Source organism: Bradyrhizobium sp. SZCCHNR1093 (genome assembly GCF_032381175.1).
GTDB lineage: Bacteria > Pseudomonadota > Alphaproteobacteria > Rhizobiales > Xanthobacteraceae > Bradyrhizobium.
The window spans coordinates 112,754-342,230 of the sequence record NZ_JAUHJJ010000002.1; the positions used below are offsets into that span (position 1 = coordinate 112,754).

At 65.6% G+C, this 229,477-nt stretch carries 204 protein-coding genes, 3 tRNA genes and 4 pseudogenes (2 of these 211 cut by a window edge); 118 read left to right on the forward strand and 93 right to left on the reverse strand.

All coding sequences use genetic code 11. The features are described from left to right. Together QX070_RS06145 and QX070_RS06150 are read left to right on the forward strand one after the other, a co-directional pair. On the forward strand, positions 1–732 hold the 3' end of the coding sequence (locus QX070_RS06145) for a hybrid sensor histidine kinase/response regulator (protein ID WP_315735969.1). The gene continues 873 nt to the left of window position 1, outside the view; 732 of the gene's 1,605 nt are visible here — the last part of the coding sequence; its start codon lies off the left edge, out of view; the stop codon is at positions 730–732. Between the two features lie 62 nt (positions 733–794). Beyond that, a complete protein-coding gene (locus tag QX070_RS06150) occupies positions 795–1,832 on the forward strand; it encodes a magnesium and cobalt transport protein CorA (protein WP_315735971.1) in 1,038 nt (345 codons plus the stop codon). A gap of 234 nt (positions 1,833–2,066) precedes the next feature. Here the strand turns inward: QX070_RS06150 and QX070_RS06155 are convergent, their stop codons facing one another. Then, positions 2,067–3,350 (reverse strand): hypothetical protein, encoded by a 1,284-nt coding sequence (locus tag QX070_RS06155; protein ID WP_315735973.1) that lies wholly within the window; start codon positions 3,348–3,350, stop codon positions 2,067–2,069. Between the two features lie 116 nt (positions 3,351–3,466). Here QX070_RS06155 and QX070_RS06160 point away from each other — a divergent pair, with 116 nt between their 5' ends. Next, positions 3,467–4,195: an SDR family oxidoreductase gene (locus QX070_RS06160; protein WP_315735975.1), complete on the forward strand. Its 729-nt coding sequence runs from the start codon at positions 3,467–3,469 to the stop codon at positions 4,193–4,195. 167 nt (positions 4,196–4,362) lie between these two features. Then, a complete protein-coding gene (locus QX070_RS06165) occupies positions 4,363–6,438 on the forward strand; it encodes a HAMP domain-containing methyl-accepting chemotaxis protein (protein WP_315735977.1) in 2,076 nt (691 codons plus the stop codon). 224 nt (positions 6,439–6,662) lie between these two features. Here QX070_RS06165 and QX070_RS06170 read toward each other — a convergent pair whose 3' ends face one another. From QX070_RS06170 to QX070_RS06190, 5 genes are all read right to left on the reverse strand, one after another. Then, a complete protein-coding gene (locus QX070_RS06170) occupies positions 6,663–7,022 on the reverse strand; it encodes a hypothetical protein (RefSeq protein WP_315735979.1) in 360 nt (119 codons plus the stop codon). Positions 7,023–7,259: 237 nt separating this feature from the next. Further along, positions 7,260–7,763, reverse strand: a complete 504-nt coding sequence (locus QX070_RS06175; protein WP_315735981.1) for a hypothetical protein — start codon at positions 7,761–7,763, stop codon at positions 7,260–7,262. A 100-nt stretch (positions 7,764–7,863) separates the two neighbouring features. Then, the gene (locus tag QX070_RS06180; protein ID WP_315735983.1) at positions 7,864–8,280 is read right to left on the reverse strand and encodes a hypothetical protein; all 417 of its coding nucleotides are present in this window, start codon (positions 8,278–8,280) and stop codon (positions 7,864–7,866) included. Positions 8,281–8,663: 383 nt separating this feature from the next. Further along, the gene (locus tag QX070_RS33015; protein ID WP_409999155.1) at positions 8,664–9,209 is read right to left on the reverse strand and encodes a hypothetical protein; all 546 of its coding nucleotides are present in this window, start codon (positions 9,207–9,209) and stop codon (positions 8,664–8,666) included. Positions 9,210–10,312: 1,103 nt separating this feature from the next. Then, a tRNA-Thr gene (locus QX070_RS06190) sits at positions 10,313–10,387 on the reverse strand. A gap of 352 nt (positions 10,388–10,739) precedes the next feature. Between QX070_RS06190 and QX070_RS06195 the strand changes: the two genes are divergently transcribed. The 10 genes from QX070_RS06195 (at position 10,740) to QX070_RS06240 (ending at position 18,324) form a co-directional block, all read left to right on the forward strand. Continuing rightward, positions 10,740–10,922 carry a hypothetical protein gene (locus QX070_RS06195; protein WP_315735984.1) on the forward strand — a complete coding sequence of 61 codons (183 nt, stop codon included), beginning with the start codon at positions 10,740–10,742 and terminating at the stop codon, positions 10,920–10,922. 43 nt (positions 10,923–10,965) lie between these two features. Next, entirely contained in the window at positions 10,966–12,666 is a 1,701-nt protein-coding gene (locus QX070_RS06200; RefSeq protein WP_315735986.1) for an FAD-dependent oxidoreductase, read from the forward strand. Positions 12,667–12,816: 150 nt separating this feature from the next. Further along, entirely contained in the window at positions 12,817–14,106 is a 1,290-nt protein-coding gene (gene murA / locus QX070_RS06205) for a UDP-N-acetylglucosamine 1-carboxyvinyltransferase (RefSeq protein ID WP_315735989.1), read from the forward strand. Between the two features lie 24 nt (positions 14,107–14,130). Next, positions 14,131–14,580 (forward strand): DUF2948 family protein, encoded by a 450-nt coding sequence (locus QX070_RS06210; RefSeq protein WP_315735991.1) that lies wholly within the window; start codon positions 14,131–14,133, stop codon positions 14,578–14,580. Positions 14,581–14,667: 87 nt separating this feature from the next. Further along, positions 14,668–15,963, forward strand: coding sequence for a histidinol dehydrogenase (gene hisD / locus QX070_RS06215; RefSeq protein WP_315735993.1), 1,296 nt, complete (start codon positions 14,668–14,670; stop codon positions 15,961–15,963). Continuing rightward, a complete protein-coding gene (locus QX070_RS06220) occupies positions 15,960–16,466 on the forward strand; it encodes a UPF0262 family protein (RefSeq protein ID WP_315717869.1) in 507 nt (168 codons plus the stop codon). Before hisD ends, QX070_RS06220 begins: the two co-directional genes overlap by 4 nt. A 69-nt stretch (positions 16,467–16,535) precedes the next feature. Then, positions 16,536–17,006: an arsenate reductase ArsC gene (locus QX070_RS06225; RefSeq protein WP_315735995.1), complete on the forward strand. Its 471-nt coding sequence runs from the start codon at positions 16,536–16,538 to the stop codon at positions 17,004–17,006. A gap of 183 nt (positions 17,007–17,189) precedes the next feature. Then, complete coding sequence (locus QX070_RS06230; protein WP_315735997.1) at positions 17,190–17,819, forward strand: Maf-like protein; 630 nt, start codon at positions 17,190–17,192, stop codon at positions 17,817–17,819. Positions 17,820–17,871: 52 nt separating this feature from the next. Continuing rightward, complete coding sequence (yacG, locus tag QX070_RS06235; RefSeq protein WP_315735999.1) at positions 17,872–18,075, forward strand: DNA gyrase inhibitor YacG; 204 nt, start codon at positions 17,872–17,874, stop codon at positions 18,073–18,075. 173 nt (positions 18,076–18,248) lie between these two features. Continuing rightward, positions 18,249–18,324 (forward strand) — tRNA-Phe (locus QX070_RS06240). Between the two features lie 4 nt (positions 18,325–18,328). Here the strand turns inward: QX070_RS06240 and QX070_RS06245 are convergent. Continuing rightward, positions 18,329–18,526 (reverse strand): hypothetical protein, encoded by a 198-nt coding sequence (locus QX070_RS06245; RefSeq protein WP_315736001.1) that lies wholly within the window; start codon positions 18,524–18,526, stop codon positions 18,329–18,331. Then, entirely contained in the window at positions 18,526–19,176 is a 651-nt protein-coding gene (locus tag QX070_RS06250) for a hypothetical protein (RefSeq protein WP_315736003.1), read from the reverse strand. Before QX070_RS06250 ends, QX070_RS06245 begins: the two co-directional genes overlap by 1 nt. Positions 19,177–19,333: 157 nt before the next feature. Between QX070_RS06250 and QX070_RS06255 the strand changes: the two are divergent. Together QX070_RS06255 and QX070_RS06260 are read left to right on the forward strand one after the other, a co-directional pair. After that, positions 19,334–19,519, forward strand: a pseudogene (locus tag QX070_RS06255) (replication initiator protein A); the annotation flags it as partial. 275 nt (positions 19,520–19,794) lie between these two features. Beyond that, positions 19,795–20,529, forward strand: coding sequence for a hypothetical protein (locus QX070_RS06260; protein ID WP_315736005.1), 735 nt, complete (start codon positions 19,795–19,797; stop codon positions 20,527–20,529). 92 nt (positions 20,530–20,621) lie between these two features. Here QX070_RS06260 and QX070_RS06265 read toward each other — a convergent pair whose 3' ends face one another. The 11 genes from QX070_RS06265 to QX070_RS06315 form a co-directional block, all read right to left on the reverse strand. Next, the gene (locus tag QX070_RS06265) at positions 20,622–21,806 is read right to left on the reverse strand and encodes an MFS transporter (protein ID WP_315737012.1); all 1,185 of its coding nucleotides are present in this window, start codon (positions 21,804–21,806) and stop codon (positions 20,622–20,624) included. 64 nt (positions 21,807–21,870) lie between these two features. Then, positions 21,871–23,055 (reverse strand): MFS transporter, encoded by a 1,185-nt coding sequence (locus QX070_RS06270; RefSeq protein WP_315736006.1) that lies wholly within the window; start codon positions 23,053–23,055, stop codon positions 21,871–21,873. Continuing rightward, positions 23,052–24,422, reverse strand: coding sequence for an NAD(P)-binding domain-containing protein (locus QX070_RS06275; protein ID WP_315736008.1), 1,371 nt, complete (start codon positions 24,420–24,422; stop codon positions 23,052–23,054). The genes QX070_RS06270 and QX070_RS06275 overlap by 4 nt, the downstream gene beginning before the upstream one ends. Positions 24,423–24,470: 48 nt before the next feature. After that, positions 24,471–24,788, reverse strand: a complete 318-nt coding sequence (locus tag QX070_RS06280) for a metalloregulator ArsR/SmtB family transcription factor (RefSeq protein WP_315736010.1) — start codon at positions 24,786–24,788, stop codon at positions 24,471–24,473. Between the two features lie 78 nt (positions 24,789–24,866). Next, entirely contained in the window at positions 24,867–25,619 is a 753-nt protein-coding gene (locus QX070_RS06285) for a DUF4336 domain-containing protein (protein ID WP_315736012.1), read from the reverse strand. 98 nt (positions 25,620–25,717) lie between these two features. Then, entirely contained in the window at positions 25,718–26,149 is a 432-nt protein-coding gene (locus tag QX070_RS06290; RefSeq protein ID WP_315736015.1) for a DUF2478 domain-containing protein, read from the reverse strand. A gap of 88 nt (positions 26,150–26,237) precedes the next feature. Continuing rightward, positions 26,238–28,766, reverse strand: a complete 2,529-nt coding sequence (locus tag QX070_RS06295; protein WP_315736017.1) for an arsenate reductase (azurin) large subunit — start codon at positions 28,764–28,766, stop codon at positions 26,238–26,240. A 12-nt stretch (positions 28,767–28,778) separates the two neighbouring features. Next, a complete protein-coding gene (locus QX070_RS06300) occupies positions 28,779–29,300 on the reverse strand; it encodes an arsenate reductase (azurin) small subunit (RefSeq protein WP_315736019.1) in 522 nt (173 codons plus the stop codon). Between the two features lie 176 nt (positions 29,301–29,476). Next, positions 29,477–30,787 carry a sigma-54 dependent transcriptional regulator gene (locus QX070_RS06305; RefSeq protein WP_315736021.1) on the reverse strand — a complete coding sequence of 437 codons (1,311 nt, stop codon included), beginning with the start codon at positions 30,785–30,787 and terminating at the stop codon, positions 29,477–29,479. Then, complete coding sequence (locus QX070_RS06310; protein ID WP_315736023.1) at positions 30,777–32,237, reverse strand: HAMP domain-containing sensor histidine kinase; 1,461 nt, start codon at positions 32,235–32,237, stop codon at positions 30,777–30,779. Before QX070_RS06310 ends, QX070_RS06305 begins: the two co-directional genes overlap by 11 nt. Next, a complete protein-coding gene (locus tag QX070_RS06315) occupies positions 32,234–32,983 on the reverse strand; it encodes a PhnD/SsuA/transferrin family substrate-binding protein (protein ID WP_315736025.1) in 750 nt (249 codons plus the stop codon). The genes QX070_RS06310 and QX070_RS06315 overlap by 4 nt, the downstream gene beginning before the upstream one ends. 364 nt (positions 32,984–33,347) lie before the next feature. On the opposite strand from QX070_RS06315, the gene QX070_RS06320 reads away from it, so the two are divergent. The 6 genes and pseudogenes from QX070_RS06320 to QX070_RS06345 all read left to right on the forward strand — a co-directional run. After that, on the forward strand, positions 33,348–33,713 hold the full coding sequence (locus QX070_RS06320) for a metalloregulator ArsR/SmtB family transcription factor (RefSeq protein WP_315736027.1): 366 nt from the start codon (positions 33,348–33,350) through the stop codon (positions 33,711–33,713). Further along, a complete protein-coding gene (locus QX070_RS06325; protein WP_315737013.1) occupies positions 33,706–34,233 on the forward strand; it encodes an arsenate reductase ArsC in 528 nt (175 codons plus the stop codon). The genes QX070_RS06320 and QX070_RS06325 overlap by 8 nt, the downstream gene beginning before the upstream one ends. A gap of 3 nt (positions 34,234–34,236) precedes the next feature. Further along, entirely contained in the window at positions 34,237–35,292 is a 1,056-nt protein-coding gene (arsB, locus tag QX070_RS06330) for an ACR3 family arsenite efflux transporter (protein WP_315736029.1), read from the forward strand. Beyond that, a complete protein-coding gene (gene arsC / locus QX070_RS06335; RefSeq protein WP_315736031.1) occupies positions 35,289–35,690 on the forward strand; it encodes an arsenate reductase (glutaredoxin) in 402 nt (133 codons plus the stop codon). Before arsB ends, arsC begins: the two co-directional genes overlap by 4 nt. Before the next feature lie 321 nt (positions 35,691–36,011). Beyond that, positions 36,012–37,766: an arsenical pump-driving ATPase gene (gene arsA / locus QX070_RS06340; protein WP_315736033.1), complete on the forward strand. Its 1,755-nt coding sequence runs from the start codon at positions 36,012–36,014 to the stop codon at positions 37,764–37,766. A gap of 247 nt (positions 37,767–38,013) precedes the next feature. Further along, a pseudogene (locus QX070_RS06345) lies at positions 38,014–38,668 on the forward strand (type IV secretory system conjugative DNA transfer family protein); the annotation flags it as partial. A gap of 226 nt (positions 38,669–38,894) precedes the next feature. On the opposite strand, the gene QX070_RS06350 reads toward QX070_RS06345, so the two are convergent. After that, positions 38,895–39,152 carry a hypothetical protein gene (locus QX070_RS06350; RefSeq protein WP_315736036.1) on the reverse strand — a complete coding sequence of 86 codons (258 nt, stop codon included), beginning with the start codon at positions 39,150–39,152 and terminating at the stop codon, positions 38,895–38,897. 243 nt (positions 39,153–39,395) lie between these two features. On the opposite strand from QX070_RS06350, the gene QX070_RS06355 reads away from it, so the two are divergent. After that, a complete protein-coding gene (locus QX070_RS06355; RefSeq protein WP_315736038.1) occupies positions 39,396–40,070 on the forward strand; it encodes a Spy/CpxP family protein refolding chaperone in 675 nt (224 codons plus the stop codon). A gap of 161 nt (positions 40,071–40,231) precedes the next feature. Next, a pseudogene (locus QX070_RS06360) lies at positions 40,232–40,393 on the forward strand (DUF3141 domain-containing protein); the annotation flags it as partial. 688 nt (positions 40,394–41,081) lie between these two features. Here QX070_RS06360 and QX070_RS33020 read toward each other — a convergent pair. After that, positions 41,082–41,240: a helix-turn-helix domain-containing protein gene (locus QX070_RS33020; protein ID WP_409999156.1), complete on the reverse strand. Its 159-nt coding sequence runs from the start codon at positions 41,238–41,240 to the stop codon at positions 41,082–41,084. 235 nt (positions 41,241–41,475) lie between these two features. Then, positions 41,476–41,766, reverse strand: a complete 291-nt coding sequence (locus QX070_RS06365) for a hypothetical protein (protein ID WP_315736040.1) — start codon at positions 41,764–41,766, stop codon at positions 41,476–41,478. 125 nt (positions 41,767–41,891) lie between these two features. Here QX070_RS06365 and QX070_RS06370 point away from each other — a divergent pair, with 125 nt between their 5' ends. Both QX070_RS06370 and QX070_RS06375 read left to right on the forward strand, forming a co-directional pair. Continuing rightward, a complete protein-coding gene (locus QX070_RS06370; protein WP_315736042.1) occupies positions 41,892–42,806 on the forward strand; it encodes a hypothetical protein in 915 nt (304 codons plus the stop codon). Between the two features lie 189 nt (positions 42,807–42,995). Next, positions 42,996–43,379, forward strand: coding sequence for a hypothetical protein (locus tag QX070_RS06375; RefSeq protein WP_315736044.1), 384 nt, complete (start codon positions 42,996–42,998; stop codon positions 43,377–43,379). A 203-nt stretch (positions 43,380–43,582) separates the two neighbouring features. Here the strand turns inward: QX070_RS06375 and QX070_RS06380 are convergent, their stop codons facing one another. Beyond that, positions 43,583–44,386: a hypothetical protein gene (locus tag QX070_RS06380; protein ID WP_315736046.1), complete on the reverse strand. Its 804-nt coding sequence runs from the start codon at positions 44,384–44,386 to the stop codon at positions 43,583–43,585. A gap of 9 nt (positions 44,387–44,395) precedes the next feature. Further along, positions 44,396–44,527 carry a hypothetical protein gene (locus tag QX070_RS06385; RefSeq protein WP_315736048.1) on the reverse strand — a complete coding sequence of 44 codons (132 nt, stop codon included), beginning with the start codon at positions 44,525–44,527 and terminating at the stop codon, positions 44,396–44,398. Positions 44,528–45,222: 695 nt separating this feature from the next. Between QX070_RS06385 and aqpZ the strand changes: the two genes are divergently transcribed. The 3 genes from aqpZ (at position 45,223) to QX070_RS06400 (ending at position 47,113) form a co-directional block, all read left to right on the forward strand. After that, positions 45,223–45,975 carry an aquaporin Z gene (aqpZ, locus tag QX070_RS06390; protein WP_315736051.1) on the forward strand — a complete coding sequence of 251 codons (753 nt, stop codon included), beginning with the start codon at positions 45,223–45,225 and terminating at the stop codon, positions 45,973–45,975. Positions 45,976–46,104: 129 nt separating this feature from the next. After that, positions 46,105–46,809, forward strand: coding sequence for a hypothetical protein (locus QX070_RS06395; protein WP_315736053.1), 705 nt, complete (start codon positions 46,105–46,107; stop codon positions 46,807–46,809). Between the two features lie 118 nt (positions 46,810–46,927). Further along, positions 46,928–47,113 carry a hypothetical protein gene (locus QX070_RS06400; RefSeq protein WP_315736055.1) on the forward strand — a complete coding sequence of 62 codons (186 nt, stop codon included), beginning with the start codon at positions 46,928–46,930 and terminating at the stop codon, positions 47,111–47,113. 25 nt (positions 47,114–47,138) lie between these two features. Here the strand turns inward: QX070_RS06400 and QX070_RS06405 are convergent, their stop codons facing one another. Both QX070_RS06405 and QX070_RS06410 read right to left on the reverse strand, forming a co-directional pair. Continuing rightward, on the reverse strand, positions 47,139–47,549 hold the full coding sequence (locus tag QX070_RS06405) for a flagellar basal body rod protein FlgC (protein ID WP_315736057.1): 411 nt from the start codon (positions 47,547–47,549) through the stop codon (positions 47,139–47,141). 140 nt (positions 47,550–47,689) lie between these two features. After that, on the reverse strand, positions 47,690–47,983 hold the full coding sequence (locus tag QX070_RS06410) for a hypothetical protein (RefSeq protein ID WP_315736059.1): 294 nt from the start codon (positions 47,981–47,983) through the stop codon (positions 47,690–47,692). A gap of 336 nt (positions 47,984–48,319) precedes the next feature. Here QX070_RS06410 and QX070_RS06415 point away from each other — a divergent pair, with 336 nt between their 5' ends. The 11 genes from QX070_RS06415 (at position 48,320) to QX070_RS06465 (ending at position 61,942) form a co-directional block, all read left to right on the forward strand. After that, on the forward strand, positions 48,320–49,270 hold the full coding sequence (locus tag QX070_RS06415) for a sugar-binding transcriptional regulator (protein ID WP_315736060.1): 951 nt from the start codon (positions 48,320–48,322) through the stop codon (positions 49,268–49,270). Positions 49,271–49,474: 204 nt separating this feature from the next. Continuing rightward, positions 49,475–50,764 carry a sugar ABC transporter substrate-binding protein gene (locus tag QX070_RS06420; protein WP_315737014.1) on the forward strand — a complete coding sequence of 430 codons (1,290 nt, stop codon included), beginning with the start codon at positions 49,475–49,477 and terminating at the stop codon, positions 50,762–50,764. Between the two features lie 338 nt (positions 50,765–51,102). Then, positions 51,103–51,975 (forward strand): sugar ABC transporter permease, encoded by an 873-nt coding sequence (locus QX070_RS06425; RefSeq protein ID WP_315736061.1) that lies wholly within the window; start codon positions 51,103–51,105, stop codon positions 51,973–51,975. A 4-nt stretch (positions 51,976–51,979) separates the two neighbouring features. Next, positions 51,980–52,810, forward strand: a complete 831-nt coding sequence (locus QX070_RS06430) for a carbohydrate ABC transporter permease (RefSeq protein WP_315736062.1) — start codon at positions 51,980–51,982, stop codon at positions 52,808–52,810. A gap of 16 nt (positions 52,811–52,826) precedes the next feature. Continuing rightward, a complete protein-coding gene (locus QX070_RS06435) occupies positions 52,827–53,831 on the forward strand; it encodes an ABC transporter ATP-binding protein (protein WP_315736064.1) in 1,005 nt (334 codons plus the stop codon). A gap of 47 nt (positions 53,832–53,878) precedes the next feature. Continuing rightward, positions 53,879–54,652 carry an SDR family NAD(P)-dependent oxidoreductase gene (locus tag QX070_RS06440; RefSeq protein ID WP_315736066.1) on the forward strand — a complete coding sequence of 258 codons (774 nt, stop codon included), beginning with the start codon at positions 53,879–53,881 and terminating at the stop codon, positions 54,650–54,652. Positions 54,653–54,682: 30 nt separating this feature from the next. After that, entirely contained in the window at positions 54,683–56,329 is a 1,647-nt protein-coding gene (locus tag QX070_RS06445) for an FGGY-family carbohydrate kinase (protein WP_315736068.1), read from the forward strand. 2 nt (positions 56,330–56,331) lie between these two features. Further along, positions 56,332–57,279, forward strand: a complete 948-nt coding sequence (locus QX070_RS06450; RefSeq protein WP_315736070.1) for a carbohydrate kinase — start codon at positions 56,332–56,334, stop codon at positions 57,277–57,279. A 144-nt stretch (positions 57,280–57,423) separates the two neighbouring features. Next, positions 57,424–58,689, forward strand: a complete 1,266-nt coding sequence (gene glgC, locus QX070_RS06455) for a glucose-1-phosphate adenylyltransferase (protein WP_315736073.1) — start codon at positions 57,424–57,426, stop codon at positions 58,687–58,689. Then, complete coding sequence (gene glgA / locus QX070_RS06460; RefSeq protein WP_315736075.1) at positions 58,686–60,152, forward strand: glycogen synthase GlgA; 1,467 nt, start codon at positions 58,686–58,688, stop codon at positions 60,150–60,152. Before glgC ends, glgA begins: the two co-directional genes overlap by 4 nt. Before the next feature lie 317 nt (positions 60,153–60,469). Continuing rightward, positions 60,470–61,942: a D-aminoacylase gene (locus QX070_RS06465; RefSeq protein WP_315736077.1), complete on the forward strand. Its 1,473-nt coding sequence runs from the start codon at positions 60,470–60,472 to the stop codon at positions 61,940–61,942. 5 nt (positions 61,943–61,947) lie between these two features. Here QX070_RS06465 and QX070_RS06470 read toward each other — a convergent pair whose 3' ends face one another. The 4 genes from QX070_RS06470 to QX070_RS06485 all read right to left on the reverse strand — a co-directional run bounded on the left by QX070_RS06470 (position 61,948) and on the right by QX070_RS06485 (position 64,332). Further along, positions 61,948–62,826, reverse strand: a complete 879-nt coding sequence (locus tag QX070_RS06470) for a caspase family protein (protein ID WP_315736079.1) — start codon at positions 62,824–62,826, stop codon at positions 61,948–61,950. A gap of 32 nt (positions 62,827–62,858) precedes the next feature. Further along, positions 62,859–63,287, reverse strand: a complete 429-nt coding sequence (locus QX070_RS06475) for a hypothetical protein (RefSeq protein ID WP_315736081.1) — start codon at positions 63,285–63,287, stop codon at positions 62,859–62,861. 94 nt (positions 63,288–63,381) lie between these two features. Continuing rightward, complete coding sequence (locus QX070_RS06480; RefSeq protein ID WP_315736083.1) at positions 63,382–63,852, reverse strand: hypothetical protein; 471 nt, start codon at positions 63,850–63,852, stop codon at positions 63,382–63,384. Between the two features lie 18 nt (positions 63,853–63,870). Next, entirely contained in the window at positions 63,871–64,332 is a 462-nt protein-coding gene (locus QX070_RS06485) for a DUF1843 domain-containing protein (RefSeq protein WP_315736084.1), read from the reverse strand. A 79-nt stretch (positions 64,333–64,411) separates the two neighbouring features. Here QX070_RS06485 and QX070_RS06490 point away from each other — a divergent pair, with 79 nt between their 5' ends. After that, positions 64,412–65,908: a radical SAM/SPASM domain-containing protein gene (locus QX070_RS06490; RefSeq protein ID WP_315736086.1), complete on the forward strand. Its 1,497-nt coding sequence runs from the start codon at positions 64,412–64,414 to the stop codon at positions 65,906–65,908. Positions 65,909–65,996: 88 nt separating this feature from the next. Continuing rightward, positions 65,997–66,455: a hypothetical protein gene (locus tag QX070_RS06495; protein WP_315736088.1), complete on the forward strand. Its 459-nt coding sequence runs from the start codon at positions 65,997–65,999 to the stop codon at positions 66,453–66,455. A gap of 365 nt (positions 66,456–66,820) precedes the next feature. Here the strand turns inward: QX070_RS06495 and QX070_RS06500 are convergent, their stop codons facing one another. The 3 genes from QX070_RS06500 to QX070_RS06510 are packed head-to-tail and all read right to left on the reverse strand — an operon-like array spanning position 66,821 to position 69,501. After that, positions 66,821–67,570, reverse strand: coding sequence for a CoA-transferase (locus QX070_RS06500; RefSeq protein ID WP_315736090.1), 750 nt, complete (start codon positions 67,568–67,570; stop codon positions 66,821–66,823). Next, positions 67,567–68,385, reverse strand: a complete 819-nt coding sequence (locus tag QX070_RS06505) for a CoA transferase (protein ID WP_315736092.1) — start codon at positions 68,383–68,385, stop codon at positions 67,567–67,569. Before QX070_RS06505 ends, QX070_RS06500 begins: the two co-directional genes overlap by 4 nt. A gap of 57 nt (positions 68,386–68,442) precedes the next feature. Further along, positions 68,443–69,501, reverse strand: coding sequence for a LacI family DNA-binding transcriptional regulator (locus QX070_RS06510; RefSeq protein WP_315736094.1), 1,059 nt, complete (start codon positions 69,499–69,501; stop codon positions 68,443–68,445). A gap of 122 nt (positions 69,502–69,623) precedes the next feature. On the opposite strand from QX070_RS06510, the gene QX070_RS06515 reads away from it, so the two are divergent. Together QX070_RS06515 and QX070_RS06520 are read left to right on the forward strand one after the other, a co-directional pair. Next, positions 69,624–70,925: a Xaa-Pro peptidase family protein gene (locus QX070_RS06515; RefSeq protein ID WP_315736096.1), complete on the forward strand. Its 1,302-nt coding sequence runs from the start codon at positions 69,624–69,626 to the stop codon at positions 70,923–70,925. Positions 70,926–71,080: 155 nt separating this feature from the next. Beyond that, the gene (locus tag QX070_RS06520; protein WP_315736098.1) at positions 71,081–72,046 is read left to right on the forward strand and encodes an NAD(P)-dependent oxidoreductase; all 966 of its coding nucleotides are present in this window, start codon (positions 71,081–71,083) and stop codon (positions 72,044–72,046) included. A 6-nt stretch (positions 72,047–72,052) separates the two neighbouring features. Here the strand turns inward: QX070_RS06520 and QX070_RS06525 are convergent, their stop codons facing one another. The 3 genes from QX070_RS06525 to QX070_RS06535 form a co-directional block, all read right to left on the reverse strand. Then, on the reverse strand, positions 72,053–73,363 hold the full coding sequence (locus QX070_RS06525) for a tetratricopeptide repeat protein (RefSeq protein ID WP_315736100.1): 1,311 nt from the start codon (positions 73,361–73,363) through the stop codon (positions 72,053–72,055). A gap of 1 nt (position 73,364) precedes the next feature. Beyond that, the gene (locus tag QX070_RS06530; protein ID WP_315736102.1) at positions 73,365–74,375 is read right to left on the reverse strand and encodes an aldo/keto reductase; all 1,011 of its coding nucleotides are present in this window, start codon (positions 74,373–74,375) and stop codon (positions 73,365–73,367) included. Positions 74,376–74,535: 160 nt separating this feature from the next. After that, positions 74,536–74,958 carry a PaaI family thioesterase gene (locus tag QX070_RS06535; RefSeq protein WP_315736104.1) on the reverse strand — a complete coding sequence of 141 codons (423 nt, stop codon included), beginning with the start codon at positions 74,956–74,958 and terminating at the stop codon, positions 74,536–74,538. An 80-nt stretch (positions 74,959–75,038) separates the two neighbouring features. Between QX070_RS06535 and QX070_RS06540 the strand changes: the two genes are divergently transcribed. Continuing rightward, on the forward strand, positions 75,039–75,668 hold the full coding sequence (locus QX070_RS06540; protein ID WP_315736106.1) for a CoA pyrophosphatase: 630 nt from the start codon (positions 75,039–75,041) through the stop codon (positions 75,666–75,668). 25 nt (positions 75,669–75,693) lie between these two features. Next, positions 75,694–76,875 (forward strand): hypothetical protein, encoded by a 1,182-nt coding sequence (locus QX070_RS06545; RefSeq protein ID WP_315736108.1) that lies wholly within the window; start codon positions 75,694–75,696, stop codon positions 76,873–76,875. Positions 76,876–76,893: 18 nt separating this feature from the next. Here QX070_RS06545 and QX070_RS06550 read toward each other — a convergent pair whose 3' ends face one another. Beyond that, on the reverse strand, positions 76,894–77,196 hold the full coding sequence (locus QX070_RS06550) for a hypothetical protein (protein WP_315736110.1): 303 nt from the start codon (positions 77,194–77,196) through the stop codon (positions 76,894–76,896). A gap of 173 nt (positions 77,197–77,369) precedes the next feature. On the opposite strand from QX070_RS06550, the gene QX070_RS06555 reads away from it, so the two are divergent. From QX070_RS06555 to QX070_RS06575, 5 genes are all read left to right on the forward strand, one after another. Beyond that, positions 77,370–77,846, forward strand: a complete 477-nt coding sequence (locus QX070_RS06555; RefSeq protein ID WP_315736112.1) for a hypothetical protein — start codon at positions 77,370–77,372, stop codon at positions 77,844–77,846. Between the two features lie 208 nt (positions 77,847–78,054). Then, on the forward strand, positions 78,055–79,017 hold the full coding sequence (locus QX070_RS06560; RefSeq protein ID WP_315736113.1) for a TAXI family TRAP transporter solute-binding subunit: 963 nt from the start codon (positions 78,055–78,057) through the stop codon (positions 79,015–79,017). A 155-nt stretch (positions 79,018–79,172) separates the two neighbouring features. Next, positions 79,173–81,266 (forward strand): TRAP transporter permease, encoded by a 2,094-nt coding sequence (locus QX070_RS06565; protein ID WP_315737016.1) that lies wholly within the window; start codon positions 79,173–79,175, stop codon positions 81,264–81,266. Further along, positions 81,263–81,637, forward strand: a complete 375-nt coding sequence (locus tag QX070_RS06570; RefSeq protein ID WP_315736115.1) for a DUF1850 domain-containing protein — start codon at positions 81,263–81,265, stop codon at positions 81,635–81,637. Before QX070_RS06565 ends, QX070_RS06570 begins: the two co-directional genes overlap by 4 nt. 19 nt (positions 81,638–81,656) lie before the next feature. Continuing rightward, positions 81,657–82,457, forward strand: a complete 801-nt coding sequence (locus tag QX070_RS06575; protein ID WP_315736117.1) for an SDR family oxidoreductase — start codon at positions 81,657–81,659, stop codon at positions 82,455–82,457. Positions 82,458–82,617: 160 nt separating this feature from the next. Here the strand turns inward: QX070_RS06575 and QX070_RS06580 are convergent, their stop codons facing one another. Continuing rightward, positions 82,618–83,388 (reverse strand): hypothetical protein, encoded by a 771-nt coding sequence (locus QX070_RS06580; protein ID WP_315736119.1) that lies wholly within the window; start codon positions 83,386–83,388, stop codon positions 82,618–82,620. Between the two features lie 321 nt (positions 83,389–83,709). Between QX070_RS06580 and QX070_RS06585 the strand changes: the two genes are divergently transcribed. The 5 genes from QX070_RS06585 (at position 83,710) to QX070_RS06605 (ending at position 89,252) form a co-directional block, all read left to right on the forward strand. After that, positions 83,710–84,459, forward strand: a complete 750-nt coding sequence (locus tag QX070_RS06585; protein ID WP_315737017.1) for a tetratricopeptide repeat protein — start codon at positions 83,710–83,712, stop codon at positions 84,457–84,459. 101 nt (positions 84,460–84,560) lie between these two features. Beyond that, positions 84,561–85,943 carry a tetratricopeptide repeat protein gene (locus QX070_RS06590; RefSeq protein WP_315737019.1) on the forward strand — a complete coding sequence of 461 codons (1,383 nt, stop codon included), beginning with the start codon at positions 84,561–84,563 and terminating at the stop codon, positions 85,941–85,943. 120 nt (positions 85,944–86,063) lie between these two features. Next, on the forward strand, positions 86,064–87,968 hold the full coding sequence (locus QX070_RS06595) for a propionyl-CoA synthetase (RefSeq protein WP_315736120.1): 1,905 nt from the start codon (positions 86,064–86,066) through the stop codon (positions 87,966–87,968). Between the two features lie 96 nt (positions 87,969–88,064). Further along, a complete protein-coding gene (locus QX070_RS06600) occupies positions 88,065–88,337 on the forward strand; it encodes a hypothetical protein (protein WP_315736121.1) in 273 nt (90 codons plus the stop codon). 183 nt (positions 88,338–88,520) lie between these two features. After that, positions 88,521–89,252 (forward strand): OmpW family protein, encoded by a 732-nt coding sequence (locus tag QX070_RS06605; protein WP_315736122.1) that lies wholly within the window; start codon positions 88,521–88,523, stop codon positions 89,250–89,252. A 296-nt stretch (positions 89,253–89,548) separates the two neighbouring features. Here the strand turns inward: QX070_RS06605 and QX070_RS06610 are convergent, their stop codons facing one another. After that, positions 89,549–90,241, reverse strand: coding sequence for a DUF1013 domain-containing protein (locus QX070_RS06610; RefSeq protein ID WP_315736123.1), 693 nt, complete (start codon positions 90,239–90,241; stop codon positions 89,549–89,551). 267 nt (positions 90,242–90,508) lie between these two features. On the opposite strand from QX070_RS06610, the gene ispH reads away from it, so the two are divergent. The 3 genes from ispH (at position 90,509) to rnhA (ending at position 93,071) form a co-directional block, all read left to right on the forward strand. Then, a complete protein-coding gene (gene ispH / locus QX070_RS06615) occupies positions 90,509–91,477 on the forward strand; it encodes a 4-hydroxy-3-methylbut-2-enyl diphosphate reductase (RefSeq protein ID WP_315716301.1) in 969 nt (322 codons plus the stop codon). A 158-nt stretch (positions 91,478–91,635) separates the two neighbouring features. After that, positions 91,636–92,610 (forward strand): homoserine kinase, encoded by a 975-nt coding sequence (locus tag QX070_RS06620; RefSeq protein ID WP_315736124.1) that lies wholly within the window; start codon positions 91,636–91,638, stop codon positions 92,608–92,610. Beyond that, positions 92,607–93,071 carry a ribonuclease HI gene (gene rnhA, locus QX070_RS06625; RefSeq protein ID WP_315736125.1) on the forward strand — a complete coding sequence of 155 codons (465 nt, stop codon included), beginning with the start codon at positions 92,607–92,609 and terminating at the stop codon, positions 93,069–93,071. The genes QX070_RS06620 and rnhA overlap by 4 nt, the downstream gene beginning before the upstream one ends. A 129-nt stretch (positions 93,072–93,200) precedes the next feature. On the opposite strand, the gene QX070_RS06630 is transcribed toward rnhA, so the two are convergent. The 5 genes from QX070_RS06630 to QX070_RS06650 form a co-directional block, all read right to left on the reverse strand. Continuing rightward, on the reverse strand, positions 93,201–93,686 hold the full coding sequence (locus tag QX070_RS06630; RefSeq protein ID WP_315736126.1) for a peroxiredoxin: 486 nt from the start codon (positions 93,684–93,686) through the stop codon (positions 93,201–93,203). Positions 93,687–93,843: 157 nt separating this feature from the next. Further along, the gene (locus QX070_RS06635; protein WP_315736127.1) at positions 93,844–95,535 is read right to left on the reverse strand and encodes a long-chain fatty acid--CoA ligase; all 1,692 of its coding nucleotides are present in this window, start codon (positions 95,533–95,535) and stop codon (positions 93,844–93,846) included. Positions 95,536–95,726: 191 nt separating this feature from the next. Next, positions 95,727–97,142, reverse strand: coding sequence for a D-alanyl-D-alanine carboxypeptidase family protein (locus QX070_RS06640; protein ID WP_315736128.1), 1,416 nt, complete (start codon positions 97,140–97,142; stop codon positions 95,727–95,729). A 173-nt stretch (positions 97,143–97,315) separates the two neighbouring features. Next, positions 97,316–99,106: a glucan ABC transporter ATP-binding protein/ permease gene (locus QX070_RS06645; protein WP_315736129.1), complete on the reverse strand. Its 1,791-nt coding sequence runs from the start codon at positions 99,104–99,106 to the stop codon at positions 97,316–97,318. Positions 99,107–99,194: 88 nt separating this feature from the next. Further along, the gene (locus QX070_RS06650) at positions 99,195–100,259 is read right to left on the reverse strand and encodes an ABC transporter substrate-binding protein (RefSeq protein WP_315736130.1); all 1,065 of its coding nucleotides are present in this window, start codon (positions 100,257–100,259) and stop codon (positions 99,195–99,197) included. Positions 100,260–100,543: 284 nt separating this feature from the next. On the opposite strand from QX070_RS06650, the gene QX070_RS06655 reads away from it, so the two are divergent. The 5 genes from QX070_RS06655 (at position 100,544) to QX070_RS06675 (ending at position 103,837) form a co-directional block, all read left to right on the forward strand. Continuing rightward, a complete protein-coding gene (locus tag QX070_RS06655) occupies positions 100,544–100,945 on the forward strand; it encodes a hypothetical protein (protein ID WP_315736131.1) in 402 nt (133 codons plus the stop codon). A 103-nt stretch (positions 100,946–101,048) separates the two neighbouring features. Further along, positions 101,049–101,450, forward strand: a complete 402-nt coding sequence (hisE, locus tag QX070_RS06660; RefSeq protein WP_315736132.1) for a phosphoribosyl-ATP diphosphatase — start codon at positions 101,049–101,051, stop codon at positions 101,448–101,450. A 69-nt stretch (positions 101,451–101,519) separates the two neighbouring features. Continuing rightward, the gene (locus tag QX070_RS06665) at positions 101,520–102,101 is read left to right on the forward strand and encodes a YqaA family protein (protein ID WP_315737020.1); all 582 of its coding nucleotides are present in this window, start codon (positions 101,520–101,522) and stop codon (positions 102,099–102,101) included. Beyond that, on the forward strand, positions 102,101–102,727 hold the full coding sequence (locus tag QX070_RS06670; protein WP_315736133.1) for a hypothetical protein: 627 nt from the start codon (positions 102,101–102,103) through the stop codon (positions 102,725–102,727). Before QX070_RS06665 ends, QX070_RS06670 begins: the two co-directional genes overlap by 1 nt. Before the next feature lie 141 nt (positions 102,728–102,868). After that, positions 102,869–103,837 (forward strand): nitronate monooxygenase family protein, encoded by a 969-nt coding sequence (locus QX070_RS06675; RefSeq protein WP_315736134.1) that lies wholly within the window; start codon positions 102,869–102,871, stop codon positions 103,835–103,837. Between the two features lie 81 nt (positions 103,838–103,918). On the opposite strand, the gene QX070_RS06680 is transcribed toward QX070_RS06675, so the two are convergent. The 4 genes from QX070_RS06680 to QX070_RS06695 form a co-directional block, all read right to left on the reverse strand. Beyond that, complete coding sequence (locus QX070_RS06680) at positions 103,919–105,490, reverse strand: ABC transporter substrate-binding protein (RefSeq protein WP_315736135.1); 1,572 nt, start codon at positions 105,488–105,490, stop codon at positions 103,919–103,921. Positions 105,491–105,702: 212 nt separating this feature from the next. Beyond that, on the reverse strand, positions 105,703–107,235 hold the full coding sequence (locus tag QX070_RS06685; protein ID WP_315736136.1) for an ABC transporter substrate-binding protein: 1,533 nt from the start codon (positions 107,233–107,235) through the stop codon (positions 105,703–105,705). 131 nt (positions 107,236–107,366) lie between these two features. Further along, positions 107,367–108,977, reverse strand: a complete 1,611-nt coding sequence (locus QX070_RS06690) for an ABC transporter substrate-binding protein (protein ID WP_315736137.1) — start codon at positions 108,975–108,977, stop codon at positions 107,367–107,369. Between the two features lie 45 nt (positions 108,978–109,022). Then, positions 109,023–109,658 (reverse strand): hypothetical protein, encoded by a 636-nt coding sequence (locus QX070_RS06695; protein WP_315736138.1) that lies wholly within the window; start codon positions 109,656–109,658, stop codon positions 109,023–109,025. A 518-nt stretch (positions 109,659–110,176) separates the two neighbouring features. Here QX070_RS06695 and minC point away from each other — a divergent pair. From minC to QX070_RS06715, 4 genes are read left to right on the forward strand one after another with little or no spacing between them, the layout of a single operon-like run. After that, entirely contained in the window at positions 110,177–110,872 is a 696-nt protein-coding gene (gene minC, locus QX070_RS06700; protein WP_315736139.1) for a septum site-determining protein MinC, read from the forward strand. A 20-nt stretch (positions 110,873–110,892) separates the two neighbouring features. Next, positions 110,893–111,708: a septum site-determining protein MinD gene (gene minD / locus QX070_RS06705; RefSeq protein WP_315736140.1), complete on the forward strand. Its 816-nt coding sequence runs from the start codon at positions 110,893–110,895 to the stop codon at positions 111,706–111,708. Beyond that, positions 111,705–111,980: a cell division topological specificity factor MinE gene (gene minE / locus QX070_RS06710; protein WP_315716282.1), complete on the forward strand. Its 276-nt coding sequence runs from the start codon at positions 111,705–111,707 to the stop codon at positions 111,978–111,980. The genes minD and minE overlap by 4 nt, the downstream gene beginning before the upstream one ends. 21 nt (positions 111,981–112,001) lie before the next feature. Beyond that, positions 112,002–112,775: a thioesterase family protein gene (locus QX070_RS06715; protein WP_315736141.1), complete on the forward strand. Its 774-nt coding sequence runs from the start codon at positions 112,002–112,004 to the stop codon at positions 112,773–112,775. A gap of 336 nt (positions 112,776–113,111) precedes the next feature. On the opposite strand, the pseudogene QX070_RS06720 reads toward QX070_RS06715, so the two are convergent. After that, a pseudogene (locus tag QX070_RS06720) lies at positions 113,112–113,285 on the reverse strand (methyl-accepting chemotaxis protein); the annotation flags it as partial. A gap of 112 nt (positions 113,286–113,397) precedes the next feature. On the opposite strand from QX070_RS06720, the gene QX070_RS06725 reads away from it, so the two are divergent. Further along, positions 113,398–113,811: a DUF1801 domain-containing protein gene (locus QX070_RS06725; protein WP_315736142.1), complete on the forward strand. Its 414-nt coding sequence runs from the start codon at positions 113,398–113,400 to the stop codon at positions 113,809–113,811. 548 nt (positions 113,812–114,359) lie between these two features. Next, on the forward strand, positions 114,360–115,367 hold the full coding sequence (locus QX070_RS06730) for a hypothetical protein (protein WP_315736143.1): 1,008 nt from the start codon (positions 114,360–114,362) through the stop codon (positions 115,365–115,367). 1,254 nt (positions 115,368–116,621) lie between these two features. Here the strand turns inward: QX070_RS06730 and QX070_RS06735 are convergent. Then, positions 116,622–118,184 (reverse strand): AMP-binding protein, encoded by a 1,563-nt coding sequence (locus tag QX070_RS06735; RefSeq protein ID WP_315736144.1) that lies wholly within the window; start codon positions 118,182–118,184, stop codon positions 116,622–116,624. 154 nt (positions 118,185–118,338) lie between these two features. Here QX070_RS06735 and QX070_RS06740 point away from each other — a divergent pair, with 154 nt between their 5' ends. The 4 genes from QX070_RS06740 to QX070_RS06755 all read left to right on the forward strand — a co-directional run bounded on the left by QX070_RS06740 (position 118,339) and on the right by QX070_RS06755 (position 121,148). Next, complete coding sequence (locus QX070_RS06740) at positions 118,339–118,968, forward strand: hypothetical protein (RefSeq protein WP_315736145.1); 630 nt, start codon at positions 118,339–118,341, stop codon at positions 118,966–118,968. Positions 118,969–119,024: 56 nt separating this feature from the next. Continuing rightward, positions 119,025–119,996 (forward strand): nitronate monooxygenase, encoded by a 972-nt coding sequence (locus QX070_RS06745; protein ID WP_315736146.1) that lies wholly within the window; start codon positions 119,025–119,027, stop codon positions 119,994–119,996. A gap of 84 nt (positions 119,997–120,080) precedes the next feature. Further along, positions 120,081–120,347, forward strand: coding sequence for a hypothetical protein (locus tag QX070_RS06750; protein ID WP_315736147.1), 267 nt, complete (start codon positions 120,081–120,083; stop codon positions 120,345–120,347). Positions 120,348–120,527: 180 nt separating this feature from the next. After that, positions 120,528–121,148, forward strand: coding sequence for a hypothetical protein (locus QX070_RS06755; protein ID WP_315737021.1), 621 nt, complete (start codon positions 120,528–120,530; stop codon positions 121,146–121,148). Positions 121,149–121,556: 408 nt separating this feature from the next. Here the strand turns inward: QX070_RS06755 and QX070_RS06760 are convergent, their stop codons facing one another. Then, entirely contained in the window at positions 121,557–122,405 is an 849-nt protein-coding gene (locus QX070_RS06760; protein ID WP_315736148.1) for an SDR family oxidoreductase, read from the reverse strand. 190 nt (positions 122,406–122,595) lie between these two features. Here QX070_RS06760 and QX070_RS06765 point away from each other — a divergent pair, with 190 nt between their 5' ends. The 4 genes from QX070_RS06765 to QX070_RS06780 all read left to right on the forward strand — a co-directional run bounded on the left by QX070_RS06765 (position 122,596) and on the right by QX070_RS06780 (position 127,101). Further along, positions 122,596–124,635 carry an NAD(+) synthase gene (locus QX070_RS06765; RefSeq protein WP_315736149.1) on the forward strand — a complete coding sequence of 680 codons (2,040 nt, stop codon included), beginning with the start codon at positions 122,596–122,598 and terminating at the stop codon, positions 124,633–124,635. Positions 124,636–124,729: 94 nt separating this feature from the next. Beyond that, the gene (locus tag QX070_RS06770; RefSeq protein ID WP_315736150.1) at positions 124,730–125,419 is read left to right on the forward strand and encodes a substrate-binding domain-containing protein; all 690 of its coding nucleotides are present in this window, start codon (positions 124,730–124,732) and stop codon (positions 125,417–125,419) included. 100 nt (positions 125,420–125,519) lie between these two features. Then, positions 125,520–126,752, forward strand: coding sequence for an MFS transporter (locus QX070_RS06775; protein ID WP_315736151.1), 1,233 nt, complete (start codon positions 125,520–125,522; stop codon positions 126,750–126,752). 127 nt (positions 126,753–126,879) lie between these two features. Then, entirely contained in the window at positions 126,880–127,101 is a 222-nt protein-coding gene (locus QX070_RS06780) for a hypothetical protein (RefSeq protein ID WP_315716269.1), read from the forward strand. 169 nt (positions 127,102–127,270) lie between these two features. On the opposite strand, the gene QX070_RS06785 is transcribed toward QX070_RS06780, so the two are convergent. Then, entirely contained in the window at positions 127,271–127,513 is a 243-nt protein-coding gene (locus QX070_RS06785) for a hypothetical protein (protein ID WP_315736152.1), read from the reverse strand. Positions 127,514–128,371: 858 nt separating this feature from the next. Then, entirely contained in the window at positions 128,372–128,656 is a 285-nt protein-coding gene (locus QX070_RS06790) for a hypothetical protein (protein ID WP_315736153.1), read from the reverse strand. A gap of 384 nt (positions 128,657–129,040) precedes the next feature. Between QX070_RS06790 and QX070_RS06795 the strand changes: the two genes are divergently transcribed. From QX070_RS06795 to QX070_RS06820, 6 genes are all read left to right on the forward strand, one after another. Further along, complete coding sequence (locus tag QX070_RS06795) at positions 129,041–131,557, forward strand: M64 family metallopeptidase (protein WP_315736154.1); 2,517 nt, start codon at positions 129,041–129,043, stop codon at positions 131,555–131,557. Then, positions 131,550–135,056 carry a DUF6603 domain-containing protein gene (locus QX070_RS06800; RefSeq protein WP_315736155.1) on the forward strand — a complete coding sequence of 1,169 codons (3,507 nt, stop codon included), beginning with the start codon at positions 131,550–131,552 and terminating at the stop codon, positions 135,054–135,056. Before QX070_RS06795 ends, QX070_RS06800 begins: the two co-directional genes overlap by 8 nt. Positions 135,057–135,107: 51 nt before the next feature. Continuing rightward, complete coding sequence (locus tag QX070_RS06805; protein WP_315736156.1) at positions 135,108–138,404, forward strand: hypothetical protein; 3,297 nt, start codon at positions 135,108–135,110, stop codon at positions 138,402–138,404. A gap of 37 nt (positions 138,405–138,441) precedes the next feature. Next, positions 138,442–144,111: a hypothetical protein gene (locus QX070_RS06810; RefSeq protein ID WP_315736157.1), complete on the forward strand. Its 5,670-nt coding sequence runs from the start codon at positions 138,442–138,444 to the stop codon at positions 144,109–144,111. Next, complete coding sequence (locus QX070_RS06815; RefSeq protein ID WP_315736158.1) at positions 144,104–145,987, forward strand: hypothetical protein; 1,884 nt, start codon at positions 144,104–144,106, stop codon at positions 145,985–145,987. The genes QX070_RS06810 and QX070_RS06815 overlap by 8 nt, the downstream gene beginning before the upstream one ends. A gap of 878 nt (positions 145,988–146,865) precedes the next feature. After that, positions 146,866–149,970, forward strand: coding sequence for a DEAD/DEAH box helicase (locus QX070_RS06820; RefSeq protein ID WP_315736159.1), 3,105 nt, complete (start codon positions 146,866–146,868; stop codon positions 149,968–149,970). A 278-nt stretch (positions 149,971–150,248) separates the two neighbouring features. Here QX070_RS06820 and QX070_RS06825 read toward each other — a convergent pair whose 3' ends face one another. Continuing rightward, positions 150,249–151,952, reverse strand: coding sequence for a hypothetical protein (locus QX070_RS06825; RefSeq protein WP_315736160.1), 1,704 nt, complete (start codon positions 151,950–151,952; stop codon positions 150,249–150,251). Positions 151,953–152,182: 230 nt separating this feature from the next. On the opposite strand from QX070_RS06825, the gene QX070_RS06830 reads away from it, so the two are divergent. The 5 genes from QX070_RS06830 (at position 152,183) to QX070_RS06850 (ending at position 158,397) form a co-directional block, all read left to right on the forward strand. Then, positions 152,183–153,289 (forward strand): phosphatase PAP2 family protein, encoded by a 1,107-nt coding sequence (locus QX070_RS06830; protein WP_315736161.1) that lies wholly within the window; start codon positions 152,183–152,185, stop codon positions 153,287–153,289. 17 nt (positions 153,290–153,306) lie between these two features. Beyond that, a complete protein-coding gene (locus tag QX070_RS06835; RefSeq protein ID WP_315736162.1) occupies positions 153,307–155,424 on the forward strand; it encodes a S8 family serine peptidase in 2,118 nt (705 codons plus the stop codon). 261 nt (positions 155,425–155,685) lie between these two features. Then, the gene (locus tag QX070_RS06840) at positions 155,686–155,991 is read left to right on the forward strand and encodes a hypothetical protein (RefSeq protein ID WP_315736163.1); all 306 of its coding nucleotides are present in this window, start codon (positions 155,686–155,688) and stop codon (positions 155,989–155,991) included. Between the two features lie 100 nt (positions 155,992–156,091). Beyond that, positions 156,092–157,108 (forward strand): hypothetical protein, encoded by a 1,017-nt coding sequence (locus tag QX070_RS06845; RefSeq protein WP_315736164.1) that lies wholly within the window; start codon positions 156,092–156,094, stop codon positions 157,106–157,108. Between the two features lie 218 nt (positions 157,109–157,326). Further along, positions 157,327–158,397, forward strand: a complete 1,071-nt coding sequence (locus QX070_RS06850) for a hypothetical protein (RefSeq protein ID WP_315736165.1) — start codon at positions 157,327–157,329, stop codon at positions 158,395–158,397. 361 nt (positions 158,398–158,758) lie between these two features. Here the strand turns inward: QX070_RS06850 and QX070_RS06855 are convergent, their stop codons facing one another. Then, a complete protein-coding gene (locus tag QX070_RS06855) occupies positions 158,759–158,890 on the reverse strand; it encodes a hypothetical protein (RefSeq protein ID WP_315736166.1) in 132 nt (43 codons plus the stop codon). 1,644 nt (positions 158,891–160,534) lie between these two features. Here QX070_RS06855 and QX070_RS06860 point away from each other — a divergent pair. After that, complete coding sequence (locus QX070_RS06860) at positions 160,535–160,954, forward strand: hypothetical protein (RefSeq protein ID WP_315736167.1); 420 nt, start codon at positions 160,535–160,537, stop codon at positions 160,952–160,954. 431 nt (positions 160,955–161,385) lie between these two features. On the opposite strand, the gene QX070_RS06865 is transcribed toward QX070_RS06860, so the two are convergent. Further along, entirely contained in the window at positions 161,386–162,687 is a 1,302-nt protein-coding gene (locus QX070_RS06865) for a hypothetical protein (protein ID WP_315736168.1), read from the reverse strand. A 399-nt stretch (positions 162,688–163,086) separates the two neighbouring features. Further along, positions 163,087–163,171: transfer RNA gene (locus QX070_RS06870), tRNA-Leu, on the reverse strand. A 173-nt stretch (positions 163,172–163,344) separates the two neighbouring features. Here QX070_RS06870 and QX070_RS06875 point away from each other — a divergent pair. Continuing rightward, positions 163,345–163,878, forward strand: coding sequence for a disulfide bond formation protein B (locus tag QX070_RS06875; RefSeq protein WP_315736169.1), 534 nt, complete (start codon positions 163,345–163,347; stop codon positions 163,876–163,878). Here the strand turns inward: QX070_RS06875 and QX070_RS06880 are convergent. Together QX070_RS06880 and QX070_RS06885 are read right to left on the reverse strand one after the other, a co-directional pair. After that, positions 163,875–164,960, reverse strand: a complete 1,086-nt coding sequence (locus QX070_RS06880; protein WP_315736170.1) for an AbrB family transcriptional regulator — start codon at positions 164,958–164,960, stop codon at positions 163,875–163,877. The two genes, QX070_RS06875 and QX070_RS06880, sit on opposite strands and share 4 nt — an antisense overlap. A gap of 83 nt (positions 164,961–165,043) precedes the next feature. Continuing rightward, a complete protein-coding gene (locus QX070_RS06885; RefSeq protein ID WP_315736171.1) occupies positions 165,044–165,355 on the reverse strand; it encodes a PsiF family protein in 312 nt (103 codons plus the stop codon). Between the two features lie 191 nt (positions 165,356–165,546). On the opposite strand from QX070_RS06885, the gene QX070_RS06890 reads away from it, so the two are divergent. The 3 genes from QX070_RS06890 (at position 165,547) to QX070_RS06900 (ending at position 167,683) form a co-directional block, all read left to right on the forward strand. Further along, the gene (locus QX070_RS06890; RefSeq protein ID WP_315736172.1) at positions 165,547–166,032 is read left to right on the forward strand and encodes a hypothetical protein; all 486 of its coding nucleotides are present in this window, start codon (positions 165,547–165,549) and stop codon (positions 166,030–166,032) included. A gap of 197 nt (positions 166,033–166,229) precedes the next feature. Further along, positions 166,230–167,015 (forward strand): sulfite exporter TauE/SafE family protein, encoded by a 786-nt coding sequence (locus QX070_RS06895; RefSeq protein ID WP_315736173.1) that lies wholly within the window; start codon positions 166,230–166,232, stop codon positions 167,013–167,015. A 5-nt stretch (positions 167,016–167,020) separates the two neighbouring features. Continuing rightward, positions 167,021–167,683 carry a DsbA family protein gene (locus tag QX070_RS06900; protein WP_315736174.1) on the forward strand — a complete coding sequence of 221 codons (663 nt, stop codon included), beginning with the start codon at positions 167,021–167,023 and terminating at the stop codon, positions 167,681–167,683. 64 nt (positions 167,684–167,747) lie between these two features. Here QX070_RS06900 and QX070_RS06905 read toward each other — a convergent pair whose 3' ends face one another. The 4 genes from QX070_RS06905 to QX070_RS06920 form a co-directional block, all read right to left on the reverse strand. Next, on the reverse strand, positions 167,748–167,954 hold the full coding sequence (locus QX070_RS06905; protein ID WP_172111383.1) for a hypothetical protein: 207 nt from the start codon (positions 167,952–167,954) through the stop codon (positions 167,748–167,750). A gap of 91 nt (positions 167,955–168,045) precedes the next feature. Then, a complete protein-coding gene (locus QX070_RS06910; protein ID WP_315736175.1) occupies positions 168,046–168,867 on the reverse strand; it encodes a hypothetical protein in 822 nt (273 codons plus the stop codon). Positions 168,868–168,871: 4 nt separating this feature from the next. After that, positions 168,872–170,221: a hypothetical protein gene (locus QX070_RS06915; RefSeq protein ID WP_315737023.1), complete on the reverse strand. Its 1,350-nt coding sequence runs from the start codon at positions 170,219–170,221 to the stop codon at positions 168,872–168,874. Between the two features lie 156 nt (positions 170,222–170,377). Next, a complete protein-coding gene (locus QX070_RS06920) occupies positions 170,378–171,445 on the reverse strand; it encodes a phospholipase (RefSeq protein WP_315736176.1) in 1,068 nt (355 codons plus the stop codon). Between the two features lie 345 nt (positions 171,446–171,790). Between QX070_RS06920 and QX070_RS06925 the strand changes: the two genes are divergently transcribed. Further along, complete coding sequence (locus QX070_RS06925) at positions 171,791–173,725, forward strand: calcium-binding protein (RefSeq protein WP_315736177.1); 1,935 nt, start codon at positions 171,791–171,793, stop codon at positions 173,723–173,725. Positions 173,726–173,744: 19 nt separating this feature from the next. Here the strand turns inward: QX070_RS06925 and QX070_RS06930 are convergent, their stop codons facing one another. The 8 genes from QX070_RS06930 to QX070_RS06965 form a co-directional block, all read right to left on the reverse strand. Continuing rightward, positions 173,745–174,716 carry a S1C family serine protease gene (locus tag QX070_RS06930; RefSeq protein WP_315716217.1) on the reverse strand — a complete coding sequence of 324 codons (972 nt, stop codon included), beginning with the start codon at positions 174,714–174,716 and terminating at the stop codon, positions 173,745–173,747. 158 nt (positions 174,717–174,874) lie between these two features. Then, positions 174,875–175,180, reverse strand: coding sequence for a hypothetical protein (locus QX070_RS06935; protein WP_315736178.1), 306 nt, complete (start codon positions 175,178–175,180; stop codon positions 174,875–174,877). Then, positions 175,164–176,267, reverse strand: a complete 1,104-nt coding sequence (locus QX070_RS06940; protein ID WP_315736179.1) for a hypothetical protein — start codon at positions 176,265–176,267, stop codon at positions 175,164–175,166. The genes QX070_RS06935 and QX070_RS06940 overlap by 17 nt, the downstream gene beginning before the upstream one ends. Next, complete coding sequence (locus tag QX070_RS06945; protein ID WP_315736180.1) at positions 176,264–176,707, reverse strand: DUF4383 domain-containing protein; 444 nt, start codon at positions 176,705–176,707, stop codon at positions 176,264–176,266. Before QX070_RS06945 ends, QX070_RS06940 begins: the two co-directional genes overlap by 4 nt. Next, positions 176,704–178,149, reverse strand: a complete 1,446-nt coding sequence (locus QX070_RS06950; RefSeq protein ID WP_315736181.1) for an FAD-binding oxidoreductase — start codon at positions 178,147–178,149, stop codon at positions 176,704–176,706. Before QX070_RS06950 ends, QX070_RS06945 begins: the two co-directional genes overlap by 4 nt. 68 nt (positions 178,150–178,217) lie before the next feature. Beyond that, positions 178,218–179,735 (reverse strand): AMP-binding protein, encoded by a 1,518-nt coding sequence (locus QX070_RS06955; RefSeq protein WP_315736182.1) that lies wholly within the window; start codon positions 179,733–179,735, stop codon positions 178,218–178,220. A 597-nt stretch (positions 179,736–180,332) separates the two neighbouring features. Beyond that, on the reverse strand, positions 180,333–180,503 hold the full coding sequence (locus QX070_RS06960) for a Flp family type IVb pilin (protein WP_315736183.1): 171 nt from the start codon (positions 180,501–180,503) through the stop codon (positions 180,333–180,335). A 161-nt stretch (positions 180,504–180,664) separates the two neighbouring features. Next, positions 180,665–182,215 (reverse strand): winged helix-turn-helix domain-containing protein, encoded by a 1,551-nt coding sequence (locus QX070_RS06965; RefSeq protein ID WP_315737024.1) that lies wholly within the window; start codon positions 182,213–182,215, stop codon positions 180,665–180,667. Positions 182,216–182,370: 155 nt separating this feature from the next. Here QX070_RS06965 and QX070_RS06970 point away from each other — a divergent pair, with 155 nt between their 5' ends. After that, the gene (locus QX070_RS06970; protein ID WP_315736184.1) at positions 182,371–183,420 is read left to right on the forward strand and encodes an alpha/beta hydrolase; all 1,050 of its coding nucleotides are present in this window, start codon (positions 182,371–182,373) and stop codon (positions 183,418–183,420) included. Positions 183,421–183,431: 11 nt separating this feature from the next. Here QX070_RS06970 and QX070_RS06975 read toward each other — a convergent pair whose 3' ends face one another. After that, a complete protein-coding gene (locus tag QX070_RS06975; protein WP_315736185.1) occupies positions 183,432–184,004 on the reverse strand; it encodes a GNAT family N-acetyltransferase in 573 nt (190 codons plus the stop codon). A 324-nt stretch (positions 184,005–184,328) separates the two neighbouring features. Between QX070_RS06975 and QX070_RS06980 the strand changes: the two genes are divergently transcribed. After that, complete coding sequence (locus QX070_RS06980) at positions 184,329–185,840, forward strand: hypothetical protein (protein ID WP_315736186.1); 1,512 nt, start codon at positions 184,329–184,331, stop codon at positions 185,838–185,840. Then, positions 185,837–187,333, forward strand: coding sequence for a hypothetical protein (locus tag QX070_RS06985; protein WP_315736187.1), 1,497 nt, complete (start codon positions 185,837–185,839; stop codon positions 187,331–187,333). The genes QX070_RS06980 and QX070_RS06985 overlap by 4 nt, the downstream gene beginning before the upstream one ends. Positions 187,334–187,339: 6 nt before the next feature. Here QX070_RS06985 and QX070_RS06990 read toward each other — a convergent pair whose 3' ends face one another. The 5 genes from QX070_RS06990 to QX070_RS07010 form a co-directional block, all read right to left on the reverse strand. Further along, positions 187,340–188,599 carry an Hsp70 family protein gene (locus tag QX070_RS06990; protein ID WP_315736188.1) on the reverse strand — a complete coding sequence of 420 codons (1,260 nt, stop codon included), beginning with the start codon at positions 188,597–188,599 and terminating at the stop codon, positions 187,340–187,342. 170 nt (positions 188,600–188,769) lie between these two features. Beyond that, entirely contained in the window at positions 188,770–189,393 is a 624-nt protein-coding gene (gene prfH, locus QX070_RS06995) for a peptide chain release factor H (protein ID WP_315736189.1), read from the reverse strand. Beyond that, positions 189,390–190,529, reverse strand: a complete 1,140-nt coding sequence (locus tag QX070_RS07000; RefSeq protein ID WP_315736190.1) for an RNA ligase RtcB family protein — start codon at positions 190,527–190,529, stop codon at positions 189,390–189,392. The genes prfH and QX070_RS07000 overlap by 4 nt, the downstream gene beginning before the upstream one ends. Positions 190,530–190,977: 448 nt before the next feature. Next, positions 190,978–191,430, reverse strand: coding sequence for a hypothetical protein (locus tag QX070_RS07005; protein ID WP_315736191.1), 453 nt, complete (start codon positions 191,428–191,430; stop codon positions 190,978–190,980). 175 nt (positions 191,431–191,605) lie between these two features. Then, on the reverse strand, positions 191,606–192,589 hold the full coding sequence (locus QX070_RS07010; protein WP_315736192.1) for a phosphotransferase enzyme family protein: 984 nt from the start codon (positions 192,587–192,589) through the stop codon (positions 191,606–191,608). Between the two features lie 862 nt (positions 192,590–193,451). Between QX070_RS07010 and QX070_RS07015 the strand changes: the two genes are divergently transcribed. Together QX070_RS07015 and QX070_RS07020 are read left to right on the forward strand one after the other, a co-directional pair. Continuing rightward, positions 193,452–194,663: an APC family permease gene (locus tag QX070_RS07015; protein WP_315736193.1), complete on the forward strand. Its 1,212-nt coding sequence runs from the start codon at positions 193,452–193,454 to the stop codon at positions 194,661–194,663. 83 nt (positions 194,664–194,746) lie between these two features. Then, the gene (locus QX070_RS07020; protein WP_315736194.1) at positions 194,747–196,042 is read left to right on the forward strand and encodes an MgtC/SapB family protein; all 1,296 of its coding nucleotides are present in this window, start codon (positions 194,747–194,749) and stop codon (positions 196,040–196,042) included. Between the two features lie 20 nt (positions 196,043–196,062). On the opposite strand, the gene QX070_RS07025 is transcribed toward QX070_RS07020, so the two are convergent. The 5 genes from QX070_RS07025 to QX070_RS07045 form a co-directional block, all read right to left on the reverse strand. After that, a complete protein-coding gene (locus tag QX070_RS07025; protein WP_315736195.1) occupies positions 196,063–198,024 on the reverse strand; it encodes a putative bifunctional diguanylate cyclase/phosphodiesterase in 1,962 nt (653 codons plus the stop codon). A gap of 273 nt (positions 198,025–198,297) precedes the next feature. After that, positions 198,298–198,855, reverse strand: coding sequence for an HNH endonuclease (locus tag QX070_RS07030; RefSeq protein WP_009025578.1), 558 nt, complete (start codon positions 198,853–198,855; stop codon positions 198,298–198,300). Between the two features lie 233 nt (positions 198,856–199,088). Continuing rightward, positions 199,089–200,060 carry a peptidyl-alpha-hydroxyglycine alpha-amidating lyase family protein gene (locus tag QX070_RS07035; RefSeq protein WP_315736196.1) on the reverse strand — a complete coding sequence of 324 codons (972 nt, stop codon included), beginning with the start codon at positions 200,058–200,060 and terminating at the stop codon, positions 199,089–199,091. Between the two features lie 75 nt (positions 200,061–200,135). Continuing rightward, the gene (locus QX070_RS07040) at positions 200,136–201,227 is read right to left on the reverse strand and encodes a DUF2855 family protein (protein ID WP_315736197.1); all 1,092 of its coding nucleotides are present in this window, start codon (positions 201,225–201,227) and stop codon (positions 200,136–200,138) included. Positions 201,228–201,335: 108 nt separating this feature from the next. Next, positions 201,336–201,989 carry a DNA-3-methyladenine glycosylase 2 family protein gene (locus QX070_RS07045; protein WP_315736198.1) on the reverse strand — a complete coding sequence of 218 codons (654 nt, stop codon included), beginning with the start codon at positions 201,987–201,989 and terminating at the stop codon, positions 201,336–201,338. A gap of 123 nt (positions 201,990–202,112) precedes the next feature. On the opposite strand from QX070_RS07045, the gene gluQRS reads away from it, so the two are divergent. Both gluQRS and QX070_RS07055 read left to right on the forward strand, forming a co-directional pair. Beyond that, positions 202,113–202,982 (forward strand): tRNA glutamyl-Q(34) synthetase GluQRS, encoded by an 870-nt coding sequence (gene gluQRS, locus QX070_RS07050; protein ID WP_315736199.1) that lies wholly within the window; start codon positions 202,113–202,115, stop codon positions 202,980–202,982. 573 nt (positions 202,983–203,555) lie between these two features. Beyond that, positions 203,556–204,710: an ATP-binding protein gene (locus QX070_RS07055; RefSeq protein WP_409998898.1), complete on the forward strand. Its 1,155-nt coding sequence runs from the start codon at positions 203,556–203,558 to the stop codon at positions 204,708–204,710. On the opposite strand, the gene QX070_RS07060 is transcribed toward QX070_RS07055, so the two are convergent. After that, entirely contained in the window at positions 204,637–205,530 is an 894-nt protein-coding gene (locus tag QX070_RS07060) for a YihY/virulence factor BrkB family protein (RefSeq protein ID WP_315736201.1), read from the reverse strand. The two genes, QX070_RS07055 and QX070_RS07060, sit on opposite strands and share 74 nt — an antisense overlap. A 131-nt stretch (positions 205,531–205,661) precedes the next feature. On the opposite strand from QX070_RS07060, the gene QX070_RS07065 reads away from it, so the two are divergent. The 6 genes from QX070_RS07065 (at position 205,662) to QX070_RS07090 (ending at position 209,539) form a co-directional block, all read left to right on the forward strand. After that, positions 205,662–205,856 carry a twin transmembrane helix small protein gene (locus tag QX070_RS07065; RefSeq protein WP_015664263.1) on the forward strand — a complete coding sequence of 65 codons (195 nt, stop codon included), beginning with the start codon at positions 205,662–205,664 and terminating at the stop codon, positions 205,854–205,856. Positions 205,857–205,900: 44 nt separating this feature from the next. Then, positions 205,901–206,473 (forward strand): cob(I)yrinic acid a,c-diamide adenosyltransferase, encoded by a 573-nt coding sequence (locus QX070_RS07070; RefSeq protein WP_315736202.1) that lies wholly within the window; start codon positions 205,901–205,903, stop codon positions 206,471–206,473. 118 nt (positions 206,474–206,591) lie between these two features. Next, complete coding sequence (locus QX070_RS07075; protein ID WP_315736203.1) at positions 206,592–207,341, forward strand: electron transfer flavoprotein subunit beta/FixA family protein; 750 nt, start codon at positions 206,592–206,594, stop codon at positions 207,339–207,341. Next, the gene (locus QX070_RS07080; protein WP_315736204.1) at positions 207,341–208,285 is read left to right on the forward strand and encodes an electron transfer flavoprotein subunit alpha/FixB family protein; all 945 of its coding nucleotides are present in this window, start codon (positions 207,341–207,343) and stop codon (positions 208,283–208,285) included. Before QX070_RS07075 ends, QX070_RS07080 begins: the two co-directional genes overlap by 1 nt. 99 nt (positions 208,286–208,384) lie before the next feature. Further along, positions 208,385–209,263 carry a 3-hydroxybutyryl-CoA dehydrogenase gene (locus QX070_RS07085; RefSeq protein WP_315736205.1) on the forward strand — a complete coding sequence of 293 codons (879 nt, stop codon included), beginning with the start codon at positions 208,385–208,387 and terminating at the stop codon, positions 209,261–209,263. 78 nt (positions 209,264–209,341) lie between these two features. Then, entirely contained in the window at positions 209,342–209,539 is a 198-nt protein-coding gene (locus QX070_RS07090; RefSeq protein ID WP_315736206.1) for a putative motility protein, read from the forward strand. Between the two features lie 9 nt (positions 209,540–209,548). Here the strand turns inward: QX070_RS07090 and tlpA are convergent, their stop codons facing one another. Continuing rightward, entirely contained in the window at positions 209,549–210,238 is a 690-nt protein-coding gene (gene tlpA / locus QX070_RS07095) for a thiol:disulfide interchange protein TlpA (protein WP_315736207.1), read from the reverse strand. Positions 210,239–210,339: 101 nt separating this feature from the next. On the opposite strand from tlpA, the gene argH reads away from it, so the two are divergent. From argH to lysA, 3 genes are all read left to right on the forward strand, one after another. Further along, positions 210,340–211,731 (forward strand): argininosuccinate lyase, encoded by a 1,392-nt coding sequence (argH, locus tag QX070_RS07100; RefSeq protein ID WP_315736208.1) that lies wholly within the window; start codon positions 210,340–210,342, stop codon positions 211,729–211,731. An 83-nt stretch (positions 211,732–211,814) separates the two neighbouring features. Next, positions 211,815–212,108: an LPS translocon maturation chaperone LptM gene (gene lptM, locus QX070_RS07105; RefSeq protein ID WP_315736209.1), complete on the forward strand. Its 294-nt coding sequence runs from the start codon at positions 211,815–211,817 to the stop codon at positions 212,106–212,108. Positions 212,109–212,448: 340 nt separating this feature from the next. Next, positions 212,449–213,714, forward strand: a complete 1,266-nt coding sequence (lysA, locus tag QX070_RS07110) for a diaminopimelate decarboxylase (RefSeq protein WP_315736210.1) — start codon at positions 212,449–212,451, stop codon at positions 213,712–213,714. Positions 213,715–213,720: 6 nt separating this feature from the next. Here the strand turns inward: lysA and QX070_RS07115 are convergent, their stop codons facing one another. Both QX070_RS07115 and QX070_RS07120 read right to left on the reverse strand, forming a co-directional pair. Then, a complete protein-coding gene (locus QX070_RS07115; protein WP_315736211.1) occupies positions 213,721–214,017 on the reverse strand; it encodes a type II toxin-antitoxin system RelE/ParE family toxin in 297 nt (98 codons plus the stop codon). Continuing rightward, positions 214,010–214,222, reverse strand: a complete 213-nt coding sequence (locus QX070_RS07120) for a hypothetical protein (RefSeq protein ID WP_315736212.1) — start codon at positions 214,220–214,222, stop codon at positions 214,010–214,012. Before QX070_RS07120 ends, QX070_RS07115 begins: the two co-directional genes overlap by 8 nt. Positions 214,223–214,342: 120 nt before the next feature. Here QX070_RS07120 and QX070_RS07125 point away from each other — a divergent pair, with 120 nt between their 5' ends. Beyond that, positions 214,343–214,666: an addiction module antidote protein gene (locus tag QX070_RS07125; RefSeq protein ID WP_315736213.1), complete on the forward strand. Its 324-nt coding sequence runs from the start codon at positions 214,343–214,345 to the stop codon at positions 214,664–214,666. Between the two features lie 15 nt (positions 214,667–214,681). On the opposite strand, the gene QX070_RS07130 is transcribed toward QX070_RS07125, so the two are convergent. Continuing rightward, positions 214,682–214,999, reverse strand: a complete 318-nt coding sequence (locus QX070_RS07130) for a hypothetical protein (RefSeq protein ID WP_315736214.1) — start codon at positions 214,997–214,999, stop codon at positions 214,682–214,684. A 107-nt stretch (positions 215,000–215,106) separates the two neighbouring features. Between QX070_RS07130 and argC the strand changes: the two genes are divergently transcribed. Then, positions 215,107–216,081, forward strand: a complete 975-nt coding sequence (gene argC, locus QX070_RS07135; RefSeq protein WP_315736215.1) for an N-acetyl-gamma-glutamyl-phosphate reductase — start codon at positions 215,107–215,109, stop codon at positions 216,079–216,081. A 98-nt stretch (positions 216,082–216,179) separates the two neighbouring features. On the opposite strand, the gene QX070_RS07140 is transcribed toward argC, so the two are convergent. From QX070_RS07140 to QX070_RS07150, 3 genes are all read right to left on the reverse strand, one after another. After that, positions 216,180–216,734 (reverse strand): hypothetical protein, encoded by a 555-nt coding sequence (locus QX070_RS07140; RefSeq protein ID WP_315736216.1) that lies wholly within the window; start codon positions 216,732–216,734, stop codon positions 216,180–216,182. A 96-nt stretch (positions 216,735–216,830) separates the two neighbouring features. Beyond that, entirely contained in the window at positions 216,831–217,376 is a 546-nt protein-coding gene (locus QX070_RS07145) for a hypothetical protein (protein WP_315736217.1), read from the reverse strand. A gap of 1,062 nt (positions 217,377–218,438) precedes the next feature. Continuing rightward, entirely contained in the window at positions 218,439–218,681 is a 243-nt protein-coding gene (locus tag QX070_RS07150; RefSeq protein ID WP_315736218.1) for a DUF1902 domain-containing protein, read from the reverse strand. A 910-nt stretch (positions 218,682–219,591) separates the two neighbouring features. Here QX070_RS07150 and QX070_RS07155 point away from each other — a divergent pair. Then, positions 219,592–222,240 carry a TIGR02302 family protein gene (locus tag QX070_RS07155; protein ID WP_315736219.1) on the forward strand — a complete coding sequence of 883 codons (2,649 nt, stop codon included), beginning with the start codon at positions 219,592–219,594 and terminating at the stop codon, positions 222,238–222,240. A 62-nt stretch (positions 222,241–222,302) separates the two neighbouring features. On the opposite strand, the gene QX070_RS07160 is transcribed toward QX070_RS07155, so the two are convergent. Further along, positions 222,303–223,133, reverse strand: coding sequence for a MurR/RpiR family transcriptional regulator (locus tag QX070_RS07160; RefSeq protein WP_315736220.1), 831 nt, complete (start codon positions 223,131–223,133; stop codon positions 222,303–222,305). Between the two features lie 226 nt (positions 223,134–223,359). On the opposite strand from QX070_RS07160, the gene QX070_RS07165 reads away from it, so the two are divergent. Beyond that, the gene (locus QX070_RS07165) at positions 223,360–225,708 is read left to right on the forward strand and encodes a phosphocholine-specific phospholipase C (protein WP_315736221.1); all 2,349 of its coding nucleotides are present in this window, start codon (positions 223,360–223,362) and stop codon (positions 225,706–225,708) included. Positions 225,709–225,766: 58 nt separating this feature from the next. On the opposite strand, the gene QX070_RS07170 is transcribed toward QX070_RS07165, so the two are convergent. Further along, positions 225,767–226,231 carry a metallophosphoesterase family protein gene (locus QX070_RS07170; RefSeq protein WP_315736222.1) on the reverse strand — a complete coding sequence of 155 codons (465 nt, stop codon included), beginning with the start codon at positions 226,229–226,231 and terminating at the stop codon, positions 225,767–225,769. 29 nt (positions 226,232–226,260) lie between these two features. Further along, positions 226,261–226,743: a transcription elongation factor GreA gene (gene greA, locus QX070_RS07175; protein ID WP_315736223.1), complete on the reverse strand. Its 483-nt coding sequence runs from the start codon at positions 226,741–226,743 to the stop codon at positions 226,261–226,263. Between the two features lie 218 nt (positions 226,744–226,961). Here greA and QX070_RS07180 point away from each other — a divergent pair, with 218 nt between their 5' ends. The 3 genes from QX070_RS07180 to QX070_RS07190 form a co-directional block, all read left to right on the forward strand. Continuing rightward, positions 226,962–227,777, forward strand: a complete 816-nt coding sequence (locus tag QX070_RS07180; RefSeq protein WP_315736224.1) for an IclR family transcriptional regulator — start codon at positions 226,962–226,964, stop codon at positions 227,775–227,777. A 28-nt stretch (positions 227,778–227,805) separates the two neighbouring features. Then, complete coding sequence (locus QX070_RS07185) at positions 227,806–228,750, forward strand: dihydrodipicolinate synthase family protein (RefSeq protein ID WP_315736225.1); 945 nt, start codon at positions 227,806–227,808, stop codon at positions 228,748–228,750. Between the two features lie 76 nt (positions 228,751–228,826). Further along, positions 228,827–229,477, forward strand: the 5' portion of a protein-coding gene (locus tag QX070_RS07190) for an ABC transporter ATP-binding protein (RefSeq protein WP_315736226.1). 174 nt of this gene lie beyond the right edge of the window; the window shows 651 of its 825 coding nt (coding positions 1–651); its start codon is at positions 228,827–228,829; its stop codon lies beyond the right edge, outside the window.

A 229,477-nucleotide genomic window follows, 5' to 3' on the forward strand; every position in this document is an offset into this window, starting at 1 on the left:
ACGTTGACCATCCGCACCGAGAACAAGGAGATCGCGGAGGAGGACATCGTGCAGTTCGGCGTGCCCAAGGGCGGGCGCTATGTCGCGCTGAAAGTGTCCGACGACGGCGTCGGCATTCCGCACCATGTTCTCGCGCGGGTCGCCGAGCCGTTCTTCACCACCAAGGAGGAGGGCAAGGGCACCGGGCTCGGCCTCGCGATGGTCTACGGCTTCACGCGGCAGTCCGGCGGCAGCACCTATATCTACAGCGAGGTCGGGCTCGGCACGACCGTGCAGCTGCTGTTTCCGGCGACCGAGCAGGCGATCGCCGCGCCCTCGATCCGGACGCAGATGGCGATGGAGCGGTCGGGCAGCGAGCGCATTCTGATCGTCGAGGATCGTCCGGACGTGGCCGAGCTCGCGCGCTCGATCCTGGAGGATTTCGGCTATCGCATCGAGGTCGCCGCCAATGCGCATGCCGCGCTCGAGCTGCTGGATTCGGAGGTCCGCTTCGATCTCCTGTTCACCGATCTCGTGATGCCCGGCGGCATGAACGGCACGGTGCTGGCGCGTGAGGCGCGCAAGAGCCAGCCGAAATTGAAGGTGCTGCTCACCACCGGCTATTCCGATGCTGCGGTCGAGCGCGCCGATGCCAACATCGGCGAGTTCGAGATCATCAACAAGCCGTACCGCCGCACCGATCTGGTCCGCCGCGTCAGGCAGTTGCTCGACGGCCCCACCGGCGTGACCTGATGCGACGCTTGACCCGGCGACTCCTCGCGTCGAAAGTCGGCCCGGAAAGCGGAGATTCAGCCATGCGTCCCGTCACGATGCAGACAGCGGCCGATGCGCCGGCCGTGCCCACGCGCGGCGCGTCGCGCGAGCCCGGCGTGGTCGCGGCCAGCGTCTATGCCGATGGCCGCCGCGTCGCCGACATCGCCATCGAGGAGGCCGGCGCCTGGAGCAGGCGGCCGGGCCATGTGGTGTGGATCGGGCTGCATGAGCCTGATGCTGCGCTGCTGCAGCGCGTGGCCGAGCAGTTCGGACTGCACGAGCTCGCGATCGAGGATGCGTCGAAGGCGCATCAGCAGCCCAAGGTCGAACGCTACGGCGATGCGCTGTTCGTGGTCGCCCGCACCGCGCAGCTCGTCAACGAGCACATCGTGTTCGGCGAGACCCACGTCTTCGTCGGCCCCGGCTTCGTCGTCTCGGTGCGCCACGGCGCCTCGACCTCCTATGGCGCGGTGCGCGAGCGCTGCGAGAGCTGTCCCGGCTCGCTCGCCAAGGGCGAGGACTACATCCTCTATGCGATCCTCGATTTCATCGTCGACAACTACCGCCCGGTGACCGAGAGCATCATGGCGGAGGTCGAGACGCTGGAGGAGGTCGTGCTGCAGCGGCCGCTCGCGCGCCACGAGGTCGACCTTCTGTATCGCCTGCGGCGCGACCTGCTGCGGCTGCGCCGCGCCGTCGGCCCGGTGGTCGACGTCTGCAAGCGGCTCGAGCACGTCGACAACGTCGCGATCGATGCCGAGATGGCGCCGCTGTTTCGCGACGTCCTCGACCACGCCAAGCGCGCCGAGGAGGATGCGGATTCCCTGCGCGAGATCCTCGCCTTCGTGTTCGAGGCCAGCATGATGGCCGGCCAGGCGCAGCAGACCGACATCGCCCGTCGGCTCACGGCCTGGGCCGCGATCCTTGCGGTGCCGACCGCGGTCGCCGGCATCTACGGCATGAACTTCGAGCACATGCCGGAGCTGAAATGGCAATACGGCTACTACGCGGTGCTCGGCTTCATCGCCACTGTCTGCAGCGTGCTGTATTGGCAGTTCAGGCGGCGCGGGTGGCTGTGAGTTGACGGACCGTTGGTCCCTCCTCCCGAAGCGGGTCCGGTCACTTGCGAGCGGCGCGAGGCGTTGCCCCGAATCCCTGCGCCAAAGCGATGCGCGGTGCCAGTGCACTGAGTGCGGTGGCGCCGAGCACGACGTGGCGGCGTGTGACATCGAAATCCGAGCTGCTCATTGGACCCCCCTTGCGGCATGATAGGTTTGCCGTTGAGGAGGCGGGCGCGTGCCATGGCGCAGCGGTCACGCCGCCGCGGATCGCCCCTGATGCGCGAACCACCACGCGGCGATGGCGTCCGTCAGTTCGTCCCAGATCGCGGTCGGCAGGTCGGGCACGGCGACGCGCACGCTGTAGCGATCCGTGGTGGCGTCGTGAAACCATTCCGTCGCAGCGAAATCGAAGCCGAAGCTGCCGGCGTGGCGGATCGGCAGCCCGGCGCGCCGCAGATCATCGCTTATGGCGGTTGCGGCTTGCCGCGCGGTGGCCTCATCAAGCGGCGCGCGACCGGCGAGCGTGACGTAGAGGCCGTGCGCGAAGTCGAGCTCCGCGGTAAGTTCGGGAAGCGTCGTTGCGAATTGGCGCCGCGCGCGCCGGCTGTTGCGCAGGATGGCGGCGACGCGGCGCGCGGTCAGCTCGCGATAGGCGGGCAGGCCGACATAAGGCGGGAAATGCGCCGGCAGCGCGGCGCCGCCGAGCAGCCTGACGGCGTTGCGCGTCTCGTCCGGCAGCGTCTGAAGCGCAACGCGGCTTGCAGAGCCGGCATTGGTCCAATAGCTGAAAGCGACCGAGCCAAGCCGGCCGTACTCGGCGCCGAGCGAGTCGAGCTTGGTGTGGCTGCGCACCATCACGACCGGCACGTCCCAGCGCCGCGCCCAGGCCTGCACGCGGCGAACGCGGCCGGAGCCATTGGCAAAGCAGGTGGTGTCGAAGATCAGGAGATCGATCGCCGGGCGGTCGCAACTCAGCACGGCTTCGAAGCGCGGCGCGGTCGCGCTGGAATCGATCAGCAGCAGCCGCGGCGCCGGCGAGGGCTGCGCCAGCGCGGCGGCAAGGTCGCGGGTCAGCGTCACCGGGCGCAGATGCCGCGCATGCGCCGCGACCAGCTCCTGCGTCTCGCCATAGGAGCCCGGCAGCATCAGCAGGTCCGCCGTACCGAGAACGGGCCGCGTCGCCAGCAGCAGTGCCGCGATCGCGGCCATGCCGGAGATGGTGTAGATGGTGTCCTGACGGCTCTCGCCCACCGCATAGAATGACGGCCCGCGCACGTCGAGATCGGCCCGCTGATAGTCGTAGCTGTAGGCGAACGGGCCGGCGCGATGATCGGCGGCATCCGCCCAGGCCGTCTCCGTCGCGGTCCAGTCGCCCAGCGCGTGCTCCGCCTTCAGCGCGGCCGTGAGCTGAAACTTGCGCCGGATGACCTCCATCACGGCGCGCGGCGCCGGCAGCGCATGCGGTCTCCGCAGGCAGCCGTTCAGGAGCTGCAGCTCCTGATGCTTGCGGGCGAGATAGGCTTCGATCGTCTCCATCGGGTTCTTCACGGGTGATGCGGCCGGGATACAACGCGCAGGGATTGCGATGGGTCCAAACGCGGTACGGCAGCGCCGCGCGATTTGCTGTAGTCTGGCCGGACAAGGAGGAGATGATGAGCAGGGAACTGGAAGGCAAGGTGGCGGCGGTCACCGGCGCGGCGTCGGGCATCGGGCTGGCCAGCAGCGCAGCGATGCTGGCGGCCGGCGCGCGCGTCGTGATGGTCGATCGCGACGCCGCGGCGCTGGCGAGCCTGCGCGAGCGGCACGGCGACGCCGTGATCCCCGTGGTCATCGACCTGCTCGATCCCACGGATTGCGCCACCCTGCTGCCGCGCGTCCTCGATGCGGCCGGCCGGCTCGACATTCTCCACGCCAATGCCGGCAGCTATCTCGGCGGCGATCTCGTCGACGCCAGGACCGACGCCATCGACCGTATGCTGAACCTCAACGTCAACGTCGTGATGAAGAATGTGCGCGACGTTCTCCCGCACATGATCGCGCGCGGGTCCGGCGACATCATCGTCACCAGCTCGCTCGCGGCGCATTACCCGACGCCGTGGGAGCCGGTCTATGCGTCGTCGAAATGGGCGATCGACTGCTTCGTGCAGACGGTGCGCCGCCAGGTGTTCAAGCACGGCATCCGCGTCGGCGCGATCTCGCCGGGCCCGGTGGTGACCGCCCTGATCGCGGACTGGCCGGCCGAGAAGCTGAAGGAGGCGCGCGAGTCCGGCAGCCTGCTGGAGCCCTCAGAGGTCGCCGAGGTGATCATGTTCATGCTGACCCGTCCGCGCGGCATGACCATCCGCGACGTCGTGATGCTGCCGACGAATTTTGATTTGTAGGCGGGGCGGGCCGGGCGCTCGGTCCGCTCGCGGCTCGAACAGCAGCCCGCTCGGATGGCCTGGTGCACATAGGCTGGGGCCAGCCCCCGTTGAAATACGGGATTCGATTTAAGCACAACCTTAATCATAAGGAACCTAGCGTGGGCCCGCGTAATCCGGGGGCAATGATGAAAATCGGCCGACTTTTTGCAATTTCGATGCTTTCCGTGACGGCTTTGGCCGTCCTCCCTGCTGCACAAGTCGTGATCGAGCAGGTGAAGGCGGTCAGCGACAAGGCCGAAGCGATCAAGACCGTCGAGGCATTCGGCGCGGTGCTGCTGTTCGCCCAGGATGTCGTGGGTCACCGCGCGCCCTACATCACGCCGATCTTCCAGGAAGGTCCCGCAACCCCCGCGCAGCTCGAAGGCGTGCGCAAGATCAGGCAGTCGTCCGAGGCGTCCTTCGCGAAAGCGCGCGCACAGTTGACGAGCGTGTCCGACAGCGAGGCGATCACCCGCAGCCTGGACCAGGCGTCGTCCAAGCTGTCCGAGATCCTTGCCAAGGTGGACCCCACGCTGACCGCGCCGCTGAGCGCGCGCGACCCGGCTGCGATCAAGAGCTTTCTCCCCGGGGTCACCCAGGTGGCTCTTGCGATCGAGCCGATTCTGAACCGTCTGCAGAACCGCATCGCCAATGCCGACGCGTCGCTGACGACGCTGCTCGACGTGGCCCGCACGGCGCAAGACCTGCGCGTGACCGCCGGCGGTCGTGCCGCCGCGCTGTCGCCGGCGCTCAGCGCCCGCCGCGCCGTGGCTGCGGCCGAGAAGGCGGCGATGGATCGCGCCCAGGGCCGCACCGAGGTCGACCGCGAGCGCCTGGAGGCCGGCATCGACCAGCTCGGCAATCCGGAGCGCCTGCTCACGGCCTTCAAGGACGCCCGGGAGGCCTATTTCGGACGCGCCGTTCCGATCGTCGACAAGGACATCGCCGCCGGGCTCGGCGATCTCAACTACGCACTCACCGCTGACACCCTGGCCGATGCGGTCGTCCCGGCCGTGCAGAAGTTCTTCGTCGTGCGCGACGCCGCGATCGCCGAGGCGCGCGACCGCGCCGTCGCGGCGCGCGATGCAGCCTATCTGATGCTCGCGCTGGCGACGGCGGTGGTCGTCGCCCTCGCCGGCATTCTCGTGTTCGTCACCATGCTGCTGCGCCGCCGCGTGATCAACCCGATCGTGAACCTGACCGGCCTGATCGGCCAGATGGCGGCCGGCAATGACGACGTGGCGATTCCGACGATCAATCGCGACGACGAGATCGCCGCGATGGCCGGCTCGCTGCAGACGTTCAAGGAGGCGCTGCTGGAGAAGAAGCGCGCCGAGGAGGCGGCCGCAGCCGACGCGCAGGCCAAGATCGAGCGCGGCCAGCGCGTCGAGCGCTTCACCCGCGAGTTCGAGGCGGCGATCGGCGAGGTCGTCGGCGTCGTGTCGTCGGCGTCGGCCGATCTGGAGCGCTCGGCCTCATCGCTGACGACGACGGCGGGTCGCTCACTGGAGCTCGCCACCGTGGTCGCATCGGCCTCCGAGGAAGCCTCGACCAACGTGCATTCGGTCGCCGCGGCCGCCGAGGAGATGAGCTCGTCGGTCACCGAGATCAGCCGCCAGGTGCAGGACTCCGCGCGCATCGCCAACGAGGCGCTGGCGCAGGCGCGCAAGACCAATGACAACGTCGCGGAGCTTGCCAAGGCGGCGGCGCGGATCGGCGACGTCGTCGAGCTGATCAACGCGATCGCCGGCCAGACCAACCTGCTCGCGCTCAATGCCACCATCGAGGCCGCCCGCGCCGGCGAGGCCGGACGCGGCTTCGCGGTGGTCGCCTCGGAGGTGAAGGCGCTGGCCGAGCAGACCGCCAAGGCGACCGGCGAGATCGGCCAGCAGATCGGCGGCATCCAGGCGGCGACCCAGGAGTCGGTCGGCTCGATCAAGGAGATCGGCGAAACCATCGCCCGGATGTCGGAGATCGCGTCCGCCATCGCTTCCGCCGTCGAGGAGCAGAGTTCGGCGACGCGCGAAATCTCGCGCAACGTCCAGCAGGCGGCGCACGGCACGCAGCAGGTGTCGGCGAACATCGCCAGCGTCCGGCATGGCGCCGACGAGACCGGCTCGGCCTCCTCGCAGGTGCTGTCCGCCGCGAAGTCGCTGTCCGGCCAGAGCAGCCGCCTCCGCGACGAGGTCAGCCGCTTCCTGAACTCGGTGCGGGCGGCGTGAGGAAGCGCCGGCTGCGGCCTCGGTGAAGCGTGGCGCTCACGGCGCCGGAATTGAAGTGGGAAGGTTGCAACAGCCCTGGTGCTGCCGGACAGGATTGAACTGTGCTGCACCCTTCCCGGCATGCTGATTGCCAGTAATTTAATACCTATCGGTACTCTATTGTGCTTAGCCAATCCCGACTCGGCGCGAAGCCGTGGCATGCCTGCCGATCCCTGCGCGTCGACCTAATCGGCGACGATAAACTCTCCATAGTAGAGAAGTAATACTGAGCGTGCTTCCTCCAGATCTGAAAAGACGCCGAGATCATCCCGGTCAGCCGAAAAGACAAAATAGGCGCCGGGCACGCCACGAATACCAACGGGATACCGCCCGAGATCCTGTTCCGCGTGAAATTCTTCGATTGCAGGAGCTTGATTTCCGAGCACATCGATGCACGCATCCGAAAGGCAATCGAAGCTATCCTGATCTAGCTCAGAAAGAGGTTGGATCAAATGCTGATTACTTTTCATGTGCTCAGCGAGCTTGGCTCTCAATTCAGAGTTTCTAATCGCGTCTATTTGGTTCGCTGAGAGCTTAAGCATCATTTGGCCCCATTCCTAAAGCTTTCGAACACGATGGTAAGCTGACGTAGTGGCCCTTCCGGGTGAACTTGGCCGCTGCGCGAGACCCGCGGCGAGCAGTCCCTTATTGCTTACGCGAGCTTATGCCCGTCATGAGCCATAGGCGCCTTCGGCGATGGGCAACGCGCACCCCCGCACGATAAGCTCCGGGGGCATCGATATCTCCGTGGCGTTGTTGCACAACTCGCCTGCAGAGTACGTTTATCCTAACGCCTGTTGTTGCCGACTTAGCTCACGCACGATCGCCCTAATGTCTGCAACGGAAAGAAGTCCCTCTTGATTTATCCAATCGACGCTATTTTCGCCCCTATTTCCACTGAACTTCAAGTACTCCAAGAGCAGATGTTTTGCTGCAACGTCTTTGTCAACATTCGTCCTGTTACAGTATCCGATCGCCTGCCAATCCCATCGCCATGGATAGGAGTTGTCGTCAAGGGTACGTAGCCACATGACCCAGTACTTCTTTCGCGCTTGGAGATAGAACGCGCAGATACCATTGTTCATGGGGCCTTCTGCCCACTCGGCCTGGACCAATAGTTCGGGTGATCGTGGTACACCCTGTTTTGGCACTACGTCCGGCGCAAAACTCCCATAGCCTACCTCGAAATTGAACGGGACTGGACGAGACGGCAGGGATAGCACTTCAGAAATTCTTTGCTGCGGCATTTCCGACGGCAGCATCGGGATTTTCGGTAAGCGGCTCATTGTACGAACCTATATAATGGCCCTAATCGCCTGGCCTGCTGCTCATCGTATTCAGACATACGACACAGGTCGTACGTTCCAGCTATCCCAGATTATTGTCTTATGCTGGCAGGCCGTCATCAAGAATGAATTGGTTGCGCAGTGCTTCCACCGCCTCGCCCCGGTTCAGAAAGATGCCGAAGACATGGCGCGATGTCTCCCATCCTGCGCCCCAGCACACGATGACAACGATCTTATTTTCTTGCTCGTCACAAAACCAAATACCGGGTGTCACATCGTCATCCGGGGCCTCAAACGCGTTCTTTACCTGCCACCTGAGCATGAGGCCAATTTCATCATCAGTAGGATCGGCTCCTCCTGAATTGAGCAACTCCGACCTTTGCTCACCAAGATGATCTTCCAGTGCCCACCAGTCCGGCTCAAGCCGTAGCACAGTCGCGGTTGAGCTGTCGCGTGGAAGCGCATGGCCAAAAAATTCACCTCGTTCGGAGATCAATTCGTCCAGATCGATTGCCAATATGTTTCCCTCCACAACCATACACTTTCATTTAGCTGACCTGCCACCGAAGTTTCATCCAGCAGCATTTAGAGTCCGAGTGGGTTTTACGCCGATTGGCGCGAGTGGAAGCAACGTATTACGGTGACAGTGCATGAAACGTATGCAGTGCCGATCTACCGTTAAGTGCACTGTCACCGTGTGTCTCACTTGAGGGGTGCAGTCCAGTGCACTTAACGGCGGCAGCCATGGCGCTCCATAAGTTTAGTGCTCTGTCATCGTAATGCGAGCCGGGGATGGTTGACGACGCGAGTTTCCATCACGCGAGGCTTGCGCAGATCACCGAGGCCAGAGAGACCGATTCAGTATCCATAGCCAGAAGCCCGCCGTCACGGCAGGATCGATCAGTCGACCTCTCGGAGATTGCCTTCAATCTCTCGAATGCGCTTAGTGATAAGGTTGGAAAACTCAGCATCAGTGGGATTGCGGTTCGCGTCGGCCCACCCTAGCGCCGCATAGTTTGGCTCAAATCTGGCGTCGGCGGACCGCTTCTGAGCGAACAACTCTGTCAGCCAAACAAGGTGCTCTATCAAGAGTTCGTAGACTTCGTCCTCGGTTGGGCGTTGCCTCTCCACCTTGAGCTTGAAGCTTACCATCTCGATTAGCGCTTCTCGAACCCAGCCCGCCATTTTTTCGCCCATGGTGGCTTCGCGCGCCTCCTCAATCCATCTAAAAACGCTGGCGGTCGTGGCCCCTGCTTGCTCGGCGAGATCGGAAATCGATTCTCCAAGGCAGTAACTCACAACGATGAGGAGCTTGGATAATTCGGGCCACCCTTTCGGATGTTCTTGCGTGAAGTTGAAGCCGCAGGAGCAACACCGATACCGCTGAGTACCGCGTACCACTCCATTTTTTGTGGTTTTTTGACTGCGACATTTGCGGCAACGCATGTCAGAGCCCTCCGGGCAGAAGTGAGTTCACCTTCCACACAACGATCGCCGTCAAGATGATCAAGGCCAGAATAGCCGTAGGCCCTTCAGCGACCCCTTCAATATGTTTGCCGATCCGCACCAGCAACCGGTCCTTATGTTTTGGCATAAACTACCTCCTTCGTTTGGCGTTGGCAGTTTGAATACCTTGAATTGGCACGTCCTCCGAGGCCCTGTGCGGAGCGGCTACTTGACTTTCACTTAAAGATAGATGGGCATTCTCGTATGCTAGGCGCTTTTTGGCCTCAGGCGGCGCCCTCCCGGGTCAGCGGCTGGCCATGCTTGCGCGGGAACGACCGTCTCGGCGCCTTTCCAACATTGCATCCAAGCTCCGGCACAAGATGAGATGCCTTACTCGGTAAAAACCAGCCGTCCGTTCGGCAGCACCACCGACTCACCGTACACCGGATCGAACAGGCGGACGCCCCTGCGTCCGGGATTACGGTGGGATTACGGTGACGCTGCACCAAACAACAAAGCTCCCGCATGCCGGCCATGCCCAAACTGCCCGTCGTGCTAGTTTGCCGCAACAATTCCCCTTGTGTCGTCGGGCAAATCACCTGCACATTTCCGGCCGTCCCGTGCTCATCGAAAGAGGGGCGTTCGCGAGTCGTCACGAGCGTTGGGTGTGGGATGCGGTGGCCGGGTCGGAGTTGCAGCGCGCATTCGCGAGCGGACGAACAACTTCGAGTCGGACGGTGAAGTCGCGTGGTCCTGGCCTCCCGATGCTGAGGTCAAGCTCGCTGATGTGCGTCAGTGCATCGCGGGTGATGGGGGCAACAAAGCCCGGTCCCCAGGGAGAGCGCGTATAAATCGTAAGCCCATCGCGCAGGGAGGGCCGGGTGTGTTCGGCCAGACCTGTGGTACCTGCCGCCTGCATTTCTTTCCGCAGGCGGGCCACGGGCGCGGCCAGCGCCCGGCCTTCCCTGCGCCCTCGATTTCCGGAGAGGGCGGTGCTGCAGCAGAGCTCGGACGCAAATTGCGCCGCGAGGCCGATGACGCGCATCTGTGCGTGGCCTGCGGTCCCGAGGCGTCGCCGAAGATCATGTCGGGGAAGAATGCCCTGGTGCTGCCGGACAGGATTGAACTGTCGACCTCTCCCTTACCAAGGGAGTGCTCTACCACTGAGCTACGGCAGCAAAGGGACTGGCGGGGACAGGCCCGAAGGCCGCGACCGAACGCGGGCGGTTCTTGCCACAAGGTCCCCGCCTGCGCAAGCGTGGCTCGTCCGGTTTTCGGGGAAAGACGTCAGCGTGATGCATCGAAATGGAGCGAAAGACCTCCGAATCGGAGCGAAATCGCCCGTTCACGGCGGATTCTCGCGGTTGGCCGCCCTTGGCGTCCCCAATGCCCGGGTCGCGCCGGCAACTCCCCATCCGGGCAGGCGACGGCCGGTCGGGCGGAACCTAGCGTCTGCGTCGCCAACGCCTCTTGGCTTTCGCAGCTGCGGCCCCAATTGTGCCTCTGGTATGGGGTGACCGGGGGAAGGGGATGACGGAGAAGACCGGGAAGGCGGCGCCGAAGGGCGCGCGCGAGGAGCGGCTGAAGCAGGCGCTGCGCGAGAACCTGAAGCGGCGCAAGGCGCAGAGCCGCGAGCGCAGCCAGGCGGTGGCGGCCGAGGAGGGCGGCTCGGACGAGGCCGCTGCCGGCGGTCCGGACGATTCGAAGCGTTGAGCAGATTGCAAGCGGGGTGGGCGTGATGGCGGCGGATGAAGGGATGACGGTGGAGGCAGGGGCACAGCGGGCGGAGCTGGCGAAGACGCTGCCCCGCTTTGAGCAGACCTTTCCAGAGCTGACGCCCCAGGAGATCGCGCGTCTGCGCGGCTTCGGCGAGATCCAGACCTATCGCGACGGCGAGCTGCTGTTCGAGACCGGCAAGCCCGGCCCCGGCATGTTCGTGATTCTCAAAGGCCATGTCGCGATCACCCAGCGTGACGGCCTCGGTCGCGTCACGCCGGTCATCGACCAGGGACCTGGTCAGTTTCTGGCCGAGATCGCCCAGCTCTCCGGCCGGGTCGCGCTGGTCGACGGCCACGCCGAGGGCGATGTCGAGGTCATCCTGATTCGTCCCGAACGGTTGCGCGCGCTGCTGATCGCCGAGGCCGAGCTCGGCGAGCGCATCATGCGGGCGCTGATCCTGCGCCGGGTCAACCTGATCCAGGGCGGCGCCGGCGGCCCGGTCATGATCGGCCCGCCGCAATCGGCTGCGATCGCGCGGCTGCAGAGCTTTCTTACCCGCAACGGCTTTCCGCACCATCTGCTCGATCCCGCTGATGATCACGACGCGGCCGATCTGATCGCGCGCTATTCACCGACGCCCGCCGAGCTGCCGCTGGTGGTGGTGTCCGACGGCAGCGTGCTGCGCAATCCCAGCGAGACCGAGCTGGCGCGTGCCGTGGGGATGATCGGCGGTCCGCGCGGCGAGAAGATCTACGATGTCGCGGTCGTCGGCTGCGGGCCGGCGGGCCTGGCCACCGCGGTGTATGGCGCCTCCGAAGGTCTGTCGGTGGCGGTGTTGGACTCGCGTGCGTTCGGCGGCCAGGCCGGCGCCAGCGCCCGCATCGAGAACTATTTTGGCTTCCCGACCGGCATCACCGGCCTCGCGCTGACCGCGCGCGCGTTCAACCAGGCGCAGAAGTTCGGCGCCGAGATCATGATCCCGGTGGCGGTCAATGCGCTCGACTGCGAGCGGAAGGCCGGCGCCTTCGTGCTGGCGCTCGAGGGCGGCGACGAGGTGCGGGCGCGCTCGGTGGTGGTTGCCAGCGGTGCGCGCTATCGCCGGTCTGATCTCGACCGGCTCAAGGAGTTCGAGGGCCGCGGCGTGTGGTACTGGGCCTCGCCGATCGAGGCGCGGCTGTGCGCGGGGCAGGAGGTTGCGCTGGTCGGCGGCGGCAATTCCGCGGGGCAGGCCGCGGTGTTTCTGTCGGGCCACGTCAAGAAGGTGCGGATGATCATCCGCGGCGGCGGGCTTGCCGCGTCGATGTCGCGCTATCTCATCGAGCGCATCGAGGCGACGCCGAACATCGAGCTGTTGTTCAACACCGAGGTCGTCGCGCTCGATGGCGGGGCCGACACCGGGCTCGAACGCATCACCTTGAAGAGCCGGCTGTCCGGCGAAGAGACGCCCGCCGACATCAGCAATCTGTTTCTGTTCGTCGGCGCCGATCCCGCCACCGGCTGGCTCGACGGCTGCGGCATCACGCTCGACCGTGCCGGCTTCGTCGTCACCGGCGCGCAGTCGGAGCAGAATGCCGGGCGGATGGTGTCGCCGCTGGAGACCTCGGTGCCCGGCGTCTATGCGGTCGGCGACGTCCGCTCCGGCTCGGTCAAGCGCGTCGGCGGCGCGATCGGCGAGGGCGCCCAGGTCGTCGCCGCGCTGCACGGGTTTCTGGCCGATGCGCTGGTCCCACCGGTCTGATTCGCGGATTCCCGCCGCGGCGGGCCGCACCGTCAGGGGATGAATTCCCCGGCGATGCGACCTGCCGTTGCGAACCCATCAAATCGCCGTAATGTCGGTCCTGTTGCGCCGACCTTAGCCCAATTTCCCGGCCAGCCCCACAGGACCAGCATGGATCGCATTCGCATCGTCGGCGGCAACCCGCTTCGCGGCACCATCCCGATTTCGGGCGCGAAGAACGCCGCCCTGCCGCTGATGATCGCGGGTCTTTTGACGCCGGAGACGCTGATCCTGGACAACGTCCCGCGCCTTGCCGACGTCGCGCAGCTTCAGCGCATTCTCGGCAATCACGGCGTGGACATAATGTCGGTCGGCAAGCGTCCCGGCGATGGCCAGTACCAGGGCCAGACGCTGCAGATCTCGGCGGCCAACATCATCGACACCACGGCCCCCTATGAGCTGGTGTCGCGGATGCGCGCCAGCTTCTGGGTGATCGCGCCGCTCTTGGCGCGGATGCACGAGGCGCGGGTGTCGTTGCCGGGCGGCTGCGCCATCGGCACGCGGCCGGTCGACCTCCTGATCATGGCGCTGGAAAAGCTCGGCGCCAGCATCGAGATCGATGCCGGCTATGTCGTCGCCAAAGCGCCGGGCGGCCTGCGCGGCGGCACGATCGATTTCCCCAAGGTCACCGTCGGCGGCACCCATGTCGCGGTCATGGCCGCGAGCCTCGCGAAGGGCACGACCGTCATCACCAACGCCGCCTGCGAGCCGGAGATCACCGATCTCGCCGACTGCCTCAACAAGATGGGCGCGCACATCACCGGCGCCGGCACGCCACGCATCGAGATCGAGGGCGTGGCGTCTCTGCACGGCGCGCGTCACACCGTGCTGCCCGACCGCATCGAGGCCGGCACCTATGCGATCGCCGCGGCGATGACCGGCGGCGATGTCCGGCTCGCCGGCGCGCGGCCGGAGCTGTTGCAGTCCGCGCTCGACGTGCTGATCGAGGCCGGCGCCGAGATCACGAGCGACGCCGAAGGCATCCGCGTCGTCAGAAACGGCCACGGCATCCGCCCGGTGCAGGTGACGACCGCGCCGTTCCCCGGCTTTCCGACCGACCTGCAGGCCCAGCTGATGGCGCTGATGGTCTGCGCGCAGGGCGCCTCGGCGATCACCGAGACCATCTTCGAGAACCGTTTCATGCATGTGCAGGAACTCGCGCGGTTCGGCGCGCGGATCAGTCTCGATGGCGAGACCGCTCGGATCGAGGGCACCTCGAGCTTGCGTGGCGCGCCAGTGATGGCGACCGATCTGCGCGCCTCGGTGTCGCTGGTGATTGCCGGGCTTGCCGCGGAAGGCGAAACCATGATCAATCGCGTCTACCATCTCGATCGCGGCTTCGAGCGGCTGGAGGACAAGCTGAAGGCCTGCGGCGCCACGATCGAGCGCATCCGCGAGTGAGGGCGCTGCCAAGAGGATGAGACCGTGACCGACCGGCTCAAACTGATCGCGCTCGATGCCGACGATCTCGCCGTCATCTCGGCCCATGTGCAGGACGCGCGGGTGCAGGCGGCCGACATCATCTGGCGCCAGGCCGAGAAGCGGCTGGTGATCGGCATGAACCGGCTCGACTGGGATCAGGCGCTGCATGGCGAGAGCGAGCCGCGCCGGCTGCTCGCGGCGTTGCGGTTCGACCGGGTGCTGGCCTGCAAGTCGCGGCGGATCGAGGTCGATGCGCCCGATACTGTGCTGGAGCTGATCGGCATCGAATTCCATGCCGGCGCCGAGCCGCCCGCCGGCAGCGCGCTGCTGCTGTTCTCCCATGGCGGCGCATTGCGGCTCGATGTCGAATGTCTGGAATGCGAGCTGACCGATCTTGGCGAGGACGATCTCGGCACCAGCGATATCGATGGCGGTCCGCCGCTGACCCGGTAGGCGCCTGTTCAAAGGGTTGACGGCCCCGCGCTGCCGCGCCATTGAGCAGGGGGTCGGGGGCAGCCACCCCTTCGGAAAGTGCCAGAGATGCCCATTCGCCTGTCCCGCACCAGCGCCGATTTCGACACTCAGTTTCGGCAGTTTCTCGCCGCCAAGCGCGAGACCTCCGCCGACGTCGAAGCCGCCGCGCGCGCCATCGTCGACGACGTCGCCCGGCGCGGCGATGCGGCGCTGCTCGAGGCAACGCGCAAGTTCGACCGGCTGGAGCTCGACGCCTCCTCGCTGCGCGTCAAGCCTGCCGAGATCGAGGCCGCCTTCAAGGCCTGCGATACGGCCACGTTGGACGCGCTGAAATTTGCCCGCGACCGCATCGAAGCCTTTCATCTCAAGCAGCTGCCGCAGGACCAGCGCTTCACCGATGAAGCCGGCGTCGAGCTCGGCTGGCGTTGGAGTGCGATCGAATCGGCAGGGCTCTATGTGCCGGGTGGCACTGCGGCCTATCCGTCCTCGGTGCTGATGAACGCCATTCCGGCCAAGGTCGCAGGCGTTGCGCGCCTCGTGATGGTGGTGCCGGCGCCGGACGGCAGGCTCAATCCGCTGGTCTTGGCCGCCGCCCATCTCGGCGGCGTCTCCGAGATCTACCGCGTCGGCGGCGCTCAGGCGGTGGCGGCGCTGGCGCATGGCACCGCGACGATCGCCCCGGTCGCCAAGATCGTCGGCCCGGGCAACGCCTATGTCGCCGCCGCCAAGCGGCTGGTGTTCGGCAAGGTCGGCATCGACATGATCGCGGGCCCGTCCGAGGTGCTTGTCATCGCCGACGACAGCGGCAATGCCGACTGGATCGCGGCCGATCTGCTCGCGCAGGCCGAGCACGACGCCAGCGCGCAGTCGATCCTGATCACTGACAGCCGCCGCCTCGCCGACGACGTCGCCCGCGCCGTCGAGGGCCAGCTCAAGACCCTGCCTCGCGCCGCGATCGCCGGCGCGTCCTGGGCCGATTTCGGCGCCATCATCGAGGTCGACGATCTCGACCAGGCCGTGCCGCTGGCGGATGCCATCGCCGCCGAGCATCTGGAGATCATGACGGCCGATCCAGACGCGTTCGCCGCCAAAGTCCGCAATGCCGGCGCCATCTTCCTCGGCGCGCACACGCCGGAGGCGATCGGCGACTATGTCGGCGGCTCCAATCATGTGCTGCCGACCGCGCGCTCGGCGCGGTTCTCTTCGGGCCTCGGCGTGCTCGACTTCATGAAGCGCACGTCGCTGTTGAAATGCGGCCCCGAGCAGTTGCGCGCGCTGGGGCCAGCGGCGATGACTCTGGGCAAGGCCGAGGGTCTCGACGCCCATTCACGCTCCGTGGGAATACGCCTCAACCTGCCATGACCCAGCACCCGCCAGGCGACGACCGGACCAATCGCATCGTGGCGGTGACGCTCGACGAGGAGTCGATCGGCCGCTCCGGTCCGGACATCGAGCATGAGCGGGCGATTGCGATCTACGACCTCGTCGAGGAGAATCTGTTCGCGCCCGAGGGCGCCGACGGCGCCGGTCCGTTCACCCTGCATCTCGGCATCACCGCCAACCGGCTGATGTTCGACATCCGCAAGGAGGACGGCACGCCTGTCGTGACGCATCTGCTGTCGCTGTCGCCGTTCCGGCGGATCGTGAAGGACTATTTCATGATCTGCGACAGCTACTACCAGGCGATCCGCACCGCGACGCCCGACAAGATCGAGGCCATCGACATGGGCCGCCGCGGCATCCATGACGAGGGCTCGCGCACCCTGCAGGAGCGGCTGAAGGGCAAGGTGCGGGTCGATTTCGAGACTTCGCGCCGGCTGTTCACCCTGATCACCGTGCTGCACTGGAAGGGCGAGGGCCAGTGATGCCGTCCGCGCTGCGTCATCGCCTGCTGCCGGGCCCGGCCACCTTCGCGGCCGAGGGCGCCTAGGCGCATGGCCGAGGTGCCGCCGCGCGCGCGCCAGCCGCAGGCGGTGCTGTTCGCCTGCGGCCAGAACAGCGTGCGCTCGCCGATGGCCGAGAGCCTGCTGCGCCAGATGTATCCGCAGGCGCTCTATGTCCGCTCCGCCGGCGTCAAGAAGGGCGAGCTCGACCCCTTCGCGGTGTCTGTCATGGCCGAGCTCGGCCAGGACATCTCGCAGCACAAGCCGACCACCTTCGAGGAACTCGAGGACTGGGAGGGGCTGAATTTCGACCTCATCATCACCCTGTCTCCCGAGGCCCATCACAAGGCGCTGGAGCTGACCCGTACCATCGCCGCCGACGTCGAATACTGGCCGACGCCCGATCCGACCGGCGCCGACGGCAACCGCGAGCAGAAGCTCGCCGCCTATCGCGAAGTCTGCGACGGCCTGTTCACGCGGATCCGCAAGCGTTTCGGCAAGCCCGGGCCGGCGGGCTTGTAGGGTCCCGGTTCCTGCACAGGTGTCATCGAACCGAAATACCAACGTCGTCCGCCGCTCAAACTGAGGCCGTAGAGCAGGCCCGTCTCGGCCTTGTCGCACGCCTCGCGGGTTGTGGAATGGCAGCCCTTCCGATAGGTTCCGCGCGCCCGCCCCACAGCTTCCGAATCCCCTAGCGAAATCAGCATGCTCGGCCGTCCCAAAATCGTTCTTGCATCCGGTTCGCCCAGGCGTCTGGCGCTGCTCAACCAGGCCGGCATCGAGCCCGACGCGCTGCGCCCGGCCGATGTCGACGAGACGCCGAGGCGCGGCGAGCTGCCGCGCGCCTGCGCCAATCGCCTCGCCCGCGCCAAGGCCGATGCCGCGCTCAAATCCGTCCAGCTCGACGACGAGCTGCGCGGGTCGTTCATCATCTCCGCCGACACGGTGGTCGCGGTCGGCCGCCGCATTCTGCCGAAGGCCAATCTGGTCGACGAGGCCTCGCAGTGCCTGCGGCTGCTGTCGGGCCGCAACCATCGCGTCTACACCGCGATCACCCTGGTCACGCCGAAGGAGGCGTTCCGCCAGCGCCTGGTCGAGACCCGCGTCCGCTTCAAGCGGCTCAGCGAGGACGACATCCAGGCCTATATCGGTTCCGGCGAATGGCGGGGGAAGGCCGGCGGCTATGCCGTGCAGGGCATCGCCGGCTCGTTCGTGGTCAAGATGGTCGGCTCCTACACCAACGTCGTCGGCCTGCCGCTCTACGAGACCACGACCCTGCTCGCCGGCGAGGGCTTCCCGATCCGCTTCGGCTGGCTCAACACGGTCGGCGTCTGACCATTCGCGTGCGGGGGTGCATCCGCGCGTCCAGCCCATTAAATAGCCGCCGATGTCAGACGAATCGCCCAACCGGAGCGCCCCCGCTTCGAAATCCGCCAAGCCCATCCGCCGCTGCCCGATCTGCAACCGGCCCGCGGCCGAGGCCGTCCGCCCGTTCTGCTCGCCGCGCTGCCGCGACGTCGACCTGCATCGCTGGCTCAGCGGCTCCTATGTCATCCCGGCCGCCGAAGGCGACGAGGACGACGTCGAATAGCGCCGTGTTTTCATCATCTTGCCCCTGCGGTGCCGGCCGGTCGGGACGGGCGTCCCGCGCCGCCGCGCAACCGCACAAGGAATGTGAAAACTTGCCCTCAGGGCGGTAGACAGCGCGGTCCGGTCCCACTATAACCCGCCGGCTCGCCGGGCTTTTTTGCCCGCAAGAGACCTGCCCAGGTAGCTCAGTTGGTAGAGCATGCGACTGAAAATCGCAGTGTCGGTGGTTCGATTCCGCCCCTGGGCACCATGTCTCAAATCAGGCTTTGATCTTCCTCGGTTTTTTCCCCTTTTACTCCCACTTTCTTCAACCGGGCCCAAAAGTGGGAGACTATTGTTCGCGGTTTGATCGAGGGACAGGAGCGGTATCGCGCTCGCGGCGAGACGTTTTTGTTGGCCATCTTGGTATAGTGCGCGGCCTCCTTCATCGTCTGCCATCCGAAGATCGCCATCAGCTGCTTCTCGGCCGCGCCGTTCTCGGCCGCAATGCATGCGCCCGTAAACGTAAGCCAGCCATTCTTGATGTGTTGTCGGCCAAATTTAACGACGTCCGATCTTCGCTGACCGGTGAACAGAATAGCGCGAGTGCGAGATGCGCCTTGGTGCCGATTGGATGCTTCTTGGTATATTGCAGCACTTCAGCAATCGTCCAAGTGTGGAAGCCCTGCGATCCGGTCTTCATGTACGGCACATCCCGGGCCGGATTTCGCTCGGCGCCGGGATGCTCCGCCGCGATTGCATACTTGACGACTTGGCGCAGCGCCTTGATGTGACCGTTGGCAGCCTCGGGAAATTCCGCTTTGCGATCGCGCAGCGCGCGCACCTTGCTGCTCGGCATCGAGGCGTAGGGCAAGGAACCGATCAAATTTGAATTCTCGTCCGAGACCGGTTCGCTACACAAATTATCGAGAATGCCGCGTCGGGCTGACTTGATGCTGGTGTCGAGTCTCGTGAATTCCGCCGAGGCGTAGTATTGCTCAATCAGCCATCGCAGCGACCCATTCTTCGCGCGCGTGCCCTGCGGTTGTTCGGTCTCTCTGGGCTCGATCTTGCCATTCAGAGCGGCCTGGTACTCTCTCCCGAATTCGTCGGTACCTGGCACGGCACGAAGTCGGATCTTGGGTCCTCGATTGCGCTGGAAACACCGGCGACACATTACCGTGTCGATCCATGTCCTCGTATACGTACTTGATACGCAGAGTGGTCACTGCGAGTCCATTTAATCACGCGGCAACTTCATCCCATGGATTGGTGCTCTTCGCGCCGGCGAGATCAGCATTCGTGTCGAAGCCGTTCCGGAGCACGGCATGGCGACTATTTGGGACGCCGACGTCCTGATCTGGGCTGCTTCGCAAATCGTTGAAGCTCGCGATGGCGGACTGAAGACGTCCCGTCTGATGGCGGCAACGCCCTACGAAATCCTGACCTTCGTCGGCCGCGGCACCAGACCGCTGATGCCAGCGTGATTTGTTTGCACGACTAACGACTCTCTAGTCGCTCTCAGAGCAAGTCTCTCTCATGAAACCCAGAGTTGGCATTTACCTCTCCGAGGGCATGGCTGCGCGGTTGGCAGAAGCGGCCAAAAATCCCCGTGCCACTCGTTCTCTGGTTTCCCGGGATCGCGTCCCGCTCCTGAACGGCTTGATGGTGATGCTGGGCGCGCTGGGTGCGGTCACGGCGACATTGCCGGCCGACCTGTTGCTGGAGTGGATTGGTTGGCGTGAACTATTTGGTCTGCTTGACTGTCGCCAGTGCGCTCACGATTTATCTGATCGTGCCCGAGAGGACTGCAGTTCCGGGCGGCGCGGTCGCAGCCGGTTTGAAAGAGGTCTATGCCGATCCGCGATTCTGGCGCGTTGCGCCGCTCTCGGCATCCTGCATTGGAACGGCCTGGGCTCTCCAACGGCTCTGGGCGGCGCAGTGGCTCAAGGACGTTGAGGGCCTCGATCGTGCGAGCGTGGTATTTCATTTGTTTGCCATGGCGGCCGCGCTCAGCCTGGGTGCCATTCTGCTTGGGGTCGCTACCGATCGGCTGCGAAGGCGCGGTGTTGGACCGGAGGTGCTCCTGGGGCTTGTTGCGGCTGTCTTTATTGCAACTCAGTTCGAATTGATCCTGCGCTTGCCCTTGCCGTCATATTTGCAGTGGGCCGTTGTAGCGGCCGTCGGCGCGGCTACAGTGCTGAGCTTCGCGACTCTGGCCGAGTATTTCCCGAAACAGCTCGCCGGAAGGGCCAACGGCGCGCTGAATCTGTTCCACATTGCCGCGGCCTTCGTTGTGCAATACGCGACCGGCGTTGTACTTCAGTATTGGACACCTCAAGCGGGACACTATCCCGAAATCGCCTATCGGACAGCCTTTGCTCTCAATCTCGCGCTCCAGGTCGTGGCTTGGATCTGGTTCGTGTCTCCGCGCGTCAGCGCCGACTCGCGACAAATGCGCGCGAGCGCGATGTAGATACGAGACCGGAGCACAAGGAACTCTCCCTGATCACACTGGTGGAGGTGATCAAAATCGTTAGAAGCCCAGGGCGCTCGAGGTGCTTCGCCCTATTGCGCAGGGACGTGCCTCTTCGGTCGAGCCGCCCGGGACAGGAGCAGCGCAAGCGGGCCCATGAGAATCCCGGCAGCCAGCATCATATAGGCAAGCCACCACCCGCCGGCGCTCTGGGGTCCTCCCGCCGCGTCGAGGGCCACGCCCGTGCCCCAGGCTCCGAGGGCCGACAACCCGAAGCCCACAGTGGAGTGCAGCGCCAACGTGGCTCCCCGATAATTGGGGTCGGCCGCTGCGCTCATTCCCGCGGTCAACGCTCCAGAGTCGGCAGGGACCGTTACGCCGTAGATCAGCAGCAGCAGCACCAGCGCCCAGGCCGGGGCGGTTACGTTGAAGGCGATGATGGTCGCCACGCAGGCGGACGTGATCATCACCGCGATAATCGCACGGTGCCGCCCGAACTTCAGCGCGGCTTCGTTGCCCAAAATGCTGGCGGGCATCGAGATGATTGCAAAGAAGAAGCTCACTACGACTGGCGACAGCCATGATGGCGCGTCCTGGTGCGCAACCACGAACGTCCAGAAACCTACGAGCCAGGTACGGATGCCGTAGAGTTCGAAACAGTGGGCACCGTAGCCGAAAATGTAGCCGAGTGCCTCTCGGTTGGCGAACACCGGCTTGAAGTTCAAAAGACGCCCTGTCTTGGGCTCCGGTCGGCGAGTTTCCATCAGCGCGCACGCCATCACCATTGCAATGGGTCCGATTCCGGTGATCACGAACGCAGCAGGCCAGCCCCATTTGTCCGCCGCCACCTGCGCCACCAGAAAAGAGATACCCACCCCGAACGAGAAGCTCGATGTGTACAGCGTGACCGCACGCGAACTGTTTCCTGCCGGGAGCCGGTCGGTGAGCGCCTTCAGGCCCGGCATGTACGCCCCCGCAAAGCCGAGTCCGGCGATCGACCAGATGATTGTGCCCGACCAGAATCCTTGCGCAAACAAACCGAAGGCGATGGTCGCAAGTCCGCTCACGACCGATCCGCAGAGGAGCACCAAGCGCGCGTCGATACGGTCCGTCAGCGTCGTCAGTAGGGGCACCGCGAGCATGTAGCCGAAGGCGTAGCCGCTTGCCATCAAGCCGCCTTCGGCGGCACTGAGCCCCCATGCCGGCATCAGGTGTTGAGCCAGATTTGCCGAAAGGGTCACGTGCGGCAGCAGGTTGCCCACCTGTCCGAGACACATCACCGCGATCAGCGGCCGGCCGGTCAAGTTGCGGATGCTCGCCTCCCCTCGATTCTGTGGGCATTCATGCGGTTCGCCCAGGCTGCAGGAGCAACAGCGCGACGAAGGCAGACAGCGATGCGAGAGCGCTGACCCACAGCGCGACGCTACCGACATGTTCCACCATGAGCCCCATCGCGAGCGGTGCGACGGCTCCCGTTGCCCGTGCCGGAAGCGAAATCATGCCGACGCGTCTCCCGAAGCCGGCGGGTCCGAACAGAGCCAGCGGCAGCGTGCCGCGCGCGATGGTGATGATCCCGTTGCCAGCGCCGTACAAGACCGCATAGGCAGACGCGAACAGAGGACCTCCCAGGATCAGCGTGATGACGCCGATGGGATTCATCAGTGTAGCAAGTCTCGCCGAGAGCAGCGGGTGGAAGCGACCGAGCCAACCCGCTTCGAGAAGCCGGGCACCAACTTGGGCGGGCCCCACCAACGTTCCTGCGAACAACGCGGCAGCCGGTGAGGCACCCAGGGACACCAGCATCGTCGGCAGGATGGCCGAAAACCCCGAGCTGACGAACCCGACGGCGGCGAACATGTAGGCCAGCACCACGATCGCGAACGTTTCGCTTTCACGCGAGGGGAGTTGAGGATGATCCACCGTCCCGGCTTCCTGTCGTAGGGGCGCGGCACGCGGCAAGTAGAGATTGAGAGGAAGCGCCAGGACCAAATGGATCAGCACCCAAGCCTGGCACGCCACTCGCCAGCCGTATTGGGCATCCAGCCACGTCGACAAGGGCCAGCCGACGGTGCTGGCAAACCCGGCGATCAGCGTGATGCCGGTGATGGAGCGTCGCGCCTTGCTGCCGTAGATGCGCGCGAGCGTTGCGAACGCCGCCTCGTAGAGGCCCATTCCCATGCCGATCCCGAGCAGCACCCAGGATACGACCAGGAGTGCTGGCCCCTCTGCGATCGAGAGCACGAACAAGCCGCCCGACAGAACAAGGTTCGAGGCCGCGAGCAGGCCTCGGCCTCCGAACGTGTCGATGGCATGCCCCACCCGTGGCCCCAGAAGTCCCGCGATCACGAGGGCGCCCGAGAGCGCCGCGAAGACATGGGTGGGTGCAAGACCCAAATCCCGCGCGATTGGCGCAGCGAGGATGGCCGGAAGGTAATAGCTCGAGGCCCACGCAATGGTTTGCGTGGTGCCGAGTGCAACGACGACCGCGACCGGACCTGCAGCCTGGCCCGCAGGAATTCGATTCATGAGCACCCGCAGCCCGAAGCTCCCGTCTTCTTGGCCGCCTCGTCGGCGCCGCAGCAGGCCGATGCATCCTCCTTGGGAGGGCCGCCGCAGCAGGCCGTCGCGAGCGTGGCCGCCGCGACGCTTCCACGCGTGCAGACGCCGGTCTCCGGCAGCACGAGCTCGACCCTCGCCGCGGCGGCCTTGTCGCCCGCAAGGTCGGCTGCGATCGAGCGGACCTGTTCGTAGCCGGTCATCATGAGGAAGGTGGGGGCGCGGCCGTAGGACTTCATGCCGGCCACGTAGAAACCGGGCTCGTCGTGTGCGAGTTCGCGCGCACCATGGGGGCGTACCGTTCCGCAGCTATGCTCGTTCGGATCGATGAGGGGAGCGAGAGCGACGGGCGCCTCGATGGCCGGATCGAGTTTTAGGCGCAGTTCGGACAGGAACGACAGGTCGGGACGGAAGCCCGTCGAGACGATCAGTTCATCGGCGACCACGCTACGCGCCCCGCAGCACGCGCCGGTCGCGATCCGTAGCCGGCCTTCAACTTCCGAGATGTGCGTGACGCCGAATTCGGCTTCGACCCGGACCTTGCCGGAGGCGACGAGCGCGGCGAAGGCGGCGCCTAGCTCGCCGCGTGCCGCGAGCTTGTCGTTGCGGCCGCCGCCGAACGCCTTCGCAGGGTCGGCGCCGCGCAAGAGCCAGACCGGCTCAGTGCCAGGTGCCTTTTCGGCGAGGTGGGCGAGGTCGATGAGCGTACCGACGGCCGAATGGCCGGCGCCGAGGACGGCGACCGCCTTCCCAGCGTATCTGGCTCGCTCGGCGCCGCGGACGTCCGGCATGCCGTAGGTGATCTTGCCCCCGTACTCCCGTTCTCCGAGGGCGGGCAGACCGTTTGCGCCCGCGGGATTGGGAGAGAACCCGGTGCCAGACACGTCGATGACGGCATCAGCCCGCAGCACCTCGGGCCCCTTGCCGTTCTGATAGCGGATCTCGAAAGGAGCGCCCTCGCGACCCTTGGTCTTGGCCTTGTCGAATCCGACCCGGCTGATCGCGGTCACGCGGCTCGAGGTGCGTATCGACTCGCGGAGCGCGGTTTTCGTCGCCAACGGCTCCAGGTAGCGGTCGATGAGCTCGCCGCCGGTGGGGTAGGATTGAGGGTCCGGAGAGTTCCATCCGGTCGGCGCGAGCAGGCGCTGCGCGGCTTTGTCCACATTGTACTCCCAGGGCGAAAAGAGCTGGACATGCTGCCACTGGCGAACGGCATGTGCCGCTTCGGGTCCGGCCTCGAGCACGATCGGCTCCATTCCGCGCTCGAGAACGTGCGCAGCCGCGGCGAGACCGACGGGGCCTGCCCCCACGATCGCCACCTTCTTCTTCTCCGTCATGATCGTCTCCTATCCTTCTAGAATTATCGAATATTGATCGACCAGAAATCAAGCCGCCGGCTTCTTGCTCCGGCACTCCACTTCGTCGGCGCAGCACTCGGCCGCCATGAAGTCGACCAACCCGCGCATGATCTCGTAGTTGGCGTGGCAAACGAGCGTGGTGGATTCGCGGACCTGCGTGATCAGGCCGACGGAGACCAGCGTCTTGATGTGATGCGACAGCGTGGACGCAGGAATCTTGAGCTTTTCCTGGAGCCGGCCGACCGGCAGACCGGCCCTGCCGGCTCTCACGAGGGCCCGATAGATCTGGAGCCTGGTCCGGTTTCCAAGCGCTTCCAGGCGCGCTGCGACGTCTTCGATCTTCATGTGGCAAATATGCGCCGGCGCGCAGGAAGAGTCAACGGTATTTCTAGAAATTTCGAAATAGCGCGTGCTCTGGTTCTCTCAGGCATACCAGGCGAAGAAGCGATCGAGAACTTGACGGCCATTCGCCTCGAAGCACCGCCCGTGACTCACGATTATGCGCTCGGGGTCCCAAGACAAGACTCTGTCAATTGCGGCTCGGGCTCTTCTTCGGTGCAACAAGAGTGGCAAGCGCATTCCGAAAAAGATCTGGCCATTGGGATGGTACATTCCCGTGAGGCGCGCAGCCGAGCGCCAGGGCTCGCTAATCTTGTCCAGCTCAAGGTTGATGATCGTATCGGTGAGAATGAGCGTTCTGGACGCCTTGTGAAAGAAGACGATTTCTCCGAAAATGCCTCCTGGGATGGCAGTTTGGTCGATTTCACCTCCCCACGCCGGCGGCGGCGTCGACGTAAGCTCATCGTCAAACCGCACGTCAATTCCTCGCGCCCGTGCGCGTCGGCGTGCGCCCGGAGACCCCCACGTAGTGGCATCGGGGAATGCTCGCGACCACTCCCCGATGTGAGCATAGTGAAATTGGTTTGGTGATACGAGATGGCTGATCGAACCGATCGATCGTAGGTGGCGCGCGAGTTCGAGATCGAGCGCGATGGGTGAATGGAGGAATAGTTCACCATTCTGAAGCTGCACGACGGTCATGCGCGTCGAAAACGGCAGTGGCAGCGTCACGCCAGCCATCGTCAGGTACTCGAATGGCCCGTCGACGACCCCGATTCCTGGCGCGAAGGGCTTGTATTCGTTAATCGGGTCGTACAGCGATGGAGTACGCGACATGGCGGTCTGCCGGGTGTTCCGGGCCGCCGATTATAGCCCTCTCGCCTTTCAAGACCTAGAGCCGGCGCAGGTTTAGCGGGGCGGCATCGATTGCACCTCTATCCGGCGGGTTCAGCGTGCACGCTCTGCTCCCGGTGTTGTGGAGTGCGATGGATCGCGTCGAACCAGGCAAGAACGGCCTCGGCCGAATAGGGGAGCTCAGCTCCCAAGCCGCCGTGAAACTGGCGCCAGCGTTCCACGTAGGGCTCCCGCACCGCCGTCAGGAGCGGGGTTCCCGCGCAGACGACGTCCGCGCAGGAAGCGAGCAGCCCGTGTCCTGCGGCCTCGGCTCTGCCAAACCGACTGATGACGACGAGATCCACTGCATCCCTGATCGCGGATTCGATGCAATGCGCCATCGAGAGCAGGGCCTGTTCGTCCAGCTTGCAGCCGCGGGACTCGCTTCCGCGATCCTGGGTGATCCTCGCCCGCTCCCCGGTGCGAAGGTCCAACAGGTCGAGCATCCGGCATTTTGCGGAGCCCGGCACCATGTTGACCTCGGCTGACCGGCAGCGACATGACCGAGATCAACACACTTGAATCGGGGCCGGGCGGCTCCCGCCGCCCGGCCCCGGTTCTCTACGCCTTGTAGTGGGGCGACTTGAACGATAGCCGTTTCGTCGTCTCGGGAGCCGAAGCGATCTTGCGGATGTCCGCCCACGTCTGCTTGTAGTTGGGAATGATGAGCTCGTTCACTCCGGCGTTGACGACATTGCCCTGCACGCCGGTCGGGAACCCAAAGAGCATAAACGTCTGCTTTGGCTTCGCCGACGGCGTTGGCTGGACCATCGCTTGGGTCGAACCGGCATCATTATAGACCTCGACCAGATCGCCTTCGCCCAGGCCGAGCTCCTTCATGTCGTTCGGGTTCATCTCGATGAAGGGGTACGGCGTCCGGTCCATGACGAAGTCATTCTGGGCATCCATGAACGCATTCTGCCAAACGAGGTTGGTCCGTCCGTTGTTGACCAGGAACTTGTACTTGGCCTTCTGCTCGGCCTTGCCCGCGGCCTGAAGCCCGCGCCAGGGCGCGGCCATGAAGAATGCCTTGCCGTCCTTGGTCGAGAACTTTCCGTCCGTGTACAGTCGCTTGGTTCCCTGGATCTTGTTGTCGGCGAAGCCGACAGATGGCTCCTGGAAGCCGTTCGTGCCCATCGCGCGGAGGCGTGCATACGTGACGTTATCGCCGCCTTTCTCGTGCTTGCGGTAGCCGTCGTTGAAGGCGTCTTCCTCCGTCTTCCAATCGAACCCTTTGAACTGATCGGCGTAGGAGGCATTGCCCTGCTCGCGCAGCACGCGCTCCATCGTGTTCGCAAACCGGGCGGCGATGAGGCAGTCCGGCATCGCGTTGCCGGGCGGATCCATGTAGCGCTCGGTCAGCCGCATTCGTCGTTCGCCGTTCATGGATGTCAGGTTCATCTCGCCGGAGATGGCTGCAGGCAACCAGACGTGGGAGGCTTGTCCGATCTGGGTCGGCACGATGTCGACGTCGACCGAGAACAGGCCGCCCTGCCGGATCGCGACCATGATGGCGTCGACCATGGCCTTGCGGTCGCCCCAGGGCACGGTGTTCATGGCGTCCTTCACCATGTCCGTCCGGCGCTTGTACACCTGCTTGAACTTGAACGCGTTGAGCGTCGTCTTGTAGTGGTCGCAGGCCCAGATGTGATGGATGCCGCCGCGCCCCTCGATGAGGAGCTTGTCGACGTAGGCGGCCGGCCGCCCGACATGGGCGTCGGATGGACGCGAGTAGCCTTCCTGGTGGCCGCCCAGGCGCACGACTCCGCCGCCCGGCCGGCCGACGTTGCCGGTCGCGAGCGCGAGGTTCACGATGGCGCCGTTGGTGCGGTAGTTGTCGTTGCCCCAGATGATGCCCTTCTCGTATCCGAACATCGTCCGCCGGCGCTTGCCGCCGGCCTTCGGCTCCGCGATCCACTGGGCTGCCTTGACGATGTCCTCTCCGCGGAGCCCGGTGATCTTCGCCGCGTCCTCGATCGACGTGCGGTTCGCAGCCAAGGCCGACGCGAAATCGGTCAACGGTTGATCGGCCGGCGTGCCGCCGGGCCGCGATATCAGACCGGCGGCCTGACCCGAGGGCAACGTGCTTGCCGCGATGAACTCCTTGTCGATCCACCCCTTGTCGGCCACGTAGGTCAGAAGCGCGTTGAACAGCACGAGGTCCGTGCCAGGCTCAAGCGCGAGGTGGAGGACACGATCCTTCCCGCCCTCGGCTTCGCAGGCAGCCGTAGTCGCGGTGCGGCGTGGATCGATGATGATGATCCGGCTGGCCTCGACGGGTTCGCCGGGGAATTCCTTCTTCCTCTTGTCCATCGTGGTGCCGCGCAGGTTCGGTATCCAATGGTTGAGGAAGTAGTTGGTCTGGGTCTCGAGCGGATTGGTGCCGATCGCCACGATCGTGTCCGCAAGCTCGGCGTCCTCGTAGCAGTTGTTGAGCTCGCCGACGCCCATGTCGCGCGTCGCATGCACCTCGGAATTGTAGGCGGGCCGATTGTGAATGCGGACGTTCTTGATCTTCATGGCGCCGAAGTAGAGCTTTCCGGTACCCCAGGTGTTCTCGTATCCTCCGGCCGATCCGCCGTGGTCGAACATCGACACGAAGAGGCCGTCTTCGCCCTGTTCGTTGATCACAGCTGCCGTGACGCGCGCCACCAGATCGAGCGCGTCATCCCAGCTCGTCGGCTGCATCGAGCCATAGCGCCAGACCATCGGGTCGGTCAGACGCTGCAGCTGGGTGTTCCGTTGCTGGGAGGTGTGGTTCTCGGCCATCCGCGCGCCGCGGATCGAACCGAGACCGGAGTTCACGACACAGTCCGTGTCCGGCTTGATGACGAGGTGAACGTCCTTACCGTCCTGCTTGACGATGTTGTACATGGACGGCGAATACCAGGCCGCGGTCTCCGCGCCCTGCTGCTTGGACAGGTCGACGCCAAATTTGTTGGACTTCGGATCGAAGCCACCCTGCTTGTTGATCGCCCAGGTGTAGGCTTTGTAGCCGCATCCGACGATACAGTAGTGGCAGGTGACGTTGTGCTCCTTGGCATCCGCCGGGATGATCGGGAGGCGGTCGGTCTGGCGCTTATAGGTCATGTTGTCCCTCCCTCACAGAACGTTGGAAAGCCGGCCGTACAGGAGCTCGTCCACACCGTCGGCGTAGATGTCGCCCTTGCCGTCGATCCGGAGCTGGTATTGCGCGAGGTTCTGGGTGGCGTGACCCCAGATCTGCTGTCCTCCCTTTTCGACGTCGTAGCGTCCATAGTGACCGGGGCAGCTCAGCGACCTATCCTCCTTCGAGTAGCTCAGAGGGAAGCCCTTGTGCGGGCACACGGTCGAGAACCCAACGATATCGCCGTCGGGACCAATTCCGCCCTCCACGCGGGTGCCGAGCTTGATCAGCACGCCCGGCGCGTCCGCATCCGGATACGCCACGTCCATGGGCTCATTCGTTTTGAGCTGAGACACGTTGGCCAGGCGGCTCGATGGATATGCGACGCGGGCTTGGGACGGGGCAGCCTGAGCGGGCGTCGACATCGCGCTCGCGGCCACGGCGCCGGCGGCGGCCACGGTTGCGCCGCTTAGAAATCGGCGCCTGCCGGCGTCGACCATCAGATCGCACTTTTTCATGAGGGCTTCTCCCGGGTGATGCGCGGATCATTGGGCTGATCCGTTCATCTCTGGACTTCAATTCCCGGGCCAGAAGCGCGAACGGTCTAAGTTCTTGAAGTCTCTAGGACGCGCTGCAGCAAGCCGTCCAATTATCCGAACGTTCACAAAGCGAGATGTTCAGAATACTGAACGTGTCAGACCGCGTTGATGCCGAAACGGCGCATGCGATCCCACAGCGTGGTTCGCGAGACACCGAGCAGCTTCGCCGCTTCGGCGATCTGCCCGCCCGTATCCTTGAGCGCGCGCTCGATCTCCTGTTGTTCCGCGGCGTCACGCGCCTCGGCGAGCGATCTTCCGGACGGCTGGCTCGCGCTGCGCATCGTCTCGGGAAACAGATCGACCGGCATAAGCCATGGGCCCGTCGCCAACGCGACCGCCCTGTCGAGCCGATTCCGCAGCTCGCGCACGTTGCCGGGCCAGGGGTGAGCCAGAGCGGCACTTTCGGCGCCGCTACTCAGTCCGCGCAGGTCCGGATTTGCGCTGGCAAGTTCGGTGAAGAAGCGATGCATGAGAAGCTGAATGTCTTCGGGCCGCTCGCGAAGCGGCGGAATCGCGACCGCGACGACGTTGATGCGGTAGTACAGGTCTTCGCGAAATCGCCCCGCAGCGACTTCCGCCGCGAGATCCCGGTTGGTGGCACAAACGACGCGCGCCCGGAACGGGACGATGGCTTCGCCGCCCAGGCGGTAGAAGCGGCGTTCGTCGAGCAGCCGAAGCAGCTTTGCCTGAAGTTGCAGTGGTAGCTCCGCGACCTCGTCGAGAAAGAGGGTCCCGGATTGAGCGCGCTCCGCATACCCGAGGTGCCTGCTGTTGGCGCCCGTGAAAGCGCCTTTCTCGTGTCCGAAGACCTCGCTCTCGAGCAGATTGTCCGGGATGGCGGCGCAGTTGACTGCCACGAATGGCCGGGAAGCGGCATCCGAAATGTTGTGGAGGTGGCGTGCGCAGACCTCCTTGCCAGAGCCGGTCTCGCCGGTGAACAGCACAGGCGTATTGCGGCCGGCCATGCGGGCGAGCAGTTCCTCGATGCGGCGCATCTGCTGCGACAGTCCCAATACGCCGTCCGGAACCGCCGGCCTACGGCCGATCAGAGCGCGGGCGCGCGATATCAGATCGTCGAGTTCGAATGGCTTGGTCACGTAGTCGCCCGCGCCGGCCCTGATGAGAGCCACCGCATGGTCGATCTGGCCGTATGCGGTCATGAACAGAAACGGCGGGGCGGCACTTTCGCCGCTCACTTTCCGGAAGATGTCCTCACCCGACATGTCCGGCAAACGGATGTCACAGATGACAAGATCGGGGGCACCTCGCCTCAGGCCCGCGAGAGCTTCCTGGCCGCTGCGCCACCACTCGACCTTGCAGCCTTCCAGCTCCAGGTACTGGTTGAGGGATTCTCCCATGATCGGATCGTCTTCGATCACAGCGATGGACACTGACTCAGGCAACATTGCGCTGCTCCTCCCCCGAGCCATCGGGTATCGCTATGGAGATCGCCGTTCCGCCGCCGGCCGGATGCTCGACTCGGATGGAGCCGCCGACTTCCAGAACGAGACGCCGAATGATCCAAAGGCCAAGGCCGGGCTCTCCGGGCCGTGGCGCGGCATCCGCTTCACGGCTTTCGAGGTAGCTGACCCTATCCTGGTCGAGTCCGGCGCCTTCGTCGCTCACTGTCAGGACTAGGCTGCCGTCCACCAGCCCCGCTTCGAATGCGATACGGCCGGCGGGCGCGCTTGCTTGGCACGCGTTGAGCAGCAGATTGAGCGCGGCCTGACGGACGGCATTCGCTCTGACGGGAATCTCGCCGGGAAGCTCGTTCGCCCACGACAGCGAAAGGTTTCTGCGATCGAGCTCAGGACCGATCAGAAGACGCAGGTCCTCGATGTCGCTTGGCTTCAGCGGACGCATCGCGGTGTCGACACGGTGGGTCACCAATGCGGACCTCACGACGTCGCGGATGCCCGCGAGCCCCCGCTCAAGAAGAGAGAGTGCACGCTCCCGAACCCCGAGCTGATGGCCATGTCGCCGGAGCGTCTCGATCGCGTTGAACATGCCTCCCAGCGGATTGTTGATTTCGTGGGCCATCCCGGAGGCAAGACGGCCGAGGCTAGTGAGACGTTGCTCTTCCGCGACGCGAGCAGCCAGCGCCTCACGCTCGTTCCATGATCGCACCATCATGTTGTAGTGTCTGAACAGGCGACCGAACTCCGAACTGGGCGGTCCGACATCCTCATCTGCGATGCACCGCAGTTCGCCGGACTGCCCCCGCCTGAAATGCGTGGTCAAGAGCTGCACCGGTCGCAGCATTCTGCGCACCGCGATGAAGCCGACCGCCGCGACCAGCATAGTGATGGCGATATTGGTCGCGACCAACGTCCAGAGCACGTCCCGCCGCTCCTTGAATCGGGCGCCGACGTCGAATTGGGTGTAGATCACCCCGATGCGACGCCCCTGATCGAGCAGCACGCGGCGGACGCCGGCACGCTCGGCCTGCTCGTCAAGCCAGCTATCGTTTGCGTCCGCAAACCGATCGACGATCGACTTCGGCACGGGTGCAAAGGCCGGCACGGTACGGGGATCGAAGGAAGCCAGGACGATGCCGTCGGGTTCCGCCACCACCGTCTCGAGAATCGTCAAGCCGCGGTACAGTGAACGAGCGCGGTCGAGATTGTCGAACGTCTCCCAGGCGTCCCCACGGATCACCGCAGGCATCACCGACGACGAAAGCCCGTCCAGGTAGGCGGCGGTCAATTCCCGGAAATGGCGATCCTGGGTTTCGGCGAGCCTCTTGAGCACCTGATCTGTGAGCACCACCCCGATGGCGACCATGAGCAGCGCCACAAGCGCAGGGACCTTGATCACGACCGGCAGATTCGATCTCAGGTCGAAGCGAGCGCTCATCCGAGGCTCCGAACATAGTTCATCTTCGCCCCAATCGTGTCGAACAGGGATGGATCGCTTCTCGTGAAACCGTCGAGATGCAGCATCTGCAGCACCCGACGGGCCTCCGGATCGGACGACATCCCGACGAACGCTGCGGCCAGGTCATCGACCGAAAGTCCGCTCGGGCGGCTCTTGCCGCACGCCACCGGCGGAAATCCTAGCCATTCCGATTGTCGCAACACGCGAGTTGGAGCCGTCAAATCGGGCTCTACGATGCTGAGGACTTCCCACACGTAGCCATCGACGGATCCGCTATCCGCCAGCCCGGAGGCGACTGCGCGGACGACGTTGCGATGACCATAGGTGAAGAAGTGATGCCTGAAGAAATCCTCCGGCTTGGTGTGCATATCGGTCAGAAGGGCGCGAGTGACGAGGAAGCCGGAATTGCTGTCGGGATCGGAGAACGCGTGCGTGTCGCCTTTCAGATCGGGAAAGGACTCGGCCTTACGGCGGGCATCGACGATCACGTAGGACTGGTAAAGTGGGCGGCCCTTCCACACCGGTACCGCTACCAGATCGAGCTGCTCGCGAAATTGGACGTAGGGGTAGCCGCAGATCCAGGCAGCATCAATTTGTCCGTTTACCAGGAGGAGCGTGATCTCCTGGTAGGTTCGGCGCGTGAGGATCTGGACTTCCCTGCTCCAAATGCGCTCAAGATAAGAGCGAAGTGTCGCCAACAGCTCCAAGTCGGAAGTCAGAAGCACGGGCGTGAGCCCAATCTGCACCGGCCGCGGATCAGCCGCTACGGCGCGTCTGCTTTTAAGAGCAATCGTACTCGCCGCTAGTCCGGATAGGACTGCGCGCCTCGTGACTCGCGTTCTATTCGCATGTGATGCAGGGGCCTGCCTTTGACGCAAACCCATGGCGATTCCTCCTAGAGTCGTCGCCCCTTTTTTCTTAGAGAGTATCGAATGGCGTCTGGCGCGGCAACGAATATGACAGGCATGTGACGGTGAGGTATTGAGATAGCTCAAGCAACAGCTCACCGGCGCGCGTCTCAAGGACCTGCGGGAGCTCAGCGCCACTCTGTGGTTGACAGAATGCTGTAATATCCATAAGTCTAGAAATATGGATAATGAAGAAGCGGTCTTGGCGCTCGCCGCGCTCGCTCAGCCCACTCGGCTGAACGCATTTCGTATTCTGGCAAGTCATGAGCCGGAGGGTCTGTCGGCCGGAGAGCTTGCTCGCGCCCTGGAAGTTCCCCAGAACACGCTCTCGGCGCACCTTTCGATCCTTTCAAGGGCGGACCTCGTCACCTCGGAGCGACACAGCCGGTCGATCATCTATCGCGCCAATCTTGCCGAATTCCAGAAGGTGGCGCTGTTTCTGCTGCAGGACTGCTGCGGCGGCCGGCCGGAAGTCTGCGCACCATTGATTGAAAGCCTTGCGCCTTGCTGTCCTCCGAAAAAGAAAAGGGAGCGAAGCCGTGTCTGATCACCTCTACAACGTTCTCTTCCTCTGCACCGGCAACTCCGCCCGTTCAATCATGGCGGAATCGATCCTGCGAAAGAATGCCGGCGGCCGCTTCCGGGCGTTCTCGGCAGGCAGCACGCCGAAGGGCGCGGTCAACCCGCTGGCGCTACGCACTCTCCAAAGCCTGGACTATCCGACCGACGGCTTGCGCTCGAAGAGCTGGCTCGAGTTCGCCGCCCCCGATGCACCCGTCATGGATTTCGTCTTCACGGTCTGCGACAACGCCGCCGGTGAGACCTGTCCGGTGTGGCCTGGACAGCCGATGACCGCTCACTGGGGCATCGAGGATCCCGCCGCAGTCGAAGGTATTGATCTCCAGAAGGAGGCGGCATTCGTGACCGCCTTCCGGTACCTGAAGAATCGCATCGGTACCTTCACCAATCTTCCTCTGCGCAGCATCGACAAACTGTCGCTCGGCACCAAGTTGCGCGAGATCGGCCGGTCGGAAGGCGCGAGTTCATCCCGCAACGACGTGGCCTGACACATGAGCATCTTCGAACGTTACCTCACACTTTGGGTTGCCCTCTGCATCGTCGCCGGCGTCGTGCTCGGCCACTTCATGCCTAGCTTCTTCGGAGTGGTTGCAGCCGCGGAAGTGGCCAAGGTCAATTTGCCAGTGGCAGTCCTGATCTGGCTGATGATCGTGCCGATGCTGCTGAAGATCGACTTCGGTGCTTTGAGCCAGGTCCGAGAGCACTGGCGCGGCGTGGGGGTTACCCTGTTCATCAATTGGGCCGTCAAACCGTTCTCGATGGCGCTTCTCGGCTCCTTCTTCATCGGCAACGTGTTCGCGCCGATGCTGCCGTCCGCGCAGATCCCATCCTACATCGCGGGTCTGATCCTGCTCGCAGCCGCTCCTTGCACCGCGATGGTGTTCGTCTGGTCGAACCTGTGCGAAGGAGAGCCTCACTACACGCTCAGCCAGGTCGCATTGAATGACGTGATCATGGTCTTCCTGTTCGCGCCGCTGGTGGGGCTTCTGCTCGGTGTAGCCTCCATCAGCGTTCCCTGGGCGACGCTTCTGCTCTCGGTCGTCCTGTACATCGTTGTGCCGGTCGTCGTAGCGCAGGCCTGGAGGACGTCCCTTCTCGCCGCTGGCGGTGGTGCCTTCGAGCGGACCATGCGGAGGCTGCAGCCATTGTCGCTTGTTGCTCTGCTGGCGACGCTAGTTCTGCTGTTCGGTTTCCAGGGTGAGCAGATCGTCAAGCAGCCGGTCGTGATTGCGATCCTCGCCGTGCCGATTCTGATCCAGGTCTATCTCAACGCCGGTCTCGCCTACTGGCTGAGCCGGCGCTTCGGCGTCGCCTGGTGTGTCGCTGCACCTGCGGCGCTGATCGGCGCCAGCAACTTTTTCGAGCTCGCGGTTGCTGCTGCCATCAGCCTGTTCGGACTAGACTCCGGAGCTGCGCTCGCGACCGTGGTGGGCGTGCTGGTCGAAGTGCCCGTGATGCTGTCGGTGGTCCGCATCGTGAAGGCGACTCGCGGCTGGTATGAATCCGGAGCGAATGCGGCCAAGCCCGCGATGGAGGCTCACAGATGACCATTACGATCTACCACAATCCAGATTGCGGTACGTCCCGCAACACGCTCGCTATGATCCGGCAAAGCGGCATCGAGCCTGAGATCATCGAGTACCTCAAGACGCCGCCGTCGCGCGATAAGCTCCAGGAGCTCATCACCACCATGGGAATTCCGGTTCGCGACCTGTTGCGCGAGAAGGGAACGCCCTACAAAGAACTTGGCCTCGGCGATCCGAAGTGGACCGACGACGAACTGCTGGATTTCATGATCGCGCACCCGATCCTAATCAATCGCCCGATCGTCGTCACGCCGAAGGGCGTCCGGTTGTGCAGACCGTCGGAAGCGGTCATCGATCTCCTTAACGGCCCGTTCGGGCGGTTCGTCAAGGAGGATGGCGAGGTCATCGAGCCCAGATGAGCCGGTACAACGACCGCATTAGATCGCTCGGTCGAAGGCGATGCGGGGCGCAGTGTCCGACGGCTTAAGCGCCAGAGGGCCGGCCTCAGGCGTGCCCAGAACACACCATCGATACCTATTTTGTTGTTGCCTCGTAGCCCGTTGGTCACTCCCATTCGTTGATTCCATCGCAACAGAGGAGCTCGCGGCGTTGCTATTGAATCTCCGCAGGTATCCCATCGCAAAGCGATGCAACGATGCGGTCATTTTGAACGCAACGCTCGTCGCACCCATCGGACTGACGGCAATTGCATGACTGCTGCGTCTGCAGGACAGCTTATTATGTCTCACTTTCGCGCGCTGAACGCCCCGACGCCGTATCTGTTTTTCACCGGGAAGGGTGGTGTCGGTAAGACGTCGCTTGCATGTGCCACCGCTGTTGGCCTCGCCGACCGTGGACTACGCGTTCTTCTCGTCAGTACCGACCCGGCGTCGAACCTGGACGAGATGCTCGAAGTCACTTTGACTGATCGCCCAGCGCCGGTGGCAAACGTGGCCGGACTTTCGGCGATGAATATCGATCCCGAAGCTGCTGCCGAGAGCTATCGCACCCGGGTCCTCGAACAGCTCGGACCGGAAGTCACCGCCGGTGAGCGGTCGACTGTGCGCGAGCAGCTCTCCGGAGCTTGCACCACCGAAATAGCCGCCTTCGACGAGTTCGTGGGACTGCTGGACGGCGATATGGCAGGATTCGATCACATCATATTCGATACGGCCCCGACTGGCCACACTCTACGGCTGCTCAGCCTGCCAAAGGCATGGACCGGCTTTCTCAAGGACAATGACCGAGGAGCGTCCTGCCTCGGGCCGCATTCAGGCTTGAAGATGCAGGAGGACCGCTTTCGCAAGGCGCTCCAGGCCTTGGGCGATTCCGAGCGGACCACTATCGTTCTCGTCACCCGCGCCGACAAGGGGGCCATCCGTGAGGCGGCCAGAACATCGGGCGAACTCGATGCGCTCAATCTCTCGAACCAGCTCCTCATGGTGAACGGGCGCTTCCACGCGGCGGATCGAACTGATGTCGTCGCGACTGCCCTTGAGCGGGATCAGGACGAGGCACTAGCGGCAATGCCTGCGTCGCTCACGAAACTTCCGCGAGAGGAAGTCCCGTTGCTTGGTTTCGACATCGTGGGTCTGACGGCTCTGAGGGCGCTTCTGTCGCCCTCCAGCCAGCCTTCAGTTGCTGCGAGCATGCCGAACCTGGAACCAGTTGACCTGCCGGGCCTGGACCGGTTGGTCGATGACATCGCGCGGGATAAGCACGGCCTCATCATGGTCATGGGCAAGGGCGGCGTCGGAAAGACGACGATTGCTGCCGCCATTGCCGTGGGATTGGCCAAGCGGGGTCATGCCGTCCACCTCAGCACCACCGATCCCGCAGCTCATGTCGCTTTCGTGGTCGATGGCGCCATGCCTGGCCTCACCGTTGACCGGATCGACCCTCGGGTCGAGACGGAGCGGTATGTCGCGAAGATCCTGGCAAGTCGGGGTCGTGATCTGGACGAGCAAGGCAAAGCTCTGCTGCTTGAAGACCTCGCTTCGCCATGTACCGAGGAAGTCGCCGTCTTCCATGCCTTCTCGCACATTGTTGCGGAGGCCCGTAGCGACTTCGTCGTGCTCGATACGGCGCCCACGGGCCACACGCTACTCCTGCTGGATGCGACCGGGGCCTATCATCGCCAGATGACAAGCCAACTTGCGCCAAGCGGAGCCGGGCGTATCGTCACCCCGCTAATGAGGCTGCAAGACCCCACCTACACAAGGGTGATCCTGGTGACGCTGCCGGAGACGACTCCGGTTTCAGAGGCCGCTGCTCTTCAGGAGGACTTGCGGCGCGCCTGCATTGAGCCATTCGGCTGGGTAATCAACAAATGCCTGATTGCATCGGGAACTCACGATCCCCTGCTGCGATCGCGGCTCGTCAGAGAGCGGACTCAGATCGCTCGCGTTCGGAACGGCCTCGCAGAGCGGGCATTCATGATCGGTTGGCGAACCAAGTCTCCTGTTGGCGTGAGGGAGCTTGCGGCGCTGTCGTGATGACGGCGTCTCCCGACCTACGCGACCGACGGCGAGATCGAACGGGTGTACGTCGCCGCCGGATAACCATCGCCGGTCCCGGTTGTCCTCCGATAACAGACCATGCGACGGCAAGCTGCATGCGTCTGACCGAATCGTAGCCTGCAGACGCCGTTGGTGCGCCGAACGCGATAGGACACTTGCTCTTGGGGCAGCCGACGCTTGACGCTCGGTCCGTCATGTCCGGGACCAAGATCTCTGGGGGCAAATCGCCATCGTCTTTGCGATCGTGCTGGCCACGATGTGGGCGGCCACGATGTGGGTGGCTTGGAGGCTCGGTTACCAACCTCAGCTTGGACAACCATGGTTCGAGCTGATCTCGGGAGTACCCATCTACTTCCCGCCAGCATTCTTCTGGTGGTGGTACGCCTATGACGCGTATGCGCCGCAGGTCTTCGTAGAGGGGGCTTACATCGCGTCGTCCATCGCGTCGTCTGGCGGATTCATCTCGATCACGGTTGCCGTTGGCATGTCGGTATGGCGGGCGCGCGAAGCCAAGACTGCCGCGACCTACGGTTCAGCTCGCTGGGCGACGCATCAGGAGATTCGGGCTGCCGGCCTTACCGGCCCTGATGGTGTCGTGCTCGGGCGTTTCGAGCAAAATTACCTGCGTCATGATGGACCGGAACATGTGCTGTGCTTCGCGCCGACCAGGTCCGGTAAAGGCGTCGGTCCGGTGGTGCCAACGCTGCTGACCTGGCCGGGCAGCTGCATCGTTCACGACATCAAGGGCGAGAACTGGACCCTGACCTCGGGCTTCCGAGCCCAACACGGCCGGGTCTTGCTGTTCGATCCGACCATCGCGAAGTCAGCCGCCTATAATCCATTGCTGGAGGCGCGGCGAGTGCGAGGTGCGTGACGTGCCGCTGCACTTTGATGAGCTCGACCTGTAGGTCGTGCAGCGCGGCGCGATAAGTCTTGCCGCTTTCGTGTTGTGCGGGTCGTCTTTTGGATGATTTCGACATTTGCTGACATCTGATGGCGTAGGCTCAAAAATGGCTCGCGCCTGACTTGGTGTCAGTCGGAATCAATATCGGCTGATTGGGTGCGGCGACCCGCAGGGGCGTCGCACCTACTCAACCTCGAAGCTCACCGCTCCTTGTCGCCCATGTGATGCGGCGTCGACGTCGCGGGGCCGCCGCGGTAGTGATGACCGCCGGTGCCCTGGGTCTTGGTGGAGACGCCGACCGTCTCCTTCTTGCCCATATGGTGGGGGACTTCGGTCTTCGGCCCTCCCTGATAGTGATGGCCGTTCTTTTCGGTGTCGGATGATCCGGTCTGCGCCATCGCTGGCAACGCAATGAGCGACAGGGCCGCGGCAGCGGCAAGAATTTTGGGAAGGGTCATATTGGCTTCTCCATTGTGAAACTTGGACGACAGATGTCGGGTCGCGGTCTTGCGTGAAGATCCCAGACGAAGCTCGTTTGCGCTGTGAAAAAATCCACATCAGCGAACGGATCGCTGACGATAAGAAACCGCGCAGGAAGCAATTTAGAGTTGGGATCGCTTCTGAGATTGACTTGCATCAATCGGTAGCCGGTAAAAATCGGCACTCATTGCGACCAATCAACTGATCAGCGGGAGGGTTCCATGAAACGTCTGGCACTGCCTGTCGCATTGCTGCTTGCAACGGCGAGCACAACGTCCTGGGCGCAATCGGCCGCCGATCACGAAGCGCACCATCCTGACCAGAAGGGGGCGCCCGCCGCCGCACAACCTCAGTCGCCTGCCGGCCAGCCCGGAATGATGGGACAAGGCATGATGGGTGGCAGGGGCATGATGGGCGGCAACATGCCCATGGCGAACATGATGGGGATGATGGGGCAATCGGGCGCTGAAGGGGGCTGCGCTGGCATGAGCGGGTTGGCCACCATCGACCGGGTCGAGGGCCGGATCGCCTTCCTGAAGACCGAGCTCAAGATCACCGATGCGCAGGACGCCGCCTGGAATGCCTTCGCCGACGCACTCCGCACCAACGCAAAGAGCCTTGGCGAGGTGCGCGCCTCGATGATGCCGCAGACGGGGGCTGGGCAGCAAGGCTTGGTCGATCGTCTTGCGCTGCAGGAGAAGTGGCTGGCTGCGCGCCTGGAAGGCACCCGCGCGATGAAGTCGGCGCTGACAAACCTCGTCGGCACCCTTTCCGACGAACAGAAGAAAACCGCCGACGAACTCCTGGCGCCACATATGGGCATGAACGCGATGGCGCGCATGATGCCGTCCGGCCAGATGCAACCGGGAATGATGACGCAGGGTCAGGGACGGTAAGGCTCCGACTCGCCCATTGGAGGGCTGCCATGGCCCACGCTTTCCTCCCTGAGACCCTCCGCGAACACAGATCGCAGGCTGGTCCAGTGGTCAGGCCATTGGCGGATTCTTCCGAGCCGGCCGCCGGTGCCGCTCCGACGGCCGCCATCGGCGTGTGGCCTGGCGACAACATCACGCCGCCCCATCAGGCGCTCGGCTGGATTCCGAGTGTTTACTCCGACACGGACGACCTGAAGCGGGCGGGCCAGCGCATCGTCTATCTCATCAACCCGCATGTCGGGCATCTCGGCATCTTCGTATCCACGAGCGTCGCGCGTCTCGACTGAGCCGCGCTCTCTAATCCCAATCAACTCTGTCAAACAGCCTGTCGCTCGCCGCAGCCTTGCTCACGGTCATGCCGCCGCGATCCCGCGGCCGTGTCGGCCCGAGCTCTGCTGCAGTTGGCGTCCTCGTCAGACGAGAGGGCGCGGGGAAGGCCGGGTGCTGGTCGCACCCGCGGTCCGCGTGCAGCAAAAAAGCACGCGGCAGAACCACAGGTACGGCCGAACATCCGGCCTTCCCCGCGCGATGGCTTTACGGCTTATACGCGATCTCCCCGGGGACCGGCTGTCTTGCCCCCGTCGCCCGCTGCGCTCGTCATGAGCGCCGCGACCTTGACGCCAGCATCGGGGCGCCAGGACCACGCGACTTCGCCGTCCGCAGCTCATCAGTCGTCGCGCAAAAGCGCCTGACGAAGCCGCGGCCACCGCATCCCCGCCTCACGTGCCGTGACGATCGCGATACGCCCCTCTCGGCGAAGCAGGATGGCGGGAATAAAATCACTGATTTGGGGGTGGTGTCAATAAATATTCTGGTATTCAGAATTTATGGCTTGCGCCGCTGTCGTGCCGCATCAGTTGATCACATGAGTTGGCCGCCATCAAACTCACCATTGATGACGACCTGCTTCCCGAGCGCGCCGAATCATCGCTTGGCGCTCGCCACAAAACGCGTGGCGAGAAAACTGCAGCGTCACCGTAATCCGCACCGTAATCCCGAAATCTCCCGTGAGAGCGTCGAAGGTGCTCGACCGAGACTCCGGGCAATTGAACGCAGGCTCTCGCCGTTCAGCATCCGGCTATGAAGATCGTTGCGCTCCGTCGCGTTCAACTGACTGTAGTGACGTCCCATGCTCACCCCCTTATATGGGGTGTTGCACTTCAAATTGGAGTCCGCCGAGGATGGAGAAACGTGTAGCGTCACCGTAAGTCCAACCAATCCGCTTATCGGACGCCTGCGTAAAGCACGGCAATGGACGTCCAAAAACGGAGCTCGCTCCGCTCGCCCAGGCTCCCGCCTCACGAACACCAGCGTCGATATTGGAACGGCAGAGCCGTCCAATATGCCGGCGGCGTCACGTGAGCCGTCAATATCCCTCGTCTGGTAGAGCGGGCATCTTTCCTATCTCCCGTTTGAGGGCCAAGATTTCATGCTGGGTATCGACGTGTTTTTGATACGAAGCAAACACCGCCTCGATGTTCTGGTTCAGCGTCGACTGTTCTTGCAGCATTTGTTGCTGCTGCTTTGGCGTACTATCGAACCATTTTTTGAGCGCGTCGAGGTCCGCATGGGTCCACGCCGCGAAGCCAATGGCGAAGTCGCGAAACGCCCGCGCGATCTTCGGTGACATATTCAGCAGGCGGATGAGCAGAAGCATCAGCGATCCTTCCGTTAGCCCCACACGGAGAAAGTACCCTGATTCGGTCAGTGGCAGTCCTGTGAATTGTGGGGATTGCCAATTTGTCGTTCTGCGTGTGTATTTGACCCAGTTTGGGGGCGGAAATGGCGAAAAAGGCGCGGGGACGGACTGAAGAGCAGCAGATGGTCTGGCGGCTGTCGGACATGCTGACAGCCGCCAATTTCAATGTTCAGCACCAGCTCGATCTCGGGAAATCTGTAAAGCCGGACTTGGTAGCCGAGCGAGAAGAGTTCGGCCGGTACCGCAGATACGCGATTGACGTGGTGATTGTCTCTGATGCGAATCGGTTGGTGGATGCGCTCGACACTTTGCAGGAATTTGCCGAACGGCAAAAAGGCAGGGACTTCGACGAATATTGGCTGGTCTCGAACCTTTCGTATCCGCATCTGGCTGGCGACCGCAAGCGAAGACGCCGGTTCGAGAGCGTACGTGCATTTGCGATGAAAGAACTGGAGCGAATGCTCGCGCGGGTCACACCTCAAAAACCGCAACCGCCGAAGAAGAAAAAGGGCACCGCGAAGACGACCGTAGGAAAAGCGGTCCAGGCGAACGATAAAGAAATCATGCTCGCCATCGCCGGGCTAATGCTTCAGATCGACGACAAGCTTGACAAGTTGAAAGAAGAGAGGCCGAACTCTGAAGATGCGAAGGCGAATGCAGCTGAAGAGATTTCCGATCTTGAACGCATGAGGGCCGAGCTCGAACGAATCCGCGAGCTCGTTACCGCCTTCACCAAGGGGAAAGCCCCGGAAAGGGAAGTTGTCAAATCGGTCAAGACGTTCAAAGATAGTCTGAACGGATGGTGGGAAAAGCGCCACGACAGTCTCCTCACAACCACAGCTAAATCGGCCCTATTCGTTTCGTCGGCTGGTGTTCTGGCACTGATGGGAGCGAACACACCGGCAGCGTTGGCGGTTGCCGGCGCGCTGATTGGTGGGAAGGTCATCAAGAAGGGGCTGGCGAAAGCCGGGGAGATGGTACGCGACGCGTTACAATAGAGCTTGGCAGTTCTATTTCCGGTCGGCGGTCCCGCAGGCTTTGTCCTGTCACGGCACGGAGACTAGGTCTGCCGTGACTGCCGGCCATGAAACTCCTGAAAATCGGCCTTGCCGATAAGATATTTGAATATCCAAAGGGCTCGCTCGTGATTACCGACGAGTCCATTTCGAAGCGGGGTGCGAAAGTTTATGACCCCCGCCAAGCACGGCTTGAATGTTCTTCCCATGCAATACCGGGAGGCTCGCGAGTTTGCCGCCGCAGTCTTTCCCGACAAGGATCTGATGACCTACCCCGACGGCCCCCGGGCGCTCACCCGTCTGGTGATGAATGCCGCCCGCCAGGACAAACTGACTTACACCCGGGGTGACGACGACCAAGAGGCGAGGGGAGTGGTGGAGGGTCTCCTGCTGTCACCCTTGCTGAGGACGGCGCTGCAGAAGCCGATCCCGCGCTGGTTTTATTCTGGCGCCACCATTCATGGTGCGGCTCAATCGGAAGGAAATCGGAGACGAGGATGCCCGGCTCATTGCCAGTATCCTCATATCCGAATTCAAGGGGCCAATTGTCATTGAGGATTTCGGCTTTTATGCCCGCCCATTCCACACCCGTTTAATCCGAGAACACCGGCTCATGGCCGGCGTCTACACACTCTCAAAGCTCGACGAAAAGCTCCGGCAGATGTGCCTGCTCATGGAAACGGAGGCTGTGGGATGCACCTATGAAGACGCCGAGGTGCTGGCGAGGTACGGAGGACACATTCCTGGACATAACGCCTTCAGCTCGTTTGTGTCGCAGGCAATGGCCGGCGCGTCCACTCGAACACTTCAATAGTCGTGCGAGTCAGCCGTAACGCAAAAGCGAACGCAAGAATAAATGGCCAAGTGAAAAGGCCGTGGCCTTCCTCGCGAACGTCTCGGTCCGTCCTTGCTCGTGACTCGTGAAATCGGAGGTCGTCCGCCGCCGCAAACTCCCTTTCTCTTGCCTCCTTTAAGATATCGAAGTTCCGTTGCGCACGCTCAAACGCTACCTCCTGTCCGCTGGGAGCTACTGGAAATTGTCGCATGAACTCTTCGAGCGATATCTTTCCGTTCTCGGGAATGCTCCCAATTTTCAATTTCTCCCAATCCAGCTTTTCGATCAACTCGCAATGGGACGAGAAGGGGGGCTTGTCTCTAGATGACCTCCCGCAGACAGCGGAATCTATCCTTGCGAGCTGCAGGCTGACGTCTCCGCTCGCAGACAGAAGTTTGTTTTGCAACTGCTCTCTCCTGTCGCTGAAGTCGTAGTCTTGCCGTCGGCCCTCGTAATTGAAAGCCAATACAAAGACACCAACGGCCGCAACACCAAGGTACACATAGTCTATGGCGCGGGCCTGCGCGGCTGACAACAGATTGGCGAATCCGAATACGGCGTGGAACAGAAAGAGCCAAGCGAAGAAGCTGAAGATCAATGAGAACATGAAGGAGTATTGCGGCTCGAACCACCCGATGACGGCCAGGACGGTGAACACCATAGTCAAAGCCGAGCAGGCAATGGCAAATGCCCTACGGGTCCAAAACGAATTGATCGAAATTGCCACCGGTTCCCCCTAGAAAGAAAATGCTTCGAGCGCGCGGCGAACCACTTCGGCTTCGCTCACTTTCAGTTTGCGAGATGCTTTCTTGATAATGACGCGATGTCGCTTGAAGACGCGCGGGCTGATAACAGCAGGATTTTCCATGTGCTGCTACTATATAGCATGTGCGATTGCACGACCACACGCTATCCACGCCATGCTGCTTGCTCGATTGGGGAATTACAGTAACGCTATACTAACTCCGCCAGGGGCGCCGAGGCATGCGGACAAGCCGAGGCCCATCCCCGCAAACAGGCCGGCCGATCAGGAGCTGAAATATCGGCTAGTTGCCGATGTGACCTATCTCACAGCCGCGCCGCGCGACTGCGCGGCAAGGTCGTCCCATGTGTTTCCTCGCACGCCGAACAAGGGATTTGATGACATGCGCTGGAGTGACTCAGCCAAGGGATTTGCGGTCGTCCTGGTGGTGACCGTCGCGGGATGCCTGTCCACGACCTATGTCGACCACCGATTTGCCGCGCTTGAAGCATCCGCGGATGCGACAACGAGCCCGCCCCCGACATCCTCCGCTTGCGTCGACGAAGACGGGCGCTGGCACAATTGGCCGTGGGCGAACGTGCCGATGCTCTCGCCGGCGTGTCGCGAGCCACAGGCAGAGCGCGCGTCGGATTAAACGCGCTGGCGCGGCCATTCGTCGTGTTGAGGCCCATGCCCCGGGCAGGGAACTCCCTCACCGCAGCCGCGACTGCGTCTTTGACTCTGGGTTGTAGAAGTGATGATCTGCACCTGATGGCGGGGCGATCAATGTGGGCCAATCACACGCACCCAGGGAGGCGATGATGAACGGCAACAACAACAAGCTCGTGGCGGAGGCGATCGGGACGTTCTGGCTCACGTTCGGCGGTTGCGGCAGTGCGGTGATCGCGGCGGGCGTGCCGAATGTCGGGATCGGCATGCTCGGCGTGTCGCTGGCGTTCGGGCTCACCGTGGTGACCATGGCCTATGCGATCGGGCACATCTCGGGCTGTCATCTCAATCCGGCTGTCACGGTGGGGCTGGCCTGCGGCGGGCGGTTCCCGACCGGGCTGATTGTGCCCTACATCGTCGCGCAGGTGGTCGGCGCCATCGTTGCTGCTGCCGTGCTGTACGCGATCGCGAGCGGCGCGCCGGACTTCAGCACGGCGAGCGGCTTTGCCGCCAATGGCTATGCGGAGCATTCGCCCGGCAAATATGGGTTAGGGGCCTGCCTGCTCAGCGAGTTCGTGCTGACGATGATGTTCCTGTTCGTGATCATGGGCGCGACCCATGGCAAGGCGCCGGTGGGATTTGCGCCGCTGGCGATCGGGCTTGCGCTGACGCTCATTCACCTGATCAGCATCCACGTCACCAACACCTCGGTGAACCCGGCGCGTAGCACCGGGCCGGCGCTGTTCGTCGGCGGCTGGGCGCTGGCGCAGCTCTGGCTGTTCTGGGTGGCGCCGCTGCTCGGCGGCGCGGCCGGCGGCTTCATCTATCGCTGGCTGAGCCCGGAGCCGGCCGGCGAGGTGACCGGCGAGCGGACGGGGCAGGGCGCGGTCGCGAAAAGCGCCTAGGAAGATCTCCTCACGCGGTTGGATCGGGCCGCGTCACGGCCGATGCCGCGGTCGCGCCGCTCTTGATCGCCGCCGGCTCTGTTGGATAATGCGCGCCTTGTCAGCGTTCACGATCTTGCAGGTGCGGTGATGAGCCGGGGGAACAAGGAGCCGGTGTCCGATCGCGTCGCTAGGGCGGCCGAGGCGCTGCTGGCCGAGCAGCACTACGTCAGCATCGCCGACCTGTTCTGTGGCCTCGGCTGGCTCGATGCGAGCTTGCTGGAGCAGTGGCGGCGCGGGCAGGTCGGCTCGCTGGAGGAGGTCACGCGCTCCGGTCTCCCGCGCATCAAGGAGGCGATGACGCATGTTCGTGCCTGGGCGCTCGCCAAGGGGCTGAGCCCGAGCGAGACCGCCTATGTCGCACAGACGCCACGCCGGCAGCCGCTGCGGTTCAGCCGCAGCAATGATCCGCAACTTGAAGAGCTGTTCCGGACGCACTGGGTCTCGCCGGCGCTCTCCGAGAAGAAGCGCGAGCGTGTGGCAGCGAAGGCGAGCCGGGTGCCGGAGCTGGTGGCGATCCTGCCGACGCGGGACGGTTGGAGCTGTCATCGCTGCGGCGGGACCGGCGATTTCCTGATGATGGAGGACGGTGGTCCGGCATGCCTCTCATGCGTTGGTCTCGGCGATCTCGTCTTTCTGCCCGCGGGCAACGCGCTGCTGTCGCGGCGGGCCAAGGCGAAGAGCAAGCGCCATGCGGTCGTGGTGCGCTTCAGCCGGACGCGTGGGCGATACGAGCGGCAGGGGCTGCTGGTCGAGCCGCAGGTGCTGGCCGAGCTGGGCAAGGACACCGCGTGAGCACGGCGCAGGACGCGCCGCCGATCGTCTCCATGATCCCGCCGTGCTACGATGCTCGTCCGGAGCGGGGCATCCGATGCGCCTGCTCCGGCGTTCTGCTGCGACAGGTGAGGCCGCAATGTTCGTCGACTTGCCCGGTGGCTGGCCGCATGATCCGAAACCGGAGCCGCCGAAGCGGCGGCTGTCGCCGCGGCGTGAAAGGCTGCTGCTGGTGCTGATCGGCTTCAACATGATGCTGCTTATGGTCGCGCCGATCGGCGGTGCCACGCTGATCCACTGGCTGGTCGCCGCACTCTCGCGCTGACGCGGCGCGAGCCGCCGAGGCCGGTCTACACCTTCATGTCGATCACGGTCCGGCTCATCTCGTCGCTCGCCTTCAGCACTTTTGCATTCGCGGCAAAGCTGTATTTGGCGACGAGCTGGCTGATCATCTCCTGCGCGAGATCGACATTGGGCGCCGCGACCAGGCCGTCCTTGTTGGCGAACGGCGCCGAGGGATCGTAGCTCGCTGTGGTCCCGGAGCCTGCACGGGTGATGGTCGTCTGCGTGCCGCCGCCGGCGACGTCGCTCTGCACCAGATCGAGCGGCACATAGGCTTTCGGGGCGCCCGCCGGCAGCGTGCCGTCGGCATTGGGCAGCGCGCCGGTGCTCCGTGCATTGGCGACGTTCGAGGCGGACACCTCGAGGCGGCGCGAAGCCGCGTTCATGCCGGAAACTGCGATGGTTGCGGTGGGGCTCATGGGACACTTGCCGACGACGATGATCCCCGCAGCTAAGCCCTGCGCGTGCCAAGCAAGCGTCAACATCGGCCGCGACATTCGATCGTCCGCGGCAAGGTTTCGTTGACCATCGGCCGGTCGCCAGCGGCGGCCGACGACGCTCAGGACGATCTGTTCTGATCGTCACGCAGCAGCGCCAGGGTGCCCGCCGCGTCGTCCGCGGCGGAGACGAGCACATATTCGCCGCGCGCCGCGCGGACGCCGCCGGTGACGACGACCGCCCGCTTCGGGCACAGGCCGAAGCAGCTCGTCATGACGACGCGCGCGGGCTTCTCGCGAGCGCCACTGCCGCGCTCACGCTCTGATGTCAGCGCATGCTTGATCGCCTTCTTGATGGCCTTCTTGGTGGCCTTGGGGTCATCGCTGCGCTTCAGGCATTTGCGGCAGACGAGCACCGGCGCGGCGCGGTTGGGGCGGACGAGGGGAGGGACAGCCAGGCCTCCCAGCTAAGCGGCCTCCCGAGACGCCGCATCCCTGATGGGGAGCCGTCGTGCGGCCGGCGAGGTTCCGGGGCCAGCGCGCCGGTCGTTGCGCCGCAACCTGCCGAGGTTGGGCTATTGCCCATGGTCCGAGCATATGATCTGGTCTGGGCGAGGCTGCTGCGCCCGCCTGGGGATGGCGGCGGGCTTCGGTTCCCGGCGCCGCGGCCGCCATGCCATAGTGCTGGCCGATCCGCGTCGAGCCTCTGCTTGGCCGGGGTAGCAGCGACTGGAAGGAGACCGCGCGGCGTCATGGCGGGCAGCGACAGCGACAAATCACGGCTGGACGACGCCGCCCGCGCCGGCTGGCTGTATTTCATCGCCGGCCATACCCAGGACGAGATCGCGCGGATGCTGCAGGTGTCGCGCGCCTCCGCGCAGCGGCTGGTGTCGCTGTGCCTCGCCGAGCGACTGATCACCTTCCGGCTCGAGCACCCCATCGCGTCCTGCATGGCGCTCGCCGCCCAGCTCAAGGAGCGGTTTGCGCTGGTGCATTGCGAGGTGGTGCCGACCGACCCGGCTGCGCCCACCGGGTCTGCAGGAATCGCCGAACGCTGCGCCAACCTGCTGGAGACGACGTTGCGGGCCGAGACGCCGGTCATCATCGCGCTCGGAACGGGGCGGGCGGTGCGGGCCGCGGTCGAGCGCGTCACGCCGATCGACCGCCCCGAGCACCAGATCGTCTCGCTGGTCGGCAACATCCTGGCCGACGGCTCGGCGAGCTTCTTCGACACCGTCGGCCGGCTCGCCGACCGCACCGGTGCGCGGCATTATCCGATGCCGCTGCCGTTCCTGATGGGCACCGAGGACGAGCGCGACCGCATGGTCCGGCTCGATGCCATCGCCAAGGTCAAGGCGGTGGCCGACAAGGCCGATCTCAAGCTGGTCGGCATCGGCCAGATGGACCAGAAGGCGCAGATGCATGTCGACGGCTTCGTCACCCGCGACGAGCTCACCGAGATGATGCGGCTCGGCGCCATCGGCGAGATCACCGGCTGGGCCTATGACGCCAAGGGCAAGCTGATCGCCGGCGGCACCAACCGCAGGCTCACCAGCATTCCACCCGAGGTGCCGGCGCGCGCCATGACCATCGCGGCGGCGCTCGGTCCGGCGAAGGTCCCGGCGATCCGCGCTGCGCTCAAGGGGCGGCTGATCAACGGCCTGATCACCGACGAGGCCACGGCGCGCGCCGTCCTGGCGTGACAGCCTTAGGCGCTGCTGCGCAGTCTTCTATCAAAGGTCGGATCCCTGTCGCGCCGCACAACCTGTGCGCGCCGGCGCATGCTTGACAAAGTCTGATCCGTATAGTGAACATCAGCCCAGCCCGTGAGCATATGTTCAAAAGACACGGGAAGGGAGGAGACCGTGAAGACCATCTTCACTCGGACGAGCACGCTTGCCGCCCTGATGGGCGCCGCCGCGCTGCTGACAAATGCGCCCGTACTGGCGGAGACAAGTCTGACCATCGCCACCGTCAACAACGGTGACATGATCCGGATGCAGGGCCTCACCAGCGAATTCACCAAGGCCAATCCCGACATCTCCGTGAAATGGGTGACGCTGGAGGAGAACGTGCTGCGCCAGCGCGTCACCACCGACATCGCTACCAAGGGCGGCCAGTTCGACATCCTCACCATCGGCACCTACGAGGTGCCGATCTGGGCCAAGAAGAACTGGCTGGTGCCGCTCGACAAGCTCGGCGCCGACTACGACGCGAACGACATCCTGCCCAAGATCAAGGATGCGGTCTCCGTCGACGGCAAGCTCTACGCCGCGCCGTTCTACGGCGAGAGCTCGATGGTGATGTACCGCACCGACCTGTTCGACAAGGCCGGGCTGAAGATGCCGGAGAGCCCGACCTGGGACTTCGTCATCGATGCCGCCAAGAAGCTCACCGACAAGCAGGGCGGCGTGTTCGGCATCTGCCTGCGCGGCAAGGCCGGCTGGGGCGAGAACATGGCGTTCCTGACCGCGATGTCGAACTCGTTCGGCGCGCGCTGGTTCGACGAGAAATGGCAGCCGCAGTTCAACACGCCGGAATGGAAGAAGACGCTGTCGACCTATGTCGAGCTGATGAAGGAGGCCGGCCCTCCCGGCGCCAGCTCGAATGGCTTCAACGAGAACCTCGCGCTGTTCAACTCCGGCAAATGCGCGATGTGGATCGATGCCACCGTGGCGGCCTCGTTCGTGACCAACCCGAAGGAGTCGAAGGTCGCCGACAAGGTCGGCTTCGCGCTGGCGCCGAACACCGGCCTCGGCAAGAACGCCAACTGGCTGTGGGCGTGGAGCCTCGCGGTGCCCGCCGGCTCACAGAAGGTCGAGGCGGCCGAGAAGTTCATCGCCTGGGCCACCAGCAAAGATTATCTGAAGCTGGTGGCGTCCAAGGACGGCTGGGCCAACGTGCCGCCGGGCACGCGCACCTCGCTCTACAAGAACGAGGAGTATCTGAAGGTCGCGCCGTTCGCCAAGCTGACGCTGGCCTCGATCGATGCCGCCGATCCGAACAAGCCGACGGTGAAGCCGGTGCCGTATGTCGGCGTGCAATACGCCGCCATCCCTGAATTCCAGGGCATCGGCACCGCAGTCGGACAGCAGTTCTCGGCTGCGCTGGCCGGCTCGATGACGGTCGACGCGGCGCTCGCGGCGGCGCAATCATCCACCGAACGCGAGATGAAGCGCGCCGGCTACATCAAATAGGCGCGCCACGTCCATCAGCTCGAAGCCAAAACTCCTCCCGAGCTGATCACTGGCGGCCATCCCTCCCCACAGGGATGGCCGCATTTTTTCTCTGCTCGAACGCGACATGCGAGACCCGTAGGGTGGGCAAAGCGAAGCGTGCCCACCGTCGGGCCGCGAACCGTGAAGACGGTGGGCACGGCGCTCCGCGCCTTTGCCCACCCTACGACTAGCCATCAGCTCGTCATTGCGAGGAGCCGAAGGCGACGAAGCAATCCAGAGTCCCGCCCGTGTTCGGGATTGCTTCGCTTCGCTCGCAATGACGGCAATATCTGTCGAGCGAACAAGGAACGGCGGTCATGGCCACCAGACAGACGCAAATCCTGGCCCGCGCGCTGATGTCGCCCGCGGTCATCCTGCTGTTCATCTGGATGATCGTGCCGCTGGCGCTGACAGTCTATTTCTCCACGCTGCATTACAGCCTGCTCGATCCCGGCTCCGAGCGCTTCGTCGGCCTCGAAAACTTCGAATATTTCCTCACCGACCCCGCCTTCCTCGCCTCGCTGCAGAACACGCTGGTCCTGGTCGGCTCGGTGCTGCTGCTGACCATCGGTCTCGGCATTCCCCTCGCGCTGCTGCTCGACCAGCCGGTGATTGGCCGCAACATCATCCGCCTGATGGTGATCGCGCCGTTCTTCGTGATGCCGACGGTGAGCGCGCTGGTGTGGAAGAACCTCTTGATGCATCCGGTGTCCGGCCTGTTCGCCTGGATCGCGACCTCGCTCGGGATGACGCCGATCGACTGGTTCACCGATGCGCCGCTGCTCGCGGTCATCTTCATCGTCGCCTGGCAGTGGCTGCCATTCGCGACCCTGATCCTGCTGACCGCGCTACAGTCGCTCGACGAGGAGCAGAAGGAGGCCGCCGAGATGGACGGCGCCGGCGCGGTGTCGCGCTTCATTTATCTCACTGTGCCGCACCTGGCGCGCCCGATCACGGTGGTGATCCTGATCGAGACCATCTTCCTGCTCACGGTGTTCGCAGAGATCTTCGTCACCACCGGCGGCGGACCGGGCCTGCAGACCACCAACATCGCCTTCCTGGTCTATTCTCAGGCGCTGATCCAGTTCGATGTCGGAACCGCCTCGGCCGGCGGCCTGGTCGCCGTGGTCATCGCCAACATCGTCGCCTTCTTCCTGGTCCGCATCGTCGGCCGCAATCTGGAGGCGTGACACCATGGCGCGCAAGGTCACCGGACGTCATGTCGCAATCTCCACCGTGGCCGCATGGCTCGCCGGGTTCGTGATCTTCTTCCCGATCCTGTGGATGGTGCTGGCGAGCTTCAAGACCGAGCTGGAGGCGTTCGCGACGCCGCCGTCGTTCCTGTTCTTCCACTGGACAACCGAAAACTACGCCACGGTGCAGGAGCGCAGCGACTATCTGCACCACGCGCTGAACTCGCTGATCATCGCCGGCGGCTCGACCTTGATCGCGATGCTGATCGCCATTCCCGCGGCGTGGTCGATGGCGTTTGCGCCGACCAAGCGCACCAAGGACATCCTGCTCTGGATGCTCTCGACCAAGATGATGCCGCCGGTCGGCGTGCTCGTGCCGATCTACCTGATCTACAAGAACTTCGGTCTGCTCGACACCCGCACCGGGCTGGTCTTCATCCTCTGCCTCGGCAACCTGCCGATCGTGATCTGGATGCTGTTCACCTACTTCAAGGAGATCCCGAAGGACATCCTGGAAGCGGCGCGGATGGACGGCGCCACGATCGGGCGCGAGCTGATCTACGTGCTGACGCCGATGGCGATCCCAGGCCTCGCCTCGACGCTGCTGCTCAATCTCATCCTCGCCTGGAACGAGGCGTTCTGGACCTTGAACCTGTCGACCCTGAATGCGGCGCCGCTGACGACCTTCATCGCCTCCTACTCGAGCCCGGAAGGCCTGTTCTGGGCGCGGCTGTCGGCGGCCTCCACGCTCGCGATCGCGCCGATCCTGATCATCGGCTGGTTCAGCCAGAAGCAGCTCGTGCGCGGGCTGACCTTCGGCGCAGTGAAGTAACGAAAGGCTGGATCACATGGGACGGATCACGCTGGAAGGTGTGCAGAAATCGTTCGGGCCGGTCCACATCATCAAGGGCGCCGATCTCGACATCCCCGACGGCGCCTTCGTGGTATTCGTCGGCCCCTCCGGCTGCGGCAAGACCACGCTGCTGCGCCTGATCGCGGGGCTGGAGGACGTCTCGGGCGGCCGCATCCTGATCGACGGCAACAATGTCGTCGACGTGCCGCCGGCCAAGCGCGGCCTGTCGATGGTGTTCCAATCCTATGCGCTCTATCCGCATATGAGCGTGCGCGGCAACATCGCTTTCGGCTTGAAGATGGCCGGGCTGCCCAAGGCCGAGATCAACCAGAAGGTCGAGGCGGCCGCCGCGACCTTGAACCTCACGCCCTATCTCGATCGCAAGCCGCGCGAGCTCTCCGGCGGCCAGCGCCAGCGCGTCGCGATCGGCCGCGCCATCGTCCGCGAGCCCAAGGCGTTCCTGTTCGACGAGCCCTTGTCCAATCTCGATGCGGCGCTGCGCGTGCAGATGCGGCTCGAGGTGACGCGGCTGCAGAAGCAGCTCGGCACCACGGCGATCTACGTCACGCATGACCAGGTCGAGGCCATGACGATGGCCGACAAGATCGTGGTGCTCAATGCCGGCCGCATCGAGCAATACGGCTCGCCGATCGAGCTCTATCAGCGGCCGGCCAACCTTTTCGTCGCCGGCTTCATCGGCTCGCCGAAGATGAACCTCATCACCGGCGCGGAAGCGGACAAACACCATGCGACCACGATCGGCGTGCGGCCCGAGCATGTCGCTGTCGTCGATGACGGGCACGGTTGGCAGGGCAAGGTCGTGATCGCCGAGCACCTCGGCAGCGACACCTTTCTCTATGTCGATGCGGGCGCGCTCGGCACGCTCACGGTGCGCGTCGTCGGCGAAAAGCGCCTCAGCGCCGGCGATGCGGTGACGCTGCGGCCTGAGCCGAACCGCATCTATCGCTTCGATGCCAACGGCAATTCGATCTTCGCATGAGAGGCGACGCCCCCTCCGGGCGTCAATGACAACAACGGACCACGACGATGTATCTGGAGAAATTCAAGCTGAACGGCAAGACCGCGCTGATCACCGGCGGCGGGCAGGGCATCGGGCTCGCCTGCGTCGAGGCGCTGGCGGAGGCGGGCGCGCATGTCGTGATCGCCGATCGCGACGCCAAGGCGGCAGCGGACGGGCAGGCGGCGATGAAGGCCAAGGGCTATGACACCGAGACCGCGCTGATGGACGTCACCAACTCGGCTCAAGTCAACGAGGTGGCCGACGATCTGGTCGCGCGCTACGGCGGCCTCGACATCCTCGTCAACAACGCCGGCATCGCGCGCAGCGAGACGCCGGCCGAGACGGTCACCGACGAGCACTGGCTCAACGTGCTCGACGTCAACCTCAACGGCACCTTCTGGTGCTGCCGCGCCTTCGGCAAGCACATGCTGGCGGCGAAGAGCGGCACGATCGTCAATATCGGCTCGATGTCCGGCTTCATCGTCAACAAGCCGCAGGAGCAGTGCTTCTACAACGCCTCCAAGGCCGCAGTGCATCATCTGACCAAGTCGCTGGCGGCCGAATGGGGCGCGCGCGGCATCCGGGTCAACGCGGTCGCGCCGACCTATATCGAGACGCCGCTGAATGCCTTCGTGAAGAGCAATCCGCGCATGTACGACGCCTGGATCGGCGGAACCCCGATGGGCCGCATGGGACAGGTCGAGGAGATCGCGTCCGTCGTCCTGTTCCTGGCCTCGGAAGCGGCAAGTTTGATGACCGGCAGCGTCGTCGTTGTCGATGGCGGCTACACTTGCTGGTAAGCTCGCGTCAAAATTTGACGGGAGCGAAACATGCGGCAGGCGTTCATCGGTGTCGATGTCGGCACAACCAGCACGCGCGCCGGGATTTTCGACTGTAACGGCCGCCTGCTTGCCGCGGCGCGGCATCCGATCCAGACCTGGCACGAGGCCGGCGACGTCGTCGAGCAGTCGTCCGACGACATCTGGCGTGCCTGCTGCGCCTCGGTCAAAGCCGCGCTGGCGGAAGCGGCGGTCGCGCCGGAGCTGATCAAGGGCGTCGGCTTCGATGCCACCTGCTCGCTGGTGGCGCTGGACCCATCGGGTGCTCCCGTCACCGTCAGCAGCTCCGGCGCGTCCGCCCGCAACGTCATCGTCTGGATGGATCATCGCGCGCTGATGGAGGCGCGCGACATCAATGCGACCAGAGACGAGGTGCTGCGCTATGTCGGCGGTTCGATCTCACCGGAAATGCAGATGCCGAAGCTGCTGTGGCTGAAGCGGCACCTGCGCAAGAGTTTCGATGCGGCAGGCCACTTCTTCGATCTCGCCGACTTCCTGACCTGGCGTGCGTCAGGCTCTTTGGCGCGCTCGATGTGCACCGTCACCTGCAAATGGAATTATCTCGCGCATGAGACGCGCTGGAGCGCGGCCTACTTTCGCCGCATCGGGCTGGAGGATTTCGTCGCAGAAGATTTCGCGCGGATCGGCACCGAGATCGTTGCGCCTGGCACGCCGCTCGGCCGTGGGCTGTCGCAGGACGCGGCCGAAGAACTCGGACTGGTTGCAGGCACACCGGTCGGCGCGGCGCTGATTGATGCCCACGCCGGCGGCATCGGCGCGATCGGCGGCCGCGCGGCTGAGCGCGGCGAGGTCGATGTTTGCGAGCGCCTCGCCTATATCATGGGGACCTCGGCCTGCATCATGGCGACGACGCGCGCTCCGTCCTTCGTGCCCGGCGTATGGGGACCGTACTATCAGGGCATGGTGCCGGAGTTCTGGCTCAACGAGGGTGGCCAGTCCGCTGCGGGGGCTGCGATCGATCACCTGCTGCGCTCGCACCCGGCGTTTGCCGAGGCCACGGCTGCCGCGCGTGCCGAAGGGCTCGACGTCATCAGCTTTCTGGAGAAGCGGATCATGGCGCGAGTGCCGAATGCCGGCGCCGCTGCGCTGCTGGCGCGGGATCTCCACATCCTCCCTGAGTTTCTCGGCAACCGTTCGCCCTATGCCGATCCCGACTCGCGCGCCGTCATCGCCGGCCTCGATCTCGATACCGATATCTCAGCGATGGAGCGGCTGTTCGTGGCCGGGTTGTGCGGGCTCGCCTATGGCTTGGCCGACGTGATCGACGCTTTCGCCGCCAACGGCGTCAGCAGCCGGACGCTGGTCATGGCCGGCGGCGCCTCGCGCAGTCCGCTGGTGCGCCAGATCATGGCGGACACGACGGGGTTGACGGTGGCCTTGCCCGGCACCCAGGAGCCCGTGCTGCTCGGCGCGGCCATGCTCGGCGCGGTGGCGAGCGGCGGCTTTCGCTCGATCGGCGAAACGATGGCGTCGATGTCCTCGCTCGGCCGCCTCAGCGATCCGACCGATCCGGACATCGCGGCCTTCCATCGCCGCAAGCGCCGCATCCACGGCCTGCTGCGGACGCTTGATCGCGAGAGCCGTTCCGTGATGCATGGGGTCGACGGGGAGGCATGACCATGATCCTGAGCTGCGGCGATGCGCTGATTGATTTCGTCCCGGCCAGATCGGCCGATGGCCGCGATGCCTTGCGGCCGGTGGTCGGCGGCTCGTGCCTGAACGTCGCCGTCGGCGTGGCGCGGCTCGGTGCGCCCACGGGCTTTGTCGGCGGCATCTCGACCGACCTGTTCGGCACCATGATCGCGGCGCATGCGCAAGGCTCGAACGTCGATCTCGGCTACGCGACGCGCAGCCCTGACCAGACCACGCTCGCTTTCGTGCGCCATGTCGGCAGCGAGGCGCAGTATGCCTTCTACGACGCCGAGACCGCCGCGCGGAAATGGACGTTCCGGCCGGGCAGCATCCCCTTTGCCGACATTGATGCCATCCATGTCGGCTCGACCACGCTGATCCACGATCTCGGCGCCGCGCAGACCCGTGCGCTGATCGCCGCCACGCAGGGCGCGGTGACGATCTCCTTCGACCCGAACTGCCGTCCGAATCTGGTGACTGATAAGGCCGGCTATCGCGCTGACATGGATGGGTTTGCCGCAAGCGCCGACCTGATCAAGATGTCGGATGTCGATTTCGACTATCTGCATGGCCACGACGATTACGCTGCGCGGGCCGACGCGCTGCTGGCGCGCGGCACCAGCCTGGTCGTCGTCACGCGGGGTCCCAAGGGGGCGCTCGGCTGGCATGCGCAAGCCGGCGCGGTCGAAGTCGCAGTCCCCCAGGTCGAGGTGGTCGATACGATCGGGGCCGGCGACACATTCCAGGCGGGGCTCTTGTTCGCGCTGCGCAAGCTCGGCCGCATCGGCCGGGAGGCCCTGAGGGGATTGAGCCAGACCGAATTGCGCAAGGTGCTCGCCTTTGCCGGGGCGTGTGCGGCCGTCACCTGCACCCGCGAGGGCGCCGACCCGCCGCGCTGGGACGACATGGCTGCAACCTGGGATCGCCTGGGCTGAAGCACCCCATTGCACTCGTCATTGGGAACTGGTTGGCTGTTCCCTCGTCATATGTGAGTACCGGGAGACGGAGCGCGATCGCGAGACGCCCCTGTCCGGGCCGCGGAATTCTTGACGCGACAACGAGTTGCAGGGAGGAGAACCATGGCACCCGCCGCACGGACCGAGCCGCTGTCTCGTCACGCGCTGGCCTTCGTGTTGGCCGGCGGACGCGGCAGCCGGCTGCTGGAGCTGACCGACCGGCGCGCCAAGCCCGCCGTCTATTTCGGCGGCAAGTCGCGCATCATCGATTTCGCGCTGTCGAACGCCGTGAACTCCGGCATCCGTCGCATCGCGGTGGCGACGCAGTACAAGGCGCACAGCCTGATCCGGCATCTGCAGATGGGCTGGAACTTCTTCCGTCCCGAGCGCAACGAGAGCTTCGACATCCTGCCCGCCAGCCAGCGCGTTTCGGAGACGATGTGGTACGTCGGAACGGCCGACGCCGTGTACCAGAACATCGACATCCTCGAGACCTACAATACCAAATACATCGTCGTGCTGGCCGGCGACCACATCTACAAGATGGACTACGAGCTGATGCTGCAGCAGCATGTCGACCAGCGCGCCGACGTCACCGTCGGCTGCCTGGAGATGCCGCGCGAGGAATCCTCAGGCTTCGGCGTCATGCACATCAATGAGGACGACACGATCCGCGACTTCATCGAGAAGCCGGCCGATCCGCCGCCGATGCCGGGCAAGCCCGACAGGTCGCTCGCGAGCATGGGCATCTACGTGTTCGACGCCAAATTCCTGTTCGAGGAGCTGAAGCGCGACGCAGCGGACCCGAATTCCAACCATGATTTCGGCCGCGACATCATTCCCTACATCGTCAGGAACGGCCGCGCCGTGGCGCACCAGTTCTCGCGCTCCTGTGTCCGCGCCGCCCACGATCAGGGCAGCTACTGGCGCGACGTTGGAACGGTGGACGCCTATTGGGCGGCCAATCTGGATCTGACGGACGTCGTGCCCGAGCTCGATCTCTACGATCGCTCCTGGCCGCTCTGGACCTATTCGGAGATCACGCCGCCGGCCAAGTTCGTCCATGACACGGATGGCCGTCGCGGCGAGGCGACGTGCTCGTTGGTGTCCGGGGGCTGCATCGTCTCCGGTGCCCAGGTGCAGCGCTCGCTGCTGTTCACCGGCGCTCATCTGCATTCCTATGCCAAGCTGCAGAACGCGGTGCTGCTGCCCTACGTCAACGTCGCGCGCCATGCGCGCCTCACCAACGTGGTGGTCGATCGCGGCGTGCAGATTCCGGAGGGGCTCGTGGTCGGCGAGGATCCGGAGTTCGACGCCAAGCGGTTCAGGACAACGGAGAACGGCGTGACCTTGATTACCCAGCCGATGATCGATGGGCTCAATTCATGACGCCACTGCGCGTTCTGTCGGTTGCCTCCGAGGTCTATCCCATCGTCAAGACGGGCGGCCTCGCCGATGTCGTCGGCGCCTTGCCGTGGGCGCTGATGGCGGAGGACGTCGAGGTCCGCACGCTGATCCCGGGTTACCCCGCAGTCATGACCGCGCTGGAGCAGGCCAGCGAGATCAGCTCGCTGCCGAACTTCTTCGGCGGCAATGCCCGGCTGCTCGGCGGCAGCCATGGTGCACTCGATCTGTTCGTGCTCGATGCGCCGCATCTCTATGACCGCGAGGGCAATCCGTATCTGGGACCCGACGGCAAGGACTGGCCGGACAATGCGTTCCGCTTCGCGGCGCTGGCGCGAGCGGCGTCCTATATCGGCCTCGGCGCGGTGCCGGCCTTCGTGCCCGACATCGTCCACGGCCACGACTGGCAGGCCGGGCTCGTGCCGGCCTATCTGCTCTACAGCCACCGGCCGCATCCGGGCACGGTCATGACCGTGCATAATCTCGCCTTCCAGGGCCGCTTTCCGCGCCACTTCCTGCCGCCGCTCGGCCTGCCGCCGGAATCCTTCTCGATCTACGGCCTCGAATATTTCGGCGACATCAGCTTCCTCAAGGCGGGGCTGCAATTCGCCGACAAGATCACGACGGTGTCGCCGACCTACGCACGGGAGATCCAGAGCGACGAGCAGGGCATGGGCCTCGGCGGCCTGCTGCGCCAGCGCGCGTCCGACCTCGTCGGCATCCTCAACGGCATCGATACGGCGGTGTGGGATCCCGGCAGCGATTCGGCCATCCCATCGCATTTCGGCATCGAGCGGATCGAGGCGCGGGCACCGAACAAGGCGGCGCTGCAGACGCGCATGGGCCTGCAGGTCGCGCCGGAGACGTTCCTGCTCGGTGTCGTCAGCCGGCTGACGTCGCAGAAGGGATTGGACCTGCTGCTATCCTGCCTGCCGACCTTGACCGGTAGCGGGATTCAACTGGCCCTGCTTGGCGACGGCGAGGCCGAACTGCGCGACGCATTCCGCGCAGCCGCCGCGCACCATCCAGGACAGATCGGCGTCGTCATCGGCTATGACGAGAGCCTGGCGCATCTCATTCAGGCCGGCTGCGACGCGCTGGTCGTGCCGTCGCGGTTCGAGCCGTGCGGCCTGACGCAGCTCTGCGCCCTGCGCTATGGCGCGCTGCCGATCGTCACCGCCGTGGGCGGCCTCGCCGACACCGTCATCGACGAGACTGAGGCCGGCGTCGCCGCAACGGGGTTCAAGTGCGCCTCCGTGACGGCGGAGGCGCTCGATCAGACCCTGCGCCGCGCCGCTGCGGCCTTCTACGCCTCGCGCAGCAACGCCGCGAACTGGACCCGCATGCAGCTCAATGCGATGCTGACCGACGTGTCGTGGCGGCACCGCGCCGGCCGTTATGCCGAACTCTACCGGCAGATCGTCGCGCAGCGGCGGCCGGCGGGTTGAAGGACGACTGCGTTACGACCACCGTCATTCCGGGGCAAGGCCGCGGGCCTTGAACCCGGAATCTCGATGTTGTCTTGCGTCCGTTCCTGAAATCTCGGGATTCCGGTTTCAATCGTCAACGTGTTGCCGCTTCGCGGCTGCGCATTGACGATTGCCCCGGAATGACGGTGACATCGCGCTCCTTGTTGACGCAGTGCCAGCGGTCGCGGGGCTTGCAGCCCAGCCCAGCGCGCACCTCATGCCGATCCCGCTGGACGCCCGGAGGCGTGCAGCGGATAGTCCCGCCAGCTCCGATCAATATCCCTGCGCGAGACCTCATGACCGATACCCAGCCTTCCTCCGACTCCTTCGACCTGATCATCCGCGGCGGCACCGTCATCGACGGCACGCGCGCGCCACGTTTCGAGGCCGATGTCGGCATCAAGGACGGTCGCATCGTCGCCATCGGCGAGCTTGGTGGCCGCAAGGCTGCACGCGTCATCGACGCCACCGGCCACATCGTTGCGCCGGGCTTCATCGACTCCCACACCCATGACGACAGCGCCGTGCTGGTCGATCCCGACATGATCTGCAAGGTCTCGCAGGGCGTGACCTCCGTCGTGACCGGCAATTGCGGCGTCAGCATCGCGCCGCTGAAGCCGGGCTCGCCGCGGCCGATGCCGCTCGGCCTGCTGTCGCCCGGCGACGGCCGGGTCGCAGAGTACGCCTCGTTTGCGGACTACGTGGCTGCACTGCGCGCGGCACCGGCCGCCGTCAACGTTGCGCCGATGGTCGGCCACACCGCGCTGCGCGCCTCGGTCGTGAGCGACCTCGGCCGGGCCGCGACCGACGCGGAGATCGCCGAGATGCGGGCTCATGTGCAGGAGGCGCTCGACGCCGGCGCCATCGGCGTCTCGACCGGGACGTTCTATCCGCCGGCGGAGGCGGCGCCGACCGAGGAGATCATCGAGATCTGCCGGCCGCTCACCGGCAGCGGCGGCGTCTACGCGACGCACATGCGCAACGAGGCGAACGACGTGATCAAGTCGCTGGAGGAGAGCTTTGCCATCGGCAAGACGCTCGACGTCCAGGTCGTGATCTCGCATCACAAGGTGGTGGGCCCGGCCAATTTCGGCCGCACCAAGGAGACGCTGCCGCTGATCACGAAGGCGATGAGCTGCCAATGCGTCGCGCTGGACTGCTACCCCTACAACGCCTCGTCGACCATGCTGCACACCGATCCGGCCAAGCTGCAGGTCAGGGTCGTCGTCGCGGCCTCCGGGCCGCATCCCGAAGTGGCGGGTCGCGATCTCGCCGACATCGCCGCCGGCTGGGGCGTCGACCGGCTCGAAGCGGCAAAGCGGCTGCAGCCGGCGTCGGCGATCTACTTCGCGATGGATGAGGCCGACGTGCAGACCATCCTCGCCTTCGAGCCGACCATGATCGGCTCCGACGGCCTGCCGTTCGGCGAGCGTCCGCATCCGCGGCTCTGGGGCACGTTCCCGCGCGTGCTCGGCTATTACTGCCGCGAGCTCGAGCTGTTCTCGCTGGAAACCGCGGTCTGGAAGATGAGCGGGCTGACCGCGCAGAATTTCGGCATCAAGGGACGCGGCACGATCGCGATCGGCAACCACGCTGACATCACGATCTTCGATGCGGCCAGCGTGCGTGACAGCGCGACCTATGATGACCCCTGCGTACCGGCCGCCGGCATCGATGCCGTCATCGTCAACGGCGCGCTGACCTGGTGGCAGGGGGCGCACCAGAAGGCGCATGCGGGGCAGGTGATCACGCGCGGATCACTGCAGTGATCTAGCTAGATCGCGAACGGGCGCTGGCTGTCGTACTCACGATCTTCCTTGCCGATCCTGTAATGGTTCGGCGATTGCGTCGGCAGCATCTTGCGCTGGATCTGAAGGTGGAAATCGTTGTAGTTGCCCTTGAATTGACCGTTCGCCCAGACCAGCAGGAGCGCCGCGGTGAAGACGCTGTTGACAGCGCCATCGAACGACACCTGATTGTCCTGGCAGCCCGAGATCAGACGGATGCTGGCCTTGGCGACATCGCTCGACTCCGCACCGGGCGCGCCCTTTGCGGCCCGGCCGATAGCTTCATAAAATGCGCGGTTCTGCTCATAAGTACGAAGGGCGATATCCTGCGGCAAGAACTTGGGCGCATAGCTGATCCCTTTCGTCGCGGCCCTGCCGGCCACGGCGATATCCAGATTCCCGGCGAAGCCGGCGGCCTGCGCCATCTCGTAGTAGCTCACCTTGGCCACAGTGCCGCTATGGCAGGAATCGGAGAGAATCAGAACACGAACGCCATCGGTGATCGCGCTGTACACGCGATAGAGTTCATCATCAATCATCTGTCCGTCATAGAGGCACCAGGTCTCATCCACTGCATCGATCTCGTCACCATCGAGGTCCGGAACCTGACTGCCGTGGCCCGAATAGGTTAGCAGCAGAATGTCTCCGCTGTTCAAGTCGCGGGCGGCCATCGTCAGCATGTCGGTCACGGCGCCGCGCGTGGCCTGCTCGCTGAGCAGAATGCCGGTCCGATAGCCCGCCGTCTTCGCAATCGCCTCCATCGCGCGCGCATCATTCTCACAGGCGTTCAGCTTGCCGTCCCACCCAGCATAGTGCTTCGGATCCAGCCGATTGAGGCCGATATGCAGCGAAATGCCCTTGGCCATTTCTGTCCCCCTGATGTCTCGGCTCGCAAACATCAAGCCGGCGGTTCGAGCCGATTGCCGCTTTCCGTAACCACCCAGGCGCAGATCGCGCAGATGGCATCGCCATAGTCGCCGTGCCAACGGCAGTTCGCGCGGATCGAACACCGCGGCAGCGCCACGGTGCGCTCATTCGGCAAGAGCTCCAGCCCGTGCTCGTTCAGGATCTTGGCGACGCCACAGCGCTTGCCATCCCACTTCCCGCAGCCGCGCGCGAGGCACGGCGACGAGAAGCGAAAGCGCTGTTCCGGCGGACGTCCCTGCCGGGCGATTGCGACGAAGGCGGCGTCGACCTCGAAGCGCTCGGGAATGAAATCGATCCGGCCCTCGGCATTGACGATGCCGAGCAGCGTGTTGCCGTCGGCGCAGCGCGAACTCGGGCACATCGGCACCGACTTCGGCTTCATGGATGCTGCATCGGACATCGCCTGAACGCCTCTCGATTAGCTCTCGCCTCGCCCGGCTTGCTTGGTCTGGACATCGCCGTGATCCGAACGTGTGCCGGGCATTCGACCGCACTCAGGGATTATCCAGCTTCGGTCGATAGACAGCTCCGTAAATTTGGGAGCCAGGTCCCGCTCCGAACGCCTTGATCTGCGACAGCGGCGTCGCAACCATGTCGCCGCGCGTATCGAGCTTTGCGATTTCAGCCGTCACCGCCTTCTGAATGGCTTGCTCGATCTCAGACTTCAACTGGCCGGAAAGCGGACCGCCATCGATCTGAGCGACGAAGCGCTCCATCTCCGGCGCGGGCGCCGCCTTGGCACCTCCACGCTTCGCAATCTCAGCGTCCAAAGCGGTCAGCGCCGCAACAAGATCACCCTGGACGCCGACGATCTGGTGCGCGTGGTCGCGCAACGACACCAGATCGTCGATGGATGCGGGCCCTTTGGCGGCCGCCGCCAACGCGTTGCCAATCGCAACGCCATAGACCATCATTGTTCCACCGGCAAAGGATCCGATTCCGCCAGCTCTGTTCTTCTCGGTCATGATCTCCCCTCCAGACCTTCAAGGCGCTGACTGAAGATCGATCGTGGCGATCAGACCCGCAGTCGCGCCGCCGTGCGTTCCCCCGAACGACTGGATTTGAGACAATGCCGTGATCTTCAGGTCGCCGCCGCTATCGTGAGCGGCAACGGCAGCCTTCACCGCATTATTGACGGCCTGCTCGATGCTCTGTCTCGCCTGTGGCTCGATCGGAAGGCCGGTGATCTGCACGGTGAAGCGTTCGGATGGCACCACCTCGACAGGCGCCGCACCTTTGGCGGCCGCCTGTCCGCCGCGCTTGACGATTTCCTCGTCGAGCGCGTTCACCGCAGAAACCAGATCGCCTTGAGCGTCGACGATCGCCTTCGCATGCGAGCGCAATGTGACCAACTCGTCCAGAGTGATACCGCCACTTGCGAGCGCATTGCCGATCGCGAGGCCGTACAGAGGCACCACTCCGCCTGGAACACCTTCCTTCGCCAAATTCGCCTCCCTCGTCCTCTATACAATCTAAGGTTAGTATTTTACGATACCAATCGTCAACGATGTCGCGGCAAATTTCATGTTCTCTCGTGTACCCCACGCCGATACCGAGATGCCGGTCCGATCAATCCCTTCCGGTGGCTTGCCTACCGCTCAACCGCGCTATGTGGTCTGGGAGATCACGCTCCTCTGCAACCTGAAGTGCAGCCATTGCGGGTCCCGGGCCGGCGCACCTCGCAATGACGAGCTGACCACCGCGGAATGCATCGCTCTGATTGGCGAACTTGCGCGCGCTGGCACCAAGGAGATCGTTCTGATCGGCGGCGAAGCTTACCTCCGCCCCGATTGGCTAGTCCTCGTCGAGGAGATCACTCGTAACGGCATTGTCTGCGGCCTGCAGACCGGCGCCCGGGCACTCACGGAAACGAAGATCGAAGCAGCCGCGCGCGCCGGACTCAAGACCGTCGGCGTTTCCATCGACGGCCCGGCCGCTACACATGATCGGCTCCGCGGTATCAAGGGTAGCCACGGCCAGGCGGTGGCCGCGATCCGCAACGCGCGAAAGCATGGGCTGATGGCGACCGCCAACTCGCAGGTCAATCGTCTTACCCTGGGCGGCCTGCGCGACATTTTCGATACGATCATCGACGCCGGGGCCTCCGCCTGGCAGATTCAGCTCACCGTGCCCATGGGCAATGCGGCCGATGCTCCATCCTTGCTGCTGCAGCCCTTCGATCTCGCTGCGCTGATGCCGGAGCTGTTTGCACTGTTCGAAGAGGGCCTCGATCGCGGCCTGCAGCTTATGCCCGGTAACAACATCGGGTATTTTGGTCCATACGAAGCGGCTTGGCGCAGTACCTCCGGACGATTCGAATACTACGGCGGCTGCCAGGCCGGACGGGCTGGCCTGGGTATCGAGGCTGACGGCGCCATCAAGGGCTGCCCGTCGCTCCCCACGGCCGCCTATGTCGGCGGCAATATCCGCGATCGATCATTTACCGACATCTGGAACGACAGCGCCGAACTGCGTTTCATGCGCGATCTCGACGAGAGCCGCGGGCGCCGCTGGGGGTTCTGCGCCAAGTGCTACTATGGTCCGATTTGCCGCGCCGGGTGCAGTTGGACCGCGCACGTGCTGTCGGGACGGCCTGGCAACAATCCGTTCTGCCACTACCGGGTATTGCGGCTGGCCGAACGCGGCTGGCGCGAGGTGATCGTGCAGCGGACGAGGCCATCGGGACGACAGCCGTTCGACCATGGCTGCTTCGACATCATGATCGAGGACGCCCACGGCGGCCGATACGGCCAGGAAGCGTACGCGAGCGACGAGTTCCAGGATCTCGCGCCTGACGCTGCGGCGAGGCTGGACCAGCTGCTGCTCTGCGAGTCCTGCAAGCACTTCTTCTATCAGGGAGAGCCGGAATGCCCGCATTGCCGCGCAGGCGCGGACGCAACGAACAGTGCCGATGATCACGTGCGGGTCGTGCAACGCGTCATGCAGCACCACAACGAGATCGAACAAATACTGCGCCGTATCGCGGCGCCCGCCGGACCGAAGGGCGCCTCCGCAGGTTGAGCGGAGTCGTTCTTCGGTGCCTACGGCCGCGGGAAGGCGCTGGCGAAAGTCGTCTGGTCCAATCAAACCCAACCGAGGAGAGTATCCCATGAATGCAAATGAAGACGTCAGAGCCGCGTTGGCGAACATTCCCGTGTCCTGGCTGCACATGCCGGCTTTGGCGTTCGCGGAAGCAGGAGCAGCGGGCGCGAAGGAATTCGGGCCGAAGATCGCGCCCGCCGTGCTGGCGCTCGGCGCTGCAGCCGCAGGAGCGATCGTCGGCGGTGGCCTGCAACTCACGCATCAATACCTTCACGACCGCAAAGCCGGACCTGTATCGTATCAGGGCATCGACAAGGTGATCTGCACGGCGACCTTCGCCGAGATCGAAGCAGCCGCAACGCGCATCTACCAGGAGTGCGCCCAGGCCAAGGACGGCAATACGCTGCAGCAGATCATCGATACTGCGGCAGGCGCGAAGTTCGTTCCGGCGCTGGTGCCCGTTGCCGGAGCGGCGGCGGCCTTCATTGCCGGTGTCTATGCCGGTGCTGCGGCGGCACGTCACTGATCAACAGTGAAACTGATCAACGCTGAAGACGGGCGCGCGGCTTGCCCGTGCGCCGGTTTTACAGGTGCGGCATCGCATGATGCCGACCGAGTCGACTGGCGGCTTTGGCCCCCCGGGCATCGTGGACGGTGTGTGCGCCAGACCCGCCGCGACCAGCGGCGGCAAACCGTTCCGGTCGCAGCATAGCTCAGCGGAATGGCGATGGGCCCTTCTGAGTTTTCTTACTTCGTTCGTCCATTTAAGCCTTTGGCGGAGTTGCCGAGTTCAAAATGCCCGCCCCGCGGCGTGCGGTGGCCTATGCATCCAATTGGCGATCCAATTTTGGCGTCGGCACCAGCCTGGACAGGCGTAGCCTGGATCGCTAGCTAAGCCGCTGCAGCCATCGCGCGCGCGAATTCCGGATAGCATTCGGCGAGCTCGTCGAGGATCCGGCCGCGGATCAACTCGACCGTCGCCCGGTCCGGCGCGGGCGTCGGCGGCACGATCTCCGGCACCGCATAATCGAATCCGGTACGATCGCGCACGTCCTCTGCCGAGTAGCCGGGATGCACCGTGCGCAGCCGGAAGCCGCCGCGCTCGCGGTCGAAATCGAACAGCGCCAGATTGGTCAGCAGCGCATGCGGTCCGCCGCGGCGCCTCACCTCCGGCGTGGTCGCCGCGGCGCTGACGAAATCCACCTTCGGCACCAGCACGCGCGGCGAATGCTCCTCGCGAAACAGGATCACCCGCGGAATGAGATGGTAGAGATAGGCCGAGCCGAACGAGCCCGGCCAACGCACATCCATCCGCGGATAGTCGCCGGTGCCGACCAGGTTGATGTTCCCGCCGCCGTCGATCTGGCCGCCGCCGAGAAAGAACGCGTCGACGCGGCCCTGCGCGGCGCAGTCGAACAGCTCGACGCCGCCATTGGTGAAGAAATTGTGCCGGCTCGAGCCGAGGATCGAGATGCGGACAGGCGGCTTGCCCTGTTGCGCGTTGCGTGCGCGCAGCAGCATCGCGCCGGCCGCCGGGATCGGCGACGAGGCGCCGACGGCGACATGGCGGATGCCATCGAGCAGGTCGGCGATGACGGTGATCAGCAGTTCTTTGCGTGCGCGCTCGTGGTGCATGGTCATGCCACCTCCTTGCAGCGGGTCAGGAAGGCGGAGAGATAGCTGCGAAAGCCCTCGTCGGTGCGCGCCATCGCGGCGTAGTGCGCCAGCTCGGCGCCATCGGTCTCGTACTCGTCCCACAGCGGCAGCGGCCAGGCCCCGTTCTCGGCCACCGCGATGGCATCGACATAGAGCGCCGGCAGTACGCCGGCCGCGGACTCCTCGGTCGCCATCAAATCGCGATCGACGATGCGCTCGACGGTGACCAGCGTGCGCTTCGCCGCATAGGCCATCGTCGCCAGCTCACGGTAGCGACCGATGCGGACATTGCCGAAGCGGTCAGCCTCGGGGGCATGAAACAGCGCCACGTCGGGCGTGATCGCCGGCACCACGACCACCTTGCCAGGCTCGCCGACGGGACTGTCGATCACCCTCCAATCGGGGCGGACCCGCAGCAGATCGCTGCCGATGATGCCGGCGATCGGCATGAACGGCACGCCCTTCTGCCCGGCCAGCAGGCCGGCATGGATCGCAGGGCAGGTGGCATCGCGCAGGCGGATGCTGCCGTCGCGCACGGCCGCGACGAAGCGCGGTGCGCCGCCGGCCTCGCCGAGCGAGACGGCGCTGGTTTCCACCACCGCGGCCACGCCGGCGCCGATCAGCAGATCGGCCTGGAGGCCTGATATCGGCACGCAGACGAGATGCAGCCCGGTGAGGCCGGCCTCGATCATGGCCGCCGTCGCCGCCATCGAGACGCCGGCACGGTCGACCGGGATTGCGATCGATTGTCCCGGTGCGATGGATGCGACGAGCGCCTCCAGGCCGACCATCTCCGTCATCGGCGTATCCTCCCGTTGTTGCTTTGCCGCGCAGTGTAGCGATGCCCCGCGGACGTGTCAGTGTTCGTATGCGACCGTCGAGCCGCGGATGATGAGCTCCGGCGCCAATACGATGTGGTCGGTCGCTGCCTCGCGCCCGGCAAGGCGGTCGAGCAGCAGCCGCGCCGCGGCTTCCCCCATGTCGCGCTGGGCGATCCGCACCGTGGTCAGCGGCGGCGCGACCATGTCGACGAACGGCATGTCGTTGTGGCCGACCACGGAGATATCACCGGGGCAGGTCAGGCCGCGCGCGGCGAGCGCGTCATAGACGCCGAGCGCCAGCAGATCATTGGCGGCGACGATTGCGGTTGGGCGCGTCCGCCGCGCGAGCAGGCGCAGCGCAGCCTCGCGACCCGCCGCACGCGTATAGGTTTCGACGGCTTCGACTGGCGTATGGCGGGCCGACAGTCCCGCAGCCCTGATGCTGGCCTCGAAGCCGGCGCGGCGGCGTGCGCCGGTCGAGATGTGCTGCGGGCCCGCGACGTGACCGATGCGCCGGTGGCCGAGCGCGACGAGATGCTGGACGGCGAGACGCATGCCGGCGGCGTCGTCGCTGGCTGCCGAGGGCAGGAGTCCGGCGGCATCGACGCGATTGACAAGCACCACCGGCAGCGCTGCATCCAGGCAGTGCTTCACGACGTCGTCACGCAAGCTCACCGTCGCCAGTACCAGACCGTCGACGCCGCGCGCGATCAGCCGGTCGACGAGATCCCGCTCCGACCCCTCTGTGCCGGCGTCGGCCACGATCGTCGCATAGCCCTGGGCGTGGAGATGATCGGCGATGCCGGACAGCATCGGCGGAAAGCCGGGGTCGGCGATATCCGGCGCGAGCACGCCGATCAGGCCGCTGCGTCCGGTGCGCAGGCCCTTGGCGGCCATGTTCAGCCGGTAGCCGAGCGCGTTGGCTGCGGCCTGGATCTTGTCCGCGACATCGGCAGCGACGAGGTGCTTCATCGCCGGGCTGAGCGCGCGCGAGACCGTCGAGGGATGCACACCGCAACGGGCGGCGACGTCCTTGATCGTCGGGCGCGAGGACGACGCATGCAGGCCTGCTGCCGGTCGCAATGTCCGTTTCATTCCCAGCCTCTGATGTCGCCGCGCAACGACGTTTTGATCATGCTATACCTTGACACGCTTTGCGTGTATGCAATAAATTCGGCTTTGCAATCGATTGCAATAGAACAATGGGAAACGTCCACATGACAGCGAGCGCGCTGAAGCCGCATCTGGTCAGCCCGGAGCATCTCGATCCGCATTGGCGCTGGGGGCGGGCGATTCCGTCGCATGGCCATGTCTCGGTGGATTTCGAGCGCCGCGTCGATTTCGACAGGTTGCGGCGCTACCGGCTGGCGCGGGCGCGCGCGGCGCTGAAGGCGTCGGGCTATGGTGCGCTGCTGCTGTTCGACGTCAACAACATTCGCTACGTGTCCGGCACCAAGATCGGCGAATGGGAGCGCGACAAGCTGTGCCGTTTCGCGCTGCTGGCCGGCGACGGCGAGCCGATCGTGTGGGATTTCGGCTCGGCGGCCGTCCACCATCGTCTGTTCTGTGACTGGCTGGCGCCGGAGAATTGCCGCGCCGGCATGCTCGGGATGCGCGGCACCGTGCCGCCGGCGGTCGGGCTGATGAAGGCGCATGCCGAGGAGGTCATGAGCCTTTTGCGCGCCGCAGGCGTTGCCGACATGCCTGTCGGCGTCGACCTTGCGGAAACGGCGATGTTCTTCGAGCTGCAGAAGGCCGGCATGAAGGTGGTCGATGGCCAGCAGGTCATGCTGGACGCGCGCGAGATCAAGAACATCGACGAGATCATGCTGCTCAACCAGGCCGCGGCCATGGTCGACGGCGTCTATCATTCGATCTACGAGCGCCTGAAGCCGGGCGTGCGTGAGAACGACATCGTCGCGCTTGCCAACAAGATGCTCTACGAGATGGGCTCCGACGACGTCGAGGCGATCAACGCCATCTCCGGTGAGCGCTGCAATCCGCATCCGCACAATTTCACCGACCGCATCCTGCGTCCGGGCGACCAGGCGTTCTTCGACATCCTGCAGTCCTATCAGGGCTACCGGACCTGCTACTACCGCACTTTCAACGTCGGCCGCGCCACGCCGGCGCAGCACGACGCCTACAAGCAGTGCCGCGAATGGCTCGACAATGCGATCGCGCTGATCAAGCCGGGCGTCTCGACCGACACCGTGGCCAAGGTCTGGCCTAAGGCCGAGGAGTTCGGCTTTCCCTCGGAGATGGCGGCCTTCGGCTTGCAGTTCGGCCACGGCCTCGGGCTCGCGCTGCATGAGCGCCCGATCATCTCGCGGCTGGTCTCGCTGGACAATCCGATGGAGATCAAGACCGGCATGGTGTTCGCGCTCGAGACCTACTGTCCGGCGACCGACGGCTTCTCGGCTGCGCGTATCGAGGAGGAGGTGGTGGTCACCGACAAGGGCTGTCAGGTGATCACGCTGTTCCCGGCCGAGGAATTGCCGATCGCCAACCGCTACTGAGCGAATGGACGGTGCGACCAGGAGAGTGGTCTTCGTGTTTTCGTCATTGCGAGCGAAGCGAAGCAATCCAGGGCGGCAGCCGTGACTCTGGATTGCTTCGTCGCTTCGCTCCTCGCAATGACGGCATCCGTGATAAGTAGGACGAGGAGACGACAATGACCACGACGCATTCGCTCGGCTGGATCGGCATGGGGCGCATGGGCTATCCAATGGCTGAGCGCCTGCTCAAGGCCGGCCACAAGGTGTCGATCTTCAATCGCACCCGCGCCAAGGCCGAGCCGCTGGCGGCGAAAGGCGGCGTCATCGTCGATCATCCCCGCGATCTCGCCGCGTGCGACATCGTGTTCACGATGGTGTCGACGGGCAAGGATCTCGAGCAGGTCTATTTCGGCGACAACGGCCTGGTGGCCGCCGGTTCTGGATCGCGTCCCCGGATCCTGGTGGACTGCTCCTCGATCGGCATCGAGCAGTCGGAGGCGATCGCCGCCAAGCTCGTTCGACTGGGCTGTGAGTTCGTGCGGGCGCCGGTGTCCGGCAACGGCAAATGCGTCAAGGCCGGCAAGCTGTCGTCGGTGGTCTCGGGCCCCAAGGCCGCGTTCGAGGTCATCGAACCGTATCTGGCGAAGATCGCCGTCTCCGGCGTGTCCTATGTCGGCGAGGGCGAGCTCGCGCGCATCTGCAAGATCGCGCACAACGTCTTCCTCGGCGTCGTGATCCAGAACCTGGCCGAGATCACCATCCTGGCGCAGAAGGCCGGCGTGCCGCGCCATGCCTTCCTCAATTTCATGAATGCCAGCGTGATGGGCTCGACCTTCACCAGGTACAAGAGCAACGCGCTGGTCAATCTCGACTGGACCACGACCTTCACGCCGCCGCTGCTGCGCAAGGATCTCGATCTCGGCCTGTCGGCAGCGCGCCAGCTCGACGTCGCGATGCCGGTGACGGCCGCGACGCGCGAGGCATTGCAGGCCCATGTCGGCGCCGCCTCGCTGCAACCAGATCCCGCCGGCTATCTGGAGAAGGACTTTGCGGCGCTGCTGGAGACCGTCGCGCTCGCGGCGGGTCTCAAGCTGCAGCCCGAGAACGTGCCGATGCCGACGGGATTGGAGACGGAGGGATAACGTCCGTCAAACCGTCAGCGCCCGCCAGCGCGTGTCGCGCGCGGAGGGGCGGCGGTGCAGGCGGGCATCGAGCAGGTCGCGTGCCTGGGCCAGCGCGCCGCTGCGGATCAGCGCCAGGATGTAGGTGTCCTCGATCACCTCGCGCTGCGCGTGGCTGCCGCCGATGCGGGGGAGATCGCCGATGACGGGCGCAAGCTCGCGCGCGCATCCGCGCCAATTGTCATCGGCGAACGCACGCAGCGCCCGCAACATGTGCGGCACGATGCGCCCGGCCGGCAGTCTGCCCTCGGCCTGCCGCCGCTCGATCGCGGCAAGGCGTCCCTTGAGCGCGGCGCTGTCATGCGTCGCTGCCGCGATCATCACCAGATGCATCTCGGCGAAGGCGAGGGTCGAACCCGTGAAGCGCGTGCTCGCATAGGCCGCCGTGTCGGCCCATGCGTTGGGCGGCACCGTTTGCTCGTCAGCCATCAGCCGCCACAGCAGCGAGGCGCAGTCGGACAGGGTGTTGAGTGGCGGCGCCGAGTCCATCGTCGGCACCAGCACGTCGGTATAGACCGCCAGCGCCTTGTCGGCATCGCCCCGGTCCAGCGCGCCGAGCGCCTGGTGCCAGCAGATATGGCCATGCAGCATTCCCGTGCGGTCATAGTCGCCGATCCACCCCGCGACGAGCGCATCGGCCTCGTCCACCGCGCCGTCCTCGAACATCGCATGCAGCAGCGCATGCACGGCGTAGGCGTTGTGCCGGCGCAGCGCGAAGCTGCGCTCGGTGACGGCGCGGCCCTTCGCCAACTCGCCGGCCTCGGTCAGGGCCCAGCCATGGTTGGACATGAACCACCAGTCCTCGCCATAATCAGCGGCGAAGCGGTCGCAGAGGTCGCGGCGGGCGGCATCGTGATCGGCGCGGCCGGAGAAGGCGAGCAGGCCGAAAGCGCCGAGCGGGAGCGCCATGATCATGGCGTCCCGCGGCCAGTTCGCCAGATGCGCCAGGGTCGATGTCAGCGCGTCAGTGCCGCGTCCCTCGATGGCGAGCACCAGGGTCGCGACATGGCTCTGCTCGCGCGGGGTGCCGCGCTTGGCAGCGAGGTCGCGGGCGCGTGCGATGGTCTGCAGCGCCGCCTCGCGCTGCATGTAGATCGCGTGGATGCGGGCACGCGCCGCGTGCGCCAACGCGAACTCCGGATCGAGCATGATCGCCCGCTCGAACGCGTCAGTGGCCCCGGGCCAGAATGCGAGCAGCAGATCCATGCCCTCGCGATAGGCTGCGGCCGCGTCAGTGGAGGCGGTCGACAGTGGCAGGCCGTAGCGATCCTCCTCCATCTCAGCCCACCCGCGGCCTGCGGCCCTCGATCGGATAGGCCGGATCGTTGTAGCCGGGCGTCGAGGCGTGACCGGTCACGACCAGCCGGTCGATCAGCGCCTCGTCGTCGGCGGCGAAGGGATAGTCGAGCGCGCGGATGTAGTCGTCCCATTGCGCTTCGGTGCGCGGACCCGCGATCACGGAGCTGATGAAGGCGGAGTTGAGCACCCAGGACACGGCGAACTGTCCCGGCGTGAAGCCCTTCGTCTCGGCGTGACGCTTGATCTCCCGCGCCAGCTTCAACGATTCGGGCCGCCACTCGGTCTGCATCATTCGCGTATCGTTGCGGCCGGCGCGGGTGTCCTTGTCCGGCGGCGCATCGGGGCTGTATTTTCCGGTGAGCACGCCGCGCGCCAGCGGGCTGTAGGGCACGACGCCGAGGCCGTAATAGCCGCAGGCCGGCAGGTGCTCGACCTCGGGCATCCGGTTCATCGCATTGTAGTAGGGCTGGCTGACGACAGGGCGGTCGATGCCGACTGCGTCGCAGAGATTGCAGATCTCGGCGAGCCGCCAGGCGCGGTAATTGGAGACGCCGAAATAGCGGATCTTGCCGGCACGCATGAGATCGCCGATCGCGCGCACGGTTTCCTCGAGCGGCGTCGCGTGATCTTCCTTGTGCAGGTAGTAGAGGTCGATGTGCCCGGTGCCGAGCCGCCGCAGGCTTTCGTCCGCGGCCTGCAGCACCCAGCGCCGCGACAGGCCGGCGCGGTTGGGATCGTCGCCCATCGGGTTGGCGAGCTTGGTGGCGACGATCCAGCGGTCGCGCTCGCGCGCAATGGCGCGGCCGACCACCTCCTCGGAAGCGCCCTTGTTGTAGGCATCTGCGGTGTCGATGAAGTTGATGCCGGCGTCGCGCGCCTTGGCGATGATGCGGGCGGATGTCGGCTCGTCGGTGGGACCGCCGAACATCATCGTCCCCAGGCAGATCGGCGACACCTTCAGGCCGGAACGGCCGAGCTGGCGATATTGCATTCTTGCCTCATTTCAAACCGTCACCACCGCGGGCGAAGGGGATACGATAACTCTCTCAGCGCGTCATTGCGAGCGCAGCGACGCAATCCAGGGCCGGGTCGGGACTCTGGATTGCTTCGTCGCTGCGCTCCTCGCAATGACGGAGAGGCGAGATCACGGCTCACTCGCTCTTCAGAATCTTGAACACACCCGAGGCCATCGCGATCACGCGATGTCCGGCCATGACCTCCGTGGTGATGAACACCAGGCTGCGGGTGATCCGCACCACATGCGGCCGCGACACCAGGGTCTCGCCGATCTTGCCGGACTCGACGAAATGCGTGTCGAACTGGATCGTCGCCATGTGCTCCTTGCCCGCGGCGTAGCGGGCCGTCATGCCGCAACTGCGGTCGGCCAGCGTCATGATCACGCCGCCCTGGACCAGGCCGCGGCGGTTGTGATGCTTGTCCTCGGTGACGATGGCGTACTCGTGGACACCGCCGACGACCCGCTGCCACAGCGGGCCGATCAGATGCAGGAAACCGGAGGTGTCGACGATCTCCCAGCCGTCGGACGTCATCCTGGCCGCGGCTGATTTCGTCATCGCTGAAGACCCTTCCCGTTGTGGCCCGAGCCGGCCTGGAGGTCGTTTCATCTGTCGCCGGCCTGGTGTAGTCAAGCTGCATGCCGATGCCGTTCGACGATGCCACGAGGCGGAAAATCGCAAGCTGCTGCGCGGGCTTCGTGCGGCTGGAGGCGACTGTGGCGGCGGCCTCGCTGAAGCGCGCGGCGGTGGTGATCGCGCTGGCCCCGCACCACGAGACCGGCAACACGGCGCTGCTGCTCACTCTGCGTGCTGCAGGGCTGCGCAGCCATGGCGGGCAATGGGCGCTGCCGGGCGGACGCTGCGACGCCGGCGAAACGACGGTCGAGGCCGCGCTGCGCGAGCTCACGGAAGAGCTCGGGCTGGTCCTGGCGCCGGATGCGGTGCTGGGCCTGCTCGACGACTATCCGACACGGTCGGGCTATCTGATTACCCCCGTCGTCGTATGGGCGGCCAATGGCCGCACGCTGCGGCCGAATCCAGACGAGGTCTCCTCGGTGCACCGGATCGGCCTCGATGCGATCACGGCGGATGACGCGTTCGATTTCACTGCGATCCCCGAGAGCACGCGGCGCGTCATCCGTTTTCACGCCCGCGAGGGTCTCATTCACGCGCCCACCGCAGCGCTGATCTATCAGTTCCGCGAGGTCCTGTCCGGCCGCGACACCCGGGTGCACGAGCTGGAGCAGCCGGTGTTCGCCTGGAAGTAGCCGCCGTTTCGGCTACAAGGGCGGCATGCTGCATCAGCCGATTCGCACCCTTGCCCTGATTCTCGCCTGCGCCGTTTCCGGCGCGCTGCCTTTGCTGGCCGCGGAACCCGGCTCACCGGTCGCGCCGCGCGAAGCTTTGGCGCAGATGGCATCGCCGGCTGCGATTGCGGAGTATCGGCGCAAACTCGCCGAATATCAGCAGGCGCGGGCGGAGTTCGACCAGGAGGCGGGCGCCTATTGGAAGGCGATCGCCGACAAGCGCCGTGCGCGCAATGCCAAGCGCCGCGACCGCCAGCCGATCGGGCTCGACGACTATGTGCTGGAGCAGCCGCCGGTCTACACCGGGCCGAAGCGGCCGGTGAACCCCGAGCCGGAACCCGAGGGCGAGCCGCGCGAGCGCAAATACATCCCCGTGGTCGCCGACCTCGTGAAGGCGGCACAGGAGCATTTCCAATGGTCGCCGCAGCGCCCCGCCAACGACATCGATTTCAAGCGCGCCTATGCGCGCTTCGCCGCGGCGTCGGGGCTGACGCGCGAGCAGGCGGTGCGGGTCTATGCCTTCGAGACCGGCGGCAACGGCAAGCATGACTCGCAATCGGGCTTCAAGGGCAACCGCGCGATCTCGACGGCGATCGGCTACAATCAGCTCTTGACCACCAACAGTGTCGAGCTGCTGGCAGAGGAGGGCCCGCTGTTCATCCGCCTGCTCGGCGAACGCGTGGCGCAGACGTCCGGCCCGGCGCGGGGCGCGATGGAGCACAAGCTCGCGGTCCTGAAGAAGATGGTCGCGATTGCGCGCTCCGTGCCGGACGACTGGTCGGCGCATGAGAAGATCGGCAATACGCCGCAGGGGTGGGCCATGCATGCGATGGTGCTCGACATCGACGTCGGGCCGATGCTGCAGACCCACAAGCTCTTGACCTCGGTGCTGTTCGCGCGCGCCAAGGGCTACACCCGGCCGCTTTCCGCCGCCGAGCTCGAGATGATGAATCTCACCGGGGACGGCACCGGCTTCGACATGGTGACGATGCCGCTCGAGATGCGCGATCAGGTTCCGACCGCCAACTTCTTCCAGCGCGGCGGCTATGAGCGCAATCCGGTCGCCGTTCGCCACAACACCGTGGCGAAGCTGCTTGCGGTGACGGATGCCAGGATGGACTCGCTCAGCGGCCTGCCCGGCGCCAAGGAGCTGGCGGCGGCGTTCTGAGGCTGCGCTCGCTCGCCTTCACTCATCCGCGCCGAACGAGAAGCTGCCGTCGCCGTCGAGATAGGGGGCCGTCCGCATGTAGAGCTGACCGTTCTGGCCGACGAAGAACAGCGTGCCCTTCGGCACCTTCTTGGCGCCCTTGAGCAGCATGTCGGCGTTCTTGGTGCCCATCTTGTAGGCGAGCGTCTTGCCATCCTTGCCATAGGCGTAGCCCATGTCGGGCTTCAGCTCCCACGGCTCCGGCGGTGCCGCGCGCGCCGCGCTGGTCAGTGCGCCCAGCGCACCGAGGGCGATAAGGGCTTTCAGAACCGGGCTCTTCATGTCCTCCTCCAATCGATGTCGTCTCGAACAAATCGCGAACGATGAGGCAGCGTCAACGTCGCCCCGTCGCAGCGCAGTGATCGTTGGCGGATTTTTAAATTCGCCGATCTCGCGATTATCCTGCAGCGTGGTTTAGAAACATAGGCCAAGAAAACACTTTGGGGATGATTCGGATGAGCCTCGTCACGAAGATCGGTTGGGTTGCGGCGTTGTCGCTGGTGACGTTGGCGTCCGCCCGGGCCGACGACTTCAAGCTGTCCAACAACCAACGCATCGCCTGCAGCCGCGGTCTCTCCGCCGGCAAGCTCAATACGGCCGTCTGCAAGTCCTACGCCTACCTCTTCAACGTGAAGACCTCGGAATATTTCCGCTGCCAGGTCTCACTGTCGCTGACCCGGGACAACAAGGAGGTCATCAACGTCCAGACCGACGGCGGCTGTACCAGGAAGCCGCGCGTGTTCGACACTGATTCCAAATACGAGTTCGACGCCACCGAGACCGAGCCGGCGAACACCAACTCCTTCTTCGGCAATGGCGGCTACTCGATCTGGGTGGCGGATGCGACCCAGCAGAAGGTGCGCGGCTGCATCACGATCTCGTCCGGGCTCGGCTCGGACATCTCCAAATGCCTCGACATGACGTTCCAATGATCGGTGGCCCCGCGAGGGAGGCGGCCCGCCGCATTGGGCTGCACCTGCGGTTCAAGCTGGTGATACTGTCAATGTAAGATTGAACGCGGGGCGCATCGGTCCCGGCCTTGCGCCGTGGGAGCGGGAGCGGCCGGTGCGCCAGTCCTTCGGATGGGTTGACCCAGCGCCCGCAGCCGTCCAATTTGCGGCAAAATCAATGGGAGGATCCATGCGTTTCTCGACATTCTCTGGCGCTGCAACCGGTTTCATTCTGGCAGCCGCCTGCCTGCTCGCGGCGCCTGCGGCGCAGGCGCAGAGCTTCATCAACGTGCTCACCGGCGGCACGTCGGGCGTCTACTATCCGCTCGGTGTCGCGATCGGGAAGATCTACGGCGACAAGATCCCCAATGTGAAGACCCAGGTGCAGGCGACCAAGGCCTCGGTCGAGAACCTGATCCTGCTGCAGCAAGGACGCGGCGAGCTCGCCTTCGCGCTCGGCGACTCCCTGAAGGCCGCCTGGAACGGCGAGGAGGAGGCCGGCTTCAAGTCCAAGCTGGACAAGCTGCGCACGATCGGCGCGATCTATCCGAACTACATCCAGATCGTCGCGACGGCCGAGTCCGGCATCAAGACGCTGGCCGATCTCAAGGGCAAGAGCCTGTCGGTCGGCGCGCCGAAGTCCGGCACCGAGCTCAACTCGCGCGCGATCCTCGCCGCCGCCGGCATGAGCTACAAGGATCTCGGCAAGGTGGAGTATCTGCCCTTCGCCGAATCCGTCGACCTGATGAAGAACCGGCAGCTCGGCGCCACCTTGCAGTCGGCTGGCCTCGGCGTCGCTTCGTTGAAGGATCTGTCGACCTCGTCGCCGATCACGGTGGTGTCGGTGCCGAAGGAGGTCGTCGACAAGATCGGTGCGCCGTTCGTGGCGGCGATCATCCCGGCCAACACCTATACCGGTCAGGACAAGGACGTGCCGACCGCGGCTGTGATCAATTATCTCGTCACCAGCTCGGCGGTATCAGACGATCTCGCCTATCAGATGACCAAGCTGATCTTCGATTCGCTGCCGGAGCTCGCCAATGCGCATGCCGCCGGCAAGGAGATCAAGCTGGAGACAGCGGCGCAGGACAGCCCGGTGCCGCTGCATCCGGGCGCGATCCGCTACTACAAGGAAAAGGGCATCCTGAAATAAGGAGCTGCTCGCCCGGCCTTCCTTGCAGGCCGGATCATTCGCAACCGGCTGCGCGGGAAGCCCTCCGCGCAGTCTTGTCGTTCAGGTGATTGCGGCCATGGTCAGCAGCGCCTGATGGGCGCGTTGGGGGGATCATGACGATTGAAGCCGTGAACATGGAAACGCCGGTCAAGGTCGAGTTCGACAATTTCGAGCACGGCTTTCCGGAAGGCTTCGGCCCCGGCCGCTGGGGCTATCTCGCCTACGGCATCGGGCTCGCCTTTGCGATATTCCAGCTCTACGTCGCCGCCTTCAACTATCTGCCGAGCCAGGTCGTGCGCGGCGTCCATGTCGGCTTCCTGCTGCTGCTGACCTTCGGCCTGATCGGCAACTTCACCGCCAAGACCGACGCCGGGCGCATCGCCGGCTGGACCATCGGCGCCATCGGCTTCCTCTGCGGCCTCTATCAGTGGATCTTCTATGCGGATCTGATCGCGCGCGACGGCGATCCGACGCGCACCGATCTCGTGGTCGGAACCCTGCTGGCGGTACTGATCTTCGAGGGCACGCGCCGGCTGATGGGGCTCGCGCTGCCGCTGATGTGCGGCGCCTGCCTGCTGTACTGGTTCTTCGGCCAGTATCTGCCGGCGCCGCTCAACCATCGCGGCTATGATTTCGATCAGGTGATTACACACCTCTCCTTCGGCACCGAGGGCTTCTACGGCGTGCCGATCTACGTCTCGGCGACCTACATCTTCCTGTTCATCCTGTTCGGCTCGTTCCTCGAGCATGCCGGCATGATCCAGCTGTTCACCGACGTCTCGCTCGGCCTGTTCGGTCGCACCCGCGGCGGTCCGGCCAAGGTCGCGGTGTTCGCCTCCGGCATGATGGGCACGATCTCGGGCTCGGGCGTTGCCAACGTGGTGACCGTCGGCCAGTTCACGATTCCGCTGATGATCCGGTTCGGCTACCGCCGCGCCTTTGCGGCCGGCGTCGAGGCCACCGCGTCGATGGGCGGCCAGATCATGCCGCCTGTCATGGGCGCGGTCGCCTTCATCATGGCCGAGACGCTGGGAGTCGACTACTCGGTCATCGTCAAGGCGGCCGTGATCCCGGCCATCCTCTATTTCGCCTCGGCGTTCTGGATGGTGCATCTGGAGGCCGGCAAGCACGGCCTGACCGGCATGAAGCCGTCGGAGATCCCGAGCGCCTGGAAGGCGCTGGTGGCGCGCTGGTATCTCGTGCTGCCGCTCGCCGCGCTGGTCTACATGTTGTTCGAGGGCTTCACGCCGCTGTATGCGGGCTCGATGGGACTCGCGCTGACGGTGGCGCTGATCCTGGGCACCTCGATCACCATGGGCTTCTCCAACCAGGTGCTGCGTTACGTGTTCTGGATCGGGCTGGCGCTCGTCGTCGGCGCGCTGTCGCGCAACGGCCTGCAGATCGTGCCCGTCGCTTCCGTCGTCGTCGCGCTCATCGTCATCACCGGCTTCGTGCGCGGCGGCATGGGCACCTTGCACGCCTGCCGCGATTCTCTGGCTGAAAGTGCGAAGTCGGCGTTGACCGTCGGCATGGCCTGCGCGATCGTCGGCGTCATCATCGGCATGATGACGCAGACCGGCGTCGGCTCGATCTTCGGCAGCTGGGTGATCGGCCTCGGCAAGACCAGCCTGTTCGCGGCGCTGATCATGACCATGCTGCTGTCGATCCTGCTCGGCACCGGCATTCCGACCATCCCGACCTACATCATCACCGCGGCACTGGCGGCCCCTGCGCTCGCCAAGCTCGGCGTGCCGCTGATCGCGAGCCACATGTTCGCGTTCTACTACGGCATCATGGCGGACCTCTCGCCACCGGTGGCGCTGGCGGCGCTGGCGGCGGCGCCGATCGCCAAGGAGAATCCGGACAAGATCGGCTGGGAGGCGATGCGGATCGCGCTCGCCGGCTACGTCATTCCCTTCATCTTCGTCTACTCGCCGGCATTGATGCTGCAGGCCGGCGACCCGATGGAGGCGCAACTCGGCTTCATCGGCGCGGTGGCGTATGCCTCCGTCAAGGCGCTGATCTCGATCGGCCTGTTCGGCATGGTGGCGATCGGCTTCCTGTACGTGCGCATGACCCTGGTCGAGCGCCTGCTGGCGTTTGTCGCGTCGGTCTGCCTGCTCGGCGAATTTCCCTACAGTGACGTGCTGGGATTTGCCCTGGCGGTGGTGATCGTGGCGTGGCAGTGGCGGCAGCGGCCGCCGGCTGCTGTGGCGGCCTCCGCTTGAGCCTCTGCCTCGCGTCATCGGGTGTGGTGAAGGCGCTGACGCTCGCCGGCTTCACTTTGGCTTGGACCCACTCGGTCGAGAAGACCGCGTGGCAGGAGGATTGGCGCGTCACGGCCGATGGTCTCGAACTGGTGCAGGCGCGCGTCAAGGGCTCGGGCGCGGGCATGGAGCCGCCGCCGGAGGCGCGGCTGGTCGACGGCTGGTTCCAGTGGCAGACCCAGCGGGGGCCGCTGTCGCGGATCGTGCTCGCCAATTCCGGCGCGGCTGGGGAGTGGCGCATCTGTGCGGACGGGCAATGCCGGACGCTGTCGGACATTTTCGGCCATGACATCGGCGCCTCGACCATCACGATGAGCGCCTGTAGCGAATAACGAACGACGGGAGCACGCGATGGATCGTCTCGAGGGCAAGGTGGCGCTGGTTGTGGGTGCCGGCTCGATCGGACCGGGCTGGGGCAATGGCAAGGCCACGGCCGTGACCTTTGCCCGGCACGGCGCCAAGGTTTTCTGCGTCGACCGCAACAAGGACGCCGCCGCGGAGACGGCCTCGATCATTTCAGGCGAAGGCGGGCAGGCCGAGGCGTTCACCGCCGACGTCTCGAAGGCCGTCGAGGTCGAGGCGATGGTGAAGGCTTGCGTTGCCGCCTATGGCCGTATCGACGTGCTCGACAACAATGTCGGCATTGCGGAGATGGGCAGCGTGGTCGATGTCGATGAAGCGGAATGGGACCGCGTGTTCGCGGTCAACCTGAAGAGCGCCTATCTTGCCATGAAGCACGTCATTCCAGTGATGATCGCGCAGGGCGGCGGCTCCATCATCAACATCTCCTCGGTAGCCTCCATCCGCCAGGTCGGCATCTCCTATGTCAGCTACGGCGCCAGCAAGGCGGCGATGAACCAGATGACGCGCACGACCGCGGTCGAGTTCGCGCCGAAGCACGTCCGCGTCAATGCGATCCTGCCCGGGCTGATGAAGACGCCGATGGTCGAGCACTCCGCTGGGCTGGCTGCGAGCTACGCCAAGGGCGATGTCGAGGAGATGTGGAAGAAGCGCGATGCGCAGGTGCCGATGGGGCATATGGGCGATGCCTTCGACGTCGCCAATGCTGCGGTGTTCCTCGCCTCCGACGAGTCGCGCTATGTCACCGGCACCATGCTCGTGGTCGATGGCGGGTTGACCTGCAGGAGTTAGGTCTCGCCGCTCTCGTCATTGCGAGCGAAGCGACGTGTCCGCCGTAGCTCGAAGAGCGAGGGCGGAAGCAGTCCGGAGTCTCTCGGGAGCTCTGGATTGCTTCGTCGCCTTCGGCTCCTCGCAATGACGGTGGTGTGGAACGGCTTTGTCTTGTTGAGGGCTATTGCGCCATCGCCAGCATGCCGCCCGCGAATGCATGCCATGCCGAGGTCACGCTGATCGGCCAGTTCAGGAGCTTCACGGCGATCAGCGCCAGCCCGCCATAGACGTAGACCGGGTGGACACGTCCGAACGTGCGGCGGTCGTGGATGATGGCGACGACGAGCAGCAGGTAGGCGACGAAAGCCGGCGGGATCGTTACGAACACCGGCGGCGGGCCGAGCGGGCCGGCCGGCGCCAGGAATGTCAGGAACCAGCGCGCCACGGCGGCGTCGAGCAGCGAGATGCCGGCGAGCAGCATCAGCCGCTTGTGCGTTTCCGGCCGGCGCAGATGGACAACCGCGAGCGTAAAGACCACGGCAAAGAAGGCGATGCCGCTGAGCGGCACGATGGCAAAGGCGATGCCCTCATTGACCTGCCCCATTGCCGCAGAGCGCTTCATCGCCTCGATGGCAACGAGGAAGCCAAAGATCGTCATCGCCGTGGCGAGCGATACGCCGAAGATGCCGAGCGAGCGGTGCCGCGCCGTGCGTCCGGATGCGGCAAGCCAGCTCTGCAGCGCGAAATACAGAGTCCAGGTGAAGAACAGGAAGCCGTGGAAATGAATCACGGGCGCGCCGGAGAATGAGCCGCGGGCCAGTGGCAGCCAGTAGGTCGGTGCGAAGCCGATGATCGCAATGGCCATGCAGGCCAGAGCCATGTTGAAATAGAAATAGCGCGCAGGGGACGCAACGACGCCGCGTGCGTGCGAATTGTCGGTCAGAATAGTCATGCGGTTGTGTCTGCTGGGATCGCAACAGGTTCAAATGGCGACCGAGGGCATCGCCGGGGGCGCGCATCCACAACATCGCGAGGGGAATGCGCGGCACGACCACACGCATTTTTGTCGGGGCCGCAATCAGCTCGCGAGCGCCCGTTCGCAAGGGGCGCCTTCTGCAGGAAAGGACTGTCGCACCGCGGCTGCCGCTGTATAGTTGAAGTCGCCGCGGCGGCGGCTACGCCCGCGCCGTGCCGGATCGCCCACGACCTGAGAGAGCCATCTGCCTTGACCGCATCCGTCTCCTCATGGGCTGCAGCCGATCGCCGGGATGGGATGCTGCGCCTCGCTGCGCTTGTCACGCTCGGATGGCTGGTCTCGACCCAGGCCCATGCGGTCGGCGCGGCCGAGCCCGGCAAGGAGCCGGCGGTGGATGCCGGTGCCTGTATGGCGGCCTCGGAGGCGCGCGATGGCGACAAGGTGCTCACCGAATGCGGCGCCGTGATCGACAATCCCAAGGCCGCGAGGGCCGATCGCATCAATGCGCTGATCGCGCGCGCCTCGATCTTCATCACCAGGGGTGAGATCGATCGCGCCATCGCCGATTACGGCGTGACCTTGCAGCTCAACCCGACGCTCGCCAGCATCTTCAATGCGCGCGGCGAACTGCATCGCAAGAAGGGCGACCGTCCGAAGGCGCTGGCCGATTTCGCCGCGGCGCTGCGGCTCAATCCGGATCACGCCAGCGCCCGCAGCAACTACCACGCGCTCGCAGTGGAGCTCGAGCGCCTGGGCGCGCAGATGGCCGTCGCGGGCAGGCCGAGCTTCAATTGCGCCATGGCGCGGCGCGCCGTGGAGAAGGCGATCTGCGCCGATCCGGAGCTCGCCAATCTCGATCGCGAGATCGACGGCGCGCAGGCCCGCGTCGTTCGCGAGGCGGCCGGCCCCGCCGCGGCACGCGCCCTGCAGCGCGAGCAGGACGCGTTCATCGCGCGGCGCAACGCCGGCTTTGGCAAGCCCGGCTACGATCTCAAGAAGGCGATGCAGGACCGCTTGCGGCGGCTGAACGGCGTCGACGGCTATTGACCATCGGCGTGGCCGCTTGAACCGGGTTCCGGCCGGAGACGACAACGGGGGAGATCAGCGTCTCACCCGCAACAGTCGAAATTCGAGCCGAGTCCATGCCGATGCACGCTTTCATTCGTTCGATTTCATCCCGCTCGTCCTACCTCGCGCTGGGTCTTGCAGCCGGTCTTGTCCTTGGCCTCGGGGCCCAGCCTGCATTCGCCGCGGGCCCCGAATGCGCTTTGGGCAGCAAGGCGCCACCGTCCGAACTCATCACCGCCTGCTCGACCGCAATCGAGCAGGCATCGAGCTCGCCGAAGGATCAATCCATCGCCCTGGTTGCCCGCGCCGACGCCCGTGCGCGTACCTCGGGCGGCCTGACCCAGGCCCTGCAGGACCTCGACCGTGCCATCGCGCTCGACGGCAAGAATTCGCGCGCCTACCGGCTGCGCGGCGACCTGATGCGCGAAGCCGGTGGCGATGCCGGCAAGGCGACCGCCGATCTGAGCATGGCGATCTCGCTCGATCCGAATGACGCCGAAGCCTTTGAGCTGCGTGGCGTTGTCCATACCGAGCAGCGTCGTCTCGATCGCGCTCTGGCCGACTACGATCAGGCGATCCGGCTGAAGCCCGACTACGCGCAGGCCTATGCCGACCGGGGCGTCGCCTTCTACCTGCGCGGCGACAATGAGAAGGCCGTGCGCGACTATGACGAGGCGATCCGGCTCGACCCGGAACGGCCGCGCACATTCACCAATCGTGCCGCGGCCTACAAGAAGCTCGGCCAGTTGGACAAGGCGCTGGCCGATGACGACGAGGCGATCCGGCGTGATCCGAAGGTGTCGGAATATTACGACAATCGCGGCCTCACCTACACCGCCATGAAGGAGTACGACAAGGCGATCGCCGATTATGACCAGGCGATCAGGATGGAGCAACGGGCAAATTTCTTCACCAATCGCGGCGATTCCCATCAGTTCAAGGACGAGCTCGGCGCGGCGCTCAGCGACTACGACGCGGCGCTGCGGCTCGATCCGAATTTCGCGCTCGCCTACAACAACCGCGCGGTGTTGTACAAGAAGATGGGTGAGCGCGCCAAGGCGCTGGCCGACTACGAGGCGGCGCTGCGGCTGGATCCCGGTAACGACAATGCCATTGCCGGCCGGCGCGTCATGCTGGCCGAGATCAAGAAGTTCGGCGCCGAGCCGCCGCGTCCGTTGAACGCCCCGTCGGAGCGCAGCGGGCCGTCCTTCGACTGCGCCACCGCCGTACGCGAGGTCGAGAAGGTCATCTGTGCCGACCCGCAGCTCTCGGTGCTCGATCTCGGCATTTCCGAAAGCTATGCCCGGCGCTTGAAGTCCTCCCGCGGCCGCGCCGCTGCCGAGCTGCGCGGAACGCAGCGTGACTTCATCGCCGAGCGCAATGCCCGCTTCGGCAAGCCGGGCTACGACCTTCGTCTAGCCCTGCAGCGTCGCCTGGATACCCTCCGCGACGCAGCGCATTGATCCGGCCCTGAAAATGGCCCGGACGTCCGGCCCGCCTGATCTGGATCAATTCATGACGGCTTGAACTGTCGCTTTGTCCCGTGACAATAGTCGGGAATAAACACAGTTTGGGGAAACGTCATGAGCGCTGCGAGCCGCTATCACGAGGTCCATGCACGGTCGCTGCAGGACCCCGAAGGGTTCTGGGCCGAGGCCGCCCGCGCGATCGATTGGATCGAGCCGGCCAAAAAGATCTTCGATCCGTCGATGGGCGCCTATGGCCGCTGGTTCACTGGGGCCGTCGTCAACACCTGCTACAACGCGCTCGATCGCCACGTCGCCGCCGGCCGCGGCGATCAGCTGGCGCTGATCCATGACTCGCCGCTCACCAGCTCGGTCACCAAGCTCACCTATGCCGAGATGCTGAAGGAGGTGCAGACGCTCGCCGCGATCATGCAGGATTTCGGCGTCGGCAAGGGTGACCGCGTCATCCTGTACATGCCGATGGTGCCGGAAGCGATGGTCGCGATGCTCGCCTGCGCGCGCATCGGCGCGGTGCATTCGGTCGTATTCGGCGGCTTCGCGGCCAAGGAGCTCGCCACCCGCATCGACGATGCGACGCCAAAGCTCGTGCTATCGGCGAGCTGCGGCATCGAGCCCGGCCGCATCGTGCAATACAAGCCGCTGCTCGACCAGGCGATCGAGCTCGCCGACAACAGGCCCAAGGCCTGCATCATCCTGCAGCGTCCCGAGCATGTCTGCGAGCTCAAGCCCGGCCGCGATTACGACTGGGCCGCGCTGCGGAAGTCCGCGCTCGCCAATGGCAAGGCGGCGCCGTGCGTGCCCGTGCTGGCGACCGATCCGCTCTACATCCTCTACACGTCGGGCACGACCGGCAAGCCGAAGGGCGTGGTGCGCGACAATGGCGGGCACCTCGTCGCGCTCAAATGGTCAATGGAGAATCTCTATGGCATCAAGCCGGGCGAGGTGTGGTGGTGCGCCTCCGACATCGGCTGGGTGGTCGGCCACAGCTACATCATCTACGGCCCGCTGATCCATGGCGCGACGTCGGTGATGTATGAGGGCAAGCCGGTCGGCACGCCCGATGCCGGCGCGTTCTGGCGCGTCATCAGCGACCACAAGGCGGTGGCGCTGTTCACGGCGCCGACCGCGTTCCGCGCCATCCGCAAGGAGGATCCCGAAGGCACGCTGCTGCGCAAATACGATTTGTCACAGTTCCGCACGCTGTTCCTCGCCGGCGAGCGCGCCGACCCGCCGACCGTGGAATGGGCCGAGCAGCAGCTCAAGGTGCCGGTCATCGACCACTGGTGGCAGACCGAGACCGGCTGGTGCATAGCCGGAAATCCGGCCGGCCTCGGCCTGTTGCCGGTCAAGCACGGCTCGCCGACGGTGCCGATGCCGGGCTACCAGGTCGACATCGTCGACGAGGCGGCGAGGCCAGTGCCCGCCAACACGATGGGCTCGATCGTGATCAAGCTGCCGATGCCGCCGGGTTGCCTGCCGACCCTGTGGCAGCAGGAGGATCGCTTCAAGGAATCCTACCTCAGCGAGTTCCCCGGCTACTACAAGACCTCGGACGCCGGCTACAAGGACGAGGACGGCTACGTCTTCGTGATGGGCCGCACCGACGACATCATCAATGTCGCCGGCCACCGGCTCTCGACCGGCGGTATGGAGGAGATCCTGGCCTCGCATCCGGACGTCGCCGAATGCGCCGTGCTCGGCATCAAGGATGCGATCAAGGGCGAGGTGCCCTGCGGCTTCCTCGTGCTCAAGGCCGGCGTCTCGCGCAGCCCGTCTGTAATCGAGAAGGAAATCGTGGCGCTGGTGCGCGACAAGCTCGGCCCCGTCGCTGCGTTCAAGCTCGCCATCACCGTCGGCCGGCTGCCGAAGACGCGTTCGGGCAAGATCCTGCGCGGCACGATCAAGAAGATCGCCGACGGCGAACAATGGAGCATGCCGGCCACGATCGAGGATCCCAAGGTGCTCGAGGAAATCGGCGAGGCGCTGAAGAGCCGCGTCTGACGCGGCGCCGCTGAACGTGCCCCGGGCTTGACCCGGGCGCCCATTGTCGTCAAGCAACGGCCGAGACCAGCCCGATTGACGAGAATGGAACGTTCGATGCGACAGACCTCCGCCCGCCTGGCCTTGGTGCTGATGGCCGTATTTTCGCTCACGGCCTGCGCCTCCCGCAACCAGGGTCCGGCGGTGGCGCTCGGCAATGACGATGACGATGCGGTCTGTCAGGCCGGCGGCAAGGTCGCGCCGGGCTCCGCCGAATATGTCGCCTGCCGCAAGGACCGCGACGTGCAGCGGCAACGCGCCGAGGCACGCGCCGATCGCCGGCAGCGCGATCTCGGCGAATACATGATGAACCATCCCGATCGGCCCTGAGCGCACGTGCAAGCGCCTCTCATGGCGCGTGACTTCGATGCAACAGTTGCGTGACATCGGCACTGCAACAATGCCGATTGATTGAGATCAAATCCAAGTCCATGGCGTCCCTGCCACATCTGCGACCGCAAGGCGCGGCTGTGCCCGCGCAAATGTTGCTCAAGGGTGGCTATGGGGACTTCGATGAACAGAATCTTGAAACTTTCGTCGTCGCTGCTGGTGCTGGCGGCGATCTGCGGAGCCATGGGCTCGGCGCAAGCAGCCGACCTGCAGGCGGCGCCGGTCTACACCAAGGCGCCGGTGGTCGAAGCGTGGAATCCATGGATGCTTCGTGTGCGAGCGCTCGGCGTGCTGCCGGATGCCGGCGGCTCCAGCGTGAACGTGACCGGCGTGCCGGCGCTGTCGTCGCCGAACTCCGGCCTGTCGATCTCCAACTCGGTCGTGCCCGAGCTCGACATCAGCTACTTCTTCACCAGGAACATCGCGGCCGAGTTGATCCTCGGCGTCACCCGGCATTCCATCGGCGGCACCGGCTCGCTCGACGGTCTCAACATCGGCAAGGCGTGGCTGCTGCCGCCGACGCTCACCCTGCAGTATCACTTCACCGATTTCGGCGCCTTCAAGCCCTATGTCGGCGCCGGCGTGAACTACACGGTCTTCTTTAACCAGAGCGCCGCGAACCAGGTGTGGAACGGTCTTGCCGTCACCAACCTGCACATCTCCAACCAGTGGGGCGCCGCGGTCCAGTTCGGCTTCGACTACATGCTCGACAGGCACTGGGGCCTGAACGTCGACGTCAAGAAGCTGTGGCTGCAGCCGAACTATTCGGCGACCGTCAACGGTGCAATTCCGGTCACCGGCCGCGCCAACATCGATCCGTGGCTGGTCGGCGTCGGCGTCACCTACAAGTTCTGATTTTTTCAGTTCCTCCCAGACTTCCATGGCGCCGGCATCCCCGGCGCCATTTTTTTGGGAGGTCTGTTTTGGCGAAGCTTGGTTTGTCGCGAGTCCCGCGCCTCCCCACCGCTGTCGTCCCGGCCTTGAGCCGGGACCCATACGCCGCAGCGGGAGTGAGAAACGAGGCGCTGAGTCACAACCATCTCGGGCGGTTACGCAAGCCGGCGGTTATGGATCCCGGCGTTCGCCGGGACGACACTGAGTGCGGGGCTGGCGCCCGCGAGTGAAGCGAGGAAGACGAACGCGCTCGCGTCCTACTCCTCGTCGTCCTGCTTCTTGCCGCCGATGGTCTTGAGCTTGGCGAACACGGCGTCGACATTGAGATCGTCCTCGTCGCGGCCCGCCGGCTCGTACTCGTCCTTGCGCGTGGTCTCGGAGGCCGGGAGCAGGGTGGCGCCGCTGTAATTGGCGTCGAGCGGCTTTTCCTTGGCGGCACGCTGGACCTCGAAGTCGAGCTCGATCTGCGAGCACAGGCCGAGCGTCACCGGGTCCATCGGCGTCAGCGTCTGCGCATTCCAATGGGTGCGGTCGCGCACGCTGGCGATGGTGGTCTTGGTGGTGCCGACCAGGCGCATGATCTGGGCGTCCTTGAGCTCGGGATGGTTCCGCACCAGCCAGAGGATGGCGCTCGGGCGCTCGTGGCGGCGCGACACCGGGGTGTAGCGGGGGCCCTTGCGCTTGGGCTGCGGCGGCAGCACGACCTTGCTCTCCTGCAGCCGCAGGCGGTAATTCGGGTCGCGCTCGGCCTTCTCGATCTCCTCACGGGTGAGCTGCCCGGTCGAGATCGGATCCATGCCCTTGATGCCCTGGGCGGCGTCCCCGTCGGCAATGGCGCGCACCTCGAGCGGGTGCATCTTGGTAAAATCGGCGACCTGGTCGAAGGTCAAGGCAGTATTGTCGACCAGCCACACGGCAGTTGCCTTCGGCATCAGCGGGGCGTTGCTCATGGCAAATCTCCTTTGTGCTCCGCCCCGGCCCTGGAGGCGAAACCTGCGGTCATCGGCGATGACGGGAATTGGCCCTATATAAGCCGTCCCGGGGGCATGGCGCAATGGCCTGGAGAAAACGGCCTTGACAGCGCTCGAAAGCAGTCCCAAGTCCTACCCAAACCAGTGTCAGACCCAAGCTCCTCGCGTATCGACCGCCCCCGCTTGCCGGCCCGGGGGTCCGTGGTCGCCGAAACCAGCCCGCAAAGATCAGCTTAGACCAGCCCCATGGCAGCCAAACCAGACCTCAAAATCGTGCTTTGCTCGCCGCGCGGCTTCTGCGCCGGCGTGGTGCGCGCCATCGACACCGTGGAGCGGGCGCTCGCCATCTATGGCGCCCCGGTCTATGTCCGCCACGAGATCGTGCACAACAAATACGTCGTCGACAGCCTGAAGACCAAGGGCGCCATCTTCGTCGAGGAACTGGCGGAGATTCCCGACAGTACCAACGCACCGGTGGTCTTTTCGGCGCATGGCGTGCCGAAATCGGTTCCGGCCGAGGCCCAGGCCCGCAATTTCTTCTCCCTGGACGCGACCTGCCCGCTGGTCACCAAGGTCCACCGCGAGGCGGCGATCCACTTCAAGCGCGGCCGCGAGATCCTGCTGATCGGCCATTCTCACCATCCGGAGGTGGTCGGCACCGTCGGCCAGCTTCCGGCGGGCGCCGTGACGCTGATCGAGACCGCCGAGGACGCGGCGACCTTCACCCCGAAGGATCCCAACAACCTCGCTTTCGTCACCCAGACCACGCTGTCGATCGACGACACCAAGGATATCGTCGCGATCCTCAAGGGCCGTTTCCCGAACATCTCGGGCCCGCACAAGGAAGACATCTGCTACGCCACCACCAACCGCCAGCTGGCGGTCAAGAAGGTGGCGCCGGTGGTCGACGCGCTGATCGTGGTCGGCGCACCGAACTCGTCGAACTCGCAGCGCCTGCGCGAGGTCGCCGAGCGCGAGGGCTGCCCGATTGCCGTGCTGGCGCAGCGTGCCTCGGACATCGACTGGGCGCGCTTCGAGGGCATCAAGAGCCTCGGCATCACCGCCGGCGCCTCCGCGCCCGAGGTGATCGTCGAGGAGATCATGGGCGCCTTCGCCGAGCGCTACGTGCTTCATGTCGAGACGGTCTCGGCGGCGGAAGAGAACGAGTTCTTCCCGCTGCCGCGCTCGCTGCGGCCGGAAGCCGCGGCCGAGTAAAGGCGGCCCTGGCGGCCGCTCTTTTTGGTCCACCGCCGGCGCATCCGTCTTGAACGCGGCGCCCGCATGCGCGATGAAGGGCGCAAACGAGCCTCCCCGGTGATGAAGTTCGCGTCGGGGGAGGCGGGGCCGGCGAACTTCGAGAACCAGGACAGGGTATGGCGGTCTATACCGACGTCGCCGCCGACGAGCTTGCGGACTTCCTCAAGACCTACGACATCGGCGAGCTGCTCTCCTACAAGGGCATCGCCGAAGGGGTCGAGAACTCCAACTTCCTGCTGCACACCACCAAGGGCTCCTTCATCCTCACGCTGTACGAGAAGCGCGTGGCGGTGGACGATCTGCCTTATTTTCTGGGGCTGATGGCCCACCTCGCCGAGCGCGGCGTGAGCTGTCCGCAGCCTGCCCGCAACCGCGACGGGGCGGTGTATTCGAGCCTGTCCGGCCGGCCCGCGGCGATCATCAACTTTCTGGAAGGCATGTGGCCGCGCAAGCCGAACGTCACGCACTGCGCCGGCGTCGGCGCGGCGCTGGCGCAGATGCATCTGGCCGGACGCGACTTCCCGCTGGTGCGCAAGAATCCGCTCTCGGTCGCCGGCTGGCGGTCATTGTTCGCGCAGGCCGCCGACCGCGCCGACACGGTGCAGGCCGGCCTCTCCGCGCTGCTCTCCGCCGAGCTCGATCATCTCGGGCGCTCCTGGCCGACGCATCTGCCGGAAGGCGTCATCCACGCCGATCTGTTTCCGGACAACGTGTTCTTCCTCGGCGACAAGCTCTCGGGGCTGATCGACTTCCCGTTCTCCTGCAACGACATTCTGGCGTATGACGTCGCGATCTGCCTCAACGCCTGGTGCTTCGAGGCCGATCATTCGCTGAACGTCACCAAGGCGCGCGCCTTCTTCAACGCCTATGGCCGCGTCCGGCCGCTGTCGGAGGCCGAGCAGGAGGCGCTGCCGCTGCTGGCGCGCGGCGCCGCGATCCGCTTCCTGCTGACGCGGCTGGTGGACTGGCTCAACGTGCCTCCCGGCGCGCTGGTGAAGCCCAAGGATCCGCTCGAATATGTCCGCAAGCTGCGCTTCCACCAGGCGGTGACCAGCGTGCGCGACTACGGCATCGGTGGAGCCGTGGCGTGAGCGAGCATCCGGTCGTCAGCATCTACACCGATGGCGCCTGCTCGGGGAATCCGGGGCCGGGCGGCTGGGGCGCGATCCTGCGCTTCGGCGACAAGGAAAAAGAGCTCAAGGGCGGCGAGCCGCACACCACCAACAACCGCATGGAGCTGATGGCCGCGATCTCCGCGCTGGAAGCGCTGAAGAAGTCGTGCCAGGTCGAGCTCTACACCGACAGCCAATATGTCCGGCAGGGCATCACCGGCTGGATCCACGGCTGGAAGCGCAACGGCTGGAAAACCGCGGACAAGAAGCCGGTCAAGAACGCCGAGCTCTGGCAGCGGCTCGATGCCGCGCTGAAGCCGCACAAGGTCAATTGGCACTGGGTCAAGGGCCACGCCGGCCACGCCGAGAACGAGCGCGCCGATCAACTGGCGCGCGATGGCGTGGCGATGGCCAGGATGCAGAAGAACGTGCGGGGCTGAGCTCTTCTACGGTTGTGAGTTTGATCGTCATTCCGGGGCGACGCGAGAGTGTCGAACCCGGAATCTCGAGGTTCCGGGTTCGCTTCGCGCCCCGGAACGACTGATCATCCGCAGCAGTGCGTTGTTTACTTACAGCTGCTCGAGCAGGGTGTCTCCGCCGGAGACCTCGACCTTGCCTGGCGCGGCTTCGAGGTTCAGCTTGGTGACCTTGCCGTCCTCGACCAGCATCGAATAGCGCTTGGAGCGGATGCCGAGGCCGGCGCCGGAGGCGTCGAGCTCCATGCCGATCGCCTTGGTGAACTCGGCATTGCCGTCGGCCAGGAACACGGCCTCGTCGCGCTGGTCGGTGTCGCGCTTCCAGGCATTCATCACGAAGGCATCGTTGACCGAGACGATCGCGATGGTGTCGACGCCCTTGTCCTTCAGCGCATAGGCGTTGAGGAAGATGCTCGGCAGATGCATCTTGTGGCAGGTGCCGGTGTAGGCGCCGGGCACCGCGAACAGCGCGACCTTCTTGCCCTTGAAGATGTCGTCGGTGGTTTTGACCTGCGGGCCCTCGCCGGTCATGACGCGGAATTGGGCCTGCGGCAGCTTATCGCCAACCTGGATGGTCATTCGAGTTACTCCTTCCCCTGGATGTGTCTTTTGAATGTGTCTCGCGCGGTGCGCGCTACACTATTCGGCGCGCCGGAAACGGCAACGGCCCGCCGTGATCACGTATCCGTCATCGCACGTCCCTCATCGCATGCCGGCGCTTGCGGCGCCAATGGACTCAGGCCGCGGCCGCCGGCTTCTTCTTCTCGTCGCGCAGCTCCCGGCGCAGGATCTTGCCGACATTGGTCTTCGGCAGCTCGGTCCTGAACTCGATCTGCTTCGGCACCTTGTAGTTCGTGAGCTGCTCGTGGCAGTGCTTGATGATGTCCTCGGACGTGAGGTCGGGATCCTTCTTCACCACGAAGGCCTTGACGACCTCGCCGGTCTTCTCGTCCGGCAGCCCGATCACGGCGGTCTCCAGCACGCCCGGATGGGTCGCGATCACTTCCTCGACCTCGTTCGGATAGACGTTGAAGCCGGAGACCAGGATCATGTCCTTCTTGCGGTCCACGATCTTGATCGCGCCGTCCGCGGCCATCACGCCGATGTCGCCGGTGCGGAAGAAGCCGTCCGCGGTCATCACCTTGGCGGTCTCGTCGGGCCTGTTCCAATAGCCCGCCATCACCTGCGGGCCCTTGGCGCAGATCTCGCCGGGCTGGCCGAGCGGCACCTCGTTGCCGTCGTCGTCGCGGATCGACAGCCAGGTCGACGGCAGCGGCAGGCCGATCGTGCCGGTGAACTCGGTCGAGGTCGGCAGGTTGCAGGTCAAGACCGGCGCGGTCTCCGACAGGCCGTAGCCTTCGGCGATGCTGCAGCCCGTCACCTGCTTCCACTGCTCGGCCACCGGGCGCTGCACGGCCATGCCGCCGCCGTTGGAGACCTTCAGCTTGGAGAAGTCGATCTTGCGGAAGTCGGGATGATGCAGCAGGCCGTTGTAGAGCGTGTTGACGGCCGGGAAGGTGGTGACCTGATACTTCATCAGCTCCTTGATGAAGCCGGGGATGTCGCGCGGATTGGGGATCAGCAGATTGGCGCCGCCGGCGCGCACCGCGAGCAGGAAGCAGCAGGTCAGCGCGAAGATGTGGTAGAGCGGCAGCGCGCAGACGATCAGCAGCTGATCGACATGCGGCGGCTTGTCCATCACTGGCTGCAGCCACGCATCGTTCTGCAGCACGTTGGCGACGACGTTGCGATGGAGCAGCGTGGCGCCCTTGGAGACGCCGGTGGTGCCGCCGGTATATTGCAGGAAGGCGACGTCGTCCGGACCGATGGTGGGCTTCTGGAAGCGCTTGCCGCGGCCGGCGGCGAGCGCATCGTTGAAGGGCACGGCGCCCGGCAGCGAGAACGCCGGCACCATCTTCTTCAGGCGACGGACGACGAGGTTGACGATCACGCCCTTGAAGCCGAGCAGGTCGCCCATGCTGGCGACGACGATGCGCTTGACCTGGGTGTGGCCGACCACCTGCTGCACCGTGTGGGCAAAGTTCTCCAGCACGATGATCGCCTCGGCGCCGGAATCCTTGAGCTGGTGCTCGAGCTCGCGCGGCGTGTAGAGCGGGTTGACGTTGACGACCGCGTAGCCCGCGCGCAGCACCGCGGAGATCGCGATCGGATATTGCAGCACGTTCGGCATCATCAGCGCGACGCGCGCGCCCTTGGCCAGCCCAAGGCCCTGCAGATAGGCGCCCAGCGCGACCGACATGTCGTCGAGCTCGCGATAGCTGATCGCCTTGTCCATGCAGATGAAGGCGCGGCGATCGGCGAATTTCCTGAAGCTCTCTTCCAGCAGGTCGACGAGCGACGGGTATTTGCCCGGATCGATATCGGCGGGAACGCCGGCCGGATAGTGCTTGAGCCAGATGCGCTCCATGACCCTTCCTCTCTGATCGTCTCTTGTTCGTGTATTGGCGTCCGCCAGCCTCGCTCGGGAAGCTGGCGGCGGCCAATATCGAATTTCCGGCCCTTCAAGGCAAGCGGCCGGCGTGTCGACGAAAGCGGCAGGGTAAGGAGGCCGGGCGGAGGCTGGGCCCAGTCGGCTGCGGCCCTATGGGCCGCGCCGGATCAGCCGTCCTTCGGCGCGGGCTTGCCGGCCGTCTTCGGCTTTGCGGCGGCCTTGGGCTTGGCGGGCTTGGGCGCGTCGGAGCCGGTCTTTTCCGCCGGTTTTGCGCCGGCATCGTGCTTGGCGGCGACGTGGCGTGCCGCGCCCGGCTTGGCCTCCGCCGGTTTGGCCTCCGGCTTCGCCGCGGCCTTCGCATCCGCATCGGTCTTGGCGGCGGTCCGGGTCGCCGGCTTGGCATCCTTCCGCGCGGCGGCATGCGCCTTCTTGCCGCGGTGTCTGGCCGGGGTCTGAGCGTCGGCATCGGCGGCGACGGCGGCGATCAGCGCCGCGCCGGTGCGCGTCGGGCCGGTGTAGACCAGCACCGGCTCGGACGGGACGGGCGCCGCCGCCAGCAGCTCGGACGGCTTCATGGTCGGCGCCTGCAGGCCGGCGAGCAGGGTGCCGCCGGTCGCTTCGCCGTCCGCGCCGGCAACGGTGTCCTCGTCGTCGTCGCTGGCTGGTCGGTGGCGGCGGCCGTTGCACATGTCGTCGCGCAGGTTGGGCGGTGTCGCGTCGACGGGGGCCAGCTGATCGACTGTGCCGAGCGGCGATTTCAGCCAGCTCAACTGGTTGCCGTTGAAGCCGCGGTCCAGCATCTGGATCGCGCGCACGGCGCGCATCTGTCCCGAGGAGGCGCCGAGCACCACCGCGATCAGGCGCTTGCCGTTGCGGGTCGCCGACGCCACCAGATTGTAGCCCGAAGCGCAGATGAAGCCGGTCTTGAAGCCGTCGGCGCCGGGATAGCGCCCGATCAGCTTGTTGAAGTTCTGCACGACGCGGCGGCCGTAGCGGATCGACGGGATGTGCACGAAGTATTCGTACTCGGGAAGATCGCGGATGATGGCGCGCGCCAGGATCGCGAGATCACGCGCCGAGGTGATCTGGCCGTCGGCCGGCAGTCCGTTCGGATTGACGTAGCTGGTCTGCGTCATGCCGAGCTTGCGAGCGGTGTCGTTCATCATCGCCGAGAAGCCGTCGATGGAGCCGCCGACGCCTTCGGCCAGCACCACCGCCATGTCGTTGGCGGACTTCACCAGCATCATCTTCAGCGCGTTGTCGACGGTGACCTGCGTGCCGGGCCGATAGCCCATCTTCGACGGCGACTGTGATGCCGCGGCCGGTGAGACCGTGAACAGCGTGTCAAGCGTGATCCTGCCGTCCTTGACCGCCTTCAAGGCGACATAGGCCGTCATCAGCTTGGTGACCGACGCGGGATACCATGGATAGGTCCCATTCTGCGCTTCCAGCACCTTGCCGGTATCGGCTTCGACGAGCAGCAGCGCCTCGGCGCTGGCCCAGCGGGGCGTGAGCACGAGAGCGGCAGCGAGAGCGATGATCTTGATCGGGGCGTAGCGGAACAACAGGCGAAGCGTCTGCACTGGTCTGGTCCGGTCCTTTGAGACCCGCCTCGCGCGGCGAGGTGGGCAAGCGGGCTTTCGGGTTTCAAGCGTGTCCGGCGCCGCTTCGGTTGCGGCAGGCCGCGAACCTATACCGGCTCGACGCTGGCGAACAGAGGCCAGCCATTCAATTCCACGATGAAAGCGTCCCGCGATCAGGTCTTGACGATGGTGCCGTCGCTCTCGGGCGCTGCGAGAGTCGCGCGCGCGCTCTCCTGCACCATGAACTGGGCCTTCGCCAGTTCCGCGAAGTGGCCGCCCTTGGCGACGAGTTCATCGAACGTTCCGCTTTCGATCACGCGTCCGTTCTCGAACACGAGGATTCGCGTCGCGTTGCGGATGGTCGATAGCCGGTGCGCGATCACGAAGGTCGTGCGTCCCTTCATCACCTCGTCGAGCGCCGCGTTGAGCTTGGCCTCGGTGACGGCATCGAGCGCTGATGTCGCCTCGTCGAGAATCAGGATCGGCGGATCCTTCAAGAGCGCACGCGCGATCGAGAGCCGCTGGCGCTCGCCGCCAGACAGCATGCGGCCGCGCTCGCCGGCATTGGTATCGAAGCCCTGCTCGGCGCGGTCGATGAAGTCGAGCGCCTGGGCGCGCGCGGCGGCGGTGCGAATCTCCTCCTCGGTCGCATCGGGCTTGCCGACCAAGAGGTTCTCGCGGATCGAGCGATTGAACAGCAGCGCCTCCTGGAACACGACGCCGATGTTCCGGCGCAGGGCCGCAAGCTTCAATCCGCGGACATCCATGCCGTCGATCTTGATGAAGCCGGATTGCGGATCGAAGGCGCGATGCAGGAGCGCAATCGCGGTCGACTTTCCGGCGCCGGTCGGCCCGACCAGCGCGATGGTCTGGCCGGGCAGCGCGGTGAAGGTGAGATCCTCCACCGCCGGCCGCTTGCCGTCATAGGAGAACGACACATCGTTGAATTCGACCAGGCCCGAGAGCCGGCCGACGTCGATCGCATCGGGGCGGTCGCGCACCGCCGGCACGGCGTCGAGCACGGTGAAGAACTCGGCCAGCCGCGGCGCTTCCATGAACACGTTGTTGATGAAGGACACGACCTGCTCGAGCTTCTGGATCAGCATGGTCGCGAACGACACGAACATCACGATCTCGCCGACCGAGCTCAGTCCCTGCTGATGCAGCGCGATGCCGAGGGTGAAGATCGCCAGCACCGTGATGGTGGTGGAGGCGCGCGTGATCACCGTCACCAGCGCCCACCAGCCGAGCACCGGCATCTGCACCGAGAGCAACTGGCCGGCGACGTTGCGCAGGCCCTGCACCTCGGCTTCGATGCGCACGAAGCTCTGCACCAGCGCGACGTTGCCGAGCGCATCGGAGGCGCGCGCCGACAGGTCGCTGTAGTGCTCTTCGACCTCGCTCTGCATGCCGTAGGTCTTGCGCACCACCAGCGTCGTCAGCACCGTGAACACCACGCACAGCACGAACAAGAGGATCGCGAGCCGCCAGTTCAGATAGAGCGACAGCGGCAGCAGCACCAGCACCGACATGATGGCGGCGAAGTGCTCGCGGAAGAACGACAGCCACAGCTTCCACAGCGCGTCGGTGCCGTTGATCATCACCTTCATCAGCCGGCCGGAATGGGTGCCGGAATGGAACGTCAGCGGCAGCTGCAAAATGTGCTCGAAATAGCTCGTCAGCACCGCATGGCGCTGCCGGTGCGCCAGCCGGTCGGCCTGCAGCGCGACCCAGGCGCTGGCCAGAATCGTGAACAGGCCGAATCCGGCCCAGGCCGCGAGCAGTGGCCAGGCGGTGCTGGTCGAGGCGTTGCCGGAGAGCGAGTCGACAATGCGTCCGAACAGCACCGGCTCGGCGAACTGTGCCACCGCGAGGGCAAGGTTGGCGATCGCCAGAAACCAGCCCAGCCGCGCCTCCTTTCCGAGCAGATGGAGCACGCGGGCATAAATGCGGAGCAGGGACATGGGCGGGGCGCTTCGTGTCGACAGTTGGAGCCAGCGCTGGGTGCGCGCGGCGCCATGTTAGCAAGGGAACGGCCGCCGCGGCGAGCGCTCAGTTGACGAGCCGGCTGTCGGCGGGCGGCAGGAAGCTGTCGTCGAAGATGTCGGCGGGTAGCGGACGCTTGTGGTGGAATTTGCCGTCCTCGGCGAGCTGGTCGAGGGCCCGCTCGAACCGGGCGGGATCGATGCCGCCGATGCCGTCGCGGCGGACGTCCGGCGTCAGCACGTTGTCGACGAGCACGCTCTGCAGCCGCTGCAGCTCGAGCTCGCGCGAGCCGTCATCCATCCGGCTCACCACGTCGGCGATCGCGCCGGCAGGGTCCTTGATGGCAAGCTGCAGGCCAGACGTCAGCGCGCTCAGGAATCCCTTCACCGCAGCCGGCTGCTTGGCCGCAAAGCCGGGATTGACGATCACCGCATGGCCATAGGCCTCGCAGCCGTAATCGGCGAAGCGCAGCACCGCGAGATCGGCGGCAGGCACGCCGCGGTCGCGCAGATTGAGGGCCGACAAATAGGAGAAGCCGCTGACGGCATCGACCTGGCCGGCCGACAGGATCGGCTCGCGCACGGCCGCGCCGACGCGCGACAGCTTGATGGTCTCGGGCCTGAGATGGTTGTGCCGCGCGACCGCCGGCCACAGCCGGATCGAGAGATCGCCCTCGGCGACGCCGAGCGTCTTGCCTTCGATGTCGCCGAGCCCGTTGATGCCGCGGCTCCTGCGCGCGATGATCGCATAAGGCGCCCTGTTGAACAGCACGAACACGGCCTTGACCGGCTGGCTGTTGGACGCGTCGCGATAGCGGATCAGCTCGTTGATGTCGGCGAGCGCCATGTCGGTCTCGCCGGAGGCCACCCGCGCGATCGCATCGGGAGAGCCCTTGGCCGTGGTGATGGTGACGGTCACGCCCTCGGTGGCGAACAGCCCGCGGCTGGCGGCGAGGACCAGTGGCGCCATGCTGCCATCGAGCGGCCGATCCAGCGCGAACATGACGGCGACCGGACGTTTCGGCTCCTCTGCGAGGGCCTCGTGATCTGACAGCCACGCGGGCACCACGAAGGCCGCCAGGAGCGCCAAGCGCGCCAAAGCAAGCAGGGTGACGGGTCGTCGCATGCACATCATGTCACGCCGGTATTCGCAGGCCGTACCGGTCTTGTCACGCCGGTATTCTAATCAGTTCGCCGGCCGTCGCGGGATCGATATGTCAATTTCGTGACAATGTCGCTGTGTCGCTGTGTCGCTGCCGCTCGGGGCCGGCGGTGCCTGATCATGTCGGATCGAATGTGAACGGTCCATGAGTAAGGCCTGCGGCGATTTGCGGCTTCGACTTCGGGTTTCGCGAGGGGAACTGTGGACGCAGTTCGCGAGTTGGTACGCGAGATGAGATTGTACGGAGGATCCACATGATCGCACAGTGCGGAAGTTTTTCACGCTTTGGCCGTGCTACCGTCCTGGCGACGGTGGCCGCGGTGACTTTGACGGCCGTGCAGCCGACACTCGCCTTTGCCGGCTCCGCGCCGGCCGAGAAGGGCGTCGTCGCCAAGGCGGCCAATGATGGCGGCGTGACCGATGTCAGCGCGCGCCGGCGCCACTATCGCGGCAACGGCGGCGCGGCGGCTGCGGCGGCGTTCGCCGGCATCGTCGGCACCGGACTTGCCATCGCGGCGACACAGAACCGCCGTTCCTACTACGAGGACAACTATTACTATGGCCGGCCGGCCTATTACGGCTACGGACCGCGCTATCAGTATTACGGCGGCGGCCCCTATTACGGTGGCGGCTATTATCATCACCCGCATTGGTGATGTGAGATCGAATAGACGATCCGCCGGCCCCGCGCCGGCGGATTTTTTCTTGCCCGCCGCGAACGTTAATATGCGGACCATCGAATTTAACTATTGTGGCGGGATGACTGATTCGATCGAGCGGCTCTATCGCGCTGTCCTGGCGGCCAGGGATCTCGATCCCGCGCGATCGCGCACGGCCAAGCTGATGCAGCAGGGCACGGCCAAGATGGCCAAAAAGCTCGCCGAAGAGGCCATCGAGGTTGCGATCGATGCCGTCGGCGGCGACGCCCAGGCCGTGGTGCGCGAAAGCGCCGACCTGATCTACAATCTGGCCGTGCTATGGGCCGAGCTCGATGTCCAGCCCGAGGACGTCTGGCGCGAGATGGAACGGCGCGAGCTGATGCTCGGCATCGCCGAGAAGCTGCCGAAATCGCCGGTGAAGGTCGCCAAGGCCGCGCCCGGACGGGTGGCGGGGCGACCGATCGTCGCGGCCGAAAGCCGGACCATCCGCAAGCGGCACTAGTGTGGCGGTCCGATTCGGACCGGCATATGGGCCATGGACAAATCCTGCCCGGTTTGCTTCATCGCCAGCATGCTCAGACGGATCTACGACTGGTGTATCGACGCCGCCCACAAGCCGCATGCCATGTGGATCATGGCCGCGGTTGCCTTCGCTGAAAGCTCGTTCTTTCCGGTGCCGCCGGATGTGATGCTGATCCCGATGTCGCTGGCGAAGCCGCAGCGGGCCTGGCTGTTCGCCGGCGTCTGCACCGCGGCGTCGGTGGCGGGCGGCTTGGTCGGCTACGCCATCGGCGCGCTGCTCTACGACTCGCTCGGCCATTGGCTGATCCAGCTCTACGGCCTCGGCGACAAGGTCGAGGCGTTCCGTGCCTCCTATGCCGAGTGGGGCGCCGTCATCATCCTGGTGAAGGGATTGACGCCGATCCCCTACAAGCTGGTCACGATCACGTCGGGCTTCGCCGGCTATAATCTGTTTCTGTTCATCGTCTGCTCGATCATCGCGCGCGGCGGCCGCTTCTTCATCGCCGCGATATTGCTCAACCGCTATGGCGAATGGATCAGGGTGCGCATCGAGAAGCATCTCGGCCTGTGGGTGGCGATCGGCGCGGCCGTGCTGGTGGCCGGCTTCGTCGTCGCCGTGAAGCTGATCTGATGCGGCCGCTGCGCCCGGGGCCGGGGGCAGGGGCGGCGCTGCTCGTCGTCGTCTCGGTTCTCTCCGCCGCCGCGGCATGGGCGCAAACGACGCCTTCCTTGGGGCTGCGAGAAGCGCCGCAACAGCCGCCGCAGCAGGTGCCTGCCGTCCAGCCTGCGCCGCCGTCCTCCAATCCGGGTCTGGTGGAGGAGCTCGGCAAGCTGTTCGAGAAGATGGCGATCATTCCGCTGAAGCGTCCGGAGGCCACGCCGGAGCCGCCCGCGAACGAAGGCGAGATGGCCGGCGCCCCCGCAGGCCCGCCGCGGCAAGCCGACCGGCCGGCTGCCCCGAACGGCGGCGACGCCGCACCGAGTGTGCTGAAGGAGACCAGTGACACGCTCTCGCGGCTCACCAAGCCCTCGACCATGATCTCCGGCCGCTCGGTCTGCCCGATCGCCGCCAACGCCACGCCGGATTGCAAGCTCGGCGCCGACCGGCTGTGCCAGGGCAAGGGTTACAAGGAAGGCAAGAGCCTCAACACCGATTCCGCGGAGACCTGCTCGGCGAGGGTGCTGATCCCCGGTCGCCAGCGCAAGCCGGGCGATTGCCGCACCGACACCTACGTGACCTCGGCGCTCTGCCAATGACGCCGGCACGCCAGCGCCTCAACGCAAGACCCTGATCGGGCTTTTCCGGTCCCTCTGCGAGCGAATTGCCATCACGGCATGATGTCGGGCATGCTCGCGATCACGAGCGTTTCCGCATTTCACGAAGAGGAATTCCCATCCATGTCCATGCCCGCCTTGTTCAAGGGCCGCCTGTCGATCCCGGTGATCGGCTCGCCGCTGTTCATCATCTCCGTGCCCGACCTGGTGATCGCGCAGTGCAAGGCCGGCGTGGTCGGTTCGTTTCCGGCGCTCAACGCGCGGCCGGCCGCGCTGCTCGACGAATGGTTGGCGCGCATCACCGAGGAGCTCGCCGCCTATGATCGCGCGCATCCGGAACGCCCGTCGGCGCCGTTCGCCGTCAACCAGATCGTGCATCGCTCCAACAACCGGCTCGATCAGGATCTCGCGCTGTGCGAGAAGTACAAGGTGCCGATGATGATCACCTCGCTCGGCGCGCGCGAGGAGCTGAACCGGGCGGCGCATGGCTGGGGCGGCATCGTCTTCCACGACGTCATCAACCAGACCTTCGCGCACAAGGCGATCGAGAAGGGCGCCGACGGCTTGATCCTGGTCGCGGCGGGCGCCGGTGGACATGCCGGCACGATCTCGCCGTTTGCCTTCGTGGCGGAGACGCGGAGCTGGTTCGATGGCCCGATCGCTCTGTCGGGCGCGATCGGGAACGGCCGCGCCATCCGTGCCGCGCGCGTGCTCGGCGCCGACTTCGCCTATATCGGCTCGGCCTTCATCGCCACCAAGGAGGCGAATGCGGTCGAAGGCTACAAGCAGATGATCACCAGCTCGGGCGCCGACGACATCGTCTATTCGAACCTGTTCACCGGCGTGCACGGCAACTACCTGAAGCCGTCGATCGTCGCAGCCGGCCTCGATCCGGACAATCTCCCGACCTCTGATCCGTCGAAGATGAGCTTTGGCACCGATGCTTCGGGCGAGCGCGCCAAGCCGAAGGCGTGGAAGGAGATCTGGGGATCAGGGCAGGGCATCGGCGCCATCAAGGACGTGCTGCCCGCCGCCGAGCTGATCGCGCGCTTCAAGAAGGAATATGACGAAGCAATCGATCCGCCGCTCTAAGCGGCTCCGCGACGGACAAAAGAAAAGCGCGGCAGCCAGGGCTGTCGCGCTTTTTTGTTGCGGCCGCAACAAGCGGACGGGCTATTCCAGCTCGATCGCCTGGAACTTGCCGCGCTCGTCGAGCGCCGTGCCCCAGATCTTGTGCGAGGCCTGGTGCTCGGCGCGGCCGAAGCCGAGCTTGGCGCCAAGACCGAGATCGATGTCACGCATGTTTTCCAGCGTGTCGATCAGCGCCTCGGTGTCGAGCTGCGGGCCGACCCGGCGCAGCGCCTGGACCAGCACGTTGGCCGAGACGTAGCCTTCGAACGACACGTAGGACGGTGCCTCGCCCGGGAAGTACTTCTCGAGCGCGCTCTTGTACTCGAGCACGGCGCTCGAATAGCCGCCGACGGCCGGCACCACCTGGGTGACGATGACGCCGCTGGCATAGCGCGGACCGAGCAGCATCAGCTCGTCCGAGAGTTCGGTCGAGCCGACGAAGGAGACGTTGGTGTAGATCATGTGCGGGAACAGATCGCGCGTCTTCTCGATGAACTTCGCGGCTGCGCGATAGGTTGCGACCATGACGATCGCCTTGGGCGGGTTCTTCAATGCCCGCAGCTGGTTGACCGCGTCGTCGACGTCGACCGTGTTGCGCTTGTAGTTGAGGCGCAAGATGGCCGTGTCGGCAAGGCCGAGCGAGCGGAAGGCCTTGGCCACACCGGAGAAGCCGGCATCACCATAGGCGTCCTGCTGCGCGAACACGGCGATGTCCTTGGCCGGCAGGCGGCGCAGCTTGACCAGATAGCGAACGACGGTGTCGGTCTCTTCGGCGTAGCTGGCGCGATAGTTGAACACGTAGCGATCCGGCGGATCGTTGCGCAGGAGGTTGGCGCCGGTGAACGCGCCGTAGAACAGCACACGGCGCTGCAGGGCGTAGGGCATCGCCACGGCAGAGGTCGGGGTGCCGACATTGCCGACGAAGCCGAACACCTTGTCCTTCTCGTAGAGCTGCTTCATCGCGTCCAGCGTCCGCGACGGCTCGTAGCCGTCGTCGGCCGAATAGAGCCGCAGCGAGCGCCCGGCGATGCCGCCGGCGTCGTTGGCGCGGTTGAAGGCGGCCTCGATGCCCATCTTCATCTGCCGGCCGAGCTCCTTGGCAGCGCCCGAGAACGGAGCGGCGATGCCGAAGCGGATCTCGTTGGCGTTGACGCCCTGCACGTTGGTGGTGGACGCTGGCGGCAGCGTCGCGGTCGGTGCCGTCGCAGCCACGGCCGCGGACGGGGCGATCACCCCGGCGAGGCTGGTGGCGGTCTGGCTCGGTGCGCTTTGCCCGAGCGAGCGCTCGAGCTCGGCGAGCTGGCGGCCCGCGGCGTTACAGTCGGTCTGCGCCGCCCCCACGCGGTTGCGTCCATCGGCGACGTAGCCGTTGAAGACGCGGGTGAGCTCGTCACGATCCGAGCCGCCGGTGGAGGCCTCCCGGATCACCTCGCGAAACTTGTCGACAATGGCCTGAACGCGGCCCTGGTCGATCGCCTGACAGGCGGATGCTGCTCCCACGATCGGCCCGACCCGGCTCGCAAGATTACGCACCACATCCGCATTGGTGCCCGCCGCGCTGGCGGGCGTTGCGAGCAATGCCGCAACCAAGAACACGCTACAACGAAAGTTCATTGCCACTATCCCACTTTGGACCCCATCCAGGTCTTCCGCCTGGTGAATTGACGCCGTGTCTGCGACGGAGAAGACATAATACCGTCACCATGCACAGACCAGCCTTTCCTAAGAGCATGACCATTTCGGTAACCCGACACGCCTTTTTCCGATCATACTTTAGGACCTGCTAACGAAACGTCTTCACCAGTTCTTCCCCTTCGAAGCTAATTCTACTCAAGTTCGATTGCCTGATACGTGCCGGTTTCGTCGAGGGCGGTGCCCCAGATCTTGTGTGAGGCCTGGTGCTCCGCGCGTCCAAATGCGAGCGTCGTGCCGAGGCCGAGATCGAGGCTGCGCATCGATTCGAGCGTGTCGACCAGGCGCTCGGTGTCGAGCGGACTGGTCTGCTTCAGCGCCTGGATCAAAATCGTCGCCGCGATATAGCCTTCGAGAGACGTGTAGTCCGGCGCCTCGCCGGGCGCGTATTTGGCCAGGGCATTCTTGTAGTCGAGCACGAGGCTCGAATAGCCCGAAACCGCCGGCACGCCCTGCGTGACGATGACGCCGTTGGTGAAGCGCGGACCGAGCAGCTTCAGCTCGGTCGCGAGCGAGGTCGAGCCGACGGCGGACACGTTGGCGTAGATCAGGCCCGGCACAGCGTCGCGCGTCTTCTCGATGAATTTCGCGGCGGCGCGATCGGTCGCCACCATGATGACCGCCTTGAGTCCCGGCTTGTGCGCCTTGACCTGATTGACCGCCTCTTCCACGTCCATCGTCGCGCGCGGATAGTTGATGCGCGTCACGGCCTCGCCGAGGTTCAACTGTCGGTAGGCCTTCGCGACACCGGCAAAGCCGTCGTCGCCGAATGGGTCCTGCTGGGTGAACACGGCGATCTGCTTGGGCGAGACGCGCTTCATCTTGATCAGGTAGCGCACCAGCGCGGCCGTCTCCTCGGCGTAGCTCGCCCGATAGTTGAAGACGTAGCGATCCGGCGGATCGCGTCGCACCACTGCTGCGCCGGTGTTCGGCGCAAAGAACAGCGTGCGCCGCTCCAGCGCATAGGGGATCGCCGCCTGCGAGTTGGCGGTGCCGACGTTGCCGATGAAGCCGAACACCTGCTCCTTGTCGTAGAGTTGCGTCATCGCCGCCAGCGTGCGGTTCGGATCGTAGCCGTCGTCGGCCGCCACGAGACGGAGCATGCGCCCGTTGACGCCGCCGGCATCGTTGGTGCGTGCGAACGCGGCCTCGATGCCCTGGCGCATCTGACGCCCGGTCTCCTTGCGGATGCCGGAGAACGGCAGGACCATGCCGAAGCGGATCTCACGGTCGGTGATGCCGCGCACGGGGCCCGTGGTGACGGCGCCAGTCGTCGCTTCGGCCTTGACCGGTGTGATCGGGGCCGTCGCCGCAGCCGGCTGGCCGAGCGAGCGTTCGAGCTCCGTCAGTTGCCGCTCCGCGGCGGCGCAGGTCGCCTGTGAGGCGCCCGTACGACTACGGCCCTCGGCGATGTAGCCATTGAAGCTGCGGGTCAGCTGATCGCGCTCGCCGTCATTGCTCGTCGCCTGGCGGATGGCTTCGCGGAATTTGTCGACGATGCTCTGGACCCGGCCCTGCGCGATATCCGGGCAGGCGGACGCCTGTCCCACGATCGGCCCAACCCGGCCGCCAAGCTCCCGGACGACGTCGGGAGCCGCCGCCAAAGCGGGGCTCAAGGGAGCTGCTAAAACACTCCCGATGATCAACGCGGACCAACGCACGGCCATCGAACCTTCCACCTGCTCAGCTTGCTTCCAACCCTCTTCGTTCTACTATTCGTGGCATTTCGAATTAATGTCGGGTTTCACTGTCGCTCTTTTGTCGTGGTAGTTGAGGCTGTCTTGCCTCTAGCGGTATCCTATTCAAGTTCGACGGGTTGATAGATGCCGCTGTCGTCCAGCGCTGTGCCCCAGATCTTGTGCGAAGCCTGGTGTTCGGCGCGGCCGAAGCCGAGCTGCGTGCCGAGGCCGAGATCGATGTTGCGCATGTTCTCGAGCGTTTCGACCAGTTGCTCGGTATCGAAGTTCGGACCGGCGCGCTTCAGTCCCTCGATCAGGATGCTCGCGGCGATGTAGCCCTCGAGCGAGGTGTAGTCGGCCGGCTCGCCCGGGGCGTATTTCGCAAGTGCGTTCTTGTATTCGAGCACCAGGCTCGAATAGCCGGAGACGCCGGGCACGGTCTGGCTGACGATCACGCCCTCGGCGTAGCGCGGTCCGAGCAGCATCAGCTCGCTGGCGAGCGCCGAGCCCGCGACCGCGGAGATGTTGGCGAAGATGACGCCCGGAAATACGCCTTGGGCCTTCTCGATGAATTTGGCCGCGGCGCGCGTCGTCGCCAGCATCACCACCGCCTTGACCGGGATCTTCAGCAGCTTCAACTGATTGATGGCGTCGTCGACCTCGACCGTGTTGCGCGGGTAGTTGACCCGCACGATCGAATTGTCGCTGGCGCCGAGCGTGCGGAACGCCTTGGCCACGCCGGCGAAGCCCGCGTCGCCGAACGCGTCGTTCTGCGCGAACACGACGATCTGGCGCGGATGCAGCCTTCGCATCTTCACGAGATAGTGGACCAGTGCGTCGGTCTCCTCGGCATAGCTCGGCCGGTAGTTGAAGACGTAGCGGTCGGGCGGATCGTGGCGCACGACGTTGGCGCCGGTATAGGGCGCGAAGAACAGCGTGCGGCGCTCGAGCGCGTAGGGGATGGCGACCGCGGCGGTGGCCGAGCCGAAATTGCTGATATAGCCGAACACCTGCTCCTTCTCGTAGAGCAGCTTCATCGCATCCAGCGTGCGCGCGGGATCGTAACCGTCATCGGCGGTGACGAGCTTCAGCATGCGGCCGTTGACGCCGCCGGCCTCGTTGGCGCGATTGAACGCCGCCTCGACGCCGATCTTGAGCAGCCGCCCGCTCTCCTTCACCGGTCCGCTGTAGGGAATGACCATGCCGAGCTTGATCTCGCTCTGCGTCACTCCGCGCACGTTGCCGGCCGGCGGCAGCAGTTGCGCCGGTACGGTCGCGGCCTGCGCGGTCGCAGGTCCGATGCTCACGGCGGGCAGGTTCGCGCGCGCCGGAGGCGGCGCGGCGATGGATCGTTCGAGATCGGCAAGCTGCCGATCGGCGCCGCCGCAATCCATCCGGCCTGACGTGACGAGGCTGCGGCCTTCGGCCACGTAGCGGTCGAGCAGGCGCGTCAGCTCGTCACGGTCGGCCTCGCTGGAGGCGGCCTCGCGGATGACGAGCTGGAATTTCTCGATGATGGCCTGGATGCGCGGCCGGGCGATGTCGCGGCACGCGAGCGCGGCGCCAATGATCGGGCCGACGCGGCCGCCGAGCTGGCGCGCCACGCTCACATTCTCGCCGGGCGCAGCAACGGCCTCGCCGGCCACGAGGGACGCGAGCAGGATGGCTGCCACACGGGCATGAGCCAGCGGACGGCGTGCTGCCGCTTTCTGCGGTAGGACGTCGATCATCGTCGCCTGTGATGTGTTGGAAGTCGGATCAGTCGTGTAGAGGGTTTAGCGAACCCGCTCCATCTGACCCGTCTTCTGGTTCCACTGCATGAACTGCTGCAGCATGGGCTTTTCGGGAGTGTCGGCCTCTGCCGTCGGCGCCGGAGCGTCCGCGAGCAGCGACTTGAACTGCGACAGCGCGGGAGCCTGCGGCTCGACCCGCTCCGGCAGCGCACTGGTCTGGTCCGCCTTGGCGTCCTGCACGTCGGCGGCGACCGGCGGCAGCGTCTTCATCGACTGCACGGCGGCGACGAAGGACGAGCTCGCGTCGGGCTGGCGCCACACCGGCACGATGTTGACGAAGAACAGCGCGACGACGGCGGCGACGCCGGTTGCAGCGGCGAAGCGGCCGGCCACCTTGAACACGACCGAGCGGCGGTCGCGCTCGCGCTCCAGATCCGGCGGCTCGCGCATGACCTGCGGATTCAGCGACTGACGAAGGGATTCGAACACGGCGGTCTCCAGGCGAGCATCGAGCGGTCCTTGCTGTCCCGAAGCGGGACGCTCGGCCGCCTCCGCTGCCTTGGCATTGTCACCGACGAGAGATAGACGCGCGGCTTCCGGACGTTCGCGCAGCCACCGCGGTGCGTAGTGCAGCGGGTCCTGCGGGTTCATCGGATTCTGTTCACTCAACGAACTCATACGCTACTCCTCTGACGCTCGATTCCGGAAACTGATACGCTTCTGCCACGGTTCGTATGAGAGCTAGTTTCAAACGAAGAGCGGGAGCTGGTCTGCCACTTCAGTCCACACGGAATCACTCGCAGAATCAGACGTTTCGCGTCGATCAACGATCGCACGCCAGCGGTCCCTTCCTGCAAGGCGCCGTGGCACGTTTGCCGTGCCTTGGGCGCCTCTATCGATCCCATGCCCCGCCCCCTGACGAGTGTCAATCGATCGGAACCTCCTAAAGTCGTCGGTTCCGAATTATATGTACGTTAAAGTTATCATCATGATGTGATTAAAATGAGGCATGATAGGTCTTGACGCAGATGCTCATGAATTGCGTCTCATTGATGCCAAGATTGCGCCTTGATTCGATCATCATCGAACTATGTCGGGCGGGCCGCTGTCGATTTTTGAGCGGCTTAGCGTCGATTTAACCATCCGTTAACCATCTGGCGCCGACAGTTAACCAATCACTAAGAAGGTTGGGTCGGATGGTCATGAGTGCCAGCGCTGAAACGGTGCGTCCTGTTATTCGTCTGCGCGGGCGCTCCTACGTAGCCTTCGTGTTTTCGCCGGTGGTGCCGATTGCCGACTGGCTCAGCGAGCTCGATGCAACGCTCGCGGGCTCGCCCGGCTTCTTCGTCGGCAAGCCGATCGTGCTCGATCTCTCAGCGCTGGATCTGAGCCCGCTCGCCATCACCCATCTCATCAAGAGCATCGAGTCGCGCAACATCCGCGTGCTCGGGCTCGAAGGCGTCGAGCAGGGGCGGCTGTCGCTCGGCATGCCCCCCTTGTTGTCCGGCGGCCGTCATTGCGCCGTGCAGGAGATCGAGCCGGAGAAGCCACAGCTGCAGCAGCCGACCTCGCTCTTGCTCGACCAGCCCGTGCGCTCGGGCCAGTCGATCGTGTTTCCCGATGGCGACGTCACCGTGCTCGGCGCGGTGTCGTCGGGCGCCGAGATCGTCGCCGGCGGCTCGATCCACGTCTACGGCGCGCTGCGCGGCCGCGCGATGGCCGGCATCAACGGCAACGCGGCGGCGCGCATCTACTGCCAGAAGATCGAGGCCGAGCTGGTCGCGATCGACGGCTACTACCAGACGGCCGAGCAGATCGACGCCGCGTTGCGCGGCCGGGCCGTGCAGGCGCGGCTCGAAGGTCATTCCATGAAGATCGTTGCATTGAACTGAGTAGCAGGAGGATCCGTGACATGTCGAAAGTACTCGTAGTGACGTCGGGCAAGGGTGGCGTCGGCAAGACCACCACGACGGCGGCGATGGGCGCGGCGCTGGCGCAGGCCGGCGAGAAGGTCGTCGTCGTCGATTTCGACGTCGGCCTGCGCAATCTCGATCTGGTCATGGGCGCCGAGCGCCGCGTCGTGTTCGATCTCATCAACGTCGTGCACGGCGTCGCCAAGCTGCCGCAAGCCCTGATCCGCGACAAGCGGCTGGAGAATCTGTGGCTGCTGCCGGCCTCGCAGACCAAGGACAAGGACGCGCTCACCGAGGACGGCGTCGGCCGCGTCATCGCCGAATTGCGCAAGACGTTCGACTGGGTGATCTGCGACAGCCCGGCCGGCATCGAGCGCGGCGCCATGCTGGCGATGCGCTATGCCGACGAGGCGGTCATCGTCACCAATCCGGAGGTGTCGTCGGTGCGCGATTCCGACCGCATCATCGGCATGCTCGATTCCAAGACGGTGCGCGCCGAGAACGGCGAGCGCGTCGAGAAGCACATTCTCATCACGCGCTATGATGCCGGCCGCGCCGCGCGTGGCGAGATGCTGTCGATCGAGGACGTGCTGGAGATTCTCGCGACGCCGCTGCTCGGCATCGTGCCGGAGAGCCAGGACGTGCTGCGCGCTTCCAACGTCGGCTGTCCCGTGACGCTCAACAGCCCCGCGAGCGCCCCCGCGCGCGCCTATCACGATGCGATGCGCCGCCTCCTCGGCGAGGAGGTCGAGATGCAGATCCCGACCGAGCGCAAGGGCCTGATGAACCTGCTCTTGGGACGGAGGGCTGCATGAGCGTGCTGCGGCTCTTTACGGGGCGTGCGGCCTCCGCGCCTGTCGCGCGGGAGCGGCTGCAGATCCTGCTCGCGCATGAGCGCAGCCTGCGCGGACAGCCCGATCTCCTGATGCAGCTGCGCGAGGAAATCCTCGCCGTGGTTTCGCGCCATGTGGTACTCGATCCGGACAAGGTCATCGTTCGCATGGATCGGGGAAAGCATGTCTCGACGCTCGAGGTCGACATCGAACTGCCCAATGGCGCCGACCGCGCCTTTGCCAGCGCCGGCTGAGACGTGGCGAGGCGCGCGCTGATGCGGCCGATCTTCCGCATCGCGGACAATCGGGTCGCCGTCAGCTCCGATGCTGCGGGACCGTGGGATCCGACGATGCAACACGGGTCTGCGCCGTCGGCGCTGGCCGTGTGGGCTGCCGAGCGCATTCCGACGACGTCGCCGATGCGCATCGCCCGCGTCACCATCGACCTGATGCGCCCGGTGCCGCTCGCAGAGCTCCTCATCGAGACCGAGGTGCTGCGCGAGGGCCGCAAAATCCAGCTCTGCGCGGTGCGGCTGCGCGCCGGCGATACGGTGGTGGTCACGGCGACGGTGCTCAAGATCAGGCAGGATGCCGTGCCGCTTCCGGACGATGTCCGCGAGCTGCCGGTCGATCTGGTCGGTCCTGACGATGCGCTGCCGGAGCCCGCGGATTTCTCGACCAGCCCGTTCGTGCGCGGCATGACCCTGCGAGCCGCGCGCGGCCGGTTCGGCGTCAAGGGACCCGGCGCGATCTGGTACCGCGTCGACTGGCCGCTGGTCGAAGGTCACGCCGTGTCGCAGGCGATGCGCGCCGTGGTCGCGAGCGACTTCTGCAACGGCACCTCCGCTGCGCTCGACTTCCACAGCTACACCTTCCTCAACGCCGACCTCACCGTGAACATGGCCCGCGAGCCGGTCGGCGACTGGATCCTGCTCGACGCCGAAAGCTGGATCGGCCCGGACGGCGCCGGGCTGGCGATGGCGCGGCTGGGTGATGTCAGGGGCTATTTCGGCCGCGTGGTGCAGAGCCTCGTGATCGAGAAGCGGTGAGGGGGGCGGTCAGCCGTCCGGATTGCGTTCACAGCGAGTTGGCGAACTGATCACCGCACCGGCGCTGCCTCGTTTCCAACGGCGCGCTGCGGCGAGGTGTTATTGAGTTGGGCCGGTGATCGGCAACTGCCTGCTTCGTTTCCGGGTGAACCGATCAACCCCGCGCCAAGCTCCGCTGCGCCCTCTCCCCCGCTTGCGGGGGAGAGTTGGAGAGGGGGCGCCACGCACACCGCCGCTGGAGCGGCCCCCTCCCTAGCCCTCCCCCGCAAGCGGGAGAGGGAACACACTGCCGTTGTCGCGAGTGAACGAGTTCAACGACGAACGATTTCGCTCTTGCGCCGCCCGCACCTTGTTCAAGAATCGTCCCACCTCCAGCTTCAGCCGGTTGCTGTCCTGTGACAGCGACTGCGCCGCCGACAGCACCTGGGACGAGGCCGAGCCGGTTTCGCTGGCGTCGTGCTGCACCTCGGTGATGTTGGACGACACCTCGTTGGTGCACTGTGCCGCTTGGCCGTGGAGTTATCAATATTGCTCTAAACTTGAGCAGGCCAAGATGGTCGTATAACTACGACGCGGACTACACGCAGGTGAAACGACAAGCAGGTGGATGGGAACAAGCGTCATGGCGAAACCAACGAAGGCTACGAGCGTCGGCGAGGGGAACCAGTCTCCGTCGGAGCTGATCGACGCCCGGATCAAGGAGCTCGGGGATTGGCGCGGCGCCACGCTCAGCTACGTCCGCGGCCTCATCAAACAGGCTGACCCCGGTATCGTCGAGGAATGGAAGTGGCGCGGCGTTCCCGTGTGGTCGCATGCCGGCATCGTCTGCACCGGCGAGACCTACAAGGCCGCGGTGAAGCTGACGTTCGCCAAGGGTGCATCGCTGCCGGACCCTTCCGGCCTCTTCAACGCCAGCCTCGACGGCAACACCCGCCGCGCCATCGACCTTCATGAAGGCGACGTGATCGATGAGGCTGCGTTCATGGCGCTGATCCGCGCCGCGGTGGCGCTGAACACGACGAAGGGGAAGCGCTAGGGCTGGTGCATCGCTCCGCGCAGTCAGTATCAACGATCCAGGTCGCTGCTCACTCACCACGTCGTCGCGAGCGCAGCGAAGCAATCCAGGGCCAGGTCGAATCATCTGTCTGGAAGGCCTGGATCGCTTCGTCGTTTCGGGGGGCTCGCGACGGCGGCGTGCCGGTCGCCGACAACCTTTCGCAACGATGATCCGTGTGCATCGGGATGGGAGGAGGCGGCGGCCATGGTTGCGCTCTGCCGAGAAACACGCTAGTTCAGCGCATCCCAACTTCAACGCAGGAGGCGACGATGTCCAGACTCACGCGCTTCCCGGGCTCGCTGCGCGATCATTGACGCGGCCGACCGGGATGATTGTCCCGGCCATGATTTGACCCTTTCGCATCTCATCGAAAAGCCCGCGGCCCTCGTGGCCTGCGCTTGAACCGTCGTGTCATGACATCAAATCTCTTGCTGACTCCCCGCCGGGAGCCGGAGCGTTCCGACCTGCGCGAACGCCGGCTGCGGCGCTATTCGTCTCGTCTGCAATCCCGCGTGCGCGCATGCGCGATGCGACATCCTCATCTCGCCGACCTCGCGCTCAGCTTTCCGGCGCTGCTGTTCGCGCTGGCGGTGCCGCGCCCGGACGTCGATCCGGAGCGGGCGATCGCGTGCGTGATCGCGGGGCGTCCGCTGGCCGAGGCGGCGGCCGCGGCCGGTCTGCCGCTCTGGCTGCGCAAGCTGCCACCGGAGGCGTTCGTCCGTCCGATCCCACCATTGCCAAACGGCGAGCTGTTCCGGCGGCAGATCGGCAACCATTTGCCGCGCTCGCCGAAGCTGATGCCGACCTGGCTGCAGCTCGTGGCGGAGATGGCGGCGCTGGCGCATGAGGCCGCAGCCGTCTGGATCGCTCGCGAGTACCTGCGGGCGCCGAAGCGCGATCACATGCATCTGCTCGGTCTGTGGATCTGGTTCTCGGGACAGCCCAGCTGCTTCGGCCGCGAGCTCATCGAACGGCCGTGGACTCCGGCCATGAAGCTCGACGCCGCACGGACAGCCGCCTTCGCCTGGCGAGCGAACACGACGCTGCACCTCAACATCGGTCAGCGGCCGATCCGCAACATGTGGCTCAACCCGGGCCGCGTGGGTGATTATGAATTCAGGCCGCTCGATGACGTCCCGGCCATCGTCGAGGAAGCGGTCGCCATGCGCAACTGCGTCCGCACCTATGACGACGACATCGCCCATAACCGCTCGCGGCTGTGGAGCGTACGGCGCAATGGCGAGCGGGTCGCGACGTTGGAGACCGGGCTCCATTGTCATGATCCGTTGCTCAACATCATCCAGCTCGAAGGCCCCGGGAATGCCGCCGCGCCGCGCGAGCTGTGGTGGATCGCACGGCGGTGGCTGCACCTGCACGACCTGCCGCAGATCGAGACGGGCAGGATCAAATGGCGCCAGGCCCCGCTCGATCTCGCCACCTGGCGCAGGCTGTGGCGACCGTACTGGCTCGCCAAGCGCCGCATCCCGGACTGGTTGCCGCTCGCACCGTCGCGCGCTGCGTTCGCGGCGTTGTGAGCTGGTTGTCGTGTCCGGACGCTCGTTCGACAAAATCAGTGTCGTCCCGGCGAACGCCGGGACCCATAACCCCAGGGCCATATTCGAGGCACACGCGTTGATGCATCTGGGCTCGCCACGTCCTGTGGTATCGGTCCTGGGTCGCGCGAACGCGCCGATGCCTGCACATCGTCCGGCTTCGCTTGTTCGGCACGACAGCGGGTCGGAGTGCAGACCGGCTTCACGTTGGGCCCTCTGTTGCGCGTCGCGTGGGATTCGTTGTGCCGCAGCGAGGTTGATTTGGCCGACGAGCAGGCTTGCTTCCCCATCGATAACTTCCGGCGCAGGTCGGGCGTCCGCAGCGGCGCGCGCAAAGACGAAATTCGCTCGCGCGATCAAGCTGATTCGGGCTGTCCAGATGCGGAGCGAAAAATATTCGACTTTGCATTTTCAGAAATCCATGGTCTCTTCTCCGCATCCCGCTTCACTGACGAGGGGCGCTTCGCGAACGTCACGATGCGTTGGGGTGGGATGCGGTGGCCGCGATGGGGCGCAGCATGCTTTGGGCATGCCGACGTACGCCACGTCGCGGACGGTGAAGTCGCAGGGTCCTGGCCTCCCGACGCTGAGGTCCGCGCAACGCGTGAAACGCGTTGTCGCCACGGTGGCAAACAAGCCGGTCACCGAGGAGACTGCGTATAAATCGTAAAGCCATCGCGCAGGGAAGGCCGGGTCTATCCGGCCGAACCTGTGGTTCTGCCGCGTGCTTTTTTGCTGCACGCGGACCGCAGGCCTCGGTCGAGGCCTGGCCTTCCCTGCACCCTCCGTGAGTTGGAGGGGAACGACACCAGCAAGACTCGGACGCAGATGCGCCGCGAGGCAGCAATGTCCTGTCTGCAATGGGGGCAACGCATTCAGTGTTGTTTGGAGACAGCGGATCGCAGGCGAGTATCGCGCCACACAAAGGCTGTCGTCCCGGCGAACGCCGGGACCCATAATCACAGGACGATGGTCGAGGCACGCGAGTCGCGACGTCAGCGCTTACGACGCTGCCCTGTGGTTATGGATCCCGGGTCGCGCTTCGCTTGCCCGGGACGACAGCGGAGCGCGGCGGCTACGGGCGAGAGCTTCCATCGGCATTGCAAAGCCGCGAGTCTGGCTTGCCGTCGTTGCGAGCGGAGCGAAGCAATCCAGGGCCTCATCCGCGGCCCTGGATTGCTTCGGCGCAAGAGCGCCTCGCAATGACGGTGGCGATCGAGGGAGCTGATGATGCCGCTACCCCACCATCCGCCCGCGGCCCTCCCAGAACCGTGCGCGCAGCACCTTCTTGTCGACCTTGCCGACGCCGGTCATCGGCAGCTCCTTGACGAACGAGATGCTCTTGGGCGCATGGGCCGAGCCCTTGCGCGCCTTCACGAGCTCGATCAGCTCGGCAGCGTCGATCTGCGCGCCGGCGCGGGGCACCACGATCGCGGTGACAGCCTCGCCCCATTTGTCGTCGGGCACGCCCACCACCGCACACATCGCGACGTCGGCGTGCTGCGTCAGCACGTCCTCGATCTCGCGCGGGAAGATGTTGAAGCCGCCGGAGACGATCATGTCCTTCTTGCGGTCGAGAATGTACATGTAGCCGCGCTCGTCGCGGCGAGCGATGTCGCCGGTGTGCAGCCAGCCGTTCTTCAACGTTTCCGCCGTGGTGTCCGGCCGCTTCCAATACTCCGCCATCACATGCGGCGCGCGCACGCAGATCTCGCCCGCTTCGCCCTGCGCGACCTCCCGATCGTCGTCGTCGAGGATTTTGACCTCGCAGGCCGCGATCGGGAAGCCGCAGGACAGGAACAGCTCCGGCTGCTTCGGATCATGATCGGCCTTGCGCAGCACCGAGACGGGATAGCATTCGGTCTGGCCGTAGAGCTGCGAGAACACCGGGCCGATGCGCTCGATGCCCTCGACGAGCCGCGTCGGCGACATCGCCGAGGCGCCGTACAGCACGAGCTCGAGCGAGGAGAGATCGGTCTTGCCGAGCGAGGGATGATCCAGCAGCACGTAGATCATGGTTGGAACGAACAAAGTGAAGTTGATGCGCTCGCGGGCGATGGTCGCCAGCACGGCCTCGGGATCGAATCCCTTCAGCATGTGCACGGTGCCGCCCCGCATCAGGGTCGGCAGCACCTTGGTGCCGGCGACATGGCTGATCGGCGCCACCGTCAGGTAGCGCGCACGCTCCGGAATCTCGAAATCGGCGAGGATAGCGGTGGCGAAGCCGCCATACTCGCGGTGATGGCGCAGCGCGCCCTTCGACTTTCCGGTGGTGCCGCCGGTGTAGTTCAGGGTCGCGATGTCGTCGGGCGTGGCGAAATTGCGTGCGGTGGCGTGGCCGGCCTGCTCGATTGCGGCGAGCAGGTCAGCGCCATAGCCGGCCTGCCCCAGCGTGAACACGTGACGGAGGCCGTCGGCGCGCGCGGCGAGCTCGCCGCCGCGGTCGCGGAACGCTGCCGCATCGATCACCAGCACCTGCGATTCCGAATCCGACAGCTGGAACAGCTGGTCCTCCAGCGATCCGAGCGGATGCAGCCAGGTGATGGCGAGCCGCGACAGCTGTGCCGCCGTGCCGGCGCACCAGGTATCGGCGCGGTTCGCGGTGAGCAACGCGACACGTGTTCCCGGCGAAAGGCCGAGGCGCATGAACACGCCCTGCATGCGCCCGATCAGGTCGATCGCGCCCTGATACGACAGCGATCCGTCGGGCCAGCTGAAAGCGGTGCGCGAGGGGTGACGCGACAGGGTGAGCAGGGTCTGCTCGCAGACGACTGGAAACGTGTGAAGCTGATGGCTCATGGAACGTCCTCCCGGGAGGCCGCGATCGTTGTGGCGTCGCATGGCTTGTTGCCGACGCTATCAGAAAGTGCCTCGCGCTCAAGGCGCGCTCTGCCGTTCCCGGAACATCGCAGCGCGCCCCGCGTTGCCCGGGCGAGGAATAAGGAGCAAGGCCATGCGCGCCTCGACAGCCTTTTTTGCAGGAGCCGGAACGGTCGCCATTGCCGTCGCGGCCGGTCTCGGCGGTGGGCTCATTCTGGCCGAGGGCATGCATCCGCGATCGCCGGTGATGGAATCGACCAAGCTCGAGCGCTCCGGACCGGACGCGCCGTCGCCAAGTCCGACCGCCACCGCGTATCTTGCGGCGACGCAGGCGGCTGCGACGACGCCGATCAAGGTGTCGCCTGCAGCAGCCGAGACGGCGCCTGCGACGTCGGCCTCGGCCAGTCCCGCGCCGTCGCAGCAGGCGGCTGCGCCGGACGCGAACGCTGCGCCCGCGGCTTCTGCGGTGGCGGCCACCACCCCGGCCACCACGTCCGACGAAGCCCAGGCCAAGCTCCAGGAGAAGGCCGCAGAAAAAGTTCAGGACGCGGACCTGAAGGCGCGCGGGGCCGAGCGCAAGCGCGTCGCCGAGCAGCGCCGCGCCGACCGGCACCGGCAATATGTCGAGCGCCGGCGCCAGCGCCGCGAGCAGGATCTGCGCGCCGTCGAGCAGGCGGTGCGCGAGGATACGACGCCCCGCGCCTATGCGGCGCAGCCGGTCGGCATGGAGGGGCCGCGCTTCAGCTTCTTCGGCAACGATTGATCGCATGCGGCTGCGTCGTTATCCCTGAGCCGAACAGAGATCAGGGAGGAAGCGCCGTGCGGGAGACTCGATGGGCCGGGCTGCGGACGCGGCTGCGCCTGCCGCTGATCGCAGCGCCGATGTTTCTGGTGTCGGGAATCGAGCTGGTGAGCGCGGCCTGCGCCAACGGCGTGATCGGCGCGTTCCCGACGGTCAATTGCCGCACCCCCGACGAACTCGACGCCTGGCTGTTCCGGATTGCGGATCGGCTTGCGCGCAGCAGCGATACCAGCGGGGCGGCGACTGCGCCGGTCTGCCCGAATCTGATCGTGCATCACTCCAACGCGCGGCTGAAGGACGATCTCGCGGTGCTATTGCGGCACCGGCCGGAGATCGTGATCACATCGGTCGGCTCGCCGGCGAAGGTCGTTGCGCCCTTGCATGATGCGGGCGCGCTGGTGTTGGCCGACGTCGCCTCGATCCGTCATGCCGAGCGCGCCGTGGAAGCCGGCGCCGATGGGCTGGTGCTGCTCACGGCCGGCGCGGGTGGCCAGACCGGCTGGCTCAACCCGTTCGCCTTCGTGCGCGCGGTCAGGGCGTTCTTCGCCGGGCCGATCGTGCTCGCGGGCGGCATCAGCGACGGCGTGGCCTTGCGGGCGGCCGAGGTGCTCGGCTGCGATCTCGCTTATATGGGCACGAAGTTCATCGCCACGCGCGAAAGCATGGCCGATGATCGCTACAAGGCGATGCTGGTGGCAAGCTCGGCCGACGATGTGCTGCTCACCTCGGCGTTCACGGGCCTGCCGACCAGCATGCTGCGGCCGTCGATCGTCGCGGCCGGGCTCGATCCCGAAGCGTTGCCGGCGCGCGGCGCGATCGAGATCGGCAGCGACATCGACATCGCCGCGCGCGAGGCGCGGCCGAAACGCTGGCGCGACATCTGGAGCGCGGGGCACGCGACCTCGGGGGTCACCGACATCCCGTCGGTCGCCGTGCTGGTCGCGCGCACGGCTGATGAGTACGGCGGCGCGGGTGGCCTCCGATCATGAGAGAAAACGTGATGTGTGTCCTTAAGGCACCATTAACCATCGGGTCCCACAATCCGCGGAGCTTGAACTTGGCGGAATCGTGCGATGGGCATCGGGCTACGGCAGGACAAGGAGCGGGCGACTCTCGAGGAGATCCGGATTCGCGTCGGGCATGCTTTGCAGCGGCATCCGCTGTGCCGCAACGTCCAGTTCGACATCATGAGCGTTCCCCGCACCGCTCGCGGCGGGAACTGGACCATCAGCCTGCATTCGGTGGAACCGGCGGCGCTTTGGGAGGCCTCCGACATCGTCGCCGACATCCAGGCCGCGTACGATCTGCTGATGCCGGCCGAGCTGTCTTCGGCGGCGTAAAAAAATATCCGTCATGTTCACAGGGCAGAATGGTGGCCTCTGTGTTTCTGTGGCATCGTAAAGCCTTAATTAACTCCCACTTTTCGGCAAGCTGCGGCTTTCCGCCGGGATACGGAGAATTGCGTGACGAAGTCGATCGCTTTTGTCGCTGTGCTGGGCGTGCTGATCGCAGGCGCGGCCGTGACAAGCGTCCTGATGCGGGACAGCGTGCCTTCGGCCGGTGCGATGATGCCGCCTGTGGTGGCGAAGAGCCCAATCTCCAACCGTGAAGCCAAGGGCGACCGCCTGGCGATGGTCACACTTGCGGCTCCCGAGGTGCAGCAGCCGAGTGCCCCGTCGAAGGCGACGCTGCGTCAGGCCTTTGCCTATGCGCCGTCCGAGCCGGAAATGGCGAAGGCGTCGGCCGTCGTCGCTGCCGAGCCGGTGGTGCCGAAGTCCAAGATTCTCGCCAGGAGCGAGCCGGCCCCGGCGCCGCTGAAGCCGGAGGTGCAGAAGGCCTATTCGTTGCTGTCGGACGGCCAGATCGCGGGCATCAAGGAGCGGCTGCGGCTGTCGTCGAGCCAGGAATATTATTGGCCGGCGGTCGAGACGGCGCTGCGCGCCGTCGCCCGCAAGATCCACGCCGGCCGCCAGGGCGCGGCGAAGCCGGGCGCGGTGGCGATCGATCCGGATTCGGATGAGGTGCAACAGCTGAAGTCGGCCGCGATGCCGCTGCTGTGGCAGCTGCGCGAGGACCAGAAGGACGAAGTGCGGCGGCTTGCGCGCACCATCGGCCTCGACAAGGTCGCAGCCGCGATCTGATTGGTCCGGCCGCGTGAACATCAGAGAAGGCCGCGCATTGCGCGGCCTTCTTGCTTCCAGGGGGTATTTTTTACCTCGCCGGCGGATTGGCCTCCGGATGCCCGCCGCTCTCGGCACCGGCTCCGGTCAGCGACGACGCGGGCGCGGCCGTCGCCCTCGAGCGCCACCGACGCGATCTCGCGGTTGTGTCGCGAGCGCAGGAAGGCCAGGAACGCGCCGGCGGCAATGATGATCGCGGCCGCGAGCGTGAAACATCAGCCAGCTGATGGGTTGATCGCCTTGCACGTCGAACATCCGTCGTGTGAGGGGCGCACGACGTGCAGTCACGTCAAACCCGCATGACAATCTCTGTTCGTTGCAATCGTCGGTGCCGAGAAGGTCTCCCGCCCGGCCCCCAGAAATCTCGCGTCAGCGCCCTTCGCCCGCGGCCCACAGCGCGTCGAGCCCGGCGCGATAGGTCGGGTAAGCGAAGCCGACGCCGAGCTCCTGCTTGGCCCGCGCATTCCGGATGCGGCGGTTGCTGGCATAGAAGCTCCGCGCCATCGGCGACAGCTCGGCGCGGTCGAACGGAAGTTCCGGCGGCGGGGCGATGCCCATCAACGCAGCGGCATAGGCGATGACGTCCTGCGGCGGCGCAGGCTCGTCGTCGACGATGTTCCAGGCGCCGCCTGACCCGCGCTGGATCGCGCCCATGATCGCGCTGGCCGCATCATCGACATGGATGCGGTTGAACACCTGTCCCGGCTTGACGATGCGCCGCGCCCGCCCGGCCCGCAGCTCGACCAGCGCATTGCGGCCCGGCCCGTAGATGCCGCCGAGCCGGAGCACCGCGAGCCGGTCGCCGATCCGCGCGCGCCAGTCCTGCTCGACGCGGACCCGGGCCTGCACCCGGTCGTGCTCAGGCGCCAGCGGCGTGTCCTCGTCGATCCAGCCGCCCTGATGGTCGCCATAGACGCCGACAGTCGAGAGATAGACTACGCGGCGCGCGCGCCCTGCCGTGATGGCGTCGCCGAACGTGGCCAGCACCGGGTCGTCGCCGGCTCCCGGAGGCACCGAGATCAGCACGACGTCGGCGCCCGCGGCTTTCGCCAGCGTCGCGGCCGGCGCCGTGCCGTCGAACAGGTCGATGTCATCAGGCGCCAGCTGCGCGCGCTTGTCGGCGCCGCGCACCGTGCCGCCGACGCGCGCGAACGCGCCGCGGTGCAGTTCGACGAAGCGCTGCGCGGTGTAGCCGAAGCCGATGACGAAGAGGTTCATGGATGCCGTTCACCCGGATGGCGCGAAGAAGCGAGCCTCGAGTTACCCGGCACCGGGTGGCCCGCGCAATTCAAATGACGCGTGCGGAGGTCACAGCCTGCGCCCCTGGCGGTGCTGGCCTGCCGCCCTTGTTATGGCTCCCGTCATGGTCCATGTCGTATGATCAGGTGACAGGAGATGGACTGCCACGATGAATTTCCATTCGATCTACCGGCACGGTTTTGCCCGCGTCGCCGCCTGCGTCACGGCCTCCAGCGTCGCCAACCCCACCGCCAACGCGGCGGCGATCCTGGCGGCGGCGCGCGCCTGCCATGACCAGGGGGCGGCGGTCGCGGTGTTTCCGGAGCTCTGCCTGTCCGGCTACGCGATCGAGGACCTGGTCAAGCAGGATCCGCTGCTCGACGCCGTCCAGCGCGGCCTGCTCACCTTGGTCGAAGCCTCGCACGACCTGATGCCGGTCCTGATCGTCGGCGCGCCGCTGCGCTTCGCCCACCGCGTCTATAATTGCGCCGTCGTGATCCATCGCGGCGAGGTACTCGGCGTCATCCCGAAGAGCTACCTGCCGACCTATCGCGAGTTCTACGAGGGCCGTCACTTCGCCTCCGGCGCCGGCATCCGCGGCGAGATGATCGAGGTCGCCGAGACCATGGCGCCATTCGGCACGGATCTGCTGTTCGCCGCCGCTGACGTCGCCGGGCTCGTCATCGGCGTCGAGATCTGCGAGGACATGTGGATCCCGGTGACGCCGGCGTCCGAGTTGGCGCTCGCCGGCGCCACCGTGCTCGCCAATCTCTCGGGCAGCCCGATCACGGTCGGCCGCGCCGAGTCGCGCTCGCTGCTCTGTCGTTCCACGTCGGCGCGCTGCCTCGCCGCCTACATCTACGCGGCGGCCGGTGTGGGCGAATCCACCACGGATCTCGCCTGGGACGGCCAGACCTCGATCTTCGAGAACGGCATGCTGCTGGCCGAGAGCGAGCGCTTCCGCCAGATCGGCCAGACCATCTTCGCCGACGTCGATCTCGATCTGCTGCGCCAGGAGCGGGCGCTGATGGGCACGTTCGACGACAATGCGCGCGCGCAACGCGCCGGCGTGCACTACCGCCGTATCGGCTTCGAGCTGCAGCCGACCCTCGATGACATCGGCTTCATGCGCAGCATCGAGCGCTTTCCGTTCGTGCCGAGTGATCCCGCGAGGCTCGATCAGGACTGCTACGAGGCCTACAACATCCAGGTCGCCGGCCTGACGCAGCGGCTGCGCGCCACCGGCACCAAGCGCATCGTGATCGGCGTCTCCGGCGGGCTCGATTCCACGCATGCGCTGATCGTCGCGGCGAAGGCGATCGACCTGCTCGGCCTTCCCCGCACCAACATCCTGGCCTATACGATGCCCGGCTTCGCCACGGGCGCGCAGAGCAAGTCCTACGCGCATGCGCTGATGTCGTCGCTTCAAGTCAGTGCCGCCGAGCTCGACATCCGCCCCGCCGCGACGCAGATGCTGAAGGACATCGGCCATCCCTTCGGCCGCGGCGAACAGGTCTACGACGTCACCTTCGAGAACGTGCAGGCGGGCCTGCGCACCGACTACCTGTTCCGCCTCGCCAATGATCGCGGCGGCCTCGTGCTCGGCACCGGCGATCTCTCCGAGCTCGCGCTGGGCTGGTGCACCTATGGCGTCGGCGATCAGATGGCGCACTACAACGTCAATGCCGGCGTGCCGAAGACCTTGATCCAGCATCTCATCCGCTGGGTGATCGCCTCGCATCAGTTCTCCGCCGAAGTGGACCGCACGCTCGAGGCGGTGCTGTCGGCCGAGATCTCGCCGGAGCTGGTGCCGGTGAAGGAGGGCGAGACGCCGCAGAGCACCCAGGCCACGATTGGCCCCTATGAGCTGCAGGACTTCAATTTGTTCTACACGCTGCGCTACGGCATGCGCCCCTCGAAGATCGCCTTCATGGCCCATCACGCCTGGAAAGATGCGGGCGACGGCGCCTGGCCGCCGGGCTTTCCCGCCGACAAGCGTCACGCCTACACGCTCGGCGAGATCAGGAAGTGGCTGGAGGTGTTCCTCAAGCGCTTCTTCGCCTTCAGCCAGTTCAAGCGCTCGGCAATGCCGAACGGCCCGAAAGTGGTCGCCGGCGGCGCCCTGTCGCCGCGCGGCGACTGGCGCGCGCCGTCGGACGGCAACGCCACCGCGTGGCTGGAGGATCTGGAGCGCAACGTGCCCAAGTGACGATCATCTTGCTCGGCCGCCGCGCTTGCCATATCCGAGACGTGCGCGTCCGCCTTTGCGGCGTCGTCATCGACATCGTTGAACGGAGCTGATCATGAGCGTGACCGCCGCCGGCATTTCCTCGATGGCGACGAGGCAGATCCTCGCTGAGCTCGCCGCCGCCTATGAGGAGGCGACCGGCGAGGTGATCACGATCGAATCCGTCGGCGGCGTCGATGCCGCCAAGCGCATCCGCGCCGGCGAAGCGTTCGACTTCGCCGTGCTCGCCTCCGATGCGCTGCAGAAGCTTGAAAGCGACGGCCATCTCGTTCCCGGCAGCATCATCGAAATCGCGGAATCGCCGATGGCGATGGCGGTGCGCGCCGGCAGCCCCAAGCCCGATCCGCTCGACGAGGCCGCCGTGCGCAGGGCGATGGAGAACGCCAAGGCGATCGGCATCTCCACCGGCCCGAGCGGCACGTATGTGCAGAAGCTCGCCCGCGACTGGGGCCTGGAGAGCGAGGGCACTTCGCGCCTGGTCCAGGCCAAGCCCGGCATTCCCGTCGCCAGGCTGCTCGCCGACGGCGAGGTCGAGGTCGGCTTCCAGCAGCTCAGCGAGATGCTCGGCGCGCCCGGCATCGACATCGTCGGCCTGCTGCCCGCGTCGCTGCAGCCCGGCACCGTGTTCGCGGCGGCGTTGTGCAAGGCCGGCGCGCATACCGAGGCGGCGCGGGCCTTCATCGAATATCTCGTCTCGGAGGAGACCGCCGAAACCAAGCGCCAGCACGGCATGACGCCGGTGTGAGGCGCCGGCTCCACAGCCCGCGAAAAAATCCGATCGCCGCGTGTCGTCTCGGCCTTGTCCCGATCGTCTTCCAACCGAACAATCGGGAAGGAGACGGCGGATGAGCACATCGTACTATCGCTGGGTGATCGTGGCGGCCGGGGGCGTGCTCGGCTGCGTCGCCGTCGGCGGCCTGTTCTCGCTGCCGGTGTTCCTCAAGCCGATGGCCGCCGAGACCGGGTGGTCGGTCGCGGGGATCTCCACCGCGATGACGATCGGCTTCCTGGCGATGGCCGTCACCAGCATGGGCTGGGGCACGCTGTCCGACCGCATCGGCCCGCGTCCCGTGCTGCTGATCGGATCGATCCTGCTCGCCGTCAGCCTGCTGCTGGCAAGCCTGACATCCTCGCTGCTGGCGTTCCAACTGCTGTTCGGCCTGATCGCAGGCATCGCGACGGCGGCGATCTTTCCGCCGGTCATGGCGACCGTCACCGGCTGGTTCGACACTCATCGCAGCCTCGCGGTGTCGCTGGTCTCGGCCGGCATGGGCGTGGCGCCGATGACGATGTCGCCGCTCGCGGCCTGGCTCGTCTCCAGCTACGACTGGCGGACCGCGATGCAGTGCATCGCCGCGATCGTGGCCGCCATCATGATTCCCACGTCGCTGCTCGTGGGCCGTCCGCCATCGTCCGCGCCCGGCGACGCCGTCGCGTCGGGTCCCGCCGCCGGGCCGGCCGAGATGACGCGATCGGCGGCGCTGCGCTCGCCGCAGTTCCTGATCCTGCTCGCCACCAACTTCTTCTGCTGCGCCACGCATTCCGGCCCCATCATCCACACCGTGAGCTACGCCGTCACCTGCGGCATCCCGCTGATGGCGGCGGTGACGATCTACAGCATCGAGGGGCTCGCCGGGCTCGGCGGCCGCATCGCCTTCGGCCTGCTCGGCGACCGCTTCGGCGCCAAGCGGGTACTCGTTCTCGGCCTGCTCGCGCAGGCGTTCGGCGCGCTCGCCTACGTGGTCGTGCGCGACCTCGCCGCGTTCTATGCGGTCGCGGCGACCTTCGGCTTCCTCTATGCCGGCACCATGCCGCTCTACGCCGCGATCGCGCGCGACAACTTTCCGCAGAGCATCATGGGCACGGTGATCGGCGGCACGGCGATGGCCGGCAGCCTCGGCATGGCGACCGGCCCGCTGGCCGGCGGCCTGATCTACGACAGCTTTGCGAGCTACACTTGGCTCTATATCGGCTCGTGGGTGATGGGCCTCGGCGCTGTCATGATGATGATGACCTTCCGGCCGTTTCCCAAGCCGACGTCGCAGCCTGGCGCCGTGCCCATGCAAGCGCCGGCCTGACGCTGCTGCATCGCACCTTCACGCGCGCCGTCGGAATCGAACAACAACGCTTGATCCCCCGGCAGGAACTGTGATGTCGCAGCCGGGTTGGGCGAGCGTGGAGTTCAACCGGATAGAGATCGGATCCATGAAGAAGACCCAACTCGCCATTGCCACCCTCGTCGCCGCTACCCTCGCCGCCGTCCCGCTCGCCGCGCAAGCGAAGCACCACAAGAAGCACAACGCCGCGACGTCGACCACCTCGTCGCAGACCACCGGCAGCAACATGAAGTCCGGCCGCGATTCCACCTCGTCGAGCCAGGGCAATGTCGGCCCGGGCACGAACCAGGCGGGAAGCATGGGGAAGTAGGACGGATTCGTCCGTCGGATTCAGCGTCGGAGTGCCCGGTGCCCGGGCTTTCCGACGCGCGATGGCGCTCCGCGCAGCGGGACAGCACGAAACCACGGGAGCGAACAAACGTTGCGACCACCAATCGGCCTCGCCAATCGGGCGAGGGATCCCGATCAGCAAAACCCGATCACTTCGAGGCTTCCTTGATCTTGTGATCCAAATGCCCGGTGCCGTGATCCCGGCGCAACTGGCTCAGCGACGTCTCGTTGAGCTGCAGCAGCACGTCACTGAGCTTCGTCGAATCCGGGTAGCCGGCCGCAAACGACTTCCCATAGATCTTGCGCAACGTGGCGACCAACGTATTGCCGTGCTTCCTGCTGATCTCGCCATCCTTGTCCCGATGACGGCCGTCGAGTCCCGGTTCCTTCATGCGTCTCTCCCCATGATGCGACTTGCGCGCTTGGGGAGGAGCCTGCGCTCAATTCGCCCGATTGGCAACGCTGCAGCGCGAAGAAGCGAGAGTGAACAGTATTCTTGGATGCCTTCGCTCTGCATCTATCATCCTCTGTCAGGCGGTGGCGGTGTTAACTATTCCGTCCGCGGTTCGCTCAGCTACCCTACAGGTGGGCTAGGCGCGGCAGTCGTGGTCATGGCAGCGGATGCTGGTCTTCTCGGTGACGTGCTCGGAGCTGGCGAATAGTAAGGATAGAAATTCTGCTCGATGGTCCGCTGCAGGTACTTGTAGCGCGTCTTGTTTGAAAGGCCGGTTTCATCCCTGTTGCGTGAGTAGAATTTGCAGTTTTGGGATGTCGCCCAGTCGGCAAGGTTCCGGGTAGCCGCGGCGAAATCTCGTTCATTGATCTCGATGCCACGCATAAAATGATCCCATCATCTTTCCAAGCCGGATCTTTCGATCGGGTTTGGGCGCATCGCTGACCCGTATCCCGCGATCGCCGAACGTGATATCGAAGATGTATTCCGCTTGTCCCGTCGGCGTCCTCCAGCATGATGGATAGGCGAGGCCGTTTCCATTTCGGCGCATTAGATTGAGCACGTCGAGGTGATACCTCTCCCGTTCAGCTTCCGCCGCTGCAAGTTTTTGGGCAACTTCAGATAGCGGCTTGATCTGGCTCCGCTGCGGATCTTTGCCTAAGGGCTGAGAACATCGACCGCACGCTTCAGAACGGCCGGCGGATCATTAGGACCGATTTCCGACGCCTGCGCGGTGGAAAACGAGTGGAGTGTCTGCGCGCTGTCGAGGCCGAGTGACTTAAACAGCTCAGATTGCTCAGCCCGCTTGGCTGCCTCCCCCTTTGAGGGCTGTCTTTTCCGCTTCCAAGTCTGGGAGCCGTTCGAAACGCTCAACGAGCTGCCGCACGCCGGTGATATCGACCGCGCCACCTACATACAGTACTTGCTGAAGCGGCTTCAGCTGCTCTTCAGCCGCATTAGCTCTGTCCTGCCAAATCTTGAGTTCGGATGTAAGCGTGAGCAGGAGCAGGATCTCCGCCAAAGTTAGCGCGAGAATGAGGCCCCGGCGCTGTTCGCGTTCACGGATGGGAGACGCGGTCAATCGCAGTGCGACTCAAGACGCTTGACGGGGTAAGAAAACGGATCACGCCATAGATCCCGTACCTCGCGGGGACAGCTACAAGCCCAGCGCCCTCCAATGGCTTCTTGGCGATCGGAAACCACTGAGCGTTCGTGTCTATCCGATGAACGAGGACAACGAGATGCTCCACGCCGCCGGCTTTTGCATCACGGCTTTTGCATCACGATTGGCCTCAGCGATAGAGAGCTCCACTCGGCAAACGACAATTGAAGAAGGATGTCGAAACAGTATCACGTTGAGGTTGTATTGAGAAGGCTTGGGTGTAAAATCTTTACGATGCCAGATTTCCGATGGGAGCGACGGGCTTCCCAATAGTTCTACTGGCTGAGAGAGGGTTGTGCCGGCATGCCTCTCATTGTCTACCCGCATTGCGACATGCACGTCGCGCTGAAGAAGCCCGCGACCAAAGCGCTGCCGTTCCGCGTGTTCGACCAGGATCTGCCGAACGGGTCGACGACCTACACGCTGACCGACGTCACCGCGGATTGCAATTTTCGGATCCTGGCGCCGTACAACCCGGTCGGCTCCCGGCTGACCAGCTTCGTGACGATCGATCCTGCGGCGCGCACCATCACCGGCGACGACGTCGGCATCAATCTCGTGGTGATCGAATATGGACCCGGTTACGTCGTCGCGCGTATCCAGGTGCACGACGATGTGCTCGGCTGGTGGTTCGGCAACTCCTCGATCACCACGGCGCTGCATCCGACGGTCGCCCACAGCCAGCCGACGCTGTGCGCGCTGTTCAGCGACGATCCGACCGGGACCGATCTCGTCGGCGACATCACCGGACACGGCTTCGTCACGCTCAGCTCGGCCAGCCCCGGCACCTTCGTGGTGGCAAATACGAACAATGAGGGACGGTTGAGGGGCGTGAGCGAGGGGGCGGCCCAGCTCAACGGCAGCTTCCTCGGCGTCAACCAGAGCCTGCCGGTGAAAGTGGTCGACTACGCCAAGACTCGCGACAACATCTCGACGGTGCGCGCCGGTGACCTCGCCAATGCCGCCGAGATGCACAACATCCTGTTCCTCGCCGAAGGCTTTCGCGCGTCCGAGAAGGACAAGTTCGACAAGATCGTGCAGGAAGCGGCGGACGGTCTGTTCTCGCAGAAGCGCCACGAGCCCTACGGCACGCTCGCGGGCAGCTTCAACGTATTCAAGGCCTTCCAGGCATCGGAAGAGCAGGCGGTGACCTGCGGCTGGCGCGTCAACGACGAGGAGACCTCGGAGCTCGGCAGGGGCGGACCGATTCCGTGGAACTACAGCGTTTCGGACGACAAGAGCATCTACGAGGTCGACGAGCTCGTGGCCCGCGTCGGCCTGCCGCTCCGCAACGAGACTGCGACGCCGGCGCAATTGAAGGCGCGTTGGGCGGGCCAGTCGCTGTCCAACTACGACGCGGCGAAGGTCAACGACACCCTGATCGAAGCGTGGAGGAAGCAGAAATCGCTCGGCATCCTGGAGGCACGTGACACCTTCTACGGCCTGATGCTCGGCTCCCGCTGGGGCGACCAATCGGCGAAGTCCGGCGCCGCTTTGACGATGCCGGCGGCGGATGCGGCGGGCGATGCCAACCTCGCGCCCCTGATCGCCCGCGCCTATCAGTTCTTCAAGCCGGCCAGCGCCACCCGGCACCTTGCCCCGGATCCGCGCCGGCACCCGCCGGAACTCGCTAGGAACGGCCGCGCGAACGTTGCGGCGCCGATCATGGCCTACCTGTCCGGACTGCGGCTCGGGTCGTCGCCGCACACCGCGCTGGGCGCCGAGTGGATACCGGACGGCACCTTCAAGCGCAGCCGCGGCCTGATCGCCATGATCACCAACGAGGACATGATCGGCGGCACCAATTTCAACCAGTCGACCGTGACCGCCAATTCGCTGCAGAGCCTGAAGACGCTCGACTTCGAATATCCGGCGACCAACACGGCGACGAAGAAAGTGATGCGGCGCAAGCCCGCCAGCGACATCGACGCCGACCTCACCGATATCATCGACACGGTTGCGCACGAATTCGGCCATTCCTTCAATCTCGGCGACGAATACGAAACGAGCGCCGAAGACAATGCGACCGCTTCGAGCGAGCACGACAACATCGTCGCGCTCGCCGGCATCTTTCAGGATCCGAACTACGCCGCCAATCACTCCCGTCTGGTCGATCCGTCCAAGGTGAAATGGTTCGAACTTCTCAGGGTCCAGCTTTCGGCCAAGCTGACCCAGGCTTCGACCCAGCAGGGTGGCTCGATCGAGGTCAGGATCGACCCGCGCCAGATCCCGCGCTGGGTGCAGGCGAAGGCGGCCGGCCGCCAGGCGTTTCTCCGCCGCATCCAGATCACGGCGATCGGCCGGCAACTGCCGCTCACGTTCACCGATTCCGATTACCTCGTCAGACTCGACATCGGCGACATCGACCAGAACCTCGGCTCGATCCGGCTCGGCGGGCTGGAATTGCCGCCGGCGCCGTTTCCCGTGTTTCCGAAAGGCTCGCTGCTGTTCGTGCCGCGCCGCGACGATGCGGACGCGCTGGTCTATGTGGTGGAAAAGAAGGTGCGCGACTTCATCGCAGGCAACCATCTGCCGCTCAACAAGGATCCCGACTTCGCTCATGTGAACGACGAGGGCGACGACCCGAAGGACATCCCGAACTTCAAGCCGCCATGCAAGGCGCAGCGGCTGGTCGGCCTGTACGAAGGCGCATACAACTTCACCGGGTTGGTCTATCGTCCGGCCGGCGACTGCAAGATGCGGAACAACAGCGGCACTTTTTGCCATGTCTGCAAATGGCTGATCACCAACCGCGTCGATCCCGCGCTGCACGACGTCGTCGACCGCGAATTCTATCCGGAGGCCAAGAAAAATGGCTGAACCGGGCGCCCTCGAAACGATCGTCGCCGAGATCGGCAAGCTGCTGCTGCCGCTGCGGGCGGCGGTGGAGTCGCCGGCCGCGTTCCAGGGCCTGCTGCTCAAGCTGGGCTGGGATTCCGACGTGATTCCGAAGCCGATCGCCGATCTCGCGGTCGACTTGCAGCTGCTGTTCGATCGGCTCCAGGCGCTGGTCGGCGGCGGGCTGTCGCTCGACGGCGAAGTGGCGTCCGACGGCGAGACGACGGTCGTGTCCGGATCGCTCGAAGACGCCTTCAAGACCATCGAGGCGATCGCCGGCGTCGTGCAGGCGATCGACGACCTCGTCTCGGCGCCCGGCGGCGCATTTCCGGCGACGCTGAACGCCGATAATTTCAAGGGCGAGTTTCCGGGACAGCTCGTCGGCTATCTCTTCATCACCTATCTGCGCAACCATCATCCGGGCATCGGTTTCGCGCTGCAGGCGCTCGGCGTCATCCGCACCCGCTACACCGCGCCCGCCGGCAACCGCCCGGACTACATCGACTACAAGTTCAGTTTCCCGGACCTGCCGAAGATCGTCTCCGACCCGGTGACGCTGTTCGAGAACGCCTTCGGCTGGGGCACCGACAGCTTCGACTTCTCCAGCTTCGCGCGGCAGATCGACAGCCTCGCGGCCGGGCTCGGGCTCGATGTCCGGATGGTGGAGGTGCCGGATCGGGTCGCGCTCGCGCTCGAAGGCGGCCCCCCGACCGGGCGCGCCGCCGTGCGCAAACGGCTGCGCTTGGTGTTCTTCGAGCGGGCGCGCGACGCGGGACGGCTATCGGCCGAGCTCGGACTGTTCCCGCTGCCGAAGTCCGGGAGCAAGAAGCCGGGCTTCGCGCTGCTGCCGTCTTTCAGCGGGCTGCTGTCGGTGCGGATGCAGCTCGGTCCGACGATCGCGGTGACGATCTCGAGCGACCTCGATCTCACCGGCGGTGTCGGCCTGATGGTGCGGCCGGGCAGCGGCATCGACATGGTGATCGGCTTCGCAGGCAGCGGCGCGCCGACGTCGGCCAAGGGCACCGCGCGCGTCGAAGTGGAATACTCCGCCGCCTCCGGCAGCCCGACCATCGTTCTCGGCACCGGCGAGGGCACGCGGCTCGAATACCAATCGGTGAGCGGTGCCGGCGGTTTCACGCTGGTGGCAGGCAAGGACGTCGAGGTGTTCGCCGAGGCGGACCTCAAGGGCCTCGCTTTCGTCCTCGACGCGTCCGGCTCGGACGGCTTCATCTCGACCATCCTGTCGGGTATCTCGACGCGGTTCGAGTTCGATCTCGGCCTCGGCGTCGCCTATCCGCGCGGCGTGTATTTCCGCGGCACCTCGCATCTCGAGATCCAGATCCCAGCGCATATCGACCTCGGTCCGATCCAGGTGCAGGGACTGACGCTCGCGGTGACACCGTCGGGTGACGGCCTCCCGATCGATATCGGCGCGACGCTGAAGGCGGCGCTCGGTCCGCTGGTCGCGGTGGTGGAAAACATCGGGCTGCGGACCGATCTCGCTTTTCCGGGGAGCGGCGGCAATCTCGGCCCGATCGATCTATCCTTCGGGTTCAAGCCACCGAACGGCGTCGGGCTGTCGATCGATGCCGGGGCGGTGAAGGGCGGCGGCTATCTCTTCATCGATCCGGACCGCGGCGAATATGCCGGCGCGCTGGAACTGAAGATCCTCGACTTCCTCTCGGTGACGGCAATCGGCGTCATCACCACCAAGATGCCGGACGGGTCAAAGGGCTTTTCCTTCATCGCCATCATCACGGTCGAGTTCAATCCCGGATTGCAGCTCGGTTTCGGCTTCACCCTGCTGGGAGTCGGCGGACTGGTCGGGCTCAACCGCTCGATGGACCTCGACGCGCTAGTCAACGGCGTGCGCGCCGGCTCGCTGGACTCGGTGCTGTTCCCGCACGACGTCGTCGCCAACGCGCACCGGATCATCTCCGACCTCCGCACCTTCTTCCCGCCAGAGCAGGGGACCTTCCTCATCGGCCCGATGGCGAAGTTCGGCTGGGGCACGCCGACGCTGATCAGCCTGTCGCTCGGGATCATCATCGAGATTCCCGGCAACATCGCCATCATCGGCAAGCTGACGGTGGCGATCCCGGACGAGCGGCTGCCGCTCATCATCATCCAGGTCGCCTTCATGGGCGCGATCGAATTCGACAAGAAGCGCGGCTGGTTCTTCGCCATCCTGTACGAATCCCGCGTAATCTTCATGCCGCTCGACGGCGGCATGGGCGTGCTCGCGTCGTTCGGCGGCGACGCCACTTTCATCGTCTCCGTCGGCGGCTTCCACCCGGCCTACAATCCACCGGCGCTGCCGTTCCCGCCGATCCCCCGGATCGCGATCAACATCCTCAACACGCCAGTGGCCCGCATCCGGGTCGACGCCTATTTCGCGGTGACGTCGAACACCGTGCAGTTCGGCGCCCATGCGGAGCTGTATTTCGGCGTCTCGATCGCCAACATCGAGGGCCATCTCGCCTTCGACGCGCTGTTCCAGTTCTCGCCGTTCTATTTCATCATCACGATCTCTGCCTCGCTGTCGGTGAAGCTGTTCGGCGCGGGGCTGTTCAGTATCCGCTTCCGCGGCTCGCTCGAAGGCACATCGCCCTGGCACGTCGAGGGCACCGGGAGCATCTCGCTGCTGTTCTGGGACGTCGACGTCGACTTCTCCCACACCTGGGGCGACAAGGAGGACACCAGCCTTCCGCCGGTCTCCGTGCTGCCCCTGCTGGCGGCGGAATACTCGAAGGCGGAGAACTGGACTGCCGCGCTGCAGAACAGCAGCAGGCTGTTGGTGACGCTCAAGACCGTGGACGCGGGCTCCGACCTTGTCCTGCATCCGGTCGGTTCGCTCAAGATCACCCAGCGTGCGATCCCGCTCGGCATCACCCTCGACAAGATCGGCGCGCAGCGCCCGGACGACGCCAATTACTTCTCGGTCGCGACCGCGACGTCGGGCATCGAGAAGCGCGCCACCATTCGGGAGTCGTTCGCGATCGCCCAGTTCAAGGACCTCAAGGACGGCGAGAAGCTCAGCGCGTCCGACTACGAGGCCGAGGAGGCGGGGCTGGAGCTGTCGGTCACTGGCAACCAGGCAAAGACCAGCTATGTCACCAAGCGCATCGCCCGCTACGAAGAGATCATCGTCGACAACAATTTCAAGCGGGCACGCCGGCGCTTCGTCACGCTCATCTCCGGGCTGTTCACGCACTTCCTGGCCAACAACGCCGTGGCGCGGTCCGAGATCTCGGCGAAGTCGCGCGATCTGAAGCACGCATTCGACGACAAGATCGCGGTCGATCAGGCGTCCTATGTGGTGGTGAGCCTGGCCGACAATTCGCCGATCGCCGGCGCGCCTGCGTCGTTCCAATCGCGCGCCAGCGCCGGTGAATTCATGGCGGCGGAGACGCGGCGTAATCCGAATTTCGCCAGCGAGGCCCATATCGTGCGCCCGCACGAGATGAAGCGCGCGGCGTAGCGGAGGCACGATGATGGCGGGCGATCCGGCGAGGCGGCGGGGAGGGACGGGATGAGCGATGCGATCGGCACCTATTCCTTCCTGCCCTGGCTGCGGCTCGGCGTGGCTAACAACATCACGGCGGCCGACAACGACAACTCGGTGTCGCTGCGCGCGACGATCAAGGTCGACTTGTCGCTGGCCGGGCGGCCGGTCCAGGGCGACACGGATCTGACGGCGACGATTTCGCGCGACGTCGCGCTCTATGGTCCCGGCGACATCGTCGGCATCGATCCGAAGGCGGTGGTGAAGGTGGAGCCGCGCGACTGGATCACCAATTTCGAGCCGAACTACCTGCCCTTCGTTGAGTTCTACGACGAGGATTTTCCGTGGCGCTACACGCCAGCGGCGCCGGACGAGTCGAGCCACCGGCTGCGCCCGTGGCTCGCACTGCTGGTACTCAAGGTGGAGGAGTTCAAGGAAGTCGCGGTGTCGTCGGCGCGGCCGCTGCCGGCGATCGACGTGACGGGCGATCCGGCCTCGGTATTTCCGCCCGCCGACCAGCTTTGGGCCTGGGCGCACGTCCACGTCAACCGCGACCTGATCCAGCAGGACGGCGTGGTGGAATCGACCAATGCCGACCAGGCGAGGGCACGGCTAGAGAGCCTGCTGGCCAGCAATCCGGACTACGCCTATTCGCGCGTCCTGTCGCCGCGTCAGTTGGAGCCGAATACGTCCTACCATGCATTCGTGGTGCCGACCTTCGAGAGCGGCCGTCTCGCCGGCCTAGGAATCGCGCCCGCGGCGAATCCCGCATTCTTCGCCACCCTGTCGGCCTGGGCGGACTATACCGACCGGCCGTCCCCGACGCTGCATCCGGTGTACAAGCGGTGGTACTTCAAGACCGGGACGGTGGGCGATTTCGAGTACCTCGTCCGCCTGTTGAAGCCGCGTCCGCCGGACTCGCGGCTCGGCCGCCGCGACATGGACACGCAGACGCCCGGCTCCGGGATGCCGCCCATCGCGGTCGCCGGGCTCCACGGGGTGCTGCGGCTCGGCGGCGCGCTCAAGGTGCCGGACGAGGCGCTGACCGGCGCGCAGGAGGCGGAGGCTGCGGCCTACGAGGGCTGGGATGAACCCTACGCGCACGAATTCGAGAAGGCGCTGGCGGGCTTCGTCAACCTGACCGACGACTATGCCCGCGAAGGCGCGCCCGACCCAGTGATCACGCCGCCGCTGTACGGCCGCTGGCACGCGCTCACCGAGCGGCTGCTTGAGGAGGCGGACGGCAGCGACGCGCCGCAGCCGCGCAACTGGGTGCACGAGCTCAATCTGGACCCGCGGTTTCGCGTTCCCGCCGCGTTCGGCACCGCGGTCGTGCAGAAGAACCAGGAGGCCTATATGGACGCCGCCTGGGACCAGGTCGGCGACATCCTTGCGGCGAACCGGCGGATCAGGCTGGCGCAATTCGCCAAGGCCGCGGCCGCGATCTGGCATGCGCGCCATCTCGGGCCGCTGAAGGATCTCAGTGCGGAACGCGGGCTGACGATGATGGCGCCGGTGCAGCGCCGGGTGATCGCCGACGGCTTCACGCTGCGCCATCGGCTCAAGGAAAGCACGGTGCCCCGCGCGGCGCTGTCTGCGCCGTTCCGGCGCGCGGTCCGGCCGCGCGACCACATCGCGGCGACGCTCGGCTTCGACTCGCCGAAAGGCGCCGAAGAGCTGCTGGAGAAGATCAATCGCGGCGAGGTCAGCGCGGCGCCGCCGCGGGTCACCCCGGAAGCCTTGCCGGCGGTGGAGGATGTCGCCGCGCAGCTTCAGCCGAAGTCGCTGCCCGCGGAGCTGACCGACTGGCTCGCCAAGCACCGCTGGGCGAAGTGGGTATTACTGGTCGTTCTGCTGCTGGTCGCCGTGCTGCTGCTGGCCGTCGCCATTCCGCTCGCGATCATGGTCGCGGTAGCGGCGCTGGCGCTGTTCCGATGGCTGGTGCGGCTGGAGAAGCAGGCCGGCATCGCGACCGGCGTGTTGCCGCAAGGGGCTTCGCCCGACATCATCGACGCGCTGCCGGGCTTTCCGTCGTTCACTATCCGCGATCCCGATCCCGCCGCGCCTGAGCCCGTCGGCGGCGCTTCGTCCGCCGACAGCCCGGAGGCGGCGCGCTTCAAACTAGCCCTCAAGGACCTCAACCGGCTGCTCACAGTCAGCGCCGATCTCGGCAAGCCGCCGTTGCGCAAGCCGATCGACATCGCCGCGCTCGGAGCGTCGACCTTCGCTGCGATTGATCCCGACAAGACGGTGCCCGCCTTCACCTTCTCCTCGATCGCCATTCCGCCGCGAGTGCTGGCCATCAACGGGATCGCGACGCTGCTGCAGCCGGAAGTGTTCAAGCCGGTGATGGCATATCCGGAAATCGACCTGCCGATGTACAAGCCGCTTCTCGGCCTGTCCGACGAGCACTTCCTGCCGAACATCGACAAGATTCCGCAGAACACGATCACGCTGCTCGAGACCAATCAGCGTTTCATCGAGGCCTACATGGTCGGCCTCAACCATGAATTCGCCCGCGAGCTGCTGTGGCGTGAATATCCCACCGACCAGCGCGGCAGCTGCTTCCGCCAGTTCTGGGACCCGAGCGGCGTGATCGACCGGGAGGGCCTGTCGAAGGACGAACTGCGCGAAAAGCTCCGCGATATTCCGCCGCTCCACACCTGGTCGCTGTTCTCCAAGCTCGGTGATCACGACCATCGCGAGAAGCCGGGCGAGAACGAGGAGGAAGTCGTCCTCGTCATCCGCGGCGAGCTGCTGAAGAAATATCCCACCGCGGTGATCTACGCCCAGAAGGCGCGCTGGCAGCGCGACGACGGCGGCGCGATCAATCCCCGCGTCGAGCGGGTGCTGGAGACCGACGGTCCGGTGGAAGACCGCCTGCGCACACCGCTCTACGAAGCCAAGGTCGATCCCGACATCACCTTCATTGGCTTCGACCTGACCTCGAAGGAGGCAAAGGGAGGCACCGGCCGCGGCAATTCGACGGCGCCGGGCTGGTTCTTCGTCATCAAGGAGCGGCCCGGCGAGCCGCGCTTCGGCCTCGATATTTCTCGCGACGGGCCGCTCAACGTCTGGAACGACCTCGCCTGGCCTGACGTGCTGTCCGACGCCGACAAGGGCTTTCTGCAGATCAGGCCGGGCGGGCCGACGCTCACCCTGGACGATCCGGTGGCGCCGGAGCTGCAGGAGAAGAAACAACAGTACGACGAGGACAAGGCGCTACGCTGGCATCCGGACAGCAACTCCGCGGAGCTCGCCTACATCCTCTACCAGGTTCCCGTGCTGGTCGCGGTGCACGGCAGCGAGATGCTGCCGAACTGATCGCGCAGCGGACACGACAGGGGGCGGCGGAGGCGAAATGTCCGAGTTCGATGATATCCGCAAGGAGCTAGAAGCGTCGCGCGCCGCGGTCGACGCGACGTCGCGCGAGATCGGCCGGCTTCGCCAGACCCGCGCGCGGCTGATCCGCGACCGCGCACGGGCCGAGCGCGTCAGCAAGGGCGCCGACGATCCGGCGCTGGCGGCGATCGACAAGGAGATCAAGGCGGCGGCCTCCGAGATCGAGCGGCTGGGCGGTGCGCTGAAGGCGGCGAAGGACGAAGTGGTCCGCAATATCGGGCTGTTCGCGAACTTCACCGACCCGCGCCGCAACATCGGCCTGCTGTCCGATCAGACGCCGATCCTGCTGATGCCGCTGCGGATCGAAACGCGCTTCAAGCAAGCGACGGAATTCGGCGGCGACCGCGACGAGCTGTGGGTCCGGGCTTATCCGGACGACATCGCGGTCGACAGCTTCGAGGAGGCGTTGTCGGAAGACGAGGTGAAGCGCGCCCAGGCTTATTGGGCCGACGTCTGGCGGGCGAACCGCGACACCGCCGGGGAGCGGGCCGCCTGGCGAACGCTGCTGAGCGGACAGGGCTCGGGGCGGTCCTACTACGTGACCCAGACTCATCGCCCGCTCAACGAGGCGGCGCGACCGGCCAGGGTGGAAGGCGTGCCGACTGTGATCCTGACGGTGGTGACCAGCGCGCCGCTGGCCGATCCCGAGCGAGGTGAGGTCAGCACGTTCTGGACGGCGCTGTGGCGCGCGGGGACGGATGCGGCCGCGCAGATGAACGCGATCGCCGCGCTGGACAACGCGCTCGGCGCCGAGCGCGCCGCGGCGGTCCGTGAGGCGTACCGGCCGCGGAATCTCGCCGACGCGCCGCCCGAGGGCGCGGATCGCACGACCACCACGGTCATCGCCGCGTATCTGGAGTTTTCCGCCGCGGACGCCACGCCGATGCGCGAGACCGGCTGGTCGCAGCCGGCGACCGCCCGGACCTTGCCTGATCGCCTCGTCCTGCTCGGCTACAACGGCGGAACGCTCGAACTCGAGCAGCTCGGAAAGCCGATTCCATCGCCGCTGCCGGTCACGCCGTCGCCGACCGGAACGGACGACGCATCGGTCGCGCACGACGGCGACGACATCAAGTTCGGTCCGGAGCTCGAATGGGTGCGCAACTTCGACCGCGCCGTCGAGATCGGCATGGGATTCCGGGTGCCGCTAACGCCGCCCGCCTTCCGCCGTGGCTTCGATCAGTTGATGGTGCTCGGTGTGCGGCTCGGGGCCGATGCAGACGCCGGCCGGGTCGCGCTGGAGCAGTTGTTCACCCATCATCATCAGTCGAAGGCGGGGTTCTCGATCCTGCCGCAGGGCCAGCCGACCAACAACGTCGAGGGCGAGGGCGCCGCCTACAGCTGGCGCGAGGATTCCGACGTCAGCTTCGATCACTACTTCGGCACTCCGCCCCTGGACCCCGACGGATGGTTCGAGCGGACAGACGGACGTTGCCTCGCCGCCACGCTCGGTCTCGATCCGGCCGCGCTGGCGGCGATCCCCTTCTACCATCGCCACGACGTCAACGACGCCCGCGCCATGAACACGGCGCTGTGGCCGGCCACGCTCGGTTACTTCATGGAGAGCATGCTTCATCCGGTCTTCGACGATTCGACGGTGGATCGGACCCGCGACTTCTTCGTCCGGCACGTGTCGTCACGCGGGCCGATGCCCACGATCCGCGTCCGTCGTCAGCCCTACGGCATCCTGCCGGCGACGCCGCGCTCGCGCATCCAGTGGATCTTCGCGGGGTCGAACGTCGCGGTCGGGGCCGCGCACGCGCCGGACGATCCGGAATTGCGGTTCCTGACGCGGTTGTATCAGTTGCTGCGCAAGGTCGAGGCCGACCTCGAGCCGCTGATGTCGCGGGTGTCCTACATCGGCAAGCCGGGCGGCGACCGTCATCAGATACTGCTCGATGTCCTCGGCCTGCACGCCGGATCGGTGGAATTCCAGCAGCGCTTCGCCGAGAGCTTCAAGGAACTGTACAACCGCCTCGCGATGCAGGGGGCGGGCGGCGCCTTGGTCGCGCTCCTGCTCGCCGCGGGCTATGTTGGAAGCGGGCTCGATCTGCTGAAGCAGCTCGGCTACACGCCGCCCGAGGGGATCGAGGTGCCGGACGTCCTTGAGAAACTCTTTATCAAGGCGCCCAACCAGCTCAAGGGCCCGCTGATCGACGACCGTCCGTTGTCGGAGACCGAGCAGATCCGCGCCTACACCGCCGGCGGCGACAATTACATCGGCTGGCTGATCAAGGCTGCGGCGACCTCCCACGACGCGCTGCGGCTGCAGCAGGGCTTCACCCAGCGCCCGAACGCGCTGCTGTATCTCATGCTGCATCACGCGCTCGACCTGAGCTTCGTCGAGACCAGCATCCGCCTGTTCTTCAATGCCGGGCTGATCGGCGAGACCGAGCTGAAGGCGGCGCGGCGCGAGCCGAAGTTCTTTCAGGTCGAGGAGGCGAGCCTCGCCGTGCCGGCTGCGGCCGGCGGCAGCCGCTGGCGCTACCTCCACCGCAGCGACGCCGCGGTCACCGGAACGGGACTGAGGACGGTCGGCGAGTTCATCCCGACGGTGCTGACCTCAATGGTCGCCACCGCGTATCTCAAGCGCCAGCTCGATGCGCTCGAACGGCTGAAGAGGTCCCCGACGGCGGTTCTGGAACGGGTGTTCGCCGAGCATCTCGACCTCTGCACCTACCGGTTCGACGCCTGGTACGGCGGCATCATGAGCCGCCAACTGGAGCGGATGCGCTATCCGAACGGTGCCGGCCAGGGGACCGCCCAGCCGGGCGCACCGACCGGCGAGGCGAAGACCGGAATCTATCTCGGCGCCTACGGCTGGCTCGAGAACGTCAAGCCGGAGTTCAAGAAGCTGACGGCGGTCGAGCTGCCGGCAAACCTCGCGGCGATCTTCGCCGATCCGGATGCGCCGCCGCTGATGCGCGACCGCAGCAACCAGGGCTACATCCACGCGCCGTCGCTGAACCAAGCGGTGACCGCCGCGGTGCTGCGCAACGGCTATCTGTCCAACGCCACGCCCGACAATCCCGGCAGCCTCGCTGTCAATCTCAGCTCGGAACGAGTCCGCATCGCGCTGTCGATCATCGAGGGAATGAAGGGCGAGCAGAGTCTCGGCGCGCTGCTCGGCTATCAGTTCGAGCGCGGCCTGCATGACCGCCACGACGTCGAAGTGGACGGGTTCATCTACGACCTCCGCAAGGTGTTCCCGCTGGTCGGCGACCGGCTGGCTCCGACGCGTACCGGCCGGCTCGACGCGTTTGGTCGGCGACTGCGGATCAACCGGGTGGAGGCGCGCAACGTCATCGACGGCCTTGCTTTGGTCGAGCACATCAAGACCAGCGGCGTGAGCAGCTACCCGTTCGGCCACGATGCCGACCTGCCGGCGGCGAGCCCGCAGCAGGCCGCGGCGATCACCGCCGAGGCCGCGCGGATTGCCGACATCGCCGACGCGGTCGCCGACCTCGCGATGGCAGAGAGCGTGCATCAGGTGGTGCAGGGCAATTACGACCGCGCCGGCGCCGTGCTCGACACCTACTCCAAGGGAAAATTCCCGGCGACCCCCGACGTGGTCCGCACGCCGCGGTCGGGGGTGACGCTGACCCATCGGGTGGCGCTGCATCTCAAGGCCGGGCTCGACCCGAACGACGGCGCGCTGACATCGCCGCGGGCGAAGGCGGAGCCCGCGCTCAACGCCTGGCTCGCGGGCATTCTGCCGCCGCCGGCAGCGGTCGCCTGCTCGGTGACGGTCACCGACCCGCTCGATCTCTCCTCCGTCACCTACAACGTGACGCAGGCCGATCTCGGCCTGCTGCCGATCGACCTGCTGTATCTGCTCGATCCGGACAACGATCCGGCCGCCAAGGCGCTCGACGATCTGATCGAGGCGCATGTGATCGCCGTCCATCCGCCGCGCCCGGACGCAATGCTGACGATCGCCTATCGCGAGAGGATCGCGGCGATCGCCGGGCATGTGCCGCTGTTCGAGCTGTCGGCGTTGATGCGGCATCTCAGAAGCCTGCTGCTGCGCTCGCGTCCGCTCAAGGCGAGCGACATGGCGATGGCCGGCGAGGCGAACGAGGCCGTCGATCTTGACGCGGCGCTCGCGCGCGAGCGGGCGACGCTGCCGCGCGATCTGCTCGCCGCGCGGCTTGCGGATCTCGACGCCTTCCGTACGGCGCTGCAGGCCCGCCTCGACGCCAAGCAGGAGGCCCAAATCGCCACGGAGATCGAGCAGACGATCACCGGCTTCGTGTCGGTGATGCAGGGTCTCGGTCCGTTCGCGGCGCTGCAGACCGGTACCGGTGCCGTCTACGCCGACCGGCGGCGGATCTTCGCCCAGTTGCGCGCCGCACTCGCCGGCTACATCGCTCGATGGACCAGGCAGCTCGCCGAGTTCGACGCACGCATAGTCGCCTACGACGCTGATTCCGGCGCGCCGGACGCGGCGAAGTTCCTGGCGCTGCGGGTGGCCGAAACGTTGATCGCGACCACGGCGACCGACCCTCTACCGGCGCAGCCGGACGATTTCCGCGACGATCTCATGAGCGGCAAGCGCGCCGCCTTTGTTGGACAGCGCGCCGTTCTGATCATGCTCTACGACAATGCGTCCGATCTCGCCGCCCTGCATGACGGCATCGAGGCGTCGAAGGCTGCGAACGCCGCGTTCGACGTGGCGGCGATCGACATCGCGGCACAGCGCACGGCGATCGTCGCGCTCGCAGAGGACATGGCGAAGCGCACCGCCGCGCTCGCGCTCGAGCTGACGACGCGGCTGCCGGCGATCCAGGCCCGGCTCGATCAATACGATGCCGCAGCGGAGGCGAAGAACAAGATCGAGGCGCTGACCGCGGCGGCGAAGCTGCTGTTCGGCGAAGATTTCAAGATCGTTCCGGATTTCGGTCTGCCAGCGGCGCAGGCCAGTGAATGGAGCAACGCCTGGGGCGCGGGGGCGCAGGCGGACGAGACCATTCTCGGGTTCCTCAAGACGACGATCGGACGCCGCTTTCCGCTCGACGACTGGTTCATGGGTGTCGCGCGGGTGCGGTCGAAGCTGCACGATCTGGAAGCCTCGCAGCATCTCGCCGACGCGTTCACGGGGGCGGGCGTCGCGCTGCAGGCGCTGCAATTTCCGCATCGCCCCGAGTTGCCGTGGCTCGGACTCGAATTCCCGGAGACCGATGCCGACGGAAAGCCGTTCGTGATCGACGAGGACAAGCTGCTCTATACCGCGCATTTCGCCGAAAGCTTCGATCCGGCGCGACGGCAACTCGGGCTGTTGCTCGACGAGTGGACCGAAGTGATCCCGCGCCCGACTGAAGATACCGGTCTGGCGTTCCACTTCGACCGGCCAAACGCCGAACCGCCGCAGACTCTGCTGCTGGCGCTGCCGCCGAAATTTGTCGGCTCGTGGCAGTGGCAGGATCTTGTCGACACGGTGCGCGAGACGATGGACCTCGCCAAGAAGCGCGCGATCGAGCCCGACCACGTCGACACGACCGCCTATGCCCGCTTCCTGCCGGCGCTGGTGTCCGCCGTGGCCTTCCATCCGATCACGGCCTCGCTCAACTTCGCCTATAACAACAACCTCGCCGCGGTGCTGGCCGAGACGGAGACGGGCAATGGCTGACTATGTCGCGGTTCAGAACCTCTCCGCCGTGTTCTCCGGCAAGGTGAAGCTGCCCACCATCACGTTGTGGAACAGGCTCGAGGGCCGCCCACGCACGCACGATTTCGACCGCGCGCTCAAGGCCGAGGTCCGTGATCCGCTGTGGCTGCTGACGAAGCAGTGGCAGATGGGCGAGTTTCAGGGCGACGACGCCGGCTCGCCCGTCGTCGCCAAGGTGCACATCGAGACCACCGAACTGACGAAATACCGCGCGGCCGGCAATCCGCCGGAAGCGTTCGCCGACGACGTGCCGCTCGAAGCCAAGGTCGAGCGGCGGCCGATCCCGTTCCGTCTCGCCGGCCAGAAGATCGCGTTCGATCTCCGCATCGCCCTGGGCCGGCGCTGGCTGAAGCTCGTCGCCGGCATCGAGCCGGGGCTTGCCCAGCAATTCATCGCGGCGCTGCCGGTCGCCATGCCAGATCCCGCGCTCAAGGCCGATGCGCCGGTCGCCGCCCATCGCGAAGCCTGGCAGACGATGGCGGCGCTGGCCGGCCGGTCGATGGACGGCTACGACCTCGTCGAGCATCTGACGGCCGCGCCCGGCAATCACGCGCACGACCTCGTCGTGCTCGGCAATCCGGCCAGCGCCGCTGCGATCGAGACGGCCGAGGCGGAATTCCTTGGCTGGTACCGGGAGGCGTTCTACCAGTCCGCCGCGGGGGCCGCCGATGCCTGGCTGCCCGATCGCCTCGAATACGCCTTCGCCGCGTCGGCGCCCAAGGCGGGCGGCGAGAAGCTCGTGGTCGCCGACGAATACTTCCAGGGGCATCTCGACTGGTACAATTTCGACGTCGACGCCTCCGGCGCAGGACTCGGTGACCTTGCGGACGCGCCGCCGCCGGCCGCCGTCGAGACGACCTTTACGGCGTCATTCATCCCGGCGCCGATCCAGTTCGACGGCATGCCGAACACACGCTGGTGGACCTTTGAGGAGGGACGAACGAATTTCGGCGACATTGATCCGGAGACGACGGACGTCAACAAGCTGCTGCTGATCGAATTCGGCCTCGTCTACGCCAACGATTGGTTCCTGATGCCGTTCACGGTGCCGGCCGGGACGATCACCCGGGTCGCCGGCATGAGCGTGACCAACGTCTTCGGCGAGCGGATCTGGGTCGAAGCCGCGGGCAAGGGCGGGGACGCGGATTGGCAACGCTGGTCGATGTTTACGCTGGCGACGAAGGGGAGCGACGACATTCCCGCCGATCTCAGCCTTTTCATCGTGCCCAGCGTGCCGAAGATCCAGGAGAGCGAGCCGCTGGAGTCGGTGGAACTGTTCCGCGACGAGATGGCCAACATGGTGTGGGGTGTCGAGTCGCGGGTGATGTTGGCTTCGGGCGACAGCAAGAGCGGGCGCAGCGCCGCGCTCGACACCCGCCGCTATTTCCGTCGCCTGGTGGAGGAGAGCCTGCCGCCGGGCCCACCACCTGCGCCGCCGATTGAGAACGACGCCGCGATCCGCTATCGGCTGATGAGCGAGATGCCGGAGAACTGGATTCCATTCATCCCGGTGCACATCGACAACGACAGCCGCGAGATCCAGCTGCGTCGCGCAGCAATGCTGCGGGTCATCGACCGCGACCCGGATCCGCCGGTGCGCGTCGAACCTCGCACCGATCTGCTGCGCCACGGTCTCGACCTCCCGCAGCAGCAGGGCTACAATCTCCATGAGGAGGAGGTGCCGCGCGCGGGCATTCGTGTCACCCAGAGCTTCCAGCGCACGCGCTGGTACAACGGCCGCACTTTTGTCTGGCTCGGCATCCGCAAGGAGACCGATCGCGGCGAGCGGTCGAGCAGGCTCGCTTTCGACGCGATCCTTCCGAAGCGGAAGGCATGAACGCATGAAACGTCACCGTCGAAATATAGCGGTGGCGCGGCCGCCGGAGATGGAGGGTTGAACGGGCGCGCCATTCCCAAGTCGGCAATTTCTCGCGCGACGGCAGACGCTCGGCGCCCCAAGATTACGTAGCGGCCGGCAAGTGTGAATATCCGAAGACCCATTCCCGACCTCAGCGCTTCCTTCATGACATAGGAGAAGCAACGGAGAGCCAGCACGAGGAACACCGTTCAAGGTTGAGCGCGGAGAAGTTCGCCTTGATTGTTCCGAATCGAGAGTCACTGCGTTATTGTACGTTGAGGCCTGAGCCTCTTCGGCAGAGGCCCATAGCCATAAGGGCAGAGATCACGCGGAATCGCTTATAGCATGAGCAACCGCCGGCTCTGCTCAAACCTGGTGACGGGTAGTCCCACCGCAGGCCGTCTCAGCCGGGCTCGTGAATTCTGTGCAGCCCCGTCATCAAGGCTGCAATCACGCTTATCAACGCGTTCGTACCATGGTCATTCAAGAACGAATCTCTGCGTCATAGTTGTCATGGCACCCCAGTCTGCCACGTGGAGCGCGACGATGGTGCTGGTTGGTGATACCGTCGCACTTAAGGGGAGAACGGTGATCGACACTCCGAAGTTTGGATCCCTTGGAGCCGTCGAATCCGCTAAAGCTCGACAAAGATTCGCAGGCTTGCCTAGCATTCGTCAATTCAGCACGAGAATTCAGTGACCACTGCTCTTCGTACGCTCCGTGGCTCAACGCCGCGCAAGAACACATCAGCAAAGCGCTCCGTGTCACCAAAGGCCGCCCCGCGGAAGAAGACATCGGTTGCGACAACAACGAAGGCTCCGATTCGGACTGGCATTTCCTCCTCGTCTCCACTGGGCATGTTGGCGCTGTATCTTACGGCGCGATGGCGTGCTTCGGGCCGAGGCGGACTTGTATTCCTCGCCGAAAATGAGAGCCGAGCCGAGCTGTTGGGGTCGATCATCCCAGTTATCGAGCCGAGCTGTGATGTGCTCGTCTATCCCCGTTTGAACACGCTTCCGTTCGATCAGCTTGAGCCTTCACGTGATATCGCGGGCCGGCGGAGCTCCGTCTTGAGACGCCTTGCCAGGGCAAAGAAGCCGATCCTGCTGATCACGACGGCGGAGGCCATAATGGAGCTCCTGCCGTTGCCTGCGAACTGGTCTCGTATCGGATTTCCACTTCGGACCGGGGCCGTCTATTCCGAGGAAGACCTTGAGGCCCGTCTGAAAGCTCTCGGGTACGACCTGGACGATAGTCCGGATTATCCCGGTGGAGTTTTGTTTCACGGCAACACCTTCGAGATATTCCCAGCCGGCGCGTTCGGACCTTTTAGGATAGAGCATTCCGGAGGGAAAATCCGGCGCATTGCAGCGATCAATCCGATAGACCAAGAGGTGATTTCCGAAACGAAGGAGCTCCTGATTGACCCGATGTCCGAGCGGCTGGCGTTCACGGGCCGGGCTCGAAGAAGGTCCAGCCTATTGGACTATTGTGCGCGCGCCAAATGGATCGCCGACAGTACCGTGCCCAGGCACGCCGACACCTGGTTGAGCACGATCGAGGATGCGGCCGCCCGCAGTGAGCGCGACCGTGCCTATCTCAGCCGACGCGAATGGGAGCTGGCGGCGAAGAAGATCACTGTGTTGCCGCCAACCACTCCGTATCGTGCGACGCCAGAGTTCTACAAGGCAGCCTCTCCGCGGAAGGCCCTCCGTGCATTTATCGAGGAAGCCCAGCGCGGTAGGGCACGTGTGCTTTTCGTCGCTGCGGTCGAAGCGGATTTGCGTGTGATGGCCCGGATGAGCGCTATCAAGGCTGAATGCGTGCCGGATTGGACGCACGCGACCGCAACGGGCAGGCAGCAGGCCGCATTGCTGGCAGGCTTCGATGCGGGCTTTGTCGTTCCTGGAAAGAAGCCGCTCGTGGTCATCACTGCTGCCGACGTGCTCGGCAGCAGGGCACACCAACCGCAACCGATGAACTGGGCATGGACGCCCGGCTTCGATTCGGGAGACCTCCCTGAACTCGGATCCGTGGTCGTTCATCTGCAACGTGGACTCGCACGCCTTGGCGGCTTGAGATCCATGGGCACGGGAGATCTTTCGGCGCGCGAGATGGTCAGGTTGGTATTCGCCGGAAACGATGCCGTTCTCGTCCCTCTTGCAGAATTAGCCCTGATCTGGCCCTACGCCGCTGAGCTCGGAGACACCTCGCTGGACAAGGCCGACGGCAGCTCATGGCGGCCGCGGCGAGCTGCTGCCGAGACGGAGATTCATGTGGTCGCAAAGGAGCTGGCCAAGCAGATGAGTCAGCGCCGGCGGCGCCCGGCTCCGAAGCTCGTGCCGCGCCCTGCTGTCTATGAGAAGTTCGTCGCGCGTTTTCCCTATTTCACTACCCCCGATCAGGCGAAGGCCATCCGCGACGTTCTGGATGATCTTGCATCGGGGCACCCGATGGACCGGATCGTCTGTGGGGACGTCGGCTTTGGCAAAACCGAGGTGGCGCTGCGAGCAGCGGCAGCCGCAGTGCTGGCCGGAAAGCAGGTCGCTATCGTCGTGCCGACGACAGTGCTGGCACGACAGCATGTCGAAACGTTCCGCAAGCGCTTCGCGCCTCTTGGCATCGATGTTGGAAACCTGTCGCGGGTTGCCTCGGCCGCCGAAGCGCGAAAGGTAAGGGAGCGTCTCAAGAGCGGAGAACTCAGGGTCGTCGTCGGGACCCTCTCGCTCGCATCCAAGGAGGTGAGATTTGCCGAGCTTGGCCTGATCATCATTGACGAGGAGCAGCATTTCGGCGCTGCTGAGAAAGCCATGCTGTCGGGCCTCAATAAGAACGGTCACAGGCTCTGGATGAGTGCGACTCCGATCCCCCGCACACTTGCGGCCGGCTTGACGGGCTTGAGGGATCTCAGCGTGATCGCGACCCCGCCGGTCCATCGTGTTCCGGTTGCCACCAAGGTGGCACCGCTCTCGGACATAGCTATCGCCGCTGCCCTGGTTCGTGAGCACAGACGTAACGGTCAGAGTTTTGTCGTTTGTCCGCGGATCCAGGATCTCGATCCCCTGCTGGCCAGGATCCACGCGCTGGCGCCGGAACTACGTATCATTACCATTCACGGCAAGTTGCCAACGGACGAGATTGACGAGCGATTGATGGGGTTCGTCGAAGGTCGTGCCGATGTACTACTTGCAACCAACATCGTGGAAAGCGGCCTCGACATTCCACGTGCGAACACTATCGTTGTGTGCTGGCCAGAAAAATTTGGCCTGGCACAATTGCATCAGCTCAGGGGACGCGTAGGGCGCGGCGGCATCCGGGCGTTTGCACATTTCCTGACGGAAGGCGGCTCCGAACGCTCGGAAAAACGGCTTTCCGCCCTCGAGGAATTGAGCCGTCCGGGCGCCGGCTTCGCGATCAGCGCTCGCGACCTCGACCTCCGCGGCGGCGGCGACCTGCGCTCCGATCGACAATCCGGCCACACGCAGGTGTTCGGACCGACGCTTTACGGCCACCTTCTTACGCTTGCCCTGGAGGGAGACCGCGATGGAATGTCCGCGCTCTGGATCCCTGAGCTGAATCTTCCCATCCCTGAGCTGCTTCCCGCGAGCTATGTGCAATCGGAGGCGGTCCGGCTCGAGATCTATGCTCGAGCCGCTCGGTGCCGGAGTGATGACGAGCTGGAGGAGCTCGAGGATGAAACGCACCGCCGATTCGGCAAGCTGCCATCTGAGGCCAGCAATTTCTTTGCTGTCGCCAAGCTCAGGGTAGATTGCCGGCAACGGGGGATCATGCGTCTCGATGTCGGCCCGGATGCGATTGCTGCAACGATGCTCGCAGGGAGGATCGGTAAATTACGCTCGCGGTCACTGCAGCGCGAGGGCGATCGCGTCGTCTATCCCGGACGCAGCGATGAGCCTGCCCTACGAAGGGTCGAACAGTTCTTGGATCTATTGGACGAATGAAGGGTGACGCGTCACTCGACTTGAAGCGATCCTGTGGACCCTCCTCGGCGCCTGAAATGAAAGCGATGGAGCTTGACCCGTGGCAAGGACGATTGAGAGAACCTTGTTGCGCTGACGCAGAGACGATCGTTGTTCTGAAGCGGCTCGTCGGAGGAGGCTTCCTTTGGCTTTTCTTTCGTGGCCTTCGCCCGCGTCATCAGTCGTGCGCGTGGACTGCGTTGCGACCGTAAGCGATCGCGTCTGCCGCTCCACAACCTCTCGGATGAAGCGTGACGCCGCTAGAACTGTTGGGCTGGCAGCGAGTTGATGATTGATGTCCGATGGAGGCCAGCCGCGGGATAGGCCTTATCCCTCAGCTTGTCATATGAGAAGTCTGGTTCCGTTGTCTGTAGCTTGCGAACCATCTCGAAAGAAAGCTCACGGTGCCCATTATGCGCATAGAGAGCCGACAAATATCGCAAGGGGGGCGCAAAGGTCGGAGCAAGAGCATGGCTGGCTTCTGCAAGATGGACGGCCTTGTCTAGTTCTCCCGCCATCGTCCCCGCAATGCAGCTCAGGGCATCGAGCTGAAAACGGAAAGGCGCCGCACCAGCGATCGTACGGGCAAGCAATGTGTGCTGGAAGCCGTCCTCTGGTTTGCCGAGATAGCTCTTTGCGATTCCCAGGCAGGCCCAGGCGATCGGGTTGGCGTGGTTCAGTTGAATGGCTCGCTCGGCCAGCTCATAGGCGGCAACGTACGAGCGTCGCATCATGGAATGGACATGCGCGCTCAGGCCAGCAACATAGGAGTTGTAGGGTTCGAGCTCCAGCGCCCGGTACATCAGATCGAAAGCCTCCGCCTCGATCGTCTGGCGGCAGTTGAATTGGCGTTCGGCGAGCATGAAGGTGCGCAAATAGGCGCGCCACGCGAGGTAGATACCGCGTGGCTCGGCCGCGAAAGCAGCCGCGAACAGCTTGTCGGCGGACTCGAAGTTGGCTCTGCCAAGTCGAAACAGGCGCAGGATACCAGCATAGCATAGATGGGAGGCAGACCTCGGAGCGCCATCCTCGATATGAGCGAGCTGATCGACGGCGAAGTTGACCACCAGGTTGATGGTTCTCATCACATTGGTGTCGTTCAGGTCGAGCGTACCGTCGCCGTTGATCTGCAATGTCGACGACCATGCCAGCGTGTTCGCAGGGCGCTGCAGCAGCGCGAGCCGAACGATCTTGCTCGTGTCAGATCCGAACACATCAGAGCGCAGGGACAGCGTGCTGACCGAGGCGCCATCGTCACCAGTCAAGCCATCTCCGGGCAAAGTGTCCGCCGGCCAGGCGGCCGACGCGCTCATGTCGCGACGATCTTGGATCGTGGCTACGCCCAGTTCCTTGATCGTCTTGGCGATGGAATCGACGAGGCTATCCGTCACGACCGCGGCATCCGACGGGCCTGTCCGGCAGCCGGGGATCAGGACGATCCGGTTTCGTGAGGGCCGCTCCTTGGGGGGCTGCAGGTGCTCTGCAAGGTCGGTCGCGAGATTGGCGGCGTGGTGGAGTTCAGGCGCCGGCGCGACGTGCGTCTGGAATCGCGCACGCTCCTCGCGCAGCCAATCCTCGAACTCCTCCTCTGCAATGTCAAAGCCTTCAAGAAACTCACCTTGGGGAGGCGCCATCGTCTGCTGCGGTGATGCGGTAGCGTAACGGGCGATGTCGGTCTCAAATAGCTTTGGATCGAGCGAAATGACGAAGCTGTCAGCGCAAAGCAGAGAGCGGTAGTCGCCCAGCGCCTTGCGGATTTCGGTCAGGCTTTGGCGAAGGCTGGCCGCGCCTTGCTCCTTGCCGCGGCTACCCCAGAGCCTGTCCTGGATCCAGACCCGCGATCGCTTGTGCTCACGCGCCAGCGCCAACATCGCAATGAGAGCGCAAGCCTTGCGTCCTCTGGGCGTGCAATCCTCGCCAGAAGCCTTGACCACGCGAAACGGACCAAGAAGCTTGATCAGCAATTTTGGATCGGAGCTCACATTCGTCGCCCACAACCATGATGTAATCAGTCGTGAAAATACGGAAACCAATGATTGAGTAGTGAAGTCTCCAACACCCTTGCTGTCAACGTGAAAAATCCGTGAAACGCCGTCATTTCGAAGGCGGGCGGCTTGACCGCGCGTGCCGTCAAAACGACCATTCAGTGGTAACGGGCGGAGCAAGTCCGCCGGGCCAGGCAGGGAGGCGGCAGATGGCATGGCTAAGCGGTGAGAGCGGAGAAAGCGGCGAAAGTGGTGAGAGCGGCGAAAGCGGTGAGGGCCGCCGTGCTCGCGCCTCATCGCACGCACGCGCGCTGATTACCAGCCGGGAGGGCGTTGTCGGCTACTGGAACCAGCCGTCACACATTCCTGATCACTATACTGCCGGGCCAGAGGCGCTCGATCGCTGGTCGCGCGACGTGCGACTGCGCATCTTCGCGGGCGAGCTGTTGTCGGGCCTTGTCTATGACGAAGGCGAGACCTCGATCTCGCTTCAGTACCGTGGCCGCAGCGATGAGACGTTCACGCCGATCGTGCACATGATCCGTCCCAATGCCGCGGACTTCGCCAGACAAGCGGCTTGGGTGTTCAACTATGCCGCGCTGCGGATGGAACGCAGCAGCGAGATCCTGGCCGAGCTGCACGATTTCACCAGCTTCTTGGGTCTGGTCGGATACTGGAATCCGAGCCGCAGCCCGCACACCGCCGAGCTGCTGGCGCTGATCCTGCAGGTGACGACCACGATCGAAATGCGGGTCAAGCATGCGCTCACCTGCCGGCGCCCAATCGAATATTCACCCCAGATACAGCCGATGATCCAGACGCCGGGGCATGGCTCGCTGCCGAGCGGCCATGCCACGGAATCCTTTGCCGCGGCCTTCGTGATCAATGCCCTCATGCGCAAGGCGAGGACCGGGCGGGATGATGTCGATGCGACCGATCCAGTGTTCGTGCAGCTGATGCGCCACGCCGAGCGCATTGCCATCAACCGGACGGTCGCCGGCGTGCATTTTCCGGTCGACAGCGTGGCCGGTATGGTGCTGGGCTGGACCTTGGCGGAGCTGTTCATTGCGCGCTGCTCCGGCTGCGGCCAGGTCACGATGCGCAAGTTCGACGGGCGGGGGTTCAACGACGATTTCCGCTACGACGATGTGCTGGCGATGTCCTACAGGCGATCGGCCGCTGCGAACGTCGCCAGCGAGCAGGGTGGGGGCGGCGCGATCATCGAGGCCGGCACGCCATCGACCGTTCCGGCCTCGCCGATCTTGCAGCATCTCTGGACGCAGGCGCTCGCCGAGTGCCGCCTGATCGTCGGCTGACACGAAAGGACAGGCGCATGAGAGACTGGCGAGGAGATCGGGCCGAACGGGCCAATCCCTATCTCGACTGGGAGTTGCGCAACAGGCCACTTGGCAAGAGGCTGGACTGGTGCAGCGCGCAGATCCAACTGCTGCCGGAGGCCAACGGCAGCTATGTGGCCCATCTCGGCCAGTTGGCCGCCATGGTGGCCGCCGGCCACGAGCCGGATGAGCCTGCAGGCGCGCTGACCATCCGCATGTCGGCCGACGAATTCGATCTGCTGACGAAGCTGATCGACGACATCCGCATCGGTCGCGTCCGGCCGCCGGACGATCCGCGCGATGTGCAGTTCTTTATCTACCGGCCCGAAGACATCGCCAATCGCACTGCCGCCAACGGTCTCTTCACGGCGATCCATGTCGGCCCGCCGATTCCAGGGCTCCGCTTCGACTCTGTCATCGCCGCGCCGACCGATCTCGGCAAGCCGTTGACGGATTTGACGCGGCAGGTCGCTATCGGCGTCATCGATGACGGCATCGCTTTTGCCAACCGCCGTTTTCGCAGCAGGAGCGGCAGATCGCGCATCCGAGCGATCTGGCTGCAGGATGTCGAGCGCCGGACCAAGGATTTCGGCGTCGCCGCCGGGCAGCGGCTCACCGGCGATGAGCTCGACGTGCTGTTTGCGGCGAATGCGAGCGAGGCCGACATCTATCGCGCGTTCGGCATGACCGATTTCGGCAATGATCAGCACAAGCCGCTGGCGCAACGGGTCTCGCACGGCACACACATCCTCGATCTCTCCGGCGGCTACGATCCGACCGCGGAAGATATCGGTAGCAAGCGGCCTCTGTTGGCGGTGCAACTGCCGTCGCCGGTGTCCGGCGATACGACCGGCGTCACCATGGCGAGCTACGTGCTGCAGGGGGCGCGCCAGATCATGCTGTGGGCCGACCGGATCAGCCCGAAGCTGCCGCTCGTCATCAATTTCAGCTATGGCATCGCCGCCGGCCCCAAGAACGGCAGCCACGAGATCGAGCAGGCTCTGTCGCGGATGATCGAGCGCCGCAACCAGAGCGGCGGGCCGACCTATCTGGTGCTGCCGGCCGGCAACAGCTATCGCGAGCGGACTACGGGCCGGATGGCTGTGCAGCCCGGCGCCTCCGATCAGATCGACTGGATCATGCTGCCGGATGACGGTACGTCCAATCATCTCGAGATCTGGCTCGACGGCGAAGCGATCGCGCAGCAATGGCCGCGTGTCGGCATCAGCCTGACGCCGCCCGGCGGCGTGCCGCGCATGATCGATGGATTCGGTGATGGCGATGTGCAGGTGCTGGAGGATGACGGCAAGCCGATCGCCGCCATCAATGGCCACCTGGCCAAGGTGGCCGGCCAGCCCGATCGCGTCCGCTTTCATCTGTCGGTCAATCCGACCACCGCGCGCTGGAGCGTGAGGCATCCAGCGCCGGCCGGACGCTGGCGGCTTTCCGTCACCAACGGATCGGAGGCGCCGCTGACCGCACATCTCTACATCCAGCGCGACGATACCCCGCTGGGCTACGTGCAGCATGGACGTCAGTCCTATTTCGATCATGCAGGGGGCTATCAGCGTGCGGCGTTGGATGGCAGCTACAGCGATCCGGACAGCAGCGGCTGCCCCATGACTCGCGAGGACACACTGTCGGCGCTCGCGACCGGCGCGGGCGCGCTCGTGGTCGGCGCCGTCGATGCCGCGGGCCAGCCGACGGATTATACGGCGAGCGGTCCGACGCCGGGGCGCGCCGAGCCCGATTGTGCTGCCATCGCCGACCAGGGGCCCGCGCATTGGGGCGTGCTCGCGGCCGGTACCCGGAGCGGTTCGGTGGTGGCGATGCGCGGCACCAGCGTGGCAGCGCCGCAACTCGTACGTAGGCTCGCAGATTATCTCGCATCGCTGCAACCAGGCCCGGTGCTTGCGTCGCTTGCGGTGACCGACGGTCCCGTGGCGAGCTCCGACGTCCCGCCGCCGGGCGCCGCCGTGCTCGAGCCGATCAAGCAGGATGCGGTCGCCGCTTCGCCGTGTGACAAGGCCCGTATCGGTGGTTTCATCCTGCGTGCGAGCGGCCACCCCGGCCTGCCGCCGCGGACCTATCCGCGCAGCCCAAACTTGCGCTGATCCCGACTCCCCGGTTCGCCGCCGCGCAGTTGCAGCATGCTGGCAGACAGTGAGCCAGCACAGGCGCGCGCCTCGACTCCCAGCCTGCACCCGATGCCTCTTGTGCTGCGCCCTTGCCGACGCGCGCGATAGCGCAAGTGCGTGAGTGCAGATGGCGTCGTTCCGATGCATTTTTGACGATGCTCTTGCGATGTCCTGACGATCGTCTCACACCACCTCGGCATAGTTCCTCCCGTGCAAACGAGACAACAGGAGGATTCAATGCGCAGATCCAATATCCGTATCGTGATGGGCTTGATCATCTCGCCCTTGCTGATGTCCCAGGCCTCCGGTCAGAACCTCAAGGACCTGGTGCCGACCTATCAGCCGCATCAACAAACCGACAGCGAGCGGTTGCAGAACTTCCACGCTCCAGCCCCGCCTCCGACCAACTATCCGAACATCAGCCGTGATCCTTCCACCAACGAGCCGCGGCTCAACGTCAACCGCGATGTCTCGCTCGGCGGCAACGTGACCCGCAACAGCGCCGAGGGAAACGTCCGCTTCCCGATTCCGGGATCTCGCTAGGCGCTGTTCGGCGACCTGGATGGCAGCTCGCCGTCCAGGCGCGGCGTCTCGAAAGCGGGCCGCTGATTCAAACAATCATGATGACCTGAGGAGATTGCAGATGAAGAGTCTTCGACTGATGGCCTGCTCCGCCATGCTGTTGCCCAGCGTCGCTCTGGCGCAACAGCAGATTCCGACAGGCTCACTGCCGCCCGACATCGCGGCCGCGATCAAGGCGGCTCCGCTGACGCAGACGCTGATTCCGATCAGCGGTGAGGAGAAATTCGCGCAGCAGATCATCAAGGCAGACGAGATTTCCTTCGCGGCGGGGGCAAAGCTGACGCTGACCGGATTGAACTATCCCTACATCGTGGTGGCCGCGCAACGCATCAAGTTCGCCAACCCCGACAGCTACAGCATCATCCAGCGCGATCCGCAGGCCGTGGCCGCCGTCGGCAGTGACGGCCCTGCAGGTCCCAATGGCGCCGACAATCCCGGCGAGACCAACCGGACCGGCAATCCAGGCTATCCCGGCGGCCCCGGCGGGCCTGCCGTGGCCGGACAGACCCGGCAACTGCCCGACGTCTATCTGGTCGCCGGAGAGCTCTCCGATCCGAAAGGGCCGATCCCGGCTGGTCTTCTCAACCTCGTCCTTCTCTTCCGCGGCATTGACGGCGGCGATGGTGGGACCGGGGGAAAAGGTGGCAACGGCGGTCGGGCCGGAAACGGCAAGGAAGGGGCCACGAGTCTGTTCGACTGCAAGGAGGGTGGCGGCCCCGGCGGGACGGGAGGCGCTGCCGGTTCCGGAGGACGCGGCGGTGACGCCGGCGCTGGGGGACAAGGCGCCGATCTCGTCTTCGTCACGACCAGACCTGCCTACGAAGTCCTGAGCTATTCGCGGATCAACAATGTCGGCGGGCGGGCCGGGCTCCCCGGTCGGGGCGGCAGCCCGGGCAATCCGGGCCCCGGCGGCCAGGGCGCGCCGGCCAATGGCTGGTGCAAGGGCACGGGCGGAGGATCGCCAGGCAATTTCCCGTCGCCTGCAAACCTCGGCTTCGGCAATCCGTCTGCGGACGGCGCAAAGGGCACGGTCACGGCGGTCATTCTTCCGTCCGTCGGTCCTCTGTTTGGCAAGTGATGCGGCGAGCGGCGGATGAAACCTGCAGGCCGCGTCCTGCAGGTTTCGTCCGCCAGCGCGCGAACGCGCACTCACCTTCTCCTACCAGAAGGGGCGCAACGAGGAGACGGCCAGGCGAACGGACCTGTACAAGCTCTCGCTCAATTTCAGGACCTGTGCCGCCTTCGCTGGCTTCTCGGGCGGACGCTGCACCGCCGATAAGGACTGAGCTGGTAGTCATGACCGGGTTCTGGAAGCTCTACGGCTTCACGACGGAGGGAGATGATATGGACAAGGCCATCGACGGTTTCGTTCAGGTGCTGAGCTTCGTGCTCGCCTCATCCTCGACCGCAGCGCTGCTGGCGGTCGGACTGATCCTGCTGCTCATCACCACGGTGTTCGCCTGCATCGCGCTCAGGTCAAAACCGGAAGAGGTCACCTCGTTCTTCAAGGCGGCGTTCTTCCTTTGCCTGGTTGGTGGCATCCTGTTCTCCGCGGCCGGCCCGTCCCTGGCGCTGTTCTACGTGTCGCAGGATCCGATTCGCAGGAAGTCGGTCAATGAAGCGATCGACGATCTCGCCAGCAACAGACGTGTGCGCTATGTCATCCGCATGATCTCGCGCAGCCCCTCCGATGCCGCCCTCGGCATCGACGCGCTGACCCAGCTCGGTCCGCCCCGGCAGAGATATTCCTTCGTCGCCGACTACGAGGAGTTGAAGGGTCATACGGTCAAGGAAGCGCTCGACCTGTTCGGCATCGGCTATGTCGCCGGATACCGTGTATCAGTCGTGATCTTTCCCCTGCAGATCGATCTCTATCCGGCCAATGCGCGGGGGCTGTTGCAGGTCGTCAGCAATGTCGAGGCCGGCGTCGCGCCGGAGGATCGCTTTCTCAAGCCCGGCAAGCTTCACGACGCGGAGCTCAAGGAGTTCGGCGACACCGGCATTCAGACCTACCGTATCGACAACTTCAAGCCGTTCTACCCGCATTATTGCGAGCTGGCGCAGACCTTCTTCTGCGGGCGCTACGCCGCCAAGGAGCTCGTCGGCGGCCTCTACCGCGATTGGCATCCGCTCGGCTTCTCGCAGAAGAATCCACCGACCCAACCCTGCACGATTCCCAAGGAGAAGTTCTGCGCCTTCTCGGACTGGGACAAGGTGCGGCAGGACTTCAAGGGCCACTTCGGTGTTCGCGCGTTCCTGATCGAAAATCTCGAGATTGGCAAGATTCCCGGGCGCATGCTGTTCGACTTCCAGGATCCGCAGCGCGACAGGATCCCCGAGTTGGGGCTTCCACCGGCGCTCGACTGACCTACGCTTGTCAGCGAAGGAAGCCTATGGAGGTCCGGTAGGTAGTGCCTGCCCACCAGGAGATGGACCCGTTGAAGGCACGTACAGTTCGGGGGAGTTTGGTCGTGTTGGCCTCGATCATTGAAAGCAGCAGCGCAGGGTTTCTCGCCGATCACGCAGAATGCTTCGGGATGCGTCGTAGCGCGCGCATGCTGTCCTACTCATTGGCCTACCAAGCCATCATGCGCACCGGCTCCTGCCAAGACTCCGCTGCGTGCGTATAGGCGCGGCAAACCTCGTTGACTTCTTGATGCGCAAGCCGGCGCTCAATCGCATCCGCGTTCCATTGGCCACCTTCATTCAATGGGACCGAGGCGGTCGATCAAAGACCGTGAGCGGTGATCTCGGTCTTATCGCAGCCGAGTCTGCATAGCGCAGCATTCAGCGTATTGTCGTCGATCGGGCGACGATAGGCGAAGCGCCAGAGTTTCGATCCGGTCGCGGTGACGAGCATGAAGAGCTCGCTTCATCTGAGCGCTTGTAGCCTTTCTCAGCCGGCTTCAGGTGCGGGAAATAGGGGCCGGACTTGGCCGGCATAGGTTCGATTCCACCCAAGACTTGCGATACATGACCCCCGCGAACTCCCATCAAGGATACCAGTAGAGAGGACGGATACCAACAAGACGGGGCGGACGCCGGCGAAGGGGCAAACGGCGGCTTGTCTTTGATCTTGAGGGGGGAACGAACGTCGGCGGATGCGAGCGGAGGGTGAAATGATGCCCTGGCCGGAATCGAACAATGGCCAATACTGTCGTAAAATCAGGCTCTTCCGGAAGCCCTGCCAGTCTGTACTCACAGCGTTACTCACACGGTTTTTGGTTCCCAACTCGGGCTGGTTCGGTTCTCATTCGATCGAAATTCTCGCCGGCTCTTCAAATGTGTCGGTTGATCTCGTGCGCGGCGGACGAAGCGAGGCGTCCGCCAATTTCTTGCACGAACTGTGAACTCATGGCACGCGCAGGCTCCTGCGGTAAGTGACCGACTGCCTGCTGTGCTTCACGATGACCAGTCCGGTCAGGCGTCAGCATCAGAAAATCCATTGACGCCGGAAGAATGGAGCCAATGAGTCTCCCTCCTTGTAAACGAGGGTAAATAGGGAGCACGCACATTGGCTAGCGCCTGTCGGATTTCATCATATAAATACCGAGCAGAATGCACGCTCCTATGACTATCCATGTTTCCATGGTGCCGGACACATTCGTAAAAAATGCTTTGCTGAACCCCGGCAGGGCAGCAGTAAGGATCAGCGCAAGAGCGATCACAAAGAGTAAGAACCAAAGCGCCATTTTGAATAGGAATTTTCCAGGCATAGCCGCAAATTACCCGTGGTAGATAAGAGCGACTGCGAGACCCGCTCCTATGGAGATCGACCAGAGCGTAATGTCGGAGTGTCCTAGTCCTGAATCGTACAGAAATATTCTCGTTAAAAGGGTGGTGAGGATGCTGGCAATTGCGCGCTTCATCATCGTCGATGTGGCACCCGTAGGACCCCTCATACCACCGGTCAGAGCTACAAGGGCTAGCAGCGCAAGGACGAGCAGCGCAAAAACTCCGCCTAGGTATTGATAGTCGACCACGGAAGCCCTCTTCGCGCCGAGTGATCTAAATCTACGTTAGATGAAATTGGATTGCCAGAGATTGTGGAGTGGACTTTCTCGGAAACGCCTTCAGCGTATAGGGAGGTGGCATTCTAATCGCGGACCCGCGGACAGAGTTGGTCCGTATGCTCTGCTCTTGGCAGCTCGCAATGTACGCTGCAGAAGGCACCCTTCCCGCGGATTAATTTGCAGAGTGGTGCTTCATTCGAGCTCAAATTCTAGCAAGAGAGATTGGGTCGAGAGACGATAGTCGTCTAAGAGCTTGTTGATTTAATCTCGCGCTGAAGTAGTATCCGGTCTGATTTCACCATTTGATATTTGACAGGTGCGACATGTACCGTCCTTTCTGCAAGAATTGCGGCAGCACCCATGAAGGCCAAAAACTCTACCAATGTGTAAACTGCAAAAAGAACTATTGTGGGGATTGTCTAGACTGGTACTGCAAAAATTGCGGCCAAGAGACATACCCCGGCACGTCCGGCCTGCCATTCGGGGGTAGGATGGGAATCGACGAAGTCGGTTCTATCAAGGATGTGGCCCGGCACGAAAGGCTCAGGCGTGAGCAGGAAGCTTACGACTATCAGCAGGAACAGATTGCATTAGCAGCTCGGCAGCGCGAGTACGAACGAGAGGAGGCCGCAAGAGAAAGTTACTCTCAAGAGGTTGACCGGAAAGGCCTCGGTCCGCTTGGCAATGCCTATAGAGCAATCATTGGACTGGGCGCGTTTGTTGGTTTCGCGGCGGGTATTGTCATCGCTATCAGCGACGGGTTTAATTTTGTCGGTATATTTATTTCGGGATTTATTGTTGCTCTGATCGTCGGCGGCGCGCTGGCACTTGCTGGCGCGATGCTTCTGCGCTTTTGGTGGGTTGTCCTCCTAGGCGGGCTGATTGCGCTATTCTCGGCCATGCGGCACTAGAAAAGTCCCACCTCATTGTCGGGTCGGAGCATGTGCGAGGGAGGCAGTAATCATCTGCACTAGCGTAGGGTCTATAGCTTCGTGCACCAGCTCCTCAATAGTGTCGTACGGTCCTTGCCAGGGCGTCTCTGCTGGGGGAAACTAGAAGTAATACCCTTCGTCTCTTTGCTCGACGTGGAGGGGTAAGACGCCATTGGCGATTTTTCGCATGATGGCTCCTGTGGTGGATTAGCCCTGCCGGTGCTTTGGGGAGTACAGGCCCAGTGGCCCAGCGTTCGTCTCCTCGAAGAATTGGAGTTTGCGTTCGCCACCGCAGACGGGGCAGTCGGCTCGATCCTTGATAATCTTCAGTCGGAGATTGGAATTTGTTGGAAGTGTAGAGTGCGCGTGGTCAAACATGGTGACCGTTATGGCACTGCATCACATCCCGGCTACCGCCTTACATATTTGACAACTTCGACTTCAGCTCGCGTGTTGCCGCACTCGTCGACCGAGAACGAATACATGCCGTGTTGCGTTGCAGTGAACACGCTGTCAGAGCAATCCGAGATAGGTGCACCGTTCAGCAGAATTTGGACGCCTCTACGGTTGCGGACGACCATCTGGTCCGCGTCGTCGAACTGCACGTGCTGCGGTATATACGGTGCAATAGACAGATGAAGTGTGCGAAGCACGGCTAGTGCCGGCTCGCGGCGGCTTGCAGTGGCGCGATCCTTGTTGGCCGGTTTGCGAGGAAAAGTGTCGGCTGTTTTGCGTTTCAATTCGCCAGCATCCCACGCAATAATCTTGACCTTGATCGCTTCGGTGTCGTCACCGGCTGAAGCGACAATCTCGTAGGTGCCGGCGTCTAAATTTAACGGAGCCCACCGACACCAAAAGGTGCCGCGTTGTGTCGGTGCTCGGAGGGGATCGCACTTACGTTCATTCGTGCCCTGGCGCAGCGTGAGCTGGAGTACTGTTTGTGATGGGATTGCATTTTCGAAGTACGCCAACGCTGCAAAGGTCGGTATAGGCGCCATGTACGTATCGTTAATGTCAGTGTCGGATAGTCCGCCACCCGCGGTATCGCGGCCTGTTTTTATGAGCGTGATTTGGGCCGGTGCTACGATGCGTGCTGGCGCTTGTGGTTGAGTGAGAGCGGTTGCAGGCTGCGATACTGTTGGGATCGCTGGCTGAGGAGCATACCGAGGCGCGGGAGCGGGCGTGTTGTTTGACGCCACAACATTATTCGCAGGTGGGCTGCGCAATATAAAGATGGCCCATGCAAAGAAGAGAATGCCGGCAATGACCGCGAAAGTCTTTATTCGTCCTAGAAGCGTTTCAAAAAAATCAACAAACGGATTTTCCGCGTATACATAATTGGCCTGCAACCAACGACCAAACGGCTCTGCTAATTGAACGGCGGCGTTAGCTTCAAGGCGAACATCGTTGATATTTTCAGAAATTCCGGACTGACCGTGTGAGTTCGGATTAGCGTGGCGAAATACGTGGATGAAAAATTGTCGCCCCGATGGTTGTAGGCGCGATTCAATATCTTGATAGATGTCGTTCGTATCCCGGAAGCGAGACTTGGTCTTGTCAGTCCGCTTATTCGTCATTTCTTCGGTTATGGGTATTGAATGGCGCTCGGCAATAAGTCGAGCGGCCAAGTCCGCAAAGCTGCGGATGCTGTTTAGCGAGGACGTGGGATACGTATCAACCTGCTCGACCGCAATGTTGGCGTAGTACGCCATGTCCTCCGGCAAAAAATCAAATGGGCCGGGCATAGTATGCGATATCAACCAAAGGGTTTACAGACCCGTCTATACCCCAAAAGGCGTACGCAAGAAAATAGGCCGCTAGGCGGCCTTGCTGTGCTGCTGCTTGAACTGGTCGAGCAAGTCGGCCCAACGAGCGCGATTGAGCAGCTTGGGCACCTCCCAAGCATCACGCGATCGCCGAACGGATCGCCGTAAGCGTCACTGTAGTAATCGACGCGCCCGTGCATTTCAGCGCCAACCTTGGCCTTGCACCGCGGACAGTCGATGATGAAGGTCGGCATCAAGACCTCGATTGTGATGGCGCGGGGAAGTCGCCCGCCCGCGCCAGTGGGAGCGATCAGCGAGGGCTCACCGAAGAGTAGCAGCGAAGGCTGGTGCCCCTGGCCGGAATCGAACCAGCACTCCTTGCGGAACTCGATTTTGAGTCGAGCGCGTCTACCAGTTCCGCCACAGGGGCATTCGCCGGGCCTGTGCAGGAACCATAGCGAAGCGGGCGGACTATAGCGGGCGGCCGGGCCGGGTCAACCCGCACGGACGTGATGGGCGCGCATCTCGACAGCTTTCGCGAGCCGGAGTAGGAGCCGGAACGGCCCGGCATTGGACCGGATGCAGCCCCGTTCGGGAGGACCGATGACCAATACGTCTGTGATGGCGCGCCCCGCGGCGGGAGCCATGAGCCCGGCGGTGGCGGCGGCGCTGCTCGCGGCCGGCATCGCGGCGGCGGCCTTGGCCGGCGCCTGGTACATGCAGCTGGTCTGGGGCCTGCAGCCCTGCGAGCTCTGCCTGAAGCAGCGCTGGGCCTATTATGCGATCGTGCCGCTCGGGCTGCTGATCGCGCTCGCCGCCAAAGGCGGCGCGCCGCGCGCGCTGGTGCTCGCGGGGCTCGGCGTGGTGGCGCTGGCCGCGCTCGGCAATGCCGGGCTCAGCGTCTATCACTCCGGCGTCGAATGGGGCTTCTGGCCGGGGCCGACCGAATGCACCGGGCCGATCGGCAATCTCGGCAGCGCCGGCAACCTCTTGGAGCGGCTCGACAGCGTCAAGGTCGTACGCTGCGACGAGGTGCAATTCCGCTTCCTCGGCCTGTCGCTCGCCGGCTACAGCGTGCTGATCTCGCTCGCCATCGCCGCCATCGCGGGCTGGGGCATCGCCCGGAAGCGCGCCTAGTCGTCGACATCCTCCTGCGGCCGTCCGAACAAATGGACGATGCCGGGGGTGGCGATCGTGACGAACACGAAGCGCGACAGGTGATGCGCGCCGACGAAGATCGGGTCGATGTGCAGCGTCAGCGCCAGCGCCATCATCGCGTCCATCGCGCCGGGCGCGAACGCGACGATGGTGTCGGAGAAGCGCACATGCGTCACCAGCACGATCACGGTGACGAACAGCGCCGATATCGCCACCGCGATCGCGAACGAGCCCAACGCAGCCCTGATATGGCCGACCAGGGTCTTCACCCGCATCCGGGCGAAGCGGCTGCCGATCAGGGCGCCGATGCCGACCAGCGCCACGCCGCGCATCCATTCCGGCAGGCCGCCCTCGACGAGGCCGGTGCCGTGCAGGACGCCGCTGGCGACCATCGCGCCGAACAGCCAGCTCGCCGGAAACCTGATCAGCTGCATCAGCATCGCCGCGACCAGCGAGGCCACCAGCAGCGCGAGCAGGCCGAGCGGCGAGGCGACGCTCTGGCCGAGCGAGATCGGCGCGGCCGGTGCGACGCCCGCCACCGCCAGCACCAGCGGCAGCGCCGCCGTCAGGATGATCACCCGCAGCGTCTGCACCACGGCGATCGCCGACAGGTCGGCACCGCGCTCGACCGCGAGCATCGTGATCTGCGACAGCGCGCCGGGACTGCCGGCGAGCAGCGCCGAGGTGCGGTCCCAGCCATGGATGCGCTGCAGATAGAGGCTGGAGCCGAAGGTCGAGCAGAACGTCGCGAGCGCCAGGAGGCCGATGGTCACCGGATAGGCGCTGACATGGTTGATCAGCTCGCGCGAGACCACGGCGCCGATCGAGATGCCGAGCAGCAGCAGCACGGTCTGGGTCAGGATCGGCGGCATCGCCAGCGGGCGGCCGGCGATTGCGGCGATCGCGGTCGCGATCATCGCGCCGGATATCAGCCCGCCGGGCAGATGGGCGACGAGGAAGATCAGGCCGCCGGCGGTGCCGAGCACGAGCGTCTCGATCGCGCTCAGGATCTTGGCGCGGCTCGGCAGCTCAAAGGGGAGGGAGGAGATGATCTGGCGCACGGCGCCTTATGCCAAAACCTGCCTGCGCGAACAATTCCCGCCGCTGCGCAGGCGCCATGCGCGCGTGCACCCGCAGGTGCCGGTCATTTCGGCTTCTCCGGCGTCGGCGCGGGAGCGGGCACGGGTGTCGCCGCGGCGGCCGCCGCCGCCTTGTCGCGCTTGCAGGCCGAGCGGAATTTGCCGCGTGCCTTGCCCTTCAGCCCCTGCTCGTCAGCCTCCTTGGAGCAGGCAACGGAAATCGTCCGCCGCGCCGCCTTGTCCAGGCTGGCGAACTTGTCGGTGGCGGCATCGGGCCGCGCCGGCAGCGTCAATCCGGGCTGCGAGCAGGCGGGGCCGGCGGTCCACAGGGTGGCAATTGCGATGGCCGCAATCGCCGCCCGGGCAGTGAATCTCATGCTGAAGTCCTCGAACGAAAGGCACGGCGCGATGTCCGGCGATGCTGAACCCGCAGTGAATGGAATGAGCCGGATCGCCGCGCGACGCAAATTATATTTTCGCGCGGCCACGCTCCCGCCTGCTTTGTCGGTCGCGAGCGTCTCGCTAGAATTACCGTCCCATTCCATCATGCTCCACAGGGAGATCGAGGATGAGTTTTCACGCAAAATCATTGGTTGCTTCGTCACTCGCTACGCTGGCCGTGATCGGGCTCGCGACGTTCGCCGCCGCCCCGGCGAAGGCGCTGACCGCGCAGGAATGCAGCGCCAAGTACAAGCAGGCGAAGGAGGCCGGCACGCTGGGCGGCCAGAAGTGGAACGACTTCCGCAAGGCCCAGTGCGGAAGCGATGCCGCCGCGGCCGCGGCTCCGGCCGCGCCTGCCGCCGAGGCCAAGCCGGCCAAGGCGGCGAAATCCGAAGCCAAGGAGGCCGCTCCCGCGCCGACCGGTCCCGCCGTGTTCCCCAACGCGGTGGACCCGAAATACGCCAAGGAGAAGCCCGGCAAGGCGCGGCTGCAGACCTGCGTCGATCAGTACAATGCCAACAAGGCGACCAACGCCAATGGCGGCCTGAAGTGGATCCAGAAGGGCGGCGGCTACTACAGCGAATGCACCAAGAAGCTGAAGGGCGCTGCCTGATCCGGGCTGACGAGACGTTGCCGGCGGCCGGGGGCATCATGCGTCCGGCCGACGCTTTCGACGCCGCGCATCGCCGCGAGACCGCCGGGCTCGGATCGGCGCCGGTCGCGCGGCGGTTCGCAGCGGTGGCGGCGGCATTGCTGCTCCGGTGATTTTGGGGCTTGCCTTCCTGTGCGGGAAATGACCCTGCTCTCGCCATGATCTCTGCTGTCCAAGGTGTGCTCAGCCTGTTTTGCGGCGCGATGGTCGGGTTCTCGCTCGGCCTCGTCGGCGGCGGCGGCTCGGTGCTCGCGGTGCCGCTGATGGTCTATGTCGTCGGCGTGCCCGAGCCGCACATCGCGATCGGCTCGAGCGCCATCGCGGTCGCCACCAACGCGGCCATCAATCTCGCCAATCATGCGCGCGGCGGCACCGTGATCTGGCCGATCGCGGCGCTGTTCGCAACGGCGGGCATCGTCGGCGCCTTCATCGGCTCGCTGCTCGGCAAGATGGTCGACGGCCAGAAGCTGCTGGCGCTGTTCGCGCTGGTGATGATGGTCATCGCCATGCTGATGCTGAAGACGCGCGCCCGCATCGGCACCCCCGATGTGAAGATGAGCATGGCCAACGTCCCGGCGGTCGTCGGCTTCGGCCTCGCCACCGGCACGCTGTCCGGTTTCTTCGGCATCGGCGGCGGCTTCCTGATCGTGCCGGCGCTGATGGCTGCGACGGGCATGCCGATCATGAATGCGGTCAGCTCGTCGCTGGTCGCGGTGACGACCTTCGGGCTCACCACCGCGGCGAGCTATGCCTGGTCCGGGCTCGTCGCCTGGGATCTCGCCGGACTGTTCATCGCTGGCGGAATCGCCGGAGGTCTTGCCGGCACACGCCTGGCGCGCCATCTCTCCGAACGGCGCGGCGTATTGAACGTGGTGTTTTCCGTCGTGATCGCGGTGGTGGCGCTGTATATGCTGACGCGCAGCCTGCTGCATATCTGGAGCTGACCTCGATGAAGCGCGTCCCCTCGACTGCGATCACCTCCGCCAGCAGCCGGCGTGACGTGTTGACGCTTCTTGGCGCAGGCGCGGCGCTTTCCTTGTGGCCCCGCGACAGTCACGCCGAGGATGCCGACGAGCCCGACGAGGGCGCGGTGCTGCGCGACCCCGACGCGCCGGTGCTCGGCAATCCTTCGGGCGACATCACGATCGTCGAATGGTTCGACTACAATTGCCCGTATTGCCGCAAGCTCGATCCCGAACTGCAGCAGGTCATCCACGATGATGGCAAGGTGCGCTGGGTGCTGAAGGAGTGGCCGATTCTCGGGCCGACTTCGGTAACTGCCGCGCGGATGGCGCTGGCCTGCAAATATCAGGACAAATACGCCAAGGCGCATGAGGCGCTGATCGGCGTCAGCTCGAAGCTCACCGAGCCGCGCATCGACGAATTGCTCGCGGGAGCAGGCGTCGACGTCGACCGCGCCAAGCGCGACCTCGCCGCCAACGCCAAGGCCATCGACGACATGCTGGCGCGCAACGACAAGCAGGCGCGGGGCTTGCGTTTCCGCGGTACGCCGTCCTTCATCGTCGGCAAATTCAGGGTGCCCGGGGTGCTGACCATGGCGCAATTCGAGCAGGTCATCGCCGACGCGCGCAAGGCCAAGGCGGCCAACTGATGGGCAAAGCAAAGGCGCCTCGACCAACGGCCGAGGCGCCTTGAAAACAGCAGCGTCGTGCGCGTTACTTCGACGAGATGCGAACCCAGTCGTCATGCGCGCGGGTCTTGAGTGAATTCCAGCTATCCGCCGCGACGTCCCAGTTCACGATGGTCCGGCGCGTCTGCGCGGTCGGCCCGTTGGCGACCTCGGAAGTTTGCATCGAATCATGGATGTAGACGCCGAACCCCAGGATGAGGGCCCCCAGGATCATTCCCACGAATGTCCGCATGTCATGTTCTCCAGTGTGACGGCCAACAACGCCGCGGTCGAAACTTGGTTCCGCGCTCGCCGCGGTCCCGGTCCGCCGCGATCAGAACAACCTAACTGCGCGATTTTTCAGGCCGTGATTCCGGCAGCGAAGTGACGAGATTGAGCGTTTTCATCTCGTCGGGCTTGAACGTGAACAGCTGGTCATGCGGTGTCTCCATCGCATGCACCCAGACCTTCAGATCGATGCCCATCTCGGCGAGATGGCGCTGGCACCGCGCCGAGATGTTCTGCGCAAGGCTCATGTCGTCGCCGGACCTCACGGCGGTCCCGGACGTGGGGACTGCGGCGGTCTGATGCACGCCGATGATCGCCCGCTCGCCGGCCCGGCGCTCGAGACCGCCGGCGAACACCAGCGGGCACGACGAGGCGCAATATTTTCCCGCCTCCACTTCGGTTGCGAATTTCCGCGCGCGGATCAGTCGCCCCATCGCCAGCGCGTCGGCGACGGAGCCGCCGGGCGAGTTCAGCACGATCGTCCTGATATATTCGCCATGACGTTCGACTGCGTCCGCAAAGCTGCGCGCGCTGCCGGGTGTGATCGTGCCGGTCGCGAACAGCCGGCCGCCGCCGCGCAGCTCGAACTGAATCGGCTGCTGCAAGGCACGATCGCCCTGCGGCAGCGGCATCAGCCGCTTCATCAGGGGCGCCAGCAAGGATGGTGATTCGGCCGGCAGGTCCGGCGCCTCGCGCCGAATGTCGAGCTGAGGCGGGGCTGCATCCGATGGCACCTGCGGAGCATTCAACTCGAGCAGGTCCGCCGCGAGAACCGCGACGGTGACGACGAGAATGCTGCGGAAGACCCAACGCAGAATGCTCTCATCGGGATTGCCCGCGAGCCAGGCATGGACGCGTCGGTTCAGCGCCGAAGCCACGGGACTACTTTCCGATTCGAGCTGATGACAGCGACGTCACGTTCTCATCCGCCGCGGCCGGCGCCGGCTCAATGGCCGGTGCAGCAGGCGCTTCCGTGGGCGTTTCGGCTTGCCGTCGCTCGGCCGCCCGCCTGGCGTCCTCGACCTCGCGCGCAATCCGCAATGCGGTGACGAGATCGGCGGCCGTCAGGCTGGAGGCGCTCACGGCGGGCAGGCCCTCGCGGCGGATGGCGGCATGGACGACGCAGAGGATCAGCACCAGCACCGCCGGCATCAGGTCGATCGAGATTGCGCCCGCCCAGCTCGGGATGAAGTCGCCGGCGTAGCGCAGCACGGCTTCAGCGGGCGACAGCGTCTGGAAGCGGGTCGGCTCGATGCGCGGCAGCGCCAGGATCTTGTCGGCGGCGTCGGCGAGCGAGGCGGCCTGCGTGGCGATCGCGCCCTCCACCTTGCCGACGACGGCGGTCTGGCGCTCGGCCAGGTCGCCGCTGCGTCCGCCTGCGGCAGGCGCGATGAATCCGGCCGAAAGCGACGTCGCGGCGCGCCTCACCGCAGGTGCCACCGAGGTCTGCTGCAGATTGGCGATCACGCCCATCAGGTTCAACGACTCCGTGGCGAAGGCATCGCTGCGCGTTGCGATCGGGCCGCGGTCGGAGATCAGCTCGCGCATCTTGGCGAGGCTCTTGCCGCCCTGCTCGTAGAGAGCAGAGACGCGCTTGCCGGACTCCTGGACCTGCTGGCCCAGTCCGTCGAGCTGCGTCGACATCTGCGCGAGAAGCTGGACCACGGTGCCCGATCCGGAGGTGCCGGTCAGCGAGCCCGCGCGTTCGGCGTCCGCCAGCTTGGCGAAGCGGGAGGAGGCGAGCTGGATATCGGGCAGTAGGCTTTGCGCAGCGATGGCCTGGCTATTGGCCCTGTCGAGGTCGCGCGTGTAGTTCTGCACGGTGATGGCGAGATGCTGCTGGATCGCCGCGGCGCCGGCCAGGGCAGACGCATTCAGCCAGGACGACATCGCGACGATCATCAGCGAGCCCAGCAGCATGCAGCCGGCCATCATCAAACGCCCCATCGCGCTGGTGACGTGCGGCATGAACTGCATCATGAACACCCAGAAGGCGTAGATGCCGACCGAGACCGCGACGGAGTAGATGACCGCCGCAAAGAACACCGTGGTCGGACTGCCGTTGAGCAGCTCGCGGACGCCAAGATAGGTGTAGACGCCGGCGGCCAGCGCCAGGATCGCGGTCGTGAGCTTGAGCGTCACCTCGAGACGGTTGACGCCATTGGCGAGCACGACGGAGGTGGAGGAGCGGGCGGACGAGACTTGCGCGACGGACGCGGCAGGCGAGGGCATCAGCGGCGAGGGCATGAGCAGACCTTCGGCGGCGTCATGGCCGCCCGTGTGCAGCGCCCCCGCTGTATGACCGAGCAGGACCAATGCGGACAAAATCCGCCGACATTGTGTCGGCGGCATTGCCGATCAGCCATGTCGTAGCAAGGAGAGGCAAGCTCAGCGCAACAGCCAGCGCAGCAGCTCGGCATTGGCCTCGCGCGGATAGCAATGGCTGAGATCGTCGATCTCGCGATAGGCGACGTTGGCGCCGGCCTTGGCCAGGGCGTCGGCCGTATGCCGCGCGATCTCGACCGGGAACATCCAGTCGAGCCGGCCGTGCACGATCTGGATCGGCAGGCCGCGCAGACGGTCCCGGTCGGCGATCTCCGCCATCAGGGGATGGAACGTCGCGGCCACCGGCGCAAGATGCGTGAACGGCGAGCCTGCGGCCAATCCGCTGACGTAGCAGAACGTGCCACCGTCGCTCATCCCGGTCAGGAGCATGCGGGCGGGATCGATCGCGACGCGGCTGCGGACGAGGTCGAGAATGCGCAGGAGGTTCGGCGTATCGGCGTCGTCGCCCATCAGCGCCCAGGTCGGTCCTGACGCGGTGGGGGCGATCAGGATGGCGCCGAGGCTGCGCGCGGCGCGCAGCCAGCTCCAGAGAAAGTCGCGGCCGTTGCCGCTGCCGCCATGCAGCGCCATGACCAGCGGCCAAGCCCTGTCCGCCGTGTAGTATTCCGGCACATACAGCGAAAAGCCGCCGCGATTGCCGATCTCGTTATGGTCGTGAAACACTGTGTCCTTGCCTGCAGAGGACGCGGCCAGCAACTGGCGCAGCCCGTTGTCGCCATCGACGGCGGGATCGAGGAAGAATTCGCTCAGCGGCGGCAGCGTCGCTGCCAGTGGAAACAGCGCCTCGAGTGCGCGTGGCAATTGACGAAGGGCCCTGAACACATCGACCAGGTCGCCCTCACCGCGCTGAACGGCGCGCAGGCCGGCAAACGACATCAGCGCGGCGTCCGCCGCGGTGTCGAAGGCGATACGGATATGGGCGAAGTCCGCCGGCCACGACGTGAGATGAATCCGCGCCGTGTGCAGCGTCGGCTCGGGATCGCCGACATCAGCCATCACGCGATCGAAATCCGGCGGGTTCAGGTAGCGTGCAACGTGGGACAGGGCTTCGAGCGTCTGCAGCAGTGGCGGCAACACGATGAGAATGTCATCCACCACGGCATCCGTCATGCAGGTCTCCTTGGTACGCGGGTCTGGCCGTCTCGTCTGCTTGCCGGCGAGCGCTGTCATGCAACGCAAAATCGGACGTCCGGGCAATGACCATTTTCCGAACGCGTGTTCGCTCCGCGAAGCCACAATCTCGCGATGCGGCTCCTGCAAGTCAACACAGCGCGGAGGCTGCCATCGCGCGCGGCAGGTGAGTCGCGCGCGAATACACGCGGAGACGATAGTTGGTTGACAAAATTCGGGCGCGATGTCGCACTTGGTGAGAGCCGGCGGCGCAGCGGAGGGTTCCTCGTGGATCTCCGCCCTGGGTCAAAACTGCCGATCGGTTGCCGAGGGGGGATTCGCATCATGACCAAGTCGCCGTCGGCCGCGTTGATCAACGCGGTGCTCGCCATGGACGTCTACAACAGAGGCGTCAACCCGACGCTTGTGGTCAATTTCAACCGTATCGGGAGCTATGAGCTGGTGGCGGCGAGCGTGACCTCGACCGCCGACAATTTCGAGGCCGCGACCTATCAGCTCGCGGGCGATCCATCGACACGGATCATTTCGTTTCGCGGCACCGACAGTCTCGCCGACGTGCCGTCGTGGCTTGGCGGCGCTGGTCTGACCGGCTGGCCGACGCAGTTCCCGGATGCGGAAGCCTACTACAAGACATGGGCGACATCGAACGTCTCGCTGACCGGCCATTCGTTGGGCGGCGGACTTGCCGGCTACATCGCTGCGCTCAACGACAAGGTGGTCTACGCCTACGACGCGATGCCGTTCGAGTTCGCCGCCGAGGTCCGTTACGATCAGCTGCACGGCTTCTGGGGCGCGCTGACGTCGCACCCCGTCGAGCGCTATTCCGACATCCACATGGTCTCCGTCGCCGGCGAGATCCTGCAATATGTCCGAGCCGCGGCGCCCGTGCTGGAAGCGCCCCTGGCGTTGCTGCAGCTCGGACCGGTCGCCGGCGCGCTCGCCATCGCACATGCTGCGATCGGCATCTCGTCCGAGCAGAAGACCGTGCTCGGCGCGGGCACGGATCTCGGTCTGGATCCGGTCAGCCTGCACTCGATCGCGCTGCTGACGATGATGCAATGGGCGAGTGACAACGGTGCCCAGGATTGGAAGAAGGCGGCGGCTGTGCTGCTGGCGCCGCTGCAGGATGACGCGATTGCTTCGGCCGTCGGCATTCCCGCGGCCGGTGTGAGCGGGGAAGGCGCGCCGTCCGACAAGATGAAGGACATGATCGCCTATTCGACGGTGACCGACGCCAGCGGCTACGGCAACAGCGCCGTGCAGGCCCTGTTCAACGGCGGCGGCGTGCTCGGCAACAGCGTCAGCGCCGACAATGCGGCGACTTACCTGAAGAACGGCGGGGTCGAGAAGGCGCTGGCCGAGATCGTGGTCGAGTATTCGGCGCTGCTGGCGCAGAACCATGACGAGGTGATGTCGACGACGCCCGGCCTGATCGGCCACGAGCACGGCATCCTCTATCAGGACACGGCCAAGAACCTGCTGGTCGCCGACCTGTCATCCGATCTGTGGTCGCGCTGGGACACGGGATCGGCGGTCGACATCCTGGGCAAGGTCGCGCTCATCGATGCCGTCGCCAGCTTCGACGGCGAGGATGCTGGCCTGATCGACATGGCGATCGGCGTGCTCTGGGGCGGCAAGACCGACAATCTCGACTGGCTCAGCGCAGCCTTGAGCGACGCGGCGACAACGGTGACGATCGATCCAGTGTCGGGCGCGACCATTGCTGCAACCGATGGTGCGCTGCTGATCGCGGGCGGCGGCAACGACATGCTGTTCGGGACCGCCAACGACGATCTGCTGATCGGCGGTCTGGGCAGTGACGTGCTGCAGGGCGGGGCCGGCGACAACATCCTGGTTGGCGGCGTCGGCGCCACCTATGTCTACGCGCCCGGTGACGGCAACGACATCATCATCAATGGCGTCGCGTCGCTGGCGAAGCCGACCGGCACGCTCGATTTCGGCACCGCCTACACGGCCGACAATTTCTGGTTCGTCAAATCGGGCAACGATCTCGAGATCGACATTCTCGGCACCCATCAGCAGGTCACGGTGGCCGACTGGTTCCTTGGCGGCTCCTATCAGCTGCAGGAGATCAAGGCCGGCGGTCTCGAGATCGATACGCACGTTTCGCAGCTCGTGCAGGCCATGGCGACCTACGCCCAGGCGCATCCGGGTTTCGATCCCACGGTGGCATCACAGTTGCCGACGGATGCGCAACTGCACGACCAGATCGCGGCGGCTTGGCACGTCAACGCGTGAGCGCAGGCCCGCGGCCGCCTCAGTGCAGCCGCGGGGCCTTGAGCAGCTTGGCGCGGTCGGTCGAGGCGATCGTGACGTCGAAGGTGACGCCCTCATGGTGCACCGTCAGCGGCACGTCGACGCCGGCTGCGCCGAGCGCCCAGAGCTTGCGATAGAACTCGCTCTGGCTCGTCACCTTGTCGCCGTTGATCCCGAGGATCACGTCGCCCGCCTTGAGCTCGGCGCGGGCCGCGGGACCGTTGTCGGAGACGCCGATCACGACGACGCGATCGTCGACCTCGGTCGCGTACATGCCGAGCCAGGGGCGCGCCGGCTTGTTGACGCGGCCGAAGCGCCTGAGATCATCGATGATCGGCTTCAACAGATCGATCGGCACGATCATGTTGACGTGCTCGTCCTTGCTGTCGCGCTCGCGCTCCAGCTGCAGCGACCCGATGCCGATCAGCTCGCCCTTGGCCGAGAGCAGGCCGGTGCCGCCCCAATTCGGATGGGCGGGGTGGGTGAAGATCGCCTCGTCCAGCAGATATTCCCAATAGCCGGCGAATTCCTGCTTGGCGATGATCTGGCTCGCGACCGATCGCGTCCGCCCACCGGCGCCGCCGAGCACGACATGATCGCCGACCTTGGTAGCGGCCGACGAGCCGAGCGGCAGCGCCGGCAGGTCGAGCGACCCGAGCGCCTGTACCAGGCCGAAGCCGGTGGTGAAGTCGAAGCCGAGCACATGGCCTTCGACCACGCGTCCGTCATTGGGGTGCAGCCAGACGGATTCGGCCTCGGTGATCAGGTAGCCGATGGTCAGCACCAGCCCGTCGTCGATGACGACGGCATTCCCGGCGCGCTCGGTCCCCAGCGTTTCCGCGCTGAACGCGTCGGACGGAATGATGGCATGCAGGCCCACGATCGAGGACAGGGCTTGATCAAGATCATATTGATAGTCTTCGGCGCGAGGCTGGAAGGCGGACGGCACTTTCCATTCGGTCAAAGAAGGCATTTCGTTCTCCTGCTCTGTCGATACCCCCGGGTGCATCGACCAAGCTTCTGCTTCGTGTCGCGTGACGGCCACAGCGTGAACGCGAGCTTAACATCTTTGGGCGTCGGCGCCAGTTCCGAGGGCTCCGCATTGGCGCTGGGAGGAACTGCCCGTGCCGACTACCCGCGGCCGCAGCCCTTGCCGATCAGGGGCCAGACCAGCCACGCTCCGGCAGCATACAGACTGCCGACCGTGGCGGCTCCCGTTCTGGCCGCGAGGTGGAAACGCCCGGCGTCGAGCAAGGCTCCATCGGCGGTAACGATCGCGGGGATCACACGGTCTGGCGGACCGAACACGACCACCGCATCCGGCTTGATCACCAGCGCCATGGCAGCCATGCCCGCAAACCAGGCGAAGGCAACTGCCAGCACGCCCTTCACGGGAACGGCGCGGGATCGGGGATGCTGGTCAATAGTCGTAGGCATGCTCGAACGTATATCCCGCGGCTTCGAAACGGGTGATGTCCTGAACCAGTGACCGGACCGGCACGTCGACACCGATGCGACGGGCACCGGGACGGGACTGGATCGGCACGCTGAATATAGGCAGCCCGTCGAAAGCTGCCAGCCGTCCGTCGCCGGGCGGGACCACGATCGTGACCAGGATGCGGTGGTTGCCTGCGATTTCGCCGAGCGAAGCACCGCCATGACGGCCGAGCTCCTTGGCGAAAGAATCGAATTTGGCGTAGCGCTCGGTCTCGACCAGCACGCCCTTCATACCTTTGGAGTCCGTGACCTCGCGGATCACCTTCACGCCCGGAATGACTGCAAGCTCGGCGGCGGGCAGGCCGGTGACGACGCTCTGGATGGTCAGCACGGCCGGATCGTAGCCCGCCGCATAGCCGATGACGGCCGCATAGGTGGCGCGCCCTGCATATTGCAGGCTGAGCGAAACGCGCCGCTCCATCGCGCGGAACGACGGCACGAAGGGCGTCTCGCGCCAGAACTCACCGAGCTTGGCGGCGAAGGGATACCGATACCAGGGGGTCTGGTACAGGAACGCCGCGTAGTCCTTCAACAGGGCAAGGTTGAAGGCGTCCTCTGCCGTCTTGACGCCGTTCGTGGTCTCCCAGCTGATCGCTCCGATGCTCTTCTCGTAAGCGCCCTGTAGCGCCATCTCGGCGGTGAAGCTGAAGCCGATGATGTAGTTCGTCAGCTTCTGGTCCGAGGTGGCGGGTCCGGAGCCCGCGGCCTGCCGCGTGGCGCGGCACAGGCTGCGCCAGAAGCCGGAGATGCTCGACAAATAGTGGAAGTCCGATTCCGATGCCTGCCCGGTCACCGCAGCGAGGTCGGCATAGGCGTGGACGATGTACCATTCCGGAAAGGTCAGGAAGCTGTCACCCTGCGATCGCGCATAAGCGGGATCGGTGATGCCGAACTCCGAGGTCACGGCGGGGGTCGGTACGTCGGCGACGCAGACCGTCTCGACGCTGATCACGGTGGCGGCGATGCCGATCGCGGCGGCCGCGACGAGGGCGCCGGCGAGATATAGCGCTTTGCGACGCAGGCTCATGCGACGGCGGCCTGCGTGCGCCACGGCGACCAGCCGACAGCGATGCCGATCGCGCCGAGTGCGAGATGCGGCAGGCTGGAGAGAATCCTCACGAGCCACGAGGTGTTGCGGATGCCGTCGATCACGATCGAGAGGTCGAGATAGCCCGAGCCGGTGAACACGCCCATCACGCCGTCGAGGAAATACAGCGTGCCGAACACGCGCAGGAAGAACAGCGCGCTGCGGCGGGTCAGCATCGCGGCCAGCGCCCACAGGCCGGAGACGACATGCAGCGCATCCTTGTAGATGTCGAGCTGGAACAGGCCGAACACGCGGCCCTGCGCATCGATGAACGCCGGGATGTAGTCGGTCGCGGCGGCGAACAGGAGCGCCGTGGCGAGCGCCAGCGCGGCGATGCGATAGCGGTCCAATGCGAGGCCGTCTGCTGCTGATGTATTCATGCGAAATAGGCGTCCCACATCGCGTTGCGGAACAGGAGGTTCGGATCATACCGCCGCTTGGCGGCGACGAAGTGCGCGGCCGCCGGATAGGCCTTCTCGACCTGGTCGCGGCGGGCGTGCAGACGATAGGGCAGATAGAACGCGCCGCCAATCGCGGTGATGCGGTCGATCAGCGCCTCCGTCGTCCGCAGCATGTCGATCTCGCCTTCGGGCGAGGTGGCCTGTGAGAACGACATCACGGCCGCGATGCGGCGTACCGGCGCGATCGTGAGCGCGGGTGTCCTGTCCTCGGCGACGTAGCGCAGGGTGACGTTGAGGAATTCGGCGCGCGCCTTGGGAATGATCTCGCGGCAGGCGGCGAGGAAGTCGCCGAACCGCTCGGGCGCCACGAAATATTCATGCAGGATGTCGGCGCGGTGCATGTCCTTCTGCGCCAGATTGGCGACCGGCTCGGCCATCAACGAGTTGCGGGTGTAGCGGCTGTCGGAGATGGCGGGGCCGAGCCGCGTCTCCATGAACCAGCGCAGGCCCTTGGCGACCTCCCATCCGGTCTGGGCGCGATAGATCGTGTTGGCGACGCCGGTGAGCTTGCCGGAGCTCACTGCCGCGGGCAGGGTCGCGGGGGCATCGGGGGCGGGTCGGAAGGTGACGAGCAGGGCGTCGTCGAAGAACGCCTTGCGCGACACCGACATCCGGCCATAGGCCATCTTCACATTGGCGTCGCCGTCGATGCTCTGCGTGAACTTCGCCGCGAACGTCTCCGGCGCCATGCGCTCGAAGCGCGGCTCGAGCAGCAGGTTCGGCACCATCTCGACCTCGAGATCGACGATGATGCCGAACAGGCCGTAGCCGCCCATCGCAAGGCCGAACAGCTCGGCATTCTCGTTGCGCGAGCACTGCACCAAGGTGCCGTCGGCAAGCAGCATGCGGATCGACTTCACCGTGGAGCCGAACGGGCCGTACGGCACCGGCCAGCCATGGGCATTGACGCAGAACGTGCTGCCGACGCCAAAATCGCTGTTCGACTGCATCACCGCCGGCGAGAAGCCCTTGGGATCGAGCGCGGCGATCACGTCCCACCAGCGGTTGCCGGCCGCGGTCCGATAGGTCTTCGCCGCCGTGTCGAGCTCGATCGCGCCGCCGTCGAGCGTGATCGCGGTGCCGTCGCGCGGCAGGCTCTGGCCGCCCATCGAATGCCGGGCCACGGCCGCGGTCACCGGGCGTTTCGCGGCCGCAGCCTCCTTCAGCTCGGCGCGCAGCCGCGCGATCAGATCGTCGGTCGCGGGCTTGCTGATCACCACGTGTCTGGCGACCGGCGTCGGGTTGAGCCGGCTGGCATCGTTGAGGATGGTGCGCAGCTCGGCCCGCGCCCGCGGCATCCGCGCAAAGGGCAGCGCCGCGGCCGTACCCGCGGCGCACAGAAACCGTCGTCTCGACATCATGGCGCGGACTCTCCTTCCCTCACGGAGTCTACGCCAGCATCGTAAACGTTCGAAAAATTTCCGTGCCGTCAGTCTGCTGCCGGTCGCGCCCGCGTGGGCACGAGACGGAAGTCGCAGCCATCCTTCATCCACTCGGCGCGCTCGTCGCGCAGCAAGGTGCGGCGGACCTTGCCGGAATCGTCGCGCAGCATGACGTCGACCAGCTCGTAGCTTTCCGGGTGCTTGTAGCGGCTGAGCCGGTCGGCGAGGAATGCACCCATGCCGTCGACGATGGCTTGCGCGTCCTTGGCCCGGTCGATCTCCACGATCGCATGCACGCGCTGGCCGAGCTCCGGATCGGGCAGGCCGACCACGACGCAGGAGCGGATGTCGGGATGCGCCATCAGCGCCGCCTCGACCTCGGCCGGATAGATGTTGGCGCCGCCGCGCAGGATCATGTCGGCGAGGCGGTCGCCGAGATAGAGGTAGCCGTCGGCATCGAGCCGGCCGATGTCGCCGAGCGACTCCCAGCCGTCGGCGCGCCGTTTCGGCTCGGCGCCGAGATAGTGATAGGTGCTGCCGGCGCCATCAGCGGGAAGAAAGTAGATCTCGCCGCTCTCGCCGGGCGCGACATCGTTGCCGTCGGGACCAAGGATGCGCAGTTTGCAGGACTCGTCGATCCTGCCGACCGAGCCCTTGTGCTGCAGCCATTCGGTGCCGGAGATGATGGTGCGGCCCTGGCGCTCGGTGCCGCCATAGAGCTCATGGACGCGCTCGGGCCCGAGCCACTCGATCCATCTTTCCTTGAGCCATGGCGGCATCGGCGCAGCCATGTGGAACACCATCTTCAGGCTCGACACGTCGTAGCTGTTGCGGACCGCCTCCGGCAGCGCCCAGATCCGGTGCATCATCGTCGGTACGAAGTTGACCCACTGGATGCGGTGCGCCTGGATCAGCCGCAGCGTCTCCTCGGCGTCGAACTTCACCATCCCGGTCAAGCTACCGCCGGCGAACAGCGCGTAGTGCGACACGATGAAGGGCGCGTTGTGATAGAGCGGGCCGGGATTGAGCAGCGCTGCGCCCTTCGGAATTCCGAGCGGCGGCTCGGCGGCGGTGTCGGTCACCGCAGGCTGGTGATCGAGGATCACCTTTGGCCGTCCGGTCGAGCCGCCCGAGGTCATCGCCTTCCAATAGCGTGACACCGGCGCGGTGAGCGGCTCGTCCGAAAATCCTTCGGGCGTGAAATCGGCCGGCAGCGCGTTCGGCGCGTTCCAGTCGGCCTCGCCACCGACCACCAGCGACGGCTTGAGGATCTCGAGCACCGCGGCGGCCTCGCCGCGCGGCAGCCGCCACGACAGCGACGTCGGCGTCGCGCCGCACTTCCACACCGCGAAGCTGGTCTCGAACAGCGCATTGCCGTTGGGCAGGCCGATCGCGACGAAGTCGCCTGGCTTGACGCCCTTGGCCGCGAAGGCGCGCGCACGCGCATTGGCGCGGCGCTCGAGCTGCTCCCAGGTCAGCGTATCGGTCCCGTGCCGGAGCGCGACGCTGTCCCTGGGTTTGCGCTCCGCATACCAGCGCGGTACGTCGGCCATCGGAATCAGCATCCATTCCTCCACATCGTCGGCGCTTTGCTTGCGCGCGTCGTTCTTGGTCCGCGGCTCGGGCCGCCGACGTCAGTGACGAGAGCTGTTGTGCCTCAACCGAACGGGTGCGTCCATACGCGCACGCCGCAAGGTTTCGGATGGCAGTTCTGCGAAATGGCGCTCGTAGGCGCGGGCGAATGAAATGCCGGAAGCCGTGACGCACGGTGAGGTGATAATTCCGTCACGCGGATCGTGAGATGATTGAGGTCGCGCCGCGGGATCGAACTTGATCGCCCAATCGATGATGGATGCAGGCGGGAACAGAGTTAGGCGTCAGCGCGTCCGGATACGTTGATGCCGGCTCTGTGCTGAGGAATGCGAGCAGCACGCCGGGATGCATGCCCATTGCCGGATCGGCGCCGAGTCCTGCCGGCGCTGCACGAATGCCTGCGAGCAGGCTGGACGCAGCACGATGCCCTGATAGGTCGGTTGCGGCGCCGCTCCATCGAAGAATGGAACTATATCAAAAGACAAAGGCCGGGCGCGAGGCCCGGCCAGTCCGACCATGGCGACCGGATTGCTCCGATCCTGAGAACGCCATTGCAGACAATCGATCGATCAGCCGCCGTTCAGCTTCGTGGTCAGGGTCGTGAAGATGCCTTCCAGGGTCAGTCCGAGCTTGTTGAGTATGGTGATGATCGCGAGCGCGATGCCGGCCGCAATCAGGCCGTACTCGATCGCGGTTGCGCCCGATTCATCCTCGTAAAATTTGAGAAGCAATTTCCTCATCAATTCCCCTCCGCCGTCCGGCAAATGGCCGCCGGGACGATCTCCGCAAAACTACGGAATGGAACCTAAGGTAGTGTGAACGAGGTCCAGCCAAGTTTCGCAACTTTGCCGTTCATGTCGAAAATTTCAGTTGCAGCAGGGTCCGCTGCACGCGAACGGGATCACGGCGGCACCCCGGCTGCGCGCAGCGCCTCCGCATAGGTTGTGGCGAGCATTCCGGCCGGAAACGGGATCCGTTCGAGGAACCCGGACACGGTGAGATCCGGTTCGAGGCTCAGAAGCTGACGCGCGACCTCGCCGGCGCGCGACATCTCACCGGTCCCGACCAGGGCCACGATCAGGACGCGGAGCGCCACAGCGAAACGGCGGTTCTGCGCCAGCGCGATCTCGGCCCATCGAATGGCACCTGCGAGATCGTCCTCCGCCACCGCGCAGATCGCCAGCGCTCCGGCTGCGAACCAGCCCCGTGGATCGCGCGGGTTCAGCCGCCGAGCCCGTTCGATCATCGCGCGGCCCGCAGCCGGCTGTCCGGCCATGATCTCGATCCACCCGCTCAAGGTCAGCGCCATGGCCGAGTTCGGGTTGATGGCAAGCGAGCGCCTGAACAGCTCGCGTGCCGGGGCGATGTCGTCGGCCATGTTCCAGATCGCGAAGGCCGCCATCCACAGCACCTGCGCGTCGCTGGGCGCACGCTCGCACGCCTGCCACGCCCGCGCGACGGCGGCCGTGCGATAGGTCTCGTCCGGCGCGCTCCAGCCCTGGAAGTGGCGCAGCGCCTGACAATAGGCCCAAGCCGCCATCGCGGGCGCGCAGGCGGGATCGATCGCCAGTGCCTGGTCCAGACACGCGATCGCCGCCGCGAGGCTGTCGGGCGTGAAGGCGTCACGCAGGCTGGCGGCGCGCAGCAGCAGATCGTAGGCGTCCGGATGCAGCGGCGGCGTGGCGCGGCGCCGCTCGCCTTCCGCCAGCTCGAGCGTCGGCTCGATCGCCGCCACGATGCTTTCGGTGATGCGGTCCTGCAGCGCGAACACATCGTCCAGCTGGCCGTCGAAGCGCTCCGCCCACAGATGTGCGCCGGATGCCGCATCGATCAGCTGTCCGTTGATGCGCAGGCGGGACCCTGCGCGGCGCACGCTGCCTTCGAGAACGTAACCGACGCCGAGCTCGCGTCCGACCGCACGGATATCGACGGCCTTGCCCTTGTAGATGAAGGAGGAGTTGCGGGCGATCACGGCGAGGCCGCTGCAGCGGGACAGCGCGGTGATGATGTCCTCGGCCATCCCGTCGGCGAAATAGTCCTGCTCCGGATCGCCGCTCATGTTGGTGAACGGCAGCACCGCGATGGCGGGGCCGTCGAAGGCTTGCGCGCCCGAAACCGCCGCCGGCGTCTGCACTGCGTCCGCCTGCTCATGGACTTCCCCGACGAAGCGGACGCCCTTGCGCGGAATGGTGCGGATCAGGCGCTGCGCCTCGCCGCTGTCGCCGATCGCGCTCCGGGCGGCGCTGATGCGGCTCGCCAGCGTCGCCTCGGAGACGATGCGGCCGCCCCACACCTCGGCGAGGATGTCGTCGCGGCTGACGACGCGGTCGCGCGTCCTGATCAGGAACGCGAGCAGGTCGAACACCTGCGGTTCCATCGCAACCAGGTCGTCGCCGCGGCGCAGCTCGCGGCGGCCGGGATCGAGCACAAAATCGTCGAAGCAATACACCACATGCACCGCCCTGGCCGCCGCGGCAGCCGGCTTCACCCTCGCGTCACGCGATCCGCAAAATCAAGCCGGCCTCAAGGAAAAATCAATGCCTCCTCCAAGCGCCGCGCGGATGCATGGCGCACAAGGACCGCACATCGGAACCAGGAGCCTCCGCCATGCCGACCGTTCTTTACCCCGACCGCCGCCGTTTCCTCACCCTTGCCGGAACCGCCGTTGCGGCCTTTCAACTCGGCTCCAGCGCTGGGCAGGCGCAGAGCTTCAAGGCGACGACGAAGCTGCCGGCGATCCGGCCGGGGGCGGGGACGTCGCTCGGACCGATCAAGCAGGTCACGGCCGGCGAGATCAGCATCGGCTATGCCGAGACAGGTCCGGCCGACGGTCCCGTCGTCATCCTGCTGCACGGCTGGCCGTACGACATCCACAGCTTCGCCGACGTCGCGCCGGCGCTGGCCGCGTCCGGCCATCGCGTCATCATTCCGCATCTGCGCGGCTACGGCACGACGCGGATGCTGTCGCCGACCGCGTTGCGCAGCGGCCAGCCGGTCGCCGTCGCCGCCGACATCGTCGCGCTGATGGACGCGCTCGCGATCAGGACCGCGACCCTCGCCGGCTATGACTGGGGCGCGCGCACCGCCAACATCATCGCGGCGCTGTGGCCGGAGCGGTGCAGGGCGATGGTCTCGGTCAGCGGCTATCTGATCGGCAGCCAGCAGGCCGGCCGCATGCCGCTGCCGCCGGCCGCCGAGCTGCAATGGTGGTACCAGTTCTACTTCGCGACCGAGCGCGGCCGCGAGGGCTACGACAAGAACCGGCGCGACTTCGCCAGGCTGATCTGGCAGACGGCCTCGCCGAAATGGGCGTTCGACGACGCCACCTTCGCGCGCAGCGCCGCCGCCTTCGACAATCCCGATCACGTCGACATCGTCGTGCACAACTATCGCTGGCGGCTCGGTCTCGCGCAGGGCGAGGCGAAATATGATGCGCTGGAGGCGAAGCTCGCGACCTTTCCTGACATCACCGTGCCCACCATCACGATGGAGGGCGATGCCAACGGCGCGCCGCATCCGGCGCCCGAAGCCTATGCCAGGAAGTTCACCGGCCGCTACGAGCACCGGCTGATCACCGGCGGCATCGGCCACAACTTGCCGCAGGAGGCGCCGCAGGCGTTTGCGCAGGCGGTGCTCGACGTGACCGCGAGCGCGTAGCGCCGACGATCTCAGGCGGGAGCGCGTTGCTTCCCTTGACGTTGCAGCCACGTCTCCCGCCGCACGATCCATTGCTCGGAGCGGGTCTCGCCATTGTGGTGCGCGACCTCGATGAAGCCGACGAACTCGGCGCCGGTCTTCTGCTTGACTCGCCGTGACGCGACATTGGTCGCGACGTTGCAGACGGTGAACTGATCGAGGCCGAGCGGACCGAAGGCGAAGTCGTTCACGGCGGCGATCGCCTCGCTCATCAGTCCCCGATTCCAATAGGGCTCGGCGAGCCAGAAGCCGCGATGGCCCTTCACCGACTTCATGCGCGGCCGGAAGTGAATGTTGCCGATGGCCTCGCCGTCACTGTCGCGCAGCACCAGCACCCATTGATAGAGCTCCTCGCCGGCTGCGATCCTGTCGAGCTGCAGCCTGACGAAGGTCTCGGCGCCGTCGGGAGGATAGGGCCACGGCACGACGGCCGCGAGGTTGCGGATCACGTTCCAGTTGTCGAACTGACGCTGGATCGCCGGCGCATCGGCGAGGGCCAGCGGCCGCAGGATCAGACGGGCGGTATGCAACGTGGGCGTGAGCATGACGCCATGCTGTCGTTTACCAAGCTCGTTTGCAAGCCGGGGTTGCTACGCCGTCTAACTCGCATGTCATTGATAATTCGCATCGCGCTCCGCCATTAAGGTTGCCAGGAACTTTCACGCCCGGACTGGAGCCCGATACTTCCACAACGTTGCATTGCAGTGCATGAATCGAGCACACGCAACCTGCGCGAATGCAGCGCGCGTACAACCGTCGCAGGAAACTGCGCCGGCTCGGGCTCAGGGTTGCGCCCGAACGTCAACCATTCGCTTGCCGCGAGATCATCACGCAGATCTTGGGCTGGCGCGATTCGGGGTGTCGTGGACATGAAGCGCAAAGCGGCGGATCGTCAGTTACGTCGTCTGCGGGCGGAGCAGAGCTTCGATCCGCGCACATGGCGCGATCGGCAACTCGGCCGGGCCGTGCCGTTCTACGGCTCGCAGCTGTTCCAGCTCGGCTGCCCGCCGCTGGCGTCGTTCATCGCCGCGTTCCTCGGCTGCCTGATGACCCTGCATCTGAGTGCAGCCGGGCTGTCGCCGCTGATTGCCTCGGCGGCGGCGGCTTTGCTGCTGTGCGCCTCGCTGATCCTGACACGGACCGCGGATCTGGTGCCGAGCACGTTCTTCTCGTCGGCCTATGGCGGCAGCTTCGTCGGCATGACTCCCGTGGCGCTGTTGAACGCCAGCGTCATTCGCGCCGGCCTGCCGCTCGACGCTGCCTTCGTTCTGCTCTCGCTGTTCTGTGGACTGATGTTCTGTCTGGGCTGCGCGCTCGACATGTGGCTGCGCGGCGGGCTCGCGCGCGGTTATGGCGGACGACTGGGCGCGCTGGCGGCGGTCGCTTCGTTCCTGTTCGTCGGTCTGGCGCCGCTGCTCGGCGCCGAGGGCGAGCTGTTTCCGATCGCGCGTCGCGGCGCCCTGGAGCAGGGGCTCGGCGGCATCGCGCTCACCTTCGCGTTGTGCTCGGTCGGCATGCTGGCGACGATGGCCGCCTTGCGTTGGGCGCCCGTGGCAGGGTCGCGCCGCGCGGTGCGCATCTTCGTTGCGGCGACCGTGGCCTTTGCCGGCCTCGTGGTGCTGCAGCTCCTGCCCAGCGACGCCCCCGATCTCGACGCCTATTCTGCCGGTTGCTTCGTCGGCATGTCGTCGTCGCGGCGGCTGCGCAGCCTGCTGCAGGCGATGGCCGCGGCGGTGCTGCTGACGGCTCTGCTGATCCTCACCGGTCCCATCCTGCCGAGCGTCGGCGGCAGCCTCGGATACATCGCCTTCGTCTCGGTCATCTTCGTGGATGCTGCGGTCCGGCTGTTCGTCGAGGTAGGGGAATCGCCGTGGCAGACCGCCCTCGCCTGGACGCGGGGGCTCGTCGCCACACTCGCTATCTTCGCGGTGCTGCTCTCCAGCGAGCTGATGTTTCAGCGGCCGGTGGCGGAGCCCAACGGTCCGTTCGTGAACGCGGACGGGGCCGCTGCGCCGGCGCGGACCACGATGCCCTCACGTGACGAGGATCGGCGCGACGGCATGGTGCCCGGCGAGCCGGCCTCGGCCGCTGCCACAGCGCCGGATCTGCCGCTTCAGATCCTGGATCCGCAGGGCGCCAATCCGCTCGCCGCGCGGCGCCCGAGTGAGCCGGCCCAGCAGTCCGCGTCGCCGGCCTCCGCAGGGCCGTCCCGGCGGATCGCTCGCGACGGTCAGGCCGTGGGCGTCCTAGCTGCGCCGCCGAAGCGCCACCAGACGCGGGTGGTGCCGCACGCGACGGCGCGACCGCGCATCGTGGCCCGCCATGAGGTGCAGCCCGCGCCGGAGTGGCGGCCGGACCCGTCGACGTTGGCGGGGCCGTGACAGCGGACCGCGATGGCGCGCTCGACCAGTCGTCCGAGCCCGGCTCTCGCCGCTGGCCGCGCCGGTTGCTGAATGTCGTGCCGCTGGCCTCGTTCGCCGGCGCCTTTCTCGGCTGTCTGGCGACGCTGCACCTGAGCACGTCGGGTCTGCCCCCGGCGCTCGCGTCGGTCACCGCCACCCTGCTGCTCTGCGCCGGCCTGATCACGGCAAGAACCAGAGATCTGCTGCCGACGACCTTCTCCTCCTCGGTCTATGGCGGCAGCTTCAGCGGGATGACGCCGATCGTTGCGTTGAGCGAGAGCGTGGCGCGGTCGGGGCTTCCGGTCGACAGGTCCTTCCTGCTGCTGTCGCTGTTCTGCGGCCTCGTGTTCTGCAGCGTCTGCGCGCTCGAAATGCGGCTGCGCGTCGTGCTGTTGCGCGGCTATGGCGGGCGCTTCGGCGCGCTCGCGGCGATCGGCTCGTTTCTGTTCCTCAGTCTCGCGCCGCTGCTCGGCGCCGATGGCGTGCCGTTGCGCGTCGCCAGCCTTCAGGGCTTCGATAAGGGTCTCAATCATTCGGTGCTCATGCTGGCGCTGTGCGGCGTCGGAATGGTCGCAACGATGTTCGCGCTGAGGCTGCCGCAGGTCGCGGCCGCAGGGCGGCCGGCGCGCATCTTCGTCTCGGCAGCACTGGCCTGTGCCGGTCTCGTCGTCCTGCAGCAGCTCGTGCCGGACGATGCCCGCCTGTCCGACGCGTATTTTGCCGGTTGTTTCGTCGGCATGTCGTCGCCGCAGCGTTTGCACGGCGTGGTCCAGCCGCTGGTCGCCGCGGTGGCGCTGACCGCGTTGCTGGTCCAGGCGGCGGCGGTCCTGCCCAGCGTCGGCGGCAGCCTCGGCTTCGCGGCCTTTGTCGCGGTGGTCGGCGTCGATGCCGGGCGCCGGATGATCAGCAGCGCCGCGCTGCCGCGCGAGCGTCCTGCGCCGATCTCGCTCGGCAGAAGCCTCGCCGCCGCACTCGCGATTGCGGGCGTGCTGCTGCCGAATGACATGTTCCAGTCGGGGCCGGTCGAGGAGACCACGGGATCGATCGTGCGAGCGGAGACGCCGTCTCAAGCTGCGCCCGCCGCTCAGGCCGAGCCTGTTGCGGCCGAGCCGGCCGCGGCGGCAGTCCCAATCGAAATGCCCGCCGATGCGCCGCCGGCCGCCGAGACGACATCCGACATGGTCCGTCCGGTCGCTCCGCCGGTGCCGAGCGAGCCGCCGCGGCGGCGCCGCGCCAGCCGGCCCGCGGTCGTTGCTCCGCAATCGCGTCCGATCGATCCCGAACCCTGGCGCATCATTCGTGACGGAGAATGGGCGGGTGCGGCGACAACGACGACCAGCCTTCCGCCGGCTCGCGCCAAGCGCAGCCAGGCTCGCGCTCCCGGATCGGCGCCGGCTCCGCCGCGCGCCGCGCCACGGCCGCGGACACTCCGGGTGCAGGACCCGCAGCCCTCGGCGTCGGAACCGCGCTGAGCGGGCTCAGCCGAACTTGCGCCGCGCGTCGAGCGCGAGCCCGATGCCGACGCTGCCGAGCAGGTCGGTCTCCGCGATGCGCGCCGCCGGAAACAGCGCCAGGATCGCCTGACGCAGCGCCGGCACCATGCTCGAGCCGCCGGTGAGGAAGATGGTGTTGATGGAAGCGGCCCCGACGCCGGCATCGTCGAGCAGCTTCGTCACGGTGCCGACGACGCGTTCGACGGAATCGGCGATGGCGCGGTCGAAATCCTTGCGCGTGAAGCGGATGCGGGCCCAGTCGTCCTTCTCCGACAGCACCGAGGTCAGCGACTTCGCCGCGGTCAGCGCGATCTTGGCCTGCTCGACGCCGATCGCAAGCGTATGGCCGCGATGCTCCTCCACCACCTTGATGAAGCGGTCGACCAGATCGCGCCGCTCGGCCTCGTAGCGGATCTGGCGCAGCTCGCCGATGACGCCCCTCTTGTAGAGCTGGTTGATGCGGTGCCAGGTGGCGAGCTCGTGATAATAGGCCGTCGGCAGCTCGCGCTTGCCGTCGACGGTCCGGCTGCCATAGCCGAGATGCGGCATCACGCTTTTCAGGCTGAGCAGCCGGTCGAAATCGGTGCCGCCGATATGGATGCCGCCATTGGCGAGGATGTCGTCCTCGCGCTGCGCCTTGCTGCGCCGCTCGGGCGAGACGCGCACGATCGAGAAGTCCGAGGTGCCGCCGCCGATGTCGACGATCAGCACCAGCTCCTCGCGGGCGACCTGCTGCTCGTAGTCGAGCGCGGCGGCGATCGGCTCGTATTGGAACGCGATGTGCTTGAAACCCTGGTCGCGCGCGATGCCCTCCAGCGCGCCCTGCGCCTCCGCGTCGGCCGCATCATCCTTGTCGACGAAGCGGACGGGACGGCCGAGCACGACCTGATTGATCTCCCTGCCGAGCCGCGTCTCGATCTGCGTCTTCAGATGCGCGAAGAAGAAGCCGAGGATGCCGGCAAACGGCACCGCCTTCTGCCGAATATAGGTCTTCTCGTGAATCAGCGCGGTGCCGAGGATGCTCTTCAGCGCGCGCATGAAGCGGCCGTCGTGGCCGGTCAGATAGCGCTCGATCGCGCTGCGCCCGAACTGGGTGCCGTGATCCTCGAAATCGAAGAACATCGCACTCGGCAAGGTCCGCTGCTCGCCCTCCAGGGGGATGAGCTCTGCGGAGGCGGAATTGCTGAGGCCGACCGTGGTGTTCGAAGTGCCGAAGTCGATGCCACAATGGGCCGCTGCCGCCATGCTCGTCTCGTTTCCGTCCGGGGGGGCGGACCGCTTAGCCGTTCGGCGGCGCGATGTCATCCGCCAATGTGCGGAGCGGTGCGCATGGCAGTCGTCTGGCGGAGAGATGACTGTGCGTCCTGCCTGTCGAAGGTGCAGCCGGGGGCGCTGACGCCCCCGCTGTCCGGTGATCATCCCGCCGGCCTGAACGCCGGTCCCTCGAAGCGCAGCCCGGCTGCGCCGCGTTCAACGCGGTCATGCGCCGCGTGGATGAGGCGCTCCTCGCCGGCGTCGGCCAGGCGGGCGCGGCCGTCCAGCAATGCGGCGAGACGCGCGAGCGCCAGCGCCTTGTTGCGATGCTGGGAGCGGCCGTCGCGCGCGATCGCGACCAGCCCCGTCGGCACGTGAACTGCGCGCACCGCGCTCTCGGTCTTGTTCTGGTGCTGACCGCCGGGCCCGCCGGCGCGAAAGCTCTCGAACCGGGCGTCGGTGGCCGCCAACGCCGCCACCTGCTCCGACAGGGGCAGATCGACGATGCCGACGAACCAGTTCTTGCGGCCGTGATGCGGCCGCAGCGGACTGCGGCACACCCAGAGCAGCGAGCCCTGCGTCCAGCGCCGCGCGAGGTCGGCCGCCGTCGGCCCGTCCAGCACGACGATCGCGCTGACCGGCCCATGCCGGTCGGTCTGCTCTCGCGCGATCGCGCATTCGCAGTCCGCCGCCTCGGCCTCGTCGGCGAGCCGCCGCAGCGCATGCGCGACCGCGAGCCGGCATTCGGCCGGACCGCGTCCCGCCGTGAGGAGTAGCCGTCTCATCGGCGGTCCTCCCTGCGCGGCCGCTGGACGGCGATCTTCTTCACCGTCACCAGCGGGCGGAAGCTGGCGACGACGCGCGCCAGCCCGAATGCTTCGAGATCGGCGATCACGCCGGCGATCGGCTTGTAGGCCTCCGGCGCCTCCTCGGCGAGCAGCGCGCGGTCCTCGCAGATCACGCGGCCGCCGAACGGATTGCGCGCGAGACGCTCGCGATCCGATCGCGTGGCGCCGACACGGCCGATCATCGAGCTCCGGTCGAACTTGCGACCGGCGCCATGCGCGATCGACCACAACGCCTCCTTTGGCGCTGACGCGAGCGGCGCGACCAGATAGGACAGCGCGCCGCGCGAGCCCGGCACGACGACGAGACCCTGGTCGGACGGCGCAGCCCCCTTTCGGTGCAACACGCCGTCTGTGCGATGCTCGATGCAATTGTGCGAGCACGCACAGACCGGATCGGCCTCACCGCGCAAGGCCGTCGCGGCCCGCTGCGCGATCACCTGCCGGTTCAGCGACGCCCAGCGCAGCGCGTGATCATGCGCTGCCAGATAGGCGTGGCCAGCCTCACTGTCCGGCGCGAGCGGATTGAGACCCTCCGCAACGTGCCGTTCGAGCAGCGCGTGGCCAAGGCCGCGCGAGCCCGAATGCACCAGCAGATGAGCGCGGTCGCGATCGATACCGCAGGACGGATCGAACACCTCCTCGACCGCCTGCAGCTCACAGAAGTGATTGCCGCCACCGATCGTGCCGAGCGACGCATCGAAGTCGGACGGCGCAAGCTGATGAGCTGCGAGCTCGCCCACGATGTCGCCGTCATAGGGGGTGGCGACGTCGCCCAGCCGGTCGGCCGCCTTGTCGACGCGAATCCGGCGCGAAGCGAGGTCGAGCTGATACAGCGCCATGCCGCAGCCCGCATCGGAGCCGACGAAGGCCGGGTGGATATGGTCGGCGAGGATGGCGCAGCCGACGGGACCGAACTTGCCGGGATGCAGATCCGGCATGCCGGCGACAGCACGCACGCCACAGATGTCAGCCACCGTTTCGAGCTGGCGCGCAGCGGCGCCCTCGATCCAGGAGCTGGACGAGTAGAAGCCGTGGACCGGCGCACGGCCGTCCACGCGATGGGAATTGCCCATGTAAATACCTTGGAGAAAGACAGGGAGAACTGGTCAGGGACGATCAGCGCGCGCGGACGCACGCATGCCAGACCAAGCCTCGCCTCACGCGAGGATCAGTCCTGGCGGCTCCTGGCGGAGCAACGGATGATCGCAGTCATCGTCTCTCTCCTGTGCGGCGGAGCCGAATGCTCGACGCCGGAGCGCGTAGTAATCACATCCCGATCATATTGGCAATGTGCATCATTCAACCGATGTCCCGCTGTGACGTACAGGACACGGATGCCCCGTCGTTTTCGAGCAGCTCGCTTTCTCTCCGTCATTGCGAGGAGCGCAGCGACGAAGCAATCCAGGGCCCCACGCACCACACTGGATTCTTCGCTGCGCTCGCACAGAATGGGTGGCATCGAAGATGGACAACGGCGCATCTGCCCGCAGCCGGCGGATCCAGGCACGTGCATCCTCGCGATCAGAACAGCGCGAGGAAATCGCCGAGGAAATAGATGATGGCCACCACGATCAGCGCGCCCATCAGCAAGAAGGAAAGCTGCACGGCGATCGCGCAGCCGCCCAGGGTCGTCGCCATCGCCGCGACGTGCCGCTCCTCGCGACGCAACTGACCCACGACGCCGAGAATGATCGCAAGCAACCCGAGCGAGACCGCGGCCACCGGCAATTGCTGGTGCAGGAGGTCGGTCCAAGACGTCTCGCGCACCGGCGCCTGGTAGTCGACGCCCTTGATGCGCGCCATCAGGCGCTCCCTCACGCGATGTCCGACATCGACGATGACCTTGTCGATCGGCGGCGGCGGATCGATCACCGGCAGCACCCAATGCGGCAGAACCGCCGCGACCAGAGCAACAAGCCCGATCACGCAACCGATGATGCCCAGCCGGCGTGACTGAACGATCGTGTCTGTCATGGCTCAAAATCTCCGATGCGGGCGTGCTGCGTCTGCTTCGGTCGCGGCGGAAGGATTGCGAAACGTTATTCTCGTCATCGTCACCGCGGAAAGGACCGAACCCTGCAAGCCTGAACGCCGGATCATGCGTCGGCCGCCGGAGCTCTCCGGTTCAATCCCTCCGATCCGCCCAAGCTCATAGCAAGCGCGTCCCAAGCTGCTGCGCCTCCCAGCCTTCGAGAAATTCCCGCTGCTGCGTGACCCAGCGGACATTCTCGCTACCCCATTCGCGCGAACGGCTGGCCTGCTCGCCCATCAGCCAGAAGTGCCTGACGATCACGAAGGCATGCGCGGCCTCGAAATCAGCGGTCGAGATCGGGCGGACCGAGCGGTAGCCGTCGACGAAGGCGTGCCACGCCGCATGAAAGCGCCGGCCGAACGACAGCTTGGCCCACAGGAACACGGCCATGTCATAGGCCAGATAGCCGGGGCCGCCGTCGTCGAAGTCGAAGAACACGGCCTCGCCGCCAGCGCCGATGCGCGCATTGAAGCCGTGGCAGTCGCCGTGACAATGCGTCCATGTCAGGCCCTCCATCGCCTCGATCCGTGCGGCGGTTCGCTCCGCGATGTCCTGGAGAAAGCCGCCATCATCGGCATCGATTAGGCTGCAGAGCTGTTGAACGCGCGCGAGCGGCCGGCGCAGCAGATGGTCGAGGTCCAGAAGATAGAGCGGCGCTTCGGGCCGATAGGACATCGCCGCCGCGTGCACTCGGGCAAGCGTCACGCCGTTGGCGCGCGCGTCGCTCTGCGATGCGACCTCCGGGGTCCGTCCCTCGATGGCGTGAAACAGCACGCCTTCGCGGCGGCCTTCCGCCGCCTCGCCGCGTACGAACAGCGCGCCGTCGCGTGCCGGAACCGCCGCGGCCACCGGCACGCCGCAGCGCGCGAGATGTGCGAGGAAGTCGGTCTCGGTGCGGACATCGGCCGGGCCGCGGGCGCGGTGATGCGACAGACGGAAGACGTAGCGTGCGCCCGTTGCGGATGTAATCAGATAGACGTCGTTGAAGCCGCGGTTCATCAGGCGGCACGCGAGCGGCTCTGATAGCGCGTAGTGTGTTGCCACGAAGCGGCCCACGCTCTCGGCGCCGGTCGTGGTGTAGATCGGCTCGAAGTCGGGCACGTCGCGTGTTCCGGATTGTGGAGACGATGGCATCCTAGGCGGCTGCCGTCCGCAGTGAAAGCCGGGACGGGCACGAGCAATCCATCGCATTGGCGTAGGCAGGTTGTACCGGACTGCCCGTCGGGCAAATCGATCGAGGTGGCGAGCGCAATCTGCCGCTGATGTCCAGCCCGCCTGCGAAAAATATGCTTGTTTCGTTTTTCCGGAAATCATGCTTACCTCCCGCGCATCCCGCCTCATGCAGAGAGGGGCGTACGCGTCGTCACGATACGCGGGGGCGGGGAGTGGTGGCCGTCGCGAGGTCGGGCGCGTTCGCGCGCAAGACGACTGATGTCGTGGCGGACGGTCAAGCCGTGTGGTCCTGGCACCCCGAAGCTGGCGCCAAGCTTGCGATCACGTTCGTGCGTGGTTGCGAGCGACGGGGGCAAACAAGCCGGTCCCCGGGGAGAGCGCGGAGCAGCCGTGAAAACCATCGCGCAGGGAAGGCCGGGTCGATCCGGCTGATCCTGTGGTTCCTGCCCCGTGCATTCTTGTCGCACGGGGGCCACGGGCCTCAGCCGAGGCTCGGCCTTCCCTGCGCCCTCTCGTTTCGAGAGGAGATCGATCAGCACAGCTCGGGCCCATCGCGCCGCGAGAGTGCGAAGTCATGTCTCGACGCGGCGCATCTCAAGTTGGCCGATGGCCGTGAAGGCGAACGCGCCTCGCGAAGAAGGCCCGGCGGCCGAATGCCGCAGCCCAGAGAGTCTCGCGCGTGTCCCGGTTGACCGAGATCAAGAGCGCTCGCGCTTGCTCCCTTAAGCCCCTACAACTCTGTTATTCGTTGTGATCAAGAATGGACGTCGTGGTGCCGCAAGATCCCATCGTGCCTCCATCTGGCTTGCGGCGGCGGCTCGGACTGCCGCTGCTGGTCCTCTATGGCACGGGCGTAACCGTCGGAGCCGGCATCTACGTCCTGATCGGCGCGGTCGCCGGTCATGCGGGAGTCCATTCCTCCTGGGCCTTTGCGCTGGCGGCGTTCGTGATGGCGTTCACCGCCGCCTCCTATGCCGAACTTGCGACCCGCTATCCCGTGAGTGCCGGCGAAGCCGCCTATGCCCGCGCGGCATTCAAGTCGCGGCTGTTGTCGACGGCGGTCGGCACGCTGCGGCTCGCCACCGGCATCATCGCGGCGGCCGCGGTGACGCTCGGCGGCGCCGGCTACATCCGGCAACTGATCGATCTGCCGACGCCGCTGATCGCGATGGCCATCGTGGTCGCGCTCGGCATGGTCGCGTCCTGGGGCATTCTCGAATCGGTGATGCTCGCCGGACTGCTGACCTTGATCGAGACCGGCGGACTGGTGTGGATCGTCGTCTCGGCCGTTCACTCCGGCGTCGCGTTCGGCCCTGCCTTGCTGACGCCGCCGCCGCTCGATCTCGGCGTTCTCTCAGGCATCACGTTCGCCGGCCTGCTCGCGTTCTTCGCCTTCGTCGGCTTCGAGGACCTCGCCAACGTCGTGGAGGAGGCCAAGAGCCCGCAGCGAAACATTCCGCGGGCGATGGCGCTCACGCTGCTGATCACCGCCGTACTGTATGTGCTGATTGCAGCGATTGCGGTGACCGCCGTGCCGCCGGGCACGCTGTCGGCCTCTTCCGCGCCGCTCAGCGTGGTGTTCAATGCCGTAGCGGGCATCAGTCCGGCCACCTTCAATGCGATCGCGATCGTGTCCACGCTCAACACCATTCTCGCCCAGATGACGATGACGGCCCGCGTCGTCTATGGCATGGCGGGGCAGGGCGACCTGCCGCGCATCGCCGGCCGGGTCGATCCCCGCACCGGAACGCCGCTGATCGCAACCGGGCTCGTCATGCTGGCGGTCGCGGTTCTCGCGCTGGCCTTCCCGCTGGAGCGGCTGGCGGAAGGCACCTCGCTCGCGACGCTGACGATCTTTGCCATCGTCAACCTGTGCCTGCTTCGTATTCGCATCCGGCGCATTGGATCGGATGCCGCCCATGTGCGGGTGCCGCTATGGGTCCCTGCGCTCGGTCTCATCACGTGTATGCTGATGATCGTCAGCGCGTTCGTCGCGCCTTGAGCCGGCCGGGAAGGAACTGTCAGCCCGATGTATCATGTTTCCCGATGGTCCCCGGCGTCGACCCGGCGATGTGATTCAGGACCATGTCGATGCCGGATGTCATGAGCCTCAATCCTGGGATCATCGCGATCGTCGTCGCGCTCGGCATCGGATTGCTGATCGGCTTGGAGCGCGAGCGTCGCAAGGGCGAAGGGCCCGGGCGCTCGCCCGCGGGCTTGCGGACCTTTGCCGTCGCCTCGCTGGCCGGCGCGGTGAGCATGCTGATCGGCGGCAAGGTGCTGCTGGCCATCGTCACCGCTGGAATCATGGTCCTCACGGCGATCGCCTATTGGCGTTCGCGCAGCGACGATCCGGGACTGACCTCGGAGGCGGCGCTGATCCTGACCGTCCTGCTCGGCGGCCTCGCCACCGAGCAACCTGCTCTGGCGGCGGGCGTCGCCGTCGTGCTGGCGGTGCTGCTGGCGGCCCGGCCGGTGCTGCACGACTTCGTCCGTTCGGTGCTCAGCGAGAGCGAGCTCAAGGACGGCCTGATCTTTGCCGCGGCCACGCTGGTGGTGCTGCCTCTGCTCCCGGATCAGCCGATCGGTCCGTACGGCGCGCTCAATCTGCGCGGCATCTGGACGCTCGTCGTCCTGATGATGGCGATCGGTGCCGCCGGACATGTCTCGATGCGTCTGCTCGGCGCACGCGGCGGGCTCGCCGTATCCGGCTTCGCCTCGGGCTTCGTCTCCAGCACGGCCACGATCGGCGCGATGGGCGCGCGGGCGCGCAAGGCGCCGGAGCTTGGCGGTGCCGCGGCTGCGGGCGCGACATTGTCGACCGTCGCGACCATCGCTCAGCTCGCCGCGGTGCTGGCCGTCACCAGCCTGCCGGCGCTGCAGGCGCTGCTGGTTCCGCTGCTATGCGCCGGCGCGGCGGCGGCGATCTACGGTGCGATCTTCACGATCGTCGGCTTGCGGCAGAGTGGCGCCGCGGACCTGCCGCCCGGACACGCCTTCAGCCTGCCGGGCGCGCTGTTGCTGGCGCTGACGATCTCAGCGGTGCTGGTGCTGTCGGCCGCGTTGCGCGAGGCGTTCGGCGAAGCCGGCCTGGTGGCGAGCGCCGCCGTCGCCGGTCTCGTCGATACCCATGCGCCGGCGGCGGCCGCGGCTGCGCTCGCCGCATCGGGCAAGATCAGCGCGGCCGATGCCGTGGCTCCGGTGCTCGCGGCGCTGTCGACGAACACGATCAGCAAGATCGTGGTGGCGTGGACCAGCGGTGGGTCGTCCTTCGCCCTGCGTCTCGTCCCCGGACTCGTCCTCGTCATCGCCGCCGCGTGGGCCGGCGCCTTCGGACCGAGCCTTGCCCATGGTCTTGCCGATGTGCTGGTCCATCCGTGAGCGCGACGTCCGCGCCGCACCTACGCGCTGCGCGGCAAGCGCTCGACCGCGGCAGCAGCACCGCTGCGATGCTGGACGAGCCACGCGATGGCGTCGTCCTCCTTCATCGGCTTGCCATACAGCCAGCCCTGTCCATAGGAGCAGCCGAGCATGCGAAGGCACTCGGCATCCGCCTCGCTCTCGACGCCCTCGGCGATCATGCGGTGGCCGAGCGGCAGCGCCACCGCGGTGATGGCGGCGACGAGCTGCTGATCCCGTCGATTGCTGGCGATGCCGTGGATGAAGGAGCGGTCGACCTTGATGGTGTCGATCTCGACCGCCATCAGGTTGGCAATCGAGGAATGGCCGACGCCGAAATCGTCGATCGCAAGACCAAAGCCGTATTGGTCGATCAGCTTCAATTCGTCGGCGCAGCGCTTGGGGTCGAACATCGCCTCTTCGGTCACCTCGATCTCGATCCGGTGGGGATCGACGCCGTAGCGCTCGGAGACGGTCTTGAGGGTCTGCGCTGGCGAGTGAAGCGGGAATTCCCGCGGCGAGACGTTGATCGATACCCGGATGCCGTGCGCCTTCTTGCGGTCGAGCGCGCGCAGGAACGCGCAGACGCGCTCGCCCACGAACTCCGTGAGCTGGCCGGACAGGCGCAATCGGATCGCCGCGGACACGATGTCCGGCGGCGGGATCAGTCCGGCGCTCGGGTGCTTCCAGCGCAGCAGCGCCTCGAACCCGATGACCTCCTGCGTGGCCATCGCGACCTGGGGCTGGAATTCGACGTGGAGCTCGCGGCGGGCCAGCGCGGCGGGGAGCTCCGCATCGAGCCGGCGCTGCAGCGTCAGCTCGGACTGCATCTTGGCGTCGAACACGCGCATGCAGCCGCGACCGTCGTCCTTGGCGCGATACAGCGCGACGTCGGCGCGGGCGGAGAGCTCTTCCAGATCGATCGAGCCTTCCGCATGCGCCGCGATGCCGATCGAGCAGCTGACGGGCAGCACCTGGCCCGCGATCGCGAGCGGCTGCGTGAGGGCGGCCATCAGCCATTCGGCGAGTGCGACGGATCGGCTCGCGACATCGTCACCCTGCATGACGACCACGAACTCGTCGCCGCCCAGGCGAACCGGCAGATCGTCGGCGTGGCAGGCGGACTGCAGCAGGGTGGCGACTGCCTGGATGACCCGGTCGCCGGCGTCGTGGCCGCGCGTATCGTTGATGGTCTTGAAGTTGTCGACGTCGATCAGGAGGAATGCGACCCCACGTCCGGAACGGCAGGCCGCGGCGGCCACGGTGCGGAAGTGACTGCGATTGGCGAGCCCGGTGAGCGAGTCCGTGCGAACCAGGCGCTCCAGGGCGTGGTTGGCCTCGGCGACGGATTCCGCCAGCACCGTCGCCTCGATGGCGGTATTCTGGCTCGCAATGAAGTTGCGCTCGCCGAGCCGCGATGCGCGGAACAGCATGAAGGTCAGGAATGCGACGTCGACCGCAACGATGTAGTCGACATCGCTGCCCGAGATCAGCATCCGCAACACGGTCGAGCCCATCAGCGGCGCGCCGAAGGCGATCGCCATCGGCGAAAAAGCAAGACTCTGGATGATGGCGCCGGTGGTGGTGCCGGCCATGATGAAGACGACGTCGTTGACGTTGTGCGCGCGGGAGAAGGCCGGCAGCGCGAGCGGGACGATCGCCCACAGCACTCCGCTGGCGAAAGCCATGATGGTGAGATTGCGCAGCACGCGCCGTGGATCGCGCTCGATCCGTCCGGAAGACTTCAGGTACGACACCCATCCAGCGCGGAGCGCCGCGAAGGTGATGGCGGCTGCCAGCCACCAGAAGATGAGCGTGCCCCCCTCTCTGAGATACAGCAACAGCGCCAGCGACGTTGCGATCGCCACATTGGCGAACAGCGTCAGGGAAATGTTCTGCAGCGAGCTCGCTGCCTGGGCTTTCGCGAGCGCCGCCGCTTTGCACTCGGTGATTGCGGTCTGCATGCGCGGAACGGACGGCCCTGCTGAATCGGTGACGGAAGCGGGCAGCCATGGCGGCGCCCAACGCGGCGACGCAGGAGCATGCTGAACAGGGGCCTAAGGTGGGGTTAATCCAGCCCATTATACCGCCGGACGGCCGAGCCATGCGGCGAGCCGTCTGGCCGATCGAGCCGGTGGTCGTCGACGTCGGACATCGATCACCCCCAGCCGGCACGGCCGTGCGAGCGCTTCCGCCATTTCACAGAGGTCCAACGACGACGACAAAGCGCCGATCCGCTACGGATCGAGCTCGGTGTCCCAATAGAGATAGTCGAGCCAGCTGTCGTGCAGGTAGTTCGGCGGAAACAGCCGGCCGTTGCGATGGAGCTGGTGGACGGTCGGCGCGTAGGGCGCCTGCTTGGGGAACATCTTGGCCTGCTGCGGGGTCAGATTGCCCTTCTTCAGATTGCAGGGCGAGCAGGCGGCGACGACGTTTTCCCAGGTGGTCTGGCCACCCTTGCTGCGGGGAATGACGTGGTCGAAGGTCAGGTCGTCGCCGGAGTGGCAGTACTGGCAGGCGAAGCGGTCGCGGAGGAAGACGTTGAAGCGGGTGAAGGCCGGATGCGTCGTCGGCTTCACGAAGGATTTCAGCGAAACCACGCTGGGCAGCTGGATCTCGAAGGAGGGACTTCGGATCGCTCTGTCGTAGTATTCGACAATGTTGACGCGATCGAGGAACACCGCCTTGATCGCGTCTTGCCACGACCAGAGAGACAGCGGGTAATAACTCAGCGGCCGGAAGTCCGCGTTCAGCACCAACACCGGCCAACCGCCTTGCGAGACATGTGCGTTCAAGTAACGCTCCTGGCCTCCATAACGGCTGCGAAGCAGCATGCCCTCATATACTACATGCAGCGTGACGGGATTGTGAAGCCCCAAGAATGGCTTGACACATGGCTTGACACAGCTTCTCCCGCCCTTCCAGCTTCGGCCCAAAGCGCGTCAGAACCGTGGCAGAGGGTTAGGTCGCTGCACTGCAAATCAGTTGCATGTCTTCGGTTTGGGGAGAGGACCAGCCGGACCAAAAGTCAGCCCGGGACCCGCTCCAGCTTCTGCAGGCAGTGGGAGATCCTGACCTCGGCGGGCATCGGCCGGTCCGGGAAGCTTGTGCTCCAATTGGTGACGCCGACCTCGCCGACATAGATGTCGCCGCCGCTGTCGATCGCGAGGCCGTGCGGCGCCAGGAAACGGCCGGTTTCCAGGCCCGGGCCGTGCTCGCCGCCCAGCCGCGCCAGCCGCTGACCGCCAGCATCCGTGATGGTCAGGCGAGGGCCGAGATTGGGGACGTTGAGGTTGACCGGCATGCCCGGGCCGAGCTCACCGATGATGAAGGTCCTGCGCTCCGCGCCGTAGGCGCACAGCGCGCAGGGCCGGTGCAGATTGTTCCACTGCGTCTCGTAGCGGCCGTCGCCGTCGAAGATCTGGATGCGGTGGTTCTCGCGATCGGCGACGTAGACGAAGCCATCGGCATCGGTCGCGATGTTGTGAACGATGTTGAACTGGCCGGGATCCGAGCCTGGCTCGCCCCAGCTGCGGATCAATCTGCCGTCGGGGGTGTATTTGTGGACCCGCGCATTGCCGTAACCGTCGGAGACATAGATCTCGCCCGAGGGCGACAGCGCGGTGTGGGTGCAGCGGTTGAACGGCTCGCCGCTCATGAACGGGGTCGGACGCTTCGGCAGGCCGATGGTCAGCAGCACCGTCCCTTCCGGAGTGCATTTGCGGACGGTGTGGTCGCCATCATCGGTGCAGTACAGATTGTCGTCGCCGTCGATCGACAGGCCGTGGGCGCGGCTGAACAGGCCCTCGCCCCAGCTCTTGATGAAATTGCCGCCGCGGTCGAACACGATCATCGGATGGGCGCCGCGATTGAAGGCGTAGACGCGGTCCTTGCTATCCACGGCAACCGAGGCGACGTCGGTCAGCGCCCAGCCCTCGGGCAGCCTGGCCCAGTCCTTGACGACGCGATAGGTGAAATTGCCCGTTCCAAGAATGGACATCGCCTCGCCTCCCTGCCTCCGTGCAACCTCAGTCCTGGCAACGCTACACGGCTTTGGTCGCGGGTGAAAACCTGGTTACGTCGCCATCGTCAGCATGTGGCCCTGATGCGGCGGAATATGACCTTGCAAGGTGTCGAGATAGACGCGCTGCACGGCCTCCGGTCCGCGTCCTTCCGTGATCGTGAGCCAGCCGTCGAGCCGCGGAGCGAAGTCCCGCCACGCCGCGCCGAGCCGCGCCTCGATGCCGCCCGGTCCCCATTCCTTGGCGCGCTTCCTGATCTGGTCAGGCGCGAAGAACCAGGTGGGCCGGGCGCCGGAAAGCGTCTCGACATCATCGCTGCCGTCCTGATGCGTCAGGCCGATGCGGCCGGAATAGACGAGGTTGTCGCCGTAGTGTCGATGCAGCGCGGCGCGCAGACTGGCATTGCCGGCCATGTCGACGAAGGCCGCGCGCGACGTCGCGTCGAGCATGTCGACCGCATCGTAGGTCACGACCTCGTCGTAGCAGCCGAGCGAGCGGACGAAGGCCGCATGCGATGGCGAGGTCAGCCCGATCACGCGGATGCCCTTGCGCTGCGTATGCAAGAGGTGGGCGAGTCCGAACGCGGTCTTGCTCGAGGCCGAGGACAGGATCACGGTCGTTGCGCCGAATTGGGCCTGTTCGGCGAGAAAGTCATCGACCAGGAACGACAGCATGAACAGTGGGCGCAGCAGGGCCTGATAGTCGCCTTGCCGTCCGGCAAAGGCGGGATCGTCGCCGACCCGCGCATAGGCGTTGTAGACCGGCGCGACGCCCTGCCGGTGTGCGGCCGCGTCGCGCAGGCCGCGCTTGCCGACGTCGGCGGCCTCGATGACGAGATGCGTCGCCATCGGGAAGTAGCCGAACAGGCGCTCGCCTTCCGCGACGGCAGGATGGCGGGAGGCGATCACGTCGCCGAAGCCCCACACGGGAATGATGCCGAAGCCGTCGGGCGCAGGAAACAGTTGCCAATATTTCAACTGCTCGCCGAGCAGCGCGTAGGTGATGTTGTTGGCGGTGAAGGCGAAGCGGTCGACCTTCACCAGCAGCGCCTCGGCAGGAAGCGCGGCGCCATCGGGAAGCTCGGTGACGATCGTCTTGCACTGCTGCAGATCGTTGCGTGTGACGATGAAGTCGGACGATTGCATGATGAAGACCTCGGCCGTTCGATGATGTGCGTCGTGGTGCGATCCTGGCCGACATCGATGACCGTTTTGCAACCCCAACTTTGTTTGAAACGGCGTTCACCGGAGTTGTTAGTTCGCCGATGCGATGACGCCCTCGCGCTTCTTGACCACGCGGTAATAGCTCCACCACAGGTGCGCCGCCGCGCCGCGCAGCGGGCGCCACGATTCGGCCAGCGGCATCATCTGCTTGGCCGTAGGCCGCGCCGCAAGGCCGAGCCCGACCTTGACCGCCTCCTGCACGGCGAGGTCGCCGGCCGGCCAGGCATCGCCATGGCCGAGGCAGAACAGCAGGTAGACGTCGGCGGTCCACGGTCCGATGCCGGGCAGGGTCGTCAAGGTGGCGTGGGCCGCATCGGCGTCCTCATTGGCGAGCACGTCGAGATTGAGCCGCCCGGCGCCAAGCTCGCGCGCGATGTGCTTCAGCGTCTTGATCTTGGCCGCAGAGAGACCGAGCCGTCCCAGCCGGTCGGCGCGGGCGCGGCGGATGGCGTCGGCATCGAACGGATCGAATGCCGCCTGCAGCCGGCCCCAGATCGCGGCCGCGCTGGCGGTCGACAGTTGCTGGCCGCAGACGATGTGCGCGATCCCGGCAAAGCCTGGCTCGCGCCGCCGCAGCGCCGGCATGCCGGCGGCGGCGAGGATCGGCGCCAGCCGCGCGTCCTGCTTCACCAGGTCGCGGATCGCATCCTCGAGGATGTCCTGGCTATCGAGGTGAAGGGTCATCTCAGTGCGACCTTTTCCATTGTCATGCGCGGGCTTGACCCGCGTATCCATCTCGGATCGAACGAGCCCGCGAAGAATGATCGTCGGACCACGCCAGCTCAAGTCCGGCAAGGACGAGATGACATGCCACCCGTTTTCCGATTCGCCCCCAGCCCGAACGGCTATCTGCATCTCGGCCACGCTTTTTCGGCGCTGTTGAACTTCCAATGCGCGCAGCGGAGCGGCGGCCGCTTGCTGCTGCGCATCGAGGACATCGACCCGACCCGCTGCCGCCCCGAGTTCGAGCAGGCGATCTATGAGGACCTCGCCTGGCTCGGCATCACCTGGGAGCAGCCGGTGCGGCGGCAATCGGAGCACCTCGCCGAGTATCGCGCTGCGCTGGAGCGGCTGCAGGGCATGGGGCTGGTCTATCCGAGCTTCGAGAGCCGGGCCGAGGTCGCGCGGATGGTCGCGCAACGGAATGCAGAGGGGGCTTGGCCGCGCGATCCGGATGGCGCGCCGCTCTATCCGGGGACGGCGACCTCGCTCTCCGAGGCGCACCGTGCGGCACTGATGGCCAGCGGCGCGCCCTATGCCTTGCGGCTCGACATGGCCGCCGCGGTCGCGCGCGCGGGCCGGGCGGCCTGGGACGAGTATGGCGCCGGGCCTTGGGGCGAGAGTGGCAGGGTCGAAGCAAGGCCGGAGGCCTGGGGGGATGTGGTCTTGGCGCGCAAGGAGACGCCGACCAGCTATCACCTCTCCGTCGTGATCGACGACGCCCTGCAGGGGGTGACGGAGGTGGTGCGTGGACAGGACCTGTTTCATGCCACGAGCGTCCACCGGCTGCTGCAGGTCCTGCTCGGCCTGCCGGCCCCGGCCTATCGGCATCACCAACTGATTCGCGACGCGCAGGGCCACAAGCTGTCCAAGTCCACCCAGGCGACGGGATTGCGCGCCTTGCGCGCGGAAGGCGTCTCGCCGACGGAAATCCGACACAGGATCGGCATGGTCTAGCCGTGTCCTGTCCGCAGCCCTGATATCTCCGAATGTTTCCGGCGGGGACAACCTCCGGGGCATCGTGACACCCGGAAACGACCGTGCCATGCTGCTCAATGGCGCGGGTAATCGGGAGCTTCAATCGAAAGCGGCACGACGAGACATGACAGTACAAGTGCCCCTTCGTTTTTCGGAGTTCATGTCACAGGGGCCATGATGAAGCGCGTTCGGAAGATGAGTACGGGGCGTCGGGCCCGACCGGCCAAGCCGGCTGCGCCCAGGCCCGCCGGCGCGTCCAGAGCGCCCGCTGAAAAGGCGTCCTCCAGGACGACATCCGTCAGGATGCCGTCGCCCGCAGCACAAGCGCCGAAGACACAAACGCCGAAGACACAACCGCCGAAGGCCAAGGCCGCGAAGGCGGCGCCGGCCAAGGAGCGCGCCAAGGCGCGACCGCTCAAGAAGCACGTTCCTCAGGTCACGGCGATGGCGGGGAGCCGGCGAAGCGCGGCCAAGTCCGGAGTGAGGAAGCCCGAAACCGCGAAGTCAGTGCCCAGGGCTGGTGCCGGATCACCAGGGGTCGTCGAAGCCGCGCTGGCGGTGTTCGCCCATGAGGTGCGCACGCCGCTGACAGGCATTCTCGCCATCAGCGACCTGCTTGCCACCTCCGAGCTCGGCGAGCGCGAGCGGCGCTGGGTCGATACGATCAAGGCCGGCGCGGAGCATCTGTCGAGCCTCGCCACCCTGTTCGTCGATGCCGCCAAGGACGAGACCGCCGGCGCGCTGCTGCGTGAGGATCTGTTCGATCTGCGCGTGCTGGCGCGGGCCGCCGGAGACTCGCTGTCGGGCCGCGCCGCCGCCAAGGGGCTGGATGTCAAGGTCCACGTCTCCGACGACTTGCCGGGACTCGTGTTCGGCGATCCCGTGCGGCTGCGCGCTGCGCTGGAGAACCTGATCGACAATGCGGTGAAGTTCACCGAGCAGGGCGGCGTCGCGCTGGAGGTCGTTCCCGCACGTCGCGGCGGTCGCGGCAAGCCGAGCACGGGCGCAGGCCGAGGCGCGAACAGGGGCCGCGCCGCGATCGCCTTCCACGTCTCGGATTCGGGCATCGGCCTGACCCTGAAGGAGATCAAGCGGCTGTTCCGCCCGTTCAGCCAAGCCAATGTCTCGATCGCCTCGCGCTTCGGCGGCGCCGGCCTCGGCCTGTCCTCGGTCCGGCAGCTGGCGCGCGCGATGGGGGGCGACGTCGCCGTGGCGCCGCATGAAGGCGGCGGCACGACCTTCACGCTGACCGTGACGCTGACCGTTGCGGCCGCGCCGCACACCGCGGCGGGCGGATCGGAGAATGGCGTGACCCTGGCGCCGACAAGGCCGTTGCGCATCCTCGGGGTCGAGGACAATCCGTTCGGCCGCGTGGTGCTCAACACCATCCTCAACGAGCTCGGCCACCAGGCCGAGTTCATCGGCCGTGGCGAGGCGGCGCCGGAGCGGATCGCGGCCGGCAATTACGATGCGGTGCTGATGGACATGGTGCTGCCCGGCATCAACGGCGTCGAGGCGATTGCTCGCATTCGCAAGCTGGACGCGCCCCAAGGGACTATCCCGATCATCGGCGTGTCCGGACGCGGCGAGGACGAGGCGGCCTCGCGCGCTGCCGGCGCGGACGCGTTCCTGCTCAAGCCCGTTTCGCCGCGGGCTCTAGCGACTGCGCTTCTTGGAGCGATACGCCGCGCGGCAGCCGCGACTTGATGATCGAGGCGTTCAACTCGCCGCCATACACGAAAATCGCGGCGATGAAATACAGGAACACCAGCGCGATGATCACCGACGCGAGCCCCGCATACATCGTGACGTAGTTGTTGGCGAAGCGCGCCAGATACTGGCCGAACACGATGCCCGACACCAGCGAGGCGACGAAGGTGAAGACGATGCCGGGCACGATCTGCATGAAGCTGCGCCGGCCCGCCGGCAGCCAGGCGTGCAGGATGAACAGCGCGACGATCAGCGCGCTGATGGTGATGCCGTAGCGCGACAGGTTGACGAAGCGCTCGTTGGCTTCGACCGCCAGCGGCAAATAGCGCCGGGCTGTGGCCAGCATCAGCGGGCCGAGCACGATCAGGAACGACATCGCCAGCGCCGTGAACGCGGCGACCAGAGTATAGCCGATTGATTCCAGCCGCAGCCAGTACCAGCGGCGCTGCTCGATCACGCCATAGGCGCGGTTGAGCGCGACCCGCAGCGCCTCGACGCCATTCGAGGCGAAGTAGACCGCGAGCACGGCGCCGATGGTCAGCGCATCGGTCCGGGTCGTGGTCAGCACGTCGTGGATCTCGCCGGTCAGCGCATCCGCGACCTGCGCCGGCCAGGTCTCGAGCATCAGGGTGGCGGCCTGGTCGGCCAGGTCCTTGGAGCCGAGAAAGCCGGCGAGCGAGGTCAGGACGATCAGGAACGGAAACAGCGCCATCAGCGTCGACAGCGCGATATGGCTGGCGATCGCCCAGCCGTCGTCGGCGAGGAAGGTGTAGAACGCGTCCATGACGACGTGGAAGATGTAGCGAAGCGCCTTCACCTGTCCCTGCACTCCGCAAAAGAAACTTGGTTTGTACAATCCGATATTACGGGTCCAAAAGCCAGAAGTTGCAGCGCCGGCCGCGCGGATCCGCCATGGCGCTCTTGCGTCTGCGGTGTTATCTAGCCCCGATGGCTTCACTTCTCGGTAAATTCATCCTTCCCATCGCCGTCGGCGCGGTCGCCCTTGTGCTGTTTCTCGGCCTCGTCAACATGACGCGCGGCGGCTCGCCGAACCTGTCGCAGAAGCTGATGCGCTGGCGGGTGATCCTGCAGTTCGTCGCGGTCGTCATTGCCATGGCGGCGATCTGGGCGATGGGGCGCTGAGACCGAGACGCCGAGGCGTCGAGAAACGGACGTTGAGAAGCAGCATGGTGGTCCTGAATCGCATCTACACGCGGACCGGTGACGACGGCACGACCGCGCTCGGCAATGGCGAGCGCCGTCCCAAGTACGATCTGCGCGTCTCCGCCTATGGAACCGTCGACGAGACCAACGCTGCGATCGGCGTGGTCCGGCTGCATCTGGCCGATGCGCCCGAGATCGATGCGATGCTCGGCCTGATCCAGAACGATCTGTTCGACCTCGGCGCCGATCTGGCCGTGCCGCAGCGCGAGGGCAAGGCGGAGCGGCTGCGCGTCGTCGCCAGCCAGGTCGACCGCCTGGAGCGTGACATCGATACGCTGAACGAACGGCTCTCGCCGCTGACGTCGTTCGTGCTGCCCGGGGGAACCGCGGCGGCGGCGCATCTGCATGTCGCGCGTACCATTTGCCGCAGGGCGGAACGGATCATGACGGAGCTCGCCGGCAAGCCCGACGAGCCGGTCAGCGAGGCCGCCATTCGTTATATGAACCGGTTGTCGGATTTCCTGTTCGTGGCCAGCCGGGCGGCGAACCGGAACGGCGCCGGCGACGTGTTGTGGGTGCCCGGGCAAAACCGTTAACCCGGCGGCGTGCGGGCCTGCGTTTTTTCGCCCGTCGCGCGTTGACCGGGGGGGATGGGGGCTTTAGGTTCCGCGCCCGAAAGGTCAACCCCGGACAATTTAGAGCGAAAGAGGATCGATGAAGGTTCTGGTGCCGGTCAAGCGGGTGGTCGATTACAACGTCAAGGTCCGCGTCAAGAGCGACGGATCGGGCGTTGAGCTCGCCAACGTCAAGATGTCGATGAATCCGTTCGACGAGATCGCCGTCGAGGAAGCGCTGCGGCTGAAGGAAGCCGGCAAGGCGACCGAGGTGGTGGTGGTCTCGATCGGCCCCGCGCAGGCCTCGGAGACCATCCGCACGGCGCTCGCGATGGGCGCGGACCGCGGCATCCTGGTCAAGGCCGAGGGCAACGTGGAACCGCTGGCGGTCGCCAAGATCCTCAAGGCCGTCGCCCAGGAGGAGCAGCCGGGCCTGATCATCCTCGGCAAGCAGGCGATCGACGACGACTCGAACCAGACCGGCCAGATGCTGGCGGCGTTGCTCGGCTGGGCGCAGGCGACCTTCGCCTCCAAGCTCGAGGTCGACGGCTCCGACTTCAAGGTCACCCGCGAGGTCGATGGCGGCCTGCAGACCGTGAAGCTGAAGGGGCCGGCGATCGTCACCACCGACCTGCGCCTCAACGAGCCGCGCTATGCGTCGCTGCCGAACATCATGAAGGCGAAGAAGAAGCCGATCGCCGAGAAGACCGCCGCCGACACCGGCGTCGATCTCACGCCGCGGCTCGAGGTGCTCAAGACCACCGAGCCGGCGGGCCGCAAGGCCGGCGTCAAGGTCAAGGACGTCGCCGAGCTCGTTTCCAAACTCAAGACCGAGGCGGGGGTGCTCTGATGGCCACGCTGCTGATTGCCGAACACGACAATGCCGGGATCAAGGACGCGACCAACAAGGCGCTGACGGCGGCCACAGCCCTCGGTGCCGATGTCGACGTGCTGGTCGCGGGCCAGGGCGCCAAGGGCGCGGCGGATGCCGCCGCCAAGCTCGCCGGCGTCAAGAAGGTGCTGCTGGCCGACGACGCGGCCTACGCGCACGATCTCGCCGAGCCGCTCGCCGACCTCGTCGTCAAGCTCGCCGCGAACTACGACGCGATCGTTGCCCCCGCGACCTCGCGCTTCAAGAACGTGATGCCGCGCATCGCGGCGCTGCTCGACGTGATGCAGGTATCGGAGATCATCAAGGTCGTCGCGCCCGATACGTTCGAGCGGCCGATCTATGCCGGCAACGCGATCCAGACCGTGAAGTCGAAGGACGCCAAGAAGGTCATCACCGTGCGCACCTCGACCTTCGCCGCGGCAGGCGAGGGTGGCAGCGCGTCGGTCGAGACCGTCGCGGCGGCCGGCGATCCGGCGCTGTCGACCTTCGTCGGCGAGGAGGTCGCCAAGAGCGACCGTCCCGAGCTGACCTCGGCCAAGATCATCGTCTCCGGCGGTCGCGCGATGCAGAGCCGCGAGAACTTCGCCAAATACATCGAGCCGCTGGCTGACAAGCTCGGCGCCGGCGTCGGCGCCTCGCGTGCCGCGGTCGACGCAGGCTACGCGCCGAACGACTGGCAGGTCGGCCAGACCGGCAAGGTCGTGGCGCCGGAGCTCTATGTCGCGGTCGGCATTTCAGGCGCCATTCAGCATCTGGCCGGCATGAAGGACTCCAAGGTGATCGTCGCGATCAACAAGGACGAGGACGCGCCGATCTTCCAGGTGGCTGATTACGGCCTGGTGGCCGACCTGTACCAAGCGGTTCCCGAGCTGACCGAGGCGCTCGGCAAGCTCGGCAAATAACGCTGCTGGCACCGGCCGCATGGGACCGCGGCGGCCGGTGTTCTCACTTCCAAGGGCATGGACGGGCGCAGCAGGCGTGCCGTCCGGGTGGATGACAACATGGCTCAGATCAACAAGCTCGGTGTGATCGGCGCAGGACAGATGGGCAACGGCATCGCGCATGTCGCCGCGCTGGCCGGGCTCGACGTGGTGCTCAACGACGTCACTGCCGACCGGTTGAAGTCGGGCATGGCCACCATCAACGGCAACCTGACCCGTCAGGTGGCCAAGAAGGTCATCTCCGAGGAGGCCCGCAATCAGGCGCTCGGCCATATCTCGATCACCGAAACCCTCGACGGCCTGGCCGATTGCGATCTCGTCATCGAGACGGCGATCGAGAAGGAGGACGTCAAGCGCAAGATCTTCCACGATCTGTGCGCGGTGCTGAAGCCGGAGGCGATCATCGCCTCCAACACCTCGTCGATCTCGATCACCCGGCTCGCCGCCTGCACCGACCGCCCCGAGCGCTTCATCGGCATCCATTTCATGAACCCGGTTCCGCTGATGGAGCTGGTGGAGCTGATCCGCGGCATCGCCACCGACGACGCCACCTTCGAGGCGGCCAAGGAGTTCGTCGGGCGGCTCGGCAAGCAGGTCGCCGTCTCCGAGGATTTCCCGGCGTTCATCGTCAACCGCGTCCTGCTGCCGATGATCAACGAGGCGATCTACACGCTGTATGAGGGCGTCGGCAACGTCGAGGCGATCGATGCGGCGATGAAGCTCGGCGCGCATCACCCGATGGGCCCGCTGGAGCTTGCCGATTTCATCGGCCTCGATACCTGTCTGTCCATCATGCAGGTGCTGCACGAGGGGCTGGCGGACTCCAAATACCGGCCGTGTCCGCTGCTGGTGAAATATGTCGAGGCCGGCTGGCTCGGCCGCAAGACGCAGCGTGGCTTCTACGATTACCGCGGCCCCAAGCCGGTGCCGACCCGCTAATTTCCCGCCACCGCGGCTCCCTCGATACGCTTCGTTAAGCCTCCTCGGCTAGCATGTGCCCCAGAGAGGTAAGCGCGTATGGATATGAGCTTGGTGGCTGCGGTCATGGCGCAGCAGACGGGTGCGATTCAGCAGCAGGTCGCGACGTCGGTGATGAAGCAGAACCTGAACGCCCAGAAGGATGCCGTCATGACGCTGCTCGGCGGCGCGCAGCAGACGCTGTCGCTCGCCAATGCCGGCCCCGGCGTCGGCGGCAATCTCAACATCGCGGCCTGATATCTCTGGTTACAGGCCCGCGGCCGCCTTCGATGTCGCCGCCTGGATCAGCTTGACCGCGTCGGCGCTGTCCCATTCGGCGGGACCCGCGATGGTCGCGATCTCGCAGCCATTCGAATCCACCAGCACCGAGGTCGGCATGCCCAGCGCGCGGCCGACCGCCTTCAGGTCCTGGAACACCTTGGCCTTCTGGTCGCTGAAATAGGCGAGCTGCGTCAGCTTGGCGTCGCTGAGGAACGCCTTCGGCTTCTCCGGATCGCGGGTGTCGATGTTGACGGCGACCACCTGGAAATCGTCGCCGCCGAGCCTGGCCTGCAGCCCGTCCAGCGCCGGCATCTCCTTGCGGCACGGCACGCACCATGTCGCCCAGAGGTTCAATAACACCGTCTTGCCGCGGAAATCCGACAGCTTCTTCGACGCGCCTGCGGCGTCCTCGAAGGCGAGATCCGGCAGCCGCAGCGGCACTGTTGCCGCCGTCAGCGCCGCCACCTCGCCCTTGATCAGCGGCGCGATCCGCTTGGCGGTGGCGACCGCCGCTTGGCACGCCTGGTCGCCCGACGGCCGTCCCTTCAGCAATCCGCCAAACGCCACCGCGGCGATGCCAGCCGCGGCGACGACCGCGACGGCACTGGCCGCGAGCAGCGTCCGGCGCGAGCGGGCGGGGCGGGCAGGGGACGGGTCAGGCTTATCGTTTGTCATCTCGGGTCGGTTGCGGCTATCAGGAGCGCGAGTTTCGGGGCGGCGCCGGACGGTGTGTCCCATCCCATGGCGGTCAGCAAGGTCTTAAGAGCGGTTCAGGCATGAGCAACAAGATGTGGGGCGGACGGTTCTCGGAGCGTCCCGACGCGATCATGGAGGACATCAACGTCTCGATCGACGTCGATCGCCATCTCTACGCACAGGACATTGCCGCTTCCAAGGCGCACGCCGCCATGCTCGCCGCCCAGGGCATCATCACCGCGACTGATGCGAAAAATATCGGCAAGGGTCTAGACACGATTCTGTCAGAGATCACCAAGGGGTCGTTCCAGTTCAAGCGGGCGCTGGAAGACATTCACATGAATGTCGAGAGCCGGCTCGGCGAGCTGATCGGCCCGGCCGCGGGCCGCCTGCACACCGCGCGCTCGCGCAACGACCAGGTCGCGACCGATTTTCGCCTGTTCGTGCGCGACACCATCGACGAGATCGACGCCGCGCTGGCCGCCTACCAGCATGCGCTCGCGACCCGCGCGCTGGCGTTCGCCGGCACCGTGATGCCCGGCTTCACCCATCTCCAGACCGCCCAGCCCGTCACCTTCGGCCACCATCTGCTGGCCTATGTCGAGATGGCCGGGCGCGACCGCGGCCGCTTCATCGATGCCCGCAAGCGCCTCAATGAATCGCCGCTCGGTGCCGCCGCGCTCGCCGGCACCTCGTTCCCGATCGACCGCCACGCCACCGCCGAGGCGCTCGGCTTCGAGCGCCCGATGGCCAATTCGCTGGATGCGGTGTCGGACCGCGACTTCGTGCTGGAGACGCTGTCGGCCGCCTCGATCTGCGCGGTGCACCTGTCGCGCTTCGCCGAGGAGATCGTGATCTGGACCTCGCCGCTGGTCGGCCTGATCAAGCTGTCGGACAAGTTCACCACCGGCTCCTCGATCATGCCGCAGAAGCGCAATCCGGACGCCGCCGAGCTGGTGCGCGCCAAGACGGGTCGCGTCATCGGCGCGCTGAACGGGCTGCTGATCGTGATGAAGGGCCTGCCGCTCGCCTACCAGAAGGACATGCAGGAGGACAAGCAGGGCGCGATGGAGGCGTTCGCGGCGCTGTCGCTTGCCGTGCGCGCCATGACCGGCATGGCGCTCGACCTCGTGCCGGACGAGGCCCGCATGAAGGCCGCCGCCGGCGAGGGCTATGCCACCGCGACCGATCTCGCCGACTGGCTGGTGCGCACGCTCAAGATGCCGTTCCGCGAGGCCCACCACGTCACCGGGCGGATCGTGGCTCTGGCCGCCAAGCAGGGCGTGGCCCTGCACGAGCTGCCGCTGACGGCGATGCAGGAGGTCGAGCCCAAGATATCAGCCGAGGTGCTCGGCATGCTCTCGGTCGAGTCCTCCGTGAAGAGCCGCATCAGCTACGGCGGCACCGCGCCGAAGAACGTGGCGTCCCAGGCCAAGAGCTGGCTGAAGCGGCTGGAAAAACAGCGAAAGTAGGGCTGCTGTCTGAAATTTGACCGGCGTGGCGTGGCTCTCCGGCACTCGCCACATCCGGTCAATCTCTGTATGGTGCCGCCCGCATGGGGATCTCACACGTGAATCGCGCTCGTCGTCCAACCTCCGCCGCCCGGGTCGTCCTCGTCCTGGGCGCCACAGCCCTTCTGCTCGCCGCCTGCGGGCGCAAGGGCCCGTTGGACCTGCCGGCCAATTCCCCGCCGGCGCCGCAGATGTCGGCCGCTCCCGCCGACACCGCGACGGAAGCTGCGAACAAGCCCGGCCTGTTCAACTCCGGCTACGGCGCCGACGCCGCCCCCGCCGCCACCCGCGGCCAGAAGAAACCCTTCATCCTCGACCCGCTGCTCGACAGCAAATAGCGGCTGACGCGCCCGCGACGGGCACCACCCCTTCTCCGGGGGAGATCGCATCCGACCGACGCCTGCGCAGGCACCTAGGCCGCCACCGTCCTTCGAGACGCCCGCCTCCGGCAGGCTCCTCAGGACGAGGACTGAACTTGTGGCGCGACCTGGCCCCCGGCGAGATCTCCACCCTCATGGTGAGGAGCGCCGCGCGCGGCGCGTCTCGAACCATGAGGCCCGGACGGCGCGGCATCTGTGCCTCGGCGAGGACGGCAGCTTCAATTGACATTCCGGCTCATTTCCCGGCAATTCGCCGCCACAATCAACCTTCTCGCGGCCCCGTGCGCGGATCAGACCCATGAATCATTTCGACTACCGCGACGGCGTGCTGCACGCCGAGGCCGTCAATCTCACCTCACTCGCCGCCACCGTCGGCACGCCGTTCTACTGCTACTCGACCGCGACCCTGGAGCGGCACTACCGCGTGTTCGCCGAGGCCTTCACCGGCCAGGACGTGCTGATCTGCTACGCGATGAAGGCCAATTCCAACCAGTCGGTGCTGCGCACGCTGGCGAAACTCGGCGCCGGCGCCGACGTCGTCTCCGGCGGTGAATTGAAGCGCGCGCTGGCGGCCGGCATTCCCTCGCGCAAGATCGTGTTCTCCGGCGTCGGCAAGACCGAGGCCGAGCTGCGCGCCGCGCTCGCGGCCGACATCCACTGCCTCAACATCGAGTCCGAGCCCGAGCTCGATCTGCTGGCGCGCCTCGCGGTCGAGACCGGCCACACCGCCCGCATCTCCGTGCGCGTCAACCCCGATGTCGATGCCGGCACCCACGCCAAAATCTCGACCGGCAAGTCGGAAAACAAGTTCGGCATTCCGCTGGAGCACGCCCGCCGCGTCTATGCCCGCGCGGCGAAGATGCCGGGCATCAAGGTCACCGGCGTCGACGTCCATATCGGCAGCCAGATCACCGATCTCGGCCCGATGGAGACGGCGTTCCGCATCCTCACCGAGTTCGTGCAGACGCTGCGCGCCGACGGCCACGACATCTCCCATGTCGATTTCGGCGGCGGCCTCGGCATTCCCTATCACATGGACCGCGCGGTGCCGCCGGAGCCGGCGGCCTATGCCGCGATGGTCAAGCGCGTCAGCCACAATCTCGGCTGCACCCTGATGTTCGAGCCGGGCCGCATGATCGTCGGCAATGCCGGCATCCTCGTCGCCAAGGTGATCTATGTGAAGCATGGCGAGGCCAAGAACTTCGTCATCATCGACGCCGCGATGAACGACCTGATCCGCCCGACGCTCTACGAGGCGCATCACGACATCCTGCCCGTCAAGCAGCCCGCGCCGAATGCGCCTGCTTTCATAGCCGACGTCGTCGGCCCGGTGTGCGAAAGCGGCGACTACCTCGCGCTCGCCCGCGCGCTGCCCGAGCCCGCGCCGGGCGACCTCCTCGCCATCATGACCGCAGGCGCCTACGGCGCCGTGCAGGCCTGCACCTACAACACCCGCGCCCTGGTGCCCGAGGTCCTGGTCAAGGGCGACCAGTCAGCGGTGATCAGGCCGCGCATCGAGGTCGAGCAGCTGATCGCCATGGACACGCCGGCGCCCTGGCTGTGAGGACGATCAATCGAACAGATCGGGCCTGATCTCGCGCGAGTGATGCATGATGGCGCGGATCACGACGCCGTCGCGATCTTCGGTGTAGAACACGATATGCGCCTGGAACCGAAACCGCCGGTGCCCGGGCGCAATATCGTCCACACTCGCACCGATCCGCGGAAAATTCGCCAGCAGATCGAACGTCCGCTCAAGCCCGGCATGGTAGGCGTCGGCTTGGTACGTACCAAAAGTGCTGTTCGTATAATCGTAGATTTCAAGCAGATCAGCCTCGGCGCGGGCTGAGAGCTTGAACTCAGCCACGGCGAGCCGCCGCCCGCCGTTGTGCCTCGGCGCGAATATCGCTCATGGTCGAGCTGCTGATGCGCGCGCAATCGGTATGCTGCAGCACTTCGCGGTAGCGCGCGAGCTGCTCGTCGCGGCTCAAAGCCTGCCATTCGGCAAGCTCGGCTTCGCTCGGCGGCAGCGCGGAAGGCATTGCACGGGTGGTAGCGTCGGTCATATCCATAAAATAGCACGGGCCACCGGGAGATGCGAGGGGGGCCGGTCTGCCGCAGCGCGACAAGCGCACCCAGGACAGGGACATCCGGAACGCCCAGGACCTCGCGGCGACATTGGAGGATTGAGGATGAAGATCAGCAAGCTCAAGACATTCGACGCCGCTGAGCATCTCCGCACCCCGGCCGCCCGCGCGGAGTATCTCAACCTCGTGCTCGCCGACGGTGATCCCGCCGAGGTCCGCGACGCGCTCAATCTCGTCGCCCGCGCGCAGGGCATGAGCCAGGTTGCCAAGGCCATCGGCGTGACGCGGGAAGGGCTCTACAAGACGCTCGGCGAGAACGGCAACCCGGAGTTTGCGACCGTCCTGCGGATCATCAATGCGATGGGAATCCGGTTGACGGCCGAGCCGGCCCGCGCCAAGCCGAAGACGAAAGCCGCGGCGTCGCGGTGATCATCCGCGTCGCCATCATCTCGGACGTCGTTCGAGACACGCGACGATCTCACCGATGACGGCCTGTAGCAGTCGATGGCTCGACAGGGCATCCTGAGGCGCGCTCTGAGCCGGGCTACGCCACCAATACGCTTCCCAGTCCTGGTCGCTCATCTCCATCGTCGAAATGTCCCGAAGCTCGGCCAGCAGTGGTTCAAGCTCGTCGTCCCCAAAGAACTCGATCAGGAAGACGCCCAGCTCATCTTCCGATGCGAAGACTTTCGACACCCCCTGAAAAAGCCCGCCGGCCATTCGATCGAAGAGCGGATATCGGCTTGGATCGATGGTGCTCATTGTTGTTCTTCACCCCTTGCGGGCAGGACCCGGGATACCGCATATGGCCCCGCCAGCCGGTTACCTCACTCAACCCGTTCCGTCACTCTACCAGCAGGACCCCACCCATGAGCATTCGCGTCGGCATCGTCGGGATCAGCGGTTTTGGCGGCGGCGAGGCGATGCGCCTGGTCGCGGGGCATCCCTCGTTCGAGCTGGTCTACGCCGCGGGCGAGGGCAGCGCCGGCGACCGGCTGGCGGAGCGCTTCCCCGGCGTGCCGGCCAGGCTCGCCGATCTCGTGATCGAGAAGTGGGACCCCACGCGCCTGCCGCAGCTCGACGTGCTGTTCGCTTCGCTCCCCACCGGCGCCTCGAGGGATGCGCTGGCGCGCGTGCCGGCGGACGTGAAGATCGTCGACATCGGCGGCGACCACCGCTACGTCGACGGCTGGACCTACGGCCTCGCCGACGTCTGGCCCAAGGAGATCGCAGGCAAGACCCGCATCGCCAATCCCGGCTGCTTCCCCGCAGCAGTGCTGACCGCGCTGGCGCCGCTGCTCGCCGACAAACTGATCGCGCCCGACAACATCGTGATCGATGCCAAGACCGGCATCTCCGGCGCCGGCCGTGGCGGCGACAGCAAGTTCGGCTACGCCGAGAGCAACGAGAACCTGATCCCCTACGGCCTGCTCAAGCACGTCCACATGCCCGAGATCGAAAGCACGATCGCGCGTCTCAGCGGCGGCAGCGCGGCCGGGCTGGTGTTCACGCCGCATCTGGTGCCGATGACCCGCGGCATCCTCGCCACCATCTACGCCCGCGGCCGCGCCACGTCAGCGCAGTGCCTGGACGCCGCCCGCCGCTTCTACGCGGGCCGCGCCTTCGTCCGCGTCACCGACAAGCCCCCGCAGACCAAATGGGCCACCGGCTCCAACCTCGCCTTCGTCAGCTATGCCGCCGACCCCGAGCGCAACCTGGTGATCGCGCTGGGCGTGGTCGACAATCTCGGCAAGGGCGCCGCGGGGCAGGCGGTGCAGAACGCGAATCTGATGTGCGGGCTGCCGGAGACTGCGGGGCTGGACGGGGCGCCGGTTTGGCCGTGAGTTTCTATGGCGGCGGTCCGGCCGCGGATCGGGGTCGAGACATCATTTTTCAAGTGATGCGCGGGAGTCCGGGCTGTCAGCAGGCTATCGCCGTTGGACTACGGCGATGGTGCCCGTGGTAACGGCCCACGCGGTGAGATGGATTGGTGAGGCCAAGGCCTCTCGAAGACCGGTCCCTCGAACCTCGTCCGGCCGTCACATGACATCACGACGAAGCGGAAGCGGCCGTACATCGGAAAGTTCCTGTCGCAGCCCCGGGCGCATTGGGCCGAACAGGACATGCCGCTCCACGGCTTCGGTCGCAGACCGCGTTCGTCGATCCTCACGCATGTACCGGGTGGTTGGTCGCACGACGCCACGAGCTTGAGCGAGTCGCGATCGAGATCCTGAGCGCGCTCGAAGGTGCCGTCGGCGCGCTGCTCCTCGACGATCAATTCGGAAGCGAGCTCGACCGTCCCATGGGCGCGAAGTTCGAGTTCGCCGAACGTCGGCCCGTTGCGAATTTCGACGGCGGCGCCACCTCCGGCGTCTGCCGCGGGCGCGCGCGCCGACCAGGCGAGCAGCATGCCACAGGCCAGCAGGCCGATCAGAGCGCGCATCGGCGCCGCGATCGTCTTCCGCCAAAGCGCCAAATGCGCGATCGACATGTGCACGACGATGATGCTCCTGGCTCGCCTGGTCATCCGCATTGCTTAAGGTGACGGCGGACGAAGTAAAAGACCCATGCGGTGCATGCATCGGCCAGCCAGCTACGGCTCCTCGGGCAGCTCGAAGACCGAGCCTTCGAACCTCGTCCCGCCGTCGCACGACATCACCACGAAGCGGAATCGGCCGTGCAGCGGCACGTTCCTGTCGCACCTTTGGTTGCATTGGGACGAGCAGGACATGCCGCTCCACGGCACCGGCCGCAGGCCGCCTTCGTCGATCGTCACGCATGTGCCGGGCCGCCGGTCGCACGACGCCACCAGCCTGAGCGTATCACGATCGAGATGCTGAACGCGCTTGAAGGTGCCGTCGGCGCGCTGTTCCTCGACGATCAATTCGGGGGCGAGCTCGACCGTCCCATGGGCGCGAAGTTCGAGTTCGCCCGGCGTCGGTCCGTTGCGAATCTCGACGGCGCCGCCGCCTCCGGCGTCTGCCGCGGGCGCGCGCGCCGGCCAGGCGAGCAGCATGGCACAGGTCAGCAGGCCGATCAGAGCGCGCATCGGCGCCGCGATCGTCTTCCGCCAAGGCGCCAAATGCGCGATCGACATGTGCATGGCGATGATGCTCCCGGCTTGGCTGATCATGCGCATGGCCTACATCCACGCTCATCCAAACGCGATTGGAAAAGTGCAGCGTCACCGTAATTGAGTTTCCGTTGCATTGGGACGAACAGGACATGCCGCTCCACGGCACCGGCCGCAGCCCACGTTCGTCGATCTTCACGCAGGTGCCGGGCCGCTGGTCGCACGACGTCACGAGCCTGATCCGGTCGTGATCGAGATATTGAACGCGCGCAAAGCTGCCGTCGTCGCGCTGCTGCTCGACGATCAGTTCGGGGGCGAGTTCGACGGTGGCATGAGCGCGCAGCTCGACTTCGCCGGGCATCGGCCCGTTGAGAATCTCGACCGCGGGCGAGGCCGGCGCCTCCGCCGCGGGAACGCGCGCCGGCCAGGCGAGCACCGCGGCACAGCTTAGCGAGACGACGGACCGCAGAATATACGTTGCTATCGCAATCGCTTGAGGCAAGGTCACTTCTCTTCGATTTTGATGACGCCTGCCGATGTCTTTAGGAACCTGAAGGATCTTCGGTCTGGTGGCGGAACGAGAGTGTTTCTCCACTCGATTCCCCGCGCTGACAACAGCTCATAATAGCGATCGTCAGGTGGAGATGCCGCCTCCAAAACTGCGTGAACAAACTCAATCGGCGGTGCGTAGTTGTGTTCGACGACGTAGTGATAGATGAGGTTCGGAGCGGCATAGACGGTCCCTTGCTCCGATACGACCCGTATCTCAGCCGATCCGAGCGACAAGACTTGACCGTTTCCTTGTGCAGCGTTGGCTTCCCTGCGGCCGCAAAGTTCGCATGTGTGAAGACCTCTCGTTTGCCAGACGGACACGCTACAGAAGCGCCAAAGCCGCTCAACGAACCGCGGTTCAGGTGGCTCGATGGCAAAATCAGCTCCCGCGGCGAGCCATCCAATGTTGGTCGCTGATTCCCCGGAGCTATTTGCCTTGAAGTAGCTATAGGGAGTGAGGTCTGCAAAATGAGTCATTGTGCTCGAGTTTCAAAGGCCGGGCAGCTTCTGTGAAGACGTCGGCGTTGATCTTGGCAGATCTCATGGTCGTCGCGTGGATGCTCTGCGCAGGATCTTTCATGCGGCGACGTGGGCGCGTACCTTTGTCGAGATGGAGGCGATGATCTCAACGGGAATCTCGGTCTCCGTGAGATCGGAGCTGTCGGCGCTTTCGAGCAGGTCCTGGATGATGCCTGGAAGCTTGGCAGCCAGCTCGTTGAGCGTCGCCGCGCCGGTGGCGAGGCCCGGCACGTCCAGGCTTTCGACGAGCCAATAGCTGGTTTCGGGGTCCCAGGTCGCGCGAACGACGATCGTCGACATGTCGGCGTGTTCCTTTTCTGTGTGCATGTTGTGGCGTGCCGTTTCGAAAAATCAACCCCGCAGCGTCCTTCGCTCAAAAATTGTCGCTTGCGCTTTATCCGAAATCGTGCTCTACTCCGCGCATCCCGTCCCGCTGAGGGGGCGCTTCGCGATCGTCACGGACGTCGGGTGCGGGATGCGGTGGGCGCATTGGGACGCAGCGTGGGCTTGCTCGCGCGGACGAACGATCCCGGTGCGACGGTGAAGTCGCGTGGTTCTGGCATCGCGGTGCTGATGCCAAGTTGGCGGTGACGAATCGCCGGCGACGGGGGCAAGACAGCCGTTCCCCGGGAAGATCGCGTATAAATCGTAACACCATCGCGCAGGGAAGGCCGGGTGATCTCGGCTGAGCCTGTGGTTCTGCCGCGTGCTTTCTTGCTGCACGCGGACCATGGGCGCCGGCCGGCGCCCGGTCTTCCCTGCGCCCTCTGTCTGATGAGGGTGAGATGGCGGGCATCACTCGGGCGCCGACTGCGCCGCGAGAAGGACGGTGCTCGTCTCGCCGATGATTTCTCCGCGGGGGTGTTTGATCATGTGCAACGTGACGTTCGCCACGACGTCATTGCGAGGAGCGCAGCGACGAAGCAATCCAGAGTCCCGCCCGGAGCCCTGGATTGCTTCCGCCTTCGCCCGAAGGGCTTCGGCGGACACGTCGCTGCGCTCGCAATGACGGAGTTTGGGGTGTGCGGCGTGGATCTCTCCGTTGTCACCGGACGCCCAGCCGTCATCAGGGCGCCCCGTAACTCCCCGGGAACCCGGCCGGTCACACTCCCGTGTGAACCGCGGCCGGCGGCGGGAAAGCCCGCGCAGAGCGGGTGCCTCACGGCTGCCTTTGTGCTAGGGTGAACATCCGGGCAACCTGGAGAGATTGTTGAGCGGCATCACCCCCGAGCCGGCTGGGCCGGCAAGCAGCACGCCCGATGGCCTGACGCAGGATGGCCTGGCGCGGCTGAAGCTGGCGCAGGCGCTGAAGCGGGCGCGTCTCGCCATCGCCTGGGAGCGCGGCTGGCCGCATCTCGCCCGGCTGCTCACGGTGGTCGGTCTTTTCCTGATCGTCTCCTGGGCCGGCCTCTGGCTCGGCCTGCCGTTCGCGGTCCGCATGATCGGCGTCGGGCTGTTTCTGCTGCTGCTGCTCGGCGCCGCCGGGCCGATGCTGCGCTATCGCTGGCCGACCCGCGACGAGGGCCTGGCGCGGCTCGATCGCGGCTCGGGCATCGCCCATCGCCCCGCCACCGCGCTCACCGACACGCTCACCACGCAGGACCCGCTGGCGCGGGCGCTTTGGCATGCGCAGCGCGAGCGCACTTTGGCCTCGATCAAGCGCATCCGCGCCGGGACGCCGCGGCCGCGGCTGTCGCTGCACGATCCCTGGGCCGTGCGCGCGCTGGTCGTCGTGCTGCTGGTTGCGACCTCTATCGCGGCCGGTGACGAGCGGGCGCTGCGGGTGGCCTCGGCGTTCGACTGGAACGGCGTGATGACGCCGGTGACGATCAGGGTCGATGCCTGGGTCAAGCCGCCGCTCTACACGGCGAAGCCGCCGATCATCCTGTCCGCCGCCAACAAGGAAGGCGCGGTGCCGTCAAGCGGCCCGATCGTGGTGCCCCAGGGCTCGACGCTGATCGTGCGTTCCAGCGGCGGCAATCTCGATGTCATCACCGGTGGCGGCGTCGCCGAGGCGGCGCCCGGCGAGGGCGCGGCCGGCGAGGCGGCGCCGAAGGGCACCACCGAGAAGCACTACACGATCAAGACCGACGGCACCGTTCACGTCCGCGCGCCCGCAGGGCAACCGCAATGGGTGTTCGCCGCGACGCCGGACAAGCCGCCGGTCATCAGCATGGCCAAGGACCCCGAGCGGCAGGCGCGCGGCTCGCTGAAGCTGTCCTACAAGCTCGAGGACGATTACGGCGTCACCGAAGCCCGCGCCCGGGTCACCGCGCGGCCTGTCGAAGGCAAGTCTACCGAAAACAAGGCTGCCGAGAGCAAGACGGCCGACGCGCCCGCCGCGCGGCCGCTGTTCCAGCCGCCGGAGTTTCCGCTGGTGCTGCCGAACGCGCGCACCCGCAACGGCGTCGGCCAGACCGTCAAGGATCTCAGCGAGGACCCCTACGCCGGCGCCGACGTCACGCTCACGCTGACAGCCAAGGACGAGGCCGGCAACGAGGGCACCAGCGAGCCGTTCGAGACCAGGCTGCCGGAGCGGCTGTTCACCAAGCCGCTGGCGCGGGCGCTGATCGAGCAGCGGCGCATCCTCGCGCTCGACGGCAACCGCAACGGCGACGTGTTCACCGCGCTCGATGCGCTGGCGATCGCGCCGGAGCTGTTCACGCCGGAGCCCGGCCAGTATCTCGGCCTGCGCTCGGTGACCCGCCAGCTCGAGGCCGCGCGCACCGACGATGCGCTGCGCGAGGTGGTGGCGAGCCTGTGGGCGCTCGCCGTCACCATCGAGGACGGCAACATCTCCGACGTCGACAAGGCGCTGCGCGCGGCCCAGGACGCGCTCAAGCAGGCGCTGGAGCGCGGCGCCAGCGACGAGGAGATCAAGAAGCTCGCCGAGGATCTGCGCAAGGCGATGGACAACTACATGCGCCAGCTCGCCGAGCAATTGCGCAACAACCCGCAGATGGCGCAGCGGCCGCTCGACCAGAACACCAAGATCCTGCGCCAGCAGGACCTGCAGAACATGATCGACCGCATGGAGCGGCTGTCGCGCCAGGGCGACAAGGAGGGCGCGCGCGAGCTGCTCGAGCAGCTGCAGCAGATGCTGGAGAACCTGCAGATGGCGCAGCCCAACCAGGGCGGCGACAACGACATGGAGCAGGCGCTCAACGAGCTCGGCGACATGATCCGCAAGCAGCAGCAGCTCCGCGACAAGACCTTCAAGCAGGGCCAGGATTCGCGCCGCAACCGCAACAAGCAGCAGGGCGACCAGGACCAGAGCATGGGCGACCTGCAGCAGGACCAGCAGGCGCTGCGCGACCGTCTCAAGCAGCTTCAGGACCAGCTCGCCAAGCGCGGCATGGGCCAGAAGGGCGAAAAGGGACAGAAGGGTCAGAAAGGCCAGAAGGGACAACAGGGTCAGCAGGGCGATCCCGGTGATCAAGGCGACCAGGGCGATTCCGGCGACGGGCTCGACGACGCCGACAGCGCGATGGGCGATGCCGGCAGTCAGCTCGGCGACAACAATGCCGACGGCGCCGTGGAATCGCAGGGCAAGGCGCTGGACGCGCTCCGCAAGGGCGCACAGAGCCTCGCCGAGGCGATGCAGCAGGGCGACGGCGACCAGCCGGGCGACGGCCCCGGCCAGCGCGCCGGCCGCCAGCAGGGCGCGCAGCAGACCGATCCGCTCGGACGTCCGATGCATCCCGGCCGCGACATCGACGATTTCTCCCAGAAGATCCCGGGCGAGATCGACGTGCAGCGCGTCCGCCGCATCCTTGAGGAGCTGCGCCGCCGTCTCGGCGATCAGTCGCGGCCGCAGCTCGAGCTCGACTACATCGAGCGGCTACTGAAGGACTATTGAGGATGGGGCCGCCACGGGAGGTCATGCCCGTGGCTCACCGTTTTGACCGGAGGCCGCGTCGGTCAATAGCGTTTCTCGGACAGGATGCGCGCCGCGTGCTGCAGCCGGTCGACGGAGCGTTCGGTGTCGGTCAGCGCGCAGCAGCTGACCAGCGTATCGATGATCGCGAGCTGCGCGACGCGGCTGCTCATCGCCTCCGGGCGATAGCGCGTCTCGTTGGCGACGGTGTAGAGCAGCACCTCGCAATGCGCCGCCAGCGGCGACTTGCCGAGCCGGGTGATGCCGATGGTCCGCGCGCCCGCCGCCTGCGCCAGCCGCGTCGCCAGCACGGTCTCGACCGTGCTGCCCGAATGCGACACCGTGACGGTCGCGACGTCGGGCCCGGTCATCCCGGCGCTGACCGCCTGGACATGCGAATCGACGATCGCATTGGCCGCCAGGCCAAGCTGCAGCAGGCGATACGACAGATCCTGCGCGATCGGCGCCGAACTCCCGATGCCGTAGATCTCGACGCGCCGCGCCTGCCGCAGCAGCTTCGCCGCCTGCGCCAGCGCGTCCATCGACAGCAGCCGCCGCGTCTCCTGCAGCGAGGCGGCATGCGCCGCGAAGATGTGGTCGGTGACCGTCGCCGGATCATCCCCCCGATGCAGGTCCTCCTGGATCAGCCGCACCGGCTCGATCAGGTCGCGCGCCAGCATGATCTTGAGCTCCTGAAAGCCCCGCACCCCGACCCGCCGGCAGAACGACACGATCGTCCCCTCGCTGACGCCGCAGGCTTCCGCGACCTCGGTGATCGACATGTGGATGAACGGCTCCGGCCGGGCGATGACCAGCTCCGCGATCTGCCGCGCCTTCGGCGGAAGCTCGTTCTGCAGCTCACGAATACGAAACAAGATGCCGTTCACGCCCGGCCCAGAACGAAAGGTCGATCCCGTCACGCTGTGCCCCGATACGCTGTGCCCTGATACTGAGAAAATCTCATTCTGATTCATTTCGTAAATAAAAATTTCACAGCGCTGTCAAGTCGCGCTGATACGCCAGCGACGTTCGCAGGAGCAGGTCGGGCTCGCCCCGCCAACCCTGAATACGTTCTTCAAGATTTCAAAAGGTCGTATCAGCATGACAACACGTCGCGATTTCTTGGCAGGCGCCACGGCGGCGGCTGCCTTCGCCAGCATCCGCCAGGCGCTGGCCATTCCGGCCAGGCGCCGGACCGGCACCATTCAGGACGTCAAGCACATCGTCATCCTGATGCAGGAGAACCGCTCTTTCGACCACTATTTCGGCACGTTGCGCGGCGTCCGCGGCTTCGGCGACCGCTTCCCGATCCCGTTGGAGAGCGGCAAGCCGGTCTGGTTCCAGTCCGACGGCAGCCGCGAGATTCCGCCCTATCACCGCGACTCGGCGACCTCCAACGCGCTGGTCGGCTACGGCACGCCGCACTCGTTCGGCGACAGCCAGGCGGCCTGGAATCAGGGCAAGATGGGCTATTGGGCGAAGTACAAGACGCCCTATGCGATGGGCTATTTCGGCCGCGACGACATCCCGTTCCAGTTCGCGCTCGCCGAGGCCTTCACCCTGTGCGACGCCTACCATGCCTCGATCACCACAGGCACCGATCCCAACCGGATCGTGTTCTGGTCGGGCTCCAACTTCAATCCGGCGCTGCGCGCGCAGGGCATCAACTCTACGACCAACGACTCCGAGCCCAACAATCTGCGCTGCTGGCCGAACCCGCACAATTGGGTCGCCGGCCAGCCGCAGCCACAGGCGAGCTACAAATATGTCGGCAGCGACTTCGCCTGGGACACGCTGCCCGATCTGCTGAACAAGGCCGGCGTCAGCTGGCACATCTATCAGGACATGAACGACAACTGGACCGGCGCGATGCACGGCTGCCTCGCGTTCTCCAGCTTCCGCCATGCGCAGCCGGGCGATGCGAACTACGTCCATGGCCTGACCGGCGGTCCCGACTACCTCGACCGGCTGAAGGCCGACGTCATGGCCGGTACGCTGCCGGAGGTGTCGTGGATCCTGCCGACCCAGGCCAACTCCGAGCATCCCGGCGGCGGCAGCCCGACCCGCGCCGGCAATTTCACCGACCAGGTTCTGGAGGCGCTGACGGCCAACCCCGAAGTCTGGAGCCAGACCGTCTTCCTGCTGACCTTCGACGAGAATGACGGCTTCTTCGATCATCTGCCGGCGCCCGCAGTGCCGTCCTACGACGTCAACGGCAAGCTGATGGGCAAGGCGACCTTGCCGCTCGACGGCGAGTATTTCTCCAACACCGTCGGCAACGTGCTGACCGCGACCGACACGATCAGCGGCAACATCCGTCCCTGGGGCCTCTCCGCGCGGGTGCCGATGTACGTCGTTTCACCTTGGAGCAAGGGCGGCTGGGTCAACTCGCAGGTGTTCGACCACACCTCGATCGGTCGCTTTCTCGAGAAGCGCTTCGGCATCAAGGTCGACGCCATCAGCCCCTGGCACCGCGCCGTCTCCGGCGATCTCACCTCAGCGTTCGATTTCGCCAGCCCGAACGATCCGCGCTTTCCGGAGTTACCCGACCAGAGCAACTGGCAGGCCTCGGACGCGCACCAGAAGACCTTGCCGGCGCCGGTTGCGCCCGCGACACCGCAGCCGCTGTTCCAGGAGAGCGGCGCGCGCTATTCGCGCCCGCTGCCCTACATCCTGCACGCCACCGCGAAGGTCGACGCCGCCGCGGGCAAGGTGAAGCTGTTGTTCGCCAACACCGGCTTTGCCGGCGCCGTGTTCCACGTCTACGACAAGCAGCATCTCGATCTCATTCCGCGCCGCTACACCGTCGAGGCCGGCAAGACGATCGACGATGAATGGAGCGTCGGCAGCGATGGCCTGTATGATCTCTGGGTGCTCGGCCCGAACGGCTTCCACCGTCATTTCAAGGGCGACCTCGACAAGGTCAGGCCGTCGAATGCCGCCAACCCCGAGATCTTCGTCGGCTACAACGTGTTCGAGGGCGGACTGCACATGCAGCTGCGCAACGACGGCCATGCCCGCGCGAGCTTCACGGTGAAGTCCAACGAGATCTATGGGCCGCTGCAGGCCGTCACCGCCTCGGTCTCCGCCGCGCTGGAGCCGCAATGTCCGGGCTTCGGTCCGCTGCCCGGCTTCCACCCGGTGGGTTTTGGCGCGGTGCCAGGCTTCCGGTCGGCTCCCGACTTCGAGGCGCCCGGCTTCGGCTTCGGCGCACCGAGCTTCTTCCCCGGACCGAGCCATGGCGGTCCGTCGACGTCGTGGACGGTCAAGGTGTCCGCGCCCGGACGCCACGGCGAGCTGTACTGGCAACTGCGCAAGTCCGGCCATTGGTACGACTTCGTCGTCACCAGCGACACCGACGACAGCTTCTATCGCCGCGTCGCCGGCCACGTCGAGACCGGCCGTCCCTCGTTCAGCGACCCCGGGATGGCGCTGGCCGATCGCTTCTGATCGATGCATCTCATACGAGGTTCGGGGAGGGCGCCCATGGGCGCCCTTTCGCTTTGCCTCAGGCGCTGCCGAGATCGTGGATCGCGGGTGACAGTTGGCCTGCGGAGATGTTCAGCGTCGCCAGCGTGATCGGCAGCTTGAAGCGACGCGGCCCTGCGCTGCCTGGATTCAGGTAGAGCACGCCGTCGCGTGTCTCGATGCCTGCGCGATGCGAGTGACCAGATACGACGATGTCGATGCCCGACGTTGCAGAATCGATCGCGAGGTCGTGGACGTCGTGCACGACATGGACGGCATGCGTGCCGAGCCTGACGGTCTCGGTCGCAGGATATGCATTCGCCCAGTCTGCCGTGTCGATGTTGCCGCGGATCGCAGTCACCGGCGCGATCAGGCGAAGCCGGTCAACGATCTCGTGCCGGCCGATATCGCCGGCGTGGATGATGTGATGGACGCCCGACAGACATCGCACTGCCTCCGGCCGCAGCAGCCCGTGCGTGTCGGAGATGATTCCAACTTTGAGCATCGTTTCCTGCCGGCGTGATGGGTACCGCCTCAGGCGATCGTGAGAATCTCCAGCTCTTGTCCGGTAACCTCGACGACGTCGCCGGCCGACTTGCCCATCAGCAGGCGAGCCACCGGCGAGACGTGCGAGATCATGCCGCGCTTCGGATCAGCCTCATCCTCGCCGACGATCGTGTAGGTCTGCACGCGGCCGTCGCCGCGCTTGAACGTCACCGTGCTGCCGAACGCGATCTGATCGGTCGATGTCGGCGCCGGCATCACCTGCGCGGTCCGGACACGCGCTGCAAAGTAGCGCGCGTCGCGCAGCGGCAGCGCCGACTCCCGTCGCCGTTCATTCACGTCCTCGATCCCCTGCGCCGCTTCAAACGCCGCCTGCGCCTCGCGCAACTGCTCCTCGAGCGCCTTGAGTCCCGCCTCGGTGACGAGGTTCGGATGCGGCGAGACCGGCCGGTCGGGTAGCTGCGTTTCGGCGGCCGTCTCGGCGCTCTCTTCCTTGGTGAATGCAACGCTCACGCCGGACTCCTGAAAAAGGCCGCGAGATGTCGCGGCCCTCAGGGAGAGATCATGCCGGCTGCGCAGATTTCAAGCCGTGCGCGCATGCGGCGTGCGAGAGCGCTTGACAGAAGCGGCTACGCGCATTCTAATATACGAACTATAGTTCGCAATCCGAACCATACAAAAAATGCCGGTCGTCAAGGCCGGCGTCAGCCAGGAAACGTCGGAGCCTCCAAGTGGACGAGGACAGCAAGGCTGGCAAAAGCGTCGTGCAGTCGCTGGCCAAGGGCTTTCAGGTGCTCAATGCCTTCACCAGCGAGGAGCCCGAGCTGGTGCTCGCCGACGTCGCGCGCCGCGCCGCCCTCGACAAGGGCACCACGTTCCGCCTGCTCAACACGCTCGTGATGCTCGGCTATGTCGAGAAGGTCGGCGACTCCAGGCGCTTCCGCCTCACGCTCAAATGTCTCGACCTCGGCTTTAACGCGATCGCGCGCTCGGAGCTGCGCACCCAGGCACGCCCGATCCTGCGCAGCTTGGTCGGCGAGATGAACGAGGCTGCGTCGCTGGCCGTGCTCGACGGCAGCGACATCGTCTATGTCGAGCGCATCCAGGCCGGCCTCGTCAGGCTCGGCGTCGATGTCCGCATCGGCAGCCGGGCGCCGGTCTATTCGACCGCGGTCGGCCAGGCCATTCTCGCGCTGCTGCCGGTCGAGACGCAGATCCAGGTGCTGGAGGCGCAGCCGCGCATCAAGCGCACCGAGACCACGATCACCGAGCTCGACGCGCTGCTGCAGCGTCTGCGTCAGGTGAAGGCGGCCGGCTACGCGCTGTCAAATCAGGAAAATGCGCCCGGGCTGTGCGTGCTCGCGGCACCCGTCATCGATCGCGACGGCATTCCGCTCGCGGCGATCAGCATCGCTGCGCCCACCATGCGCATCACGGCGGACGACTTCGAGCGGCTCGGCGTGGCGCCGCTGCTCAGAGCGGCCGCCCAGCTGTCGCGGGCTCTGGAGGCGATGGGCGGGGCGACCGCGACGGTCTCGAAACGATGAACATCGATGTGACGAAACAGGAGCAAGCATGAGCGTCATGACCAACTTCAAGGGGATCATCCCGGCGATCGCCGTCCCCTTCAACGCCGACCATTCGATCGACGAGGCCGAGCTGTCGCGCTACGCGGCCTGGCTCGGCAAGCGCCGCGGCATCGTCGGCATCATGACCAACGGCCACACCGGCGAGGTGTTCGGCCTCACCGCGAAGGAGCGCGCCGAGGTGACGCGCATCGTCGCCAAGGCGCTCACCGGCATCTGTCCGACCATTTCTTCTGTCGTGTGCGAAGGCATCAAGGACGGCATCGAGCATGCGCTGATGGCGAAGGAAGCCGGCGCCACCGCGCTCGACATCATGCCGCCGCATCACTGGCTGCGCTTCGGCTTCAAGCGCGAGCACTGCCTGGATTATTTCAGCGCGATCGGCGAAGCGACCAAGCTGCCGCTGATCGTCCATGTCTATCCCGCCTGGACCCGCGCCTCGTTCTCGTCTGAGCTGCTCGCCGAGCTCGCCCGCCTCGACCACGTGCAGGCGTTCAAGATCGGCACCCGCGAGATGAACAAATACGCCCGCGACCTCAAGGCGATCCGCGCCGCGGCGCCGCACAAGGCGCTGTTGACCTGCCACGACGAATATCTGCTGGCCTCGATGGTGCAGGGCGTCGACGGCGCGCTGGTCGGCTTCGCCTCGCTGATTCCGGATCTGATCTACGATCTGTTCGCGGCCGTCACCGCCGGCGACCTCAAGCTTGCGATGAAGCTGCAGGGCATGATTGATCCGCTGAAGGACGCCGTGTACGGCGGCGGCGAGCCGACCGGCGAGGCGCATGGCCGCATGAAGGCGGCGATGCAGGTTGCCGGCGTCATCCGTGATGCCACGGTGCGCCCGCCGACGCACGCGCCGAGCGCCGAGGAGATGGCCGCGATCCGCGCGGCGGTGGCTGCGGCCGGACTGACGGTGCAGGCCGCGGCCTGATTGCTCGACAAGCGACGGTCGGGCTTGGCCCGGCCGTCACCCAGGCGACAACTCATAAAAAATCGGGTGGACGCTCATGCTGATGATGGATGTCGACAATGCGCCCCGGCGCGCCGCCGCGCCGGATGACGTGCTCATCGCGATCGACCAGGTGTCGAAGACCTACGTCTCGGCTTCGGGCGCGGCGGTTCATGCGCTGAGCCGGATCTCGCTCGACATCAGGCCGGGCGAGTTCGTCTGTGTGGTCGGTCCGTCGGGCTGCGGCAAGAGCACCTTGCTGCGTCTGCTCGCCGGGCTCGACGGCTATAGCGATGGACGGCTACTGCTCGACGGCGAGACGGTCGCAGGGCCCTCGCGCAAGGTCGGCGTGGTGTTCCAGGCTGCCAACCTGCTGCCGTGGATGACGGTGCGCGACAATGTGCGGCTGCCGCTGCGCGTCGGCGGCAAGCATGGACCGGCGGGCGACCGCATCGAGCGCCTGCTTGCCGTCACTGGTCTCGCCGATTTCGGCGACAAATATCCCTACGAGCTGTCCGGCGGCATGCAGCAGCGGGCCGGCATCTGCCGTGCGCTGGCGCGCGATCCCGAGATCCTGCTGATGGACGAGCCGTTCGGCGCGCTCGACGCGCTGACGCGCGAGCGCCTGAACCTCGAGCTGCAGCGCATCTGGCAGGAGAACCGCAAGACCATCCTGCTGATCACCCACTCGATTTCCGAGGCCATCTTC

Bases quoted from the DNA above. Each gene is read 5' to 3' on its own strand.
- QX070_RS06975 (WP_315736185.1), bottom strand. From the start codon at position 184,004: ATGCTCACGCCCACGTTGCATACCGCCCGTCTGATCCTGCGGCCGCTG.
- QX070_RS06270 (WP_315736006.1), bottom strand. From the start codon at position 23,055: ATGAATCGAATTCCTGCGGGCCAGGCTGCAGGTCCGGTCGCGGTCGTC.
- QX070_RS06170 (WP_315735979.1), bottom strand. From the start codon at position 7,022: ATGATGCTTAAGCTCTCAGCGAACCAAATAGACGCGATTAGAAACTCT.
- QX070_RS06665 (WP_315737020.1), top strand. From the start codon at position 101,520: ATGCTCAGACGGATCTACGACTGGTGTATCGACGCCGCCCACAAGCCG.
- QX070_RS06515 (WP_315736096.1), top strand. From the start codon at position 69,624: ATGACAGCGAGCGCGCTGAAGCCGCATCTGGTCAGCCCGGAGCATCTC.
- QX070_RS06445 (WP_315736068.1), top strand. From the start codon at position 54,683: ATGCGGCAGGCGTTCATCGGTGTCGATGTCGGCACAACCAGCACGCGC.
- QX070_RS06405 (WP_315736057.1), bottom strand. From the start codon at position 47,549: ATGAGCCCCACCGCAACCATCGCAGTTTCCGGCATGAACGCGGCTTCG.
- glgA (WP_315736075.1), top strand. From the start codon at position 58,686: ATGACGCCACTGCGCGTTCTGTCGGTTGCCTCCGAGGTCTATCCCATC.
- QX070_RS06875 (WP_315736169.1), top strand. From the start codon at position 163,345: ATGACCAATACGTCTGTGATGGCGCGCCCCGCGGCGGGAGCCATGAGC.
- QX070_RS06165 (WP_315735977.1), top strand. From the start codon at position 4,363: ATGAAAATCGGCCGACTTTTTGCAATTTCGATGCTTTCCGTGACGGCT.
- QX070_RS06300 (WP_315736019.1), bottom strand. From the start codon at position 29,300: ATGAAAAAGTGCGATCTGATGGTCGACGCCGGCAGGCGCCGATTTCTA.
- QX070_RS07150 (WP_315736218.1), bottom strand. From the start codon at position 218,681: ATGTCGACGATCGTCGTTCGCGCGACCTGGGACCCCGAAACCAGCTAT.
- QX070_RS06505 (WP_315736092.1), bottom strand. From the start codon at position 68,385: ATGACGGAGATGGTCGGCCTGGAGGCGCTCGTCGCATCCATCGCACCG.
- QX070_RS06765 (WP_315736149.1), top strand. From the start codon at position 122,596: ATGAATTTCCATTCGATCTACCGGCACGGTTTTGCCCGCGTCGCCGCC.
- QX070_RS06845 (WP_315736164.1), top strand. From the start codon at position 156,092: ATGAAGAGTCTTCGACTGATGGCCTGCTCCGCCATGCTGTTGCCCAGC.
- QX070_RS06175 (WP_315735981.1), bottom strand. From the start codon at position 7,763: ATGAGCCGCTTACCGAAAATCCCGATGCTGCCGTCGGAAATGCCGCAG.
- QX070_RS06750 (WP_315736147.1), top strand. From the start codon at position 120,081: ATGGGCATCGGGCTACGGCAGGACAAGGAGCGGGCGACTCTCGAGGAG.
- QX070_RS06940 (WP_315736179.1), bottom strand. From the start codon at position 176,267: ATGAGCCTGCGTCGCAAAGCGCTATATCTCGCCGGCGCCCTCGTCGCG.
- QX070_RS06415 (WP_315736060.1), top strand. From the start codon at position 48,320: ATGGCGGGCAGCGACAGCGACAAATCACGGCTGGACGACGCCGCCCGC.
- QX070_RS06395 (WP_315736053.1), top strand. From the start codon at position 46,105: ATGAGCCGGGGGAACAAGGAGCCGGTGTCCGATCGCGTCGCTAGGGCG.
- QX070_RS06830 (WP_315736161.1), top strand. From the start codon at position 152,183: ATGGCATGGCTAAGCGGTGAGAGCGGAGAAAGCGGCGAAAGTGGTGAG.
- QX070_RS07000 (WP_315736190.1), bottom strand. From the start codon at position 190,529: ATGGGCAATTCCCATCGCGTGGACGGCCGTGCGCCGGTCCACGGCTTC.
- QX070_RS06930 (WP_315716217.1), bottom strand. From the start codon at position 174,716: ATGCCTTCTTTGACCGAATGGAAAGTGCCGTCCGCCTTCCAGCCTCGC.
- QX070_RS06835 (WP_315736162.1), top strand. From the start codon at position 153,307: ATGAGAGACTGGCGAGGAGATCGGGCCGAACGGGCCAATCCCTATCTC.
- QX070_RS06540 (WP_315736106.1), top strand. From the start codon at position 75,039: ATGCCGATGCCGTTCGACGATGCCACGAGGCGGAAAATCGCAAGCTGC.
- QX070_RS06580 (WP_315736119.1), bottom strand. From the start codon at position 83,388: ATGACTATTCTGACCGACAATTCGCACGCACGCGGCGTCGTTGCGTCC.
- QX070_RS07080 (WP_315736204.1), top strand. From the start codon at position 207,341: ATGGCCACGCTGCTGATTGCCGAACACGACAATGCCGGGATCAAGGAC.
- QX070_RS06195 (WP_315735984.1), top strand. From the start codon at position 10,740: ATGACGGAGAAGACCGGGAAGGCGGCGCCGAAGGGCGCGCGCGAGGAG.
- QX070_RS07045 (WP_315736198.1), bottom strand. From the start codon at position 201,989: ATGACCCTTCACCTCGATAGCCAGGACATCCTCGAGGATGCGATCCGC.
- QX070_RS06555 (WP_315736112.1), top strand. From the start codon at position 77,370: ATGAGCCTCGTCACGAAGATCGGTTGGGTTGCGGCGTTGTCGCTGGTG.
- QX070_RS06680 (WP_315736135.1), bottom strand. From the start codon at position 105,490: ATGAACTTTCGTTGTAGCGTGTTCTTGGTTGCGGCATTGCTCGCAACG.
- QX070_RS06280 (WP_315736010.1), bottom strand. From the start codon at position 24,788: ATGAAGATCGAAGACGTCGCAGCGCGCCTGGAAGCGCTTGGAAACCGG.
- QX070_RS06435 (WP_315736064.1), top strand. From the start codon at position 52,827: ATGGGACGGATCACGCTGGAAGGTGTGCAGAAATCGTTCGGGCCGGTC.
- QX070_RS06645 (WP_315736129.1), bottom strand. From the start codon at position 99,106: ATGTCCCTGCTCCGCATTTATGCCCGCGTGCTCCATCTGCTCGGAAAG.
- QX070_RS06295 (WP_315736017.1), bottom strand. From the start codon at position 28,766: ATGACCTATAAGCGCCAGACCGACCGCCTCCCGATCATCCCGGCGGAT.
- QX070_RS06955 (WP_315736182.1), bottom strand. From the start codon at position 179,735: ATGCTGATTCCGATGGCCGACGTACCGCGCTGGTATGCGGAGCGCAAA.
- QX070_RS07005 (WP_315736191.1), bottom strand. From the start codon at position 191,430: ATGACAGACACGATCGTTCAGTCACGCCGGCTGGGCATCATCGGTTGC.
- QX070_RS06495 (WP_315736088.1), top strand. From the start codon at position 65,997: ATGAATGCAAATGAAGACGTCAGAGCCGCGTTGGCGAACATTCCCGTG.
- QX070_RS07170 (WP_315736222.1), bottom strand. From the start codon at position 226,231: ATGCTCAAAGTTGGAATCATCTCCGACACGCACGGGCTGCTGCGGCCG.
- QX070_RS06385 (WP_315736048.1), bottom strand. From the start codon at position 44,527: ATGGAAAATCCTGCTGTTATCAGCCCGCGCGTCTTCAAGCGACATCGC.
- QX070_RS06620 (WP_315736124.1), top strand. From the start codon at position 91,636: ATGGCGGTCTATACCGACGTCGCCGCCGACGAGCTTGCGGACTTCCTC.
- QX070_RS06545 (WP_315736108.1), top strand. From the start codon at position 75,694: ATGCTGCATCAGCCGATTCGCACCCTTGCCCTGATTCTCGCCTGCGCC.
- lysA (WP_315736210.1), top strand. From the start codon at position 212,449: ATGAATCATTTCGACTACCGCGACGGCGTGCTGCACGCCGAGGCCGTC.
- QX070_RS06770 (WP_315736150.1), top strand. From the start codon at position 124,730: ATGAGCGTGACCGCCGCCGGCATTTCCTCGATGGCGACGAGGCAGATC.
- ispH (WP_315716301.1), top strand. From the start codon at position 90,509: ATGGCAGCCAAACCAGACCTCAAAATCGTGCTTTGCTCGCCGCGCGGC.
- QX070_RS06935 (WP_315736178.1), bottom strand. From the start codon at position 175,180: ATGCCTACGACTATTGACCAGCATCCCCGATCCCGCGCCGTTCCCGTG.
- QX070_RS06805 (WP_315736156.1), top strand. From the start codon at position 135,108: ATGAGCGATGCGATCGGCACCTATTCCTTCCTGCCCTGGCTGCGGCTC.
- QX070_RS06500 (WP_315736090.1), bottom strand. From the start codon at position 67,570: ATGACCATGCACCACGAGCGCGCACGCAAAGAACTGCTGATCACCGTC.
- QX070_RS06685 (WP_315736136.1), bottom strand. From the start codon at position 107,235: ATGGCCGTGCGTTGGTCCGCGTTGATCATCGGGAGTGTTTTAGCAGCT.
- QX070_RS06650 (WP_315736130.1), bottom strand. From the start codon at position 100,259: ATGTGCATGCGACGACCCGTCACCCTGCTTGCTTTGGCGCGCTTGGCG.
- QX070_RS06160 (WP_315735975.1), top strand. From the start codon at position 3,467: ATGAGCAGGGAACTGGAAGGCAAGGTGGCGGCGGTCACCGGCGCGGCG.
- QX070_RS06150 (WP_315735971.1), top strand. From the start codon at position 795: ATGCGTCCCGTCACGATGCAGACAGCGGCCGATGCGCCGGCCGTGCCC.
- QX070_RS06275 (WP_315736008.1), bottom strand. From the start codon at position 24,422: ATGACGGAGAAGAAGAAGGTGGCGATCGTGGGGGCAGGCCCCGTCGGT.
- QX070_RS06775 (WP_315736151.1), top strand. From the start codon at position 125,520: ATGAGCACATCGTACTATCGCTGGGTGATCGTGGCGGCCGGGGGCGTG.
- QX070_RS07185 (WP_315736225.1), top strand. From the start codon at position 227,806: ATGAGCGTCATGACCAACTTCAAGGGGATCATCCCGGCGATCGCCGTC.
- QX070_RS06730 (WP_315736143.1), top strand. From the start codon at position 114,360: ATGCGACATCCTCATCTCGCCGACCTCGCGCTCAGCTTTCCGGCGCTG.
- QX070_RS06530 (WP_315736102.1), bottom strand. From the start codon at position 74,375: ATGCAATATCGCCAGCTCGGCCGTTCCGGCCTGAAGGTGTCGCCGATC.
- minE (WP_315716282.1), top strand. From the start codon at position 111,705: ATGAGCGTGCTGCGGCTCTTTACGGGGCGTGCGGCCTCCGCGCCTGTC.
- QX070_RS07065 (WP_015664263.1), top strand. From the start codon at position 205,662: ATGGCTTCACTTCTCGGTAAATTCATCCTTCCCATCGCCGTCGGCGCG.
- QX070_RS06440 (WP_315736066.1), top strand. From the start codon at position 53,879: ATGTATCTGGAGAAATTCAAGCTGAACGGCAAGACCGCGCTGATCACC.
- QX070_RS07165 (WP_315736221.1), top strand. From the start codon at position 223,360: ATGACAACACGTCGCGATTTCTTGGCAGGCGCCACGGCGGCGGCTGCC.
- QX070_RS07130 (WP_315736214.1), bottom strand. From the start codon at position 214,999: ATGAGCACCATCGATCCAAGCCGATATCCGCTCTTCGATCGAATGGCC.
- QX070_RS07070 (WP_315736202.1), top strand. From the start codon at position 205,901: ATGGTGGTCCTGAATCGCATCTACACGCGGACCGGTGACGACGGCACG.
- prfH (WP_315736189.1), bottom strand. From the start codon at position 189,393: ATGAGACGGCTACTCCTCACGGCGGGACGCGGTCCGGCCGAATGCCGG.
- QX070_RS33015 (WP_409999155.1), bottom strand. From the start codon at position 9,209: ATGCGTTGCCGCAAATGTCGCAGTCAAAAAACCACAAAAAATGGAGTG.
- QX070_RS06510 (WP_315736094.1), bottom strand. From the start codon at position 69,501: ATGAAACGGACATTGCGACCGGCAGCAGGCCTGCATGCGTCGTCCTCG.
- QX070_RS06655 (WP_315736131.1), top strand. From the start codon at position 100,544: ATGATCGCACAGTGCGGAAGTTTTTCACGCTTTGGCCGTGCTACCGTC.
- QX070_RS07090 (WP_315736206.1), top strand. From the start codon at position 209,342: ATGGATATGAGCTTGGTGGCTGCGGTCATGGCGCAGCAGACGGGTGCG.
- QX070_RS06795 (WP_315736154.1), top strand. From the start codon at position 129,041: ATGCCTCTCATTGTCTACCCGCATTGCGACATGCACGTCGCGCTGAAG.
- argH (WP_315736208.1), top strand. From the start codon at position 210,340: ATGAGCAACAAGATGTGGGGCGGACGGTTCTCGGAGCGTCCCGACGCG.
- QX070_RS06475 (WP_315736081.1), bottom strand. From the start codon at position 63,287: ATGTCCGATGCAGCATCCATGAAGCCGAAGTCGGTGCCGATGTGCCCG.
- QX070_RS06550 (WP_315736110.1), bottom strand. From the start codon at position 77,196: ATGAAGAGCCCGGTTCTGAAAGCCCTTATCGCCCTCGGTGCGCTGGGC.
- QX070_RS06800 (WP_315736155.1), top strand. From the start codon at position 131,550: ATGGCTGAACCGGGCGCCCTCGAAACGATCGTCGCCGAGATCGGCAAG.
- QX070_RS06760 (WP_315736148.1), bottom strand. From the start codon at position 122,405: ATGAACCTCTTCGTCATCGGCTTCGGCTACACCGCGCAGCGCTTCGTC.
- QX070_RS07025 (WP_315736195.1), bottom strand. From the start codon at position 198,024: ATGCAGACCGCAATCACCGAGTGCAAAGCGGCGGCGCTCGCGAAAGCC.
- QX070_RS06900 (WP_315736174.1), top strand. From the start codon at position 167,021: ATGAAGCGCGTCCCCTCGACTGCGATCACCTCCGCCAGCAGCCGGCGT.
- QX070_RS06355 (WP_315736038.1), top strand. From the start codon at position 39,396: ATGAAACGTCTGGCACTGCCTGTCGCATTGCTGCTTGCAACGGCGAGC.
- QX070_RS06400 (WP_315736055.1), top strand. From the start codon at position 46,928: ATGTTCGTCGACTTGCCCGGTGGCTGGCCGCATGATCCGAAACCGGAG.
- QX070_RS06420 (WP_315737014.1), top strand. From the start codon at position 49,475: ATGGGCGCCGCCGCGCTGCTGACAAATGCGCCCGTACTGGCGGAGACA.
- QX070_RS06885 (WP_315736171.1), bottom strand. From the start codon at position 165,355: ATGAGATTCACTGCCCGGGCGGCGATTGCGGCCATCGCAATTGCCACC.
- QX070_RS06735 (WP_315736144.1), bottom strand. From the start codon at position 118,184: ATGAGCCATCAGCTTCACACGTTTCCAGTCGTCTGCGAGCAGACCCTG.
- QX070_RS06840 (WP_315736163.1), top strand. From the start codon at position 155,686: ATGCGCAGATCCAATATCCGTATCGTGATGGGCTTGATCATCTCGCCC.
- QX070_RS06535 (WP_315736104.1), bottom strand. From the start codon at position 74,958: ATGACGAAATCAGCCGCGGCCAGGATGACGTCCGACGGCTGGGAGATC.
- QX070_RS06850 (WP_315736165.1), top strand. From the start codon at position 157,327: ATGACCGGGTTCTGGAAGCTCTACGGCTTCACGACGGAGGGAGATGAT.
- QX070_RS06245 (WP_315736001.1), bottom strand. From the start codon at position 18,526: ATGGCGATCTTCGGATGGCAGACGATGAAGGAGGCCGCGCACTATACC.
- QX070_RS06265 (WP_315737012.1), bottom strand. From the start codon at position 21,806: ATGTGTCTCGGACAGGTGGGCAACCTGCTGCCGCACGTGACCCTTTCG.
- QX070_RS06810 (WP_315736157.1), top strand. From the start codon at position 138,442: ATGTCCGAGTTCGATGATATCCGCAAGGAGCTAGAAGCGTCGCGCGCC.
- QX070_RS06365 (WP_315736040.1), bottom strand. From the start codon at position 41,766: ATGCTTCTGCTCATCCGCCTGCTGAATATGTCACCGAAGATCGCGCGG.
- QX070_RS06815 (WP_315736158.1), top strand. From the start codon at position 144,104: ATGGCTGACTATGTCGCGGTTCAGAACCTCTCCGCCGTGTTCTCCGGC.
- QX070_RS06470 (WP_315736079.1), bottom strand. From the start codon at position 62,826: ATGGCCAAGGGCATTTCGCTGCATATCGGCCTCAATCGGCTGGATCCG.
- QX070_RS06425 (WP_315736061.1), top strand. From the start codon at position 51,103: ATGGCCACCAGACAGACGCAAATCCTGGCCCGCGCGCTGATGTCGCCC.
- QX070_RS06155 (WP_315735973.1), bottom strand. From the start codon at position 3,350: ATGGAGACGATCGAAGCCTATCTCGCCCGCAAGCATCAGGAGCTGCAG.
- QX070_RS06370 (WP_315736042.1), top strand. From the start codon at position 41,892: ATGGCGAAAAAGGCGCGGGGACGGACTGAAGAGCAGCAGATGGTCTGG.
- QX070_RS06450 (WP_315736070.1), top strand. From the start codon at position 56,332: ATGATCCTGAGCTGCGGCGATGCGCTGATTGATTTCGTCCCGGCCAGA.
- QX070_RS06525 (WP_315736100.1), bottom strand. From the start codon at position 73,363: ATGGAGGAGGATCGCTACGGCCTGCCACTGTCGACCGCCTCCACTGAC.
- QX070_RS06785 (WP_315736152.1), bottom strand. From the start codon at position 127,513: ATGAAGGAACCGGGACTCGACGGCCGTCATCGGGACAAGGATGGCGAG.
- QX070_RS06560 (WP_315736113.1), top strand. From the start codon at position 78,055: ATGCGTTTCTCGACATTCTCTGGCGCTGCAACCGGTTTCATTCTGGCA.
- hisE (WP_315736132.1), top strand. From the start codon at position 101,049: ATGACTGATTCGATCGAGCGGCTCTATCGCGCTGTCCTGGCGGCCAGG.
- QX070_RS07125 (WP_315736213.1), top strand. From the start codon at position 214,343: ATGAAGATCAGCAAGCTCAAGACATTCGACGCCGCTGAGCATCTCCGC.
- QX070_RS06740 (WP_315736145.1), top strand. From the start codon at position 118,339: ATGCGCGCCTCGACAGCCTTTTTTGCAGGAGCCGGAACGGTCGCCATT.
- QX070_RS06600 (WP_315736121.1), top strand. From the start codon at position 88,065: ATGCGACAGACCTCCGCCCGCCTGGCCTTGGTGCTGATGGCCGTATTT.
- QX070_RS06480 (WP_315736083.1), bottom strand. From the start codon at position 63,852: ATGACCGAGAAGAACAGAGCTGGCGGAATCGGATCCTTTGCCGGTGGA.
- QX070_RS06925 (WP_315736177.1), top strand. From the start codon at position 171,791: ATGACCAAGTCGCCGTCGGCCGCGTTGATCAACGCGGTGCTCGCCATG.
- QX070_RS06920 (WP_315736176.1), bottom strand. From the start codon at position 171,445: ATGACGGATGCCGTGGTGGATGACATTCTCATCGTGTTGCCGCCACTG.
- QX070_RS33020 (WP_409999156.1), bottom strand. From the start codon at position 41,240: ATGGGACGTCACTACAGTCAGTTGAACGCGACGGAGCGCAACGATCTT.
- arsB (WP_315736029.1), top strand. From the start codon at position 34,237: ATGAGCATCTTCGAACGTTACCTCACACTTTGGGTTGCCCTCTGCATC.
- QX070_RS06915 (WP_315737023.1), bottom strand. From the start codon at position 170,221: ATGCCCTCGCCTGCCGCGTCCGTCGCGCAAGTCTCGTCCGCCCGCTCC.
- QX070_RS07020 (WP_315736194.1), top strand. From the start codon at position 194,747: ATGTCGATGCCGGATGTCATGAGCCTCAATCCTGGGATCATCGCGATC.
- QX070_RS06350 (WP_315736036.1), bottom strand. From the start codon at position 39,152: ATGACCCTTCCCAAAATTCTTGCCGCTGCCGCGGCCCTGTCGCTCATT.
- arsC (WP_315736031.1), top strand. From the start codon at position 35,289: ATGACCATTACGATCTACCACAATCCAGATTGCGGTACGTCCCGCAAC.
- QX070_RS06780 (WP_315716269.1), top strand. From the start codon at position 126,880: ATGAAGAAGACCCAACTCGCCATTGCCACCCTCGTCGCCGCTACCCTC.
- QX070_RS06610 (WP_315736123.1), bottom strand. From the start codon at position 90,241: ATGAGCAACGCCCCGCTGATGCCGAAGGCAACTGCCGTGTGGCTGGTC.
- QX070_RS06305 (WP_315736021.1), bottom strand. From the start codon at position 30,787: ATGTTGCCTGAGTCAGTGTCCATCGCTGTGATCGAAGACGATCCGATC.
- QX070_RS06690 (WP_315736137.1), bottom strand. From the start codon at position 108,977: ATGATCGACGTCCTACCGCAGAAAGCGGCAGCACGCCGTCCGCTGGCT.
- QX070_RS06230 (WP_315735997.1), top strand. From the start codon at position 17,190: ATGCTCGGCCGTCCCAAAATCGTTCTTGCATCCGGTTCGCCCAGGCGT.
- QX070_RS06290 (WP_315736015.1), bottom strand. From the start codon at position 26,149: ATGGTGCCGGGCTCCGCAAAATGCCGGATGCTCGACCTGTTGGACCTT.
- QX070_RS06895 (WP_315736173.1), top strand. From the start codon at position 166,230: ATGATCTCTGCTGTCCAAGGTGTGCTCAGCCTGTTTTGCGGCGCGATG.
- QX070_RS07040 (WP_315736197.1), bottom strand. From the start codon at position 201,227: ATGCAATCGTCCGACTTCATCGTCACACGCAACGATCTGCAGCAGTGC.
- QX070_RS06590 (WP_315737019.1), top strand. From the start codon at position 84,561: ATGCACGCTTTCATTCGTTCGATTTCATCCCGCTCGTCCTACCTCGCG.
- QX070_RS06670 (WP_315736133.1), top strand. From the start codon at position 102,101: ATGCGGCCGCTGCGCCCGGGGCCGGGGGCAGGGGCGGCGCTGCTCGTC.
- QX070_RS06575 (WP_315736117.1), top strand. From the start codon at position 81,657: ATGGATCGTCTCGAGGGCAAGGTGGCGCTGGTTGTGGGTGCCGGCTCG.
- QX070_RS07075 (WP_315736203.1), top strand. From the start codon at position 206,592: ATGAAGGTTCTGGTGCCGGTCAAGCGGGTGGTCGATTACAACGTCAAG.
- QX070_RS06585 (WP_315737017.1), top strand. From the start codon at position 83,710: ATGCTGCGCCTCGCTGCGCTTGTCACGCTCGGATGGCTGGTCTCGACC.
- QX070_RS06285 (WP_315736012.1), bottom strand. From the start codon at position 25,619: ATGTCGCGTACTCCATCGCTGTACGACCCGATTAACGAATACAAGCCC.
- QX070_RS06605 (WP_315736122.1), top strand. From the start codon at position 88,521: ATGAACAGAATCTTGAAACTTTCGTCGTCGCTGCTGGTGCTGGCGGCG.
- QX070_RS06200 (WP_315735986.1), top strand. From the start codon at position 10,966: ATGACGGTGGAGGCAGGGGCACAGCGGGCGGAGCTGGCGAAGACGCTG.
- QX070_RS07145 (WP_315736217.1), bottom strand. From the start codon at position 217,376: ATGCGCATGATCAGCCAAGCCGGGAGCATCATCGCCATGCACATGTCG.
- QX070_RS06695 (WP_315736138.1), bottom strand. From the start codon at position 109,658: ATGAGTTCGTTGAGTGAACAGAATCCGATGAACCCGCAGGACCCGCTG.
- QX070_RS06465 (WP_315736077.1), top strand. From the start codon at position 60,470: ATGACCGATACCCAGCCTTCCTCCGACTCCTTCGACCTGATCATCCGC.
- QX070_RS06630 (WP_315736126.1), bottom strand. From the start codon at position 93,686: ATGACCATCCAGGTTGGCGATAAGCTGCCGCAGGCCCAATTCCGCGTC.
- QX070_RS06715 (WP_315736141.1), top strand. From the start codon at position 112,002: ATGCGGCCGATCTTCCGCATCGCGGACAATCGGGTCGCCGTCAGCTCC.
- QX070_RS06990 (WP_315736188.1), bottom strand. From the start codon at position 188,599: ATGGCGGCAGCGGCCCATTGTGGCATCGACTTCGGCACTTCGAACACC.
- lptM (WP_315736209.1), top strand. From the start codon at position 211,815: ATGGGGATCTCACACGTGAATCGCGCTCGTCGTCCAACCTCCGCCGCC.
- QX070_RS06595 (WP_315736120.1), top strand. From the start codon at position 86,064: ATGAGCGCTGCGAGCCGCTATCACGAGGTCCATGCACGGTCGCTGCAG.
- QX070_RS06970 (WP_315736184.1), top strand. From the start codon at position 182,371: ATGCCGACCGTTCTTTACCCCGACCGCCGCCGTTTCCTCACCCTTGCC.
- QX070_RS06855 (WP_315736166.1), bottom strand. From the start codon at position 158,890: ATGCTCGTCACCGCGACCGGATCGAAACTCTGGCGCTTCGCCTATCGT.
- QX070_RS06905 (WP_172111383.1), bottom strand. From the start codon at position 167,954: ATGCGGACATTCGTGGGAATGATCCTGGGGGCCCTCATCCTGGGGTTC.
- gluQRS (WP_315736199.1), top strand. From the start codon at position 202,113: ATGCCACCCGTTTTCCGATTCGCCCCCAGCCCGAACGGCTATCTGCAT.
- tlpA (WP_315736207.1), bottom strand. From the start codon at position 210,238: ATGACAAACGATAAGCCTGACCCGTCCCCTGCCCGCCCCGCCCGCTCG.
- QX070_RS06220 (WP_315717869.1), top strand. From the start codon at position 15,960: ATGACCCAGCACCCGCCAGGCGACGACCGGACCAATCGCATCGTGGCG.
- glgC (WP_315736073.1), top strand. From the start codon at position 57,424: ATGGCACCCGCCGCACGGACCGAGCCGCTGTCTCGTCACGCGCTGGCC.
- QX070_RS07085 (WP_315736205.1), top strand. From the start codon at position 208,385: ATGGCTCAGATCAACAAGCTCGGTGTGATCGGCGCAGGACAGATGGGC.
- hisD (WP_315735993.1), top strand. From the start codon at position 14,668: ATGCCCATTCGCCTGTCCCGCACCAGCGCCGATTTCGACACTCAGTTT.
- QX070_RS06225 (WP_315735995.1), top strand. From the start codon at position 16,536: ATGGCCGAGGTGCCGCCGCGCGCGCGCCAGCCGCAGGCGGTGCTGTTC.
- QX070_RS06820 (WP_315736159.1), top strand. From the start codon at position 146,866: ATGTTGGCGCTGTATCTTACGGCGCGATGGCGTGCTTCGGGCCGAGGC.
- QX070_RS06945 (WP_315736180.1), bottom strand. From the start codon at position 176,707: ATGAATACATCAGCAGCAGACGGCCTCGCATTGGACCGCTATCGCATC.
- QX070_RS06375 (WP_315736044.1), top strand. From the start codon at position 42,996: ATGACCCCCGCCAAGCACGGCTTGAATGTTCTTCCCATGCAATACCGG.
- QX070_RS06725 (WP_315736142.1), top strand. From the start codon at position 113,398: ATGGCGAAACCAACGAAGGCTACGAGCGTCGGCGAGGGGAACCAGTCT.
- minD (WP_315736140.1), top strand. From the start codon at position 110,893: ATGTCGAAAGTACTCGTAGTGACGTCGGGCAAGGGTGGCGTCGGCAAG.
- yacG (WP_315735999.1), top strand. From the start codon at position 17,872: ATGTCAGACGAATCGCCCAACCGGAGCGCCCCCGCTTCGAAATCCGCC.
- QX070_RS06490 (WP_315736086.1), top strand. From the start codon at position 64,412: ATGTTCTCTCGTGTACCCCACGCCGATACCGAGATGCCGGTCCGATCA.
- QX070_RS07120 (WP_315736212.1), bottom strand. From the start codon at position 214,222: ATGGATATGACCGACGCTACCACCCGTGCAATGCCTTCCGCGCTGCCG.
- QX070_RS06865 (WP_315736168.1), bottom strand. From the start codon at position 162,687: ATGGCGTACTACGCCAACATTGCGGTCGAGCAGGTTGATACGTATCCC.
- QX070_RS06890 (WP_315736172.1), top strand. From the start codon at position 165,547: ATGAGTTTTCACGCAAAATCATTGGTTGCTTCGTCACTCGCTACGCTG.
- QX070_RS06980 (WP_315736186.1), top strand. From the start codon at position 184,329: ATGAAGCGCAAAGCGGCGGATCGTCAGTTACGTCGTCTGCGGGCGGAG.
- QX070_RS06960 (WP_315736183.1), bottom strand. From the start codon at position 180,503: ATGAGGAAATTGCTTCTCAAATTTTACGAGGATGAATCGGGCGCAACC.
- QX070_RS06860 (WP_315736167.1), top strand. From the start codon at position 160,535: ATGGGAATCGACGAAGTCGGTTCTATCAAGGATGTGGCCCGGCACGAA.
- QX070_RS06675 (WP_315736134.1), top strand. From the start codon at position 102,869: ATGTCCATGCCCGCCTTGTTCAAGGGCCGCCTGTCGATCCCGGTGATC.
- QX070_RS06520 (WP_315736098.1), top strand. From the start codon at position 71,081: ATGACCACGACGCATTCGCTCGGCTGGATCGGCATGGGGCGCATGGGC.
- QX070_RS07035 (WP_315736196.1), bottom strand. From the start codon at position 200,060: ATGTCCATTCTTGGAACGGGCAATTTCACCTATCGCGTCGTCAAGGAC.
- murA (WP_315735989.1), top strand. From the start codon at position 12,817: ATGGATCGCATTCGCATCGTCGGCGGCAACCCGCTTCGCGGCACCATC.
- QX070_RS06565 (WP_315737016.1), top strand. From the start codon at position 79,173: ATGGAAACGCCGGTCAAGGTCGAGTTCGACAATTTCGAGCACGGCTTT.
- argC (WP_315736215.1), top strand. From the start codon at position 215,107: ATGAGCATTCGCGTCGGCATCGTCGGGATCAGCGGTTTTGGCGGCGGC.
- QX070_RS06320 (WP_315736027.1), top strand. From the start codon at position 33,348: ATGGATAATGAAGAAGCGGTCTTGGCGCTCGCCGCGCTCGCTCAGCCC.
- QX070_RS06430 (WP_315736062.1), top strand. From the start codon at position 51,980: ATGGCGCGCAAGGTCACCGGACGTCATGTCGCAATCTCCACCGTGGCC.
- arsA (WP_315736033.1), top strand. From the start codon at position 36,012: ATGTCTCACTTTCGCGCGCTGAACGCCCCGACGCCGTATCTGTTTTTC.
- QX070_RS06635 (WP_315736127.1), bottom strand. From the start codon at position 95,535: ATGGAGCGCATCTGGCTCAAGCACTATCCGGCCGGCGTTCCCGCCGAT.
- QX070_RS06310 (WP_315736023.1), bottom strand. From the start codon at position 32,237: ATGAGCGCTCGCTTCGACCTGAGATCGAATCTGCCGGTCGTGATCAAG.
- minC (WP_315736139.1), top strand. From the start codon at position 110,177: ATGGTCATGAGTGCCAGCGCTGAAACGGTGCGTCCTGTTATTCGTCTG.
- aqpZ (WP_315736051.1), top strand. From the start codon at position 45,223: ATGAACGGCAACAACAACAAGCTCGTGGCGGAGGCGATCGGGACGTTC.
- QX070_RS06950 (WP_315736181.1), bottom strand. From the start codon at position 178,149: ATGATGTCGAGACGACGGTTTCTGTGCGCCGCGGGTACGGCCGCGGCG.